The following is a 221,516-nucleotide window of genomic DNA, read 5'->3' on the forward strand; positions in this document are numbered from 1 at the left end:
CTCGTGGCACAGCACCGCGGCGGGATCGACCGAGGCCAGCAGCGAGGGGATCGGCGCGTGCCAGTCAGCGAGCCGTTCGCGGAGCTCCGCGAACGACGCCGGGACCCCGGCGGCGTCGGCGACGGACACGTAGGAGTACACGCGCCCGTCGGCGAGCGGCACGATCCCGACGACGATCCCGCGACCCCACGTCTCGCTCCCGACCGCACCGCCCGGCTCGCCGGGCGGGGCCTCGGCGACGAGCCGCCACGCCGTCGACCCGCCCGGTTCCGGCCCCGGCGCGCCTGGCCACCAGTGCCGCCGGGTCGGCGAGTCGATGCCGTCGGCCGCGACGACGAGCGCCGCCTCGATCTCCTCGGTGTCGCCCGGTGACCGGTCGTCGACGCCCAGCCGATCCGGCGACGGCTCCCCGTCCGAACGCCCGTCACCCTGTCGCGGCGCGTCGCCGCTCCGCCCGATGGCACCGTCCCGTCCGACGTCACGGCACTGCCCGACGGCGTCGCGCACCCGCACGCGCGCGGGCCGTCCCGCGTCGCCGGGGTCCACGACGGCGGCGTCGACGCCGAGCCGCAGCGCACCGTCGGGCAGGGCGTCGGCGAGCATGCCGACGAGCTGGGCGCGGTGCAGCACGAGCGTCTGGTCGCCGAACCGGGCGCTCGCGGCGGACGCGTTGGCGCGGACGAGCCAGCGCCCGTCGGGCCGGCGCAGCCCGACCTCGCCCTGGAGCGCGGCGAGGTCGCGCAGCCGGTCGCCGAGGCCGAGCGCGCCGAGCGCGCGGACGGCGTTGGGGGCGACGGCGATCCCGGCCCCGACGGGTTCGAGCGAGCACGCGCGTTCCAGGACGGTGACGTCCCACCCGGCGCGGGCGAGCGCGACGCCGGACGCGAGCCCGCCGATCCCGCCACCGACGACGACGGCCCGCGCGCTCACCACTCGTTCTCACCGCAGAAGATCACGGTCGTGACGCTACCGGCGCAGCGGGTGGTGCCACGTCCCCCGCGCGGGGGAGTGCCATCGGGTGCCGGGCCGCGCCGCGGTCGCGCCGCTGACTGCCCGCACCGTCGCCGCCAGGTCGGCGGGTTGCGCCGCTACCCCGTGGCCTGGGCGACGACGATCGCGAGCTGGGTGCGGTTCGCGACCCCGACCTTGGCGCACGCGCTGGAGAGGTGCGTCTTGACGGTCGCCTCGCCGAGGTAGAGGCGACCGGCGATCTCGCCGTTGGACAAGCCTTCGACGAGGAGGCGCGCGACGTCCAGCTCGCGCTCGGTGAGCGCGGCCAGGCGTTCCCCGGCCACGCGTCGGGTGGCCGCACCGGGGTCGGCACCGACCTGGGTGATCATCGTCTTCGCCGCGCGGGGCGACAGCGCGCCGCCGCCCCCGGCGACCGCGCGGACCGCGGCGACGATCTCCGCGGGTTCGGCGTCCTTTGCGAGGAACCCGTCGGCTCCAGCACGGACCGCGTCGAGGATGATCTGCTCGGTGTCGAACGAGGTCATGGCGATCACGCCGGGCGGGTCGGGGAGCGCCCGGACCGCGCGGGTCGCGACGACCCCGTCGACGCGCGGCATCCGCAGGTCCATGAGGACGACGTCCGGGTGGTGGGCCTGGACCGCGGTGACGACCTGGTCGCCGTCGGCGGCCTCGGCGACGACGTCGAGCCCGCTCGCCTGCAGGATGGTGCGCAGCAGTCGGCGGACCATCGCGTCGTCGTCGACGACCATCACCCGGATCACGACGCGAGACTAGCGGTGAGCGCCCACGCGGGGCAGCGACGGTCAGCGGCCTCGACGGGTGGCAGGCTGCACGGTCGGCGGGTCCCAGGGCAGGCGAGCATGCACGACGAACCGGCCGCCGTCCACGCCGGCGTCGAACGTGCCGCCCACGGCCTCGCACCGCTCGCGCATCCCCACGACCCCGGCACCGCCGCCCGGCACACCGGTGCCGCCGACCGTGGCGCCGGGCTCACCGAGCAGCGGGGTGGTGTACGGGTCGAGGTCGCGCGTCAGCGCGTTGCGCACGGTGATGGTGACGCCGTCGCCCGGCCGCGCCCGGACGTCCACCTCGGCCCTGGCCCCGGGCGCGTGCTTCATGACGTTGGTCAGAGACTCCTGCACCACCCGGTACACGGCCCGCGTGAGCGCGGGCGGCGCGGCGTCGGCGTCGCTGACGAACACGGTCGCCGCGAGGTCGACGCCCGCGGTCCGGGCGTCGTCGAGCAGGGTCGCGAGGTCTCCCAGGGCGGGCGCGGAACCGGTGTACTGCTCCGACCCGGCGCGCAGCGACGTGATGAGGGCGCGCATCTCGTCGAGCGCGCGGTGCGCCGAGGACCGCATGGTGCGGGCGGCGTCGACCACCCCGGGGTCGTTCGTGGTCACCTCGAGCGCGGACGCCTGGAGGGAGACGACGGAGAGGTTGTGCGCGACCGTGTCGTGCATCTCACGCGCGATGAGCTCGCGCTCGTCCTGACGCGACAGCTCGGTGCGCAGCTCGTCCGCCTGCGTGCTGAGCGCCTCCGCACGCCGGTTCTCGGCGACGGCGACCTGCTGCGCGGCGTCGGCACGCCCGAGCGCCCGGCGCAGGAACCCGGCCCCCACGGACAGGCCGAGGCACAGCAGGGTCAGCACGACGTACCCCACCGGGTCGAGATAGGACGTCGCCGTGCTCCCCACCGGTGTCGTGGAGAAGATCACCCCATCACCGTCGCGTGCCGCGTCGCGCCAGAACGAGACCCCGACGGCGAGCGTTGTCGCCGCGGCGCACAGCGCGACGACCTTCCACCGCCGCTCCCGCGCGATCACGAACGGCAGCGCGACGAGTGGGGCCATCGCGCCGACGGGAGTCAGGATTCCCGCGGCGGCGGTGGCCAGGCACACGACGACGGCGTGCCGGTCGCGCCACACGACGGCCGCCGCTAGCCCGGCCGCGAGCACCCACCAGAGCAGCGTGAGCCCGATCCGCCACCCGGCGGGGTCCGGGCCGAGCCCGATGTTGTCGTACGTCGCGCTGACGATCCCGACGCCGAACGTCGCGCTCGCCGCGGCGACGGTGCCCAGGACGGACCACGCCCGGCCGAGCGGCGACGGCCCGGTGGCGGACGCGACGGGGTAGGGCCCGTCGGCGTGGTGGTACGGCGGCGGGTACGGGTGCGAGGAGAGCGGTGGGCCCGACGGCGGCCGTGTGCCGCCCGGGGGCGGGCCCGCCCAGATCACGGGCGGGGTCGGCTGGCCCGCGTACGGGACAGGGTGTCGTGGCGGAGGGCCGCCGGCACCGCGGGGAGCACCGGCGCCGTACGGACCGGCCGGAGGCGGTCCGGGCTGCTGCGGTGGCGGGTGCATGGGCGCGAGCCTACGGGCACCCGCCGACGGCGGGGCTCCATCGTTCGGCCGGGGCCGGCGGTTTGGGATCCACCGGTCGGGGTGCCGGGTCGAGCCGGTCGGGGGATCCCCCGGATCGACCACGACGCGCACTCTCGTCGTCGAGACCAGCACGACGTCGCCGACCGAGCGCCGTCGACCACGACGCAGGAGGCGACGATGTCCGCACCCACCCCGCACCCGCAGCAGCACCCTCCGGTGCCGCCGACCGGCCCGCAGTCCTCGTTCGCCCCACCCCCCGGCGGCCATCCGCAGTCGGGACCGGCCGCGAGGCCCACGATGCCGCCCTACGGCGCGCACCCGCCGCAGGGCTACCCGGTCCACGGCTACCCGGCGCCGGGCGGGCAGCCGGGCGTCCCGCCCGCACCCCGGAAGTCCTGGTTCGCACGGCACAAGATCCTCACCGGGCTGGGCGTCGTCGTGCTGCTCGCGATCGTTGGCGCGAGCCTCGGGGGCGGGGGCGACGACGAGCCGGCCGAGCCCGCCGCCGTCGCGGACGCGGGTGCCGAGGCCACCAGCCCCGAGGGCGCCGACGTCGAGGCGGACACCGCGCCCGCCGAGGAGGAGCCTGCTGAGGAGCTCGCACCCGAGCCGCCCGCGGCGCCCGGCGTCGGGACCGCCGTGCGCGACGGCAAGTTCGAGTTCACCGTGACGTCGGTGGAGACCGGCGTCCCGAGCGTCGGTGACCAGTACCTGAGCCAGGAGGCGCAGGGCCAGTACGTGCTCGTGCACATGACGGTGACGAACATCGGCGACGAGGCGCAGATGTTCACGGGCGGCAACCAGCAGCTCACCGACACCGAGGGTCGCACGCACGAGAGTGACAGCACGGCCGCGATCTACCTTGGCGACACGAACAGCTTCCTCACGGACATCAACCCCGGCAACGCGGTCGAGGGCGTCGTCGTGTTCGACATCCCGGTCGACGCGGTCCCCGCGACGCTTTCCCTCCACGACTCGATGTTCTCGGGCGGCGTCGAGGTCTCGCTGGGCTGATCGCCACTCGCCGCCGTCCGGTGGAAGCGGGTCGGTCCTCACCGGGCGCCGCGGCCACGTCCTCGATCGTTTCGAGGGCGGGTTCGTGGCGCCGGGTCGCGGTGTCGCTGGAGCGAGGGCATGTTTGATTGTGCGAGAAGTTGTTGACTTGTGGGAGTCTGCCCGGGAGACTCGAAGCCCCGAGGTCGACGCCGTCCCGGGTGCTTGCCCCCTCACCGTCGAGAGGACACCCCATGAAGTACTTCTCGTCCCGCGCGCGCTCGCGTGCCACCGCTGTCACGAGTGCGTTGGTCGCGCTCGGGCTGGCGGTCTCGGGCGCGGCAGCCGCCACGGCGGCGCCGGCCCCGGCGGCCGCACCCGCGGTCGCCGCCGAGCCGACGATCTCGCCGGTCGTCGACGCGAACTTCCCCGACCCCGACATCCTGCTCGTCGACGGCGTCTACCACGCCTACGCGACGAACCATCAGGGTCAGAACGTGCAGCACCGCACGTCGACGGACCTCGTCACCTGGAGCGCTCCGACCGACGTCGCGCCCGACCTCGGCGCCTGGGTCAGCGAGTCGTGCACGTTCTCGCCGGGTGGGGCGACCGACCGCTGCGTGTGGGCGCCGGAGGTGTCCGCGGTCGAGGGCGGCTACGCCCTGTACTACACGGCGCGCGACGCGACGTCGCCGCGGCAGTGCCTCGGCGTCGCGCTGTCCGACACGCCGGACGGCCCGTTCGTCCCCGTCGGCGACGACCCGATCGTGTGCCCCAACGGCGAGGCCGGCACGGAGGACCTCGGCGGCGCGATCGATGCCGCGACGTTCGTCGACGGCGACCAGCTCTACCTGCTGTGGAAGGCCGACGGGAACTGCTGCACGGGCAAGACGGCCATCATCTTCGCCCAGCCGCTCTCGCCCGACGGCGCGACGCTCACCGGCCCGCCCGTGGAGCTCATCCGCGTGGACAAGGCCTACGAGGGCCGCGTGGTCGAGGGCCCGACGCTCCTCGAGCGCGACGGCACGTACTACCTCTTCTACTCGGCGAACGACTTCGGCGGGGGTGGCTACCGCACGTCGTACGCGACGGCGTCGAGCCTGGCCGGTCCGTGGACCAAGGCCACGACCGAGCTGCTCACGAGCGACCGCTTCCAGGGCGACGTGCGCGGCCCGGGCGGGCAGGACGTCGTCACCGCGCCGGACGGCTCCGACGCGATCGTCTTCCACGGCTGGAACGCGGCGTTCACCTACCGCGCGATGTACGTCGCGGACCTCGAGTGGACCGCGGACGGCGTCCCGTTCGTCCCGCAGGCGTCCGACCGCTACCAGGCGGAGGACGGCGTCGTCGCGAACGCGCGCGTCGTGGCCGACGGCGGGGCGTCGGGCGGGGCGAAGGTCGGCGGCCTGGACTTCGCGGACTCGTCCGTGACGGTCGAGGTGCACGCCGACGAGGCCGGCCCGGCCCTCCTGGGCATCCGGTTCGCGAACGGCTCGTTCGACGGCCCGACGCGCGTCCCGTCGACGAGCACGCTGTCCGTCAACGGCGCGGTCGCGGAGACCGTCGTCTTCCCGCACACCACGTGGGGCAACTGGCAGACGTCCGAGCACCTCGTGGACCTCGCCGCGGGCACCAACACGATCACGCTGACCCGCGCGACGTTCTACACCGAGCTCGACGCGTTCGACGTCTACCCGGCGACGCGCGACCCGCGCCCGTCAGCCCCGCCCGTCATCCCGTCCGACGCGACGCGGTACGAGTTCGAGGACGGCGTCATCACGCGCGGTTCCGTCGGGAGCGCGTCGGGTGCTTCCGGCGGCCAGAAGGTCGGCGGGCTCGACTTCCTCGACAGCTCCGTCGCGCTCCAGGTCCACGCCGACGAGGCGGGCCCGTACACGCTCGGCGTGCGGTTCGCGAACGGCTCGGAGCGCGGTGGCTACACGCTCGCCTCGACCAGCACGGTCACGGTGAACGGCGCGGACGCCGGCGTCGTCACCTTCCCGCACACCACGTGGGGCAATTGGCAGTCCGTGACGCACGAGGTCGAGCTGCAGCAGGGCTGGAACACCGTCGCCCTGACGAAGCTCACCTGGTACACCGAGCTCGACGCGCTCGACGTCTTCCCGGCCGAGGCCCCGCCCGTCGACCCGCAGGTCACCGTCACCGCGCAGCCCCGCTGCCTCGCCGGGACCCCGTACCTCGCCGTCCGCGCGACCAACGACGGTGACGATACCGTCGCGATCGCCCTGCGGACGGACCACGGCGAGCGGTCCTTCGCCCAGGTCGACCCGGGCAAGAACGCCTACCAGTCGTTCAAGGCTCGCGGCGCGCTCGACGCGGGCGAGGCGCTCGTCGTCGTCACCGACGTCTCCGGCACGACGTCGGAGGTGACGGCCGGGTACGACGCGCTCACCTGCGCGTAGCGCACCCACCGCCACGCCCGCGGCGCCGCTCGGCCGATGAGCGGCGCCGCGGGCGTACTCGTGCGCCCGAGAGCGCCCCGGTTGCTCGCGAGATCGACCCGCACGTCGCGAAGTCGACCTCCCGAGGGTCGATCTCGAACGCTGGGGTCGATCTCGTGAAAGGTGTGCCGCGCTCGGGCAGACGACGTCCCGCGTCGGTGGGGTGATGGGCGCCGGCCTGGGAAGGCGGCCGCGTCAGTCGGGCAGGTTGTCGGTGACGAGGCGTGATCGGGCTTCGTAGACGCGTAGCGGGTCGGCGGTGCTGGTGGTGGTGGCGGTGCCGGTGACGTCGGTCCAGGTGGTGGTGCCGGTGATGCGGAACTGTCCGGACCAGGTCGTGGTGAGCGTGATCTGGACCTGCTCGGCGGGCTGGTCGTAGGTGTGCGCGACGGTGTGGTGCGGGTAGGCCGCACCGGGGTCGGTCGTGGAGACCGGGGTGGTGCCGTCGCCGTAGTCCCACGCGTACGTGCGTGGGGTGGCGCGGATCTGCACGGGGATGCCGAGCAGGGTCGTGTCCAGGACCTGCTCCCCGGGCTGGGTGTAGGTGATGGTGGGGACGTTGACCAGGGTCCACCCGTCCGGGGGCTGCACGATCACCGGGGACGGGGAGATTGTCAACGTCGCGAGCGCGCGGGCGGCCTCTGCGGCGAGGTCGGCGGGGGTGACGCACGACTGGTCAGCGATGGGGTCGCCCGCGGCGGACCACTCACCGGGTGTGCCGTCGGAGCCGATCTCGCGGGTCTGGCGGTAGAGCGCGCCGAGGTAGTGCGAACTCTCGTCGCACTCGAGGTTCTCGGCGATCAGCCGCTCCCACTCGGCACACCGGCCCGACAGGTCCGACGTGGGGTCGTCCAGGCCATCGAAGACCGCGCACGTGGTCTGCTCCGCACGGAAGTACCGCTCCGTCGCCGGGCCTCCGGCGCCGTCATCTGCCTCAACGATCCCTGTGATCGTTCCTTGCCAGATCTCAACGGTCACCTGCTGCCCCTCCGCATGGCTGTCTTGCCCGAATCCTGGCGGCCGGGCACCTGCCGCCGGTGCTTTCGGATCCTCGGTCGCTTCCGAAGCGAGCGGCGTGCCGGGTACAGCAACGAGTGTCAGAAGGAGCGCGGCGGCTGCGCCCGGGAAGTGCGATGCAGCTCGTCGAATCATGTCATTCCCCCGTCGAGGGAATCGGCGCGACCTCGACGATCACCCATGAAACGTCGTTCCGCCCGACCTCAACACGGAACTCCGAGTCGCTTCTCGGGACTTCGTCGACGACAGCCCCGTCCTGCCCGGTGACGACGATGGTGCCCTGCGTAGAACGGACGTCGAGGGGGTAGATGCCAGTCTCCGAGTCGCGACCGTACGTCTGGAGAACCTCGACTGCGGTCTCACCGCCGGAGAACGTCGCCGTGTTCTCGGACAGCCATGCCGCGCTCGCCAGCGCGTCAGCGCAGTATCCACATTCCGCATGTGACATCGCTTGCCACTCGGCCGTGTCGCCCGTCGCCATGACGTACGGGTAGAGCTCGAGGAAGTACTCCGCCGCCGCGGCGGCGCCCTCGGCGTCGTCGCGGTCCATCGCCGCGGGACGTTCCGGCTTCACCGGTCCGGTCTCGGTCGGCGACGGCACGGGCGACTCCGACTCCGACGGCGACGGCACGACCGGCTCGTCGACCGACGGCGAGGGACCGGGGCCGCCACCACCGGTGCACCCGGCGACCACGCACCCCACCGCGACGACGACACCCACGACGAGCGACCGCCGTCGGGCACGGGACAGCACACGAGAACGACGCACGAGACCCCCTGCAGATCGATGCGAACCACCCCGCACGCCACCTCGACGAGGCGTGCGGGCTGCCCAGCAACCTAGCGAAACCGCCCGGCCGACGGAACCGCACGTCCCGCCCTGTGGACGACGCGTCGCAGGTGTCCGCGACGTTGCGGTTCCACAGGTGCAGGTGGCACCCCGGGCACGAGGTGGTGAACGTTGTCCGAAGCCTCGTCCCGCACCTGGACATTTCAGGATTAAACCGGCGCGACGGCTTCCTATGCTCGCCGTGGCCGCCCACCCGCGGGACGGGTGCTGCGTCGGCCGCGACCACGTCCCTCGTCCGAGCGGATCCTTGCTGTGACCACCGTCCTCACCCCGGACTCCCCGGGTTCCTCCGGCACGCCCCGCGCCTCGTCGTCGGCCACGGCGTCCGGCGCCACCGGTTCCATCACGCCCGGTGCGCCCGCGCCCGGCGACCCCGCCGCCCCACCGACCAGCACCGACGCGCCCGTCGGTCGCCCGTCGTCCGACCCGGCCGGTCTCCCGCCGTCCGACCCTGCCGACCGCGAGGCCCAGGCGCTGCACCGCAGCCGCCTGGGCGCGCGCCGCCGTCGGCGGAACCTGCTGTGGGCGCTGCTGCTCGCGGGCCCGAACCTCGTGCTGCTGCTGGTGTTCGTCTACCGGCCGCTGCTGCAGAGCTTCTACCTCTCGACGCTCCAGTGGAACCTCGGGTCGCCGGTCGCGCGGCCGGTCGGGCTGGGCAACTACGTCGAGTGGTTCACCGCCCCGACGACGGGCCGCATCGTCACGACGACGTTCGTTTTCACGCTCGCCACGGTCGGCGGCGCGATGGTCCTCGGCCTGGGCCTGGCGCTGCTCCTCAACCGCCGCCTCAAGGGCCGCGGCGTCGCCCGGACCGTCGCGTTCGCGCCGTACGTGCTGTCGGGCTTCGCGGTCGGGATCCTGTGGTTGTTCATGTTCGACCCGCGCTACGGGCTGGTCCAGGAGCTGCTCGGGTGGGTCGGCGTCGCGTCGCCGCGGTGGTACACGCAGCGCCCGTGGCCGCTCGTGATGATCGTCGTCGTCTACCTGTGGAAGAACCTCGGGTACGTCGCCCTCATCTACCTGGCGGGACTCCAGTCGGTGCCGCAGGACCTCCGGGACGCGGCCGCGCTCGACGGCGCGTCGTCGGCGCGGACGCTGCGCTCGATCGTCCTGCCGCTGCTCACCCCGACGACGTTCTTCCTCGTCGTGACGATGCTCCTCGCGTCGCTCCAGTCCTTCGACATCATCAAGGCGATGACGCAGGGCGGCCCGCTCGGCTCGACGACGACGCTCATGTACTCGATCTACGAGGAGAGCTTCGTCAACGGCCGGGCCGGGTACGCGTCGGCGGTCGCCACGGTCCTCTTCCTCGTGCTGCTCGCGGTGACCGCGGTGCAGATGCGGTTCGTCCAGCGGAAGGTCCACTACGCATGAGCGCCGTCGCGCCCACTCGCCCCGAGACGGCGCCCACCACGCCGGCCGCGCTCGCGCCGCGCGCTCCCCGCACCCCGGGGGCCCGACGCCGCAGCCTCCAGCCGGGCGGCTACCTCGCCCTGGTCCTCGCGACCGTCGTGCTCGGCGCGCCGCTGGTGTGGATGGTGCTCGCGAGCATGAAGACGCCCGCCGAGCTGTACACCGTCCCGCTGCAGTGGCTCCCGGGCAGCGTGAACCTCGACAACTACGCGCAGGCGGCGGACTCGATCCCGCTCGGGCGGCTGCTCGCCAACAGCGTCGGGATCACGGTCGTGGGCGCGGGCCTCAAGGTCGCGCTGGGCCTCACGTGCGCGTACGCGCTGGTGTTCCTCGACTTCCCGTTCAAGAAGGTCGTGTTCGGGCTCGTCATCGCGACGCTCATGATCCCGCCGCAGATCACGATCATCCCCAACTACACGCTCGTCGCGAGCCTCGGGTGGCTCAACACCTACCAGGGCATCCTCGTGCCCGGCCTGGCGAGCGCGTTCGGGACGTTCCTGTTCCGGCAGCACTTCCTCACGCTGCCGCGCTCGATCCTCGAGGCGGCCGAGCTCGACGGCGCGGGGCACTGGCGCAAGCTCTGGCGGTTCGTCGTGCCGATGAGCACGCCGACGCTCGCGGCGGTCGCGCTCGTGTCCGTCGTGACGGAGTGGAACGACTACCTGTGGCCGTTCCTCGTCATCGACCGCCCGGACAAGATGACCCTCCCCGTGGGCCTCACGCTGCTGCAGAACACCGACGGCATGACGAACTGGGGCGTGCTGCTCGCCGCGACCGTGGTCGTGACGCTGCCGATCCTCGTCGTCTTCCTCGTCCTCCAGCGCCGCCTCGTCGCGGGCCTCACGGCGGGCGCGGTCACGGGCTGACCCACCCTGCGCCGTCGTGCCCGACGACGTCCCCACCCCGGGTGGGCCGCGCACCCTCGTGCCCGCCCACCACCACCGACTCCCCGGTCCGCCCGCAGCGGCCCGGGTTCCCCGAAGCGCACCGAGACCCGGTGCACGACCTGAAGGAGCACCTGTGTCCCACCGCACCGCACCCGTCGGCCGGCCCGCGCGCCGCCGTCGGGCCCGCACCGCAGCCACCGCCCTCACGGCGGTCACCGCTCTCGCGCTCACCGCGTGCGCCGGCCCGAGCGTGGCCGGGGCCGACGGCGCCGGCACCGCGGGCGACGACGCGACGGCCGAGGCCGTCGACTGGTCGGCCGTCGAGCCCGCGTCCGAGATCACCTGGTGGAGCAACCACCCCGGCACGTCGCAGGAGATCGAGCAGGAGCTCATCGACCGGTTCGAGGAGGAGTCCGGCATCACGGTCAACCTCGTCACGGCCGGCGCCAACTACGACGAGGTGGCCCAGCGTTTCCAGGCCGCGTCGCAGACCGACGAGCTCCCCGACCTCGTCATCGCGTCCGACGTGTGGTGGTTCCGCTACCACCTCAACGACCAGATCCTGCCGCTCGACGACGTGCTCGAGTTCGTCGAGGCCGACGCGGACGACTTCCAGCCCGCGCTCTACGCGGACTACGCGTACGACGACCAGCACTGGGCCGTCCCGTACGCGCGCTCGACGCCGCTCTTCTACTACAACAAGGACCTGTGGACGGCGGCCGGCCTGCCCGACCGCGGCCCCGAGACGTGGGCCGAGCTCGAGGAGTGGGACGCGTCGCTCAAGCCGCTCGTCCCGGCCGGCGGCTCGACGTTCGGCCTGTCCACCGGCCCGTCGTGGGGCGCGTGGTGGTTCGAGAACATGATCTGGGGCCAGGGCGGCGCGTACTCCGACGGGTTCGACCTCACGCTCGACTCGGAGGAGTCGGTCGCGGGCGGCCAGTTCCTGCATGAGCTGTTCCACGAGAAGGGCGTCGCGACGCTCTCGGCGGACGACGCGATGGTCGACTTCTCGTCGGGTCTCATCGCCTCGACCATCGGCTCGACGGGCTCGCTCAAGGGCGCGCTCGACGCGGCGTCGTTCGAGGTCGGCACGGCCTACCTGCCCGACGGCCCCGACGGCGGCGGCACCCCGACGGGCGGCACCGGCCTCGCGATCCCGTCGTCGAGGTCGCCCGAGCAGCAGCTCGCCGCGGCGATGTTCCTCGCGTTCCTCACGAACACCGAGAACACGGCGTACTTCTCGCAGAACACGGGGTACATGCCGGTGCGCACGTCGGCCGTCGAGTCCGACGCGATGAAGGCCGTCTACGAGGCGACGCCGCAGTTCCGCACCGCCGTCGACCAGCTCGCCGACAAGGCGCGCCCGCAGGACGACGCGCGCGTCTTCATCCCGGGCGCCGACGCGCTCCTCAACGAGGCGATCGAGCAGATCGTCATCGAGGGCGCCGACCCGGCGGCCGCGTTCGAGTCGGTCGCCCCGCGCATCAAGACGGCGTACACCGAGAACGTGGAGCCGTACCTGTGACGGCGACCGCGCTCGCGCCGACCGGCGCAGGGCCCGGGCGGGCCGCGCGCCCGCGCGTGATCGCGCACCGCGGCAACAGCTCGGTCGCGCCGCAGAACACGCTCGCCGCGTTCGAGGCGGCGTGGCGGGCCGGGGCGCACAGCATCGAGATCGACGTGCAGCTCACGGCCGACGGCGAGCCCGTCGTCATCCACGACGACACCGTGGACGCGACGACGTCGGGCAGCGGCACGGTGGCGCGGCTCGACCGCGCGGCGATCCGCGCGCTCGACGCCGGGTCGTGGTTCTCCCCGGCGTTCGGCGGCCAGCGCGTGCCGACGTTCGCCGAGGTCGTCGACCTCCTCGTGCGCCGGCCAGGCACCGACCTGCTCCTCGAGCTCAAGGGGTCGTGGACGCCGGAGCAGGTGCGGCGCGTCACCGGGCCGATCCGGTTCGCGGGCATAGCCGACCGGGTCGTCGCGCAGAGCTTCTGGCCCGAGACCGTCGCGGCGCTGCGCGAGGCGGACCCGAGCCTGCGCCGCGGGCTGCTCGTCGCGTCGATCGACGACGACGTGCTCGCGCGGTGCGCCGAGCTCGACGTCGTCACGTGCAACCCGATGGGCCTGCTCCTCCTCGAGGACCCGGGGCTCGTGGAGCGCCTGCACGACGCCGGCCTCGAGGTCGCGGTGTGGACGCTCAACGAGCCGGAGCACTGGGCGGCCGCGGTCCAGCTCGGCGTGGATGCGATCATCACCGACCGTCCCGACCGCCTCGCGGGCTGGCTCGCGGCCCGGGTCGTCTAGGACCCGGCAGGAGGGGGGTGGGGCGGAGCCGGACGGCCCCGCCTCACCGCCCCGGGGTCGTGGGCCGGTAGCGCATCGCGACGGCCCCCGAGCGGAACTCGCGGCGGTCCACGAGCTCGAGCTGGATCCGCTCACGGAGACCGGCGAGCAGCGTCGGCCCGTGCCCGGCGAGGACCGGCTGCACGACGAACTCGTACTCGTCGATCAGCCCCAGGTCGGCCAGCGCCAGGGGGAGCGTCACGCCCCCCACCCACAGGCCCTCGCCCGGCTCCTGCTTGAGCCGCTCGACCGCAGGCCCCAGGTCGCCCCGCACCAGCTCCGCGTTCCAGTCGACCCCGCTCAGCGTGCTCGACACGACGTGCTTGCGCGCCCCGTCGATGGCCTCGGCGAACGGGACCTCCCACTCGTCCATCCAGTCGGGCCACGTGCCGGTGGCCGGCCGCCGCCAGGCCGACTCCATCATCTGGTAGGTCACCCGGCCGAACAGGAGGGCGTCGGCGCGCTCCATCTCGGCGGTCCAGTGGCGCATCGACTCCTCGTCGGGCGGCAGTCCCGCCTCGTGGTGGCAGCAGCCGTCGAGCGTGACGTTGATCGAGTAGCGCAGCGGTCTCATCTCGGTCCTCTCCCGGGAGCGCACCGAGGCGCCCCGTGTTCACCCGTGGTTGGTGAGACGGCGGCCCGCACCGTTTCTCATCGGCGACCGCACCGGCGTCACCGACCGTCAGCCGGGTCGGCGGCGGTGGGGGACGCGCACGCGGTCGAGGTCCTGCGCGACCGTGAGCTCGCCGTCGAACACCTCGCGCGCCTCGCGCCAGAACTCCGTCGGGTCGGGGTAGCGCTGCGAGAAGTGCGTGAGCACGAGCGAGCGCACGCCCGCCTCGGCCGCGACGGTCGCCGCCTGCCGCGCGGTGAGGTGGCCCCAGCGTTCGGCCTGGTCGCGGTCGCGGTCCAGGAACGTCGACTCGATGACGAGCAGGTCGACGCCGTCCGCGAGCCGGTGCACCGCGTCGCACAGGCGCGTGTCCATGACGAACGCGAACGACTGCCCCGGCCGCGGGGCGCTCACCTCGTCGAGGGTGACGGTCCGGCCGTCGGGCGCGGTGACGACCCCGGTCCGTTGCAGCTCGCCGACCGCCGGGCCGGTCAGGTCGCGGTCCGCGAGCAGCGCGGGGTCGAGCGACCGGCCGTCTGGCTCGTCGAGCCGGTAGCCCATCGCCTCGAGCGTGTGGTCGAGGCGTTCGGCGCGCAGCGTGAACCCCGGCTCGGGCCGACCGGAGACCGGCGGGACGACGCCGTCCGTCGTGAGCGGCTGGAGCTCCAGGTGGCCGCGGCGGAAGTGGGCGCTCGCGTCGAGCAGGTGGTCCACCCACCGCTGGCCCGACGCCGGGTAGGTCACCCCGATCGTGTGCCGCACGCCGTCGCCGCTGATGCGCTGGGAGACGCCCGCGAGGCCGAGGCTGTGGTCGCCGTGCAGGTGCGTGATCGCGATGCGCGTGAGGTCGGTCGCGGACACGCCCGCGAACGACATCTGCCGCTGCGTGCCCTCGCCGGGGTCGAAGAGGATCGCCTCGTCGTCCCAGAACAGGACGTAGCCGTTGTGGTTGCGCGTGCGGGTCGGGACCATGCTGGCCGTCCCGAGGACGACGAGCTCGCGGCGGGACATGGCCCCAGCGTGCCACGGCGCCGCTCCTCGTAGGGTGGCAGGAGAACCCCCACCGAGAGCACGGAGAACCCGGAGAACCATGCGCCTGCTCCTCGTCCGTCACGGACAGACCCCGTCCAACGTCGCCGGCCTGCTCGACACCGCCCTTCCCGGCCCCGGCCTCACCGCCCTCGGCGCGCGCCAGGCGGCGGCGATCCCGGACGCGCTCGCGGACCGCGTCGTCGACGGCGTCGCGGTCTCGACGCTCGTCCGGACGCACCTCACCGCCGCGCCGCTGGCCGAGCGGAACCGGTACGACCTGCTCGAGCTCGACGGGTTCCGCGAGGTCGACGCGGGCGACCTGGAGATGTCGGCCGCGCACGACGACCACGCGACGTACCTCGAGACCGTGTTCGCCTGGGGCCGCGGCGAGCCCGGCCGGCGCATGCCCGGCGGCCCCGACGGCGCGGAGTTCCTCGGCCGCTACGACGACGCCGTCGCGAGCGTCGCGCGCACGGGGTGGCGCACCGCCGTCGTCGTGTCGCACGGGGCGGCGATCCGCGCCTGGGCGTGCGCGCGCGTGGACGGCGTCGACCTCGACCTGCTCGCCTGGACCCCGCTCGCGAACACCGGGCTCGTCGAGGTGGAGGGGGACCCGGCGTCGGGCTGGCGCCTCGTCGGGCTGAGCGACGGCCCGCTGGGCGGCGCCGCGCTGGCCGACCTCGCGGCCGAGGATCCGACGGGGGAGTCCGTCGTCGAGGAGGAGCGTCGCGCCGCGGCGGACGACTGACGGACTACCGCCCGGCCCGGGTGCGGAGCTCGGCAGGCATCCAGGGGTAGGGGTCGGCGAGTGTCTCGCGCCCAGCGCGCACGTCGTCCCGCAGCGCGCGGAGAACCCCGCTCGCGACGTAATAGCGTCCTCTCGTGTTGCCGACGGCATCGAGCAGCCCGGCCGCCACGAGGCGCCGGAGGTCGCGTGTGGCGGTCTGGTCCTCGATCGCCGCATGCTTGGCGTGCGACGGGCGGGTGACGCGGTAGCCGAGCGCAGCATCGAACAGCGCGTCAGCGCTTCGTTCGGGGAGACCGTGCTCGGCAAGGATCGCGTCGAGTGCACGCCACGTCGTCTCCGCCTCGAGGAAGCGGCGCCGGAGGGTCTGCGCCTGCATGTGGTGCGCCCGAAGGGTGAACTTGATCCAGAGGGTCGCGTCGTTCTGAGGCCTCCAGGCGCCCTCGCCCGTGACGGCCAGGACGCGGTAGTAGTCCTCCGTGTTGCTTCCCAACCACTCCTCGATACTCGAGAAGGTGGGCTCGAGCACGCGGTCCTGTCCCAGCACCATGGTCTGAAGTGCCCGCGCCATGCGGCCGTTGCCGTCCCGGAAGGGGTGGATCATCACGAGGTTGAGGTGCGCCATCGCCGCGTCCACCATCGCGTCGGCGCCGTCGTGCCGGATCGTCGCGACGAGGGACTCGACGAGCCCCGGGACCTCTTCCGCGGGCGGTCCCTCATAGACGGTCTGGTCCGCCGTCTCGTCCCGGACGTAGACGGCACCCGGTCGGAAGCGGCCCGGGTCTGCTCCGAGGTCGTGCTCTAGCAGCATGAAGTGCAGCGAGCGCAACGTCTGGGTCGTGAGCACGAACTCCGGGTCGGGAGTCATGCGCAGGATGTAGGTCATCATCCGGCGGTACCCCATGATCTCGGCCCAGGTCTGCTGGTCCGCCGTCAACGGGGGTTCGTCGTCGACAGCGGCGACGGCGTCCTGGTCCGACACGGTGTAGCCCTCGATCGTGTTCGAGCCCTGGATCGCTCGCGCCTGAGTGGTCCGGCGCATGCCGTTCGACCATCGGCGCGGGACACGCAGCACGTCCGCGAGAGACTCTCGCAGCGTGTGGACGTCATCGATCACGGCAAGGTCCTCGAGATCGGTGTCGGGGGTGCGGTAGATCGGCGGGAGCATCGGCTCGTCTCCTGTGTCGCAATGATCAAATCATTGCGACACATGCTAGCGTGGTGACGCAATGATTTGATCATTGCGTCATTCTGTCGTATCGCATGGATCTAGCGGTCGTCACGCTCGTGACATACGCTCGACGGATGGCCGACGCACCGCTGCCCGCGCCGAACGAGCGCGCGCTCGAGTCCGACATCGTCACGGACCTGCGCGAGCAGATGACGTACGGGTCGTACCTGCACCTCGACACGCTGCTCGCCGCGCAGGAGCCGGTCAGCGACCCTGAGCACCACGACGAGATGCTGTTCATCGTCCAGCACCAGACGACGGAGCTCTGGCTCAAGCTCGTGCTGCACGAGCTGCTCTCCGCGCGCGACCTCCTCGCCGCCGACGAGCTCGGCGCCGCGCTCAAGCGCATCGCGCGCGTCAAGCACGTGCAGCGCACGCTCACCGAGCAGTGGTCCGTGCTCGCGACGCTCACCCCCAGCGAGTACGCGCAGTTCCGCGGGTTCCTCGGCCACGCGTCGGGCTTCCAGTCCTGGCAGTACCGCGCGGTCGAGTTCCTGCTCGGCAACAAGAACGCGCGCATGCTCGCGGTGTTCGACGCCGAGCCCGACGCCCGGGCGGAGCTCGCGCGCCTGCTCGCCGAGCCGAGCGTCTACGACGAGTTCCTGCGCCACCTCGCGCGGCACGGCCACGACGTCCCGCCGCGCGTGCTCGACCGCGACGTCACCGTCGCGCACACGCTCGACGACGACCTCGTCGAGGTCTTCCGTCGCATCTACGACGACCCGGAGGCGCACTGGTCGGCGTACGAGACGTGCGAGGAGCTCGTCGACCTCGAGGACAACTTCCAGCTCTGGCGTTTCCGCCACATGAAGACGGTGCTGCGGATCATCGGCACCAAGCGCGGGACGGGCGGGTCGAGCGGCGTCGGGTTCCTGCAGAAGGCGCTCGACCTCACGTTCTTCCCCGAGCTGTTCGCCGTGCGCACGGAGATCGGGCGGGCGTGAGCGGCAGGTCCCTCGGTCGGCCCGGCGACGGCGGCACCTGGCTCCCGCCGCTCGTCGACGCGCACGTGCACCTCGGCCTCGTCGACCCCGTCGCCGTGCGGCGCGGCGGGATCGCCGTCGTGCACGACCTGGGGTGGGTGCCCGACGTCGCGCGCACCTGGCCCGGCACGCCCGGCTTCCCCGAGGTCGCGTACGCGGGCGCGTTCCTCACCGCGCCCGGCGGCTACCCGTCGGACCGGTCGTGGGCGCCGCGCGGTGCGGTCGAGGAGGTCGCGAGCCCCGACGAGGCCGTCGCCGCCGTCGACCGTCAGGCCGCCGCGGGCGCGTCGTCCGTCAAGGTCGCCCTGCACTCCGAGGCCGGCCCGGTGCCCGACGACGTCACGCTCGCCGCGCTCGTCGGCCACGCCCACGCGCGGGGCCGGGACGTCGTCGCGCACGTGGAGGGGCGGGGCATGGCAGCCCGCGCGTTCGAGGCGGGCGTGGACAGGCTCGCGCACGCCCCGTTCAGCGAGCGCCTGCCCGACGACCTCCTCGCTGCGATGGCCCACCCGCGAGCTCGCTCCCAGACGCCGTCTCGCTCACGCCCCGCCGCCGAGCACGACCCTGCCCGCGGTCGAACACGACCTGAAGGTCGGAATAACCCGGATAACGACCCTCATGTCGTGTTCGGCGGAGGTGTGGGGAGTCTTGTGAGCTGGGTGAGCACGCTCGACGTGCACGGGTGGGGGAGCCCGACGGCCGCGCAGGACGTCGCGATCGACAACGTGCGGCGCTTCGTCGCGCTCGGGGGGACGGTCGTCTACGGCACCGACCTGGGCAACGGGCCGCTGCCGACCGGCGTGAACGCGCGCGAGCTGCGGGCGCTCGCGGCGGCGGGCCTCGACGCGCACGCGCTGGTCGCCGCGCTCACGCACGACGCCCCGGCCGAGCGACGCGCTCCCGCTCGGGAGATGCACCCCGAGGTGCAGCGCCCGGGCACAGGTGCAGCGCTCGCCACGTGGGTCCCCGGCGACCCGCCCGAACCCGGTCACACCGACGACGTCGTCGCGTGGCTCGCGCGCGCCGTCGTCGTCGAGCGCGACCCGGGCATGGCCCCGAACCCGGCCCCGAACCCAGCCCGCGAGACCTCCCCACCGGAAGGACGACCATGACCGAGGACCACGCCGCGCGCTCCGCCGCGCTCGACGCCGCCGACCCGCTCGCGTCGTTCCGCGACGCGTTCGTCGACTCCGACGAGGTCACCGCCTACCTCGACGGGAACTCGCTCGGGCGGCCGACGCGCGCGTCCGCCGAGCGGCTGGCTCGTTTCGCGACCGAGCGCTGGGGCGCGCGGCTCATCCGCGGCTGGGACGAGGAGTGGTACGACCTGCCGCTCACGCTCGGCGACCGGATCGGCGCGGTCACGCTCGGCGCGGCGCCCGGGCAGACGTTCGTGGGCGACTCGACGACGGTCATCCTCTACAAGCTCGTCCGGGCCGCGCTCTCGGCACCGCACGTCGCGGGGCGCGACGAGATCGTGCTCGACGCCGGGAACTTCCCGACCGACCGCTACGTGCTGGAGGGCGTCGCGCGCGAGCACGGCGCGACGCTGCGGTGGATCACGCCCGAGCACGACGGCGGGGTGACCCCTGGGCAGGTCGCCGAGGTTCTCTCGGGCCGCACCGCGCTCGTGCTGCTGAGCCACGTCGCGTACCGCTCGGGGTACGTGAGCGACGCCGCCGCGATCACCACGCTCGCGCACGACGCCGGGGCGCTCGTCCTGTGGGACCTGTGCCACTCGGTCGGGGCGCTGCCGGTCGAGCTCGACGCGTGGGGTGTCGACCTCGCGGCGGGCTGCACGTACAAGTACCTGAACGGCGGCCCGGGCGCGCCCGCGTTCGGCTACGTCCGCGCCGACCTCCAGGGCGCCCTGACCCAGCCGATCCAGGGGTGGATGGGCAGCGCCGCGCCGTTCGAGATGGGCCCGGCGTACGCCCCGCACGACGGCGTCCGGCGCTTCCTCTCGGGGACGCCCGCGATCGTCGGGATGCTCGCGATGCAGGACATGCTCGACCTCCTGGACGCGGCGGGGATCGCGGCGGTGCGGGCGAAGTCGGTCGCGCTCACGGAGCACGCGACGGCACTCGTGGACGACCTGCTGCTCCCGCTCGGCGCACGCTACGCGTCGCCGCGCGACCCGGCCCGCCGCGGGAGCCACGTCACGGTCGACCACGACGCGTTCGAGGCGACGCTCCCACTGCTGTGGGAGCGTGGCGTGATCCCCGACTTCCGTCGTCCGGACGGCCTGCGCCTCGGCCTGTCGCCGCTCTCCACGAGCTTCGACGAGGTGCGCGTCGGCGTCGAGGCCGTGCGCGACGCGCTGCTGCAGGTCCTCGACGGACCTGTGGACGGGGCCGCGTGATCCTCGACGACCTCGACTCCCGCCCGGGGAGCGCGACGTCGCTCCTGCGCACCGTCGTCGGGCTGTACCTGCGGGACCTCGGCGGGGCGGTCGCCGTCGCCGACCTGGTCGAGCTGCTGGGGGCGCTCGACGTCCCGCCTGTCGGCGCACGCGGCGCGGTCTCGCGGGCGAAGGCGAAGGGGCTGCTCGTCCCGGAAGCCGTCGGTGGCCGGGCCGGCTACTCGCTCGCGCCCGACGCCGCGCGGATGCTGGAGCGGGGCGACCGGCGGATCTTCGCCTACCGGCAGCAGGGCGACGACGACCCGTGGTGCCTCGTGTCGTTCTCGCTGCCGGAGGAGCGGCGCGCCGTGCGCCACCAGCTCCGGCGGCACCTCGCATGGATCGGCGCCGGCACCGTCGCGGACGGCCTGTGGATCGCGCCGGGTCACCTCGCGGACGAGGTCGAGGAGATCCTCGTCGGGCTGGGCGTGCGCGAGGCCGCGACGGTCTTCGTGGCCGGACCGCCGCGCGTCGCTGGGTCGTTCGCCGACGCCGCCGCGCGGTGGTGGGACCTCGACCGGGTCGCCGCGCTGCACCGCGACTTCCTCACGCGGCACGGCGGCTCGCGGCCCGAGGTCGGCCGGGCCGAGGGCGCCCGGCCCGACGACGCCCGGCCGGATGGCGAGGCGGTCTCGCCCCGTGCCGCGTTCGCCCGGTGGGTGCGTGCGGTCGACGACTGGCGGCCCGTACCGTACGTCGACCCGGGCCTTCCGCTCTCGGCGCTGCCCGCGGGCTGGCCCGGCGCGGCGAGCGTCGCGCTGTTCGACGGCCTCCGCGCGGACCTCGCCGACGCGGCGGCGGACCACGTCCGGGCCGTCGTCGGGCGGTGACCGGGGCGCAGCGGGAGGCACACCCCCGATGCCCGACGTCCGGCGTCCCGTCGCGCCCTGGGCGACGGCCTGATCGCGCGCCTCGGCGTCTCCTGAGGCCGCCCGTCGGGACGACAGACCGGACATCCGGGATAGATGCGGAGGCAACGTCAGGGCGCCTCGGTGGGGTTGCTCACAGTGGTGCGACTTCACCCGGCCCACGCACCTGGACGCCCGTCCAGGTCTGTTTACGGTGGTCGGGACGGGTCGTCCGACCCCGTCGTCCGCGACACCGAGACCCAGGTAGTGATGACCCGCCCGACCTTGACACCTCAACAGCAGTCCCACGAGACCTCCCGCCGGCAACGTCGACGGCCGGCTGCCGCGCTGCTCGCCGTCGGCCTCCTCGCCGGCGCCGGGCTCGTCGTCCCCGCGACGAGCGCCGCCGCCGCCGACGCGGTCAACCCGTTCGACCTGGCCGGCGGGTTCAGCGTCTACGCCCGCGAGGACGCCCGCCTCGACAACCACGAGACCGAAGGGTCGATCGCCGTGGGCGGCGAGCTGACCGTCCGGGCCGACGGCGGTACGTACGCGATCGTCCACCAGGTGGCGGGGACCGCGGACTACACCATCCCGACCGTCGACGGTGACCCGACCCGTCTGCTCGTCGGCTCGTACGCTCCGTCCTCCGGGCTGGCGCAGATCACGAACGCGGGCGTGCCGCAGGGCAGCGGCGCCGAGCTCCAGGGCTACCTCAAGGTCGTGGGCGACGACCCGGCGTTCGACACCTATCAGCGGGGTGACTGGGTGCGGTACCGCACGACGGTCGACGACGCGCCGGCGATCGACGCGACCAACCAGAAGTGGCCCGCCGGTGCCGCGACCGTGGCGACCGAGCGCGACGCCGTCGCGGCGTACGTCGAGAGCGGAGCCACGGAGCCCGCCGACGTGCGCCAGTGCCTCGCGAACCTCGTGCCGAGCGGTGCGGCGCACGTGCTCACCGTCGCCGAGGACGTCGGCGACCGGGTCGTCCTCTCGGCGCTCGAGCCCGGACGCCCGAACGTCGTCGACTACGCCGCGATCGCGGACGCGTACACGGTGCAGTTCGCCGACGGGGTGCTCCCGTCCGCGGACGCCCCGTTGATCGTCTCCGTCCCCGCCGGGACGACCGAGCTCCGCGGCTCCGTGTTCGGCGGAGCCGGCGCGGCGGCCTCCTTCGTGATGTGGGACCTGTCGCAGCTCGACGGCGCGGTCACCCTCGGTGTTGGCGGGACACGCCTCGACGGCTCGGTCTACGCCCCGACGGCGGACCTCACGGTCGAGGCCGCCCCGCTCGACGGCCAGGTCGTCGCGCGGAACCTCACGCTGCTCGGCGGCGAGGCGCACGCGTACCTCTTCGCCGGCGCCGTCCCGTGCTCGACCGATCCGGTCGTGGAGACCGGCGGCCTGACGCTCACCAAGGAGGTCGTGGGTGCCGCGGCCTCGGCCGTGCCGGCGGGCACGACGTTCACCGTCGTGTACGACGCCGACGGGACGACGGGCGAGCTCACCGTGCCCGTCGGCGGCTCCGCGACCCTGGACGACCTTCCGCTGGGCACCGAGGTCGTGCTGTCGGAGCCCAGCTTCCCCGACGTGGACGCGGTCGTGTGGGGGGAGCCGGCGTGGCACGTGGACGGCGCAGCCGTCGTGCCGGGCGACGACGGGACCGTGCGCGTCGAGATCGGCGCGACGGCGGACGTCGCCGTCGTGCTCACCAACATGGCGGACGAGCCCGCACCGCCGACCCCGACGGATCCCACGACCCCGACGGAGCCCACGACGCCGACGACCCCGGTTGCGCCCACCACCCCGGCGCACCCGGCCGACGGCGGCTCCGACGGTCTGGCGACGACCGGTGCGCAGGCCGGGGGCGTCGCTCTCGCGGCGCTCGTGCTGGTCGCGCTGGGCACCACGGTCCTCGTCCTGCGGCGACGTCAGGGCGCCTGACCCGGCGTCCCGCCCGTCCGTCCCGACGCCGCGTCCCCCGATCCCGGGGGGCGCGGCGTCGCGCGTTCCGGGGCGCGTCCGCGACGGCCACCTGCCCGCCCACGGGAGTTCACCGGGACGACGGGTGCCCGCCACCCCGGCTCCGTACGGTGACAGCGCTTCCCACCACGGGTCCGGCGCCGCCACGGTGGTCCGACGGTCGTCGCCGCGCGGACCCCTGACCTGCGAAGGAACCCATGAACCCGCACGCCTCCCGGCTGCCCGGCGCGCTGACGCGCGCGGCGGCGTCGACGCTCGCCGTCTCCCTGGTGGGGACGGTGCTCGTCGCCGCGACCGCCACCTCGACGGCCGCCGCCGACGAGTCCCTGCTCTCGACGTCCGGCACGACCTGGCGCTACCTCGACGACAACACGAACCCGGCGGGGACCTCGACCAGCACCGCCGTGGACCAGCGCGTGTGGACGACGACCGCGTTCGACGACTCCGCGTGGAAGACCGCGACGGGCGCGTTCGGCGCCAAGCGCGGCGCCGCGACGGGCATCGGGGACGCGTTCCCGATCACGACCCTGCTCACGCAGTACATCCCCGGCACGACGACGGACGTCCCCACGTTCTTCTTCCGCACCGACGTGGAGCTCACTGCGGCGGACCTCGACGGCGTCCCGGCGTTCGAGGGCGAGATCGTCTACGACGACGCGGCGATCGTCTACGTGAACGGCGAGGAGGTCGTGCGCCTGGGAGACGACGGCCGCGAGATCACGGAGAACCTGCAGTACCACGGCAACGGGCGCACGGACCCGGTGACGGGCACGTTCGTCGTCCCGGCCGACGCGTTCGAGCCCGGCGAGAACACGATCTCCGTCGCGCTCTACCAGGACGCGCCGACGAGCTCGGACATCTACCTCGACGTCCGTTCGCTCGTCCCGACGCACGGCGAGGTGCGCGACGTCGCCCTCAACGTCGGCGCGGACGAGACGCAGGCGAACGTCGCCTGGTTCTCGACCCTGCCCGGCGCGGGCGAGGTGCAGTGGGTCCGCGTCGACGAGGCGGGCGGCGAGGTCGACTGGCAGGCCGCGGCGACGTCGTCGTCCCGGGACGGTGCGGCCGCGGACGGCTCGACCTACCACCACGCCACGATCACCGGCCTCGAGGAGGACTCGGCGTACGCGTACCGGGTGGGCAGCGCGGCCACCGGCTGGTCCGCGCCGACGACCTTCACCACGGGCACGTTCGGCGACGAGTTCAGCGCGCTGTTCGTCGGCGACGCGCAGATCGGCGCGAGCGGCGACGCCGCGAACGATGCAGCGCGCTGGGGCGAGAGCCTCGACGTCATGACCGCCCGGCACCCCGACACGGCGTTCCTCATCTCCGCGGGCGACCAGGTGAACAGCGCCGGCAGCGCCGCGCAGTACGCCGGGTTCCTGGCGCCGCGCCAGATGCGCGAGCTGCGCTTCGCCGTCCAGGACGGCAACCACGACACCGCGTCCGCGCTGTACGACCAGCACTACGTGATGCCGAACCTCTCGACCGAGCAGCGCCGCGACTACTGGTACTCCTACAACAACGTGCTCGTCGTCGCGATCGACTCGAACGACTCCGACCCGGCGGAGATCGCCGGGCACGAGGCCTTCCTGCGCGACGTGGTCGGGACGCACGGCGACGCGTACGACTGGGTCGTCGTGACGTTCCACCACTCGCTGTACAGCCAGGCGTTCCACTCGCGCGACACCGACGTGGTGCGCATGCGCGAGGCCCTGTCGCCCGTCTTCAGCGACCTCGGCGTCGACCTCGTCCTCGCGGGCCACGACCACATCTACACGCGCTCGTACCTCATGGAGGGTGCGACGCCGGTCGTCCCGGCGGAGGCGCCCGCCGAGGGCGACGTCCTGACCCCGGACGAGGACCAGGTCCTCTACCTCACGGGCAACTCGTCGTCGGGCTCCAAGTTCTACGACTTCGACGGCGCCAAGCCGTGGACGGCCCGCTGGGAGCAGTCCCGCGAGGCGAGCTACTCCGACCTCGACGTCACCCCGACGTCCCTCACGGTCACCACGTACACGACCGGGTCGCAGCGCGTCGTCGACCGGGTGACGCTGCAGCGCGAGGACGCGGCGGGCCCGGCGCTCGACGTCGAGACGAGCGCGCGCTGCCTCGCCGGCACGGCGTACGTCGCGGTCCGCGCGACGAACACCGAGGACGTTCCCGCCGACGTCACGCTCGCGACGCCCTACGGCACGCGGACGTTCGCGGCGGTCGCCCCGGGCAAGGCGGCGTACCAGTCGTTCTCGACGCGGTCCGTCGCGGCCGAGGCGGGCTCCGTCACGGTGACGGGCACCCGACCCGACGGCGGCGCCTCCTCGCAGGACGCCACCTACCCGGCGGTCACCTGCGGCTGAGCCCGCCGCCGAACCCGGGGTCGTTCCCCAGCGCACGCCCGCGCTGGGGAGCGACCCCGGGTTCGGCGTGTCAGGTCGACGGTCCGTCCAGGGGCTCGACGACGATGCCGCCGAAGCGGGCGTCGCGCGCTCGGTGCTCGACGCCGCCGATCCAGACGCGCCCGCTCCGCACCGCGTCGGACGCGGGGGAGCGGTCGAGGTAGTGCGCCTGGTAGCCGCCGCCGAGGTCCACGTTGGTCAGCGAGACCGCACGACCCGCCTCGTCGGTGACGTCGGCCTCGCACCACGCGCACACGTGCCGCGGGTAGCGGGGGTTCCAGCGGACGAGCGTCCCGCACAGCGGGCAGAACTGCGTACGGACCGGCTCGGCGTCGGCGGGCGCGAGCGCGCCCGCGCGGACGAGGCCGCCCTGCGCGGTGCGGCGGGCGAGCGCGGTGAGCTGGCGCCGCGCGATCCCGGGCCAGCCGTGGACGGCGGTCGCCCACTCGGACGGCACGGCGCGCGCGCCGTAGGCGGCGCCGAGCAGGGCGCCGGCGATGGCCGCGACCGTGTCGGTGTCGCCGCCGATCGACACGGCGGCCTGGAGCGCGGCCGCGAGGTGGTCGCGGTGGGCGAACGTCGAGCCCTGCGGCGCGGAGGTGGTCGCGATGGCGTGCCACGCCGCCTGGAGCGCGGTGACGGTGAAGCCGTTCTGCCGCAGGTCGCCCGTGGGCCGCGCGAGCTCGGCGTCGGCGATCCACCCGGACCAGCGCGCCGCCGCGTCCGGGTCGAGGAGGTCGAGGCCTGCGCGGACGTCGAGCCGCTGCTCGGTCACCGCGACGCGCACGGCCTCCGACCACAGCACGCACGACTCGGCGGCGAGCGGGTCGGTGTGCGTGATCTCCGCGACGGCGCGCGCCGCGCGGGCGGTCGCGTCCCGGTCGTCCAGGGCCACCAGCCCGACGACGCCCGTGCGCATGAGCGCGCCGTTCCCGGCCGTGCGCCCGGTCGCCGCGTGCAGCGCCGCGGACGCCTCGCGCAGGCGCGTCGCGGCGGGTCCGCGCCGGGCGGCGGCGTCGCGCAGCACGGCGGCGGTCTGCGTCCCGACGTCGGTCGCGCCCCCGGTGCGCCACGCCTCGAAGGCGGCGGCGACCTCGTCGAGCGGGGTCGCGCCGAACGCGTCCGGGACGGGGGAGAGCGCGTCGTGGGCGGCCGTGACCCGGGCGACGCACACCGACATCTGGGTGTCGTCGCTCCACTCACCGGGCGCGTACGGGCCGAGGCCACCGCCGCGCATGACCGCGACCGATTCCTGCCGCCCCGGGCCGGGCGGCTGCGCGAACTCGTACGGCACCCCGAGCGCGTCGCCCGCCGCCTGGGCGAGCAGCACGCCCGACGCACGGTCGAGGAGGGAGAAGCCGAGCACGTCGAGCGGTTCGCGGGCAGGCGGGGGCGGCGTCGTCGTCACGGCGTGATCGTGCCACGATGAACGCCATGACCACGACGCCCGACGACCTCGCCGCCCTGATCGCCTCCGTCGAGGCGGACGAGCGCGACCTCGTGCTCCGCACCTTCACGCACGACGACGCCTGGCGCCTCGGCTGCCTGCTGGTCGAGCTCGCGGACGAGCGCGACCTGCCGGTGACGATCGACGTCCGCAAGGGCCCCCAGCAGGTGTTCCACGCCGCGCGCGAGGGCACGACGCCGGACAACGACACCTGGGTCCAGCGCAAGGTGCGGGTGGTCGAGCGGTTCGGGGCGTCGTCGTACCTCGTGGGCCTGCGCGCCCGCGCGAAGGGGACGACGTTCACCGACCAGCACCAGCTCCCGCTGCAGGAGTTCGCCGCCCACGGCGGAGCGTTCCCGGTGCGCGTCGAGGGCGTCGGGATCGTCGGCGTCGTGACCGTGTCCGGGCTCGCCCAGGGCGACGACCACGCGCTGGTCACCGAGGCTCTGCGGTCCTTCCTGGGTCGGGGCGCGTAGCGGTCAGTCCCCGACGAGCGGGACGTCCTCGAACGTGGGCCACGTCGGCGTGACGTTCACGTAGAGCGACGTCAGCGAGTCGTCGAGCGGCCGCGGCAGGTACACCTCGTACCGCGCGGTCTGCCCGACCGCGGTCCGCACGAAGATCGGGTCGCTCTCCAGCTCGCGCGCGCCGCTGCCGCGCACGGGCTCGTAGGAGACGAGCGCGTACGGGTCGACGGCGGACGGGTGCAGCTCGCCCCGGCCCGTGAGGTCGTACACGGAGATCCGGTCCGTGGCACCGTCGACCGGGTCGAGCGGCGTGAGCTGGACGCGGAGCCGCATGACCGGGCCGCGCACGACGATCGGCTCGATCGCGACGCGCACGCGCTCCTCGCGGCCCTCGTCGTTCGGCACGACGACGGTCTTCTCCACGACCGCCTCGCCGTCCTCGACGAGGTCGATCCGGGGTGCGTCGGCGGGGACGTGGTCGGCGTCGACGGGCGCGAGCTCGTGCTCCTCGACCTCGATCCCGCCCTCGCCGGGCGTGGTGCCGGAGTAGCGCAGCTCGACCCGTCGGTTCTGGGCGCGGTCGTCGGCGACGTCGTCGCCGCTCTCGTCGACCTTGAGCTGCGACTCCCCGTGGCCCTGCGCGTCGAACGTGACGTCGGGGCGCACCGCCGCCGCCGCCGCGGCGACCGCCTGGGCGCGACGCTGGGAGAGGTCGAGGTTGTCGGCCTCCTCGCCGACCGAGTCGGTGTGGCCCGCGACGCTCGCGGTCACGCCGTCGGGCAGGTCCGCAGCGACCTCCTGGACGCGCTGCACCGCCGCGTCGGACAGCTCGGCCGAGCCGACGTCGAACAGCACGTCCGTCTCGAGCGTGACGACGACCTCGTCCTCCTCGACCTCGACGTACTCGAAGGACGTGACGGCCCCCTCGGTCTCGAAGGTCGTCGCGACGCCGGGGTCGAAGTGCCGGACGGCCTTGTCGAGCGACTCGCGGTTGGGGGGACCGCCGAGGTCGTCGAGGGTGAGCGCGTCGATGCCGGGGACGTCGGGCGTCGGGTCGGCGCCGGGGTCGTCCTCCGCGGTCGCGGGAGCCGCCGCGGCCGCGAGCAGCGTCGTCGTGACGACGACGGCGGTGAGCGACGTGACCGCGGTGCGGCGCGCGCGGCTCACTCCTCGACCTCGTAGGTCACCGGGACGTCCTCGAACGGGGGCCACGACTCGTGGAGTCGCACGTCGACGGCGACCGGGTCGCCCGCGGGGCGCGGGAACCAGGCCTGGTACAGGAGCGGGCGGCCGTTCACGGTCTTCGCCGCCACCACGTCGGTCGCGAGGTCGGTCCCGCCGGAGGAGATGAGGTCGTACTCGGTGAGCGCGTCCACGTCGACGATCGTCGGGTTGTGGTCGTGCCCGAGCATGTCGTACGCCGAGTGCGCCTCGGGCTTCTCCGCGTCCGCGTCGGCGAAGCGCGGCGTCATGAGCACGCGCAGCTCGACCGTCGAGCCCTCGGCGACGAGCGACACCAGCCCGAGCGAGACCTCGTCCTCGGCGGAGCCGGGGACGGGCAGCCGCGCCTCGAGGACCGGCTGGTACTCCTCCGCGCCGACGGCGACCGGCGTCGGCCCGTCCGCCGACGCGTCGCCGGAGCACGCGGCGAGGGTGAGCGCGAGGGCCACCGCGGTGGCGACGCCGGCCAGGAGCGCGCGGGGGCGTGGGAGGGGCGAGGGCACGGGCAGGCCCGGAGGCGTGGTGCTCGGCATGGCCGGAAGGCTAGCGGACCGGAACGTCCTCGGACCGGCCCGTTCGTGGGGAGAGGTCCCCATCGGGGCAGACGGGCGGGGCCGGTGCCGTCGGGCACCGGCCCCGCCCGCGGTCCGGCCGCGCAGGGGGGCGGGCGCGGCCGGGGTCAGGGCGCCGGCGCGACGTCGCACGTCACGCCGGCGGTGCGCCTCACGCCGCGCGCGTGACCTCGATGCGCTGCGGGGCGCGACCGGCGAACACGCCGGCGACGGTCACGGTGAGCACGCCCGCGTCGTAGGACGCGCGGACGGCGTCGGCGTCCGCCGACTTCGGCAGGGTGACGTTGCGGCGGAACTCGCCGAACCGCACCTCGCGGACGCGCCGCCCGGCCGGGGCGACCTCGGCCGCCTCGCCGGCGTCCACCGCGGGCTGCTCGCCCTCGGCGGCCTCGTCCGCCGTCTCGGCCGCGGGGGCGTCGACGACGCGCTGGTCGCGACGCTCGCCGCGGACGACGAGACGACGACCCTCGAGCTCGACGGTCACGTCGCGCTCCGGGTCGACGCCCGGCAGGTCGAAGCGGGCGACGAGGTCGTCGCCCTCGCGGTAGACGTCCGCGGCGGGCGCGTAGCCCGTCCGCGCGACGGGGGCACCCGCGGGCCGCGTCCAGAGCTGGCGCACGACGCGCTCGGTGGGCAGCGGGCGGAACGGTGCCACGGTGTAGGTGCTGATCATGGTGGTCCTCCAGGTCTTCGTGCCACGGTCGGCCCGTGGCGTCCTGACCTGTCCAACCTTGAGCGTGCCCGGCTCAGTCCCGCGTTCGCGGACGACGAACGGCGCGGTGCCCGACCCGCACCACCCGCTCCGCAGGCTCAGCCCGACCCGCGGTCGTCAGCAGAGCGCGACGTGCTGCCACGGCCCCCACGCGGCGGACGACGGCGCCTCGCTCCGCGTCCACCAGCGCGCCTCCCACAGGCTCCCGCCGTGCAGCACGCGGTCGCCGCCGACGTAGACCGTCGTCGCGGACCACGCGGCGAGCGCCGCGTCGTCGCACCCCGCGGGGTGCTCGGGCTCCGGCGTCGGGGTGTCGGTCGGGTCGGGGTCCGGCTCCGGCTCGGGGTCCGGGTCGGGCGTCGGGGTGCCGCCCGCGGTCACCACGGGGACGCCGGGGTTCACGAGCCCGTCGCCGCCGACGACCGTGTTGTCGTCCGTCACCGTGACCGGGCAGGCCACGGGGTCGTGCACCGTCACCTCGATCGCGTACCGGCGCTGCCCGTCGCGCCCGTGAGGTCGGCGTGGTTGCCGCGGAACACCGTGCCGCAGCCCCACCCCGGGGACTGCTGGTGCGTCTGGAAGCCGAACTTCGTCGTGGCCGTCCCGACGTTGTCCTCGACGACGTAGTCGTTCCCCTTCACGTCGACCCACGAGTCGTCGTAGTTCGCGCCCGTGAGCCCGTCGCCGACGAACATGTTGCGCGCGATCCGCCCGCCCGTCGTCCCCTCCTTGACGTCGACGTTCTCCCCGCGCACGAGCGGACCGATGGTGTTGTCGAGGATCTGCACGTGGTCCGACCGGTCGGAGTAGTCGTTCGCCGAGCCGACGTAGACCCCCTCGGCCCGCGGTGCAGCGAAGAGCGGGGCCAGGAGCGAGCGGTGCGCGGCGTCGTCGCCGCGTGCGGTGCGGGGCATGGGCCGACGGTCCCGCCGCGGCCCCGGGAGGTCAACGGGCGCCGTCGGATCGTGTGGTTCTCCCGCAGCGCCCTACGGGGAATCCCTCACCCGGGCGCGGTCGTGCGCGCGGCACGGCGCGCCTTGCGGGCGGCTGCGGCACGCTGCTCGGCGGTGTCGAGCCGCGCGTCGGCGCTCTCGAGCGCCTCGCGGGCGCTCGCCTCCGCCTCCCGGGTCTCGGACAGGCGCGCGCGCAGCTCCTCGCGCGCGTCGGCGAGCCGCGCCAGCTCGTCCTCGACGTGCCCCAGCTCTTCCTCCACCTGCCCGACGGCGTCGCTCGCCGCCCGCACGCGCGTCTCCGCCTCGTCGCGCTCGGCCTCCAGGCGGTCGACCTCGGCCGCGGACTCCTCGACCTCGCGCTCGGCCGCCGCGACGGCGTCCTCGGGCGGCTCTCCGCCGTCGGGGGAGGAGCCGGAGCGCGCGGTGCGAGCACGGCCGGTGCCGCTCCCGGCGCCCGCCCCGCCTGCCGCGGTCCGGGAGCCGCGCGCGCCGGCCGCACCGGTGCGCTCCCGCAGCTCGACGACGTCGGCGGGCTCGCCGCCCTCGTCGACGATCCCGAACCCGACGTGCTGCAGGGCCTGCGCGAGCCGCCCCGCACGGACGAGCGCGCCCGCGTCCGGGTCCATGACCGCGGCGGTGAGCGTCTCCGCGAGCCGGTCGAGCGCCGTCGCGGAGACCGCCCGGCCCGCGACCTCGCCCGCGTCGCGCAGCTCGCCCACGACGCGCTCCACGCGCTCGCGCCGCAGCCGGTCGAGCGTGCGGATGCGCGTACGGTCGCGGTCCGTCGTCGCGTCGCGGAGCTCGTCCCCGAGGCTGACGAGGGCGGCGACGTCGTCGGGACGCTCGCGCGCGACCTGGTTGACGACCCACGCCGCCACGGTCGGCTTCGCGAGCCGCGCCACGCGCTCCGCACCCACGGCGTCCCCCGACGCCTTGATCTCCTTCGCCGCCGCGGTGCGGGCGACGACGAACTGCTCGAGCGGCAGCGCGAAGAGCCCGTCGACGAGCGCGTCGGCGTCGGGTGCCGTGCCGAGCATGCCGCGCTTGCCCATGCTGCCCAGCGTCGCACCTGTGCACTGCTCGTGCTCGGTCTCCGTGTGCGAGCGTGCTCGACTTTCACCCTGCGTTCGCCGTGCTCCGCAGCGAGTTCCGGCCCAGAGTGGAGGACGAGTCGAAAGGGGCAGGTCGATGAGGAAGACGATCGTCGCGGTGGTGGGCCTGGTGTCGTTCGCTCTCGCCGGGTGCAGTGGCAGCCCCGCCGACCCGGTCACCGTGACCGTGACCGAGGAGGCTGAGCCGCAGGAGGACGCACCGGCGCCCGACGACACCGAGCCCGAGCAGTCCGGCGAGCCGGAGACGGCATCGAGCGCGGACCAGGAGGTCGAGCAGACCTTCGAGATGCCTTCTGTCGTCGGGCAGAACCTCCAGGACGCGCAGGACCTGCTCCAGACCCTTGACTCCTACGTCATGGACCAGGTCGACGCGACAGGGCTCGAACGCTTCGCGGTCAACGACTCCAACTGGACCGTCTGTGCGCAGGACCCGGCACCTGGAGCGGTCGTACCGATCTCCACCGTGGTCACACTCTCCGCAGTCAAGCTGGACGAGGCCTGTCCCTGAGCAGCCCTGCGCGCCCGTGAGCGGACATCACGCAGCCTGTGCGGAACGGGCGGCGAGCAGCGCCGCGAGGGCCGCCTCGGTGACGACGGGGATGCCGTACCGGCGGGCCGTGCGGGCCTTCGTCGAGAGCGAGTCCGGGTCGGCGGCGACGACGAGCCGGCTCCGGCGCGTCACGTAGGGCCAGGGAGAGAGGCCCGCGGCCCGCACGTCGCGCTCCCAGGCCTCGCGCGTACGCGACATCGACCCGGTGAGCACGACCTCGTCGCCGTCGGCCAGCACGAACGCCGGGCGCGGGGCGACGGCGAGCTCCGCGGCGAGCCGCGCCCCGAGCGCCGCCTCGACGGCTCCCGCGACGTCGTCCGCGTCGAGGCCGAGCTGGCCCGCGACCTCGTGCAGCGCGGGGTCGTCGCGGACGGAGCCGCCGTCGTCGCGGTCGCCCGCGGCGGTCGCGCCGTCGAGGGCGTCGAGCTCCGCCCGGGCGAGGGCGGTCAGGTAGTCGCGGTGCACGCCCTCGACCGCGGCCCGGTCCAGCCCGGCCCGCCGCGCCTCGGCGAGGAGCGCCGCACGCTCCGAGTGCGACACGTAGCGGTCGAGGAGCGCGGCGTCGAGCAGGCGCAGGTAGGTCTCGGTGTCGACGTCCGGGCGCTCGGCCCGGGGGTGCGCGTCGCCCGCGCGGGTGCCCGGCGCCTCGTCGAGCCCGGCGAGCCAGTGCCCGCGAGCGCGGCTCGCGCCGCGCAGGACCGGCTCCACGCCGGGGAGCGCGGCGGGCAGCGACCACCGCACCCCGTCGGCCGCGGCGCGGGCCACGTCCCAGCACTCGTCGTCGGCCGCGACGTCGAGGTAGTACCCGAGCAGCCCGGCGGTCGCGCGCGCGTCGCCGAGGGCGGAGTGGACGCCGTCGTGCACGACCCCCACCGCCGCGCAGCACGCGGCCAGTGCGCGCGAGCCCGTGAGGTACCGGCCCGCGAGCTGCTGGGTGCACAGGCACGCGACGGGGTCGATCGCGGCCGCGATGCCCGCGCGCCCGATCTCCGCGCGCAGGAACCGCGTGTCGAACGCCGCGTTGTGCGCCACGAGGACGCGGCCGGAGAGCAGGCGCAGGAGGGCGGGGGCCACGCGGTCGAACGTCGGGGCGAGCGCGACGTCTGCCGCCGCGATGCCGTGCACGTGCTGGGGCCCCAGGTCGCGCTCGGGGTTGACCAGCGTGGACCACTCGTCCTCGACCCGGCCCGCGGCGTCGACCAGCACCACCGCGACCTCGGCGACCCGGTCGCCGAGGCGAGGGGAGAACCCCGTGGTCTCGAGGTCGACGACGGCGAATCCGGGCACGGGCACAGTCTGCCCGACGCCGCCCACGCCTCGTCACCACCGTCGTCACCGTGTCTGCGGCCGCGACCACCCGCGGGCGCGCAGGGGTTTCGCGCCGGGCCCCGTGGGCCTACGCTCGCGAGCACACGAGCCTTCGCAGCGTCGCGCGTCTCGTGTGCGACTCGGCCGGACCCCGACACGACCGGGGTCGGCCGGCGGGGGCCACTGTCGAGGAGGATGCGTGAGACCACGAACGATCGTCCCGTCTGCCGCCGCCGCGAGCCTCGTGCTCGCGGCACTGACCGCAGCGCCCGTCGGCGCTGCCCCCGCAGGCGGACTGCGTGCCGCCGACGGACCGCCCCCGCTCGAGGACCTCGTCACCGGCGACGCGGTCATGCAGCGGCTCCAGGACTTCCAGGACATCGCGGACGCCAACGGCGGCAACCGCGCGATGGAGACGCCCGGCTACGAGGCGAGCGCCGTCTACGTCGAGGACGCCCTGCGGGCCGCGGGCTACGAGCCCGAGCGCCAGTACTTCACGTTCGAGGACCTGGTCACCGACGACCTGTCCCTCACCGCGGCCGGCGTCGAGGTGACGTCGGACGTGTACCCCGCCGAGTTCGCCCCCGACACCCCGGACGACGGCGTCACGGGCCCGATCGTCCAGCCCGCCGACGCGCTGGTCCAGGGCTGCACCGCCGACACCTGGGACGGGGTCGCGGTGGAGGGCGCCGTCGCGCTGGTCAGCCGCGGGTCGTGCCCGTTCGCGGACAAGGCGCGGTTCGCCGCGGAGGCCGGCGCCGCCGCCGTGATCCTCTACAACAACACCGACGGCGCGCTGAACCCGACCCTCGGCGAGGCGAGCGACGTCTGGGTCCCGACCGTGGGCATCACGCAGGCGGCCGGGCAGCAGATCCTCGCGGCGATCACGGGTGGCGCCGAAGCGGTCGCGACCTACGACCTGCAGACGCACGTCGAGGAGTTCGAGACGTTCAACGTGCTCGCCCAGACGCCGGGCGGTCGCGACCACAACGTCGTCATGGTGGGCGCGCACCTCGACGGCGTCGAGGACGGGCCGGGCATCAACGACAACGGGTCCGGGTCGGCCGCGATCCTCGAGGTCGCGGTCCAGCTCGCCGCCGCGACCGACGGCGGCCAGGACGTCGAGAACGCCGTGCGGTTCGCGTGGTGGGGCGCGGAGGAGGTCGGGCTGCGCGGCTCGACGCACTACGTGAGCGACCTCGTCGAGAACGACCCCGCGGCGCTCGACGACATCGCGACCTACCTCAACTTCGACATGGTCGGCTCGCCGAACTACATCATCGGCGTGTACGACGCGAACGAGTCGACGTACCCCGCGCCCGTCGAGGTGCCGCCGGGCTCGGCCGAGACCGAGGCGGTGTTCACCGACTACTTCGACGGCATCGACCAGGCGTGGGTCGACACCGAGTTCTCGGGCCGCTCCGACTACCAGGCGTTCATCGAGAACGGGATCCCGGCGTCGGGCCTGTTCACCGGCGCGGACGGCTCGAAGACGGCCGAGGAGGTCGCGATGTTCGGCGGCACCGAGGGCATCTTCTACGACCCGAACTACCACTCGCCGGCAGACACGATCGACAACGTCGACGCGACCGCGCTCGACATCATGTCGCGCGCGATCGGTCACGCCGTCGCGTCGCTGTCCGAGGACACGTTCGCGATCAACGGCGTGGGCAACCCCCGCGTCGACGCGATCGAGGCGGAGGCGCGGTGCCTGAACGGCACCGCGTACGTCGCCGTCCGCGCGACCAACGGCGAGGACCAGCCCGTGTCGCTGCGCCTCGTGACGCCGTTCGGGCAGCGGGCGTTCGGCCAGGTCGCCCCCGACGCGAACGCGTACCAGTCGTTCTCCACCCGCTCGGCGTCGGTCGAGGCCGGCACCGTGAGCGTCGTCGCGCGCCTCGCGGGCGGCGGGGAGAACCACTCGCAGACGTACGACGTCGCGTACGACGCGATCGCCTGCGGCTGACGCAGCGCGGGTCGTACGACGGGCGGGGCCGTCCTCCACGAGGAGGGCGGCCCCGTCCGGTCTACGCTGGCCCGCGGTGCGCCGTCGGGCGGCGCGACGGACAGGGGGGTCACGTGGCGAAGGAACCGTTCCTCACGACGACGGAGGACGTGCCGGGGGAGGGCCCCGACCTGCCCGGCACGACGTCGGGGGACGAGCGCAGCACCCTCGCGCGGCTGCTCGGTGAGAAGCGCCTCCTGCGCGTCCCGGCGGTGCCGCGCCCCACGCTCCCGCGGCCCTCGTTCTCGCTGCCCGGCCCGCTCGGCCGACGCGCGCGGGGCGGCGCCGGGCAGGCGACCGAGCAGCCCGGCCCACGGACCGACGAGCACCCGGTCGACCCACCCGAGGACCGCCCGGCGACCGCCGCGCCCGGCGCCGTCGACCCGGGAACCGGCTGTGGCCCCGGACCGGGCCTCGACGCCGCGCTGGAGGACGCGCTCGTCGAGGCGCTCGCGGACGACGGTGCGGAGACGGACGACGGAGAGGCCGGCGGAGAGGCCGGCGGCGGGGCGGCCGACGGCGCCGCGGCCGACGGCGCGTTCGACGAGGTCGTCGCGGAGTGGGTGCGGCGCGCGATCGCCGCCTACCCCCGGCCGTCGTACCCGCTCGAGCGGGAGTGGGACGTGTCGGTCCAGGGGGTGGTGCGGCTCGTCCCGTACGTGCCGCGGTTCGCGACGGCGCCGCTCGCGCTGCTCGACCGGTTCGGCGCCGTGACGATCGGTCCGGAGCGGGTGGGCCTCGACGGCAAGGACGTGGACTGGGAGCGCGTGGTCGAGATCCGCACGGCGCCCGCGTGGACGTGCCTGTCGGCCGAGGCGCTGGAGGTGAACCTCGCGCAGTACGTCGTGGCGCTGCCCCCGCTGCCCGGCCGGGCGTGGGTCCTGCGGAAGATCAGCGAGCTCCTGCTCTCGCTCTACCTCGCCGTGCTCCCGCCGGACGCGGACGGCGACGACGTCGTCGCCGACGCCCAGGCCCTCCTCGGGACGGCCGGCGCCGAGGGCAGCGTCCCGGACCTGCCTGGCGACGATGCGGACGCGGCGCGCGGGGACGTCGCCGGCACGGTCGCGGACGCGCCGTCGGACCCGATGTTCGACCGGGTGGTCACGCAGGTGGTCTACCGGCGGCGGTTCGGGACCGGCGAGGCGCAGTCGAGCACGACGGGCGTCCTGCTCCAGCTCGCGCTGCGCGGCGCGACGGACACGATCGTCCGCACGGCCGCGGAGCACGGCGTCGAGGTCGTGCACGTGCGTGCCGAGGACACGAGCGTCGGTGCGGTCGTGGCGCGCGCAGCGACGTGGCGCCGCACTGCGCTCGACCTGCGCGAGCGGGTGGACCGCCGCCTCGGGCGCTGAGGGCTACCGGTCGAGCGCCTCGAGGATCGGCGTGTCGCCCGCGGTGAACCGGACGAAGCGGCCGACCGTCGCCGGGGTGCGCACGGCCTGCGCGACGACCATCGCGACGTCCGCGCGCGAGACCTGCGAAGCAGCGCCGTCGGGGACGTCGTCGGCGCCGTCGAGCCCGTCGGGGCCGTCGCCGACGACGCGGATCGCGCCGGTCGGGCCGTCGTCGGTCAGCGTGCCGGGCCCGAGGATGGTCCAGTCGAGGTCCGTGCCGCGCAGATGGTCGTCGGCGGCGAGCTTGGCGTCCGCGTAGGCGAAGAAGCTCGAGTCGGGGTCGACGCCGTGGTCGGGCACGGAGCCGATCCACGACACCATCAGGTAGCGGCTCACGTCGGCGGCGGAGGCGGCGTCCATCGAGCGGCCCGCGGCGTCGCGGTCGACGGCGTAGGTGCGCTCCGGGTTCCCGCCGCCCGCCCCCGCCGACCACACGACGGCGTCGAACCCGCCGAGCGCCCTGGCGAGCTCGTCGACGGACGCGCTCTCGACGTCGAGCAGGAGCGGCTCGCCACCCAGGCGGCGGACGAGCGGGAGCTGCTCCTCGGCGCGCACGATCCCGGTCACCGCGGCGCCGTGGTCGACGAGGATGGGGACGAGCAGCCGGCCCACCTTGCCGTGGGCACCGACGAGGGCGATCTTCATGCGGCGGACTCCTGTCTGCTGGCGTCGAGATCGACCCGAGCGGTCGAGATCGACCCTCTGAGGGCCGATCTCGAGACGGTCAGGTCGATCTCGCGGTGTGGTTCCACGGTGCTCCCGCACCGGTTACGCCGCCACCCGAGGGACAGGTCAGGGGCACTGGCGAGCGTTCGGGGCCGCGCCCAGGACGACCGTCTCCGACGCCCGGACGAGGTCGCCGCCCGTCGGGTCCTGCTCGCAGACCGTCCAGCCGTTCGACGCGCCCGGCAGGGAGCCCGCGCGCGGGTCGCGTGCGTCGACGACCACCACCGTCGCCGCGCCGCGCTGCTCCAGGTCGGCGCGCGCCTGCTTGAGCCTCGTCTCCACGAGGTTCGGCATCGGGAACGCGGGCTCGATCTCGACCGAGAGCTCGACGCCGTCGGACCCGCCCGGCGGGACCGGGGTGCCCGGCCCGGTCGTCGGACCGTCTGTCGGGCCGTCGGTGGGGTCGTCGGTGGGGTCGGGCGTCGGGCCGTCGGTCGGCTCCTCGGTCGGCACCGTGGTCGGCTCTGCGGTGGGTGACGGCGTCGGGGCCCCGGGACCACCCGGCACGCCCTCGACGCGGCAGCCCGCCAGCGCCGCCACCGCCACGGCCGCGAGCACGACGACGCGCGTCCGCCGCGGTACCGCCGTCGTGCGCGCACGCCCGACGCGGTGCGCCCCGTGCTCCTGGGAGATGTCCTTCAGCCGGCCCGTCGTCGTCGACGGTGCCGTCGTTCGTCCTGCCACCACACGTGCCCCCGTTGCCCCTGCGAACTTCTCTGCGTCTTCGAGGGTACGTGACGGTCGCGGCCCGTGCGGCCGGGGGAGGTGCCGCGGGCGGGTGATCCTCGCGCGGTCAGCCGCGGCGCGGGCCCGTCCGCTTGGGCGGCCGGACGGTCGGGACGTCGCCGACGATGGGGATCGGGCGGCGGTGGAACGGGAACCCGTAGCGCGTGACCAGGCCGGCGAGCGTCGTCAGCCGGTTGCGCGGCCCGATGAGCCCCATGATGTGGACGAACAGCCAGGCGAGCCACGCGACGCCCCGCGTGAGCCGCAGCCGTCCGACGACCTCCGCGATCGCCGCGCGCCGGCCGATGACCGCCATGGTGCCCTTGTCGAAGTAGCGCAGGGACGTCGTCGGGCGGCCGGCGAGCAGCGCCTCGATGTTGCGCGCGACCTGCGCGCCCGACTGGATCGCGGGCTGCGCGAGCTGCGGCAGCCCCGCCGGGGAGACCGCGATGTCACCGGCCGCGAAGACCCCGGGCAGGCCCTCCACCTGCAGGTCGTCGCCGACGACGACGCGCCCGCCCTCGCCGCGCGGCAGCCCCCAGTCGTCGACCTCCTCGTGCGGGTGGACGCCCGCCGACCAGACCGTGAGGTCGGACCGGATGCGCGTGCCGTCCGTCAGCACGACGGCGTCCGGCAGCACCTCGGCGACCCCGGCCCCCAGGTGCAGGCCGACGCCGCGACGCCGCAGCTCCTCGGCCGCGTACCGGCGCAGCCTCGGGTGGAACGACTTGAGCACCTCGCCGCCGCGCTGGACGATCTTCACCTCGAACGCGTCGCCGTGGATCTCGGGGTACGCGGGGCGCAGCCCGGCGGTCCGCAGCTCGGCGAGCGCCCCCGCGACCTCGACGCCCGTCGCGCCGCCGCCCACGACCACGACACGCAGCCCGTCGTCCGTCGCCGGGCTCGCCGCGGCCTTCTCGAGCCGGATGAAGAGCGTGTCGCGGATCTTCATCGCCTGCGACCGCGAGTACATGGGGAACGAGTTCTCCTTGGCGCCCGGGGTGCCGAAGAAGTTCGCCGTGACACCGTTCGCGACGACGAGGTAGTCGTAGTCGACCCACTCGTCGTTGAGGAGCCGGATGCGGCGCGCCTCGTGGTCGATCCCGACGAGGTGCTCGTGCACGACCCGGACGTTCTTCTGCTTGAGCCGCAGCCCGCGCAGGAAGTACGTGACGTCGCCCGGGTTCAGGCCGCCCGTCGCGACCTGGTAGAGCAGCGGCTGGAACGTGTTGTAGACGCGGCGGTCCACGAGCGTCACGCGCACGGGCGCCTTCGCGAGCCCCTTGACGACGGCGAGGCCGGCGAACCCGGCGCCGACCACCACGACGTGCGGCAGGGGGTCGGGGGCTGCCGCACCAGGCGCAGCGGTGACGGGCTCGGGCACGGGGCCTCCTCGGGGCGACGGGGTGGGAGAGCGCCGGTGCCCGCCCGCCTGCGTCGCGGACGTCGCCGACGACGTCTGCCAGGTTACGGCGAACCCCGCCCTCGCGCCGAACAGGCGGCCACGACGCGCGCCGGGGCGAGGCGTGCGTCGTGGCCGCCTGCCCGGCGGCCCCCGTCCGGAGGAGGAGTGCTCAGTTCACGCCGGCCGGCAGCCAGGAGTCGGGGCCGAACACCTCGTAGTGGATCCGCTCCGCCGCGACGTCCCGCGCGACGAGCTCGTCGCGCACGGCCAGCATGAACGGCAGCGGTCCGCACAGGTACGCCTCGGTCGCGGGGTCGATGTCCAGCTCGGACAGGTCGACGCGGCCGGTGCGGACGTGCTCCGGCGTCGCGCCCGTGCCGGGCGTCTCGTACCAGGTGTGCAGGACGGCGTCCGGCAGGCTGCCCACGAGGGCGCCCAGCTCCGTGCGGTGCGCGTGGCGCGACGGCGAGCGGTCCGCGTGCACGACGGCGACGTGCCGCGGGGTCGCGTCGTCCGCCGTCGCGAGGTGGTCGAGCATCCCGAGCATCGGCGTGACGCCGATCCCTGCGCTCACGAGCAGCAGCGGGTGGTCGGCGTCCTCGAGCGCGAGGTCGCCGAACGGGAGCGAGACGCGCAGCGTGTCGCCCTCGAACACGTTCTCGTAGAGGTGGTTCGACACCTCGCCCGCCGGGTAACCGGGCTCGGCGGGGCTCTCGGCGATCCGACGCACGCCGACGCGCCACGTGCTGCGCCCCGGCCCCGAGGAGAGGCTGTACTGCCGGATCTGGTGCGCGCCGTCGGGCAGCGTGACCTGGACCGAGACGTACTGGCCCGGGGAGAACGCCGGCAGGGGAGCGCCGCTCGGGTCGGCAAGCACGAACGACACCGTGTCCGTGGCCTCCAGGCGGCGCTCGGCGACGACGAGGTCGCGCCACACGTCGCCGTCGTCGACGCCCGCACCGGTGTACAGGGCCTTCTCCGCCGTGACGAGCGTGTGCGCCATGTGCCAGTAGACCTCGTCCCACGCCGCCGCGACCTCGGGCGTCACGGCGTCGCCGAGCACCTCGACGATCGCCGCGAAGAGGTGCTCGTGGACGATCGGGTACTGCTCGGCGACGATCCCCAGCGACGCGTGCTTGTGCGCGATGCGCGCGACCAGCGCCGCGGGCGGCGGGCCGGCGGGGTCGACCAGCATCGTCGCGTACGCGGCGATCGCCCCCGCGAGCGCCTTCTGCTGCTCCCCCTGCGCCTGGTTTCCGCGGTTGAACAGGTCGCGCAGCAGCTCCGGCCGCGCGGCGAACATACGGCGGTAGAACACCGGGGTGATGTCGCCGATCGCGGCCCCGATGACGGGGAGGGTGGCACGGACGACCTCGGTGGACTTCTCGGACAGCATCGGCTGCTCCCATCCTGACGGTGATGGTGGGTGGTGCCCGGCCGTGCGGTCGGGCCGACGGGCGCCCGTGGTCACCGGGTGCCCAGCGCGAGGAGCACGGGGCCGGTCGGCGTCCGTGCCAGGTCCTCGACCGTGAAGCGGTCGAGGACGGTGAAGAACGCCTCCTGGGCCTCGCGCAGCGCGCCGCGGAGCCGGCAGGCCTGGCGCAGCGGGCACGGCGTCGGGCCCTCGCACTGCGCGACCTCGCCGGGTCCCTCGAGCTCGCGCGCGATCCAGCCGACCGACGCGGACCGTCCCGTGGCGCTCAGCCGGACCCCGCCTCCGCGACCCCGTCGCGCCGCGACGACCCCGAGCTCCGCGAGGCGCGTGACGACCTTCGTCGTGTGGTTGTACGACACGGCGAGCTGTGCGGAGACGTCCTGCGTGCTCATCGTCTCCTCGGCGTCGAGGACGGCGAGGCGCATGACGGTCCGCAGCCCGAGGTCCGTGAACTGGGTCAGCTGCACGCTTCGAACCTAGGCGAAGTCGCATCTGGCGCGCGACTTTATCTGACGTGACGTCGGTCATGCTCACCTGCGGAGAGAGACCCCGCTCTACCTCGCGCTACCAGGGGTCTACCCTCGGCCGACCGAGGGTCTACCTCGGGGGCTGGGTGGGGCCCTCCGACCGTGGGCCCGACCCTGCGGGTCCGAGGTCCGGGCGCGCCGCGGACCGGGCCGCGCGGTCAGGCGTGGTGGTGCTCGACGTCGTCGCGGTGCAGGAGGTCCTCGCGGACGACGCGGCGCAGGACCTTGCCGATCTGGGAGCGCGGGAGCTCCGGCACGACGGCGAGCGTGCGGGGCAGGGCGTAGCGGGCCAGGCGCCGCTCGCCCCACTCGCGCACGGCGGCGAGGTCGACGCGCGGGGGCGAGCCGGCGTCGTCCGCGTCGTCGAGGACGACGACGGCCGCGACGTGCTCGTCGGACCCGCTGCCGGGGACGCCCACGACGGCGACGTCCCGCACGCCGGGCATCCCGCGCAGGTGGTCCTCGACCTGGGAGGGGTACACCTTGAACCCGCCGGTGACGATCATCTCCTTGATGCGGTCGACGAGCGTGACGAGCCCGGCGTCGGGGCCGTCGAGCGCGACCCGGACGACGTCGCCGGTGCGCAGCCAGCCGCCGTCGAGGAGCTGGTGCGCGGTCTCCTCGGGGCGGTTCCAGTAGCCGCGGAACACCTGCGGGCCGCGCACGAGCAGCTCGCCGCGCACGGTGCGCGGCGCGGCCGGGTCGTCGGTGGGCTCGGGGTCGGCGTCGCGCAGGTTCCCGGCGTCGAGAGCGTCGGCGTCGACGACGCGGATCTCCGTGCTGGGGAAGGGCAGGCCGAGGGTCCCGGGCCGACGGTCGTCGGAGCAGGGGTTGCCGAGCGAGATCGGGGACGTCTCGGTCATGCCGTAGCCCTCGATGAGCAGACCGCCCGTTGCGTCCTCCCAGCGGCGTGCGGTCTCGGCGGTGATGGGCATCGCGCCCGCGAACGCGAGGCGGATCGAGGTGAGGTCGGAGCCCGGCCCGGGCGCGTCCGCGGCGGCGGTGACGATGCGGTCGAACATGGGCGCGACGCCGGGCAGGAACGTCGCGGGCCGCCGCGCCTGCGCGGCGACGAACGCCTGGGGGTCGAACTTGGGGAACGCGACGAGCGTCGCGCCGATGCGCGCGGGCAGGGTGAGGCAGAACGTCAGCCCGAACGCGTGGAAGAAGGGCAGCACGCCGTAGACGGTCTCGGCACCTTCCTCGAACGTGGCCCACGCCTGGCCCTGCACGACGTTCGCGACGAGGTTGCGGTGCGTGAGCACCGCGCCCTTGGGCGTGCCCGTGGTGCCGCCCGTGTACTGGAGGAGCGCGACGTCGTCGGCGCCCGGGTGGGGGAGCGACGGCGGGAGCGCCCGCGCGCGGCGGACGAGGTCGTGCCAGTCGGGGACGCCCGCGGGGACGGGGCCGCGCAGCGCGTCGCGCTGGGCGCGCGCCCGCGCGACGGGCAGGCGCAGCGCGAGGCGGCTGCCGCGCGGGAGGTCGCGCGCGATGTCGAGCCCGACGACGGTGCGCAGGCCGGGCGCGTGCGAGCGGGCCTCGAGCACGGCCGGGACGGTCTTGGTCCACACGACGGCGACGCTCGCCCCGGAGTCGGCGAGCTGGTGGGCGAGCTCGTCGGCGGTGTACGTGGGGTTGTGCTCGACGACGACGGCGCCGAGGCGCTGGACGGCGTAGAACGCGACGACGTGCGACGTGCCGTTGGGGAGCACGAGCGCGACGCGGTCGCCACGGCGCACGCCGAGGTCGTGCAGGGCGCTCGCGGCGCGCTCGACCTGCGCGACGAGCCGGGCGTACGTGGTGGTCGCGCCGAAGAAGTCGACCGCGACGCGGTCCGGCCAGCGCTCGGCCGCGCGGTAGAGGGCGGCCGTGACCGGCTCGTCGGGCACCGCGACGTCCGTCGGGACGCCGGGAGCGTAGCGGGCGGTCCACGGCCTCGTCGCCAGAGTGTTCACTACGCCACCGTAACCTACGGTTGCGTAGGTTGTGTGCGGCGTCGGTGTGGTCATCGGTCCTTTGCGTAGGCGAACAGGTCCTTCTCGCGCGTCGTGGCCAGGGCGACGGCGACGCCTGCCACGCCACCCGCCAGCACGGACAGGGCCACGCGCGCACCGAGGACCGCGCCGACCAGCAGGTCGCCGTCCCGGCCGAACCAGGCGAGGGAGAGCGCCATCCCGACCGCTACCGCCGGAGCGGTCCACAGGACCGCCTCGAGCGACACGATCGTCCACAGGTCACGCCGTCGCATCCCGTCGTGGAGGGCCGTGGCGAGCTCCACCCGGCGAGCCCGTACGGCGACGAAGGCCACGACGGCAGCGATCAGCCCGACGAGGAGCCCTCCGAACCGGGTGACGCGATCGTGGAACAGCCCCGCGCCGTCGAGCCCGGAACCCAGCGTGGAGTTGAGCTGCTGCACCTGGGGGACGTCGTCGGCGTCGCCGCCCGGCCGGAGCACGGTGAAGAGGAGGGGGTTCAGCTCCGTGGTCATCGGCCACGCCTCGACCCAGCACTCGTCGAAGGGTGCGCGGTACCCGGTGACGCTCACCGCGAGATAGCCGTACCCGTCCCTCCGGCCGTCGCGAGGGTAGGCGTAGGTGCCCGCGAGGCGAGTCGTCCCGGTCGTCGCGGAGAGTCGGTCGCCGAGCTCGAGGCCGAGCGTCGCGACGGCGTCGTCGGTCAGGATCAGGCCCGGCCCACCGTCGGTCGTGGCGCCGACGACGGCCGGGAACCCTGGACTCGCGTCCGCGGCGGGCATGGGGGCACCGGGAAGGGCGACGGCGGCGACGGACTCGTCCGGTCGGACGGTGAGCGCACCCGCGGTGTGTACCCCGGGCAGATCGCGCAACGACTCGCACCGCGCGCCGTCGACCCGGCCCGGTGCTGAGATCGTGAGGACCGACCCACCCGCCGCCCGGAAGTCCGCAGCCTGCTGTTCGAGCGTCGCTGCGGTCGAGATCTCGGCGACCGTCGCGGTCACCACCAGGCCGATCAGCACCAGCGCCAGCGTGACGCAGCGTGCGGTGCCTGTGGAAGCGTTGCGCCACGCCTCGCGCAGGATCGAGCGCAGCCTCATGCGGCGGGGTCCAGCGTCAGGTCGACGTGGTCCGAGCAGGAGTCGCGGGTCGCGGCGTCGTGGGTCGCGACGACGATGATCGTCGCGGGCGAGCGCAGCGCACCGAGGGACGCGTTGACGGTGCGGGCGGTCGGCAGGTCGAGCTGCGCGGTCGGCTCGTCCACGAGCAGGAGCCCCGGTTCGGACGCGATGGCCCGCGCCAGCATCAGGCGCTGCGCCTCCCCGCCCGAGAGGCGGCGGAACTGCTGCTGCGCGATGCCGTCGAGCCCGAACCTGCTCAGGAGGTCGGTGGCTCGTCGCTCCGCCTCCCGGGGGTGCAGCCCTCGGACGAGCAGCGGGAGCGCGACGTGGTCGAGCGCCGAGCGTCGCGGCGTCCCGTGCGGGTTCTGGAACACCCACCCGGTCCGCCCGATGCCGTCCCGCGCGACGGTGCCCTCGCGGGGCTCCTCCCACCCGGCGAGCAGGCCGAGCAGGGTGCTCTTGCCCGACCCCGACGGACCCGTGAGCGCGTAGGTGCGACCTGGCCGCAGATCGAGGTCGAGCCCGCGGAAGAGCCAGGGGCGCCCGGGGAAGTGGTGCCCGAGGCCGCTCGCCGTCACGCGCACGCGGAGTCCGGTCGGGGCGACGTGTCGACGGCGGTCGGCGGGGTGCCGTCGAACAGGACGAACGTCTGCCCGAGCTCGGACCCGACGACCCGCAGCCTGTGGGGCACGGCGTCCGTGGTCACGCAGGTCGTCCCGTCAGGTGCCGTGATCACGGCGGACGGTGGGACGACCGACACGTCGACCGGTTCTGCCAACCGCAGCTGACCGACCGGCGCCTCGTCGCCTGTGCCTGCCTGCTGGAGCGAGGGCGCAGCGTCGAGCTGTGCGAGCAGTGCTGGGTCGGTGATCGGGTTCTGCGGCTCGACCGCGACGTCGATCCCGTCCACCCGGAGCGTGCGCGCCCCGGCGACGAGGTCGGACGGCGCGCCGTCGCGCAGCGCGACGCCTGCCAGCGTGCCGGGCGTCACGACGAGCTCCGCTCCGGCCTCGAGCTGGCTCCCTGTCGTGACCGAGCACTCCGCGACGGTGACCGAAGGTCCGGGGATCCAGAGGAGACGAGATCGCGGGACGGAGGTGAGGGCCGAGGGGTCGCCGAGGTCGTCGAAGAGTGCGTTGACTGCCCGCAGGGTCTTCGTGCCGAGCGTTCCAGTGGCCTCGACCGGGTGCCCCAGACGCGTCAGCTCCTCCTGCAGCGCCCGCACGTCGTTGCCCTCGGTGCCGACCGGAAGGTCCCGCCACAGCGGGAGCGTCGTCGCGAGCGCGACGACCGGTGCGTCGTCGAGCCAGAGCGGCGCGGTCCCGGACTCGATGGTCGAGCCGGGACGGCAGTCGAAGCGTGTGACCAGACCGCTACCGGGTGATGCCAGCCCCGACTCCTCGCCACGGGCGACGGCGAGCCGGACGGAGCGGACGTCGTCGAACGTCGCGGACCGGACCTCGAAGGTGGTGATGGGAGCGGGCGGTCGAAGGGCTGCGGGAACGGCCGGGGACGTCCACGCGGCACCGAGGACGACCCCCACGGCGACGAGCGTCAGTGCGCCGATCACCCACAGGCCCACCGTGGCCGGGCTGCGACCCTCACTCACCGGCCAGGCCGAGCGGGTCGCTCGAGCACGACGTCAGCGCCTCGCGGAGCTCGGTCGACAGGGCGGCGAGGTCGGAGAACCGCCCCTCCATGTCGGTGAGGTAGTCGTCTGCCGCGTAGCCCGCCGGTACGACCTCGCGACGGACCAGGCACTCCGCCATGATCGTCGGGACGTCGAGGTTGTCCGGGTTGGACGCCATGATGTCGTGCAGCGCCCCGACCGTGTCGGCGCCCGACTCACGCTCGCAGGTCTTCACGACCTCGTACGGGTCGCTCCCGTCCGGCAGGGGCGAGGCCTCGTACGACCCGTCGGGCTCGAAGCCGGAGAACGTCACGCCCTCCGCCTCGAGGCACGTGCGGAACTTCTCTTCCATCTCCGCGTACTCCGCGTCCGTGATCTCCTCGTCGGCGAGCGCCTGACGAGCGAAGTCGGACCCGGCGTCGGAGTAGAAGGCCGTGAACTCGGCGGCGTAGGGGCCGTCGAACGCGGGAACGTCGACGGCCGTCCCGTCGTCGACGCTCGACCCGACGGAACCCGGGGTGCCGCACGCGGCAAGGAGCGGGACGAGGGCGGCGAGAGCCGCCGCGGCGACGCGTCGCCGCGTCGACCTGCGAAGAGACATGATGCTCCGATCACTGCGGTCGTCGGGACGGGCGGGCCCGCGTGCTGCCGAGCGACGGCGTCCGGACGCTCGGCAGCACGTGAGTCGGACTACTTGACGTCGTAGTACGCCGCGACACCAGCGACGAGCGTGGCAGTGATGACCGCCTTCATGACCTTTCTCATCACATCCCCCAAGGTGCTGATCGGTCGAGGGAAGTCTCGCCTCAAATGTCGGGAGTATCACGTGTGTCCACTATTCAAGACGCGGAAGCGCCGAGCGAGTACTCCTCGCCGGGGAGCCGGACGGTCACGACGAGGCCGCCCTCGGGTCGCGCGGCGAGCGCGACGGAGCCGCCGTGGGCGTCCACCACGGCGCGGACGATCGACAGCCCGAGCCCGCTCCCGGCGCCGTCGCCGGTGCGCTCGCCGCCCAGCCGCCGGAAGGGCTCGAACAGGCCCGGGAGGTCGTCGGGCGCGACGGGCGGACCGGGGTTGGCGACCTCGAGCACGGCGTCGCCCGCGGCGTCCGACCGCGTGGTGACCCGCACCCAGCCGTCGTGGCGGAGGTTGTAGCGCTCGGCGTTCTCGACGAGGTTGCGCACGAGCTGCTCGAGGAGCAGCGGGTCGCCGGACGTCGGTGCCTCGTCGCACGACGCCTCGATCCGGACGCGGGGGTCCGGGGCCGGTGCGCCGGGCGGCGGGTCCAGCACGTGCTCGACGACGTCCGCGAGGTCGACGAACCGGCGGTCGGCGAGCCCGCGCTCGGACCGGGCGAGGAGCAGCAGTCCGTCCAGGAGCCGCTCCTGCCGCGCGGTGACCTCCAGCAGCGCCTGCCCGAGGCGGCGCAGGTCGTCCGACGCCCCGGGCCGCTCGGTCGCGACCTCGACGAGCGCGCGGTGCAGCGTGATCGGCGTGCGCAGCTCGTGGGAGGCGTTCGCGACGAAGCGCCGCTGGGCGTCGAACGCGTGGTCGAGCCGGGCGAGCATGCCGTCGAACGTGTCGGCGAGCTCGGTGACCTCGTCGCGCGGGCCGGCCAGACCGATGCGCTCGTGCATGCGGCGCGCCGCGTCGGGCGACTCGGCGATGCGGTGCGCCGTCGCGGTGATCGTCGACAGCGGACGCAGCATGCGACCGGCGAGCAGCCACGCCGCCCAGGCGGCGAGCGCGCCCACGGCGACGAGCGCGATCGCGCCCTGGGTCAGCACGGCGGCGAGCGCCTCGCCGCGTGCGGCACCGACGAGGCCCACGAGGACGTCGTACGTGATCTCCTGCCCCGGGGCGGTGGCGGACTGGCCGGGGGACGTGCAGCAGAACGACGCGCTGACGAGCGACGCCTCGCCGACGAGCCGCTGCCGCACGAGCGCCCAGGTGACCGCGAGCACGACCGCGCCCGCGACGACGAAGAGCGCGGCGTGGACGACGGTGAGCCGGGCGCGCAGCGTCAGGCGCGGACCTCTCGACCGGGGCGGCCTCACCGGATCCGGTACCCCACGCCGGCACCGGTCTCGATGATGCCGGGCTCGCCGAGCTTGCGGCGCAGCTTGAGGATCGTCACCCGCACGACGCCGGTGAGGGGGTCGATGTTCTCGTCCCATGCCTTCTCCAGCAGCCGTTCCGCCGAGACGAACGCGCCCTCCGCGAGCAGCAGCTCGACGAGGACGGCGAACTCCTTGCGCGACAGCGGCACGTAGCGGCCGTCGCGCACGACCTGGCGGTGGTGCAGGTCGACCCGGACGCCCGCGCGCGCGAGCACCGGGGGCGCGGCCGGCCGCGACCGGCGCCCGAGGGCCTGCACCCGCGCGCCGAGCTCGGCGAACGCGAACGGCTTGGCGAGGTAGTCGTCGGCACCCATCGCGAGGCCCGCGACCCGGTCGTCCACGCTCCCGGCCGCGGTGAGCATGAGGACCCGCGTCGTCATCGCCGACGTCGCGATGTGGCGGCACACGTCGTCGCCATGCACGACGGGCAGGTCGCGGTCGAGGACGACGAGGTCGTAGTCGTTGACGTCGACGTGCTCGAGCGCGCTCCCGCCGTCGCCCACGACGTCGACGGCGTGCGCCGCACCGCGGAGCCACTCCGCGACGGCGTCCGCGAGCAGGGGCTCGTCCTCGGCGACCAGGATGCGCATCCGCCCAGTGTGGCCCGTCGCGGGTTATCCCCGCGTTACCGGGGCCGGTCACGCCCGGGAAACGTGCCGTCGGGTGAGGTGGTGACCAGGAGGGCACGCCCGTCCTCCGACCCATCGCCGGAGGAGACCTTCATGACCAGGTCGAGGACGACCGCACGGACGACCACGCGGAGGACCGCACCGGTGCGCCGGGGGCGCGCGCCGGTCGTGCTGCTCCTCGCGCTGGCGCCGGCGCTGCTGGCCGGGGGCTGCGCGACGGGCACGTCGGGCGACGCGCCGTCCGTCGCGTCCCTCGATGACGGTGCGACCGGGACGCCGACGAGCACGCCCTCCGGGCCGCTGTTCGAGGGCGACCCGGCGGGCCTCAGCACGTGCATGGAGGAGCAGGGCGCGCCGATCCCGCCGCCCACGAGCTCGGCCGGCGAGTTCACGTACACCTACCCCGAGGGCGTCTCGACGGCGGAGGCCGACGCCGCGTTCGCGGCGTGCGCGCAGTTCCTCCCGGGCGGCGGCGCCCCGCCGGACGCGGACCCGGAGCACCTCGCCCGCCTGCGCGAGCTCGCGGCCTGCATGCGCGACCACGGCGTCGACGACTACCCCGACCCGAACCCGGAGGGCGTCATCGACATGCCGCCCGGGAGCAGCATCGACCCGTCGTCGCCCGAGTACACGGCCGCGTTCGAGGCGTGCGTGGAGGGCGCCGGGACGCCCGGGGAGGGCGAGGGATGAGCCGACGGCCGGATGGTCGCGCGAGCGCGTCGCGCCGCGCGGGGTGGGTGGTCCTCGGCGTCCTGACCGCGGCGGGCGTGGGGTTCGCGGCCGCGGCGGCGAACGGGTTCGGGTTCGAGCCGTCCGACGCGCCGTCGGTCGCGCCCGTGCCCGCGACGGCGGAGGTCGTGCGCCAGGACCTCGTGGCGACGACCGAGGAGCCGGGGGAGGTGGGCCTGGTCGGGCCCCGGACGCTCCGCGGCGACGGTGGCGTGGTCACGTGGCTCCCGGACGTGGGCGCGGTCGTCGAGCGCGGGCAGCAGCTCTACCGGGTCGACGAGGTGCCGACGGTCCTGCTGTACGGGGACCTGCCCGCGTACCGGACCCTCCAGGCGGGCGCGTCGGGTCCCGACGTGCGCCAGCTCGAGGAGAACCTCGCGGCCCTGGGCCGGACGGGGTTCGACGTCGACGACCGGTTCACGTCCGCGACGGCCGCGGCCGTGCGGGCGTGGCAGGCAGACCTGGGCGTGGCGCGGACGGGCGTCGTCGAACCGGGCGCCGTGCACTACGCGCCCCGCGCCGTGCAGGTCGCGGACCTGCTCGTGGAGGTCGGGGACGACGCTGCGGCGGACCTGGTCGTCGTCGCGGGACAGGACCGCGTGGTCACGGTCGACCTCGACCCGCGCGACGCCCGGTTCGCCGTCGCCGGCGCGGCGGTCACGGTGACGCTGCCCGACGGCGTGACGTTCCCCGCGACCGTCGAGGGCGTCGAGCCGGTCGTCGTCCCCGGGCCGCCGGGACCCGACGGCGCGGAGGGCACCTCCGTGCTGCGCGTCACGGTGACGCCCGACGACCCGGCGGTGCTCGCGGGGGACGCCGCCGCGCCCGTCGCGTCGACCGCGCGCGTCGCGTTCGCGGCGGACCGGCGCGACGACGTGCTCACGGTGCCGGTCGCCGCGCTCCTCGCGCTCGCCGAGGGCGGGTACGCGGTCGAGCGCGTCGACGACGGCGGGTCGTCGCTCGTCGCCGTCGAGACCGGGCTGTTCTCGGACGGCCGCGTCGAGGTGGCCGGGACCGGGCTCGCCGCGGGCGACCGGGTGGTGGTCCCGGGATGAGCGCCGTCGTCGAGCTCGATGCCGTGACCAAGGAGTACGACGGCGTCGTGGCGCTCCGGGAGGCGACCCTCGCCGTCGAGGAGGGTGACTTCGTCGCCGTCGTGGGCCCGTCGGGATCCGGCAAGTCGACCCTGCTGCAGATCGTCGGGACCCTCGACCGCCCGAGCGCGGGCACGGTCCGCGTCGACGGCCACGACGTCGCGCGGCTCTCCGACCGCGGGCTGTCCGCGCTGCGCGCGCGCCGCATCGGGTTCGTGTTCCAGCAGTTCCACCTCGCCGCCGGGGTGAGCGCGGTCGAGAACGTCGCCGACGGGATGCTCTACCAGGGCGTCGCCCCGGCGCGGCGGCGGCGCCTCGCCGTCGAGGCGCTGGAGCGGGTCGGGCTCGGCCACCGGCTCGCGCACCGGCCGCACGAGCTGTCGGGCGGCGAGCGCCAGCGCGTCGCGGTCGCGCGCGCCGTCGCGGGGTCGCCCGCGCTGCTGCTCGCCGACGAGCCCACCGGGAACCTCGACTCCGCGTCGGGCGGCGAGGTCATGTCCCTGCTCGCCGGGCTGCACCGCGACGGGACGACGGTCGTCGTCATCACGCACGACGCCGAGGTCGCGACGAGCGCGCGGCGGCGCGTCGCCCTGCGCGACGGGCAGGTGCACGCGTGAGCGGGCTCGCGCCGGCGCGGCTGCGCGCCGGCGACCTCCTGCGCGTGGGCGGGGCCGGGCTGCGGGCGCGGCCCGCGCGGGTCGTCCTCTCCGCGCTCGGCATCGCGATCGGGATCGCGGCGATGGTCGCGGTCGTGGGCATCTCCAGCTCGGGTCGGGCCGAGCTCGACCGGCAGCTCGACCGGCTCGGCACCGACCTGCTGCGCGTCGCGCCCGGCACCGACCTCTTCGGCGGCACCGCCGCCCTGCCCGACGAGGCCCCGGCCATGATCGCCCGCATCGGGCCGGTGACGGACGTGTCGTCCGTGGGCGCGGTCGACGCGGCGGTGTACCGCAGCGACCTCGTGCCCGAGGTCGAGACCGGCGGCATCGCGACCTACGCCGCGGACCTCGACCTGCCGCCCGCGCTCGGCGCGACGGTCGCGTCGGGGACCTGGCTGAACGCCGCGACCGCCCGGTACCCGGCGGTCGTCCTCGGCGCGACCACGGCCCGGCTCCTCGGGATCGGTCACGCCGACCCGGACGTGCAGGTGCTCGTCGGGGGTGAGCCGTTCACGGTCGTCGGGGTGCTCGACCCGGTGGTGCTCGCCCCGGAGATCGACTCGGCGGCGCTCGTGGGACGCCCCGTCGCGGCCGAGGTCCTCGGGTTCGACGGGCACCCGACCACCGTCTACACCCGCTCCGACGAGGCGTCGGTCGCGGACGTGCGCGCCGTGCTCGCGGCGACCGCGAACCCGGCGGCGCCGCACGAGGTCCGGGTGTCACGGCCGTCGGACGCGCTCGCCGCGCGGGCCGCCGCGGACGCGGCGTTCACCGGGCTCCTGCTGGGTCTCGGCGCCGTCGCGCTGCTCGTCGGCGGCGTCGGGGTCGCGAACACGATGGTGATCTCGGTCCTGGAGCGCCGCGGGGAGATCGGTCTGCGGCGGTCGCTCGGCGCGACGCGCGGGCACGTCCGCGCCCAGTTCCTCGCGGAGTCGCTGCTGCTCGCGCTCCTGGGCGGGACGGCGGGAGTCGTGCTGGGCGTCGTCGCGACCACCGCGTACGCGGCGCTGCGCGCGTGGCCGACCCACGTCCCGGCCTGGGCGTCGCTCGGCGGCCTCGCGGCGACCGTCGTCGTCGGCGTGGTCGCGGGCCTCTACCCGGCCGAGCGCGCGGCGCGGCTCTCGCCGACGGAGGCCCTGGCCGCCCGGTGAGCGTCAGCCGGCCAGGACGCGGTCGAGCGCCGCGCGGCCCGCGGGCCCCCAGTGGGGCTTGCCGCCGGGCAGGCCCTCGTCCCCGTTCTGCCCCATGAGCAGGAGGAAGAGGGCCTTGAGCGCCGCCAGCCCGCGGGCGCGCCGCGCGGTCGCGTCGTCGGCGCGCCCGTAGGCGTCGAAGAAGCGCGCGGCGGTGCCCGCGGGCAGCAGCACCCAGGCGGCGGCGAGGTCCCACGCGGGGTCGCCCGCGAACAGGTCGCCGAAGTCGACGACGCCCGCGAGCGTCCCGTCCGCGACGACGACGTTCGCGGGGTGCAGGTCCCCGTGCACCCACACGGGCGCTCCCTCCCACGCGGGGGCCGCGACGGCGTCGTCCCAGACGGACCGGACGGCGGCGGCGTCGTCGGGGGCGACGGCGCGCAGGAACCCCTCGAAGCCGTCCGTGGCGTCGCGGGGGTGGGCGCCCCGGTCCGTGGACGTCGGCGCGTCGGCGGGCGCCGCGACGTGCAGCGCGCGGAGGAACCCCGCCAGCGCGTCGGCGGCGTCCGCGCCCCGGGTGATCGTGCCGTAGTCCAGCGGCTCGCCGGGGACCCACGTCATCACGGTCCAGTGCCGGGGGAGACGCTCGGACGGCTCGCCGTGCCGCACCGGGGCGGGGACGGGGAGCGGGAGGCGCGGGGCGAGGACGGGCAGCCACCGCCGCTCCTTGAGCTGGGGCTCCGGCGTCGGGTCCATGCGCTGCACCCGGACGGCCAGGTCGTCGCCGAGCCGCCACATCTGGTTTCCCCACCCGCCCGCGACCTCGTGGAGCGGCAGCCCGGCGAGGTCGGGGTGCTGCTCCTCCAGTGCCGCGCGGACGAGGTCGGCGGTGATCGCGGTGTCTGAGGCGCTCATGCGCGCCCACGGTACCTCTGGGCGACACCGGTGCGATGGCACCTACGCGGTGACGTCGCCCTTCAGGGAGTCGCGGCCCGCGACGGAGTGCCGGTAGCCGTAGAAGGCGTAGATCACCAGGCCCACGACGACCCAGCCGAGGAAGCGGAGCCACGTGAGGGTCGTGAGGTTGGCCATGAGCCACAGGCACGCGACGCCGGACACGATCGGCAGCACGGGCGACCACGGCACCTTGAACGAGCGCTGCAGGTCGGGGCGCGAGCGGCGCAGGATCGGGATGCCGAAGCTCACGAGGACGAACGCCGAGAGCGTCCCGATGTTGATCATCTCCTCGAGCAGCTCCACCTGGGACAGCCCGGCGATGAGCGCGACGACGATCCCCACCCCCACCTGGAGGCGGATCGGCGTGTGGTACCGGTGCGAGGTCCGGGAGATGCCGCGGGGGAGCAGGCCGTCGCGGCTCATCGCGAAGACGACGCGCGTGAGCCCGAGGAGCAGCACCATGATCACCGTCGTCAGCCCGACGAGGATGCCCACGGAGATGACCCGCCCAGCCCAGTCGGCTCCCACGAGGATGAACGCCGTCGTCAGGGACGGCGCGTCGGACTCCGCGAGCTCGGTGTACGACACCATGCCGGTCACGACGAGCGTCACGAGGATGTACAGGACCGTGACGATCGCGAGGCCGCCGAGGATGCCGCGCGGGAGCGTGCGCTGCGGGTCCTTGGCCTCCTCGGCCGTGGTCGCGACGACGTCGAACCCGATGAACGCGAAGAACACGAGCGCCGCGCCCGCGAGCAGGCCCATGACGCCGTACGTGGTGGGCTCGAGCCCCGTGAGGAAGCCGACCAGCGGCTGCGCGAGCGCCGACTGCTCCGGCGCCGGCTGGGCGGGCGGCACGAACGGCGAGTAGTTCGACGCGTCGACGAAGAAGAACCCGACGACGATGACGAACAGCGTGATGCCCACCTTGATGACGGTGAACACGCTGTTGACGCGCGTGCTGAGCTTGGTGCCGATCGCGAGCAGCGTGGTGAACACGGCGACGATGAAGACCGGCCCCCACTCGAGGTCGACGGGACCGATCGGGATCGTCAGCGGCAGGTCGATGCCGAACAGCCCGAACGCGTCCCCCAGGTACACGCCCCAGAACTTCGCGATCACCGCCGACGCGAGCAGCATCTCGAGGATGAGGTCCCACCCGATGATCCACGCGACGAGCTCGCCCATGGTCGCGTAGGAGAACGTGTACGCCGACCCGGCGACGGGGATCGCGGACGCGAACTCGGCGTAGCACATGACGGCCAGGGCGCACACGATCGACGCGATGACGAACGAGACGATGACGCTGGGTCCCGCGTAGTTCGCGGCAGCCGTCGCGCCGACGGAGAAGATGCCCGCGCCGACCGCGACGGCGACCCCCAGGACCGCGAGGTCCCAGGACGTCAGGCTGCGCTTGAGCGAGCGTTCCGGGTCGTCGATCGCCGCGAGCGAGTCCTCGACGGACTTGCGACGGAACAGGCCGGTCCTCGTGGCCACGGGTGCGCCTCCCCGGCGTCGGTGACAGGTCCGTCCATTGAACCGGTCCCGCGCCCACGTCGCGCGGCGGGCGGTCCGGCGCCCTGTCCCGCGCCGACGGCGGTCAGGCCGGGTGCCAGCGTGCTCCCCAGCGCCGGGTCAGGCGGCCGCCCGACGTCGCGGCGTGGGCGCCCACACCGACCTCCACCGCGTCGGCGACCGTGTGCGCGGCGGCGTCCGTGTCCGCGAGGAAGCGGACGGTGACGCGGGCCTCGCCGCGCACGACGCCGACGTCGTACGCCTCGACCGTGGTCAGGTCGCGTGCCGCGGCCGCGGCGGCGGGCAGCACGGCCTCGGGGTCGGCGCCCGGGCGCAGCAGGCCCACGGCGAGGGTCACGCGGTACGACGGCACGGCTCAGCCGAGCTCCGGCAGCCCGGCCTCGTCGCACGGGTCGAGGTCGACCGGGCCGGACACGTCGAGTCGGACCACGTCGCCGTCGGCGGTGACGCGCACCGACCACCCCGCCGGGTCCGCGGCCTCGACGGAGGCGGACCCGCCGTGCTCCGCCTCGACGACGTCGGACGGCGCGCCGAAGCCGTGCGCGTCGAGCACCGGGGCGAGCGCGGCGGGGACGTCGGCGAGCAGGTCGTAGGCCTCGGCGTCCGCGCGCGTGGCGCTCGCGTCCGGGAGGAAGACGACGCAGCGGCCGTCGTCCTGCGCCGTCGCCGAGGCGCTGCCGTCGTCGGCCCAGCCGTCTGCGCCGTAGACGTCCTGGACGGCGGCGAGGACGTCCTGCCGGGTCTCCTCGTACCCCGTGACGGCGTCCGGCGCGGGCGGCGGCTCCGTCGGCTCGGCGTCGCCGCCGCACGCCGCGAGCGTGGCGAGGGCGCCCAGCGCGAGCACCGCCCCCACGGCCCGCGTCGTCGTGCCCCGGCGCCGTGTCCTGGCCTGCTCCGTCATGGTCCCCCTCGGTCGTCGCGTGCGTCGTCCGCGGGGGACGCTACCAGCGCGGACCGGCCCGAGGTCAGAAGTGCGGCCTGCGCGGGGATGGGGAGCGCGCCCCATGGACCGGCGTGGGCGGACGGCGGTACCGTCTCGGCGACCTGCGGGCGAGGGGGAGACATGAGCGGGATGTACGGGGCGGACGTCGCACAGCTGCGACAGCTCGGACAGCGGTTGTCCGAGGCCGCCGAGAGGTTGACGTCGCTGCGCGGCGAGCTCGACGCGCTGGTCACGTCCAGCCCCTGGGAGGGGCCGGACGGCGACGCGCTGCGCGGCGAGTGGTCCACGTCGCACGCACCGGCGGTCGCCGCGGTCGGTGCGGTCCTCGGCGAGGCGGCGACCGCCGTCGTGCGCCAGGCGGACCAGCAGGAGAGCGCGAGCACCGACGGCGCCGGCGGATCCGGTGGCGGTGGGTCCGGCGGGGGCGGCGGCGACCGCAGCACACCGGGCGAGGACGGCGACCGGCCGGGGGACCCGGGCCTCACCGACGCCCTCGGCGACTACGAGGACGTCCCGCCGATCGACCTCGACAACGAGGACTTCTCGCTCGACGACATCAACCAGGGCCAGGTCGGGGACTGCTGGTTCCTCGCCGGCCTGGGCGCCGTCGCGACGACGGACCCGGAGTTCCTGCGCGAGCACATCCGGCTCAACGACGACGGCACGTACACCGTGACGATGTACAAGGACGGCGAGCCGGTCGAGATCGTCGTGGAGGCGACCGTCCCGGAGAACGGCGTCGGCGGTCAGAACGGCGAGCCGAACTGGGTGTCGATCTACGAGAAGGCGGCGGCCGAGTACTTCGGCGGCGACTACCAGGACATCGACGGCGGGCACTCCGACGACGCGTTCGAGGCCATCACGGGCCGTCCGGCCGAGCGGTCGGGGGAGCTCAGCCTGTCCGACATCCAGGACCGGCTGAAGGACGGGCCCGTCGCGGTGGGCACCGAGGACGACGACGCGTTCTGGTGGTGGGAGGACGAGGTCGACGACAGCCGCATCGTGCCCAACCACGCGTACGTCGTCACCGAGGTCAAGGAGGTCGACGGCGAGATGAAGATCCACGTCGTCAACCCGTGGGGACCCGGCGGCGGCATGCTGGACGGCGAGCAGAAGGTCGGCGACCTCTGGCTCACCGAGCAGGAGTACAAGGAGAACTTCGACTCCGTCTACTCGGGAGGCTGACGCATGGCAGGCAACGACGAGGTGCGCCGGGCGCGCGTGCCCCAGGGAGCGCAGGCGGAGTTCGCCGACGTGCGGGTGGGCGTGATGCGCGTCGGCGTCGGCGCGGGACGCGCGCTCGCGCAGCTCGCGGTCCGCTCGCCGCGCGGCGAGGACGTCCTGCGGGCGGACCTCGGGGACACGATCGACCTGCACGGCGCGGGCATGCTCCACGTCGACGACGTGGAGGGCGAGCCGGGCAGCTCGGGCGGGGCCGTGACGTTCACGTTCACGCCCGCCTGAGCCGTGCCGTCGGCCCGGGCGCGTCGGCCCGGGCTCTCAGCCCGCGGCGTCGACGGCGAGCACGGCGACGAGGAAGTCGGCCTCCGGGGTCCACGGGCGCAGGTCCCACGTCGCGAGGGCGACGTCGAGGCGCAGCCCCGCCTCCGCGGCGTCGGCCAGGAAGCGCTCGGGCGGGTAGCCGCGCCCGGTGCCGAAGCCGACGACGGCGCGACCGTCCGGGGCGAGGTGCGCCCGGAAGCGGCGCAGGACCTCGACCTCGGTGCCCGGCGCGAGGAACGTCACCACGTTGCCCGCGCACACGATCGCGTCGAACGGCTCGGTGACGCCCTCGGCGGGCAGGTCGAGCTCGGCGAGGTCGCCCACGCGCCAGTCGGGCCCCGGGTGGTCGGCGCGCGCGGCCTCGACCAGCACCGGGTCGACGTCGACCCCGACGACCGTGTGGCCGCGCGCGAACAGCTCTGCGCCCACGCGCCCCGGCCCGCACCCGGCGTCGAGCACCCGCGAGCCGCGCGGCAGCATGGCGTCGACCAGCCGTGCCTCGCCCGCGAGGTCGGCACCGCGCGCCGCCATCGCCCGGAAGCGTTCGACGTACCAGGTGGAGTGCGACGGGTCGGCAGCGGTCTTCTGCTCCCAGCGCGAGGGACGGGTGGCGCTCATGGCGCCGACGCTACCCGTGCGGGGTGAGAACGGTCCCGTGACCTTGGTCCCCGGTGTCCTGCGCCACCACGCGCTGAGAGAATCGAGGGATGTCTCCCGCTGCACCCGCCTCGCCGACCGACCTCCCCACGTCTCCTGGTGCGGCGCCCGTGACCGCCCTCGCTTCCAGCGCGCCGACGGGCGAGGTCCTCGCCGTGTGCCGCGTGCACGCGCTCCTGCCCGACGCCGGACCCGTCGGCGTCACGGCGATCGACAAGCGGCCCGTCGCCGGGCCGGTGAAGGTCCGACGCCTCGGCCTCTACGCCGACCTCCAGGCCGACCGTGCGAACCACGGGGGCGAGGAGCAGGCCGTGTACGCGTACGGGCAGGACGACACCGACTGGTGGGTCGGGCAGCTCCGGCGCGAGATCCCGCCGGGCCTGTTCGGCGAGAACCTCCGGGTGCGGGGCATCCCCGTGAGCGCGGCGGTCGTGGGGGAGCGCTGGTCCGTGGGCACCGCGCTGCTCGAGGTCACCCAGCCCCGCACGCCGTGCTCCACGTTCGCGCGGCGGCTCGGCGAGGACAGGTGGGTCAAGCGGTTCACCGCCGCGAACCGGACCGGCGCGTACCTGCGGGTCGTGCGGAACGGCGAGCTGCAGGCGGGGGACGCCGTGACGGTCTGCTACCGGCCCGAGCACGGCGTGACCCTCGCCGACTGGTTCGGGGCGTGGAACGCGCGCGGCGCGGACCCGGAGCGTGCGGCCGGCGTCGCGCGCCGGCTGCTCGTGGCGCACCTCGAGGGTGACGTGGTGCTGACCGACGAGATGCTGGCCCGCGCCGAGATCGCGGCCGGGCGGCGCATCGAGGACTGATCGAGGACGGGGGCGTCAGCGCTCCGCGCGCGGGATACGGGGCGCGCGCGGGCCGCGCGGCGGCTCGTTCGGCGGCCACTCGCCGTCGTCGGAGCCGTCGTCGGCGGTGAAGAGCAGGTCGTGCAGGCGGACCTGCACGTTCTCGACGTCGGGCACGTCGTGCAGGTTCAGGCCCGGCTTGTCGGTCGCGTCGGAGATGACGAGCGTCCCGCAGCCGAAGATCCGGTCGATCGGGCCCTTCTCGTAGTTCACGTCGTTGATCCGGTACAGCGGGATGTCCCGCCCGGTGCGCGTGATGATGCCCGAGCGCATCGCGATGCGCTTGTTCGTCACCGTGTACTCCGTGGTCCGCCAGCGCAGCCACGGCACGAACACCCAGACGACCGCCGCGACGAGGGCGAGGCCCGCGACGACCCAGCGGACGACGTCGTTCGGGACGAGCACGACCGTCACGACGACCGCCGCAGCGAGGACGACCAGCAGCACGAACGGCCAGAACAGCGCCTTCGCGTGCTCCTTGAGCTCCATGACGACGTGCTCGCCCTCGGTGAGGTGCTTCTCGCTCAGACCCATGGGCAGCATCGTGCCACCTCGCGGTGCGCAGGGGGAGGGCCGTCCCGCCGGTCGGCCGGCCGGCCGGGTTCAGCCCTGTGCCGAGAGGTTCCAGCCCTCGACCGTGCGCAGCCCGTGCCCGTAGCCCAGCAGGCAGATCGCGGCCGTGCCGAGCTCGAACCGCGCGCCCAGCCCGGGGTCGATCCCGAGCCACACGGTCGCGAGGACGCGCAGCAGGTGCCCGTGGGCGAACAGGACGACGTCGTCGCCGCCCTGCAGCGTCGGCTCGACGCGCCCGAGCACGCGCCCGGCCCGGTCCGCCACCGCGGAGAGCTCCTCGCCACGGTGGCCGTTCGCGGCGGCGAGCACGTTCACGCCGTCGCGGAAGATCAGCCACTCGTGGCCGAGCTGTTCGCCGACGTCGACGGCGGTCCGGCCCTCGACGGGGCCGTAGTCCCACTCGGCGAGGTCGTCGTCGGTCTCCGCGTCGGGGAACCCGGCGAGGTCCGCGGTGCGTCGGGCGCGCTGCCGCGGGCTCGTGCGCACGACGGCGGGGCGTCGCCCGCGGCGGTCCGCCCACCCCTGCAGCCACACGCCCGCCGCGACGGCCTGCTGCTCGCCGGCGACCGTGAGCGGGATGTCGGACCGGCCGGTGTGGCGGCCGCTCGCGCTCCACTCCGTCTCGCCGTGGCGCACGAGGACGAGCTGCGGATCGGGGGTGGTGTCGGTCGCGGTCACGGGTCGGCCTTCCTGCTGGGGTCCTCCAGCAGGATCACCCGGGGACGCCCGGAGCGCGCGTCGGCCGGGTCAGCCGGGGACGCCGTCGACCCCGTTGATCGCGAGGAACACGACGAGGGCGCCGAGCAGGACGACGGCGATCCCGGTGGCGACGAGCAGGACGGTACGGGGGCGGACGCGCACGAGGACTCCGGGGGACGGGGACGGGCCGACCCCATTCTCGCGCGCAGGCGTCGGTGGGTCCGGCTAGCGTCGAGCGCACACCGACGGACGGGCGGCGACGGGGCCGCGGGGAGGGGAGCGAGATGGTGCACGAGACGTCGGACGGGGAGATCGCGTACGGGAGCCCCGAGTTCGACTGGACGATCCTCACGGTCCCGACGACGCTCGCGGTCGTGCGCGGCCAGCTCGGGTTCTCGTGGCTCGAGGTCTCGGAACGGCTCGCGACGCTGACCCAGGCGGAGCTCGAGTGGGAGCCGGGGCCGGACGCGCTGCGCGTCGTGCGTCGTGGCACCGAGCGTACGTCGCGCACGCTCGGGGTCGGCGACTGGGTGATGGAGTGGCCCGACGGGCCGGACTCGCCGCAGCCGCGGACGATCGCGTGGCTCGTCGCGCACCTCACCGAGGCGTTCTTCGAGCGGTGGGAGTGGACGTTCGGGCCGCACGAGCGCCGCCGCGACGCGGTGACGTTCTCGGGCGAGGTGGGACCGGCGGTCGCGGGCCTGCGGCACGAGGTGGACCGGTGGCGGGCCGGGGTCGACGCCCTGCCGGACGAGGGGGCGTTCACGGTCGGGCTCAGCCAGGCGACAGAGATCGACGCGCAGGCGCCGTTCGTCCACCTCGTCGCGCACATGAACCGCGAGCTGATCCACCATGGCGCGGAGATCATGGTGCTGCAGGACCTCTACCGTGCGGCGAACGTCACGCCGTGAGGTCGGCCGGGAGGGAATCGTGCGGTCCTCCAGATGGTTGAACGGTCACATGACGACGAACAGCCCCGCCGCGCCGGACGCGTCGGCCCCCACGGTGAAGATCGACATCTGGTCCGACGTCGCGTGCCCCTGGTGCTACGTCGGCAAGCGGCGCCTCGAGACGGCGCTCGGTCGGCTCGCCGAGGCCGGCGACGGCCCGCAGGTCGACATCGAGTACCACTCGTTCGAGCTGGCGCCGGACACGCCCGTCGACTTCGACGGCACCGAGGTGGACTTCCTCGCCGGGCACAAGGGCATGCCGCGCGCGCAGGTCGAGCAGATGCTCGGGCAGATGACCCAGCTCGCCGCCGCCGAGGGCCTGGCCTACGACTTCGACGCGCTCCAGCACACCAAGACGCTCACCGCCCACGAGCTGCTGCACCACGCGAAGGCGCACGGCAAGCAGGTCGAGATGAAGGAGCGCCTCCTCAAGGCGTACTTCGAGGAGGGCCGCCACGTGGGTCGCGTCCAGGAGCTCGCGGACCTCGCGGCGGAGGTCGGTCTCGACCGCGCCGAGGTCGTCGCGGCTCTGGAGGACGGCCGCTACGCCGACGACGTGCAGGCGGACATCGAGCAGGCGCGCGCCTACGGGATCAACGGGGTGCCGTTCTTCGTCGTCGACGGCCGGTACGGCGTCTCGGGTGCCCAGGACCCGGCGGTCTTCGTCCAGGTGCTGCAGCAGGCCGTCGCGGAGCGCGACGCCGCCTGAGTTATCCGCTCTGCGAGATCAGGTACGGAGAGCGACGTATCTCACACCCCAGTGCGGTGGACCTGCGACTCGGTATCACCGAGACTGGGACGCAGCCCGCACCGACGCCGGCTCCACACGTGCACCGGCGCCCGTGATCCCACGAGGAGGCCTCAGATGACCGACACCACGACGAACCTCTACCACTCCATCGCGAACCCGCGCCGCACCACGCTCATGAGCGTGAGCGCCGCGGACGCGGCCGCACCGCACCGCGAGACCGCACCCACGCTCACGCTCGTGGGTGCGGACGACGCCGCGGTCTGCGTCGACGGGGTGTGCGCGCTCCCCGAGTAACCCGTGAGGGCAGGAGAGAGTCGCCGGAACGCCACGTTCCGGCGACTCTTTCCTGTCTCAGGGAGGCCCGTGGCCGTCAGTTCGGGCGGTGGTCCTGGATCGAGAGACGCGGGCCGCGCCGCGGGGCCTGCGCCCTCCCGGAGAGCTCCAGGAGCCGGACGACGCGGTAGCGGTGCGGGGAGTACGGCGCGAGGAGCTCGAGCATGCGCTCGTCGTCGACGCGCTCGCCGACGAGGGCCCAGCCGACCGCCTTGGCGAGGTGGTAGTCGCCCACGGACACGGCGTCGGCGTCGCCGAGCGCGCGCTGCGCCACCTCGGCGGCGGTCCACACGCCCACGCCCGGGACGGCCTGGAGCCGGGCGTGCGCGGCGGCGGCGCCCTGCGCGTCGAGCAGCGCGCCGCACTCCTCGAGACGGCGGGCGACGCGCGCGGCCGCGACGACGGTCCGTGCGCGGCCCGGGTCGACGTTCGCCCGGTGCCAGTCCCACGACGGGACGCGAGCCCACGTGGCGGCGTCGGGCACGACGAGCATCCCGGCGTCACCCGCGGGACCGGGTGCGCGCTCGCCGTACCGGCGCAGGAGCCAGCCCCACGACCGCCACGCGGCGACCGTCTGGACGCGCTGCTCGAGGATCGCGGGGACGAGCGCCTCCAGCACGCGACCGGTGCGGGGGATGCGCAGCCCGGTGGCGCGGCGGTGCGCGTCGCGCAGGGGCGCGGGCGGGACGAAGCCGGTGTCGTCGTCGTGCTCGCCCAGCAGGTGGGGGAGGGCGTCGAGCGCCTCCTGGGCGCCCGGTCCCCAGGCGTGCCCGACGACGTCGCGCGGCCCGGTCTGGGCGAGGCGGCAGGTCGCAGGACCGCCGGGCATCCGGGTCGTGCGCCAGACGTCGCCGGCCGGCGTGCGGCGGAACGTCGGGTCGTACGGCCCCCGGGAGAGCCGGGCGAGCGTGAGGTGCAGGTCGAGGGGACGCTCCGACCGGAGGCGCCGGACGAGCAGCTCACCGTCCACGTGGTGCGCGACCGCGCCCGGAGGGTCGCCGACCGCGTGCTCGGCGGGCCCGGGGCCCGTGCGCGGCAGGACGGTCACCGGACCATCGTCGCACCCGCCGCCGACGGCCGAGCTCGACGTTGCGCGGCGTCGAGCACGACGTTGATGGCGTTATCCGCTCGATAACGACACCAAGGTCGTGTTCGGCGGGTGGGGGCGTCAGTCGAACAGGGTGTCCATGTCCCACGCAGGCTCCGAGGTCGGCTGTCTCGGTGCCGGGGCGTGCGAGGCGGCGGTCGGGACGGGCGCGGTGGCCGGCGCACGGCCGACCGGTCGCGTGGGGTCGCCGAGCTCGGGCACGAGCGTGCCGTCGAGATCACCCCGGCCGGCGGCCCAGTCCTGGGCGGCGAGGCCCGCGAGCTGGTCGGCGCGCTCGTTGAACGGGTCGCCGACGTGGCCGCGCACCCAGCGGAACCGGACCGGCCCCGCGCGCTCGGTGATGACCCGGTCGATCGCCTGGACGAGCTCGAGGTTCTTCACCGGCTGCCCGCCCGCGGTGCGCCACCCCTTGCGTTTCCAGGCGACGACCCACTCGGACGCGCACTTGATGGCGTACTGCGAGTCGGACTCGATGAGCAGCGGCTCCGCCCCGGGGTGCGCACGGACCGCCTGGAGCAGCGCGGTCAGCTCGGCGACCTGGTTGGTCCCGCTCACGGCGCCGCCGGAGTCGAACGTGCCGTCGTGGTTGATCCACGCCCACCCGATGGCGCCGCCCGGGTTGCTCAGGCACGAGCCGTCGGTGCTGACAGTGATCACAGCGCTCCTCGATCACGGACGTCCCCGCCCGCCGGCTGCGGCGCGGGGAGGCGAATGCGTCGAGCCACATTGTCCCCCGGACCGGAGGGTCGCCGGACCACGTGTCCGCGGTCTGCCCGGTCGGGGTCGCCTCAGGGGAGAACCGGGGGGATACCCCATGGTGCCGGACGGCCGCGCGGTCGAGGCTGGGACGCATGGTCGCGTGGGTCGTGGAGCTGTGGGGACAGGTCGAGGCGTGGCTGCTCGCGCTCGTCGACTCGGTGTGGGCGCTGCCGACGCTGTTCGCGACGACCGCGGGGGACGGGTTCTTCCCGCCGATCCCCGGCGAGACCGTGATCGTCATGCTCGCCGTCGGAGCGCAGTCCGGCGGTGGCGTCGCCTGGGGGCTCGTCCTGCTCGTCGCGGCGCTCGGCGCCTGGTGCGGCGACCAGCTCGCCTACGCGCTCGGCCGGGCGGTCGGCACGCGCGCGCTGCCGGTGCTGCGCGGCCCGCGCGGTCAGCGCGCCGTCGCGTGGGCGACCCGCTCCCTCGACCGGCGCGGCGCGTCCGTCGTCCTGGGCGCGCGGTTCGTCCCCGTCGGGCGGACGGCGGTCAACGTGACCGCGGGGGCCGTGGGCTTCTCGCGCCGCCGCTTCATGGCGCTCTCCGCCGTCGCGTCGGTCGTGTGGGCCACCTACTCGGTCCTCATCGGCACGCTCGCCGCCGCCTGGGTCGGCGACAGCCCGCTCCTCGCCGTCGTGGTGGGCGTCGTCGGCGGGATCCTCCTCGGTGTCCTCGTCGACACCGTGGTCCGCCTGCGGACGGCTCGCCGGGAGCGGGACACCGCTCCGGTGCCGGGACCCGTCGCGAGCACGGCGTCCGGCGCGCTCGCCCCGGAGACGGACGCGGCGCTGGTCACGTGCCCCGGCTCCGCGCGGTAGGACCTGGTCGCACGACGGCGACGCCCGGGAGGGCAGACAGCGAGAGGGCCCCGGTCGACGACCGGGGCCCTCTCGCGCGTCAGTGGTCGGTCAGGACACGCCGAGCAGGTCGATGACGAAGATCAGCGTCTTGCCGGACAGGCGGTGGCCGCCGCCCGCGGGGCCGTAGGCGAGCTCCGGCGGCACGACGAGCTTGCGCCGCCCGCCGACCTTCATCCCGGGGATGCCCTGCTGCCAGCCGGCGATGAGGCTGCGCAGCGGGAAGTTGATCGACTGCCCGCGGTTCCACGAGGCGTCGAACTCCTCGCCCGTCTCGTACTCGACGCCGAGGTAGTGCACGTTCACGGTCGCACCCGGCGTCGCCTCGGGGCCGTCACCGACGGTGATGTCCTCGACGACGAGCTCCGTCGGGGCGGGGCCCTCCGGCGCGTCGACCTCGGGGCGGGACAGCTCGTTCTCTCCAGTGGTCATGGCTCGATCCAACCACGACGACGGACGACGGGCGGGCCTGAGGTTGGGGACGCCCGGAACACCGGTCGGGGGGACCCCCGGCCCCGCGTTCGGCCGCGCGCAACACGGCGCGGCCGAAGATCGCCATCATGGAGGGCATGTCCTCTACGCCTGAGCCGCACACCGGACTGCCCGCCGACACCCCGCGCGGGGTGACGCCGGGCGGGGACCAGGCGGCCGTCGTCGGGCACCGACCGACGCCGCAGGAGGTCCGGCGGTGGCGCCGGTTCCTCGCCGACGAGCGCGCGGAGGCCGCGGTCTACCGGGACCTCGCGAGCCGTCGCAGCGGGGAGGAGCGCGACATCCTGCTGGCGCTCGCGGACGCGGAGGGGCGGCACGAGCAGCACTGGCTCGACCTGCTCGGCGACGACGTCGGCAAGCCCCTGCGCGGCGACTGGCGCACCCGGACGCTCGGCTGGCTCGCGCGCCGCTTCGGCGGCGTGTTCGTGCTCGCGCTCGCCCAGCGCGCCGAGGCGCGCTCGACGTACGAGACCGACGCCGACGCCACGCCGAGGATGGCCGCCGACGAGCGGATCCACGAGGAGGTCGTGCGCGGGCTCGCGACGCGCGGGCGCAACCGCATGTCGGGCACCTTCCGGGCTGCGGTGTTCGGCGCGAACGACGGGCTCGTCTCCAACCTCGCGCTGATCCTCGGCATCGGGGCGTCCGGGGCGTCGAACAGCACCGTCCTCCTCTCGGGGCTCGCGGGCCTGCTCGCGGGCGCGCTGTCGATGGGTGCGGGGGAGTACGTGTCGGTGCGGTCGCAGCGCGAGCTGCTCGACGCCTCGACGCCCAGCCCGCAGGCGTCCGCGGCGCTGCCCGACCTCGACGTCGACGCGAACGAGCTCGCGCTGGTCTACCGCGCGCGCGGCATGGCGCCGGTCGAGGCCGAGGCGCACGCCGCCGACGTCCTCGCGACGTACACGCAGCAGACCGTGATCGCCCCACCGCCCAGCGCGGACGAGCACGAGACGCACGGCACGGCCATGGGGGCGGCGGTGTCGTCGTTCCTGTTCTTCGCGTCCGGCGCGCTCATCCCGGTGCTGCCCTACCTCTTCGGTCTCACGGGGTTCGTCGCCGTGGGTGTCGCGGCGCTCCTCGTGGGGATCGCGCTCCTGGCGACCGGTGCGACGGTCGGCCTGCTCTCGGGGACCTCGCCGCTCACGCGGGCGCTGCGGCAGATCGGCATCGGCTTCGGGGCCGCGGCGGCGACCTACCTGCTCGGCCTGGTGTTCGGGGCGACCGTCGGGTGAAATCGGACGCTCCGGTGGTGAGCGTCACCGGCGCATGCCTACCGTGACCCCGGACGGGCCTGCCGGCCCGCCTCTTCGCCGCACCGACGACCTACGGGGCGCACGATGGACGCGACGCACGACGCGCAGGGCAGGCGCGCACCAGCCGCCCGCCGCTGGCTCGTGCGCGCGCTCGTGGCCGGCGGCAGTCTCGGTGCGGGCCTCGCGTTCGCCGTCGTGACCGCGGGCGGCGCGTCCGCCGCGGACGACCCGCTCGGCCTCGGCAAGGTCCTGTCGCCCGTGACCTCGACGGTCCAGAGCGTCGTCGACCCGGTCGTGCAGGACGTCGTCCAGCCCGTCGTGCGCGACGTCGTCGCCCCCGTCGTCCAGCCGGTCGCCCCGGTCGTCGAGAAGGTCGTGACCCCGGCGGCACCCGTGGTCGAGGAGGTCGTGCGACCCGTCGCCCCGGTGGTCGAGCAGGTCGTCGAGCCGGTCGCTCCCGTGGTCGAGCAGGTCGTCGCGCCCGTGGCGCCCGTCGTGCAGCCCGTGACCGACGTCGTCGCCCCGGTGACCACGCCGGCCCTCGACGCGGTCGTGCCGGCCGCGACGCCCGTCGTCGAGGCGGTCGCCCCCGTGGTGAACCCCGTCCTCGGGGCGGTGTCGCCCGCGCTCGACCCGGTGACGCCCGTCCTGGACGCGCTCACCCCGGTGCTCGACGTCCTGGCGCCGGTCACCGACCCGGTCCTCGGCCCGGTGAGCGGGCCGCTCACCCCGCTCGACCCGCTCGCGCCCGTGCTCCCCGAGGCACCTGCCCCCGGTCCGGAGGCTCCGGGCCCGGCCGGCCCGTCGATGCCCGGCACCGGCACGACCGCGGCCGAGCCCGCCGTACCGGGGGTGCCGCTGCCGGCGGGCGGCGAGCTGCCGCCCGTGCCCCCTCCTGGTGCGGATCGTGCGGGCCCGACGGCGCCCGATGCCCCGCCCCCGGGCGCGCGCGGCGGGGTTCCCCTCGCCCCGCTCGACGCTCCGCCCGGCACCGCCGTGCCCGCAGGCGGCGCGACACCCTTCGGTGGCACGCCGTCGGACGGCGGGCTCGGCACCGCGCCCGCGCCCTCCGGCAGCGCCCAGCGCGCCGGGTCCGGCGGCGACCTCGCCGCCCTCGACCACGGTGCCGCCGCCCCCGCGCTCTCGTCCTGGACCGCCGTCGTCGACGACGCGCGGTCGAAGCACCCCTCGACGTTCTTCGAGGTCCCCGTCTCTCCTGCCTGACGTGGCTCGCGTCGCGCCCCGAGCGCGGCAGACGCGACCCGGCGCCGTCGTGCGCCAGCCACTTCTGAGCAGGAGAGAGAACGATCATGCACACCTTCGTTCGGCGCGCGCTGCGCACAGCGCTCGTCACAGGCGGCCTCGTGGTCGTCGGGGCCGGAGCGGCCCACGCAGCCGAGGGCGACCTCCTCGGCGACCTCGGGCTGGACGTCTCGGTCGAGGCTCCGCTGAGCCAGGTGACCGAGGCCCTTCCCGACGTGTCGGTGGACGTGCCCGTGAACGTCCCCGTCACGGTGACCGGCGTCGCGGTGGGTGCCCTCGGGGACGCCACGGCATCCTCGGCGCCCGCACCGGCTCCCGCCCCGGTCCCCGATCCCGAGCCCGCCCCGGCCGGCCCGGCGGACGTCGAGCTCGACGTGCCCGTCACGATCCCGGTGGACGTCTCGGGCGTCGCCGTCGGCGTCCTCGGCGACGCCGCGGTGGCTCCGGCTCCGGCTCCGGAGGCCGCGCCCGCCCCGGCACCTGCCCCCGAGCCCGCTCCGGCGGACCCGGCGGACGTGGCCGTCGACGTGCCGGTGACGGTCCCCGTGGACGTGTCCGGCGTCGCGGTGGGCGTCCTGGGTGACGCGACCGTCACGCCGGCTCCGGCGGCTCCGGCTGACGGCACGGACGACGGCGCGGCCGGCTCCGGCTCCGGCGTCGACGTCGACGTGCCCGTGACCGTGCCGGTGGACGTGTCCGGTGTCGCGGTCGGCGTCGGCGGCGACGCGACGGTCGGCGGTGCCACTGCCGGGGAGGGCCCCGGTGACGGGACCGGTTCTGGCGACGCCGACGGCACGGGTCTCCTGGACGGGGTGCTGGGCGACGGCGGTCTGGTGGACGACCTGCTCGGCGACGGCCTCCTGGGCGGCGACGTGCTCGGCGGGGACGACGGGCTCCTCGACGAGGTGCTGGGTGAGGACGGCCTGGTGGACGACCTGCTCGGCGGTGCGTCGGGCGACGGGCTGCTGGACGGCGTGCTCGGGGACGACGGTCTGCTGGGCGACGGGCTCCTCGACGGCGGCCTGCTCGGGGAGGACGGCGTCCTCGGGGCGCTGCCCGACCTCGACGTCGGCCTGCCGGTGACGGTCCCCGTGACCGTCTGCGGCGTGGGCGTCGGCCTGCTGGGTGACGCCTCCGCCGCGTGCCCGACGGCCGCCGTCGTGCCGACGGACCCGACGGACCCGACGGACCCGACGGACCCGACGGACCCGACCGACCCGACGGACCCGACCGACCCGACGAACCCCGCTGACCCGGGATCGACGGACGGCACGGACGGCACGGTGGTCCGTGTGCTCCACCCGATCGGCACCGGTGCGGGCGCCGTGGCCGTGACGGCCACCGGGACGACCGTCGCGGCGTCGGGTCCGACGGCCCTGGCCACGACCGGTGCGGGTGGCGACCTCGGCCTGCTCGTGATGGCGGGGCTGCTCACGCTCCTCGGTCTGACGCTCCAGCGCTTCCGCCGGAAGTCCTGGCTCGCGGACCGCGACGCCTACACCCCGGTCTTCACCGACCGGAGCTGACGTCCACGACGTCGAGGACCGCCCGGGCGCCGTGCCCGGGCGGTCCTCGCGGTGCTCGCCGCGCGCTACGCGACGGCGAAGACGAGCGCCGCGATGGCGAAGCCCATGACACCGATGGCGGTCTCCATGACCGTCCAGGTGCGGAGCGTCGTCTTGACGTCCATGTCGAAGAACCGGCCGACCAGCCAGAACCCGGAGTCGTTCACATGACTGAGCACCACGGAGCCCGCCGCCACGGACACGACGACCGCGGCGAGCTCGACCGCGTTGAAGCCGCCCGCCTCCACGGCGGGGGCGATGAGCCCGGCGGCGGTCGTCAGCGCGACGGTCGCGGACCCCTGCGCGACGCGCAGGATCGCCGCGATGAGGAACCCGGCCACGATCACGGGCAGCCCCAGGTCGCCGAGCACGTCGGCGAGCGCGTCGCCGATGCCGGTCGCGCGCAGCACGCCCCCGAACATGCCGCCCGCCCCGGTGATGAGGATGACCGAGCAGACCGGGCCGAGCGCGGAGTCGAGGGTCTTCTCCAGCGCCGTCCCGGAAACGCCCCGTCGACGACCGAGCACCCAGGCCGCGACGAGCACCGTGATGAGCAGCGCGACCGGCGTCGCGCCGATGGCGCGCAGGGTCTGCACGGCCGGGTTCTCGGCGTCGACGGTCCCGGCGGCGCGCAGCGCGTCGAGCCCGGTGTTGGCGAAGATCAGCACGAGCGGGAGCAGGAGGATCGCGACGACGGTGCCGAACTTCGGCGGGTTCTCGAGCTGGTCCTCGTCGGCCTCGCCGAGGATCGCGGGGATGGGTAGCTCGACGCGACGCCCGACGTAGCGCCCGAACAGGTAGCTCGTGACGTACCAGGTGGGGATCGCGACGACGAGCCCGAGGAGGATGACGATGCCGACGTTCGCGCCGAGGAACTCGGTCGCGGCGACCGGGCCGGGGTGCGGCGGCACGTAGATGTGCATGACGGAGAAGGCGCCCGCCACGGGCAGCCCGTAGAGCAGGAGGGACCCGCCCAGCCGGCGGCCCACGGAGAACACGATGGGCAGCATGACGACGAGGCCGGCGTCGAAGAAGATCGGGAAGCCGAAGATGAGCGACGCGAGGCCGAGGGCGAACGGCGCGCGCTTCTCGCCGAACTTCCCGATGAGGAAGTCGGCCATGACCTTCGCGCCGCCGCTCGTCTCGACGAGCCTGCCCAGCATCGCGCCGAGCCCGACGAGCAGGGCGACGGTCGCGAGCGTCGTGCCGAAGCCCGCGGTGAGCACCTCGACGACCGAGCCCGTCGGGATGCCCGCCACGACGGCGGTGAGCAGGCTGACGAGGATGAGCGCCACGAAGGCGTGCAGCTTGAGCTTGATGATGAGGAACAGCAGGAGCGCGATCGCGCCCGCGGCGATCGCGAGCAGCGGTCCGGCGGTCAGGGTCTGTGTCCAGTCCTCAGGGGGCATGGGTGTGTCTCCGTCGACGGTCGTGGTCGGTGGGTCGGGTCGGGCGCGCGCTCAGCGGGCGCCGGGCGCGCTGCTCAGCCGCGTGCGCGCGAGAATCTCGTCCACGATCTGCTCGGGCGTGGAGGCGACGTCGAGCGTGAAGCCGGGCTCGTCGTCGTCCAGGGGCTCGAGCGTGGCGAGCTGGGAGGGCAGGAGCGACGTGGGCATGAAGTGGCCGCTGCGGTGCGCCATGCGCTCCGCGAGGAGCTCGGGGCTGCCGTCGAGGTGGACGAAGCAGACGCGGCCGCGCGCGGTGCGCAGCAGGTCGCGGTAGGAGCGCCTGAGCGCGGAGCAGGTCACGACGCCGGAGCGACCGGCGTCCGCCTCGGCGCTCAGCCAGTCACGGATCGCCTCGAGCCACGGCCACCGGTCCTCGTCGGTGAGCGGCGTCCCGGCGCTCATCTTCGCGATGTTGGCCTCGGGGTGGAACTGGTCGGCCTCGGCGTACTCGGTGCCGAGGTGGCGGGCGAGCAGCGTCGCGACGGTGGTCTTGCCCGAGCCGGCGACGCCCATCACGACGAGGTGCTGAGGCTGGGAGGTGCTCCCGGCGTCGTCGGGCCGGTCGGTGGTGCTGACGTCCGTGTCCATGTGTCGACTTCCGTGTCGGGCGGGGCGTCCGGGCGGGTCGGCGCCGTGCCGGCCGCTCCCGGGCGACGACCGTCGTGGTCGTCGCTGGCGTCCACTGTGGGCTATTGGTAGCACCTTTGGCAAGTGATTGATAGCACCATTCGGCGCCACTAGGCTGCGAGCATGGCGACGACGGTCCTGCACACCACCGTGCTCGACTCCCTGGGTCGTCGCATCACCAGCGGCGACGTCCCGGCAGGCACGCCGCTCACGCTCGAGTCGATCGGGTCGGAGTTCGGCGTCTCGCGCACCGTCGCGCGCGAGGTCATGCGGCTCCTCGAAGGACTCGGCCTCGTGCGGTCCAGGCGACGTGTCGGGCTCGTCGTCCTCGGCATCGACGAGTGGAACGTGCTCGACCCGCGCGTCATCCGCTGGCGCCTCGAGGGCCCGGGCCGCGACCCCCAGCTCCGCACGCTCACCGAGCTGCGCCACGCCGTCGAGCCGCTCGCGGCCGCGGGGGCGGCGGTCCACGCGACCGACGACGAGCGCGCCGAGCTCGTCGCGGCCGCCACACGCATGCGGATGCTCGGCGAGGCGGGCGACCTCGAGGAGTTCCTCGCGCTCGACGTGCGCTTCCACGAGCTCCTGCTGCGCGCGAGCGGCAACGAGATGTTCGGCGCGCTCGCGGGGGTCGTCGCCGCGGTGCTCAGCGGACGGACGCACCTGGGGCTCATGCCCGCGTCCCCTGTGCCCGAGGCGCTGGACCAGCACGAGGCCGTCGCGCGCGCCGTCGCGGACGGCGACCCGCGCGCCGCCGAGGCGGCGATGGCGGCGATCGTCGGCGAGGTCCGCGCCGCGCTCGGCGGGGTCGACCGGCAGGCCTGACCCGGCGCGCGCCCCTGCCACGCGTTCAACGTCGGCAACGCGCTCGGCGCCTGGATCGGCGGTCTGACCATCGCCGCCGGGCTCGGCTTCACGTCGCCCCTGTGGGCGGGCGCCGCGATGACGGCCGTCGGGCTCGTCGTCCTGCTCGTCGCGGTCCGTGCTCGCGGCGGCGAGTGGTCGCGAGCCGTGCGGCCCGCCCCGCACGACACGGCGCCCGCCCCCGCGCCGGAGGCACCAGCCGCCGTCTGACACCCGCGGCGCCGAACCCGGGGTCCTCCCTCACGACCGGCGCGTCGTGGGGAACGACCCCGGGTTCGGCGTGTCAGTGGGGGTGGATTCGCACCTCGGCCGCCTTGACCACGAACCAGACGCGCTCGCCCGGGGTCAGGCGCAGCTCGGCGACGGCGCGCGGCGTGAGGTCCGCGGCGAGGTGCGGGGCGTCGTGCCCGACGGCGGTCGTCGTCACCGCGGCCTGGTCGCCCCGGTCCTCGCCCGCCACGCGACCCCACACGCGCAGCAGCGGCCCGTGCGGCTCCACGCTCGTCACGACGACCCGGTACGCGTTGCGGGGACTGCCCTCGGGCGTCGCCCGGTGGACGGCGACCGTGCGCGGCTCGAACACCGCGACGGCCCCGGTCCCGACCGCGAGCGGTTCGTCCGCCGTCCCGCGCACGCGGACCTCCGCTCCGTCGACGGCGACCGTCACCTCGCGTGCTGCGGCCGGCCCTGCCTCGGCCGGGACCAGAGCTGCGTCCGTCCCGCCGGCGCCCGTCCCGCCGGTCTCCGTCCCGCCGGTGTCCGGCCCGCCCTGCTCCGTCCCGAGGCTCCCCACCGTGACGGGCTCCGGCACGGCGACGTGGACGACGCTCCCTGCGAGGAGGTTCACGCCCGCGAGGCGGGCCGCGAACCGGGACCGTGGCCGCGTGAGGACCTGGTCCACCGGCCCGTCCTCGACGACGCGGCCGTCCGCCAGCACGACGACGCGGTCGGCCAGCAGCAGCACGTCGAGCAGGTCGTGGGTCACGAGGAGCGTCGTGCGGGGCCGCTCCCGCTGCGCGTGGTGCAGCACCGACCGCACGTGCTGCGCGACGCCGACGTCGAGCGAGGCGAGCGGTTCGTCGAGCAGCAGCACGCGCGGGTCGGTGACGAGCGCCCGGGCGATGGCGACGCGCTGCGCCTGCCCGCCCGAGAGGTCGGTCGCGCGCCGGGGCGCGAGGTCGGCGGCGCCGACGCGCCCGAGCGCGGCCCGGGCCTCGCGCCGGGCGCGGGTGCGCGGCACGCCTCGCGCCCGGAGGCCGAACGCGACGTTGTCCTCGACCGACAGGTTCTCGAACAGCAGCGGTCGCTGGCTCAGCCACGCGAGCCGCCGACGGCGCGGCGCGGCGCGCGTGACGTCGTCGTCCCCGACGGCGACCCGGGCGCCGGGCGCCTCCCCGGGCGGGAGGAGCCCTGCCACGACCTGCACGAGCGTCGACTTGCCCGCCCCGTTCGCGCCGAGCACCGCGACGACCTCGCCCGGCGCGAGCGCGAGGTCCACGTCGAGCCCGCGGTCGGGGACGACGGCGCGCACGGCGAGCGCGGCGGCCGCCACGTGGGGGCGTGGGGTCGGGTCCGCGGCGGGCGCCGACGCCGGGTCGGTGCCGCTCCGGGGCGAGACGTCCTCCCGGACGACCCGGTCGCCGTCGGGCAGGGCGCCCGACCCGCGGGCCGCCCGGCCGTCGCGCCGCGGGCGGGCCGTCCGGGTGTCCGGGCCGCCGAGCACGCGCGGACCGTGGACGGCGGCCGTGATGAGCACCGCGACCACCACGAGCACGAACGACAGCGCGACGGCGGCGTCCGGGTCGGCGCTGCGCTGGAGGTAGATCTCCAGCGGCAGGGTCTGCGTGACGCCCTGGAGCGCGCCCGCGAACGTGATGGTCGCGCCGAACTCGCCGAGCGCCCGCGCGAACGCGAGCACCGCGCCCGACAGCAGCCCCGGCAGGACGCGGGGGAGGGTCACGCGGCGCAGCACCGTCGTGGGGCCGGCGCCGAGCGTCGCGGCGACGTCCTCGAGGCGCGTGTCCTGCGTGCGCAGCGCGCCCTCGAGGCTCAGGACGAGGAACGGGAGGGCGACGAACGTCTGCGCGATGACGACGGCCGTCGTGGTGAACGCGATCTCGATCCCCAGCACCTCGAGGTGCTGGCCGATCAGCCCGCGGCGACCGAACGTGTGGAGCAGCGCGATGCCGCCGACCACGGGCGGCAGGACGAGCGGGAGCAGCACGAGGGCGCGCGCGACGCGCTGCCCGGGGAACGTCGTGCGCGCGAGGACGAGCGCCATGGGCGTGCCGAGCAGCACGCAGCACAGCGTCGCGACGAGCGCGGTGCGCAGGGACAGCCCGAGCGCGTCGACCGCGGCCGGGGATGTGACGAGGGCCCAGAGGCCGCCGGTCCCGTCCGCCGCCGGCGTCAGCTCGACGCGCGCGACCATCGCCACCACGGGGACGACGACGAACAGCGCGCCGAGCAGCGCCGGGGCGAGGACCCAGCGGGGGAGCCCGCGCATCAGGGCCTGCGGGACGGTGCGGTCGTCACGGCGCCGCCGCGTCCGGGGCGCCGAAGCCCGCCGCGGCGAGCGCGGCCTGCCCGGCGTCGCCGGTCACCAGGTCGATCCAGGCGTGCGCGAGCGCGACCTGCTCGGGGCCGGCCCCCTCGGCCGCCGCGACGAGCGCGATCGGGTAGACGTTGAGCGCGGCGTCGGTCTCGGGCACGTCGACCACGTCGACGTCGTCGCCCGCGAGGGTCGCGTCCGTGACGTACACGAGCCCGGCGTCGGCCTCGCCCGACGTCACCTTGGCGAGGACGTCCGTGACGCTGGCCTCCTCGCTCACGCGGTGGATGGTGACGCCCGCGGCCTCGGCGACCGTGTCGGTCGCGCCGCCGCACGGGACCTCCGGCGCGCAGACGACGACCTTGACGTCCTCGCGCGCGAGGTCGGCGAACGTCTCGACGCCGGCGGGGCTCCCGGGCGGGGTGACGATCGTCAGCGTGTTCGTCGCGAACGCGACCGGGTCGGACGCGTCGCCCGCGTCGACGACCCGGGTCATGGTGCGCTCGTCCGCGGAGGCGAAGACGTCGGCCGGCGCCCCGGCGAGGATCTGGTCGCCCAGGTCGGACGACCCGGCGAACGACAGCGCCACGGTGACGCCCTCGTGCTTGGCCTCGAAGCCGTCGGCGAGGTCGGTGAACACGTCGCGCAGCGACGCCGCGGCGAGGACCGTGAGCGTGCGCTCCTCGGCCGGCGTGCTCGCGGCGTCCGTGGCGCCGCCCGACGGCGAGGCGTCGTCCCCGGCGTCCGCGCCGGTGCCGCACGCGGCGAGCGCGGCGACGAGGGCCGCCGTCCCGAGCGCGGCGAGGGCTCCTCGGGCGCGGCGGCGCGAGGTTGTCGTGCGGGTGGTCGTGCGGGGGCGTGCGGACGTGCTCACGCGGTTCCTCCAGGGGTCTCGACGATGACGGTCGTCGCCTTGACGACCGCGACGGCCAGGCTTCCGGGCTCGAGGCGCAGCTCGCGCACGGCCTCGGTGCTCATGAGCGAGACCACGCGCTGGCCCCCGCAGAGCATCTCGACCTGGGACATCACGGTGTCGCTCACGACGTCCGTCACGATCCCGACGAACCGGTTGCGCGCCGAGCGCGCGACGCCGGACGGGTCGGGCGTCGGGTGCGACTGCGCGACGGCGAAGCGCGCGAGCTCCGCGCCCTCGACGACCTTGCGCCCGGCGTCGTCGACGCTCGCGGCGAGGTCGCCGGCGTCGACCCAGCGGCGGACGGTGTCGTCGCTGACCCCGAGCAGGCTTGCGGCCTCGCGGATCCGAAAATGCGGCATGATGGCGACGATAGACCCGTACCTGCGGAGTGTCACGCCGCGGGACCGTGGGAAACCCCGCGCGACGACGTCACGCGCCGGAGTACGCGCCGACTGGTGCACGTGCGCTCGAAGGACGCACCTGGACGTGCGCCGCTCGTACGCCCGTGCATCGCTCGACCGGTGGTGTGGCAGGCTCGGCGGGTGAACGAGACGACGACCCGGGCGGACGTGCGCGTCGCCGTCGAGGGTCCGACGGCCGAGGACGTGCTGGCGCTGCTGCAGGAGCACCTGGACGAGATGCACGCGACGTCGCCGCCGGAGAGCGTGCACGCGCTGGACGTGGAGCGGCTGCGCGCGTCGGACATCACGTTCGTCACCGCGCGATCCGCGGACGGCGGCCTCCTCGGGTGCGGCGCGCTCAAGCAGCACGACGCGACGCTGGGCGAGCTCAAGTCCATGCGCACGACGGCGGCCGCGCGGGGTCGGGGCGTCGCGGCCACGGTCCTCGCGCACCTGCTCGACGTCGCGCGCGACCGTGGCCTCGACCGCGTGAGCCTGGAGACGGGTACGGAGGACTACTTTGCCCCTGCGCGTCGCCTCTACGCGCGCCACGGGTTCGTGCCGTGCGCGCCGTTCGCCGACTACACGGACGACCCGAACAGCGTGTACCTGACGCTCGCGCTCGCCTGACGGAGCCGCGACCGCCTTCCGCCGAGGTAGAACCTCCGGGCGTGAGATAGAGCTCGCCGCGTTCTACGTCGCGGCCGGAGGCTCTACCTCACGACGGCGTGGTCGGTGCCCCGACAGACAGGACCCCGTGACCGGTGCCGGTCACGGGGTCCTGTGCGTCGGGTCGGGGAAGGCGTGGGAGCGCCTGGGTGTCATGCGTCGAGCTTCAGCCGGGCACCGAGGGCGACGGCCGCCACGACGGCAGCGCCGGCGACCAGCACGAGGTCCTTGAGCACGTACTGGCCCAGGAGGGTCATGCCGTGGCCGAACAGCTCGCCGGCGAAGAGCACGATCGGCGACAGGATGCCGGCCATCGCGACGGCGAGGGCGACCAGCCCGGCCCGCAGGAGGCGGCCCGTGAGGAGGGTCAGGCCGATGAACGTCTCGAGGACCGCGGTGAAGAGCACCGCCGCGGTCCCGCCGACGAGGCCGAACGTGAGCGTCTCGACGGTCCGCGCCGCGATCGACTCCGCCGGGCTCGCGCCGGGGAAGAACTTCAGGACGCCGAACCCGAGGAACACGAGGCCGAGGGCGACGCGCAGCGCGGGGACGGACCAGCGCGTGAGGAAGCGCGCGGTGGCGGCGACGGCGGCGTCGACGCGGCCGGCCAGCCGCGCGGGCAGGACGGCGACGCGGCGACGGGCGACGGGCGTGGTCGAGGACGCTGACGGGCGGACGACGCGGGGACGACCGGCGGTCGTCGGGGCGGTGGTGGACATGCTCGAACCTCTTCCGGGTGACGGTCACGGTCGGGGTGACCGCCCCTGGAAGGAGGGCGTGCCGGCGCGTCCCGTGGTCACCGTCGTCGCGTTTTCACCCGGTGGCGCTCGGCGGGTCCTGCACGCGACGAGGTGGTTTCTCGCCGCTGACCTGGCGCTTCCTGGTCCGGCGACGGCGCCGGGGTTCACCGCCCGCGCGGGCGCTCCGAGGGGTCCCAGCCCGGCCGCGGGGCGCGCGCGGCGACCGACGCGTCGCGCGACCGGTACACGACGTACGGGCGGAACAGGTAGGGCGCGGGCGCGGAGAACGCGTGCACGAGCCGCGTGAACGGCCACAGGATGAAGAGCAGGTTGGCGGCGACGATGTGGAGCTGGAAGGCCGCGGGCACGCCTTCCATGAGCGCGGGCTGCGGCTGCAGGTACCAGAGCGACCGGAACCAGGGGGAGATCGTCTCCCGGTAGTCGTACCCGTGGCCGCCGGCGAGGAGCTGCGTCTGCACGGTCGCCCACGACCCGAGCAGGATCGACGCCGCGAGGAACACGTACATGGTCTTGTCCATGCGCGTCGTCGCGCGGAAGACGGGACCGGTGGTGCGGCGCCGGTAGATGAGGATGAGCAGCCCGGCGACGAGCGCGACGGCCGCGATCGACCCCATGTACGTGGCGACGAAGTGGTAGGCGACCTCCTTGATGCCCACCGCCTCCGTCCACGACTTGGGGATGACGAGGCCCATGAGGTGCCCGAGGATCACGAACAGCAGCCCGAAGTGGAAGAGCGGGGAGCCGAGCCGCAGGAGCCGCTTCTCGTAGAGCTCGCTGGACCGCGTGGTCCAGCCGAACTTGTCGTACCGGTACCGCCAGACCGACCCCACGACGAACACCGCGAACGTCACGTACGGGAAGACGACCCACAGCAGGATCTCGCCCGTGCTCACCCCGCTCATCGCACCGCACCTCCGGTCCGGCCGGCCCCGGCGCCGTACGGCTCCAGCGCGAACGGCTCCATCCCCACGAGCTCGGCGGGCGGTCCCGCCGTCACGAGCTCGACGTACCGCTGCTGCGTGCGCTCGTCGAGCGGCGGGAGCGTGAGGCACACCGCCTCGACCAGCCCGGTCCACGGGCTCGCCATGCTCTCGAGCGCGGTGCGCAGCACCTCGATCCCGTCGCGGTGCGAGGCGAGCAGCCCCGCCGCGATCGTCGCGTCGTCGCCCTCGGTGCGGGCGGAGAACTCGAGCACGGTCGGCAGGTAGTCGGGCAGCTCCGAGCCCGTGACCTCCCAGCCCGCGGCCCGGTACGCCTCGACGAACGCGACGAGCGCCGTCCCGCGCCGCCGGGTGTCGCCCGCGGCGTAGTACGACAGGTACATCGAGCACTTGCGCTTGAGGTCGAACGTCGCGACGTAGCGGGCCTGGAGCTCGCGCAGGCCCTGCGCGTCCGCGGACGCCGGCAGCACGTCGCAGAACGCGTCGAGGCGCTCGCGGACCGGTGCGGGCAGCCCGGGCGTCGACGCCCGGACGGCCACGGCCGCGTCGAGCACGTCCGCGTCGGGGTAGGCGAGCAGCACGGACGCGGCCATGTGGGCCGTGCGGCGCTGGGTGCCCGACGCCGAGACGGGGGCCAGGTGGTCGGGCTGCGGCCCGCGAGGTCGCGCCCCGGGGCGCAGCGCCGGGGTCGGGAGCAGGGAGCGCGTCCTCATCGGGTGCCTCCGTCGGGCCCGACGCCGGGCCCGTCCTCCTGTGCCGGGTTGCCCGCCGGTCCGCCGACCGGCCCACCGGGCGCCGACGGGCCGGGGATCGTGTCGTGCCGCGCGTCCTGCCGACCCCCGGGCAGCGAGCCGGGCCCCCCGGGGACGACGCCGCCGGTCCCCGTGCCCGCGCCGGTCCCGCCGGTCGTCGCGTCCTCGCCCGGCGGGAAGAGCCCGGGCGGGCGGCCGTTGCCGTCCCAGTTGAGGAGGTTCACACGGCCGGGCGTCGAGGGCCCGTACGGGGAGTCCGCCGTCTGGCGCGACTGGAGGACGTGGAAGTTCTCGACCGCGACGGGCACCGGGCTCCCGGACGTCTCGCCGAACGGCCCGCCGCCGGTCAGGCCCATGCCGCCCATCCCCGGGCCGCCGTCGTAGTCGAGGGAACATGACAGCTCGTCGAGCTCGCGGGCGATCTCGGTGTGGGCGGTGGGGATGACGTAGCGGTCTTCGTACTTCGCGATCGCGAGGAGGCGGTACATGTCCTGGACCTGTTGCCCGGTCATGCCGACGGCGGCCGCGGTCTCTTCGTTGGCGTCGTGGCCGAGGTTGATGTCGCGCATGTAGGAGCGCATGGCGGCCAGGCGGCGCAGGACCTTCTCGACGGGGGCGGTGTCGCCCGCGGTGAAGAGGCCGGCGAGGTATTCCAGGGGGATGCGTAGCTTCGAGATGGCGGCGAACAGGGTGCGTCCGTCCTCGCCGTCGTTGCCGGAGGCGGTCACGACGTCGACGACGGGGGACAGGGGTGGGATGTACCAGACCATGGGCAGGGTGCGGTACTCCGGGTGCAGGGGCAGGGCGACCTCGTACCGGGTGATGAGGTCCCAGATGGGCGAACGCTGGGCGGCGGTGATCCAGTCCTCGGGGATCCCCTCGGCGCGCGCGGCGGCGATGACGTCGGGGTCGTTCGGGTCGAGGAAGACGGCGCGCTGGGAGGCCAGGAGCTCGTGCTCGTCCTCCACCGACGCGGCCTGGGTGACCTTGTCGGCGTCGTACAGGACGAGGCCGAGGTAGCGCAGGCGTCCCACGCACGTCTCGGAGCACACGGTGGGCAGGCCGACCTCGATGCGGGGGTAGCACAGGGTGCATTTCTCGGCCTTGCCGGTCTTGTGGTTGAAGTAGACCTTCTTGTAGGGGCAGCCGGTGACGCACATGCGCCAACCCCGGCACTGGTCCTGGTCCACGAGCACGATGCCGTCCTCGGCGCGCTTGTACATGGCGCCCGACGGGCAGGACGCGACGCAGGCGGGGTTGAGGCAGTGCTCGCAGATGCGGGGCAGGTAGAACATGAACGTCTTGTCGAGCTCGGTCGCGACGTGCTCGGACATGTGCTGCAGGACCGGGTCGTCGGCCATGGTGGTGGTGGACCCGGCGAGGTCGTCGTCCCAGTTCGCCGACCAGGAGATGTTCATGTCCTTGCCCGTGAGCAGCGACTTCGGCCTGGCGACGGGGGTGTGGGCGCCCTGGGGGGCCGAGAGCAGCATGTCGTACTCATACGTCCACGGTTCGTAGTAGTCGTGGATCGAGGGCAGGACGGGGTTGGAGAAGATCGTGGCGAGCTTCTTCAACCGGCCCCCGGCGCGCAGCTTGAGCTTGCCCTTCTTGGTCCGCACCCACCCGCCCTGCCAGCGGTCCTGGTCCTGGTAGGTGCGGGGGTAGCCCAGGCCGGGGCGGGTCTCGACGTTGTTGAACCACACGTACTCGACCCCGGTGCGGTTGGTCCAGGCCTGCTTGCACGTGACCGAGCACGTGTGACACCCGATGCACTTGTCCAGGTTCATCACCATCGACATCTGCGCCATCACCCGCACGACGCCACCCCCTCCCACGCCGACGACTGCCTGCCCGCCGCCGGGCCCCGCGCTGTTCCGGTCCGGGTCACGAGTGTCACGAGCGTCACGAGTACCGCACCTCCTGGCTGCGTCGGCGGATGACGGTCATCTCGTCGCGCTGGTTCCCCGTGGGTCCCAGGTAGTTGAACGCGTAGGAGAGCTGGGCGTAGCCGCCCGCGAGGTGCGTCGGCTTGAGCAGGATGCGCGTGAGCGAGTTGTGGATGCCGCCACGGAGCCCGGACGTCTCCGCGAGCGGGACGTCGATCGTGCGGTCCGTCGCGTGGTGCATGTACACGGTGCCCTCGGGCATCCGGTGGCTGACCACCGCCCTCGCCACGACCACGCCGTTGCGGTTGTACGCCTCGATCCACTCGTTGTCCGCGACCCCGATCTTGGCGGCGTCGGCGGGCGACATCCAGACGTTCGGGCCGCCCCGGGACAGGGACAGCATGAAGAGGTTGTCCTGGTACTCCGAGTGGATCGACCACTTGTTGTGCGGCGTGAGGTACCGCACCGCGACCTCGGCATGACCGCCGGAGGCGGGGTAGCCCGACGGCGACGTGTCGCCCACGACCGGCGAGTCGCCGAACAGGCGGTGCATGTCGAGCGGCGGCCGGAAGATCGGCATGTGCTCGCCGAGCTCGATCATCCAGTCGTGGTCGAGGTAGAGGTGCTGGCGCCCCGTGAGCGTGTGCCACGGCTTGAGCCGCTCCACGTTGACGACGAACGCCGAGTACCGGCGGCCCCCGTGCTCGGACCCGGACCACTCGGGAGAGGTGATGACCGGCGTCGGGCGCGACTGCACGTCCGGGAACGTCACGCGCTTGCCCTGCTCGTCGAGCGCGAGGTCCGCGAGCCGGGTGCCCGTGCGCTGCTCGACGTGCTCGAACCCCTGCACCGCGAGCCGGCCGTTCGTCGTGCCCGACAGCGCGAGGATCATCTCGCACGCGTGCGTGTCCCGGTCCAGGCGCGGGCGCCCGGCCGTCGGTCCGTCCTGGACGAGACCGTTGCGGCGGCCGAGGTCGGCGACCTCGGGCGCGGGCGAGAAGTGCACGCCCTTGGTGACCATGCCCGCCTTCTCCGTGAGCGGACCGAGCGACGCCATCCGGGCCGCGAACGCCGGGTAGTCCCGCTCGACCACCACGAGCTTCGGCATCGTCACGCCCGGCACGAGCTCGCGCTCCGTCACGGGCAGGCCCGAGTCGGTGAGCGCGCCGTGCGGGACCGCCATCTCGTCCGGGGTGTCGTGCGCGAGCGGCGCGGCGACGAGGTCCTCCCGGACCCCGAGGTGCGTCACCGCGAGCTCGGACACCTTCCCCGCCAGCGCGTGGAAGATGTCGAAGTCGGTGCGCGTCTGCCACGGCGGGCTGATCGCCGGGTTGAACGAGTGCACGAACGGGTGCATGTCCGTGGAGGACAGGTCGTGCTTCTCGTACCACGTGGCCGCCGGCAGCACGACGTCCGAGAACAGCGTCGTCGACGTCATGCGGAAGTCGAGCGTGACGAGCAGGTCGAGCTTCCCCTGTGGCGCCTCGTCCCGCCAGGTCATCGACCGCGGGCGGCGCTCCGGGCTCGACTCCGCCGCGTTGACCGCGGCGTCGGTCCCGAGCAGGTGCTTGAGGAAGTACTCGTTGCCCTTGCCCGACGACCCGAGGATGTTCGCGCGCCACACCGTCACGACACGCGGGAAGTTCGCCGGGTCGTCCGGGTCCTCGCACGCGAACCGGAGCGTCCCGGCCTTGAGCTCGTCGACCACGTGCTGCGCGGGCTCCTTGCCCGCCGCGCGCGCCTCGTCCACGAGGTCGAGGGGGTTGCGGTCGAACGTCGGGAAGCTCGGCATCCAGCCGCGCTGCGCCGACTCGACGAGCGTGTCCGCCGTGGTGCGACCCGAGAACTGACCCTGCGCGAGCGGCGACGCCAGCGCGTCCGCGGGCAGGCCGTCGTACCGCCACTGGTCCGTCGCGAGGTACCAGAACGCCGTGCCGATCATCTGGCGCGGCGGGCGCGACCAGTCGAGGCCGCCCGCGTACTGCGCCCACCCGGTCACCGGGCGGCACTTCTCCTGCCCCACGTAGTGCGCCCACCCGCCGCCGTTCACGCCCTGGCAGCCGGTGAGCGTCGTCAGCGCGAGCATCGCGCGGTAGATCGTGTCGGAGTGGAACCAGTGGTTGGTGCCCGCACCCATGATGATCATCGAGCGACCGCCCGAGTCCAGCGCGTTCTGCGCGAACTCGCGCCCGATGCGCTCGGCCGCCGCCGCGGGCACCCCCGTGAACCGCTCCTGCCACGCGGGCGTCGCGGGCGACGCGTCGTCGTCGTAGCCCGCGGGCCACTCGCCCGGCAGGCCGAGCTCCGGGCGGTCCACGCCGTACTGCGCGAGCAGCAGGTCCAGCACCGTCGTGACGAGCCGCCCACCGACCCGGCGGGCCGGGACCCCGCGCACGACGACGCCCGCGCCGCCCAGGTGCGCGGCGGCCTCGTCGCCGGGCGCCGGGTCGAGGTCGAACCGCGGCAGCGCGACGGCGACCGTCTCGTACGTGAGATCTGCCGAGGGAGAGCCCTGGTTCCGCGAGGGAGAGCCCTGGTCCGCCGAGGGAGAGCCCTGGTCGGCCGACGGCGGGCGCTCGGCGACGGAGTCGCGGGTCGGGGCCGCCTGGGGCGCGCCCCAGAAGACGCCGTGCGGGTCGGCGACCGAGAGCAGCGGGTCGATGTCGCCGAGGTCGAGGTTCCAGCGACCCGCGTCGGCCTCGCCGTAGCGGTGGCCGAGGCTGCCGTTCGGGACGCGCGGAGTGCCGTCGGCGTCGAGCACGACGGTCTTGAAGCGGGCGTTCGAGGAGGCGGCGTCGTCGTCGCCCGGGCGCCCGACGCCGTCGGGCAGGTCCGCCGCGGTGAGGAACTTCCCCGGGACGTACGTGGCGACCGGCCGGTCGTCGGGGTTCCCGTACCCGTCGCCGTGCTCGTCGAGGACGACGAGGTTCGGGAGGTCGGTGAAGCGCGCCGCGTACTCGGCGAACTGCGGGGTGCGGCGCTGCGCGTAGTGCTCGGTGAGGATGACGTGGCCCATCGCCTGGGCGAGGGCGCCGTCCGTCCCCGGGTGCGGCGCGAGCCACTCGTCGGCGAACTTGGTGTTGTCGGCGTAGTCGGGGGAGACGACGACGACCTTCTGGCCGCGGTAGCGGGCCTCGGTCATGAAGTGGGCGTCCGGCGTGCGGGTGACCGGGACGTTGGAGCCCCACATGATGCAGTAGGTGGAGTTCCACCAGTCGGCGGACTCGGGGACGTCGGTCTGGTCGCCGAACACCTGCGGGGACGCGACCGGGAGGTCGGCGTACCAGTCGTAGAACGAGAGCATCGTGCCGCCGAGCATCTGCACGAACCGGGCCCCGACGCCGTGGGACACCATGGACATCGCGGGGATGGGGGAGAACCCGGCGACGCGGTCGGGTCCGTAGGCCTTGATGGTGTGGACGTGGGCGGCGGCGACGATCTCGGCGGCCTCGTCCCACGACGCGCGCACGAGCCCGCCCTTGCCGCGCGCGGACTTGTAGCGCCGCGCGGTCTCGGGGTCGGTGGTGAGGCGCTCCCAGGCCAGGACGGGGTCGCCGGTGGCGGCGCGGGCGGCGCGGTAGGCGTCCAGGAGGGTGCCGCGGACGTAGGGGTAGCGCACGCGGGTGGGGGAGTAGGTGTACCAGGAGAACGCGGCGCCGCGGGGGCAGCCGCGGGGTTCGTACTCGGGGGAGTCGGGGCCGACGGAGGGGTAGTCGGTCTGCTGGGTCTCCCAGGTGATGATGCCGTCCTTGACGTAGACCTTCCAGGAGCAGGACCCGGTGCAGTTCACGCCGTGGGTGGAGCGCACGACCTTGTCGTGGGACCAGCGGTCGCGGTAGAACACGTCGCCCTGGCGCCCGCCGGTCAGGAACACCTGCCGCAGGTCGTCCGACACCTTCCCGCGCCGCAGGTGCTTGCCGAGCCGCAGCAGCGCGTCCTCGACCGGGCCGTCCGCCGTCGTCGTCATGCCGCGCTCCCGCCGCCGACCGTCGCGGAGGGCCGGGAACTCAGCGGCCGCGAGGGTCCGCGCACCGGCGACGCTGACGGCACGAACACGTACGACATGCGGGCCTCCTGGGGCGAGCAGGGACGGCGGGGGTCGGTCCACAGCCACTATGCCCAGAACGGGCGGATCGCGCGCGCCGAGCGCGCCCCCGTCCGACGCGCCGTCCGACATCCCGCCCGACGCCGCGCCCGGTCCGGCCACGCGGGTCGCTACCGTGGCGCCATGAGCGCACCCACCGGACCGGCCGCGGACGCGACCGTCGTCGTCGTCACCGTGTCCGACCGCTGCTCGCGCGGCGAGGCGGAGGACCGCTCGGGCCCGCTCCTGGCGGGGCTCCTCGGGTCGGCGGGCTGGGCGGTCGTCACGGACCTCGTGCCCGACGGCGTCGCCTCCGTGCGCGACGCCGTCGCCCGGGCCGTGGCCGGGGGAGCGCGCGTCGTGCTCACGACCGGCGGGACCGGCGTCGGGCCGCGCGACCTCACGCCCGAGGGGACGCGCGAGGCCCTGGCGCAGGAGGTCCCCGGCATCGCGGAGGAGCTGCGCCGGCGGGGAGCGGCGCACGTGCCCGCGGCCGTGCTGTCGCGGGGTCTCGCGGGGATCGCGTCAGGACCGCAGGGCCGGGCGCTCGTCGTGAACCTGCCCGGCTCGACGGGCGGCGTGCGCGACGGCTGGGCCGTCCTCGAGCCGCTCCTGCCGCACGTGCTCGCGCAGCTCGACGGCGCCGACCACTGACGACCCGGCGATCCTCCCGGCCGAGCAGGTGGTCCTGGCGGGTCCGGGGAGCGTGACGGACCCCGATCGCCTGCTCGGCACGGGCCGGGTCAGCCGCCCGCGAAGGGTGGGAGCACGTCGACCGGCTGGTCCGGGACGAGCGGGGTGTCGTCGCTCGACGCGCGCACGCCGCCGACGAGGAGCGAGCAGCGGGGCAGCACGTCCGCGAGGGCGGCGTGCCGGGCGACGAGCGCGGCCTGCAGCTCGCCGACCGTCGTCGCGTCGACGCTCTCCGTCTCCGTGCCGGCGGCCTCGCGCGCCCCGGCGAAGTAGCGGACGGTCACCATCTCTCAGTCCTGCGTCTCGGCCGGCGCCGCGGTGCCGGGCAGCTCGGGCTCCGGCGTCCACGCGAGCGCGAGCGCGGCGGCGCGGTCGAGGACGTCCTGCACGCTGCGGCCCGACCCGTCGTGCGCGGCGAGGCCGGCGACGTAGCCCGCGACGAACGTCGTGAGGGGCGCGGCGGGACGCTCGATGCCGTGCGCGGCGTCGCGTGCGAGGTCGAGGATCGCGCCGATGTCCACCACCTGAGGGTCGAGGTCGAGGTCGCTCGCCAGCGCGTCGACCCAGCGCTCGAGGTTCGTCATCGTGGCCTCCTGCTGTCGTCCGGGGTGTCGTCGGGCTCCGGTACCGCACCCGCGCCCAGGCGGCGGTCCTGCTCGCGGGCATCCTCCCACGTGTCGACGTCGTCGGTGGCGCCGTCCTCGTCGGGGACGGCGAGCGCGGGCAGCCCGGCGAGCAGGCGGCGCACCGACGCACCGTGCACCGCGGGCAGGGCGGCGAGCGCGCCCTGGAGCGCCGCGCGCTCGTAGAGCCCCACGAGCCACTGGTCGCGCCCGCCGCGCACCGCGTGCACGGCCACCTCGTCCGCCCGGCGGCGCGCCGCAGCGAGCAGCGCGGGCACCGCCTCCGCGGCCCGGGGGACGTCGCACGCGAGGACGAGCACCCAGGGCGCGCCGCCGTCGTCGGGTCCGGGCAGGGCGCCCAGCCCGGCCGCGATGCCGGCGACGGGTCCTCCGAAGGGCGGGTCCTCGCGCGTCAGCGCGTAGCGGGCGGGGTCGGCGAGCTCGTCCGGCCCGACGACGACGGTCCGCGCCGCGCCGGCCGTCGCCGCGAGCGCGTGCTCCAGCAGCGGACGGCCCCCGACGACGACGCCCGGCTTGGGCGTCCCCAGCCGCTCGGCACGACCCCCGGCCAGCACGACGGCGTCGAAGACGAACGCCGGGCGGGGCCCGGTCACGGCTCGCGGTGCCAGTCGCCGGACTTGCCCCCGGTCTTGGCGACGAGGCGCACGTCCGTGAGCTCGACGGACTTGTCGAGCCCCTTGACCATGTCGACGACCGCGAGCCCCGCGACCGCCACGGCGGTGAGCGCCTCCATCTCGACGCCCGTGCGGTCGGCGGTGCGCACGGTCGCGGTGACGTCGACGCCGTGGTCGCCCACGACGAGGTCGACGACCGCGCCGTGCACCCCGATGACGTGCGCGAGCGGCAGCAGCTCGGCCGTGCGCTTGGCGCCCGCGATGCCCGCGATGCGCGCGACGGCGAGCACGTCGCCCTTGGGGACGGTGCCGTCGCGCAGCGCCGCGACGATCTGCGGCGAGCACCGCACGACGCCGGTCGCCGTCGCGGAGCGGACGGTGGGCTGCTTGGCGGTGACGTCGACCATGCGGGCGTGGCCGCGCTCGTCGAGGTGCGTGAAGTCGTGCGTGGGGCTCATGGCGCCACTCTCGCACGCGCGCCCCGGCGCGCGGACGGGTCGGAGGACCCTCGTGCGTCCCGGCAGGCCGGCGCGTGCGGATCGAGGCCACCGCCGTGCATGCGGAGGGGCCCGGCGGTCAGTCCAGGAGCAGGACCCGGACGGCGTCGCCGGGCTCGACCGACGTGACGTCCGCGCCGACCACGGCGAGCGCGTCGGCGTGCGCGAGCGCGCTCACGCGGTGCGAGCCGGAACCTCGCGCCTCCGCGGGGTCCGCCCCGCGGTCGCGGTGCCGGCCCGCGGGGACGACGCGGGCGCCGTCGGGCGAGGTGTGCCGCACGAGCACGAGCTGCTCGCGCCCGGACGGCGACGACCAGCCCTCCGCGGCGACGCGCTCCACGAGCGCGCGGCCCGTGCCGGGGACGCCCCGGAGGCGGTCGAGGACCGGCCGGGCGAACAGCTCGAACGACACGAACGCGCTCACCGGGTTGCCGGGCAGCGCGAGCCACGGGACGCCGCGCCACCGCGCGAGGCCCTGCGGCTTGCCGGGCTGCATCCCGACGGCGACGAGCCGTGCGTCGTCGACCGCGCCCTCCCACGCCGTCCCGGCGCGCGTCGCGGGGTCCAGGACCTCGCGCACGACGTCGAACGCGCCCGCGCTCACCCCGCCCGTGCTGACGAGGAGGTCGGGCGGGGCGCCGTCGAACGCACCCAGCAGGTCGTCGAGTGCCGCGACGAGCGCGGCGGCCGTGTCGCCGACCGCGCCCCGCCGCACGACGCGCGCCCCGGCCGTGCGCGCCGATGCGGCGAGCAGGACCGAGTTGGAGTCAGGGATCCGGCCCGGACCCGGCGCCGTCCCCGGCGCGACGAGCTCGCTGCCCGTGGACAGCACCGCGACGCGCGGCGCGCGGTGCACGCGCACGGTCGCGTGCCCCGCGGACGCCGCGACCGAGACGTGCCGCGCCGTCAGCACGGCCCCCGCCTCGAGGACCACGTCCCCGCGGCGCACGTCCTCGCCCTGCGCCCGCACGTTGCTGCGCGACGCGTCATGGACCTCGACCGTCACCGGGCCGCTTCCCGGCGCCCCCGGCGTGAACCGCCCGGTCGACGTGCGCTCGACCGGGACCACGAGGTCGGCGCCGCGCGGCACCGGCGCCCCGGTCATGATCCGGACCGCCTCGCCGGCCCCGAGGAGGGCGTCGAGCCCCGGTGCTCCCGCCGCGACGTCGCCGACCACGCGCAGCGCGACGGGCGAGCCGGTCGCGGCCCCGGCCACGTCGGCCGACCGCACCGCGTACCCGTCCATCGCGGACGCGTCGAACGCGGGCGCGTCCAGCGTCGAGACGACGTCGGCCGCGAGGACCGCCCCGACCGCGCCCTCGAGCGGGACGTCCGTCGACGGCGTCGGGCGGACGAGCGCGAGCGCGTCGTCGGCGTGCTGGGCGATCGTCCGGCGCGGCTCGCGGGTCATGCCCGCACCGTAGCGGAGCCCGGGTGCCGACTCCGGACGAGTGGGCTAGGTTGGAGGCGGAGTCATGAAGCGGCCCGCAGCCCCCCGAACCTTGGGAGGACACCATGGCCTCGATCTCCGCGACCACCATCCCCAGCCCCGAGCAGACCGCTCCCGTGCGCCCCGCAGCCCTCGCCGAGGTGCTCGCCGTGGGCACGCACCTGCTCGTGGGGCAGTACCGCGTCGAGCTCGGCACCGGGACCTGGTGGTGGTCGGACGAGGTGTACACGATGCACGGCTGGACGCCAGGGGACGTCGAGCCGAGCCTGGACGCGCTGCGCTCGCGCAAGCACCCCGACGACCGGGCCCGCGTCGTCCGCGCCGCGACGGACGCGATCCGCTCCGGCCGCCCCTTCTCGTGCGCGCACCGCATCGTCGACGGGCACGGCAAGGCCCGCTCGGTCGTCGTGACGGGCCAGGGCCGCCGGGACGCCCGCGGTCGCGTCGTCGAGATCGCGGGCTACGTCGTGGACGTCAGCCCGACCCACAAGGAGGCGCTGGAGCGCGAGTCGCAGCGCGCCGTGACGCGCGCGTTCGTCAGCCAGGCCGCCGTCGAGCAGGTCAAGGGCGTGCTCATGGCCGTGCACGGCGTCGACGACGTCGCGGCCGGCCAGCTCCTCGCCGAGGCCGCGGGCGAGGCCGGAGTCCCGGTCCAGGAGACGGCGGCGCAGGTCATGCGCGCGCTGAGCAAGGCCGGCGGGGTGGGCCCGACGGCCGAGGCGACGGTCGCGGGGGCGCTCGCCGCCGTGCGCCCGGTCGCCCGGCCCCGCGCGCACGACGCCCAGCTCGCCCGCCGCCGCGAGCCCGCGCGCTCGTGAGCCGGAGCAGAGGACCCCGACGGAACGGAGGGACGACATGACGGACGAGACCGCCTTCCCGGCCCAGCAGCAGGAGCCGCCCGGCCTCACGAGGCCCATGGACCCGGTGCCCGACCACGGCGAGGAGTCGTACCGGGGGAGCGGGCGGCTCGAGGGCCTGCGCGCGCTCGTGACGGGCGGCGACTCGGGCATCGGCCGCGCCGTCGCGATCGCCTACGCGCGCGAGGGTGCGGACGTCGCGATCGGCTACCTGCCCGAGGAGCAGGAGGACGCCGAGGAGACCGCGCGCTGGGTCCGTGAGGCGGGCCGCACGTGCGCGCTCCTGCCCGGCGACCTGACCGACGAGGCGACCGCCCGCGGCCTGCCCGGGCGCGCCGTCGAGGAGCTCGGCGGGCTCGACGTCCTCGTCAACAACGCCGGGTTCCAGATGGCGCGGCGCGAGTCGATCGAGGACGTCACGACCGAGGAGATCGACCGCGTCCTCAAGACGAACCTCTACGCGCTGCTCTGGATCACCCAGTCGGCGCTCGAGCACCTGGGGGAGGGGGCGGCGATCGTCAACAACTCGTCCATCCAGGCCTACCAGCCCTCGACGTCGCTGCTCGACTACGCGTCGACCAAGGCCGCGATCAACAACCTCACGGTCAACCTCGCCGCCGAGCTCGGGCCACGGGGCGTCCGGGTCAACGCGGTCGCTCCCGGACCCATCTGGACCCCGCTCCAACCGGCCACCCAGCCGGAGGAGAAGATCGAGAAGTTCGGTCAGGACACGCCGCTCGGGCGGGCCGGGCAGCCCGCCGAGGTCGCGCCGGCCTTCGTCTTCCTCGCCTCCCCGACGGACGCGAGCTACGTCTCCGGCACCGTCCTCGGGGTGACGGGAGGCAAGCCCGTGTTCTAGGGCGCCGAAGAGACCTCCCCGTGCGGGCCACGGACGGATCGGCCGAGGGCCGCGACCCGCCCGGGAGGGTCGGAGGGCGGGCGTCCGCGCCTGCCCGGGGGCGGGTCCGCCGCGAGAGCGACGGTGCCCCAGGGACACCAGCCGCCACGCCCTGTGCGGGCGAGACGGCCACCGCCCCCGACCCGTCCGGGCGCGCTGCCTGGGCGGGGCCTCCGGCACGTCCGGTGGGCGGGCCGCGCACGACGTCGCGGCCCACCTCCCCGGGTACCGGTCGCCGGGAGCGCGGCCTACGCTGGGGCCGGGGAACCCGTGAGGAGGCCGAGATGACGAGCATCGAGCAGAGCGTCCAGCAGGGCACGGTCGGGATGCCGGCGGGTCCGGCAGCCACCGTCCCCGCACCGCAGGCGGAGGCCGTGGCCGGGGCGCCGGAGATCGTGGGCGGCGTCGAGGAGCAGAGCGTCGCCGGGCTCGTCGCGGACGCCGCGCGGGCGCTGGCCGACGAGCCGACCCTCCAGCAGACGCTCGACCGCGTCGTCGAGCTCGCCGTCTCGATGGTGGACGGGTGCGAGTCCGCGGGCATCTCGCTCGTCACACGGGGACGCATCGAGAGCCCCGCCGTGTCCGACCCCCTCGTCGCGCGCGGCGACGCGCTCCAGTACGAGCTCCGGGAAGGGCCCTGCCTCGACGCGGTGCACGACCACGCGCTCGTCGAGTCCGGCGACATCGGGTCCGACGCGCGCTGGCCCCTGTGGGCGCCCACGGTCGTGCGCGAGCTCGGCGTCCGGTCGATGCTGTGCGTGCAGCTCTACACGTCGGAGAACGCGCACGGCGCGCTCAACATGTACTCGACGTCGCCCGACGCGTTCTCGGTCGACGACCACCACCTCGCGTCGACGTTCGCCGCCGTCGCGGCGGCCGCGATCTCGGCCGCACGGACCGAGGAGCAGCTCCAGTCCGCCGTCCAGACGCGCACCCTCATCGGGCAGGCGCAGGGCATCATCATGGAGCGCTACTCGCTCACGGCAGGGCGCGCGTTCGCGGTGATGAGCCGCGTCTCCCAGGACGCGAACATCAAGCTCGTCGACATCGCGCGCCAGGTCGTGGAGACGCGGCGCATCCCGGGGGTCGGGACCGACTGAGCCGTGGCCGCCCCCGGCGCACCTCGTGCCGCGGGGCGGGCCTGGACGCTCACGACGGGGCCTAGACGCTCACGACGGGCCGGACGGCCGGTGGAGCGCGTCGTCGTCCGCATCCTCGAGAAGCAGGTCGATGCGACGCCGGGCGGTCTCGTGGAGCGCACCCGCGCCCGCGACGGTCCCGTCGACGACGCCCGCGACCAGCCGGCGCGCGAGCTCGCGCACGGGCACGTTCGCGTCGTTCGAGCGACGTCGCAGCAGCTCGAACGCGTCGTCCGGTCCGATCGCGAACGCCGTCATGAGGACGCCCTTCGCCTGCTCGATCACCGAGCGCGACGCGTCCGCCGCGCGGATCGACGCCGTCGCCTCGCGCCGTGCCGCCTCCTCGTGCGCGGTCGTCAGGTCGACGAAGTACCCCACGACGGCCGCCCACGGGGCCCTGCCGTCGAGGCGGCGGCCCTGCGCCGCCACGGCGAGCGTGCGAGTCCGGCCCGTCGCGTCCACGATGCGGTGCATGGACCCGAACGGCTCGCCGGTGCGCGCCGCGTGCGCGAGCTCGCTCGCGACGCGCTCGCGGTCCTCGGGGTGCTTGTGGGACAGGACGAGCGCCGTCGTCGGGACGACCTCGCCCGGCGCGAAGCCGTGCATCTCGTACACCTCGTCCGACCACCACCACGTGTCCGTGGCGACGTCGACGCGGAAGCGTCCGACCGGCTGGGGGTCACCCGGGCCGAGGGCGGCGAGGAGGTCGGCGAGAGCCGGAGGGACGACGTCGTCGGGTTCCGCGACGTCGGAGGGCAGGGCAGCGTCCATCGATGGGGGTCCCCGGAGATCGAGCAGGACGGAGCCGATTCCTGACCCCAGCAGAAGGAAGATTATCCCAGGGGCGGCGAGAGGGAGGACTCATGACCACGCAGGTCAGCGACGGACGTGACGAGTCGGCCGACGAGCGCTCGGACCGCAACTGGGCGGAGCTGCTCCAGGAGCTGCGCGTCATGCAGATGGGCGTGCAGATCCTCACGGGCTTCCTGCTCACGCTGCCGTTCCAGCAGCGCTTCGGCGACCTCGACACGTTCCAGACCGGCGTCTACCTCACCCTCGTGGCGCTCGCCGTGCTGTCCACCGGCCTGTTCGTCACGCCCGTGAGCCTGCACCGCGCGCTGTTCCGCAAGCACCGCAAGACGGCGCTCGTCACCCTGAGCGACCGCATCGCCCGGGTCGGGGTGCTCGTCCTCGCGTTCGTCGTCACCGGGACGGTCCTGCTCGTGGTCGACGTCGTCGTGAACCGCACCGCGGCGCTGTGGTCGAGCGGCTGTGCGCTCGTCCTGCTCGTCGGTCTCTGGTTCGTCCTCCCGCGCCTCGTCGCCCGCGACGCCACGACCGCCCCCTGAGGCGCCGCGGGCACGAGCCGAGGACGCGCGTGGCCACGGGCCCTGCGCGGAGGAGGGCGGGCGTTCCGAGACGGAGCGAGCCCGATGGGTCCGTTTTGTGAGACGTCCGGGCGGTCTGCCAGGATGTGCCGCGTCCGCCCTCAGGAAGGGGGCGAGGGCAGGGGGGCGCGATGAGGCGAACGATCAGGGGCCCGGTCACCGCGGGTCTGCTGGCGCACTGCGGCACCAGGGGCCTGGCGGCTCAGCGACGGTGGCGACGTCCGACTGCCCGGCCGAACCGAGGAGTTGAGCGTCGGATGGTACGTCGAGAGTGGTCAGGACTCGTCGGTGGGGCGGTCGTCTGCCTGATCGTCGCGGGGTGTGCCCCGAGCGCACCGCAAGGGTCCGTGGAGCCTCAGGGAACGACTGCAGGGCAGGTCGAGGCGACCGGGCCGGTCGAGGGTGAGAAGAACCGGATGCGGTGGGCGTTGCCCCTGGACGTGTACTGGGTCGACGACACCCTCGGCAGCGCGGCCGAGAATGTGCTGGCCGAGGCGTGCATGCGGGACAACGGGTACGACTACCGCCGTCCGCAGGTCGACGTCTCGGTGCGTTCCGAGACCGAGCAGCCCTTCGGGCGGCACCTGTTCAACGTCGAGACGGCCGCGCGGTGGGGGTACGGCGGGGCTCCTGACCCGAACGCCGCCGTCCTCAGGGCCGCGAGCGAGGAGGCGATGTCCTGGCCCGCGGAGCAGGGCGAGCAGTTCTTCGCGTGCCTCGACGAGGCGCGGAAGGAGCTGCCGCCGGAGGCCATGCGGATCGACAACACCCTGAGCGGTATGGGGATCACGTCCGGGTTCGATGCCGTGCGCGACCCCGCGGTCGTGGCGGCGGCCGAGCAGTGGGTGACGTGCATGCAGCCGCTCGGTTTCACCGACCTCCCGTCGAGCCCGCACGGCGAGGACGGGGGGATGCCGACCATGTCGATGGCCGCGTCGTTCGGTGAGATCTACGACGGCAAGACGAACGAGCAGACCCCGGAGCAGGAGGCGGAGGAGATCCGGCTCGCGACGTTCGACGCCGAGTGCCGGGAGAGTTCTGGGTACGCACAGGCCCTGTACGACGCGGAGTGGGAGCGTCAGCTGACGGTCGTGGCGGAGAACGAGGACGCGCTGGCCACGCTGCTCGAGGACAAGACCGCCTTCGAGGAGCAGGCCCGGGAGATCCTGGACGGGGCGGGGGTCGGGTGAGCCCTCGCCGCCACGTCGTCGTCGGGGCGGTCGTGACCGTCCTCCTCGTCGGGGGGCTCGTGGGCGGGTGGTTCGCGGCGGCGAGCTTCCAGTCCCCGGCGCAGGTCGCCGCGAACGCGGCACCTCCGCCGCCCGGTGACATCGTGGCGGAGGTGACCTTCGGCGCGTTGTCCGAGCAGATCACGGCGCGGTCGGACGTCGTGCGCGAGTCGGCGGCGAGCGTCCAGGTCGCCGCCGGGAGCGGCGACCAGTCCGTGGTGACCGCCGTCGGAGTCCCGGCGGGTTCCGAGCTCCGCGCGGGTGCTGTCGTGCTGGAGGTCAGCGGCCGTCCCGTCATCGCCACCACCGGGGCGTTCCCGTACTACCGCGACCTGGTCGAGGGAGCGACGGGCCCGGACGTCGAGCAGCTCCAGCGCTTCCTCCGGGACCTCGGCTACCGCGTGGGCGGCCTGGGCGAGTTCGGTCCGCAGACCGCGCAAGCAGTACGTCGCCTGTACCGGGACATCGGGTACGAACCGATGACCCGTGAGGGGCCCGCCGAGGAGTCGCAGACGTCCGGTCAGAACGTGCCGCCGTCGCCCACCGACCCTGTACCGTCCAGTGGCTCACCGTCGGGGAGCGATGGCACGGCGGAGGGCGTCGCCGACGGCGCTGGTACGGACCCGGTCCCGCCGGCTGGCGAAACGACCGACGTCGCTGTGCCAGCTCCCGTCGAGCTCGTCGTCGTGCCGCGCGGCGAGCTCGTCGTCACGGGCTCGCTGCCCGCCGTCGTCGGCGCGACGCCGAACGTGGGGGACGTGCTCACGGCCGAGAACGCGACGATCACCCTGGGGCAGGGTGCCGTCGTCGCGCAGGCGAAGGTGGCGGTCTCGGTCCTTCCCGTCCTCGGCGAGGGGATGACGGCTACGCTCACCGGCCCCGACGGCACGGTGCTCGAGGCGACGCTCGGCGCGATCCCCGCTCCGCCGGCGGCCACGGGGGACGAGGCGGCCCCGGTCGAGCTCGGGGTGCCGTTGGTGACGGCGCAGCCGATCGACAGCACGTGGCTGGGGGCGAACGTGCTCACGACGATCACGGTGTCCGCGGTGGCCGACGAGGCCCTGCGAGTCCCGGCCCGTGCCGTCGCCGTGCACTCCGACGGCACCGCCGTCGTCCAGCGGCGGGAGTCCGACGGCTCGTTCCGCGAGGTCGAGGTCCGCGAGCTCGGGCGCCTCGGCGGGACCAGCGCCGTCGAACCCGTCGTCGCCGACGCCCTGTCGGCGGGCGACGAGGTGAAGGTCGAGTGACGACGTTCGACCTCGCGGGGGTCACCAAGACGTACCCAGGGGCGCAGCCGGTCGAGGCGCTGCGCGGGGTCGACCTGTGGATCGGACCGGGGGAGTTCCTCGCCGTCGAGGGCCCGTCCGGCAGCGGCAAGTCGACGCTCCTCAACATCCTCGCCCTCCTGGACGCACCGACCTCGGGCACGTACCGGCTCGACGGCCGGGACGTCGCGTCCCTGGGGGAGGGCGAGCGGGCGCGCCTGCGCGGGGAGACGTTCGGCTTCGTGTTCCAGGGGTTCCACCTCATGGACCATCGGACGGTCGTGGACAACGTCGAGCTCGGCATGCTCTACGCCGGTGTGCCCGCGGACGAGCGTCGCCTCAGGGCGCTGGAGGCGCTCGACCGCGTCGGGCTCTCGGAGACCGCGCACCGCCGCGCCAGCGACCTGTCGGGCGGGCAGCGGCAGCGCGTCGCGATCGCGCGTGCGCTCTCGGTCGGTTCCGGGACGATCGTGGCTGACGAGCCGACCGGCAACCTCGACACCGCGACGTCGGAGTCCGTGCTGGAGCTCCTCACCGACCTGCACCGCACCGGCACGACGGTCGTGCTCGTCACCCACTCGCCGGAGATCGCGGCTCGCGCGCAGCGGCGCCTCGTCGTGCGCGACGGCCTCATCGTCACGGACACGGGCGGCACCGGCGCCCTCGAACCCGGCAGCGTCGTCACGGGCGGCGTCGTCACCGGCAGCGGCGCGGGCGCGGGCGCGAGTACCGCCCCCGCGAGCACGTCCGCCGCGAGCATCGACCTCCCGCTCACCGGCCCGCCGCCGGAGGTCACGGGATCGGGCGATGGTGAGGGCCGACGTCGGGCACGACCCCGGGTCGGGTTCCGCACGGTGGTGCGTGACGCGGCGGCGTCCGTCGCCTCCCGACGCGGGCGCACCGCCACGCTCGCGGCCTCCGTCGCGGTCGGGGTGGCCCTGGCCCTGACGACGGTCGGGCTCTCGGCGTCGGCGCAGGCCCAGGTCTCCGAGCGGTTCGACGCACGGCTCAACCGGGCCGTGACCCTGACGATGCCCTTCACCGCTGCCGAGGCAGGGCAGCCCGTCGTCGTCGACGGGACCGAGCCGGGCGTGCCCGAGGAGGCCGTCGCCCGGCTCGCGGACCTGCCCGGTGTGGACGCCGCGGCGCTCGTGTCCCGGAACGGGATGATGACGGTCGCCCTGCCGGGCGAGGCCGCCAGCGTGCCGGACGCCTTCCTGCTCGGCGTCGGCGACGGCATCGACCAGGCCGCGGAGCTCGGCGTCGACTGGTCGGGCGGGACGGCGGGCCCGCTCGGAGACGGCGAGGCGCTGCTCGGGCGGGCGATCGCCGACCGGCTCGGTCTCGGGCCGCTCAGCGCCCGACCGCAGGTCGTGCTCGACGGGCGGTCGTTCGTGGTGCGCGGCATCGTCGACGAGGGCTATCGCGTCACGAACGTCATCCAGGCGGTCCTCGTGCCCGTCGACGTCGCGGCCGCGCTGCGACCCGCCGCGGAGCACGAGGTCTACGTCTTCACCGCGACCGGCGCCGCCCAGCAGGTCGCGGCGCAGGCCCCGCTCGTGCTGCGGCCCAGCACGCCCGAGGCGTTCGAGGTCGTCGCACCGCCCGACCCTCGCGGCCTGCGCGGCGAGATCGAGAACGACGTCCGCACGATCCTCCTCGTTCTGACGGGGGTCGCGATCCTCGCCTCGGTCGTCTCGCTGACGAGCGCGATGACGATGTCCGTGCTCGAACGCTCCCGGGAGATCGGGATGCGGCGCGCGATCGGCGCCCAGGCGCGCCACGTGAGCCGCCTCGTCATGACGGAGGCCGCGCTCGTCGGCGTCGTCGGTGGCGTCGCGGGCGCGGCCACCGGGGTCGCTGCCCTGCTGGCGATCACCATCGCCCGACGCTGGACACCTGTCCTCGACCTGGGACACGTCCCGGTCGCGGTCGCGGGTGGCGTCGTCGTGGGGGTGCTCGGCGGGGTAGCGGCCTCCCTGCGCGCGCGCCGCATCCAGCCGAGCGAGGCGCTCCGGGTGTGACCCCGTCGCCGAGATAGCGACCCCCGACCGAGATAGCGACCGCCGATCGCTATCTCGACCCGGGGGTCGCTACCTCGCGGCGGCGCGGGCCTGGACGCCGCGGCGGACGGGGCCGAGCGTGAACAGCAGGGTCAGGAGGGCGGTGAGGGCGAGGAGGGCGAAGCCGAGGCCGTAGGTGCCCTCGAGCTGGTAGACCGCGCCCATGAGCAGCGGCGGGATGAACCCGCCCAGGCCGCCCGCAGCACCCACGAGGCCGGTCACGGCCCCGACCTTCTCGACCGGCGCGACCTTCGAGACGAGCGCGAACGTCGCGCCCGACGACGCACCGAGCGCGGCGGCGAGGCCGAGGAAGGCGATCGTCCCGACCGGCACGAGCGACGGCTGGAACGCGACGACCGCCGCGAGCGCCGTGACGACGGCGAAGCACCCGACGGAGACGGGCACGCCGCCGAACCGGTCGGACAGCGCGCCCCCGACGGGCCGCATGAGGACGGCGAGCACGACGAACCCCGCGGTGCGGGCGGCGGCGTCGGAGGCGGTGAGGTCGTAGGCGTTGACGAGGAACGTGGGCAGGTAGACGGAGAACGCGACGAACCCGCCGAACCCGACGGCGTACAGCCAGGAGAGCTGGAGGGTGGCGGGCAGGCGGAACGTCGCCCAGGTGCGGGCCCAGAACCCGCCGGCGGGGGCCGCCGCGCGGCCGGGCGGGACGCGCAGCAGGAGCCACGACACGACGGCGAACACCGCGAGGACGGCGGCGACGAGGAGGAACGGCGCGGCGTCGCCCCACGCGTCGCGGATGCGCACGGTGGTGAAGGCGGAGATCGCGGTGCCGCCCATGCCCATGCCGAAGATCCCGACGGCGGTGCCGCGGCGCGCGGGCGGGTACCAGGCGTTGACGAACGGGACGCCGACGGCGAAGGCCGTCCCGCCGAGGCCGAGGAAGAACCCGCCGACCAGCAGCGCGACGAAGCTGTCCGCGACGAGCCCGACGAACAGGACGGGCAGGATCGTCAAGGCGCTGACCAGGGGGAACATGATGCGCGCGCCGTAGCGGTCGGTGAGCGCCCCCACGGGGATGCGCCCGAGCGAGCCGACGACGACCGGCACGGCGACGAGGACGGACACCTGGACGTCGGTGAGGTCGTAGAGCTGCCCGTACGCCGCGCCCAGCGGGCTGATGAGCGCCCACGCCCAGAAGTTCACGGCGAACCCGATCGTCGCCAGGACGAGCATGAGGGTCGGGGAGGTGGACGGGGACGTCGTCGTCGGGGCGGGGCCGGTGGCCCCGCTCGCGTCCTGCTGCGCCATGGCGACTCCTGGTGGGAGGTGCCCGCCGGCGGGCACGGGGAGGTCGTTGCGTCGAGCGACTCCACGCTAACGACGCTCGTCGCGCCCCGCGCGGCGAACGACCCGTACCGTGGGGGCGTGCTCGACTGGCTCTTCGGGGGCGTGGCCCTGCTCAACGTGTACGCGCTCGCCCTCGTGGTGCTGCGCGCCCCGCTCTACCGCACGCGCCTGTACCGGCCGATGCTGCTCAACATCGGGCTGTCGATCGCGCCCGTCATCGTCCTCGGGTTCGTCGTGGTCCTCGACGCCGTGCTCATCGCGGGCGGCGCCCCGCCCTGGGTGGTCCTCACGGTCGCGGCGGCCGGGTTCCTCGTCTGGCTGCTGTTCCTGCCCAACGCCGGGTACCTCGTCACGGAGCTCAACTACAGCCACCGGCAGGAGGGCGAGGACGTCCCGCTCTGGTACGACATCGTCGCCGTGCTCACGCTCGCGATGTCGGGCGTCATGAACACGGTCGTCAACGTCTTCCTCGCGCAGGCGCTGCTCGCCCTCGTGCTGTACCCGAACGACGACGACCCGTTCCGCCACCCGTCCTCGTGGATCGCGGTGCTCGTGGTGCTCGCGCTCGTGTCCGTGGGCATCTACCTGGGCCGGTACGTGCGCTTCAACAGCTGGGACCTGGCCCACCCGGTCGAGTTCGTGCGCAAGCTCGGCACGCACTTCCGGGCGCGGGGGGCCGTGCGCGACGCCCTCCTGTTCGTGCTGCTGCACACGCTGTTCTTCGCGTTCATGTACGCGATCGTCATGGGCCCCGTCACGACGCTCCTCGTCCGCGGGGCCTGACGGGGACGCCGCCCGCCCCGTAGGATGCGCGCCGTGACGTCGACCGCGCCGAGGGCCGCCCGCAGCATCCCGCTGCTCCGCGCGGTCGTCGGGACGTGGCCGCGCCGCATCGCCCTGGCGGTCGTGCTCGGGCTCGTGGCCGGGACGGCGGCGGCCGGCGGGTTCGCGCAGCACGTCGCCGCCGAGGCAGGCCCGGCCCACGCCGCCGCGGGCGAGCCGGTCCCGACGGGACCGTTCGACCTGACGGTGCGGTCGTGGTCCGTGACGGACACCGTGCAGGTCTCCGCGCTCGAGGACTCCGGCGCCGACGCCTGGCTGGTCGTGGTCGTGGGCGCGCTCGACACGGACCGCGAGCCCCGCCGTCTGGACCGCACCGCAGTGACGCTCCCGGACGCGCTGCCCGGTGGCCTGGCGCTCGCGGGCGACGCGGAGCCGGACCGCCCGGACCCGACGCTGCTCGTGCGCGACGCCTCGGTCTACCCCGCGCTGCAGCCCGGCCTGGCCGAGGACGTCGCCCTGCTGTGGCCCGTGACGGTCCCCGACGGCGGCGCGACGTCCGCCGCCCCCGACGAGCCGCTCACCGTCACCGTCCCGACGTTCCGCTACCGCGACATGACGGTCGGCGGCGGGCGCCGGTGGGCCGAGACGGGCACCGTGGTGCTCGTGGACGTCCCGCCCGGCGACGTCCCGCCGGAGATCGTGGACCCGCCCGAGGACGAGGGGGCGTGGTGACCGAGCCGACCGGGGGGACGACGTCCGAGGCGCCCGCCACGGCGTCCGCCGGCGGTCCCGCGACCGCCGGTGACCCCGCCGCGACCGCGCGCCCGCGGCGTGCGGACGTCGTCGTGACCGTCGTCCTGCTCCTCCTCGCCGTGGGCGTCGGGGCTGCCGTGGCACGCGTCGACACGTGGTGGCCCACGCTCACGGCGACGACGACGCGGGGCGACGTCGGTGAGGTCGTCACCGCCGGCCCGCTGCGCGTACGCGTCGACGACGTGCGCACGGGCACGGTGCTCGAGGACGGGTTGGACACCCTGACGACCGACGGCGTCTGGGTCGCCCTCGACCTCGCGGTGTCCGGCACGACGGCGGAGGCCGGCATCGAGGCGCTCGAGCTGCGCGACGCCGAGGGGCGCGACCACGAGGCGTCGCACCGCGCGAGCAACACGATGATGAGCACGTTCGTGGACCCGGACGTCCCCGAGGCCGGGACCGTGGTCGTCGAGGTGCCGGCGCGAGCGCTCGACGGGGACGTCGTGCTGCGGGTCCTGACCGAGCACGACGACGCGGACATCGACCGCCCGCAGGCGGTGGCCGAGGTCGACCTCGGTCGCCTGGAGCCGCCCGCGGCCGACGTCGTCGTCGACGTGGTGCGGCCCGCGCTCCTCCCCGGGGGGTGGGACGGGTGAGCGGGAGCGCGGGATGGTGGCGCGCGAACCGGTGGTGGCTGGTCGTGCTGGCGGGGGCGCTCGCGGCGCTCGGCACGCTCACCTGGCGCTCCGACGCGGTGCAGGGGTGGTGGGCGTCGGCGCCGCACCGTGCCCACACGGCCGACGCCGAGGGCTGGGCGCAGGTCGGCGACGTCCGGGCGCGCCTCGCCGGGCTCGAGGAGGTCGACTGGCTCGACGACGGGTACGGGGACCGCATCGAGGCCCCGGAGGGCCACACGCTCTGGGCCGCGGACGTGTCGCTGCGTTCGGACGCGCCCGACGCCCCGGCGAGCGAGGAGGAGACGTACTCGTCGTGCGAGGTCGTGCTGCTCGACGCCGCCGGGCGCGAGTTCACGGCCGGGGCGTCGGCGCTCCCGGGCATGCCGTTCCCCGAGGCCCCGGTCTGCACGGGCGCCGTCTCGAGCCGCAGCACGCAGTACTTCCTCACGCCCGACGACGCCCGGCCGGCCGAGGTGCGCCTGGTCGAGCCGGAGCTGCTCCCCGCCTACTGGTCGCTGCCCGCGTCGTGATCGGACGCCCGGCCCTGCCGGGCCCGCTGACCTCGCAGGACCTTGCAGGAACGGGCGATCGGGTCGAGCATCCGAGCCCGTAGCTCGCCGACCTCGGGCTCGCCACGCTCGGCCTCGGCGACGAACGCGTCTGTCATCGCGTCGGGGAGCCGGAGCGCGAACGGGTTGCGGGCAGACACGTCGAACTCGCGCGACATGGCCTCTCGGGCGGCCTGGCGCTCCGGCAGCAGCCCGTCGAGGAACGGCTCGACGACCCGCTGGGCGAACGGCCCGCCTGCGAGCGGCATCGTCAGGGAGATCGGCGTCGCCCCCGGGTCCGAGCGGTAGTCCAGCAGGTGTTGTCCGCCCCGGGTCTGCTCCAGGTCGGCGACGTGCCGCCCGTAGAGCAGCACTGCCAGGTGTCGGCTGCTCACAGGCCCTCCAGGAGGTCCGCGAGACGGCTCGTCGCGCGTGGCGTCGTGGTCACGGTGAGGTCGAGCCCGAGCGTGTCGAGCGTGTCGAGGACCTTCCCGAGCTCGGCCCGCTCCGCGTGACCGCTCTCGAGTGCGATCAGCCATCGGCGGCTGACTCCGGCGCGCTCGGCCAGCTGTTGCTGGGTCAGGCCGGCGCGCCTCCGGGCGCTGCGGATCGCTGCGCCGATCTGGGCGGGTGTGGTGAGCGCGATACCAGCCATCGTGTGACGGCACGTGCACATTGGGCTCAAAGTGCAAGAACGGTGACACCGCTCAGATGTGCACGATCAATGACATGACGCGCGCGGCGGGGGGTCGGGGGTCGAACATCCGCCGCTTGACGGCGTGGGGGATTTTGATCATAGTTCATGATCAATACTCTCTGACGGAGGTGGACATGAGCTGGGTGTCGTGGATGCTGGGGAACCCGTTGCCGTTCCCGGTCGCCCTCGCTGTCGACGTCGCGCTGCTCGCCGCGGCCGTCGTCGCTGCGCTCCTGTGGTGGGACGGTCGACGTGCCGTCGTCCCGAGCTCGGCGGGGCGGCGCGCGGTGCGGCACTCCGCGGTGACGAGCGCCGGCTCGGGTCTGCTCGTCACCGCGGGGATCCTGCTGCCGCCCCTGTACCTCTACCTCGGGCTCGTCCCGCTCGGCGCGCGGACGACGGCGGTGCTGCCGCTCGTCGCGCTCGTCGGCGCCCTCGCCGTCCACGCGGTGGGAGAGCTCACGTGGCCGCGCCCGACTCACCGCCAGCGCGAGGCGCGGCTCGTCGCGCGCTCGACGGCCGACGTCGTCCCGACGCTCACCCGTCGCCTCGCGTGGGCCTGGGCCGGGGGCGTCGTCGCCGCGAGCGTGGCGTTCGGCCTCCTGTCCGACGGCCCGCGCTCGATCTCCCGCCTCGTCGGCCGGTACGAGGCGTACACCGCCGCACCGTTCCCCGGGTGGCTGTGGACGGTGCCGCTCCTGGTCGGGACGGTCGTCGCCGTCGTGGCCTCGGAGGTGGTGCTGCGCCTCGTCGCGTCGCGACCGGCGGTCGAGGACGTGGACGAGCGGTGGGACATGTGGCTGCGCCGCCGGGTCGCCCGCCGCGTCGAGCGTGCGACCCAGCTCGTCGTGGGCCTGACGCTCGGCGGCCTGGTCGCGCTGGGCGGGCTCTCGCTGCGCTGGCTGGGGCTGGGGAACGGCGACGGGTTCCGGACGGGCCCCGGGCTCAGCCCGGGCCACGTCCAGGCCGGGAACGCCCTGCTGCTCCTGGCGCTGGCCGTCGTGGTCGTGGCGCTCGTGGTCCTGGTCTGGCCGGTGCGCGACCCGGCGCCGACGGCAGCGCCGGTGCGCGAGCCGGAGGGGGCGGTCGCGTGAGCCTCGCCGTCCGCATCGACCTGGACTCCCCGACGCCGCACTACGAGCAGCTCCGTGCCCAGCTCGCGGCCCTCGTCACGGCGGGCGACCTCGCCGACGGGCAGCGCCTGCCCACGGTGCGGGCTCTCGCGAACGACCTGGGCATCGCGCCGGGCACGGTCGCGCGGACGTATCGCGACCTGGAGGCTGCGGGGCTCGTCACGACGCGGCGACGTGTCGGGACCCTCGTGACGGCACCGGCCGCGACGTTGTCCCGCGCGGCGGTGACGGACGCGGCGGCGCGCTTCGTCCGCCTGGCCCGCGACCACGCGCTGACGGACACCGAGATCCGTGACGTCGTCGCGGCGGCCCTGCTCGTCGGGGGACGGCCGGACGACGAACGGTCCGGCGACGACCGGTCCGCGACGGTCTCAGCCGGCTGACGCGCCGTCCGCCGTCGCGCCGGCCCCGGTGCTGACCTCCGCGCCGGACTCGGCCCCGACCTCTGTGCCCGTCTCTGTGCCGACCGCTGAGCCGACCGCCGTCCGCGACCGGGCCACGCGCCGCGTGCGCAGCGCCGACGGCAGGCCGAGGCTCGCGAGCAGCGCGTCCGCGGCGGCCGCGAGCAGCACGGTGGTGAGCACCTGCACGACGACGGTCGCGACGATCTCGAGCGGGCCGACGAGCGCGCGCCAGGCGACGATCCCGGGCTGGCCGACGACGGCCTGGGCCGCCGTGTAGACGACCTGCTCGCCGAGCGTCAGGAGGGCGAACGCGACGCAGAAGAGCAGCACGGCGCTCCACCGGCTGCGCCACAGCATCCCGAGGGCGCCCACGAGGCCGCCGAACCGTCGGCCGGGGTCGAGCATGAGCTCCCACGCCCTGCGCGCGCCGCTCTCGCCGAGCGTCCGGTTGAACCGGTCGACGACGCGCGTCGCACGACCCGTCGGCTCGTCGTCGCCCTGCGTCGCGTGCGCCGGGTCGACGACGTCGATCGCCTCGACGCCGTAGACGATCGTGCCGAGGGTGAGCCAGGCGAGCGGCACCACGAGGCCGGTGACGACGCCCGCGAGGAGGAGGGACGTCGTCGGGCCCAGGGCGTCGACGAGCGGCTTGAGCACGTCGACGCGCGCGACGACGCCGTCCCACCACGTCGTCGTCTCGACGACGACCACGCGCGACGTCCACCACTCGCGCACGCGGCCGACGACGGCGGTGACGGTGAACGCGCCGACGACGATCCACACGACCTCGCAGTAGCCCGCAGCGATGCGCACCGCGGCGGAGCGCGCGCTGCGCTGCGTGTCGCCGCCCGCCGCGGAGATGCCGCGGTCGACGCGCCTGGCGAGGCGCTCGAGCAGCGTGCGGGCGAGCAGCGCGCCCGCGACGACGAGCACGACGGTGAGCCCGAACCCCTCGGGGATCGGGCTCGCCGTCTGGATGCCTGACCCGGCCGCGAACGCGTGGTCGAGCGCCGCGGAGTCGATGTACGACTGCCAGTCGGACGACAGGCCGCCGTAGAACTCGTAGATGACGAGGTACGGGACCAGGACCGACGCGATCGAGCCGAGGAGCGCCCGGACCTCGAGGCGGTCGCGCGCGGTCCGCGGCTCGCGGCGCAGGACGTGCAGCATGACGACGATCCCGACGACCGTCGCGAGCGGCGAGAAGCACAGCACGAGCAGGCCGAGCACGCCCGACGACGGCGCGACGGCGAGCGCGGCGCGCAGCGCGAGCTCGTGGACGACCTCGGCGAGGAGCGCGACCGCGACGAGCGCGGGCCAGTGCCGGGACAGCAGGCGGCCGGCGTCGGCGAGGACGCGCGCGCCGGACCGCAGGACCGGGTCCGGGGGGACCGTCGTCGTGCTCGCGGGGGTCGCCGGTGGGGCCGTCACGCGCGCCAGGGTACCGGGGCGGGCGGGCCGGGCGCCGCCGGTCCTCGAGCGCCGCGCCCTTGGGCGGCGGCGCTCACGGGGGCGGGGCGCAGGGGCGCGCTCCCAGGGCTCCCTGCACGATCGCGCGGGCGAGGCGGCGGGCCGTCTCCCGGTCGACGTCGCCCGGGGAGCTGACCAGGGAGAACAGCGCGCCCCCGTAGAGGGTGACGAGCGTGGGGACCGCGTCGGGCGGGACGTCGAGCCCGAGCTCGGCGTGCTCGTCGGCGGTGAACGCGGTCGCGACCGAGCCGAGCCGCGCCAGCGCGGCGCCGAGCGCCGGGCGGCGGCGCGCCTCGAGCTGGAGCTCGAAGATTGCGAGGTACCGCTCGCGCGACGTCGTGACGGCGTCCTCGAGGGACGCGGCGAGGAGCTCGGTCAGCGGCTCCGGGGACGCGGAGACGTCGAGCGTCCGGTCGATCTGCCGCATGGCCGCGAGGTGCAGCTCGACGACGCGCTCGGCCGCGGCGACGAGCAGCTCTTCCCGGGTACGGACGTAGTTGGCCGCGGTGCCCGTCGGGAGCCCCGCGGCGCGCTCGACCGTGCGGTGGGTGACGCCGTGCACGCCGTCCGTGGCGAGGAGGGCGACGGCGGCGTCCGCGAGCGCGGTCCGCCGCTCGGGGTTGGTCCGCGGCATGGCTGCCAGTATGGCAACATCGGTACTACAACGACCGTAGTGGTATGCCCGGACGGGCGGACCATCCTCTCGACCCTGGGAGCATCACCATGACCCGTGCCGCTATCGTCGTCGGGGCCGGGATCGCGGGCCTGGCGTCCGCGATCTCGCTCGCCCGGACCGGCTGGGGCGTCACCGTCGTCGAGCGCTCGCCCGCGCTCGGCGAGGTCGGTGCGGGCTTCGCCATGTCCCGCAACGCGGTCGCGGCGTTCCGCGGCCTCGGGTTCGACGACGACGCCGTCGCCCGGCTCGGGTACGCGACGTGGGCGGGCGGGACGTGGGACCTCCACGGCGACCCGATCCTCACGCTGCCGGGCACCCCCGAGGTGCGCGCGTCCGTGGGGCTGATCGGCGTCCACCGGCGCCGGCTCCACGAGGCGCTGCGCCGCCGGGCGGTCGACCTGGGCGTCGAGGTCGTCACGGGGACGCCGGTCACCACCCTGGATCCCGGGGACCCGGACGGGGCGCCCGCCGTCGTCGCGGGCCGCGAGGCGGACCTCGTCGTCGGCGCGGACGGGATGCGCAGCGCCGTCCGCGCGGCCCTGTTCCCGGCGAGCGTGCCGGTGTACAGCGGCTACTCGAGCTGGCGCGCGATCACGCCCGGCGCCTGGGGCGCGGAGGCCCTCACGCAGTACTGGGGGGCGCACGCGGAGTTCGGCCTGCTGCGCACGACTGCCGACGAGACCGCCGACGAGACCTACTGGTACGGGTACGTCGCGATGCCCGAGCGGACGCGGCTCGACGACGAGCTGGGCGCGGCTCGCGAGCGGTTCGCCGGGTGGGCGCCGCCGGTGCAGGAGGTCCTCGCCGCGACGGCGCCGGACGCCGTCCTGCGCCACGACGTGCACCACCTGCCCGGCGGCCTCCCGCGCTACGCGGCGGGCCGCGTCGTCATGGTCGGCGACGCCGCGCACGGCACGCTCCCGACGATGGGGCAGGGTGCGGCGACGGCGCTGGAGGACGGGCTGTGCGTCGGCCTCCTGGTCGGAGCGCCCGTCGCGGCGGGAGGTCGGCTCGTCCCGGCGCTCGCGGGGTACGACGCCGCGCGTCGGCCCCGGTGCCGGGCGCTCGCCCGGGCGTCGGTCGCGTCGGGGCGGTTCGGCTCGCACCTGGGCGGCGGCTGGCGGCAGACGGTCCGGAACAGGATCATGCGCCTGACCCCGGCCTCCGCGATCGCGCGCGGCTCGCAGGCCGCGATGGGCTGGACCCCGCCCGAGCCCGCACCCCCGGTGCGCTGACGCCGGTGCCGGCGCCCGCCGTCGGATACGCCGACCCCGGGGTCCCTCCCCACGTCGTGACGATCGTGAGGAACGACCCCGGGCTCGAGCGGTGGCTACGACGCGCGCGACGCGAGGCGGGCGACGACGCGCTTGGCCTCCTTGCCGGCGAACCGGCGCGCGAGGACGCCGACGCCGGCGGCGACGGCCGCGAAGGTGACGGCGGAGACGATGCCGACCTCCTCGTCGTCGAGGTCCTTCGGGGCGTCGTGACCGGTGACCTTGGCCCAGATGAACGTGACCAGCTTCTGCGCGGCCCAGCCCGCGGCGAAGGTGAGGGCGACGGTCCCGACCTTCACGGCCAGGGTCTGCTCGGTCTCGTTCGTGTCGGCCACGAGGGTCCTCCGTGAGTCGGGGCGCCGGTCGGCGCGGGCGTGCTCCCACCGTAGTGCGAACCGTCGGTCCCCGCGTCGCCCGGCGCGCGCACGCGACCCACGGCCCGACGTCGCGAGACGCGAGAAGTGGCCCCCCGGACGCCACCTGGCTGGGCCACTTCTCGCTTCTCGTCACCGCCCTCGCGTCACTCCTGGCTCACCGCGTCGAGCACGGGCAGCCGGGCCGCGCGGGTCGCGGGCCAGACCGCCGCGACGACCCCGACGACGGCGGCGAGCGCGAGCATCGCGCCGAGCTGCGCCCACGGCACGGCGAGGGTCGTGAAGCCCTCGTCCGCGAGCACCGAGGGCAGCGCGGCGGCGAGGCCCGTCCCCACGACCAGCCCGACGGCCGTCCCGAAGACCGCGACCAGCACGGACTCGACGACGATCGTCGTGGCGAGCTGGGCGCGCCCCAGCCCGACGGCGCGCAGGAGCCCGATCTCGCGCGTCCGCTCGACGACGGACAGGGCGAGCGTGTTGACGATCCCGAGCACCGCGACGAGCACGGACAGCCCGAGCAGGGCGTAGACGATCGCGAGGATCGACTCGACCTGGGACGCGACCTCCCCGGCGAACTCGTCGGCGTCGAGCACGCTCGCGACGACGTACGGCGCGACGGCGTCGGTCACTGCGCCCCGCACGGCCGCGGGGTCGGCGCCCGGCTCGACGTCGAGGAACAGCATCTCGGGGGTCGTCGCGCCTACCGCGGACGCGACGTCCGGCGGCAACAGCATGTCGACGGAGAACGCGTGGGAGTCGATCACGGCGCCGATGCGGACGTCGTGCGCCGGGAGGTCGGGCCGGGTGGGGTCGGCGATCGTCACGACGTCGCCGAGCGCCCAGCCGTGCTCGTCGAGCGCGTCCTCCATGACGGCGGCCTCCCCGCGCGCGTACGCGCCGAGGTCGCCCTCGACCGCCGTCGTGCGGACCGAGCGGCCGAAGCCCTCGGCGGGGAAGCCGACGACGACCTGCGGCTCGTCGTCGACGACGACCTGCCCGTACGTCGTGAGGTCGACGGACGCGACGCCGGGCACCGCGCGGACGTCGGCCGCGACGCCCTCGGGCAGGTACGGGGTCGCGGACCGGACGACGAGGTCGGCGGCCGTCTCCTCGTCGACGATGCCGGTCACGGACTCGCGTGCCGAGAGCGCCAGGACGGACGTCGTCGACACGAGCGCCATCCCCACGACGAGCGCCCCCGCGGTGGCGGCCGTGCGGCGCGGCTGGCGCGTCACGTTGCCGCGCGCGAGCCCGCCGAGCGGCCGGACGAGCGCGACGAACGGCGCGGCGAGGACCCCGAGCACGGGACCGACCGCGAGCGGGGAGAGCAGCAGCACGCCCGCGATCACCCCGACCGCGCCGAGCCCGAGGAGCGGCGCCCCGCCGCTCCCCACCGCCGCGGCACCCACCACGAGCCCGGTGCCGGCGAGCAGGGCCAGCGCCCCCGCGACCACCCGGGCGACGCCCGGGCCGGCGGGACGCACGACGTCGGCCCGCATCGCCTCCACGGGCCGGACGAGCGCCGCGTGCCGCGCGGGCAGGGCCGCTGCGACGACGGACACCACGACCCCGACGACGAGCGGGACCACGATCCCGGCGGTCGTCACGGGCAGCGACCCGGCCAGCTCCATGCCCACCGCGCCGAGCCCGCTCCGCGCGAGCTCGGCGAGCCCGAACCCGGCCGCGACGCCCAGCACCGCGCCGACGACCCCGACGACGGCGGCCTGTCCCAGCACCGAGGCGAACACCTGCGCGGGCGACACCCCGACGGCGCGCAGGAGCGCGAGCTCCCGCGTGCGGCGGCGCACGTGCATCGCGAACGTGTTGGTGATGATGAACGTACCGACGAACAGCGCGAGCCCGGCGAACACGAGCAGGAACGTCGAGACGAAGCCGAGCTGGTCGGCGATGGCGCTGCTCGTCTCGTCGCGCAGCTCCGCGCCCGTCACGGCCTCGGCGTCGCCGGGGAGCGCCGCCGCGACGGCGTCGCGCAGCGTCTCGGGCGAGACGCCGTCGGCGGCGTACAGGGCGATCGACGGCACCATGCCGTCCGGCGCGTACGTCATCGCGGCGGTCGTCGTGTCGAGCAGGACGATCGTCGCACCCGCCATGGGCGCGGACAGCGAGAGCTCGCCGACCACGCGCACGGGCCGCACCGCGTCGCCGAGCACGACGTCGGTCGTGTCGCCCACGGCGAGCCCCGACGCCTCGAGCGTCGCGGACTCGAGCGCGACCTCGGCGCCGTCCTCCGGCGCGCGGCCGTCGACCACGCGCGGCCCGGGGTCGCGCGGGTCGTACCCGATCGCCATGCTCGGCGCCTGGGTGCTCAGCACCGCGGTGCCGTCGGCGCCCACCAGGACGGCGGGGCCGCTCACCTCCGCGAGCGCGAGGTCGACGTCGTCCCGCGCGTCGAGCGTGCCGGCCAGGTCCGCCGGGACGAGGCTCCGTGCGCCGCCGAGCTGCGCGGACGACGACTCGAGCGCGGACCCGGCGGTGGTGGCGCCGCGCACGTACGCGTCCGCCTGGATCGACGACGCGACGATGCCGTCGAACGTCGAGGCGAGCATCGCACGGAGCGCGAACGTGCCGGTGACGAACGCGACGCCGATCGTCACCGCGAGCACGGACAGCACGAGCTGTGCGCCGTGCGCGCGCACGCCGCGCAGCGCGATCCGGCCCATCATCGGACGGCCGCCGGTTCGTGGGTGACCGGTGCGGCGTGCGCGCCCGCCGACGCCGCCGGCGTGAGGGCGCCGAGCGTGTCGAGGACGGCCTGCGGCGTCGGGTCGCGCAGCTCGGTCACGAGGCGCCCGTCCGCGAGGAACAGCACGCGGTGCGCGTACGACGCCGCCGTCGGGTCGTGCGTGACCATGGCGACGGACTGGCCGAGGTCGTCCACCGAGGCGCGCAGGAAGCCGAGCACCTCCGCGGCGGCGCGCGAGTCGAGGTTGCCGGTCGGCTCGTCCGCGAACACGACCGCCGGCCGGGACACGAGCGCCCGCGCGCACGCGACGCGCTGCTGCTGCCCGCCCGAGAGCTCCGCCGGGCGGTGCCCGAGCCGCGGGCGCAGGCCGACGGCGTCGACGACGCGGTCGAACCACGCCCGGTCCACGGGCCGGCGCGCGACGGCGAGCGGGAGCACGATGTTCTCCTCCGCCGTGAGCGTCGGCACGAGGTTGAACGACTGGAAGACGAACCCGATGCGCGTGCGTCGCAGCCGCGTCAGCCGTCGCTCGCTCATCGCCGAGACCGTCTCGCCGTCCACGACGACGGTCCCCGCCGTGGGGGAGTCCAGCCCGGCGAGGCAGTGCATGAGGGTCGACTTGCCCGACCCGGACGGGCCCATGATCGCCGTGAGGCGTCCGCGTTCGAGGTCGACGTCGACGCCGTCCAGGGCGCGGACCGCGGCCTCGCCGCGCCCGTAGGTCTTCACGAGCCCCCGTGCGGTGGCGATCACGGGCCGCTCCGGCGTGGTCCCGGCGGCTCCCGCGGCGTTCTCGGCGTTCTCGGCGTTCTCGGTGGACGTCGCGACGGTCGTCGTCGCACCCGTCATCCCAGGTCTGCTGCTCATCGGTCCTTCCCCTCCTGCGTCGTCGGCCGGGGGCCCCGGTCCGGTCGTCTCGACCCTCCCGCGGGGGTGCGCCCCCGGGCATCGGGGACCGGCCCGGACCCCTCCCTGGTCGGTGCGGCGCCGCTCTCAGGGTTCTCTCAGGGGGATTCCCCAGGGGCGGCCCGGTGTAGGCTCGACGTGAACGACAGGGGAGCTCCTGGAGGAGCTGAGAGTGCGGACCACCGCAGACCCTCGAACCTGATCCGGTTAGCACCGGTGGAGGAAGTCGGGAATCTCGATCACCTGCTCGTGCGGTCTCCCGCGCTCGCCGGAGCACGGGTCGCACGGGTCGGTGGACCCCTCCTGAACGTCCTGGGAGGACACATGCAGCGCACGACCGCCCGCACCCGCCGGAGCACCCTCGTCACGGGCGCGGGCACGACCCTCGCCCTCCTCGCGCTCGCCGCGTGCGGCAGCGGCGACGACGCGACGTCAGGCTCGGGAGGCGACGACGCGTCGTCGGGCGCCGGGGGCACGGTCACCCTGGTCACCCACGACTCCTTCGCCGTGAGCGACGAGGTGCTCGCCGCGTTCGAGGAGGAGAGCGGGCTCACCGTGGAGCAGGTCGCGCCGGGCGACGGCGGCGCGCTCGTCAACCAGCTGATCCTCACCAAGGACTCGCCGCTGGGCGACGTCGTGTTCGGGATCGACAACACGTTCGCCTCGCGCGCGATCGACGAGGGCGTGCTCGCGCCCTACACGCCGGACGGACTGTCCGACTCCGCGGCGCAGTACGCGGTGGGGGACGGGGGAGAGCTGACGCCCGTCGACCTCGGCGACGTCTGCGTCAACGTCGACCACACCTGGTTCGCCGACGCGGGCATCCCCGAGCCGGTGTCGCTCGAGGACCTCGCGAAGCCGGAGTACGAGGACCTCCTCGTCGTGACCAACCCGGCGACGTCGTCGCCCGGCCTCGCGTTCCTCCTCGCGACCGTCGGCGCGTTCGGCGAGGACGGCTGGGAGGACTACTGGGCCGACCTGCGCGCCAACGGCGTGAAGGTCGTCGACGGCTGGTCCGACGCGTACTACGTCGACTTCTCCGGCTCCGAGGGCGCCGGGCCGCGCCCGCTCGTGCTGTCGTACTCGACGTCGCCCGCGTTCACGCTCACCGAGGACGGCTCCGAGTCGACCACGGGTGCGCTGCTCGACACGTGCTTCCGCCAGGTCGAGTACGCGGGCGTGCTCGCGAACGCGAAGAACCCCGAGGGCGCGCAGCAGCTCGTGGACTTCCTCGTGAGCGAGGCGTTCCAGGCCGACGTGCCCGGCCAGATGTACATGTACCCCGCCGACGACTCCGTCGCGCTCCCCGACGGCTGGGCCGAGTTCGCCCCGCTCGCCGACGAGCCCTTCGAGGTCGCGCCCGCCGACATCTCGGCGCACCGTGACGAGTGGATCAAGGCATGGACGGCCACGGTCGTCGACTGACCCGCGTCTCCGGTCCGCCGGCGGGCATGACCAGGGCTTTACCTCGCGAGGTAGAGCCCTGGTCCGCCGAGGTAGAGCCGTGGTGAGGGGCCGCGCGGTCCGGCGGGGCAGCGTCGGGCGCGGGGTGCTGTGGGGGATCGCGGCGGCGGTGCCGCTGCTGTTCCTCGGGGTGTTCTTCGCGTGGCCGGTCGTCACGCTCGTGGCGCGCGGGTTCGTCGGGGACGACGGCGGGCTCGACCTGTCGGGGTTCGCGGAGGTCTTCTCCCAGCCGCGGACGTGGCGGATCCTCGGGCTGACGCTGTGGCAGGCCGTGCTCGGCACGGCGTTCTCCGTGCTGCTCGGCGTGCCCGGGGCGTACGTGCTGTACCGGTGCCGGTTCCCCGGGCGACGGGTCGTGCGCGCGCTCGTCACGGTGCCGTTCGTGCTGCCGACCGTCGTCGTGGGCGTCGCGTTCCGGTCGCTGCTCGTGCAGGGCGGCCCGCTCGGGTTCCTGCGGCTCGACGAGACGTTCGCGGCGATCGTCGTCGCGCTCGTGTTCTTCAACTACTCGGTCGTCGTGCGCACGGTCGGCGGGCTGTGGGAGCACCTCGACCCGCGCGCCGAGCAGGCCGCCCGGGCGCTCGGCGCGACGCCGTGGCGCGCGTTCCGCACCGTGACCCTCCCGGCGTTGACTCCCGCGATCGCGAGCGCCGCGTCGATCGTGTTCCTCTTCTGCGCGACGGCGTTCGGCGTCGTGCTCGTGCTCGGCGGCATCCGCTACGGGACCATCGAGACGGAGATCTGGATCCAGACCACCCAGTTCCTCGACCTGCGCACCGCGGCGGTGCTGTCCGTCGTGCAGCTCGTCGTCGTCGCGGCGGCGCTCACCGTCGCGAACCGCACGCGGGCGCGGCGCGAGCGAGCCCTGAACCTCTCGTCCTCCACGTCGTCCGCGCACCCGCTGCGGCTGTGGCGCGACGGCCGCCCGACGGGCGACCTCGCCCCGGCGGCGCTCACGGCGGCCGTGGTCGTCGTGCTCGTCGGCCTGCCGCTCGGCACGCTCGTCGTGCGCTCGTTCCGCGTCCCGGGCGGCGGCTGGGGCCTCGACAACTACGCGAACCTCGGCACGACGGGCGGGCGCAACGCGCTGTCCGTCACCGTGTGGGAGGCGGCCGGGAACTCGCTGCGCACCGCCGCGCTCGCGACCCTGCTCGCCGTCGTGATCGGCGGCCTCGTGGCGCTCGTCGTGTCCCGGCGCCCGCGCTCGCGCGGCGGTCGGCGCGCGATCTCGGTGCTCGACTCGGTGTTCATGCTCCCGCTCGGGGTCTCCGCGGTGACCGTCGGCTTCGGCTTCCTCCTCACGCTCGACCGGCCGCTCGGCCTCGACGTCGACCTGCGCACGTCGGGACTCCTCGTGCCGATCGCGCAGGCGGTCGTCGCGATCCCGCTCGTCGTGCGCACGGTCCTGCCGACGCTGCGCGCGATCGACCCGCGCCTGCGCGAGGCCGCCGCGACGCTCGGCGCCGCCCCCGGGCGCGTGTTCCGCACGGTCGACGGGCCGATCGCCGCCCGCTCGCTCGGCCTCGCCGTCGGGTTCGCGTTCGCGGTCTCGCTCGGGGAGTTCGGCGCGACGTCGTTCCTCGCCCGCCCCGACAGCGCCACCCTGCCGGTCGTGATCTTCCGGCTCATCGGGCGTCCGGGCGCCGAGAACTACGGCATGGCGCTCGCGGCGAGCGTCGTGCTCGCGCTGCTCACCGCGACCGTGATGCTGCTCGCCGAGCGGTTGCGCGGCGACCGACCCGGAGGAGAGTTCTGATGGTGCAGACCGACCCCGCCCCCGCGCGCGCGGGCACGCCGGAGCCGTCGCGCCCCGACGCCGTGCCCGATCCCGCGCCCGGGGAGGGCGCCGGGCTCGCGGTGCGCGACGTCGTCGTGCGCTACGGCGCGCGCGGCACCGGGGGAGCGCGCACGGACCCCGGCACGACGGCGGTCGCAGGCGTCACGCTCGACGTCGCGCCCGGCGAGGTGCTCGCCCTGCTCGGGCCGAGCGGGTGCGGCAAGTCGAGCCTGCTGCGCGCGGTCGCGGGGCTCGAGCCGGTCGCGTCGGGGTCCGTGGCGTGGGACGGCCGCGACCTCACGGGCGTCCCCGTGCACCGGCGCGGGTTCGGGCTCATGTTCCAGGAGGGCCAGCTCTTCCCGCACCGCGACGTCGCGGGCAACGTCGCCTACGGGATCGCGGGGCTGCCCCGCGCCGCGCGCGACGCGCGCGTGACCGACCTGCTCGACGTCGTCGGGCTGGCCGGGTACGGGCGGCGCGCGGTCGCGACCCTCAGCGGGGGAGAGCGCCAGCGCGTCGCGCTCGCGCGGTCGCTCGCGCCGCGACCACGACTGCTCCTGCTCGACGAGCCGCTGTCCGCGCTCGACCGGGGGCTGCGCGAGCGCCTCGCGCTCGACCTGCGCGAGGCGCTGCGCGCCACCGGCACGACCGCGGTCTTCGTCACCCACGACCACGACGAGGCGTTCACCGTCGCCGACCGCGTCGCCGTCATGGACGCCGGCAAGCTCCTCCAGGTCGCGCCGCCCGAGGACCTGTGGCGCGCCCCCGCCTCGCGCCGCGTCGCGGAGTTCCTCGGCTACCAGGCGTTCGTCCCCACCGAGCTGTCAGCAGCAGGCCGCTCCCTGGACCGACGAGGCGCTGACGACCCTGCGTACGACGGCTCGGGCGAGCTGCTCGCGATCGGGCCGCGCGGGCTGCGCGTGGTCGGTACGTCCGGTGCGTCCGACGCCCAGGGCGGCTCGGCGACGTCAGGCCCCGGCACCTGGGTCGCGACGGTCGTGGGCAGCGTGTTCCGGCGGGGCGCGGTGGAGATCACGGTCGACGTCGACCTGCCCGGGACCGACGGCGGCGCCCCGGCCCGGCTCGTGGCGCTCGCGGCCGGTCCGGCCGACGACGCGGGCCCGGGGCCGGGCGACCACGTGCGGGTCGTGGTCGACCCGACGGGCTGCGCCGTCGTCCCGGGCTGACGCCCGCACGGACGGCGCTCGCTGTCGTGCGACGGGCGAGAGAGCCGCAGCCGACCTAGCGTCGAAGCATGAGCGACGACGTGACGGCGGGGACGCATCCCCCGGAGAAGACCGGCGGCAAGGCCGCGAAGATCCTCTACCGCCCCGTGGGGCTCGCCAGCTCGATCGTGGGCGGGCTCGTCGCGGGGCAGGTGTTCAAGCAGGTCTACAAGCGCGTCACCCCGGGCCACCGGACCGACGCGCCCAAGCCGCTCGAGTCCGAGTACCGGCTCCGCGAGATCCTCGTCGCGGCGCTGATCCAGGGCGCGATCTTCGCGGCGGTGAAGGCGCTCATCGACCGCGGCGGCGCCCGGGCGTTCGAGCGCTGGACGGGGGAGTGGCCCGGCGACTGACCTCACCCCTCTGGCCGAACACGACATGAGGGTCGTTGTCGGAGCCAGAACGACCTCCATGTCGTGCTCGACGGCGGGCAAGGACGTGGTCGGCCACGGAGCGGCGAGGTCTGCCGTCAGGTCAGGTCGGCGGCGTGGACGAGGAGCGCGACCTGCGTCCGGTTCTCCAGGCCGAGCTTGAGCAGCACGTTCGACACGTGCGCCTTCACCGTCGGGACGCTGAGGAACAGGGTCGCCGCGATCTCGGCGTTCGCCGCGCCGCGGCCCAGCTCGACGGCGACGTCCCGCTCCCGGCCGGTGAGGGCGTCGAGCGCCGCCCGGGCGCGGTCGCGCTCGCCGCCCGCGTCCGCGACCGACGTCATGAGCCGCCGCGCGATCTCCGGTGACAGCACCGGCTCGCCCGCGGCCGCCGCGCGGACCGCCGCCACGATCCGCTCGGGCGGCATGTCCTTGAGCAGGTAGCCCGACGCCCCGGCGTGCAGGGCCCCGACGACCTCCTCGTCGCTGTCGAACGTCGTGAGCACGACGACGGCGGGTGCGCCCGCCCGCGCCCGCACCCGCCGCGTCGCCTCGATCCCGTCGACCCGGGGCATCCGCAGGTCCATGAGCACGACGTCGGTCGGGTGGGCGTCGAGCACCGCCGTGACGTCAGCCCCGTCCGCGGCCTCGCCGACGACCTCGATCCCGTGCGCGCCGTCGAGCATGAGACGCAGCCCGGCACGGACGAGCGCGTCGTCGTCGACGATCACGAGCCGGGTCCGTGCCGCGCCCCCCGGGCCGCTCCCGCCGTCGTGCCCGCGATCCGGCCCGTCGCCCCGGGGCTCGCCCGCGCGGGCGTCGGACCCGTGCCCACCCTGCTCGTTCACGCGTCCCACGGTAGCCGGACGTCGAGGACGAACCCGTCGTCCCGCGCCCCGGCGTCGAGGGTCCCGCCGAGCAGGTCCACGCGCTCGCGCAGCCCGACGAGCCCGGTGCCGGTCCCGTCGCCGGACGTACCGGCGGCCCCGCCCGCGGCGCCCTCGACGGGACCTCCGACCGCGACGAGGCGCGGGCCGCCGTCGGACACCGTCACGCGCACCTCGCCCGCCCGGGCCGCGACCCGCAGGGCGACGGGGCTGCCCGGCGCGTGCCGGCGGGCGTTCGTCAGCCCCTCCTGCGCGACGCGGTAGGCCGCGACCTCGACGGCCCGCGGCACGTCCGCCGACCCCGACCGCTCGTGCGTGACGTCGCCGCCCGCCTCGCGCGCCTCGGCGACGAGGCGGTCGACGTCGTCGAGCGTGGGCTGGGGTGCGGGGGCGCCCCCGTCGACGTCGTCGGGGTCGGCGCGCAGCACCCGCACGACGTCGCGCAGGTCGCCGAGCGCGGAGCTCACCCCGGCCCGGACGAGGCCCGCGGCGCGGGCGAGCTGCGCCGGGTCGGCGTCGGGGCGGTACTCGAGCGCCCCCGCGGTCGCGGCGAGGAGCGAGAGCCGGTGGGCGAGGGTGTCGTGCATCTCGCGGGCGATCCGCGTGCGCTCCATGACCCGGGCCTCGGCGACGCGGCGCTCCTGCTCGCGCTCGGCGCGCCGGGCGCGGTCGCGCAGCGACCACATGAGCTGGGCCCGCGCCTGCCAGTACATGCCCCAGCCGAGCAGGGCGGCGTGCACGGCGAGGTCGCACAGGAGCCACCAGCCGAGCGGCAGGGCCTGCGGCCGCCACAGCGCCTGCACGGCGTGGCCCAGGAACCCGGCGACGGCGACCGGGACCGCTGTGCGCGCCGGGTACCAGCGCGCGACCTGCAGGGTCGCGACCGTCGAGGCGGGGGTCGCCGCACCCGAGTACGCGGCGAGCGACGCGAGGATCAGGGCGCCGAGCACGGGGGCGTTGCGCGGAGCCCGCGACCACAGGAGCGGCAGCGCCGCGAGGGCGAGTACCGCGACGAGGACGTCGAGCCAGGTGCCCGCGCCGGGCGCGTCCTGACCGACGATCCCGGCGGTCGCGAGCACGGTGAGCGCGGCGACGGCGAGCCACGCGACGGCGAACGTCCACCAGGGGACGAGCGGGCGGTTCCCGTCGCGGCGGGCGGCGGCCGTCGCGAGGACGGGGCGTCGGGCGAGCGGGGGGCAGTCGGTCGGTGTGGTCATGCTCCGGACGCTAGGGGGCGGCGTCGCGGGCGACCACCGACCAAGGTCGGGGGTGGAGGTCCGGCGGGAGGGTCGGGACCCGTCGGGGGTCGGGGCGGTCGCCTCCGTCCGGCCGGTGCGGTGGGTGCCGCGCCCCCGCGAGGGTGGACGACGTCGGCATCCCGCCGGCCGCGGCCCAGGCCGCGTCAGCCCGTGGCACCTCGCCACGTGACGAAGGAGGTACGTCATGACCAGCACGCCGAGGACGCCGAACGGCCCGCGCCCCGCGACCACGGCGACGCGCGGCGCCGGTCCCGCCCCGACGAGCGACCCGCTGCCCGCGGCCGGGACGCGCGTGCCCGGTCGGGTCGGTGCCGGACGTCGTCTCCCGCGCTGGTCCGTCCCGCTCGTCGCCGCGGTCGTCGCCGCGGCGGTGCTGCTCGTCGGGACGGCGCTCGGCGTCGACCCGGAGGTGCGCACCGCGACGGGCACCCAGACCGTCGGCGTGGTGGCGGCGGCCGTCACGGCGCTCGTCGTCGGGTACGCCGCGTGGGGCGCGCGCGCCCTGCTCGGCAGGTTGTCCGCCCGTCGGCCCCGCCGGGGCGAGCTCGCCTGGCTCGTGACGTGCGCCGTCGTGCTGCTCGTGTCGCTCCTGGGCCCTCTCGGAGCGGTGACGCCTGATGCGACGGCGCTCCTCGCCGTCGAGCACCTGGCGGTCGGCCTGACGCTGGCGCTGGCCCTGCGCCGCTGACCCCACCCCCCGGCCCCCGGCGCCCGGGATCAGCCGAGCACGACGTTGCTGTCGTCATCCGCCGGATAACGCCAGCAACGTCGTGCTCGACCGCGCGCGAGGTCGTGCTCGGCGGGACGATGAGTTCGTGCGGGTGCCCCGGTCTGCCCCGTCGTCTCGTCCTCGACCGGAAGGCCACCCATGACCGCGACGCTCGTGTCCACGCTGTTCCTCTCGCTCGACGGCGTCGCCGAGATCGACCCGGCGTGGCACTTCCCGTACTTCGACGACAACATGGCGGCCGCCGTCGACGAGGACTACCAGGACGTCGACGCGCTGCTCCTCGGGCGGGTCACCTACGACAGCTTCGCGGGCGCGTGGCCCGAGCGGGAGACCGCCGGGGGCGAGGACGCGTCGTTCGCGGCGCGGCTCGGCGACATGCGCAAGGTCGTCGCGACGCGCGGGGACCAGGACCTCGGGTGGCGGCACGTCGAGCGGCTCGACGGCGACCTCGTCGAGGCCGTGCGCGCGCTCAAGGAGGAGCCGGGCCTGGGCAAGGTGCTCGTCGCCGGGTCGATCTCGGTGGTGCGCCAGCTCCTTGCCGCCGGTCTGCTCGACGAGCTGCGGCTCCTCGTCCATCCCGTCGCGGCCCGCACGGGCGAGCGGCTCTTCGACGAGGGCGAGCCGTACTACCCGCTCACGCTCCTGCGGTCCGAGACGTTCCCGACGGGCGTCGTGCGCCTGGTCTACGCGCCCGCCGAGCCCCCGGCGGAGGTCACCTACGACGACGTCGCGGACAAGGTGCCGTCCGGCGACGCCTGACGCGCGACCGCCACCACGGCGACGTCGTCCTCGCGGCCGGGGTCGTCGAACGCGGCGACGAGGCGGTCGCACAGGACGGCGGGGCCGACGCCCGCGTTCTCGGAGGCGACCCGCGCCAACCGGTCGAGGGCGTCGACGAGCGACCCGCCGCGCCGCTCGACGAGCCCGTCGGTCACGAGCACCAGGAGGTCGCCCGGCCGCAGGACGTCGTGGTGGGCCGGGCGGTCGTCCGGGCTGGCCACTCCCAGGAGCCGCGAGCCGGACTTCGCCCGGTCGACGGTGCCGTCGGCCCGGACGAAGAACGCGGGCAGATGCCCGGCGTCGGTGAGCTCCAGCGCACCGGAGGCCGGGTCGAGCACGCACACGCACACCGTGGCGAACTCGGGGTGGTCGTCGCGCAGCGCCGCGTTGAGCAGGTCGAGCGCCGTGGCGGCCTCGTGCCCCTCGCGCAGGTACGCGCGGAGCGTCATGCGCACCTCCGCCATCACGGTCGCGGCCCGCAGGGAGTGGCCCTGCACGTCGCCGATGACGACGGTGACGCGCCCGTCCGGGAGGTCGAACGCGTCGTAGAAGTCGCCGCCGACGTCGAGGCGCGCGTCCGACGCCTCGTACCGTGCCGCCACCTCCACCCCGCCCCGCACGCGGAGGCTCGCCGGCAGGAACGCGCTCTGGAGCGCGAGGGCGATGCGGTGCTCCTCGGTGAACGTCCGCAGGTTCGCGAGCGCGACCGTCGCCGCCTCGGCGAAGCGACCGGCGGCCTCGCGCTCCTCGTCGGACAGAGGCTCGTCGCCGACCTCGATGCCGAGCCCGCCGACGAGCGCGCCCGCGGCGTCGACGAGCCAGAAGGTGAACCACGCCGACGGGCCGACCCCGGCCTCGGCGAGGAGCGGGCGCCACGGCGCGGGCACGTCGTCGGGGCCGAACACCGCGGACGTCGCGCCCGTCGGCGGCAGGACCGCCGTCGGGCCGCGGCCGCGCACGAGCGCGGCATCCTCCGCGGAGCACACCGAGCGCAGCACCACGCCGGCCTCGGCGACGACCATCGAGACGACCGCACGGCCGAGGACGGTGCACGCACCGCGTGCCGCGTGGTCGGCGACGGCCTCCGGCGACCGGGCCTCGTGGAGCGGGACGAGCGCGTCCGTGAGGGCCTCGAGCCGCCGGGCCGTCCGGCCAGCGCCCCGCTGGGCGTCGACGCGCCGGCACAGGGCGCTGATGGTCGCCAGGAACTCGTCGCGGTCGAGCGGCTCCGGCAGGTAGGCGTCCGCCCCGCCCTCGAGACCGGCGGTGCGCGCCGCGGCGTCGACGTCGGTCGCGGACACGTGCAGGACGGGCACGTGGGCCGTCGCCGGGTCGGCCTTGAGCCGGCTGCACACCTCCCGGCCCGGGATGTCCGGGAGGTTGACGTCGAGGACGACCGCGTCGACGTGCGCCGACGCCCGGGCCAGCGCCTCGCCCCCGGTCCCGGCCTCGACGACGTCGAACCCGGCGCGGCGGAGCCAGCTCGTCATGACGTAGCGGTGCGCGGGCGTGTCGTCGACCACGAGCACGGTGCGTTCGGCGCTCATCGGGCGCTCACCTCCCGGCGCAGGGTCGTGACGAGGCGGTCGCGGTCGATGCCCGACTTCGCGAGGAACGGTGCGTCGCCGATCCCCGCGGGGGCGGGCGCGCTCGACATGAGCACCGTCGCCGTCGCGGGGTAGAGGCTCTGGATCGTCGACCGGAGTGTCACCCCGTCCGTCCCCGGGAGGCACACGTCGAGGAGCGCGACGTCGGCCGCGCCGTCGTGCAGGAGGGCCAGAGCGTGGGACGCGTCGTGCGCGACGCTGACCCGCGCCGCGTCGTCGCGGAGCATCGAGGAGACGACCGAGGCGTAGGCCCGGTCGTCGTCGACGACGAGCACGTGCCCGAGGTCGTGGTCCGCCTCGGCGGCCTCGGGTCGCGGGTCCGGCGCGACCGCCTCGTCGACGGACAGCGACGGGAGCCGCAGCGTGAACACGCTCCCCTCCCCGGGGCGCGACGTCGCCACGAGCGTCCCCCCGAGGGCCTCGGAGGTCCGGCGCGCGTAGGGCAGCCCGAGGCCCGTGCCCCGCACGGTCGGCTGGAGGCGGTTGGGGACCTGGACGAACTCCTCGAACACGGCGTCGAGCTGGTCCGCCGGGATGCCGAGGCCGGTGTCGTGGACGTCGAACCGCACGACCTCCCCGTCGGCCTCCGCACGGAGCACGACCTCGCCGTGGTCCGTGAACTTCACCGCGTTCGTGAGCAGGTTGCGCAGCACGCGGGACAGGAGCCGGCGGTCGGTGACGAGCGCGAGCCCGGGTTCCACGACCGTCCGCAGCGCGACGCCGGGGCGCACCACGGGGAGGGTCGTCCCGCGCAGATCGTCGAGCAGCTCCGCCACGTCCACCGCCCCGGGCGCGACGTCCTCGTGCCCGGCCTCGGCGCGCGCGAGGTCGAGCAGCTCGTCGACGAGGGTGAGGAGCGTCGCGGCGCTCTCCCGGAGGAACCCCACCTGCTGGGTCTGCTCGCCGTCGAGGTGGGAGTCGACGAGCAGCGAGGTCAGCCCGAGGATCGAGTTCACGGGCGAGCGGAGCTCGTGGCTCACGTTGCGCAGGAAGCGCGTCTTCGCCTCGTTCGCGGCGGCGAGCTCGCGACCGCGCTCGTCGAGCTCGGCGTAGAGCGCGACGACGCCGGTGTTCGTCTCCTCGAGCTCCGAGGAGAGCTGGTCGTACATCGCGAGGACGCCCCGGTTCGTCTCCTCCAGCTCCACGTTGAGGCGCCGCTGCTCCTCCTGCTGGCGGGTGAGCTCGTCGAGGGTGCGGACCAGCTCCGCATTCTGGACACGCAGCTCGTCGACCGCGTCGGCCACGTGCGCGGCCGCGGTGGACCGCCGCACGGCCGCGAGCGTCGCCTCGTCGGTCCGCGCGGTCGCGGGGAGCGACTTGGTGAGCAGGACGCGCGTCCCGGTCGGGTCGACCTCGAGGCCACGGACGAGCCGGCGCGCCGCGGGGATGCCGCCGTCGCTCGAGTCGCCCTCGACGAGGAACGGCGTGCCGGCCACGATCTCGGCGCGCAGCGTCGCCTGGGGAAGACCAGGCAGGACCCCGACGACCACGTCCGCGGTGCCGGAGGCGACGGCGGACCGGCCGATCTCCGACAGCGCGGTCGCGACGCGCACCTGGTCCTGGGTGTCCAGGCCGAGCTGCCGGCAGATCTCCCGACCCGCCCGGCGCAGCGCGATGACGTCGGAGTCGGAGCGGAGCTGGGTGACGAGCAGCGTCGTGCTCATGCCGCCTCCCGGCCGATCGGGAGCACCGCCACGCACGAGTCGTCCCGGCGCACCGCGTGGTCGCGCAGGACGACGCCCGCGACGACGAGCGGCGAGCGGGTCGCGAGCCCCGGGTAGTCGGCGAGCGACCACCGGGCGGTCAGCCCGTCGCTGTGCAGCACGACGACGTCCCCGGCCTCGACCGGGTAGGTGGTCTCGCGCAGCGGGCGTCCTCGGGTGCCGGCGATGCCGGGATAGCTCACGAGCCCGCGCGCCCGGTCGCCGTGGACGGCCCCGACGATGTTGCCCAGGCCCGCGTACCGCAGCACACCGCCCCCGGCTGCCTGGGCGACGGCGACGGCGGCGCCGCGCGTGCCGCCGAGCGCCGCGTGCACGCGCTCGAGGAGGGCGACGGCCGACCCGGCCGGCGCGTCGAGGAACGCCCGCACGGCGGCGCCCGACGCCGCGGCGGCGAGCGGGCCGTGCCCCAGGCCGTCGGCGACGAGGAGGCTGGGGACGCCGTCGTCGTGGCGCACCGCGAGCGCGTCCCCGCACACCGACTGGCCCGTCATCGGCCGCGTGACGCCCGTGGGCTCGGCGAGCCCCACCACCGCCCCGTGCGCGGCGAACGTCGCCGCGATGACCGTCCCGCGGCCCGGTGACGTCCACGCGTCCCACGACGACGCGAGCCGCGGCAGCGTGCCCAGGCCGATGCCGAGCGTGCCGCGGCTCGAGACGCCGTCGCGCATGGCGGCGCCGATGTCCCGCATGCCCGGGCCGGAGTCGACCGCGAGCACCTCGAGCGCGGTGTCGTCGCCGGTGCGTCGCACGCGGACCAGCATCGAGCCGGACCCGGCGTGGCGGCACTGGTTGGTCGCGAGCTCCGAGACCACGAGCCCGATCTCGGCCGCGCGGTCGTCGTCGAGGCCGAGGCTCCGGGCCACGGTGCTCGCGCCGCGGCGCACGCTCCCGACCGCCGACGGGTGGTCGACGGTGTACCAGGTGCCGTCCTCGACGACGCTGCGGCGCTCGTCGGGACGGTCGGGGGCCGGGATCATCGGGACCAGGTGGCGATCTCGACGCGGGTGCCCGCGCCCGGTGCCGTGTCGATCGCGAAGTGCTGGACGAGCCGGCGCGAGCCCGACAGACCCAGGCCGAGCCCGCTCCCGCTGGTCCAGCCGTCCGTGAGCGCGAGGTCGAGGTCCGGGATGCCCGGGCCTTCGTCCGAGAAGACGGCGCGCACGCCGGTCCGCGCACCCTCGGTGACGAGCTGGACCTCGGCCTCGCCGCCCCCGCCGTAGACGAGCGTGTTGCGCGCGAGCTCGCTGGCCGCGGTGACGAGCTTGGTCTGGTCGACGAGCGACAGGCGCGCCTGCTGCGCGAGCGTGCGGACGAGCTGGCGGACCCGGACGACGTCGGAGTCGGTGCGCACGGGCACGCGCTCGGCCGTCGCGGCCGGCGGGGTCGTCGTCGTCATCTCTCCTCGCGCTCGGCGGCGGCGAGGAGCACGTCCTCGGCGGACCGCTCCTCGGGCGCGAGGAGCGCGAGGCCGCGCTCGACGTCGAGAGCCGTGCGGACGTCGCCGAGCGACAGCCCGAGCTCGACCATGGTGATCGCGACGGCGGGGCGCATCCCGACGACGACGGTCGTCGCGTCGAGCACGTGGGAGATGCCCGCGACGGACGCGAGCATGCGCCCGATGAAGGAGTCGACGATCTCCAGCCCGGAGATGTCGATGATCACGCCCCGCGCTCCGGTGTCCGTGATCCGCTGGGCGAGGTCCTCCTGGAGTCGCAGGGCGGTGTCGTCCTGGAGATCGACCTGGATCGAGACGAGGAGCGTGGAGCCGATCTTGAGGATGGGGACGGCGTCGGTCATGCCGGGAGCCCGGTCCGCCGGGTGTCGCGGCCCGCGCGCAGCGCGTCCACGAGCGCGTCCGCGAGGCTCGCGCGCGTGCGGATGTCGCCGAACTCGATGCCGAGCGCGACGATCGTCTGAGCGATCTGCGGGCGGATGCCGCTGATCGTGCACTCGGCGCCCATGAGGCGCGCCGCGACCACCGTCTTGAGCAGGTGCTGCGCGACCTGGGTGTCGACCGCGGGGACACCGGTGATGTCGATGATCGCGTGCTCGCTGCCCGTGTCGACGAGCGTGTTGAGCAGCTTCTCCATGACGACCTGGGTGCGCGCCGAGTCGAGCGTGCCGACCAGCGGCACCGCGACGATGCCCTCCCAGAGCTTCACCACAGGGGTGGAGAGCTCGAGGAGCTGCTCGGCCTGCTCGGCGATGATCGCCTCGCGCGCCGCGGCGAACGTCTCGAACGTGAAGAGACCGAGCTGGTCGACCAGGCGCAGGAGCGGGGTGACGTCGGTGTCGGCGTCCGTCGCCGCGGCGAGCCGGTACAGGCCCTCCTTGAGGGCGAACACGCCGATCGCCGTCTCGCGCGGGGTGAACCCGAGGCGGGCGCGCGCGGAGGAGACGTCGGCGAGGATGCCGCGGAGCTGGTCGAACGCGGCGTCGGACAGGCCGAAGCCGCCCGAGCGCAGCCCGTCGAGGAGCGCGTCGAGGATCTCGCCCTGCTCCCGCTCGAGCTCGCCGCGCGACGTGCGGCCGTGCAGCTCGTGCGCGGCGGCCTCGAGCCAGGCGCTGCGCACGTCGTCGGCGTGCTCCGTCAGGAGGTGGGCAAGGGTCTCGGGTGTGGCGGCGTCGGCCATCGGTGTCCTTCCGGGGTTGAACGACGCCGAACGGGCTCGCGGCTGTCGCGCCGCAAGTGTACGTGCGGCTCGTGCGCACGCAGCCCGGCACCGGGGAAGGAGAACGAGGGCCGAGGTGCAAGGTGCCGAGAGGTCGCGACACGACCAGGGCATGAGGTGGAGGGCGCGACCTACGCCCGAGAACGACCCTGCGCGCCCGCGAGAACGACCTTGGTGTCGTTATCCGACGGATAACGACACCAAGGTCGTTCTCGGCGCGGAAGGGTGGGTCAGTTGCGCAGGTCGAGGTAGCGGTCGATGAGGGCCGCCGTCGACGGGTCCTGGGCGGCGAGGGCGTCCTCGTCGCCCGCGACGGCCGGCGCGATCTCGAGCGCGAGCTTCTTGCCGAGCTCGACGCCCCACTGGTCGAAGCTGTCGATGCCCCACACGACGCCCTGCACGAACGTGATGTGCTCGTAGAGCGCGATGAGCTGGCCGAGGACCGACGGCGTGAGGGCGGGCGCGAGGATCGACGTCGTCGGGCGGTTGCCCGGGAACGTCCGCGCGGACACGAGCGCCTCGGCCGTCCCCTCGGCACGGACCTCGTCGGCGGTCTTGCCGAACGCGAGCGCCTTGGTCTGGGCGAAGAAGTTCGCGAGGAACAGCCCGTGCACGTCGGCGCCGGGCTGGACGGCGCCGCCGTCGCCGACGTCGTCCGTCAGCGGGTGCGCCGGGTTCGCGACGGCGATGAAGTCCGCCGGGATGAGGCGCGTGCCCTGGTGGATGAGCTGGTAGAACGCGTGCTGGCCGTTGGTGCCGGGCTCGCCCCAGAAGATCTCGCCGGTCTCCGTCGTCACGGGGGAGCCGTCCCAGCGCACGCGCTTGCCGTTGGACTCCATCGTGAGCTGCTGGAGGTAGGCCGGGAAGCGGTGCAGGTACTGCGCGTACGGGAGCACGGCGTGCGTGTGCGCGTCGAGGAAGTTCACGTACCAGACGTTGAGCAGGCCCATGAGGACCGGCACGTTGCGCTCGAACGGTGTGCGGCGCACGTGCTCGTCGATCGCGTGGAAGCCCGCGAGCAGCTCGGCGAACCGGTCCGGCCCGATCGCGATCGCGAGCGACGTGCCGATCGCCGAGTCCACGGAGTAGCGCCCGCCGACCCAGTCCCAGAACCCGAACGCGTTCGCGGGGTCGATGCCGAACGCCGCGACCTTGTCGAGCGCGGTCGAGACCGCCACGAAGTGCTGCGCGACGGCGGCCTGCCGGGACTCGTCCGTGTCCTCGATCGCCCCCACCGCCGCGAGCTCCGTCCACAGCCAGTCGCGCGCGAGGCGCGCGTTCGTCAGCGTCTCGAGCGTGCCGAACGTCTTGGACGCGACGATGAACAGCGTCGTGCGCGGGTCGAGACCTGCCGTCTTCTCGGCGACGTCCGTCGGGTCGATGTTCGAGACGAACCGGACCTCGATGTCCTGGTGCTTGTACGGCAGCAGCGCCTCGTACGCCATGACCGGCCCGAGGTCGGAGCCGCCGATGCCGATGTTGACGACCGTGCGCACGCGCTCGCCCGTGACGCCCGTCCACTCGCCCGAGCGGACCTTGTCCGCGAACGCGTAGACCTTGGCGAGCTCGCCGTGCACGTCCGCGTCGACGTCCTGCCCGTCGACCACGAGGTGCTCGTCGTCGCCCAGCGGGGTCGGGCGGCGCAGGGCCGTGTGCAGCACGGCACGGTCCTCCGTGACGTTGATGTGCTCGCCCGTGAACATCGCCTCGAGGCGGTCGTCGAGGCGGACCTCCTCGGCGAGGCGCACCAGCAGCTCGAGCGTCTCGTCGGTGACGAGGTTCTTCGACAGGTCGACCGTGAGGTCGGCCGCCTGGTGCGTGAGGCGGCGGGCGCGGTCCGGGTCGGCCGCGAACCAGGTGCGCAGGTCCGGCTCCACGGTGTCGCGGTGCACGGTGAGCGCGGTCCAGGACGGCGTGGTGGTGGGGTCGATCGGCGGCGGCACGGGCTGCGAGGTCATGACCACCAAACTACTGACCGACGTCGGCCCTCGCCCACCCCGACCGTCCCGCGGTCCATGGTCCGGTGGCCTCACGAACGGCCGCCGTCGGTCCCTGGACGCTCACGCGAGACGCTTCTGCCAGACCGCCGCGACGCCGTCCGCGACGAAGCCGAGGGCGACGTTGATCGCGAGCATGTGGGCGTTCTCCTGCGCGTTCCACGTGTGGATCCGCTCCACGCCCGGCCGCCACGCGGCGAGCGCGTGGAGGTTCGCGACCTTGACGAGCGTGCCGAGGCGGTGCCCGCGGTGCTCGCGCAGCACGAGCGTGTCCTCCTGGAACCCGAACGGGACCTCGGGGAAGGGGACCTGGAGCACCGTGAACGCGACGAGCTCGCCCGACGCGACGTGCTCGGCCACCGTGAGCAGCACGTGCTGCTGTCGGCCCGCGAGGTCCGCGAGGTGGCTGCGCACGCGATCGGCGTCCCACGTCTCCTCGTCGTAGTCGAGCTCGCCGAGCGGCGTGTCCGTGCTCATCCGGGTCCACAGCCGCGCGAGGTCGTCGAGACGGTCCTCCGGGATCTCGTCGCGCCACGTGAGGGTCCGGTAGGCGTCGCCGGCCACGGCGGTGGCGTCGTCGCCGAGCCGGTCGAGCACCGCCGACGGGACCGGCAGGTGCAGCGTGGAGTGGCGCGAGACCTGCTCGAGCGCGTAGCCGCGCTCGCGCGAGACGACCGCCTCGGGCGAGTCGACGGGCACGCGGCCCTCGCCGGTGCGGGGCTCGAGCGCCGCAGGCCCCGCGGGCGGCTCCGGGGCGTGCGGCGCCGTGTAGACGACGGTCGTGCACCCGAGCGCCGCAGCCTCCTCCTCGACCGCCGTGAGCAGCACGTCGTGGACGCCGTCGTGCGCGTGCGCGGGGCGTACCGCCAGCGGCCCGGCCCACAGCAGGTGCGTGTTGGCCTCGCGGCCGACGACGACGAGCGCGACCCCGACGACGTCCGCGGGCTCCGGCGCGACGTCCTCGGGGTGCGAGGCGGGGACCACGAGGAGCATCTGCTTGCGGTCGTACTCCTGGTGTCGCACGACGCCGTGCCAGACCCACGGCGGCGCCCACTGGTCGGTCCAGCCCCACACGGCGGCCTCGCGCTCGCGCTCGACGTCGCTGAAGGCGTGCAGCGCCCATGCGTCGGGGCTGTCGAGGTCGGCGGGCGGCCCGGGGGCGCGGACGACGCGCCAGCTCTCGGTGTTCACGGGGGGAGTCTCTCGGCGCGCCCCGGTCCTGACCAGCACTTTTCCGTCGCGCGCGGCGAGCGTGGGTGGCGGGCGCCACGATGGGTGCGTGCGCCGCGGTGCGCACCGGACGGCGACGACGCCGCCGGGCAACGACGACGACCGGAGGAGGGGACCATGGCCGAGGTCGTGCTGTTCCACCACGTGCAGGGGCTGACCGAGGGCGTACGGACGATCGCCGAGACGCTGCGCGGGGCGGGGAACGTCGTGCACACGCCCGACCTGTTCGAGGGGCGCACGTACGCGACCCTCGACGAGGGCATGGCGCACGTGCAGGAGCTCGGGTTCGGCACGGTCCTGGAGCGCGGGCGGGCGGTGGCGGACGGGTACGACCCCGCGGTCGTGTACGCCGGGATCTCGCTCGGCGTGCTGCCCGCGCAGATGCTCGCGCAGACGCGCGCGGGCGCGAAGGGCGCGCTGCTGCTGGAGGCGTGCGTACCGGTGTCGGAGTTCGGCGAGGCGTGGCCCGACGCCGTGCCCGTGCAGGTGCACGGCATGGACGGCGACCCGTCGTTCGCGGGCGAGGGCGACATCGACGCCGCGCGCGAGCTCGTGGGCTCCACGCCCGACGCCGAGCTGTTCGTCTATCCCGGCGACCGGCACCTGTTCACCGACCCGAGCCTGCCCTCGTACGAGCCGGAGGCCGCCGCGCTCGTCACCGAGCGGATGATCCGCTTCCTCGACGGCATCCGCTGACCGGCCGACGGCGCGGCAGCCTCCGGGGTCAGGGGGGCGCACCCGTCCTTCCCGGGGCACGATCAGTTGCCGTCCTCCGACGTCGTCCTGCGCTGCCACGCGGCCCACACCCCCGCCGGTCGGAACCCGAGGGCGACGTTGATCGCGAGCATGTGGTCGTTCTCCTGCGCGTTCCACGTGTGGACGCGTCGGGTCGCGGGGCGCTCGCGCGCGAGCGCGTCGAGGTTGGCCACCTTGACGAGCATCCCGAGCCGGCGCCCGCGGTGCTCCCGGAGCACGAGGGTGTCCTCCTGGAATGCGAAGTCGTCCCGGTCGTGCGGGTAGAGGAAGACGGTGAACGCGGCGAGCGTGCCGGTCGGGACGTGCTCCGCGGCGCTCACGAGGAAGCCGTTCCGCTTCTCGGCCTGCTCGCCGACCCACGTGCGCACGCGCCGCGCGTCCCACGGGTCCTCGCCGTACTCGACGCCGCCCGTCGGTGGGTCGGTGCTCATGCGCGTGAACAGCACGGCCACCTGGTCGAGCCACGCGTCGGGGACCGCGTCCGTCCAGGTGTGCACCCGGTAGTCCGGACCGGCGTGCTCCCGTGCGGCGGCGCGGTGCGCGTCGAGGTCCGCCGAGGGCACCGGGAGGTCGAGCACCGAGTGGCGTTCGACCTGCTCCAGGACGTACCCGTGGGCGCGCAGGAAGCGCGGACCGGGAGCGTCGGCGGGGACGCGGCCGGCGCCGGTGGTGGCGGCCAGCGCGCCCGGGCCGGGCGGCGGCTCCTCGCCGTGCGAGGTGTTCGAGAGGAGCACGGTGCGCCCGGCGTCCGCGCCGAGGCGCTCGGCGAGCGCGAGCAGCGCCGTCCCGATGCCGCGCCCCCGCTCGGCCGGACGGACGGCGACGAAGGCCTCGCTCAGGTGCTCGTTGCTCGTGGTGGGACGAAGGACGAACAGGTACGCCACGACGTCGGGCACCGCGGGCGGGACGCCGTCGGCGATCAGGGCGCTCGCGGCCGCGGAGCGCACCACCACGACGCGGCGCTTGGCCGCGTACTCCTGGTGGTCCATCCCGGAGAGCACGTCGCGCGGCCGCAGCGCGAGGTCGTCGTAGCCGTGGACCTCCAGCTCGAGCTCGCGCCCGATGTCCGCCACGGCGTGGTAGGCCCACGCGTCGGCGTCGTCGAGCGAGGCGGGGTGCGGGGCCTCGACGAGCGCGTACCCCGGCGGGAGGGGCACCGTGAGGGCGGTGCGGGCGGCGCTGCTCATGCCGTCCAGCGTGTCCCGCGCCGACGGACGGTGTCCACGCCTTTTGGCGGCACCCGGGCGCGGCGTGTCCCGCAGCGGCCGTCCCGGGCGGCGGGTCGAGAGGTGTCTCGGGTGACGACGGCCGGCACGACGACGGCCCGGGCTCCCGCAGGAGCCCGGGCCGGGTGCGCCGCCGCTCGCGGCGGTCGTCGGACGTCGTCGCGCGGTCTACTTGCGCGCCGAGCGGCCCGCGATCGCGCCCCAGATGAGCAGCACGAGCAGCGACCCGACGAAGGCCCAGAACCACGTGGTGAGCGAGAAGAACTCGTCGTTCGCGTCCGCGCCGAACAGCGCGCCGCCGATCCACCCGCCGAGGAGGGCTCCCAGCACCCCGACGATCAGCGTGACGATCCAGCCCCCTGCTGCCTTGCCCGGCAGGACGGCACGTGCGATCGCGCCCATGATGAGGCCGATGAGGATCCACCCGATGAAGCTCATCCCTGTCTCCGTTCTCTGGGGGACGAAACAGCCATACGGCGTAACTGCCCCGTATGCCTGACTTCACGGTGGCACGGTGTGAGGCGGTTCGCACGCCGGGCGCCGTCGGCGCGGTCGTTAGGCTCGGGGGATGGCGACGACCGAGGCGACGAGCGCGCGCGTCGACAGCTGGCTCTGGGCCGTGCGGGTGTTCAAGAGCCGCTCGCAGGCGACCGCGGCGGTCAAGGCCGGCCACGTGCGGGTCAACGGCGAGCGCGCGAAGCCGGCGACGAGCGTCAAGGTCGGCGACCGGGTCGTCGTCCGCGGCGGCCCGGCCGAGCGGATCCTCGTCGTGGAGAAGGTGCTGGTCAAGCGCGTCTCCGCGCCCCTGGCCGCACAGGCCGTGATCGACCAGAGCCCGCCCCCGCCGCCCAAGGAGCTCACCGTCCGCGTCGCCGTCCGCGAGCGCGGCGCCGGCCGCCCCACGAAGCGCGAGCGCCGCGACCTCGACCGCCTCCGCGGGCGGGGCTGACGCAGGCGCACCGAGCGCTGCACCAGAGCGCGAGCGAGGCACTCCCGGGTGCATCGCTCGCGTGGACGTGCAGCGTTCGGCTGCTAGCCCGTGTCGGCCAGGATCGAGGCGACTGACGCACGAGCGGCCGGGAGATGCACGCGGAGGTGCGTCTCCCGGCCGCGGGTGCAGCGCTCGGTGAGGGGTGTCAGGTCAGCAGGCGCCGAGGTCCTTCCAGACGCCCCACTGGCCGCTCTGGGCGGGGTTCTCGCCCGTCGTCCACCACTTCGCCTGGTAGTTGCGGCCCTCGTGCGAGACGTTCGCACCGCCGACGTAGACCGACCCGGCGGCCCACGCCGGTGCGGTGCACTCGCCGGGCTCGGGGTCCGTGGGCTCGGGGTCCGGGTCGCCCGGGTCCGTGCCGCCGGCGCCGATCTTGAGGTCGACGCAGTTGTAGAACGCGTTCACCGTGTTCGACACGTTCCAGCGCGCGAGGATCGTGTGGTTGCCCTCGGGCAGGCCGGTCAGCGTGTGGGAGATGTTGCTCGGGGGCTGTGCGCCGCCCTGGTTGAACGTCTTGAAGAGCACGCCGTCGACGAAGTACTCCCACGTGCTCGTGTTGTGCGCCGCGGTGAGCTTCCACTGGAACGTCACCGACGTGCCGGTCTGCGTGCGCGGCCACGGCTTGCTCGCGTCGTCGAGGATGCTGAACCCGCTGCCGCCGGAACACTGCATCGAGCCCTTGGGCGCCTCGACGGACTGCGGCTCGTACTTGATGCCGCCGCAGTCGAAGGACGTCGTGCCCGTCGCGCAGTGGTCCTGCCGGCTCGGCGGGGACGTGATCCAGCCGTGCGCGCTCGCGCTGGGTGCGACGGCCACGGGGGCGATGATCGCGACCGCGCCGACGACGGCTGCCAGGAGTACCGCTCTCAGTCTTCGCATGAGTTGTCTCGCTCTCCATCCGGTGGTGCATGGGTCCTGCGGCGCGCTTCGTCGCGGGCCGCTCTCGGATCGGGCACTCTCGACGCTACGAAATGTGCGGAGTGCGGACAATTGGGCAAAGCTCGTACGTGCTTCCGCGTACCCGGGGCGTCGTCCATGCCGGGCACGCACGACGGCGGGTGCCCTCGCCCGCAGGGACGAGGACACCCGCCGTCGCGGGGTTCAGCGGGTCAGCAGGCGCCGATCAGCTTCCACGGGCCCCACTGCTCGGCGCCCGGGACGTTGTTCTGCGTCCACCACTTCGCCTCGAAGATGTTGCCGTTGTGCGAGACCTTCGCCCCGCCGACGTAGGTCGCGGTCGAGGACCACGCGGCGTCGGTGCAGGTGCCCGGCTCGCCGCCGCCCGGGTTCTCACCCTCGCCGCCGCCGGGGTTCTCGCCGCCCGGGTTCTCGCCACCGGGGTTGGTGCCGTCCGCCGTGACCGTGAGGTCGACGCAGTTGTAGAACGCGTTCACCGTGTCGGCGACGCTCCAGCGCGCGAGGATCGTGTGGTTGCCCAGGGGCAGACCCTTCAGGGTGTGCGAGATGTCCTTGGGGGGCTGCACGCCGCCGCCGTCGAACGACGCGAAGAGCTGGCCGTCGACGAAGTACTCCCACACGCTCGTGGCGTGGTTCGCGGTGAGCTTCCACTGGAAGGTCACGTCGGAGCCGGTGGTCGTGCGGGGCCAGGGCTTCGACTCGTCGTCGAGGATCGTGTAGCCGCTGCCGCCGGAGCACTTCATCGAGCCCTTGACGGCCTCGACGGACTGCGGCTCGTACTTGAGCCCGCCGCAGTCGAAGGACGTGGCGCCGGTGGCGCACTGGTCCTGCCGGCTCGGGGGGGACGTGATCCAGCCGTGCGCCGAGGCGCTGGGGGCGATCGCGATCGGGGCGATGATCGCGGTCGCGCCCACGACGGCGGCGAGGAGCGCCGCGCGAAGTCGCTTCATGGGGGACTCGCTTCCTGTGTCGGGGAGGGCCGACACCGTGCGGAGCCCGCACCGTCGGCCGTGACGGGGTGGACCGTAGGCAGCCCGGAGGCGTCCGCTCAAACGACTACGCACGGCCGGCGGCGGGTACGGGAAGTCCCTTACCAGGCGGTCCGGTTCGCCGGGATCGTGCGCCTGCGCGGCCGTGCGCGCGCGGCCGTCGAGCCCGTGCCGGGCCCCTCCGCGGGTGAAAAACATGTGGGGACCACGTAGCCCGGCCGTCTCGACGAGGGTCGGTCCGCGCGTCCCAGGTCGTGGGAGTTGGTGCGTCCTCCGCTCGGAGACGCACGTGCGGCCGGGAGAGGCACGCGGAGGTGCGTCTCCCGGCCGCGGATGCAGCGCTCGGTGAGGGGTGTCAGGTCAGCAGGCGCCGAGGTCCTTCCAGACGCCCTACTGGCCGCTCTGGGCGGGGTTCTCGCCCGTCGTCCACCACTTGGCCTGGTAGGTGCGGCCCTCGTGCGAGACGTTCGCGCCACCGAGGTACACCGACCCGGCCGCCCACGCCGGTGCGGTGCACTCGCCGGTCCCGTGCGCCGAGGCGCTCGGGGCGACCACGATCGGCGCGACGATCGCGGCCGCGCCCACGACGGCGGCGACGAGGGTCGCGCGGAGTCGTCTCCTGAGGGTCTCGCTTCCTTGGTCGGGATGCCGACGACGGCGCGAAGCCCGGTTCGTCGGCCTTGACCCGACGGACGCTAGGCACGCCCGCTTCCCCGGGCAACGGTTCCGCGGAGGATTACGGGGGTAGGGGTTCGCCCGTCAGCACACCGCCGGGTTCCGCGATGGCGCAGGTCAGGACGCGCCTGGTGGGTCGAGGAGAGCACGCGGGAGAGGGGCGGCGGGGGCCGAGGTGTGCGGGGACCCCGTACCGGGACCGGCCCGGTCCGGGGTCACCGGGAAGAGCTCAGGAAGCTTCCGGCGAGCGCTCGGCCTCAGGCGGCCACGTCCTCCTCGCGCAGGCGCGGCTCGGTGCGCAGCGCCGGGCGGAGGCCGGACTTGTCGGCGTAGAAGGCGCGCACGACGTCCATGTCGGCGCGCACGTCGCCCGTGAGCTCGATGGTCGGGCCGAGGCCGGTCGTCATGGTGGTGCGGTCGACGTACCCGAGGGTCACCGGCAGGTGCGCCTCGCGTGCGATCCGGTAGAAGCCCGACTTCCAGTACGACCCCGCCCCGCGCGTGCCCTCGGGCGTCACGACGAGCGAGAACACCTCGCCGGCCCGGAGGCGCGCGACGACGTCGACCACGACCCGGCTCGGGTCGCGCCGGTCGACGGGGATGCCGCCGAGCGCGCGCATGAGCGGGCCCGCCGGGCCGGCGAACAGCGTGTGCTTGCCGAGCCAGCGCACGTGGATGCCCGTGCTCCAGGCGATGGCGAGCATGAGGACGAAGTCCCAGTTCGACGTGTGCGGGGCGCCGACGAGGAGCGTCGGGCGGCGGGTGTCGTACGGCTCGGAGCGCAGCGACCACCGGCTGGTCGCCCAGTAGGCGCGGGCGAGGGCTCGGCGGATCACCACGCCACGGTACAGGCCGTCCACAGGGGGACCGGTTGCCGTCGACAACCTCCGGGACCTTGGTTAGTCTCCGGGCGGGTAGGGAACTTCCCGCTCTACCCGCACGGCCCGGACATGTCTGATCGACCCACCCACTGCTCGACGGAGACCAGATGGACACCACTCCCGCCGGTACACCCGCCCTCCTGCGCACCCTCAACGCGCGCGCCGTGCTCGACGTGCTCGGCACGGGCGCGCGGGTCGCGCGGCCCGACGTCGTCTCGGCGACCGGGCTGTCCAAGACGACCGTGGCGCAGACCCTCCGGGCGCTCGAGGCGACGGGCGTCGTCACGGAGGCCGGGCTCGACCGGGACCGGCGGGGGCCCGCCGCGACGCTGTACCGCGTCGACCCGGACTACGCGTTCGGGCTGGGCATCGACGTCGCACGCGACCGGGTGCGGGTCGCGCTCGTCGACGTCACGGGCGTGATCCGGGCCCGCGCGGAGCGCCGGGACGTCAAGCCGACGACGACGGCGCGCGCACGGGCGGCCGCGGAGCTCGCCCGCGCGTGCGTGAGCGACGCCCAGGCGCGGCTCGCGGAGGGGACGACGATCGAGGTGACGCGCGCGGTCGCGGCCGTCCCGCTCATCGTCGGGTCGGACCTGCGGACGATCCGGCGTGTCCCCGGCTACGAGAAGGGCGGGACCGAGCTCGTCGACGCGCTCGAGGACGCCCTCGGGTGCCCGGTGACGCTCGAGAACGACCTCAACCTCGCGGCCCTCGCCGAGCAGCGCGACGGCGCCGCGGCCGGGGCGCGCTCGTTCGTCGTGCTGGGCCTCGGCGACGGCTTCGGTGCCGGGCTCGTGCTCGACGGCCGCCTGCACCGCGGGGTCGCCGGCGGCGCCGGCGAGGTCTCGTTCCTGCCGCACCCCGCCCGGGCGCTGGGTTCCGAGGCGCTGGGGGCGTCGTCGCTCGCCGTGCTCGCGAAGGAGCACGGCCTGCCCGACGACGTGACGGTCAAGCAGCTCGTGGACCGCGCCGAGCACGGCGACGGCGCCTCGAACGATGCGCTCGACGAGGTCGCCGAGCGCATCGGGGTCGTCGCGGCGTCGGTCGCGCTCGTCGTCGAGCCGGAGCTGTTCGTCCTCACGAACCAGGCGGCGCGCGCGCCGATCGCGGACCGGGTGAAGCGCTTCCTGGCGGAGAAGATCGCCGTGCTCCCCATCCGGGTCGTCTCGTCGGACCTCACGTGCGACGCCGTCGTGGTGGGCGCCGCGCGCTCGGCCAGCGACGCGCTGCGCGACGAGGTGTTCCGCTCCGCCGCCGCCCACCCCGCGCCGGGCGAGGACGACCCCGCCGACGAGCGCGAGGAGGCGGCGTCGTGACCGCGGCAGCGCCGGGCGGCGGGGCGCCGCCGTCGGACCTGGTCTCCCGGCTGGGCCTCCCCGCCGACGCGCGCGCGATCATCCTCAACGCCGACGACTACGGCATGTGCCGCGCCGCCAACCGCGCGGTCTCCGAGCTCCTCCTCGCGGGGCACGTCGACTCCGCGACGGTCATGGTCCCGTGCGGGTGGGCGCCGGACGCGCTCGCCTTCGCGGCCGCGCACCCCGTCGACGTGGGCGTGCACCTCGTGCTGACCAGCGAGTGGACGCGGTACCGGTGGCGCCCGCTCACCGGCACGGGCACCTCCCTGGTCGACGACGCGGGGTACTTCCCGCGCGACGTCCTCACCGTCGAGCGGCAGGCGCGCGTCGAGGACGTCGTCGCGGAGCTCGCGGCCCAGCTCGACACGGCGCTCGCGGCCGGGGTCGACGTCTCGCACCTCGACAACCACATGGGCTCCGTCTACGGGCTCGAGACGGGGCGCTCGTTCCTCCCGCAGGTCTTCGAGCTCGCCGCCCGGCACCGCCTGCCGTTCCGCCTGCCCCGCACGACCGAGGGGATGGTGCTGCCCCCGGGCGACTTCCAGCCCCTGCTCGACGAGGCGACGGCCGCGGCGGACGCGCTCGGCGTCGTGCTGGTCGACCGGCTGTGGACCCACCCGTTCGAGCTCGACGGCGCCGGGACGGTCGAGGAGGAGGACTACGAGGACGTCCGGGCCGACTTCCTCGCGCTGCTGCGCCGCGTCCCGTCCGGCGTGACGGAGATCTTCCTCCACCCCATGCTCGACGACGACGAGCTCGGCGACGTCGCCGACTACGGCGTCGCGAAGCGCGGCTTCGAGCGCCGCCTGCTCGCCGATCCGGCCGTGGCGGCCGTCATCGCCGAGGAGGGGATCGTCCGCGTCGGCTGGCGGGACCTGCGCGCGGTGCAGCGGGGCGAGCGGTGAGCGCCCCGCACCCGGCGCCGTCGGGCGGCGAGCCGACGGCGGGCGGCGGGCTGCTCGCACGCGTCCGGGACCGCCGGCTCGTCGGCACGCCCTCGCGCGCGCAGACGGTCGCCTACGGTGCGTCCGCGTTCCCGTCGAACCTGCTCATGCAGACGTTCTCCGCGTTCGTGGTCTACTTCTACGTCGACCACCTCGGCGTGCGTGCTGGCTGGGTAGCGGGCGCGATGGTCGCGCACGGCGTCCTCAACGCCCTGCTCAACCCGCTCGTCGGCGCGGTCTCCGACCGTCGCCGCACGCGCTGGGGCCGGCGCGTCCCGTGGATCGTGCTGGGGATCGTCCCGCTCGTCGTCGCGTTCGCGCTCGTGTGGATGCCGCCCGCCCTCGGTCCGACCGGCCTGGTCGTGTGGTTCCTCCTCGTCGTCGCGCTGTTCGACGTCGCGTACGTCGTCGTCGCGCTCAACGTCTCGGCGCTCTTCCCCGAGATCTTCCGCACGACGGCGGAGCGCGCCCGCGGCAACACCCCGCGCCAGATCTTCGGCCTCGTCGGGATGATCCTGGGCACCGCCGGCGCGCCCCTGCTGTACGGCACGCTCGGGTGGACGTGGATGGCGCTGCTGCTCGCGGTCGTGAGCCTCGCGTTCTTCGTGTGGTCCCTCGGCGGGATGGTCGAGCGCCCCGTCGACGTCGCGACGGTGCGCGAGCGCGAGGCCGCCGTCGGGCTGGGGGACCAGCTCCGGTACACGTTCGCCAACCGGGCGTTCGTCACCTACGTGCTCGGGTCGCTCCTGCTCCAGAGCACGACCGCGATCGTGCTCGCCGCGATCCCGTTCTACGTGCGCTACACGCTGGGCGGCGCCGAGGCCGACGCGACGCTGCTGCTCGCCCCGATCTTCGTCGCCGCGATCCCGTCGATCGTCGGGTGGTCGTGGGTCGTGCGGCGCATCGGTCCGCGCTCGGCCATGCTGTGGGTCGTCGGGGTGTACGGCCTCGCGACCTGCCTCTACCTGATCCCGTCCACCGTCCTCGGCGCCGCGCTCGCGGGGCTCGCCGTGGGCGTCGGCGTCGCGGGGCTCATGCAGGTGCTCGAGGTCGCGCTCGCGCAGGTCATCGACGACGACGAGCGCCGCACCGGCCTGCGCCGCGAGGGCATGTACTTCGGCGCCAACGGGTTCGTCGTGCGCGGGTCCGTCATCGTCCAGGCCGTGCTCGTCGCGGGCGTGCTGTCGGCGAGCGGGTACGTCGAGGGTGCGGGTGACGTCGTGCAGCCGGACAGCGTCGCGACGGGCGTCCGCCTCCTCCTCGGCGGCGTGCCCGTGGTCCTCGCCGCGCTCGCCTTCGTGTGCTTCTGGTTCTACCCCCTCCGCGGTCGCGACCCCGAGGACACCGACGCCGCCCTCACCGAGGCCGACGCCTCCCCGACGGCGGCCGACCCCCTCCCGAGGTAGCCCGCGCGAGGCAGACCTACGGCCGCGCGAGGTAAAGGCCGGCCCGCCGAGGTAGAGGCCCGGTCTGCCGAGGTAGAGGTGTGGTTCGTCCAGGTAGAGGTGTGGTCGGCTTGTCCGACGGCGGTCTGGTCACCTGGGGTGGCGGGGTGGGTGGTGGTGCCGCGTCTACCATCCGCCGCTCGTTCCTCGCGGCTCCCGCGTTCTCGGTCGGGATCGTCCTGCGTTCGCAAGCTCACTCCGGACGATCCCTCGTCCAGGCCCGACCACGACGCGGCACCACCACCCACCCCGCCCTACGTCGTCTCACCCTGGTCGGTCCTCACCACGGGCGACCGCCCGCGGTGTCGGTTCAGCCAGGAGTAGCCGATCGGCGTCTCCTGGGCGACCGGACCGCCGTCCGTCGGAGACGATGCGGCGCAGGGCGAGCGGACGTCGTAGAGCCAGGCCTCTACCTGGACGGATCGGGCCTCTACCTGGGCGGGCCGGGGCTCTACCTGGACGGACCGGGGCTCTACCTCGGCGGGGTGGTGGCTCCGAGGGCGTGCTCGGCGACGGTGCAGGGGTCGGTTCCCGCGTCGACGTCGCGGAGGTCGCACGCGACGCGGCGCATGAGCGTGCGGAAGGCGCTGCGCTCGTCGGGCGAGAGCATGCCGAGGAGCTGCTCCTCGGCGTCGTGCACGGCGGTGGCCCACCCGGCGAGCCGACGGCGGCCCTCGGGCGTCGCGACGACGCGGCGCGCGCGGCGGTCGGCGGGGTTCTGCTGCCGCTCGACGAGGCCGGCGGCGACGAGGTCGTCGACGAGGTACGTCATGACGGTCCGGTCGATGCCGTGGTGCTCGGCGAGGGCGAGCTGGGTGGGGTGGTCGCCCTGGGCGACGGTGACGAGGACCTGGTAGCCGCGCGTGCCGTGCGGGACGTCGTCGAGCGCCTGCTCGACCGTCGCGCGGTAGGCGCGCAGCAGCACGCCGAGGTGCCAGCCGAGGTCCTCGAGGCGGCCGGGGAGCTCGGCCGGGCCCGTCGCGGCAGCGGTCGTCGTGGTGGTGCTCATCCGCCCACCCTACCGCCGGGAATGTGGTTGCACCACCTATCTGTTACAGATATGTTCTGTACAGCAACGTATCTTGGAGATCGCGAGGAGCCATGCCCGACTACGGCCACGACCTGCGCTTCGGGTCCTTCATCACGCCCGCCGCCGCGGCGCCGCACCAGGCGGTCGCGCTGGCGCAGCTCTCGGAGGAGGTGGGCCTCGACCTCGTGACGTTCCAGGACCACCCGTACCAGGCGGCGTTCCTCGACACGTGGACGCTGTTGTCCTGGGTCGCGGCGCGCACCGAGCGGGTCCGCCTCGCGGGCAACGTGCTCAACCTGCCGCTCCGCCCGCCGGCCGTGCTCGCGCGGGCCGTCGCGAGCCTCGACCGGCTCTCGGGCGGGCGCGTCGAGCTCGGGCTCGGCGCGGGCGGGTTCTGGGACCCGATCGTCGCGATGGGCGGCGAGCGCCTGACGCCGGGGGAGTCGGTCGACGCCCTCTCCGAGGGCATCGACGTCATCCGCGGGCTGTGGGACACGTCCACGCGCGACCGCCTCGTCGCGGGCGGTGCGCACCACCGCGTCGACGGCCCCAAGCGCGGGCCGGCGCCCGCGCACGACGTCGAGATCTGGGTCGGCGCGCTCAAGCCCCGCATGCTGCGCCTCGTCGGCGCGCAGGCCGACGGCTGGCTGCCGTCGCTCGCGTACCTGCAGAGCTTCGAGGCGTTGGCGAAGGGCAACGCCACGATCGACGCCGCCGCCGAGGACGCGGGTCGCGACCCGCGGGCAGTGCGTCGCCTGCTCAACGTCGGCGGCCGGTTCAGCGCCGACGGCGGCGCGGGGTTCCTCCAGGGCTCGCCGCGCCAGTGGGCCGAGCAGGTCGCCGAGGTGACGCTGGAGCACGGGGTGTCCACGTGGATCGTCGCGGGCGACGACCCGACGACGCTCGCCGTCGTCGGCCAGGAGGTCGCCCCCGCGGCGCGCGAGCACGTCGCGGCCGCACGCGCCACCGCGCCGGGCGCGACGACCGGCGGCGAGGCCCGCGCATGACCGACTACGGCCACCCGCTCCGGTTGGGCACGTTCGTCACGCCGTCGGCGCAGGATCCGGAGGCGACGGTCGGGCTCGCCCGCCTCGCCGAGGACCTCGGCTACGACCTCGTGACGTTCCAGGACCACCCGTACCAGCCGCGCTTCCTCGACACGTGGACGCTGCTGTCGTACGTCGCGTCCGCGACGGAGCGCATCCACGTCGCGCCCGACGTCGTCAATGTCCCGATGCGCCAGCCCGCCGTGCTCGCGCGCGCGGCGGCGAGCCTCGACCTGCTGTCCGACGGGCGCGTCGACCTCGCGCTGGGCGCGGGCGCCTTCTGGGACGCCATGGTCTCGATGGGCGTCGACCGTCTGACGCCGGGCGAGTCCGTCGACGCGCTCGCCGAGGCGATCGACGTGGTCCGGGCGATCTGGGGCGAGGACGGGGACGGCGAGCTGTTCGCCCCCGGGCGCCACCACCGGCTCGACGGCGCGACCGCCGGACCAGGGACCACGCGGCGCATCCCGCTGTGGCTGGGCGCGCTCGGCCCGCGCATGCTGCGCCTCGTCGGCGCGAAGGCCGACGGCTGGCTCCCGTCCCTGGGCCGCGTCGGCGTGGACGGGCTGCGCGCGGGCAACGCGCGCATCGACGAGGTGGCGACCGCCGTCGGGCGCGACCCGCGCGAGGTCACGCGCCTGCTCAACGTGTCGGGCACCTTCGAGGGCGCCGACGGCTCGGGCGGCCTGGGCGGCGCGCCCGACCTCGCCGGCCCGCCCGAGGCCTGGGTCGAGCGGCTGCTGCCGCTCGTCCTGGAGGACGGCGTCTCGACGCTGATCCTCGCGACCGACGACGAGCGCACGACCCGCCGGTTCGCCGAGGAGGTCGCGCCCGCGCTGCGGGACGCCGTCGCCGCGGGACGCGCAGAGACCGGGACGGACACGTCCCGCGTCGTGCCGCTCGCGGTCCGCGCCGCGCGCCGCGACGGCATCGCGTACGACGACGTGCCCGCCTCGCTCGCGGAGCGTGCGGTCGAGCCCGGCGACGCCGCGTTCGCGGGCGTGCGCTCCAACTACCTGCGCGGCGGGTCGCCAGGGCTCGTGCTGCGGCCCCGCGACACCGCGGAGGTGGTCGAGGCGCTCGCCTTCGCGCGCGCCCAGCCGGTGACGCGCGACGTGCCGCTGTCCGTCCGCTCGGGCGGCCACGGCATCAGCGGGCGCTCGACGAACGACGGCGGGATCGTCCTCGACCTCGGTGCGCTCGACCAGGTCGAGGTGCTCGACGACGCGGCCCGCCTCGTGCGCGTCGGTCCCGGCGCGCGCTGGGGCGAGGTCGCGGCCGCGCTCGCGCCGCGCGGGTGGGCGATCACGTCGGGCGACTACGGCGGCGTCGGCGTGGGCGGGCTCGCGACCGCGGGCGGCATCGGCTTCCTCGGTCGCGCTCACGGTCTGACGATCGACCATGTGCGCGCCGTCGAGGTGGTCCTCGCCGACGGGTCGGTGGTGCGGGCGAGCGCGGACGAGAACCCGGACCTGTTCTGGGCCGTCCGCGGCGCGGGGTCGCAGGTCGGGATCGTCACGTCGTTCGAGCTCGTCGCGGACGAGGTGTCCGCGGTGGGGTTCGCGCAGATGGTGCACGACGCCTCCGACCTCGCCGGGTTCCTCGAACGCTGGGGTGCGACGGTCGAGACGTCACCTCGCGACACGACGAGCTTCCTGATCGTCGGGCGCCCTCGACCGGGTCAGCCGGTCGTCGCGCAGTCCATGACCATGGTCGACTCCGACGACCCGGACACCGTCGTCGCCCGGCTGCAGCCGTTCGCCGCGATCTCCCCGCTGCTCGCCCAGGCGACGGCGCAGATCGTGCCGTACGACGCCGTCGTCTCCGCACCCGCGCCCGGCCCGCACGGCGGCCAGGGCGAGCCGGTGTCGCGGTCCGGCCTGCTGGAGCACCTGACGCCCGCGGCGTCCGCCCGGCTCGCGGGGCTCGTCGCGAGCGGCGACACGTACTTCTTCCAGATCCGCTCGACGGGCGGCGCGGCGTCCGACGTCCCGGCGGACGCGACGGCGTACGCGCACCGTTCGGCCAACTTCTCGGTGGTCGCGATGGGGGCGAGCCGGTCGCGGCTCGACGCGCGCTGGGACGCGCTGGCCGACGTGTTCGAGGGCATGTACCTGAGCTTCGACACCGACCGCCGCCGCGACAGCCACCCCGCACGCCTCGCCGACGCGTTCCCGCCCGCGACCCTGGAGCGGCTGCGGGAGGTCAAGCGTCGCGTCGACCCGACGAACGTCTTCCGCGACAACCTCCCGGTCCTCGGGCCGGACCCGCTCGAGCCGGCAACGGCCCCCGCGAGGTAGAGCGTCCCGCCGCGAGGTAGAAGACGAGGGGCTCTACTTCGCGACCGGTCGTTCTACCTCGCGCGGGCCGCGCACGGTGAGGACCGCGTGGACGGCCAGCCCCGCGAGGATCGCCCAGAACGCGGCGGCGATGCCGGCGACGACGACGCCGCTCGCCGCGACGAGGAACGTCACGACGGCCGCCTCGCGCCCGCGCGGTTCGGCGACCGTACCCGCGACGGCCGCGCCGAGCGTCCCGACGAGCGCGAGCCCGGCCGCCGCCTCGACGAGCCCCGCGGGCGCCGCGGCGACGAGCGCGGCGAGGCCCGCCGACCCGACGGCGAGCGCGAGGTACGCCCAGCCGGCGGTGTGGGCGGCGACCCAGCGTCGGCGGGCGTCGGGGTGGGCCTCGGGGCCGGCGGCGAGCGCGGCGGAGATCGCGGCGAGGTTGATCGCGTGGCCGCCTGCGGTCGCTCCGGCGAGGGTCGCGATCCCGGTGACGGTCATGGTCTCGCGCCACGGCACGCGGTAGCCGAACGACGCCATGACGGCGACGCCGGGCACGTTCTGCGAGGCCATCGTCACGACGTAGAGCGGGACGGCGAGCCCGACGACGGCCTGCCACGAGAGCGTGGGCGCCGTGAGGTCGAGGCGCGGGACGGCGTCGGACCACGCGAGCGTGCCGCCGTGCACGGCCTCGTACCCGACGATCGCGAGCGTCACCGCGAGCGCGGCGGGTGCCGCCCAGCGCGGCGAGACCCGCAGCAGGACGAGCCACGTGACGATCACCGGCGCGACGAGCAGCGGCGTCGCGACGACCGCCCGCACGGGGGCGAGGCACAGCGTGAGGAGCACGCCGGCGAGCATCGCCTGGGCGATCGGCGTGGGGATGGCGGCGACGAGGTCGCCGAGGCGCGGCCAGAGGGCGGTGAGCAGGACGAGCCCGCCGACGACGCAGAACGCCCCCACCGCGGCGGGCCACCCGCCCGCGACGGCGCCCGTGCTCACGAGCAGCGCGGCGCCGGGCGTGGACCACGCGAGCGTGAGCGGGGTGCGGTGCCGGGTGGTCAGCCAGAGGATGCCGACGGCCTGCGTGACGCACAGGGCGAGGAGCCCGGAGGCCGCCTGGTCGGGGGTCGCACCGACGGCGCGCAGCCCGGCGAGCACGACGGCGAAGGAGCTGGTGAAGCCGACGAGGGCGGTCACGAGCCCGGCGAGGACGGGGCGCAGGCGGTCCGAGGCGGGGTCCATGCTGCTCCTGGCAGGCGGCGGAGGGAATCGTTCTGTTCGTGGAACGCTAGCAGGGGCTGCGCGACACGCGCACCGGTAGGCTGCCGCCCGTGAGCGACGGGGCGGGCGCGAGACCTCAGACCGACGGCGAGCCCGGGGGAGCGCCCGGACGCTCGTCGGAACGAGCCGGGGACGGCACGCTCGCGGCAGTCGCCGCACAGCTCCGTGCGCTGCGTGCCGAGCGCGGGCTCTCGCTGTCGGCGCTCGCCGCCGCGGCGGGCATCGGCAAGGGCTCGCTCTCGGAGATCGAGCACGGCGCGCGCAACCCGACGCTCGCGACCCTCTACGCGCTGGCCGGGGCGCTCGGCGTCCCCCTCGCGACGCTGCTCGCCGAGCGGGCGGGCACCGAGGTGTCGTCCGAGGGCGTCACCGCACGCCTGCTCGACGCGCACCACCTGCCCGGCGGCATCGCCGTCGAGGTCTACCACCTGCACCTGGAACCCCACGCGGACCGGACCTCACCGCCCCACGGGCCGGGCGTCGTCGAGCACCTGCTCATCACGCGCGGCCGCCTGCGGGCCGGGCGTCACGGGGCGGAGGCCGTGGTCGAGGAGGGCGACGAGCTGCGCTGGGTCTCCGACGCCGACCACTCCTACCGGGCGCTCGACGGCGCCGCGGTCGACGCGGTGCTCGTCATCCGGACACCGCCGCGGGGCGGCGCCGGGTAGGCGTCGGCGGAGGCTGCCGGCTCAGTACGCGCCCTGGCCGGGAACCCACGCGTCGGAGGTGAAGCCGGACGGCGTTCCCGGCGACCACGGCGCGGGCGGCGGCTGCGGCGTCCGGACGAGGAACGCCTGACGCGCCGTGAGCATGAGCTGCAGCAGCGCCCGGCGCTGCCCCTCGACGCGCCACGCCTCGACCGCGCCGCGCGCGACGCGGTCGTGGAGCAGGGCGAGCTCCGTCGCCGCCTGCTGGTAGTCGCGCATCGCGTGCGCCGCTCCGGCGCCGCCCGTGCGGCGGGCCCAGTCGCGCGCCTGACGGCGTGCGGCGAGCGTGGAGAGCATCGTGAGGTCCGCGGGCGTGACGAGGCCCGTCGGGACGTACGGCACGAGCTGCCGCTGGATCGTCGCGACCGTGCGACGGCGGTCGCGCACGAGCAGGACGATCAGCGTGACCAGCACCCCGAGCCCCGCGAGGTACGCGACCCCGAGCGCGAGCGTGCCGAACCCGGTCGAGGCGTTCCACAGCATGTGGAGCGCGATCGCCGCCGCGAGGCCGCCGATCGGCGCGAGGACCCGGCGCGGCCCGGGCGGGCTCGTGGCCGCGCTCGCGACGCCGAGGCCCGTGAGCGCGGTGCACAGCGGGTGCAGCAGGGGGGTGACGAGCGCGCGGAGCACGAACGTCGGGCCGAGCGTCCCGTCCTGCGCCGCCATGATGAAGTAGGTGACGTTCTCGACCGCCGCGAACCCGAGCGCGACCATCGCCGCGTAGATGACGCCGTCGGTCCAGCCGTCGATCTCGTGCCGACGGAACCACAGCATCCCGAACAGCACCGCGCCCTTGAGGATCTCCTCGACGAACGGGGCCCCGAACGACGCGACGACGTACCAGCCGACCTCCTCGCCGAACAGCGGCGCGGTGAGCAGCTCGAGCCCGAGCGTGTTGAGGATCCCCGCCACGAGGGTCGCGATGCCCGCGCCCCACAGGAACGCCAGGACGAGCGCGCTCGGCGGCTCCGGCTCGAGGCGGTCGAGCGCGAGCACGACCGGCACCCAGATGCCGAGCGGCACGAGCGCCAGCAGCAGGCCGACGGTGAACGTCCCGACCCCGGACAGCGCCGCGAGCACCAGGCCGACCAGCAGGCACAGGCTCGCGACCGCGATCGTCACGATGACACCCACGCGCGCCCGGCCCGGCGGCCGGCCCTCCAGCACCGCGCGCGGGTCGAGCGGCACCGCGGTGCCCGCCGGACCCTGCGGGCGCGGGTGCACGGGCGTCGGCTGCGGGTGCGGCGGGGGGACGGCGGGGCCGTGCGGCGGGTAGGTCACGGGCGGTAAGGCTACGCACCCGGGTGCCGCGGGGGAAAGGTGTCCACGCGTCGCGGCGTCGAGCCGACACCGTGGTGCGCCCGTCGGTCGCCGAACCCGGGGATGCTGCCGGGTTCGGCGCCGGAAGCGCCGAGAACCCCGGGTTCGAGGGGTGGTGGCGTGGCGCTACGCGGCGACGTCGTATCCCGACCGGACGCCGCCCCGGCGGCGCACGGTGGCGTCGTCGGGCACGATCTCGTCCGGCGGGACGACGGCGCCCGGCTCCACGAGCACGCGGCGCCCGACGCGCGCGCCGCTGCCCACCCGGGCGCGGTCGCCGACGCGGGTCTCGGGGGAGAGGCGCACGTTGTCGCCGACGCGGACGTCCCGGCCGAGGGTGACGTCGCGGTCGATCCAGCTTCCCTCGCCGAGCTGCGAGCCGTACCCGACGACGGCCCCCTTCTCGACGTACGTGCCCGACCCGACCGGGACGGACTCGGGGACGCGTGCGTGCGGCGACACGAGGCCGCCGCCGGTGTGGCGCTCGTAGTGCATGATCTCGCCGTAGTCGTTCTCGACCTGGACACGGCGTGCGAGGCGGGCCATGTGACCTCCTCAGGGTCTGTCGGCGGTGTTCTGCTGACATAACGTCGGAGCGGTGCCCAGGATTCCAGCCCCCTCGCGCCGAGGCGGAGCCCTGGTCGCGCACCAGGTCTCTACCTCGGCTCTACCTCGCCGGACCCGGGTCCTCCCTCGGTGGGTGGAGGGTCAGAGGGGGCGGGTGGAGCCGCGGACGACGAGGGTCGTGGGGAGGCGGACGTGAGGCTCGCGGGGGTTGCCCTCGACGAGGTCGACGATGAGGCGCAGGGCCTCGGCGCCCATGCGGTGGATCGGCTGGTCGACGGTCGTCAGCGGCGGGGTGGTGAGCGCGGACTCGGGGACGTTGTCGAACCCGACGACGGAGACGTCGTCGGGCACGCGCAGGCCGAGCTCGGCGGCGACCTCCATGGTGCGGATGGCGGAGAGGTCGTTCGCGGCGAAGATCGCGGTGGGTCGCTCGGGGAGCGAGAGGAGCTCGTGCGCGGGGGAGTCGGCGAGGTCGGGCCGGTAGCCGCCGACGCGGACGAGGTCGGGGTCGAACGCGACGCCGGCCTCGGCGAGGGCCTCGCGGTACCCCTGCTCGCGCAGGCGCGCGGACTCGAGGTCGGGGCGGCCGGCGAGGAAGCCGATGCGGCGGTGTCCGAGGGAGAGCAGGTGGTCGGTCGCGGCGCGCGCGCCGGCGAGGTTGTCGGAGTCGACGGTGGGCGGGCCGGAGGGGCCGCGGTGCGGGTCGACGGCGACGACGGGGATGGAGTTGCCCGGCGCGACGACGGTCGGGGTGACGAGGATGGCGCCGTCGATCAGGGTGCCGCCGAGGCGCGAGAGGTAGCGCTGCTCCCAGCCGACGCGGTCGTCGCGGCGCAGCCCGCCGGAGTAGGCGAGCAGCTCGTAGCCGGTACCGTCGACGGCCTCGGAGATGCCCTTGAGGAGCTCGGTCGAGAACGGCTCGAACTCGGCGACGAGGATGCCGATGACGTTGGTGCGGCGGCTACGCAGGCTGCGCGCGACGATCGACGACTCGTACCCGAGCTGGTCGATGATCTCCTGGACGTGCCGGGAGGTCTCCAGGGCGACGCCGTAGCGGCCGTTGATGACCTTGGACACCGTCGCGACGGAGACGCCGGCGGTGCGCGCGACATCGCCGATCGTGACTCTTCCCGTGGAGCGCATGGGGAGACAGTAGCCCGTGGCGCGGCGCGTCGGCGGCACGAGCCGCGCGCTGCGGCGTCGTTTGTAAAACGTTATCGATAACGATTGACACGAGAGCCTCCGGCCTGCGAGAGTCGCCGTGGCGGCCCCGACGCGGGGGCGGCCCGGCGCGCTCGACGGAGCGCGCGCCCGTGCGGCTCGACGAAGAGGACGAATCATGAGGTCTCGGAAGTTCCTGGCGGCATCGGCCGCGCTGGTGGCGAGTGCGATGGCGCTCTCGGCCTGTGGCGGCGGAGGCGGGTCCGGTACGGAGGATGGCGACGTCACCCTGACGTTCTGGCACAACTCCACGACCGGCCCCGGCATGGAGTACTGGAAGACCACGGCCGCGGCGTTCGAGGACGAGAACCCCGGCGTGACGATCAGGATCCAGGCCATCCAGAACGAGGACATGGACGGCAAGCTCCAGACCGCCCTGAACTCGGGCGACGCACCCGACATCTTCATGGCGCGCGGCGGCGGCAAGCTCGCGGACGTCGTCGAGGCGGGCCAGGTCAAGGACCTGACCGACCTCATCGACCCGGCGGTCAAGGAGGCCGTCGGCGGGTCGCTGAGCGCGCTCTCGGTCGACGGCAAGGTCTACGGCATGCCGGTGTCGATCCTCCCCGGCGGCATGTTCTACAGCACCGAGCTCTTCGAGCAGGCCGGCATCACCGAGACCCCCGGGACGATCACCGACCTCGAGGCGGCGACCGAGCAGCTCAAGGCCGCGGGCATCGCGCCCATCGCGCTCGGTGCCAAGGACGCATGGCCGGCCGCGCACTGGTACTACTTCTTCGCGCTCCGCTTCTGCTCCCAGGACGCGATGAACGAGGCCGCCCAGACGCGGACCTTCGACGACCCGTGCTGGCTCGACGCCGGCAACGCGCTCGAGGAGTTCGCGGCGACGGAGCCGTTCAACGAGGGCTTCCTCACCACGTCCGCGCAGCAGGGCGCCGGCTCGTCGGCCGGCCTGCTGGCCAACCACCAGGCGTCGATGGAGCTCATGGGCGCCTGGGACCCGGGCGTCATCGCGTCCCTCACGCCGAACGAGCAGCCCCTGCCCGACCTCCAGTGGTTCCCGTTCCCCGAGGTCGAGGGCGGTGACGGCGAGCCCGGCGCGATGATGGGCGGCGTCGACGGCTACTCGTGCTACGTCGACGCCCCGGACGCGTGCGCGGACTTCCTCAACTACGCCATGTCGAAGGAGTCGCAGGAGGCCTACGCCACCGCGTTCCAGACGCTGCCCGCGAGCAAGGAGGCGCAGGGGGCGGTCGTCGACCCGGCCCTCGTCTCGATCCTGGAGGCGTACAACGAGGCGCCGTACGTCTCCGTCTGGCTCGACACGCTCTACGGCCAGAACATCGGCAACGCGCTCAACACGGCCGTCGTCAACCTGCTCGCCGGCCAGGGCACGCCCGAGGACATCGTCAGCGCCGTCAACGACGCGGCCGCCAAGGAGTAGCCCCTTCCATGAACGTGTCCCAGGGCGAGATCTCGCCGAGCACGACGACGCCCGAGGACCGGGCCGGGGGCGGCGTCACGCCGCCCCCGGCCGCCCCGGCCGCCGCGCGGCGCCCCCCGCGCGGCGGCCGTTGGGCCCAGCGAGCCGAGATCGCGGTGCTCGCCGGGCCCGCGCTCGTCGTCTTCCTGACCTTCGTCATCGTCCCCGTGGTGATGGCGGCGTACTACGGGTTCTTCAAGTGGAAGGGCTTCGGCCCGCCGACGGAGTTCGTCGGGTTCGACAACTACCTCATCATCTTCCGCGACCCCGAGTTCCTCGCGGCGCTGGGGCACAACGCGTTCATCGTCATCATGTCGCTCGTGCTCCAGGGCCCGGTCGCCGTGGTCGTGGCGCTCATGCTCAACCGGCGCATCCGCGGCCGCTCGGTGATCCGCGTTCTCGTGTTCGTGCCGTACGTGGTGTCCGAGGTGATCGTCGGGACGGGCTTCAGCCTCATGCTCGCGACCACGGGCGCCGTGAACGACCTGCTCGACAAGATCGGTCTCGGGTTCCTCTCGGTCGACTGGCTCGCCGACCCCGACGTCGCGATCTGGACCCTGCTGCTCATCATCACGTGGAAGTACATCGGCTTCGCCGTGATCCTCTTCCTCGCGGGCCTGCAGGGCATCCCCGACGAGCTGGGGGAGGCCGCGGCGATCGACGGCGCGTCGTACTGGACGACGCAGCGCTACGTCACGCTCCCGCTGCTCGGCCCGACCGTCCGCATCTGGGCGTTCCTGTCGATCATCGGCTCGCTCCAGCTCTTCGACCTCGTCTACATCATCTGGGGCCAGTACGTGGCCTCGACGGCGGGGACGTCGACCATGGCGACCTACATGGTGGCGAACGGCCGCAACGCGGGGAACTACGGGTTCGGCAGCGCCGTCGCCGTGGTGCTGTTCCTCATCTCGCTCGCGGTGGCCCTCGTCTACCAGCGGTACGTCCTGCGCCGTGACACCGAGGGCGCGATCACGGAAGGGAAGAAGTGATGGCCACCGTCACCGCGGCGCCCGCGCCCGAGCGCGCCCCCGGCGCCAAGACCCCGAGGGAGCCGCGCGGCTCCGGCATCGGGCGGGGCGGGCCGCTGACCTACGTGGTCGCGTGGCTCCTCGTGGGCGTGTGCCTGGCCCCGATCGCGTACATCGTGGTCGGCGGGTTCCGCACGAACGCGCAGATCACGGCGAACCCGTCGGGCCTGCCCGACCCGTGGCAGATCGAGAACTACGTCGAGGTCCTGACGAGCTCGCTGTTCTGGCAGCAGCTCGGGAACTCGCTCGTGGCCGGTCTCCTCACGACCCTCGGCGTCGTCGTCCTCGGCCTCATGGCGAGCTACGTCATCGCGCGCTACTCGTTCGTGGGCCGCGGGGCGCTGTACGCGCTGTTCGCGGCGGGCCTCATGTTCCCCATGACCGTCGCGATCACCCCGCTGTACATCATGATCCGCTCGCTGGGGCTCATGAACTCGGTGGGCGGGCTCGTGCTGCCGCAGATCGCGTTCGCCCTCCCCACGACCGTCATCATCCTCGTGCCGTTCCTGCGCGCGATCCCGCGCGAGATCGAGGAGGCGGCGTCGATCGACGGCGCGAGCCGGCTCGGCTTCTTCTTCCGCATGGTCGTGCCGCTGTCCCTGCCGGGCGTCATCACCGTGGGGATCCTCGCGTTCGTCGCGAGCTGGAACAGCTACATGCTCCCGCTCTTCATCCTCAACGACGAGACGTCGTACACGCTCCCGCTGGGCGTGCAGGCGTTCGCGTCGCAGTACTCCGTGGACACCGCCCGCGTGCTGGCCTTCACGTCCCTGTCGATGATCCCCGCGCTCGTCTTCTTCTCGCTGTTCGAGCGGCGCATCGTCGGCGGGCTCTCCGGAGCCGTGAAGGGCTGACCAGCCGCTCGTCCGCACCCCGTCCCTGCCCCGCGCCGCGCGCGGGGCAGGGCCACCATCGAAGGAGAACGGTCCCGTGACCGACGTCGTCCCTGCCGTCCCGACGGCCCCCACCGGCTCCCCGGAGCCGGTCACCTCGGAGCCCGCGGCCCCGGCGCCGCGCAGCCCGCGCCCGGCGCCGCCGCAGCCGCCCACGGTCTCCGAGCGCGTGCGTGCGCTCCACGCCCGCATGACCCTCGACGAGAAGCTCGCCCAGCTCGTCGGCTACTGGCTCGACCAGAACGGCACCGTCGCCCCGATGCAGTCGGAGATGACGGCGGGTCAGCAGGACGGCGGCCGGCTCGCCGAGATCACGCGGCACGGCATGGGGCACTACACGCGGGTCTACGGCACGCGGCCCGTCGAGCCCGCGGAGCGCGCGGCGTGGCTGTGGGCGGAGCAGCGTCGCCTGAAGTCGGAGACCCGCCTGGGCATCCCCGCGATCGTGCACGAGGAGTGCCTCACGGGTCTGGCCGCGTGGCAGGCCGCGACGTACCCGACGCCGCTCGCGTGGGGCGCGTCGTTCGACCCGGCGCTGGTCGAGGAGATGGCGCGCGAGGTCGGGGAGTCGATGCGCGCGATCGGGGTGCACCAGGGCCTCGCGCCCGTGCTCGACGTCGTGCGCGACCCGCGCTGGGGCCGTGTCGACGAGTGCGTGGGCGAGGACCCGTACCTCGTCGGCACGGTCGGTACGGCGTACGTGCGCGGCCTGCAGGACGCGGGCGTGCACGCGACCCTCAAGCACTTCGTCGGGTACTCGGGCTCGCGGGCCGGTCGCAACCACGCCCCGGTGAGCGCCGGCCCGCGCGAGCTCGCCGACGTCTACCTCCCGCCGTTCGAGATGGCGGTGCGCGACGGTGGCGCCCGCTCGGTCATGGCGTCCTACGTCGACGTCGACGGCGTCCCGCTGCACGGCAGCTCGGAGCACCTCACCGAGATCCTGCGCGAGCGGTGGGGGTTCGACGGCGTCGTCGTCGCCGACTACTTCGGCGTCGCGTTCCTCGAGGTCATGCACCGCGTCGCGGCCGACCGCGGGGAGGCCGCCGCGCAGGCGCTCCAGGCGGGCCTCGACGTCGAGCTCCCGTCGGGCGACGCCTACCTCGCGCCGCTCGCCGAGCGCGTGCGGTCCGGCGCGCTCGACGAGGCGTGGGTCGACCGCGCCGTCCTGCGCCTGCTCAACCAGAAGGAGGAGCTGGGCCTGCTCGACCCGGGCGCGTACGCCGACGAGCCGCCGACGACGGTCGACCTCGACACCCCGCAGCAGCGCGCGACCGCGCGCCGCCTCGCGCAGGAGTCGCTCGTGCTGCTCGCGAACGACGGCGTGCTGCCGCTCGTCCGCGGCCGTCGCGACAGCGCTGACGACGCACCGTCCGCTCCGCGCCGCGTCGCCGTGGTCGGGCCCAACGCGGACTCGTCCGAGGCGCTCATGGGCTGCTACTCGTTCGTCAACCACGTGCTCGCGCACCACCCCGGCACGCCGGCCGGCATCGCGCTGCCCACGGTCCTCGAGTCGCTGCGCGACGCGCTCGCGGGCACCGACGTGACGCACGCCGTCGGCTGCGCGGTCGACGGCCGCGACGCCTCGGGGATCCCCGAGGCGGTCGCCGTCGCGCGGGACGCGGACGTCGCGGTCGTCGTCGTGGGCGACGAGGCCGGGCTCTTCGGGCGCGGCACGGTCGGCGAGGGCAACGACGTCGAGTCGCTCGAGCTCCCGGGCGTGCAGCGACGGCTCGTCGAGGAGGTCGTCGCGACGGGCACGCCCGTCGTGCTCGTGCTGCTCACGGGCCGCCCGTACGCGATCGGCTGGGCGTTCGAGGAGCGCGCGGAGACCGACGGTGCCGCGCCCGGTCGCCCGGCCGCCGTCGTGCAGGGCTTCTTCCCGGGCGAGGAGGGCGGGCGCGCGGTGGCCGACGTGCTCGTGGGCGCCGTGAACCCCTCGGGCCGGCTGCCCGTGTCGCTGCCGCGCGCGGGCGGCGCGGAGCCGTTCACCTACCTGCACCCGGTGCTCGGCGGGCCGTCGGACGTGACGTCCGCCGACCCGACGCCCGTGCGGCCGTTCGGGTTCGGGCTGTCGTACACGCAGTTCGCGTACGCGGACCTGGCGGTCGACACGAGCGTCGCCGCGGGCGGGACGTTCGCGGCCTCCGTGACCGTGACGAACACGGGCGAGGTCGCGGGGACGGACGTCGTGCAGCTCTACGCCCGCGACGTCGTCGGGTCGGTGCCGCGCCCCGTCGCCCAGCTCCTCGGGTACGCGCGCGTCGACCTCGCCGCGGGCGAGTCCCGGCGCGTGGCCTTCCGCGTCCCGACGACGCGCCTCGCGTTCTCCGACCGTCGCCACGTGCGCGTGGTCGAGCCGGGCGACGTCGAGGTGTGGGTCGGCGCGCACGCCGGCGCGGTCGACGCCGCCCCCGGGACCGACGACCTCGGGTCGACGACCGGCGGTGCGATCGTCAACGAGTCCGCCCCGGCCGAGCGCCGGGTCGTGCCCGGCGCGGCGACCGCGCGCGCGACGCTCGTCGTCACGGGCCCGGTGCACGAGGTGACGGCCGCGGACGAGCGGCTCGTCGCCGTCGAGGTCTCCTGGCGCGTCGAGGCGGGGGAGCGCGCATGACGCTCGTCCCGAACCCGGTCCTGCCCGGCTGCTTCCCCGACCCCTCGGTGTGCCGCGTCGGCGACGACTTCTACCTCGTCACCTCGACGTTCGAGTACCTGCCCGGCCTGCCCGTGCTGCGCAGCCGCGACCTCGCGACGTGGGAGCACGTCGGGGACGTCGTCGACCGGTCGGGTCAGCTCGACTACGACGGCGTCCGCTCGTCGGGCGGCCTGTACGCGCCGACGCTGCGCCACCACGACGGCACGTTTTGGCTCGTGTGCACGCTCGTGGACCCGGAGGACGACTCCCGCGGCGGCAACTTCGTCATGACGGCGACCGACCCGGCCGGCCCCTGGTCCGACCCGGTGTGGCTGCGCGACGAGGACGGCGAGCGGGTCGCCGGGATCGACCCGTCGATCTTCTTCGACGACGACGGTCGCGCGTGGCTGCACGGGACCCGGCTCGCGGCCGACCCGGAGTGGTTCCACCAGACCGAGGTGTGGGTGCGCGAGCTGGACCTCGCGACCCGCACGCTCGTGGGCCCCGAGCACGTCGTGTGGACGGGGGCCGTGCGGGGCGCGGTGTGGGCCGAGGGCCCGCACCTGTACAAGGTCGACGGCACGTACTACCTGCTCGCGGCCGAGGGCGGCACGGACTTCCACCACGCGGTGTCGGTCGCGCGCGCGTCGTCCGTGACGGGCCCGTACGAGGGGAACAAGGCGAACCCGGTGCTCACGCACCGGCACCTCGGGCGCGGCGTGGACGTCGTCGGCGTGGGGCACGCCGACCTCGTCGAGGCGCCCGACGGGTCGTGGTGGGCCGTGCTGCTCGCGATGCGCGTCTACGGCGGCTACCACTACCCGCTCGGCCGCGAGACGTTCCTCGTCCCCGTCGTGTGGGAGGACGGCTGGCCCGTCCTCGCGCCCGGCGCGGGGCGCGTGCCCGACGCCGTGGAGGTCCCGTTCGCGACCGCAGCGCCGCGCCCGGCGATCCAGGGCGGGGCGAGTGGCGTCGTCGGCCCGGAGGACCCGCGGTGGACGGCGGTGCGGGCGGTGCCGCGCGACGTCGCGACGCCCGCGGGCGAGGGTTGGGACCTGCCCGTGCGGCCGGCGACGCTGGCCGAGCGGGGCGTGCCCGCGTTCCTCGGGCTGCGCCAGCAGCACCGCGACGTCGACGTCACCGTCACGCTCCGCGTACCGGAGGTCGCGGGGGAGCGGGCGGGCGTCGTGGTGCGGCAGTCCGAGGACGACCACGTGCGGCTCCTGGTCGACGGCGGGCCCGGGGACGTGCGCCGCGTCGTCGCCGTGCACCGCCGTGGCGGGACGGACGAGGTGGTCGGGGAGACGACGGTGGGCTCCGCGCCCGGCGAGCCGGTCGTCGTCGGGCTGCGCGTGCGCGGGCAGGACTACGGGCTCGTCGTCGGCCCGGCGGGCGCGCCCGAGCCGCTCGCGACCGTGGACGGCCGCACCCTCGACAGCGCCGCGACCGGAGGGTTCCTCGGGCTGTGGCTGGGCGTGCACGCGACGAGCGAGGGACGGCCCTCGACGTCCGTCGTGCGGGTCGAGCGGTTCGTCTACGCACCGGTCGGCTGACGGGTCCGCTCCGCGCGCAGCGCCACGGCGGGCGATACCGTCGGGGCATGTCGAGCGCACGGACACGGGTCGAGGAAGACCTGCTGGGACCCCTCGAGGTCCCGGCGGACGCGTACTACGGGGTCCACACCGTCCGGGCCGTGGAGAACTTCCGCATCTCGGGGACGACGGTCAGCGACGTCCCCGAGATGGTCCGCGGCATGGTGATGGTCAAGAAGGCGTCGGCGCTCGCGAACCGCGAGCTGCGCACCATCCAGCGCGACGTCGCGGACGCGATCGTCGCCGCGTGCGACGCGATCCTCGACGACGGCCGGTGCCTCGACCAGTTCCCGGTGGACGTGTTCCAGGGTGGCGCGGGCACGAGCGTCAACATGAACACCAACGAGGTCGTGGCCAACCTCGCGCTCGAGCTCTCCGGGTTCGAGAAGGGGCGCTACGACGTCATCAATCCGAACGACCACGTCAACCGCTCGCAGTCGACCAACGACGCCTACCCCACGGGGTTCCGCCTCGCGGTGCACCAGCTCGTCCAGGGGCTGCAGGAGGAGGTGCTGCGGCTCGAGCGCACGTTCGACGAGAAGGCGTCCGAGTTCGCCGACGTCCTCAAGATGGGTCGCACGCAGCTCCAGGACGCCGTGCCCATGAGCCTCGGCCAGGAGTTCGCCGGGTTCGCCGTGAACGTCGGCGAGGAGGTCCGGCGCCTCGAGGTCGCCGGCGAGCTGCTGCTCGAGGTCAACCTCGGCGCGACCGCGATCGGCACCGGGCTCAACACGCCGCCCGGGTACCCCAAGGTCGCGACGCGGTGGCTCGGCGAGGTGAGCGGGCTGCCCGCGGTCCCGGCCGCGAACCTCGTCGAGGCGACGTACGACAACGGCGCCTACCTCGCCGTCCACTCCGCGCTGAAGCGCCTCGCGGCCAAGCTGTCGAAGATCTGCAACGACCTGCGGCTGCTGTCGTCCGGGCCGCGCGCCGGGCTCGGGGAGATCAACCTGCCGGAGCTCCAGGCCGGGTCGTCGATCATGCCCGCCAAGGTGAACCCGGTGATCCCGGAGGTCGTCAACCAGGTCTGCTTCAAGGTCATGGGCAACGACGTGACGATCACGCACGCCGCCGAGGCGGGCCAGCTCCAGCTCAACGTCATGGAGCCGGTGCTCGCGCAGGCGATGTTCGAGTCGCTGCGCCTGCTCGGCAACGCGTGCGTCGCACTGCGCACCAAGTGCGTCGCGGGCATCACCGCGAACGTCGAGGTGTGCCGCCGCCACGTGCTGGACTCGATCGGGATCGTCACGTACCTCAACGAGATCATCGGGCACCGCAACGGCGACCTCGTGGGCGCCGAGGCGGCGCGGACCGGGGCGTCGGTGCGCGACGTCGTCGTGGCGCGCGGCTTGCTCACGCCCGAGGAGGTGGACGCGGTGCTGACGACCGAGAACTTCCTCCGCCCGCGCTACACCGGCCGCTACTACGCCCCCGACGAGCGCGGCCTGCCGGCCGTGGGCGAGGAGGGCGAGTCGTCGCGCGTCGTGGAATCGGACGACGCACTGGGCGCCCCGTCGGACCCGGAACCCGAGACCTGACGTCGAGATCGACCTGCCGGTCGCCAGATCGACCTTCTGAGGGTCGATCTCGGACGCTCGGGTCGATCTCGCGGTGGGCCCGTCTCATCCTCGGACGAGGCGGACGATCTCCGTGCCGTCGGCGCCCAGGAGCACGAGCCGGCCCCGGTCCAGCGCGACGCGGGCCGCACCGCTGACGGCACCGGGCACCCCCGCCCCGTCGCACGCGATCAGCGTCTGCAGACCGGCCGTGGCGAGCAGCCGACCGCCGTCGTCCAGGGCCCACGCGCCCCCGCCGCCGTTGCACCCGTCGGAGCCGGACCACGTCCCGTCCCCGTGGAAGACGACGTGGGGATCGCCGGCGAAGAACCCCGACGGCTCCCAGCGTCCGACGACGTCGCGCACGGCCGCGGGCTCGAGGCCGTCCGGCAGCGGTGCGGGCGGTTCGAACGCCGCGCGCACGTCGTCCGTCACCTCCGGCGCCTGCGCCAGGTGCTCCGCCGCGTCGGGGATCGGCGCCGGGGCGCCGTCGACCCGCAGACCGGCGACGACGTCGCCGTCCGCGTCGAGGAGCCGCCAGCCCTCGCCGTCGGGCTCGTACGCGACCACGGTGCGGAGCCACAGCACCTCGGGGATCCCGCCCGCGCCGCACGCCGCGGCGGCGGCGTACGGTTCCGAGGCGACGAAGGCCCGGCCGGCCGCGTCCCAGCCGCCCTCCACGTACGCACCGCAGTCGCCCCACAGCATGTACTGCCCAGCGCCGAGCCGCAGCCACGTGTCCGGGCCCTCACCCTCCGCGCCCGCGACCCGCCACATCCCGACGAGCCCGACCGGGTCCGACCCGACCTCGCCGTCACCCGGGCCGCCGACGTTCCCGACGTCGGGGGTGGTGCAGGCCGCGGCGAGGACGGACACCAGGAAGGTCACGGCGACGGCGCGCGGCACCCGCGGGCGCCCGGACTCGTGTCCGTCCATGCCCCGATCCTGTCTCCGGCGCCGGGTTTCTTGCAGCCGGTGCGGCATCCCCCGGGGCCGGCGCCGTCACGACGTCGCGAGCGCGCGCACCGTGCGCTCGATCGCGGGGCGCAGGTCGAGGCCGGGGTCGACGGTGAGGCGGTGCAGGAGCAGCCCGTCGCCGAGGGCCATGAGCGCGCGGGTCGCCGGGACGGGGTCGGCGATGCCGACGGCTGCCACGATCCGCTCGGTCCACCGCTCGAACGTGCGGCGCTGGCGACGGAGGGGCTCACCGAGCTCGGGGTCGTCGGCGAGCTCGAGGAAGAGGGCGTAGCGCGCCCGGGTGCGCGACGCGAACGGACCGGACTGTGCCTCGGTCATGGCGCAGAGACCGTCGACCAGGTCGTCGACGCTCGTGATCTGCGGCATCGCGGTCACGTCGAGGTCGGCGCGCTCCTGCTCGGCGATCCGGTCGACCACGCCGGCGAGGAGCGCGCGCCGGGTGCGGAACCAGTTCGACGTCGACCCGGTCGGGAGACCGGCGCGCTGGTCGACCCGCGCGTGGCTCAGCGCGCGCACGCCGTCCGCACCGAGCACCTCCACGGCCGCGTCGAGCGCTCGTTCCCGGGTGGCTGCGGCCATGGACTCCCTCTCTCGACCGATCTACTATGAACATAGTAGTCGCTCGCCCGAAGGAGCTCGCCATGACTACGCCTCAGCCCCGCACCACCCGCCCCACCGACGCCCGGGCATGGTCCCCGCCGCTCCCGGAGGCGCCGGGCTTCGACCACCTCGTCGTGGAGACGCCCGGCCTGCGCACCCACGTCGCGACCGTCGGCACCGGCGACCCGGTCGTGCTGCTGCACGGCTTCCCCGAGCACTGGTGGCAGTGGCGCGACGTCGCGCCCGTCCTCGCCGCCGCGGGCTACCGCGTCCTGTGTCCCGACCTGCGCGGCGCGGGCTGGACCACGGCCGACGACGCGCACGTCGAGCGCGAGACCCGGCTCCGCGACCTGCTCGCCCTCCTCGACGCGCTCGACGTCGAGCGAGCCCACCTCGTCTCGCACGACATGGGCGCGATCACCGCGATGCAGCTCTGCTACGAGCACCCCGACCGGGTCCGCGCGGCCGTCGAGCTCTCGGTGCCACCGGGCTTCATGCGTCCCAGCCCTCGACTGCTCCCCGGGTTCCGGCACCTGCCCGCCCTGGTCTGGCACCGTCGGGGCGCGTCGCTGCGGGGGATCTTCTCCAGCGCGTACGTCGCCCACCCGCTGTCGGAGGACGACGTCGACGCCCACCTCGCCCCGATGGGTCGGACGGAGGTCGACGCCGCCGTGCGTCCGCTCGTGCGGCACATGGTGCTGCCGGAGGCCACGCGCATGATGCGGGGCGTCTACCGTCGCCGTCGGCTCACGGTGCCGACCCTCTTCGTCTTCGGACGCCGAGACCGGCCGTGGACCGAGGAGCTCGTGGGACAGGTCTGCCGGGCGCCGGAGCGGCACGCGGACCGGGCCGAGCTCGCCTACGTCGACGACGCCGCGCACTTCATCACCGACGACGCGCCGGCCGCGGTCGCCGCCCTCTCGCGCGACTGGTTCGACCGCGCCGCGTGACGCCCTGTGCCCGTCGACGCGAGATCGACCCGTGCGTCCGAGATCGACCCTCGGGAGGTCGATCTCGCGACGGGCGGGTCGATCTCGCGGTCATGAGCGGACGCGTACCGCGCGGAGGGCGACGCCTACCGCCAGCACCAGCGCTCCCGCGGCGACGCTCGGGAGCGGGAGCGTGGCGACCAGCGCGACGCAGCCGAGCGCGCCGAGCACCTGGAGCGCGCGCGGGTACAGCCGGTGCGGGGTGCTCTGACGCAGCGCCGAGAGGTTCGCCACGAGGTAGTAGACGAGCACCCCGAACGACGAGAACCCGATCGCGCCCCGCAGGTCCGTCGTGAGCACGAGCACCACGACGACCGCACCCACGGCGAGCTCGGCCCGGTGCGGCACCCGGTGCACGGGGTGCACGGCCGCGAACCACCCGGGCAGGTCGCCCGTGCGCGCCATCGCGAGGCCCGTCCGGCTCACGCCCGCGAGCAGGGCGAGCAGGGCGCCGGCGCTCGCGGCGACGGCGCCGACGCTCACGACCGGGCCCGCCCACGTCCACGACCCGGCGGCGACCGCGTCGGCGAGCGGAGCCGCGGACGCCGCGAGCGCCTCCGGCCCGAGCACCGCGAGCAGGACCACCGCGACGACCGCGTAGAGCACGACGACGGCCCCGAGCGACACGAGGACCGCGCGCGGGATCGTGCGCCGCGGGTCGCGCATCTCCTCGCCCAGCGTCGCGACCCGCGCGTACCCCGCGAACGCGAAGAACAGCAGGCCCGCGGACTGGAGGACGCCGTACCAGCCGCCGTGCGCGCCGTCGGGGTCGAGCACGGCCGACCAGCGCGGCGCGGAGCCCGCGAGGCTCGCGACGACGGCCGTCGCGATCGCGAGGAGCGCCACCGCGACGATCGCCCGGGCGAGGCGCGCCGTCCGCGTCACACCCCGGTAGCCCACGGCCGTGAGCAGCACGACGGCCGCGGCGGCGACGGGGCGCTCCCACCCGGGCGGGGCCGCGTAGGCGGCGAGCACGAGCGCCATGGCCGCGCAGCTCGCCGTCTTGCCGACGACGAACCCCCACCCGGCGAGGTAGCCCCACCACGGACCGAGGTGCTCGCGCCCGTACACGTACGTGCCGCCCGAGGTGGGGTGCTGCGCCGCGAGCTGGGCGGACGACGTGGCGTTCGCGTACGCGACGACCGCCGCCAGCGCCAGCCCGACGAGCAGCCCCGTCCCTGCCGCGGCGGCCGCGGGGGCGAACGCGGAGAACACGCCCGCGCCGACCATGGACGCGAGCCCGACGACGACGGCGTCCGTCGTGCCGAGGCGGCGCGCGAGCGAGGGCTGGCCCGGTGCGGTGGTCACCCGGCCAGCGTGCCAGGGCAAGGTGTCCGGCAGGTGTCGGGGCCGGCCCCGGGGAGTGGTCGGGGCGGCGTCCGCGAGCGGGTACAGTTCCCGCCGGTGTCCCGTTCCCGGTCGTCGTCGACCGGCCCCGTCGCACGGGGTGACGGGCTGTCCGCTACGGCGAGGACGGCGGTGCAGGGGTGGTCGCAGGACAGGTGCGTCGCGCGCGGTGGACGGTGCGCGCGGGGTCGGGGGTCGCGCTCGCGTGCGCGGTCCTCCTCGGCGTCCCGACGGCCGCGACCGCGGACACGGACGACGGGCTCTCGGAGACCTCGCGCACGCGGTACGAGGTCGACGGGTCGGGGCCCGTCCGCGTGACCGTCACGACGACGATCCGCAACGAGCAGCCCGCCAGCGGGATGTACGTCTACTACTGGGACGCGTACGGGATCCCCGTGCCGGCGGGCGCGACCGACGTCACCGCCACGAGCGGCGGGGCCGCGCTCCCGGTCACCCTCGAGCCCACCGAGGACCCGTCGACCCGCATCGCCGGGGTGTCGTTCTCCCCGCTGAACAACGGGCGCGAGCGGACCGTCGAGTGGGCCTACACGATCCCGGGCGAGCCGATCCGCTCGGAGGGGTACACGCGCGTCGGGCCCGGCTACGCGACGTTCGCCGTGAACGCGGCCGGCGACCCGGGGCAGGTCACCGTCGAGATCGCCACGCCCACGTCGATGGACTTCGACAGCACGTGGGACGGGTTCACGCCGATCCTCGACGGGGAGACCCGCACCCACCGCGCGACCGAGAGCACGGACGACTACGGCACCTGGGCCTTCGTCTCGCTGCGCGACCCCGAGCAGGCCGACGAGACGAGCGTCGACGTCGGCGGGAACGAGCTCGTGCTGGAGAGCTTCCCGGGCGACACCGAGTGGAGCGGCTTCGTCGAGGAGCAGGTGGTGGCCGGCATGCCCGTGCTGGAGCGTGCGGTGGGCATGCCGTGGCCGGGCAGCCTGGAGCGCATCCGCGAGGACGTGTCGCCCGGGGTGCTCGGGTACGCGTGGTTCGACTCGGCCTCCTGGGAGATCGTCATCCCCGAGGACCTGGACGCCGGGCTCCTGTTCCACGAGCTCTCGCACGCGTGGCTCGCGGGCGACCGGTTCGCGGACCGGTGGGTGTACGAGGGCCTGGCCGAGGTCGTCGGGCAGCGCGTGGCGGCCGAGACCGGCGGCCCGGCGGAGCCGCGGCCCGCGCCCGCGCGCGACGCGGCGGACGCCCTGCCGCTCGCCGCCTGGGGAGAGGTCGACCTCGACGACGGCGGCGGCGCCGCCGAGGAGTACGCCTACGCCGCGGCGTGGACCGCCATGTCGGAGCTCGTCGGCGGCCTGGACGCGGACGCCCTCGGCGCGCTCGTCGCGGCGGCGTACGCAGGCGAGAGCGCCTACGACGAGCCCGGCGCCCTCGACCACCCGGGCGTGACCGACGGCCGTCGTCTCCTCGACCTCGTCGAGGTGCGCGGCGGCGTCGCGGGGGCCGAGGCGACGTACCGGACGTGGGTCGCCGACGACGCCGAGGCCGCCCTGCTCGACGCGCGTACCCCGGCCCGCGAGGCGTACGCCGTCCTCGACGAGGCGGACGGCGCGTGGTCGCCGCCCGCCGGCCTGTGCGCCGCGATGACGGACTGGGCCTTCGACGAGGCCGAGTCGGCCCGTGCGGCGATCGGTGCCGACGCGGCGGCGGCCGCCGGCCAGGTGCAGCAGGCCGCCCGCGCCGCGGGCCTGCCCGACCCGGCCGCCGTGCGCGCGCAGTACGAGGACGCCGGGTCCGCCGAGGAGTACGCGGCGCTCGCGACCGCGCTGCCGCGCGCGGTCGAGGTCGTGGGGTCCGTCGGCGACGCGGTCGCCGCCGCCTCGGGCGGTGGCCCGCTCGCGGACCTCGGGCGGCTGCTCCTGGACGTCGACGGTTCCGTTGCGGACGCCCGCGCCGCCCTCGACGACGGGAGGCTGGACGACGCCGCGACCGCGGCCGACGACGCGTCGTCCCGCGCGGCCGCCGCGCCCTGGCTCGGGACCGGCAGCGTGCTCCTCGTCGTCGTGGCGCTCGCCGGGGTGGTGCTGCTGCTCGTCCGCCGGCGCGCGCGACGTCGTGCGCAGCCCGACGGCGCGCCCGCCGGCGACGTCGACCGCCCCGACGACGCGACGCCCGGCGGCGACGACGTGCCAGCCGCCGACGAGGCGTCCGCCGACGGCGAGCCGACGCCGGACGACGAGCCGGCCGCGGAGGACGAGCCGACGCCGGGGGAGGCACCGTCCGTCGGCGAGGAACCGGAGCCGGTGAAGGCGTAAGGCGCGTCAGAGAGCGACGGGCCGGCGAGCTCCGCGTGCGGCGAGACGTGAGAAGTGGCCCCCCGGGACACGCTCCGAGGGGCCACGTCTCACGTCTCGTCCGAGGATGGTGCGGCTAGGGCATGCTCGCCAGGTGGGCGTCCACCGAGCGCGCGAACGCGTACCCGTTGCTCGCGTCCCAGTTGATCGACCAGGTCATCGCCCCGCGGATGTCGGGCCAGCGTGCGGGTGGTACGAAGCTGCCGCAGCGGGTGCCCGCGGCGAGGCAGCTCAGCGCGTCGTTCACGACCGACGGGTTCACGTACCCGCCGCCCGCCGCCTGGGTGGTCGCAGGCAGGCCGAGCGCGACCTGGTCCGGCCGCAGCGCGCTCTGGAGCTGGATGCACGACAGCGCGGTGAGGAAGTTCACCGTGCCCTGCCCGTACGCCTGCATCTGGTCGCAGCCGAGCATGGTGCCCGAGTTGTAGTACTGCGTGTGGACGATCGTGAGGATGTCCTTGATGTCGAGCGCGAGCCGGAAGTAGGAACTGCCCGTCGACTGCATGTCGATGGTCTGCGGCGCCATCGTGATGATGAGGTCCGGGCCGACCGCCGCCCGGACCTGGCGCAGCGCCTGTGCCATGTACGTCGGGTTGACCCCGTTCTCGAGGTCGATGTCGACGCCGTCGAACCCGTAGGTGTCGATGAGCCCGATCACGCTGGTCGCGAAGGCCGACGCCGCGGCGGAGCTGCCGACCGACACCGTGCCCTTCTCGCCGCCCACGGACAGGACCACGTGCTGGCCGCGCGCGTGCAGCGTCGCGACGTCCGCCTTGAGCTGGTCGTTCGTGTAGCCGCCCAGCGCGGCGGACAGGCCGGGGTCGACGCCGAACGTGACGGCGCCGGGCGTGCTCGGGACGGCGTCCGCGAACGCGACCGCGACGAGGTCGTAGGACGTCGGGACGTCCGACAGCCGCAGCGGCGTGGCCCCGTTGACGAAGTTCTGCCAGTACCCCGTGAGCAGGTGCTTCGGCAGCGCGCCGGTCTGGCAGCCGCTCGTCGAGCCCGTCACGGTGGCGGCCGGGGACTCGCCCGTCGCGTTGTAGGCACGCACCGTGTACGTGTGGCTCGAGCAGGCCGCGAGCCCGCTCAGCGTCGCGCTCGTCCCGGTGACGGTCGCTCGCAGGGCGGTCCCCTCGTAGACGCGGTATCCCGTGACGGTCCCGGTCGAGGCCGTCCAGGCGAGGCCGAGCGAGGTGTCGGCGGTCGTCGCGACGCGCAGCCCGGTCGGCGCGCCGGGGACGCCGGTCCCGCACCCGGCCGTCGTGACGGTGACGCCCCCGGAGCGGGGCGACTCGCCCGCCGTGTTGAAGGCCGCGACCGTGTACGTGTGCGGGGTGCACGCGGCGAGCCCGGAGACGGTGGCCGAGGTGCCCGTGGCCGTCGCGACGACCGTGCTGCCCTCGTAGACGCGGTAGCCCGTCACGGTGCCCGAGGACGCGCCCCACGAGAGGGCGGCCGACGTCGAGGTGACCGTCCCGGCGACGGGCGTGCCCGGCGTGCCCGGGACGACGGGCGGCGGGCCGCCCGCGCCCTGGAGCGAGACGTCGTCGACCTGGTAGGCGCCGGTGCCGTACCAGCCGTGCAGGTAGACCTGCGTCGTGCTGCTCGCGGCGGTGAACGTGACCGTGAGGCGGGTCCAGTCGGTCGCGCTCGGGGTCCAGGTCGAGGTGCCGCCGTCGACCCCCAGGTAGACGTAGCTGCCGCGCACCCAGGCGGAGAGGGTGTACTGGGTGCCGGCGACGGTCGGGACGGACTGCGAGCAGCGCGCGTTGTCGAGGCCCGCGGGGGTCGCCTGCAGCGCCTGGGTCCCCGTGCGCACGGGGGTGGAGACGACCGCTCCGGACGATCCCGAGCAGGTCCAGGGGCTGAGCGTGCCCGACTCGAAGCCCCCGTTGACCAGCACCTCCTCGGCGGAGGCGGGGGCGGCGGTCAGGGCGAGGCTGGAGACGAGGGCCACGGCCAGTGCCGCGGCGGCGGTGCGAAGTCTGTTCATGTCTGCTCCGTTGCAGGTCGAATCAAACTCTCAGGGAACTTAACGATGCACTCCTTATGAACCCGCACCCGGCGGAGTTCGTCAAGTGCTGCTCGCGGTGGGGCGCCGAGACCTGGGGGACAATGGGTGACAGCACTGCCTGCCAAGACGAGGAGTACTCCGTGCCCCAGGGAACTGTCCGATGGTTCGACGCCGACCGAGGGTTCGGCTTCATCGACCTCGGGAACGAGGCGGAGGACCTGTTCGTCCACGCGTCCGAGATCGTCGGCGACGACGGACCCAAGCAGCTCCGTGAGGGGCAGGTCGTCGAGTTCGAGGTGGGCGAGGGCGACCGCGGCCCGCAGGCGCGCCACGTCCGCGTCACGAGCGACCGGGCCGCCGACGCGCCCCTGGGCGTGCTCGGCACCGTCGCCTGGTACGAGCCGAGCAAGGGGTACGGCTTCGTCACGCCCGACGGCGACAGCGCCCAGATCTTCCTGCACAGCTCGGCCATCGTCGGAGGCGGCGTGGTCTCCGAGGGACAACGGGTCGCGTTCCTCGTCGTCGAGGGGGAGAAGGGTCCGCAGGCCGACCACCTGCTGCCGCTCGGGACGCAGGCCGCGCAGCCCGCGACCGACGGCGCGGACGGCACCGTCTCCTGGTACGACGACGTCAAGGGCTTCGGGTTCGTCGTCCCCGACGGTGGCGGCGACGACGTCTTCGTCCACGTCAGCGCGCTCGGCCGAGGTCTGACCGAGCTCGTCGAGGGCGCGCGCGTGACCTACGACGTCGTCGCGGGCGACAAGGGGCCGAATGCCCGCAACGTGCAGCTCGTGCGCGGCTCCCGCGGCGCGCGCCCGTCCGCGGACCGTGGCCGCCCCGACCGGTCGGGTCGCCCCGACCGCTCGGACCGCTCCGGTCGTCCGGGCGGGTCCGGCAGGCCGGTGCGCGGGGGCGAGGGCACCGTCGCACGCTACGACGCCGACCGGGGCTTCGGTTTCATCACGCCCGACGCCGGGGGTGAGGACCTGTTCGTGCACGTGTCGGTCGTGCGGGACGAGGAGGTCCTCGAGGAGGGCGACCGGGTCCGGTTCACGGTGCGCCAGAGCGACCGGGGCCCGCAGGCGGACCGCGTCGAGTTGCTGTGAGCCCAGGGTGGGGTCGGCGCCCGGCGCACCGACCCCACCCGTCCGGCGGCGAGCGTCGGGTTCTCTGAGCGACCCGGGCGACCTCGTCGCGCGAGGGCCGTCGCCCGTCGCCGGCGAATTGTCCTGGAAGACCGCGGGCGTCGTCCCTAGGGTCGTCGGATGAACGCCCAGGAGATCCGGTCGGCCTATCTCGAGTTCTTCGCCTCACGGGGGCACGCCGTGATCGAGCGAGCGCCCCTGGTGCTCCGCGACGACCCGACGACGCTGTTCACGGGTGCCGGGATGCAGCCGCTGATGCCCTACCTCTTGGGCGACAGGGAGCACGACGCCGGACCCCTCCTGGTCGACTCGCAGCCGTGCGTGCGGGCGCAGGACATCGACGAGGTCGGGGACCGGCGGCACACGACCTTCTTCGAGATGCTGGGCAACTGGAGCCTGGGGTCGGCCGACGTGGAGCAGCAGGTCCGCTGGTTCGCCGAGCTCCTCGCGCACGTCGGCGTCGACCTCGAGCGCCTGTACGTCACGTGCTTCCGCGGGTCGCCCGAGCACGGGATCCCTCGTGACGACGAGGCCGCACGAGCCTGGGTCACCGTGTTCGCGGAGCACGGGATCGCGGCACCGCTCGTGGACGTGGGGTCCCGTGCCGACGGCGACCGCGACGGGATGCGCGGCGGTCGTGTCTTCCTCTACGACGCCGAGGAGAACTGGTGGAGCCGGGGAGGCGGCCTCGACGGCACGCCCGTCGGCGACCCCTGCGGGCCGGACTCGGAGGTCTTCTACGACCTCGGCCCCGAGCACCACGACCCGTCGACCGGTGAGCCGCACCCCGCGAGCGAGGGCGGACGGTTCGTCGAGATCGGCAACCAGGTGTTCATGCGCTACCGCCGCACGAGCGAGGGGTTCGTCCCCCTCGACGAGCCGAGCATCGACTTCGGGGGCGGGCTCGAGCGCATCGCCGCGGCCGCCCTGGCGACCGCCGACGTGTTCGACGTGAGCCTCCTGCGCCCGCTGGTGGACCGGCTCGAGTCGCTCAGCGGTCGCGCGTACGAGGACGACCCGCGCCCGTTCCGCGTGATCGCCGACCACGTCCGGGCCGCGACGTTCCTCGCCGCCGACGGGGTGCGCCCGAGCAACAAGGCGCACGGGTACGTCCTGCGGCGGCTCGTCCGCCGGGCGGTGGTGCACGCCCTCCACCTCGGCCTGGACGAGCGGTTCGCCGACGACCTCGTCGCCGTCGTGGCCGAGGCGTACGGCGACACCTACCCGGGCCTGGTCGAGCAGCGCGAGGAGCTGAGCACGGTCCTGCGCGACGAGGAGTCGCGCTTCCGTCGCACGGTGCACCGCGGGCTCCGGGAGCTCGAGAAGCTCGGGGGCGCGACGGTCACCGGGGACGACCTGTTCGTGCTGGCGGACACCTGGGGCTTCCCCGTCGAGCTGTCGGTCGACGAGGTCCGTCGCCGCGACATGGCTCTCGCCCCGGACTGGCAGGAAGGCTATGCGCTGCAGCGGGAGCGCCAGCGGGCGCGCTCGCGGGCGGCCGCGACGAGCGGGGAATAGTTCGCCCTGAGTGAAGGTTGAGCCTGATGGACTCAAGTTCTGGCGGTCGGGCTTGCGCGCGAGCGCACCCGGTGCCTACCTTGAGTGAAGCAGACTCAACCCGGTGTGCCCGGGCGCGCGTGCGCCGTCGGGCACCCCATCCACAACGGAGGCAGCACACATGGCACGAGCAGTCGGGATCGACCTCGGCACCACCAACTCGGTGGTCGCCGTCCTCGAGGGCGGAGAGCCCACCGTCATCGCGAACGCCGAGGGGTCGCGCACGACGCCGTCGGTGGTCGCCTTCTCCAAGACCGGCGAGGTCCTCGTCGGCGAGGTCGCCAAGCGTCAGGCGGTCACGAACGTCGACCGCACCATCAGCTCGGTGAAGCGCCACATGGGCACCGACTGGTCGGTGGAGATCGACGACAAGAAGTACACCGCGCAGGAGATCTCCGCGCGCATCCTGGGCAAGCTCAAGCGCGACGCCGAGGAGTACCTGGGCGAGCCCGTCACCGACGCGGTCGTCACCGTCCCGGCGTACTTCAACGACGCCGAGCGCCAGGCGACCAAGGACGCCGGGCAGATCGCGGGCCTCAACGTGACGCGCATCGTCAACGAGCCCACCGCGGCCGCGCTCGCGTACGGCCTGGAGAAGGGCAAGGAGGACGAGCTCATCCTCGTCTTCGACCTGGGCGGCGGCACGTTCGACGTCTCGCTCCTCGAGGTCGGCAAGGACGAGGACGACTTCTCCACGATCCAGGTCCGCGCGACCTCGGGCGACAACCGCCTGGGTGGCGACGACTGGGACCAGCGGATCGTCGAGCACCTCATCAAGCAGGTGAAGAACAGCTCGGGCGTCGACCTCTCCAAGGACAAGATCGCGCTCCAGCGTCTGCGCGAGGCCGCCGAGCAGGCGAAGAAGGAGCTCTCGTCCGCGACGAGCACCACCATCTCGATGCAGTACCTCTCGATGAGCGAGAACGGCCCCATCCACCTGGACGAGAAGCTCACGCGCGCCCAGTTCCAGCAGATGACGCAGGACCTGCTCGACCGGACGAAGGCCCCGTTCCACAAGGTCATCTCCGACGCGGGCGTCTCCGTCTCCGACATCGACCACGTCGTGCTCGTGGGTGGCTCCACCCGCATGCCGGCCGTGACCGACGTCGTCAAGGAGCTCACGGGCGGCAAGGAGCCCAACAAGGGCGTCAACCCGGACGAGGTCGTCGCCGTGGGCGCGGCCCTGCAGGCCGGCGTCATCTCCGGCGACCGCAAGGACGTCCTGCTCATCGACGTGACCCCGCTGTCCCTCGGCATCGAGACCAAGGGCGGCGTGATGACCAAGCTCATCGAGCGCAACACGGCCATCCCGACCAAGCGCAGCGAGATCTTCTCGACGGCCGAGGACAACCAGCCGTCGGTGCTCATCCAGGTGTTCCAGGGCGAGCGCGAGTTCGCGCGCGACAACAAGCCGCTCGGCACCTTCGAGCTCACCGGCATCGCGCCGGCCCCGCGCGGCGTGCCGCAGATCGAGGTCACCTTCGACATCGACGCGAACGGCATCGTCCACGTCGGCGCCAAGGACCGCGGCACCGGCAAGGAGCAGAAGATGACCATCACGGGCGGCTCGGCGCTGCCCAAGGAGGACATCGACCGCATGGTCAAGGAGGCCGAGGAGCACGCGGCCGAGGACAAGAAGCGTCGCGAGGAGGCGGAGACCCGCAACCAGGCCGAGGCGTTCGTGTACTCGACCGAGAAGCTCGTCTCCGAGAACAAGGAGAAGCTCCCGGCCGACGTCGTCACCGAGGTCGAGGCCGACATCGCGTCGGTCAAGTCCGCGCTCGAGGGCGAGGACGCCGACGCCGTGAAGACCGCGCACGAGAAGCTCGTCGCGTCCTCGCAGAAGATCGGCCAGGCGCTCTACGCCTCGGCCGAGCAGGAGCAGGCCGCCGGCAACCCCGGCGCCGCGCAGGACGACGCCGCCGCCGCTGCGGGTGCGACGTCCGCTCCGGACGAGGACGTCGTCGACGCCGAGATCGTGGACGACGAGGACGACAAGAAGTGACGTCCCCCGAGGACCGGGGCCCCGAGGAGCAGGCCGGGCGCGAGCCCGGCCAGGGCCCCGAGGACAAGCCGTTCCAGTTCACCGACAAGCGCAAGGTCGACCCGGAGACCGGCCGTCCGCGCGAGAGCGCGGACGCCGGCTCGGCCGGGGACGACGCGGAGAAGGACCCGCTCGCGGGCCTCGACTTCGAGCCGTCCGAGGAGGCCGAGGTCGACGCGGCCGTCCTGGCCGCCAAGGCCGAGGCCGCGGAGCACCTCGACGCGCTCCAGCGTGAGCGGGCGAGCTTCACGAACTACCGCAACCGGTCGCTGCGCGACCAGGAGGCCGCGCGCACGAAGGGGATCGAGGACGTGCTCACCGCGCTCCTCCCGGTGCTCGACGACATCGACCGCGCGCGGCAGCACGGCGAGCTGACGGGGCCGTTCGCGGCGATCTCCGACAAGCTCGACGCGTCGCTCGAGAAGTTCGGGATCGAGCGCTACGGCGCGGTCGGGGACGAGTTCGACCCCACCGTCCACGAGGCGCTCATGCACCAGCCCGACCCCGAGGCCGCCGCCACCACGGTGAACCTCGTCATCGAGCCGGGCTACCGGATCGGGGGCAGGGTCGTGCGCGCCGCGCGCGTCTCGGTCGTCGGCCCCCAGTAGCCACCTCTCCCTCGTGCCCGACGGCGCGGGCCCACCTCCCGCGCGGAGGTGCGCTCCGCCGTCGGGCACGCGAGGATCACCAGCAGCAGATCGACAGCAGCCACGACACGAAGGACCAGGACCACGACCACCGACAGGAGGGAGGCGCCGTGACCGGACAGGACTGGATGGAGAAGGACTTCTACGCCGCGCTCGGCGTCCCCAAGGACGCCGACGACGCCACGATCAAGAAGGCCTACCGCAAGCTCGCGCGCAAGTACCACCCTGACCAGAACCAGGGTGACGCGGGCGCCGAGGCCAAGTTCAAGGAGATCGGCGAGGCGTACGCCGTGCTGTCGGACGCCAAGGAGCGCGAGCAGTACGACGCGATCCGGGCGATGGCCGGCGGCGGTGCCCGCTTCTCCGCGGGTCCCGGCGGCGCCGGGGGCGCGGGCTTCGAGGACGTGTTCGGCGGCATGTTCGGCGGCGGCGGCCCGGGCGGCACCCGGGTCCGCTACTCGACCGGCGGCCAGGGCGCGGGCGGCTTCGAGGACATCCTCGGCTCGATGTTCGGCGGCGGGGGAGCGCAGCAGTTCGGCGGCGGTCCCCGCCCGCGGGCCGGGTCGGACGTCGCCGCGGCCACGACCCTCCCGTTCCGTCAGGCGGTCGAGGGCTCCACCGTCACCTTCACGGTCGACGGCCGCAACGTCACCACCCGCATCCCGCCGGGCGTGCGCGACGGCCAGAAGATCCGGCTGCGCGGCAAGGGCCGCCCCGGCATGGCGGGCGGCCCCGACGGCGACCTCGTCGTCACCGTCCACGTCACCCCCCACCCGGTGTTCTCGCTCGACGGGAACAACCTGCGGATCACGGTCCCGGTGACGTTCCCCGAGGCCGCGCTCGGCGCCACCATCGCCGTGCCGACGCTCGACGGCTCGACTGTCAAGGTCAAGGTGCCGGCCGGCACGCCGTCGGGGCGCACGCTGCGCGTCCGGGGCCGCGGCGTGAAGACCGCGAAGTCGACCGGCGACCTGCTCGTCACGGTCCAGGTCGCCGTGCCGCAGAAGCTCTCGAAGGCCGCGCGCGAGGCCGTCGAGACGTTCGCCGCCGAGACCGCCGACCAGGACGTGCGGGCCGACCTGCTCCGCCAGGCCGCGGAGTGACCGGCGCCCGGAGCGCCGGCTCGGGAAGGAGGCCCGGATGACCGCGTACCGCACGGACGACGCCCAGACGGGTCCGGACGTGACGCCCGACGTCGACCAGGACGCGCCCGTCCTCGTCATCTCGCAGGCCGCCGCGCTCGCGGGCATGCACCCGCAGACGCTGCGCCAGTACGACCGCCTCGGCCTCGTGGTGCCGCGCCGCACCCAGGGCCGGGGTCGGCGCTACTCGCTGCACGACATCGCGAAGCTGCTCGAGGTGCAGCGCCTCAGCCACGACGAGGGCATCAACCTCGCGGGCATCCAGCGCATCCTCGCGCTCGAGTCGCGGGTCGAGCGCCTGGAGCGCCGCATCGAGGCGCTCTCCGCGCGCGTCGAGCCCGGTGGACGGGTGTTCGCGGCCGCCGCGAGCGGCGACGTCGTCGTGGTGCCGCGCGGGCGCAGCGTGCGCCGCGGGGTCGAGGAGGCGCTGCGCGAGACGCTCGTCGAGCACGGCGAGGCGCGCGCGCTCGTCATCTGGCGGCCCCGGCACGACGACGCGGGGTCCTGACCTGCGGCGATCCGCCGTGCGCTCAGCTCCGGCGGGCCTCGCGCGCGACGAGCGCCACGGCGGCCGGGACGAGCGCGACCTCCGAGGGGTCGAGTCCGGGGTCCGCGGCGCGGGTCCGCGCGGCGGCGTCGAGGTGCCCCACGAGCGCCGGGTCGGCCAGGTGGAGGAACGCGTCCAGCAGGACCCGTGCGCCGGGCGCGAGCTCGTCGTCCTCGTCGGCGGCGACCTCCGCGAGGACGACGGCGGTCACGGCGAGGTCGAGGCCGGCCGGTCCGAGCCGGGCGTTCGTCCAGTGGAGGACGGCCGGGCCGTCGGCGGTGAGCACGACGTTCGCCGGGTGCAGGTCGAGGTGCAGGACGCACGGATGCCCGCCGGCGGTCTCGTCGAGGGCTGCGGACGACGGCGCGGTGAGCGCCGCGTACGCGGGCTCGCCCCGCGCCGGGGGCGGGACCGCGTGCAGCGCGTCGTGCAGCGCGACGAGGGTCCGGGCCGACGCGGCGAGCGACGTCCGGCCGCCGAGGATCGACTGCAGGAGCGTCGGGCCCCGCAGGAGCTCCATGGTGAGGTCGCCGTCCGTCGCGGCGTCGACGCGCGGGGCGGGGAAGCCCGCGGCGCGCACGTGCCGCATGACCTCCGCGGTGCCGACCGAGTCGGCCCCGGAGCGCGAGCGCCGCAGGACGCGGTCGGCGCCGACCGCGTACAGGTCGGCGTCGGCGCCCGAGAACAGTGGCGCGCCGGGCGAGGTGGCCATGAGAACGACGCTACGCCTCTCCCGCCCTCCTGACGAGGACCCGGCATCGGCGCTGGTCAGGCAGTTCCGCAAGAATGTCGTGCGCTAATTCATTGCTATTTCTGCATTTCTTAGCAAGGCCTTCCTTGCTATACACCGCAGAATTCCGGGAATACCGTGGAGGTGGAAGCCCGGCCCGCCACGGGTCCTCGGAGAACAGGAGATCGCGATGAGCAGCCTCACGGAGATGCCCCAGGTCGTCGAGTGTTCCATCGACGGCTGCGGCTACAACCACGACCACGGGTGCCACGCCGGCGCGGTGACCATCGCCGGTCACGCGGGCGACGCCGAGTGCGCGACCTTCATCCCGTTGGGGACCAAGGGCGGCCTCGAGAAGGTGCTCGCGCACGTCGGGGCGTGCCAGCGCACCGAGTGCGTCCACAACTCCTCGCTGGAGTGCTCGGCCCCGTCGATCCGCGTGGGCGCCGGCGCGTCCGGCGAGGACAAGGCCGACTGCCTCACCTTCACCCCGCGCTGACGCGCGACCTCAGACCTCCTCGGAGGCGGCCGGTCACCTACCGGCCGCAGACGCCCCCGGACGCCCCGTCCGCGCGCTCGCCCGCGCGGCCGGGGCGTCGCTGCGTCGTCGGCGGTCGTCGGCGGTCGTCAGCGCTGCAGCGCGTCGAGCAGCTGGACGGCGGCGGTGTGGGTGCGGGGGAGCGGTTCGACCCAGACGCGCGGCGGTCGCCGCAGGATCGCCGTGACGCCCAGCGCGAGCCCCGTGCGCTCGATGTTGTGGCGGAGCACGGTGCGCAGCGTGTCGTCGTCGACACCGCGCTCCCCGAGGACGACGAAGAGCCCGTTGCCGAGGGAGGCCATGGGGTGGCCGTCGCCGAACGTGTGCGTGAGCGCACGACCCATCGCCGCCGACCGTGCGAAGCGCTGCCACCCGGTCAGGTGCTCGAGCGCGACGTCCACGACGAGCAGCCCGTGCGTCGCTGTGGCGTCGACCCCCGCGCGCTGCGCGACGCCGTACGTCTCCCGGAGCCGCTGGGCCAGGTACTGGGACGTCGCGAGGCCGGACTCGGGGTCCATCACCTCGGGCGTCACGGGGGTCGCCTCGTAGCCGTCGGACCACCCGACCGCGACCGCCCGGAGCAGGTCGGTCCCGGGCTCGCGGTCGTGCGCCCGGTACAGGCACACCACGTCGTCGATGGCCTCGCCGATCCCGACCCCCGCCTCGGCCCGCACCCGACCGAGCCGTTCGGCCGCCGGTGTGCCGTCCCGCTCCTCGCACAGCGCCTCGACGAGCGCGTCGACGGCAGGGTGGTACCAGTCGCCCGGTCGCAGCCAGACGCTCTCGGCGCTCGCGCGACGCCAGCGCTCGCGCACGGCGTCGGGAGCGGGCACGGTGTACCCGTGGAGGTGGTCCATGTAGATGAGACGGCCGAGCGGCCGATCCATGACGCGGGTCGGCGAAGAAGTTTCCAGGACGCCGGGTCCGGGGTGAAATCGGGCGAACGGGGACGACTCCGGCCGTTACCGTTCCGTCGTCGGAAGCCCTCTGCCCCGAAGTTGGACGGGCGTCTACTATGGCCACCGTACGCCTCGGATCGGGGCGGTCTCCGGGGCGGGTGACATGACGCAGGCGCAGGAACGGGTGTGGAGCGAGGCGTTCAGCGACGCCGAGCTCATCACAGCCGTGCGCGAGGGCGACACCAGCGCCTACGGCGCGCTCTACGAGCGCCACGCCGCCGCGGCCCGGACGGTCGCGCGCCAGTACGTCCGCTCGACCGCCGACGCCGACGACGTCGTCTCCGACGCGTTCGCCCGCACGCTCTCCGTGCTGCAGGGCGGGGGCGGGCCCGACGTCACCTTCCGCGCCTACCTCTTCACCGTCGTCCGACGCCTCTCCTACGACCTCGTCAACGGTGCGCGCCGCACCCAGCCGACCGACGACGAGCGCACGTTCGAGACGGCGTTCGGCCCCATGGCGTCCACCGAGGACCCGACCCTCGAGGGGTTCGAGCGCTCGACGGTCACGCGCGCCTACCAGGACCTCCCCGAGCGGTGGCGCGCCGTGCTCTGGTACACCGAGGTCGAGAACCTCTCCCCGGCCGAGATCGCGCCGATCCTCGGGCTCACCGCGAACGGCGTCTCTGCGCTCGCCTACCGGGCGCGGGAGGGGCTGCGGCAGGCGTACCTCCAGCAGCACCTGACGTCCGTGCCCGCCGAGGAGTGCCGCACGGTCAACGCGCTCCTCGGGTCGTACGTGCGCGGCGGGCTCGCCAAGCGCGAGACGGCGCGCGTGGAGTCGCACCTCGAAGGCTGCGGCGAGTGCCGCGCGCTCGTGCTCGAGCTGGGCGACGTGTCGCACGGCATGCGCGCCGTCATCGCCCCGCTGGTCCTCGGCGTCGGTGCGCTCGGCCTCGTCGGCACGGCGCTCCCGACGGTCGGCGGCGCGGCCGTCGCCGGCGGCGTCGGTGCCGCCCTGCAGGGCGCGTCGAGCGGTGGCGCGGGATCCACCGGCGGTTCCGGTGCGGCCGGCGGGTCCGGCGGCGCGGGGGCGGGCGGTGGCGCCGGCACGGCCGGGACGAGCGCGGCGGGGACCGGCGCCGTCGGTGGCGCGGGTGCCGCCGCGAGCGCCACCGGTGGCACCGGCGCCGCGGTCGGGGCCGGCGCGGCGTCCGTCGGTGGGGCAGCGGCCGCGGCCGGTGGCGCCGCCGCGGGCAGCGGGGCGCTCGCCGCCGCGGGCGCCGGCGGGCTCGTCGCGCTCGTCACGTCCGCGCCGCTCGCTGCGGCCGCCGTCACGGTCGGTGTGCTCACGGTCGCCGGGCTCGGCGTCGCGGGTGCGCTCGGCGCGTTCTCGTCGGACCCGGCGCCCACCCCGACCTCGCAGTCCTCCCCGTCCCCGTCCGCGTCGTCCGCACCGACCACGGGGACCACGACGACGCCGGACCCCACCACCGACCCGACGTCGCCCACGAACATCCCGCCCGCCCCGACCGACCAGACCACCGCCGGGACGGGAGACACGACGGGGATCGGCGACGGGTCCACCGACGGCACCACGCCCGTCGGGTCGACGCCAGGCACGACCACGCCGGGCGGGTCCACCGACCCCGGCACGCCTGCGCCCACCGATCCCGGGGCCGGCACGCCCGGGCCGACCGACCCGGGCACGGGAACGCCCGAGCCCGCGCCGGCGGCCCTCGAGCTGTCGCTCGCCCCGGTCACGCTCGCGGCACGCGTCCCCGCGGACCTCGTCATCACCGCCTCGAACACCGGCGGTCGAGCGGCGGAGGAGGTACTCGTCGACCTCACGCTCCCGGCGGGCGTGTCGACCCCCGGCTCGTCGCTCGTCGCGCGCGGGACGGTCGTCGGCAGCCCCCTGTCCGCGGCCTCGCTCCCGTGCGGCAGCGCGGTGCCCCAGCCGGACGGGACGAGCCTGGTCACGTGCTCGGTCGGCATCCTCGACCCCGGAGAGAGCCAGGAGCTCGTCGTCCGCGTCGAGGCCGAGTCCGGGGGCGACTACCCGCCCTTCGCCGCGTCCGTGCGCGCCACCGGCATCCCGGCGAAGCCGTGGACCTTCCCGTCGGCACCTGTCCAGTACTACGGGCCGGAGGTCCGCGTCGTGGCGCCGTCCGACGGACTGCGGCTGGACAACCCGGGAGAGGGAGTCCTGCGCGTCGTGGTGCGCAACAGCGGCGACCAGCCGCTCGTCGAGCCGCGCCTCACCGTCGACCTCCCGTCCGGCGTGAGCCTCGCCGGCGGGTCCGCCGGCGTGTGGACGTGCACCACGGACGAGGGTCGGAGCGTGACGTGTGCCGCCCCCTCCGGCACGAGCCTCGCGCCCGGCACCGCGTCCACGGTCCCGCTGACGCTCGTCGCGAACCGTGACCGGGCGGTCGAGAAGGCCGTGGTCCGCCTGCGCGGGACGGCCCCGGACGCGCGAGCCGGGAGCGCGGACGCCTCGGTCGACGTGGCCCGGCCGTGGGACGGCGCGGCGTCCGGGGTCGACGGGGAGGGCCCGCGCGTGCAGTGCAGCGCCCGCGGTGAGGCTGGTACCGCGTCCGTGACGGTCCCCTTCACGAACCGCACGACGTACGGCGATCTGCGGGCAGCGCTCGTGGTCGGCGGTGCCACCCACGACGCCGTTCCGGTCGCCTCGGGCCGGAGCGTCGACCTGCGCAGCGGGACCGGGGGCTGGCTGCCCGCCGGGGACGCACGCGTCGTCCTGTCGACCACGGTGGCGGGGCAGCAGTTCACCCACGAGATCGTCGCCGGCGAGCACCCGGCGATCGACTGCTTCGACTGGAAGCCGGTCACGGGCGCGGCGAGGGCGACGGCGACCTGGGCGGTGGCGCCCGGGGCCGGCATCGGCACGTCCGTCGTGACCGGCACGTTCCACAACCCGTACGCCGTGACCACGCTCCGCGTCGGGATGTCGACGCCGCACGGCGACGCCGCACCGGTCGACGTGGCCCCGGGAGCGGACGCGACGTTCACCGTGGACGCGAAGGCGCTGTCCGTCCCGGCCGGGACGGCGACGTTCACCGCCGAGCGGGTGTCCCCCGCCGGGCCTGGTACGCACACCGTCGAGGCGGCGTACGACGCGGTGACGTACTCCCCGCGGTGGGCGCAGACCGCACATGTCGACGCGCTGTGGCAGGACGGGTCGGTCAAGCTTGTCGGCACGCTGACCAACGACTCGCCCGAGGCGGTCGACGCGCGGATGCTGGGCGGCGCCTACGGCGACTCCGGCCCTGTGCAGAAGATCGCGCCCTGGCAGACCGCCACGTTCACGATCGACACGCGGTCGCTCGACGTGAAGCCGGGCACGGTCTCGTTCCGCCAGTACCGGTCGGTGCTCGGCACCGGCTTCGCCGACTCCACGCTCACCGCGTCGCACCGCGGCGCGACGTACGTCCCGGACTGGTCGGCGACCCTCACGGCGGTGACGCAGTGCGCGGCCGGCGCGGACGGCGTCGTGCTGACCGTGGGGCTGCGCAACGACTCGGGCGAGACGACGCACGTCGTTGCGCACACCCCGTTCGGCGCGCGCGACCTCGGCGACGTGGCACCAGGCGGCAGCGCGAGCGCCGACATCGCCGCGGGAGCGCTCGCGGTGAAGGGCGGGACCGCCACGTTCGAGCTGTCCCGCACCGTCCTCGGGACGCCGTTCAGGCAGAAGATGACGGCGGGCTTCGAGGCACGCGACTGCGCGGTCGTCCAGCCTGCCGCGAGCCTCGTGCTGGGCGAGGCCACCTATGACGACGCGCGGGACCACTCGTACCGGTCGGTGTCGGTGGCGCTCGACAACTCGGCGTCCAACGTGCCTGTCACGTTCACGGTCAGCGGCCAGGCCAAGGGGTCGTGGTCGCTCGCGGCCGGCGAGCAGCGCACCGTCCCGCTGGGCGAGGCGCCCTGGTCCGGCGCGACGTACGTCGTGCACGCAGGGTCGTGGTCGCAGACCCTGAAGGTCGCTCCCTTCACTGCTGCGCCGCAGTGCTACGCGCCGTGGGAGTCCTGGACGGGCTACGACCACTCGGCCGAGGTCTCCTACGGCGGCTGGAACTACACCGCGCGCAACGGCAGCCTTTTCGTGCGGCCGGACCGCGACCCGTTCGGGCTCTTCTGGGAGCGCGGGTCGCGCTGCGGCGAGGGCTGACGGGGGCCGGTCGACCCGAGCGGCGACGCGACGGGTGAGGTGGTCCGACTACGGCAGGACGCCCTCGAGGGCGTCGTCGACGGGTGTGTCGCCGCCGACGAGGTCGAGGACGAGACCGGCGGTCCGCGGCTCGTGGAGGACCGCGGCGAGGACGAGCGCGACGTCGTCGCGCGTCACGTCCGAGCGCTCCCGGGCGGCGGCCCCGGGCTTGCGGCGCTTGCCGCGCGGCTTGTCCGTGTCCCCGACGGGCGCGAGCGCGACGAGGCCGACACCCGGGTCGTCGGTGAGGTGGCCCGGGCGCACGATGGTCCACGCGAGGTCGGCGCGGGCGCGCAGGTCGTCCTCGGCCGCCGCCTTGGCGCGCAGGTAGGCCCAGAACACGTCGTCGACGTCGTCGGGACGCTCGTCGGCACGCGCCGCCTCGACGCCGCGGGAGGAGACGAGGACGTAGCGTCCGACGCCTGCGCGCTCGGCGGCGTCGGCGAGCAGCGCCGCGCCCGCCCGGTCGACCGCGTCCTTGCGCGGTGCTCCGCTCCCGGGACCGGCGCCGGCCGCGAACACGACCGCGTCGACGCCCTCCAGCTCGAACGACACCGCGACGGCGTCGTCCTTCTCGAGGTCGATGAGCGCGACGTGCGCGCCCAGCTCGGTGAGGTCCGTGATCTGCGCGGCGGACCGCACGAAGGCGACGACGTCGTCGCCCCGTTCCACCAGGGCTCGGGCCAGGCGACGGCCGACCTGGCCGTGACCTCCCGCGATGACTGTGCGCATGGGCCGAACGTATCGCCGCGCGGGCGTCCGCGCCCGGTGAAGCGACGCCGCCCCGGAGCATCGGTGCCGGGGCGGCGGGTGCCCCGAGGGCGGGGTTGCGCTGCCGGGCACGCGGTCCCCCACGTACCCCCACGTCGACCGCGGCCCGGCAGCGCTGGTCCTCAGGCGGCGTCCCCCGTGCCGCCGAGGACGACGGGGGTCCGCGGGTCGAACCGGTAGCCGAGCCCGCGGACCGTGGTGATGACGTGCTCCAGCCCGAGCTTCTCGCGCAGGCGTCGCACGTGGACGTCGATGGTGCGGCTGCCCGCGGCGACCTCGTGGTCGGCCCACACGGTCTCGAGCAGCTCGGCCCGTGTCACGACGCGGTGCGTCGTGCGGGCGAGGTACGACAGGAGCTCGAGCTCCCGGTAGGTCAGACGTGCGGACCGGCCCTCGACCGTGACCGTGCGGCCTGCCGGGTCGATGACGACGCGCGGCACGGGGGACAGGGTCGCGAGCCGCTCGCGGAACGCCGCGATGTCCTGCACGGGCGACGACGTCGTGGTCGCGGGCTCGGCGAGGGCGAGGGCCGTGTACGTCTCGGCGCTGGGCAGCCAGTCGCGGGCGAGCTCGCCCAGGGCCTCGGCGAGCTCGACGAGCTGAGCCTGCGGCTGCTCGCCCGGTACGGCGTCGACGCCCACGTAGAGCACGAAGCCGGGGTTGCGTCGGGAGGCGGCGTCCGCGGTGACCGGGCGGGTCGGCGCGACCGCGGCGCGCGGCGCGGCGGGACGCTGCGGGGCGAGGGCCCGGGGCGCGGCGGCGCGGGCCGAGGTGCGGTGGGCGGGACGGGTAGCGGTGAGCGTCATGGGTGGCTCCGGGTGCGTCGGGCCGACGGCGTCGCCGGGGAACCGGCGGGTCGGCAGGGGTCGAGGGCTGAACCGAGGTGCGGGAGAGGGTTCAGGCCTGACAACAGACGCACATGACCGCGCCCGGGAGCGCGCCGGACGGCGCGCTGGCGGGACGGGTCGAGGTGCTCACGGGAGCGAGCATGGCAGTGCACGGCGCGGTACGCCAAGGGGAGCCCGGGAACTTCTCATCATGCGGACGTGCAGAGTCTCGCGTTCCGGGCGAGGGCGCCGACGGCGACCTTCGCGACGGGGGTCGGTCGCGCGCGTCCTCCCAGGTGGGAGGGGTCAGACGACGCCGTAGAGGCGGTCTCCGGCGTCGCCGAGACCCGGGACGATGTACGCCTTCTCGTTGAGGCGCTCGTCGACCGCCGCGACCACGAGCTGGACGTCCACGCGGTCGCCGACGGCGTTCTCCAGCACCTGGATCCCCTCGGGAGCCGCGAGCAGGCAGACCGCCGTGACGTCCCGCGCCCCGCGGGCGAAGACGTAGTCGATCGCCGCCACGAGCGTGCCGCCCGTCGCGAGCATCGGGTCCAGGAGGAACACGTGCCGACCCGTCAGGTCGTCGGGCAGGCGGTTCGCGTACGTGACCGCCTCGAGCGTCTCCTCGTCGCGCTGCATGCCGAGGAACCCGACCTCCGCCGTCGGCAGGAGGCGCGTCATGCCCTCGAGCATCCCCAGGCCCGCGCGCAGGATGGGGACGACCAGGGGGCGGGGCTCCGCGAGGCGCACGCCGATCGTCGTCGTCACCGGCGTCTCGATCTCGTGCGGCTCGACCCGCACGTCGCGCGTGGCCTCGTAGGCGAGCAGCGTGACCAGCTCGTCGACGAGCAGCCGGAACGTCGGGGACGCCGTCTCCTTGTTCCGCAGGACGGTCAGCTTGTGGGCCACGAGCGGGTGGTCGGCGACGTGCAGGCGCATGGCGACAACGGTATCCGACCGCGAGCCCTCCCGTACCGCCCGGTAACCGGCCGCCGTGCGCGAGTTGTCAGCGCCACACCGGTCTATAGCCTGGTGAGACGCTGACAGCTCTCCCCACAACCGAGGTGTCAGCACCTCGTCGCGGCATGGCGCGACGTGCCGCTGCCACCTCGGAGGTCCCGTGCCCGACGACGTCGCTCACCCCGGCGACCCTGCCCACCCGGGCGAGGGGTCGGCGTCGGGCACCGCAGGACCGAGCGGCGCGACGGCGGTCGGCGGCTCCCCGGAGCCGCGCGGGCTCGACCTGCCGTGGGCGGACGGGACGTTCCCGCCGGGCACGGTCGCGGGGCGCCGTCAGGTCTGGGACGCGCTCATGGGGCTCGCGCTGCACGAGGCGACCCACGCGCTCGCGAGCGACGACGTGCCCGTGGGGGCGCTCGTCGTCGGGCCGGACGGGCGGCTGCTGGGCGTGGGACGCAACCGGCGCGAGGAGACCGGCGACCCGACCGCGCACGCCGAGGTGCTCGCACTGCGGCAGGCCGCCGCGACGCTCGGGGAGTGGCGGCTCGAGGGCTGCACGCTCGTCGTCACGCTCGAGCCGTGCGTCATGTGCGCCGGGGCGCTCGTCCTCGCGCGCGTCGAACGGCTCGTGCTCGGTGCCTGGGACCCCAAGGCCGGTGCGACCGGTTCGGTCTGGGACCTCGTGCGCGACCAGCGTGCCAACCACGCCGTCGAGGTGGTCGGCGGCGTCCGCGAGGACGAGTGCGCCCGCCTCCTGCGCGCCTTCTTCGCCGCCCAGCGCTGACGCTGACCCCCGTCGAACACGACATGAGGGTCGTTCTCGAGCGGATGACGACCCTCATGTCGTGCTCGACGCGGGCTCGTGTCGTGCTCGGCGTCAGCGAGGGAGAGACTCCGCGAGCGTCGTCAGGGTCTCGGTGGTGCCGGCGTCGACCTTGAGCGTCGCGAGCGGGTCGCCGCGCGTCCAACCGCGGTTGACGATCACGACCGGCTTGCCCGCCTTCGCCGCGTACCGCACGAACCGCAGCCCGCTCATCACCGTCAGCGACGACCCCGCCACGAGCAGCGCGTCGCCCGCGTCGACCATCGCGTACGCCCGCTCCACCCGCTCGCGCGGCACGTTCTCCCCGAAGTACACGATCTCCGGCTTGAGCACCCCGCCGCAGAACTCGCACGGTGCGGGCCGGAAGTGCGACGTCTGCTCGATCACCGCGTCCGCGTCCGGCGCGATCTCCACGTCCGCGACGTCACCGATGCTCTCGATGAACCCCGGGTTCAGCGCCGTCAGCCGGTCCGCAAGGTGCTCGCGCGAGATGACGCGCCCGCACTGCAGGCAGATCACGCGGTCGTAGCGGCCGTGCAGGTCGATGACGTTCCGGCTCCCCGCATCCTCGTGCAGCAGGTCCACGTTCTGCGTGATCAGCCCGACCAGCACCCCCGCGTCCTCCAGCCGCGCCAGCGCGCGGTGACCCGCGTTCGGCTGCGTGCGGTGCACGTGCTGCCAGCCCACGTGGTTGCGCGCCCAGTAGTGGCGCCGGAACGCCTCGTCCTGCACGAACTGCTGGTACGTCATCGGGTTGCGCGGCGGCGAGTCCGGACCGCGGTAGTCCGGGATGCCCGAGTCCGTCGACAGCCCCGCGCCCGTCAGCGCCGTGACCCGCAGCCCGCGTAGCAGCCGCACGGCGTCCTCGGCCGTCCCCAGTGGCGGCTCCGGCTCCGTGCCCGACGGCGGCGGCTGGCTCGGGCGCCACGCGAGCCGGGACGTCAGGGTCGGGACGGTCGACCGCGGCAGGTCCGCCGACGACGTCGCCACGTGCGCGGGGGAGGTGGTGGAGGGGTCGGTCGAGCGCGGGGGAGTCGGGTCGGTGGGCACGCCTCCCACCGTACGACGGCGCGCGAGGTAGAGCCGTGGTTCGTGTGTTCGACGGCGGTCTGGTCACCTTGGGTGGCGGGGTGGGTGGTGGTGCCGCGTCTACCATCCGCCGCTCGTTCCTCGCGGCTCCCGCCAGGCCCGACCACGACGCGGCACCACCACCCACGCCGCCCGGCGTCATCTCGCCCTGGTCTTCGTTCGCCTTGGGCGACCGCCTGCGGTGCAAGGCTTGTCCTCGCCTCGCCTCGCCTCGCCTCGCCTCGCCTCGCCTCGCCTGCTGTGCCGAAGGCTGCCGCAGTTCTGGCCGCGCCCGTCGGTCACGCCGTCGTGCGAGACGACGAGCTGACCGCGGGGGGCGATTGACCGTCGTCGTGCACGCGCCTGGCTGCGCTGGACCCAAGCACGGCACGACTGCTCGACCAGGGCTCTACCTCGCGCAACCAGGGTTCCACCGTGCATCCGAGGCTCCACCTTGCGCGACCAGGTGTCTACCTCGGCGGGCGGTGTGCTGCCCGGTGGCCGTGGTGGCCACCGGGCATGGCGGTCGGGTCCGGACGGCGTCGGGTCAGGACTCGGTGGTGCTGCCCTGGGTCGTGGCGCCGTCCCGGGTTCCCGGGCGGCCACCGGGGCGCCCGGCCATGCCGCTGCCCGTCCACTCGCCTGCGACGGCGGTCGTCGAGCCTGCGGGGGTCGTCACCGTGTAGGTCTCGCCGGTCGTCACGTCGGGTGAGGAGAAGACGACGTTCGCGGTGTCCTTGGTGACCGTGCGCTCGGTGAGGACGGTGCCGTCGGCGGTCGTGACGGTGACGGTGTCGCCGGCGCTCGCGGACACGTTCGCCGCGAGCCAGCCCTGCGTGGAGTCCGTGGACGGCACGACGACCATGCCCGCGCTGCCCGCCGCGACGAGCGAGCCGCCGCTGATCGTGAACGTGCCGTTGACGTCCAGAGCGCCGTTGCCGTCGTTCGTCGGTCCCTGGACGACGATCTCGCCGCCCGTGACGGTGAGCGAGCCGTTCGAGTCGATGCCGTCGCCGCCTGCGTCGACGGTGAGGGTGCCGCCGGAGATCGTCAGCGTCGAGCCGTCGTCGGTGTCCATGCCGCCACCCATGCCGCCGCCCGCGCCGCCGGGGCCGCCCTGGGGCATCTCGGCGCCGTCGGGGAGCTCGCCGCCCTGCGGGGGCTCGGGCATCTGGCCGTCGGCGGGCATCTCTGGCGGTGTGCCGCCGGCCGCGGCGCCGTCCGGGAGCTCCGGCATCGTGCCGTCCGCGGTCGTGCCGGGCGCGGTCCCGTCGGGCGCCGAGCCGGTCGAGCCGGTCGAGCCGTCGCCTCCGGTCGAGCCGTCGCTGCCGGTCGAGCCGTCGTCGCTGGTCGAGCCGCCGGTCGCGTCGTCGGTCGCGGTCGCTGTCTCGGCGGTCGTCGACCCCACGGTCGCGTTGAGGCCGTCGTCGCTCGCGGTGACGTCGAGGTCGCCGCCGGAGATCGTGATGGCCGCGCCCTCGATGCCCTCGACGGACGTCGTGACGGTGAGATCGCCGCCCGAGACGGTGACGTCGCCGTCGGCGTGGACGCCGTCGTCGCCGGACGACAGCTCGACGGTCCCGCCCGAGACGGAGACGGCGCCGTCGGAGTGCAGCGCGTCGTCGGCGGCATCCACGGTGACGGTCGCGTCGTCGCCGACCACGACGCCGACATCGCCCTGGAGGCCCTTCGCGGAGGCGTCCTCGGCGACGGTCGCGCCGGCGCCGCCCGCGGCGGTCACGGACAGCGTCCCGCCGGAGGCGACGACGTCGGTGACGGCCTGCACGCCGTCGTCGCCCGACGCGATGGTGATCGTCCCGCCACGCACGTCGACGAACCCGAGCGTCTCGTCGCCGTCCTCGGTCGACTTCAGCCCGTCCTTCGCGGCGGTGACGTCGAGCGTCCCGCCCGTGACGACGAGGTAGTCCTTGCCGCGGATCCCGTCGTCGCCCGCGTCGACGGTGAGGTCACCGCCCGCGACGACGAGCCCGTCCTTGGAGACGATGCCGTCGTTCGCGCGCGACGTCACGGTGAGCGCCCCGTCGCCGCCGATCACGAGGTCGGCCGTCGAGAACAGCGCGCCGTCGGGCTCGCCGTCGGCGTCCTGGCCGGAGTACGTCTCGGCGTCGGTGAGGCTGTTTGTCGACCCGACCGCCAGCACGACGGCGACCCTCTCCGCATCCTGCACGTTCACGGCGGCGTTCGTCGTCGCGGTGATGTCGGCGCCGTCGAGGACGAGGCGGACGAGCCCGTCCTCCGCGGTGTCCACGACGACCTGCCCCTCCAGCGTCCCGCTCAGCACGTACGTGCCGGGGGTGGTGATCGTGATGGTCGAGCCGTCGACGGTCACGCCGTCGCCGTCCGCCGAGGCGGTGTCGCCGTCCAGCGCGACGGTCACCGCGGAGGACTCGTCGTACGCGAGGTCGGCGTCGTCCACCGTCACCTCGGCGTTGTCCGCCCGGGCCTCGTCGGGGGTCAGCCCGGCGACGGCGTCGGACACGACGCTCGCGGTGGTCGTCGCGTTCGTGTCGGTCGAGGCGGTGTCCGTGGTCGCAGTGCTGCCCAGCACGGAGCAGCTCGCGAGGACGGCGGCCGCCGCGGCGGCGGTGAGGGTGGTCAGGGGTCGGCGGATGCGCATCAGAGGCTCCTGTCGTCGTGCCCGGGGGTGCGGGCAGGAAGGGTCGTGGTCCCCGGCGGCGCGGTCGCGGCGGGGGAGGGGGAGAAGTGGCGGCGGATCACGCGTCGCCACGGGCCGTCAGGGAGGTCGGGGCGCAGGAGCGCCAGACCGGTGCCGTACTTGGAGATCCGCTCGGGCCGGTGGCCGTGCCGCCACAGCAGGCGGTCGAGGTCCGACGGCGTGGAGCCGCCCTTGGTCTCGACGACCACCAGGTGCGGGACCCGCCACGTGAGCGGCGCGTGCGCGCCCGGTTGGTCGAGCTGCCACGTGAGGCCCGTGTCGACGGTGGCGCGCGCGGCGCCGTCGGCCCGGGGGAGCAGGAGGGTCGTGCGGCGGTACCGCGACACGAGGCCGGGCGCGAGCGCGTGCTCCGGCACGCCCTCGATGCCCTCGGCCGCGAGCGTCCGGCCCACGAACGTGCGGTCGGCGCCGAGCGCCGTCGGGCACCCTTCGTGTGCGACGCGCTGCTTGAGCGTCGTGCCGCGCGCGGCCCGGGTCTTGACCTCGAGGAAGCTCGCGCCCGAGTCCAGGTAGGTCCGGGTGCGGACCTTGAACCGCCGACGGCGGCGCGTCGCCGTGAGGCGGAACGACGCGAGGTCGGGGGTGTCGAAGTACACCGACTCGTACGCCGAGCTGCGCGCGCCGTCGATCTCCAGGACGCGGGCGGGTGCGGTCCGGGCGAGAGCGTCGAGCACCGTCACCGCGTCGTCGACCGGCAGGACGTACTTGCGGTCGACCCGGGTGAGCAGCGCGGCAGCGTCCACGAGCTCGTCGAGGCCGACGCCGTCGAGCGGGTAGAGGACGGCGCGCACGCGGTCGTCGGCCGTCACGGTCCGGGGGCTCATGCGCGCACCTCGGTCCGCGCTGACCGGTCCTCCGACGCGGGCGTCGTGGCTGCTGTCAGACCCGGAGGGGTCGGCACGATCGCCTGGGCGACCGGCGCGAAAGGCGCCGCCTCACGCGGTGCTCGGAGTGCGCCGTCGGGCACGGGGAGCGATGACGATGACGCCGGAGCGGGCGCTGTCCTCGTCGCCCGACGGCCGGTGCGCGGCTCGGTGTAGCGGACGTCCACCCAGGTGGTGTCGTTGACGAGGTCGAGGCGCTGGACGCTCACGCCGCGGACCTCGGCGCCGAGGAGCTCCTCCAGGTAGCGGGTGAGCTCGGCGCGGTCGGTGAGGGCGCGGTCGACGACGACGCTCTGGCTCTGCGCCCGGCGCAGGACCCGCGGGTGGTCGACGACGGCCATCACGCCGACGACGAGCGCCGTGCCCGCGAGGGACAGCCAGCCGGTCGTCGCGCCGAGCCCGCCGAGGAGGCCCAGCGCGAGGGCCGCGAAGTAGTAGGCGACCTCCGTCTGGGAGAGCTCGGTCGAGCGGAGCCGGATGATCGACAGGACGCCGAAGAGCCCGAGCCCCAGCCCGGCGCCGACGCTGCTCGTCGCGAGCGTCGCCGCGACCGCGAGCACCCCCACGTTGACGCCGAGGTACGCGACCACGAGGTCGCGTCGCCGGTGCCGGGGGAAGTAGAGGCCGAACGCGAGGACGGTGACCGCGACGAGGTCGACGAGGTACAGGACGGGCTGGGACACGAGGCCTCCGGGTGCCGGGGCGCTGGGCGCCGTGGTCGAGGACGTTCCCATTCCGCCGGGCGATCCTGTGCGGTCGCTGTGGAGGGCGCAGGCCGCGTGTATGAGTCCCGTTCCGCGGGGCATCGCGTCGAGGTCACGCGGGCCGCCACGGCGCTCGCGGCCTCGTGACCGGGGTCACGGCGTAGGCACAGGCCGTGATGTTAGCCTCACCTAAGTCACCGACGAGAGGTTGTCATGTCGACCACCACCGCGCCCGCGCCGCGGCGCGCCCGCCCCCAGACCGTCCTCGAGGTCCTCGAGACCACGTGGCTCTCCCCGCACCTCGTCCGGGTCGTGGCCGGAGGCGACGGGTTCGCCGCGTTCACCACCAACGAGCACAGCGACAAGTACGTCAAGATCATCTTCGCCAAGCCCGAGCTCGGGCTCGAGCCGCCCTACGACCTCGCGGCGCTGCGCGAGACGCTCGCGCCCGAGGACCTGCCCGTGACCCGCACGTACACCGTCCGGTGGGTCGACGAGGAGGCGCAGCGCCTCGCGATCGACTTCGTCGTGCACGGCGACGAGGGCCTCGCCGGGCCGTGGGCCGCGCGCGCGACGCCGGGCGACCGCATCGTCTTCTCCGGTCCCGGCGGCGGGTACGCGCCCGACCCCGACGCCGACTGGCACCTGCTCGCCGGCGACGACTCCGCGCTCCCCGCGGTCGCCGCCGCGCTCGAGGCCATGCCGCGCGACGCCGTCGGGCACGCCGTGCTGGAGGTCGGCACCGAGGCGGACCGGCTCCCGCTCGAGGCGCCCGACGGCGTCGAGGTCACCTGGGTGCTGCGCGGCGACGCGCCCGCCGGGACGACGACGCTCCTGCCCGACGCCGTCGCCGACCTCGCGTGGCGCGAGGGCCGCGTGCACGTCTTCGCGCACGGCGAGCGCGAGGCCATGAAGGCCCTCCGCCGCGTGTTCGCGGAGCGGGGCGTCCCGCGCGCCGACCTGTCGCTCTCCGGCTACTGGGCCTACGGCCGCGCGGAGGACCGCTTCCAGGCAGAGAAGCGCGAGCCCGTCGGCAAGATCTTCGAGGACTGAGGAGTCCCATGCACCGCACCACCCTGCGCCGCGCGCTCGCGGCGACGTCCGCGCTCGCCGTCCTCGCGCTCGCCGCGTGCTCGTCCGGGGATGACTCGGGTGACGACGCTGCGCCGTCGGGAAGCCCGAGCGCCGACGGCGCCGCGGACGCCTTCCCCGTGACGATCCCCACCGCGTTCGGGGACGTCGAGATCCCGGAGGAGCCGGAGCGCGTCGTCGCCCTCGGTTGGGGCGACGCCGAGACGGCGCTCGCGCTCGGCGTCCAGCCCGTCGGCGCGAGCGACTGGCTCGCGTTCGGCGGCGACGGCGTCGGCCCGTGGCTCGCCGACGCGTACGACGAGTCGCCCGAGATCATCGGCACCCTCGAGCCGTCGTACGAGCAGATCGCCGTGCTCGACCCCGACGTCATCCTCGACGTGAAGTCGTCCGGCGACCCCGAGCGGTACCAGCGGCTCTCCGAGATCGCCCCGACCGTCGCGATCCCCGAGGGCGGCGAGGCCTACCTCACGCCCATGGAGGACCAGGTCGGCATGATCGCCGCCGCCCTCGGGCGCAGCGAGGCCGGCGACGAGCTGCTCGCCGAGGTCGACGACGCGTTCGCCGCCGCACGCGACGAGCACCCCGAGTTCGCGGGCAAGACCGCCGTCATCGGGTCCTACTGGGCCGAGGGCTTCGGCGCCTACGTCTCGACCTCCAGCCGCGGCGAGTTCATGCAGGGCCTCGGGTTCGAGACCAAGCCCGAGATCGACGAGGCCGCCGGCGAGGAGTTCTCCGCCAACCTCGGCACCGAGAACGTCGACCTGCTCGACGCCGACCTCACCGTCATCCAGCCCATCGGCTTCACCGCCGCCGACGTCGAGGCGCTCCCGATCTTCCAGACCGTGCCGTCCGTCGCCGACGGTCGCTATGTCGTGTTCGACGACAAGGACCTCTCCAACGCCTTCTCGCTCGGCACGCCCACGGCCGTGATCTACGCGATCGACAACGTCACGCCGCTGTTCGCCGACGCGCTCGGCGGGTCGTGACGGTCGTGCCCGACGGCGGCGCGGTCCGAGGCGGACGCGGTCCGACGGCGCGGGGTGGGCCAGGTGGTCCGTCTCCGTGGGTGCGTCGATCGGGGCGTGCGACCCGGCGCAGGAGCGGCTGACCGGCCGATTCGGTGTCCGGGGGTGTGACCAGGTATCCTTCCTGGGCCGGGTATCCCGGCGAGGTAGCGTGTCCGAGCGGCCTAAGGAGCACGCCTCGAAAGCGTGTGTGGGTGAAAGTCCACCGTGGGTTCAAATCCCACCGCTACCGCCACCCGAAGGGCCCCACCCGCAGAATCCTGCGGCTGTGGGGCCCTTCGTCGTACCCGGCCCTCCGTTTTCACTCCGTTTTCTCCGGCGGGACGTCGGTCGCGGCCTGCTGGACGAGCTGGTCGATGACGACCCGCAGGTCCGGGGCGACGTGGGTGCGCTTCACGTAGTGTCGGACGGTCGTGCCCTCGTCGGCATGACCGAGCAGCGCCGTCGCGTTGCCGATCGTCGTCGAGTTCGCGACCTGCGTCGCCACGGTCCGGCGGAAGTCGTGCGGGGTGACCGTGGTGCCGATGGCGGCCTGCGCCTCGCGGAGCTGGTCGCGCACCCGGCTCGGAGAGCGCGGCGTGGCACGCGTGGACGGGAACACCAGGGCGTCCTGGCCGCCGTCCAGGCCGAGGTCCAGCGCCTCGCGGATCGCGGTGACGACGAACGCGGGGTCCTCCCACTCGCGCACGGCCTTGCGCAGCAGCGCGATGTCCTCGAGCCCGAGCGTGCGCACCTCGGCACGGCGCGGTTTGCGCACGGTCACCGCATCCCGGACCGGGTTGAACGGCGCGGCCCCGTAGCGGACGCACAGCATCATGATCTGGGACCCCGGAACACCGATATTGCGATTGGACTAGGCAGCCACGACATCGGTGTCGCCGAGCACGCCGCGAAGCTCTGGCACGAGGGTCGCTTCCCGCTCATCGTCTTCACAGGCGCGAACGCGCCAACGACAATCAATGTGTTCCCCCGCGGCGAAGCAGTGCACTACGCCGAGCGTGCGCAGGAACTTGGCGTGCCCTCCGAGGCGATCGTCACCGAGACACTGGCCACCAATACGGGCGAGAACCTTGCGCTGACGCGCGAGTTGCTTGATATCCTCGGGATCCACGCGCAATCGGCGACCCTCATCAGTCGGCCCTATCAACAACGCAGAGCTTTCGCTACTGCTCGAAAAATCTGCCCGGAAATCGACATCGTCTGCTCGGCACATGCACAGTCGCTAGGCGACTACATCGACTCCATCGGTGATGCCAAACGGGTGCTCAACATGCTCGTCGGGGACACGCAGCGGATCTGGGTATACGCGGACAAGGGCTTCGCGGAGGCCCAGCCGCTCACCTGCGAAGTTAAGGAATACTATCGACGGTTGGTGGCCCAGGGCTATTCGGCTCGTTTGATCGACGGCTCGGGCATGTAGCGCGGGTGGTGGTCGCTCTACTCAATTGCCATCCCAGTCTCCAATCAAGGTCTGCGGCGAACCGCGGTCGACAAGGTCGCGCAGATAGGCATCAATAGACTTTACTGCCGCGCAGCCTCCTTGCACCCAATTGCGCACATCGTCAGGTCCATCGGACGCAGTAATCTCGGTAACATTCTCCGTGAATGGCGAGAGGTGGCCGGCTGAACCTCTCTTTGCGCCCAACGTATCGAGATCGCCAAGCTGCACATTTAGGTGTTGCTCAAAATCGGGCCAGTGAAGTCCAACCGTTTGCGCGAGCGACTGCACGTTGTGAGACTTAAGGCCATGGTTCTGCCTCAGCTTAGATTGAAACGCGATCAGGCCACGATTTCTAATAAGCTGAGCAGTGTGACGCCTTGTATATGCCATCTTCTCTTCGGCGAGAAGGTCCGAGATCGCGTACGAGAAGCGCACGCATTCCATGGGGACAAGGTCCGCAATAAGCCATCCGCACATTCGTCTGAAGTGCCGCTCGAACGAAAGTTCGAGGTACTCCTCCAGTGTGGCATGGCCCAAGACGAGGTACGAGTTCACTAGCACCCTGTCAGTGTCTGACAATTTGCTCGGGAAGGAAGCTTGGACTTGCGTAAGCAGTGCAGCGTCGAGCTGGCCGATCTGAGCATCGAGTTCCATCGGAGGCGAGCCTAAGGGCGACGCAGCGGGGTGGGCAGCGGGTATTCGACTCCAGTCGTTTCAGAAATTATCTCCTGCCACACTCGATGGCGTGTCACAAAGGCCTCAACTGTCTTTGTTGTTGCCGAGATCGCGCGAACAAAGGCGTCGTTTGTCTCGCAGGATTCTCTGTAGCGCCGGATTACCTCGGGCGCGTGATTCGGGAGCGCCCTCCGGACTTCTTCAAAACTTAGAGAGTGCACCTGGACATCGAAGACCGCCCGATTCAGTGCGCGTTCATATCGTCCTTCGTCGGCATTTGGCGAGGGTGACCACTTTCTGGCAAAGCCTTCGCGCAATACCTCCATGCCTACGCTGAGGCCACGTGCGAAATTGTCCAATGCGTGCTCTGCGACGTTCCGATGAATCTGCCAGTTGGAGTTGAAGAACTTCGACGTATCGTCCAGGAATTGCTTCAGGTTGCCGCGATACTCAATAGGCGACGAGGAGAACGCGAGATGCCTAAGAAGCAGTTCTGCGTCAACCATTCTACGGTCGGGGTGCTCGTTATTGAGCACACGACGGAGTTCTGGAAGGTCGCCCGATTTCTCATCGAGCCAGCGCGTAAACTCACCATGTACGAGCGCCTGCCGCAGTTCCTGTGGTGATAGAGCAACACTCCCGGTATTCAAACGCAGGAACAGTGACAATAGAAGTCTCTCGGAGTTCCAATCCGTAAGTGCAACAGTTCGAATACTGTGATTCTCGATGGCGGCCACAAGGGATGCGTGAGTCTTCTCGAGCGTCGCTAGGTCTTTACGGTTTAGTTCTGGGAGAACCTCGAGCCCCGTGAGGCGGAGGGGAGTGAAGGCAGCGTCGCGCTCATCAGTCGGATCAACGAAGAACTGTCGCAGGGCGAGTAGGCGCTGCTTTCCATCTAGAACAAAAAAGTGCCCCGGGTTGCCGGGCGTCTCGGCGAGGACGATCTGTGGAATTGGGAATCCGAGCATGATCGACTCGAGAAGCTTGCTTTTCCTATTGCCGAGCCAGGCGTTTCTTCTCTGGAAGCTTGGGTCGAGATTGATGCGGCCCTTTCGCATCTGCGAGACAAGTGTTTCAACAGTCCAGTCGCGGCCTCCGATTGAAGCGCGAAACGTCGAGGGCGGGTCGGTAAAATCGCCTTCGTCTTCCCCTTGGTCGGGGACTAGAGGGATGCTGTCAAAATCGTCCACCTCGCCGACGTCGAACTCGTCGCCAACTGTCATGTGCCGTCCTCTCGCTGGGTGAGCGTCTACGGAGCCTTCGTTGGCGCTCAGACTACCCACGCGATGTCAGCTCGGCGTGTGAGGACTTTCTCTACTGACTCAAGGCGCGGCTCCGCCGCGCGGTCGGCCTCCTGGGCGGGGCCCCGCGCTCCGCTCGCAAGCTCGCTGCGCGCACCCCACCCGTCCGGCCGCCATGTGGCATGGCGAAGGCGGCCCCGAGGTTCCCAGGACCGCCGTTCGTACCTTCGACCGAGCCGTGCGTGCTTAAGGGCCCGGACGTGGGACCGCTCGCCCCGCGCCGGACCCGTTCGTGGCATCCTCACCTCCGTGAACGCCGATGACAGCCGAGCCGCCGCGACCTACTTGGGTATCCAGGACTACAGGCCTGCGTTCCAGCGGGGTGTCGAGGCGATCGCTGCCGCGCACGGTCCACAACTGTTGGACCTCCCAGGCCGTACTCTTGTCCGCACCTGGCTGTGCTGTGCCCGCGACGACGAAGAGTGGGTCGCCGACGCCCCAGTCGTGCTCCAGTTCGACGGCGTGCAGCTGGAGATTCTGCACAACAAGTTCGACGAGCTGTCTCTCACGCGGGGGCGCATCGACGTCGTGCGCCCCATCGACTTCCCGGACGGCGACTGGCGCTGGTCCGACGACTCGAACGAGCGGCTGTCCGCCCTTCGCGGGCGAGTAGTTGTCGACGTCGAACTGCTCGAGTGGTTGGGCCGAGACATGGCGTACGGCTCCCTGGCGATCGGCCTTCTCTTCGAGAGCGGAGACCGGTTGACGATCTACAACGCATTGGACGAGAACGGCCTGACCTTCGATGCCCCGCTTGCGGAGTACCGTGCGTACCGGCTCGCGGACTGAATCTGGGGTCCGGTTCGCAAGGAGGGGCGCCGTCCGGCCCCGAACCGACAGCCGAGCATCCGGCCGGCTCCGGTCCGCGTCAAGGGCGCCTGCGGCGTCGCTGCGCGATGGCCTGCGGCCACCCTTGACCCGGACCTCCGCCGGCCTCCTGTGCTCCGCTATCGGTTCGGCGCCTCCGAGTGTCCCCTGCCGGCGTACGGTCAGCGTGTGGACAACTTCGAAACCGGAATGCAGCGCCTTGCCGCAGCGCGTACGAAGGACCAGCTCGTCGACGCGGTCTGGGATCTTCGGGACTCGGCGTACGACCACCCGGACAGCTGGAAGGGGTTCAATGCCGAGACCTTCTTTCAGCGGCTCGGGGAAGCCTTGGACACCGCATCGGTGGACTCGGGGCCAACGGTGACGGCTGCACTGCTGGGGCGAGCGGTTCGAGAGGCGCGCCAGTCCCCGAGCGGTACGTAGGATCTCAGTCCCGTCGCCGGAATGCCTCCGCTTTCGTCGCCGGATCGATCGCCACGGGTGCAAGGCAGTCCAATGGTCGGCACCGTAAAGTGCCTGGTCACATGCCAGAACCACCCAATCGAGCAGAGTCCGCCAACCCGCCGTTCCCAAGCCCACCGCTACCACCCGGAGGGCCCACCCGCGGAACCTACGAATGTCGGGCCGCTCGTTGTAACTCGGTCGCGTTGAGGCGTACGCCGACGACGTGGCGCGATGAGTTCCCCTTAGTTCCGCGGTCTGCCGTGCAGACCGTCGGAGCTGAGGAGGCCGCGATGAAGCTGTTGCTCACGTCAGGGGGAGTCACGAACCCGACCATCGAGCGGACGCTCGTCGGGCTGCTGGGCGGCCGATCGGTGAGTGCTCGGCGCTGTGCATCCCGACGGCGTTGTACGGCCACCCGTGGGTGGGGCCGGGGAAGAACGTCCGGGACTTCATCACGGGGGAGTCGGACCACATGGCGGGTCTGGGGTGGGGGTCGGTCGGCGTGCTGGAGCTGACGGCGCTGCCGAGCATCCCCGCGGAGCGCTGGGTGCCGCTCGTCCGGGAGACGGACGTCCTGCTGGCCGCGGGCGGTGACGCGGGCGACCTGGCGTACTGGATGCGGCGGTCGGGGTTCGCGGACCTGGTGCCGTCGCTCACCGGCACGGTCTACGTCGGGATGAGCGGGGGCAGCATGGCGCTGACGCCGCGCATCGGCGAGGAGTTCGTGGGGTGGGAGCCGCCCGACGGCGAGGACACGACGCCGCTGGGGCTCGTCGACTTCTCGATGTTCCCCCACCTGGGCCACCCGGACCTGCCCGACAACACGGAGGCCGCGGCGCGGCGGTGGGCAGCCGCCCTGGGCGGGGCGGCGTACGCGGTCGACGACGAGACCGCCTTCGTGGTCGACGGCGCGGTCGAGGTCGTGTCCGAGGGCGTCTGGCACCGCCTGGCGTGACCCCGCGTCGGCTCGACCCGGCCCGTGCTGGGCGCGACTCGCGCCGGCTCGACCCTCGCTCCGGCGTCGGGCCCGACCCTCACACCGACCGGTGCGACGCTCGCACGACGGCCGTCGCGGACGCGAGGCCGAGCACGAGGAACGCTCCGGCGACGAGCAGGGACCCGCGCGTCGCGTCGGCGAACCCGGACGCGAGCGCGTCGACGACCTCCGGCTCCTGCGGCCCGAGCTCGCCGTGGGTGCCCTCGGCGCGCAGCTTCGCGATGACGTCGCCGGCGGAGCCGCTCGTCGCGTCGGCGAGGCGGGTGACCTCGGCGTCGGGCAGGCCCTCGCCGTCGAGGGCCGCGGGCACGGCGCTGGCGAGCAGGACGGCGAGCGCGGTCCCGACGAGCGCGGTCCCGAGCGCGGAGCCGACCTGTCGCGCCGTCGACTGCGTGGCGGAGCCCTGGCCGGACTCCTCCGCGGGAACCTGCACGAGGGTCGTGCTGGTGAGCTGTGCCGACGCCAGCCCCAGTCCGACGCCGTAGACGACGAGCAGAGCCGCGAGCAGCCACGGGGAGACCGTCGCGGTGACCGTGAGCGCGACGGCGGCGACCCCGACGATCTCGAGCGCGAGGCCGATGACCACGACGAGCGGGGCGCCGACGGCGGCGGCGAGGTGACGCGCCGACGCGCCGGAGAGGAACGCGCCGAGCGCCATCGCCGCGAGCACGAGCCCGGCGCCCATGGTGGACAGCGCGAGCACGTTCACGAGGAAGAGGGGCAGGACGAAGATGATGCCGAACTCGCCGACCGCGACGGTCGTCGCCGTGACGTTGCCCCACCGGAACGTCGGGATGCGGAACAGCGTGAGGTCGAGCAGCGCGGACCGCCGCACCCGCGCGCGGTGCCGCTCCCACACGACGAAGAGGACGAGCATGAGCAGCCCGGCGGCGAGGAACACGGGGGTCGGCGAGACGGGCGCGGACGCCGGCCAGGTCGCCCCGAGCAGCTCGACGTCGCCCTTCGGGCTCCACCAGCCGAACGTCTGGCCCTCGATGAGCCCGAACACGAGCGCGCCGAACCCGAGCGCGGACAGCAGGAGCCCGACGAGGTCGAGCCCGGGGGCGAACGCGTGCGCGCGGGTCTCGGGCACCCAGAGGTAGGCGCCGACCACGACGAGCGCGCCGACGGGGACGTTGACGAGGAAGATCCACGGCCAGGTGAACGACGTCGTGATCCACCCGCCCGCGAGCGGGCCGACCGCGGCGGCGCCGGAGATGACGGCGCCCCACACCCCGAACGCTGCGGCCCGGTCCTTGCCGCGGAACGTCGCGTTCACGGTCGACAGCGTCGAGGGCAGGATCGCGGCCGCGCCGAGGCCCTGGGCGAGCCGCCCGACGATGAGCGAGCCGCCGTCGTCGGCCGCGGCGGCGAGCAGCGACCCGGCGAGGAAGACGACGACGCCCGCCACGAGGAGCCGCCGTCGCCCGAGCCGGTCCCCGAGACGGCCCGACGAGAGCAGCAGCGCGGCCAGCACGACGGCGTACGAGGCGCTGATCCACTGCGCCTCGCTCAGCCCGAGGTTCAGGTCGGCGACGATGTCCGGGACGGCGACGGCGACGATCGTCCCGTCGATGACGACCATCGACAGCGCGACCGCCAGGACGACGAGCGCACGCCACCGGTTGGCGTGGGCCCGCGGGTCGACGGCGGGTTCGTCGTCCTCGGGCGGTTCGGTCTGCGGCGCGTTCCCCTGCACGGACTCCACGTGGCCTCCCCGGTGTCGTGGTGCGAGCCTGGGACCAGGATCGGCGCCCGCGCCCGGGACCGCATCACGGTGGAGCGGGCGGCCGCGCGGTCGGGCGGTCGCCGGGGTCCCCGGACGCGGGGTGCCTAGCCCTCGTCCTCCGGGGCCGCGGTGCGCACCGGCTCGCCGTCCGGTCCGAGCGGCTCCACGAGCGTGATGTCCTCGGCGTTCGGGTCGACCCACCGCTGGTAGCCCGGGCCGGTCTGCGCGGTCTCGAAGCGCACCGCGAGCCGGCCGTCGTCGCCGACCCGCACGACCCACCCGCGCCCCTCGGCCGCGGTCGTGACGTCCAGGCCGGGCGCGACGACGGCGGCCGTCGCCCGGACGGGTCCCGTCGCCGACGGCGGGGGTGCGGGCGCGCCGCCGTCGCGCTCCGCGGTCTGCTCCGGATCCTCGGCGCCGAGCGGCAGCATGAGCTGTGCGTGCTCGGACAGCGCGTGGAACGCGACCCCGAGCAGGCGGACCGGCTCGGTGACGTCGGCGAGGCGGAGCGCCCGGTGCGCGGCGTCGCGCAGCGCCCCCTCGTCGGTCGTGGGGCGGGACAGCGTCACCGAGCGGGTGAGGGTCGTGAACGACGCGAGGCGCACCTTGACGACGACCGTGCGTGCCGCGACGGCGTGCCGCTCGAGGCGGGCCAGCGCGGCGTCGACCACGGGGTCGAGCGCGGCGGCGACGGCGGTGCGGCCGTGGAGGTCGGCGTCGAACGTGTGCTCGGCGCCCGCGGACTTGCGCTCGCGCACCGTCGTCACCGGCCGGTCGTCCCAGCCGCGCGCGATCCGGTACAGGTTGGTCCCGCCCGCCTCACCGGCGACGAGGAGCAGCGTGTCGAGGGGCTGGCGGCGCAGGTCGGCCACGGTGCGCACCCCGAGCTCGTCGAGCCGGGCGGCCGAGACCGGGCCGACGCCCCACAGCGCCCGCACGGGAAGGCCGAGCAGGAACGCGTCCTCGTCGTCCGCCCCGACCACGCGCACCCCGCCCGGCTTCGCGGCCTCGGAGGCGAGCTTGGCGACGAGCTTGGACCGGCCGAGCCCGAGCGACACCGGGAGCCCGCTCAGCTCGCGCGCCCGCTCGCGGATCCTCGTCGCGAGCGACTCGAGGTCGGTCTCGGGTTCCACGGCTGCGGCGAGGTCCGCGAACGCCTCGTCGATGCTCACGGGCTCGACGAGGTCGGTGACCTCGCGCAGCGCCGTCATGATCCGGGCGGAGTAGGCCGCGTACGCGGCGAACCGCGGCACCACGACGACGGTCGACGGCGGGCAGAGCCGCCGTGCCTGCTCCATCGGCATCGCCGAGCGGGCGCCGTACTGCCGTGCCTCGTACGACGCCGTCGCGACGACGCTACGCGGGCCGACGCCGCCGACGAGCACCGGCCGTCCGCGCAGCGACGGTCGCTGATGCTGCTCGACCGCAGCGAAGAACGCGTCCGCGTCGAGGTGCGCGACCGTCGGGAGCGCGCGCAGCACCGGGGCGTGCGGCGCGCGGTCGATGCTCACCGCCCTACTCTGCCTCCCCCGTCCGACACCGGGAGCACCCCCGGAGCGACACCACCCCATTCCGCGCGGCTCACCGCGAACGGCGAGGCGCGGGCGAATTTCGTTCGGACCCTGGCGTAAACGCTGCTGACCCCGGTATCTTGCAGGAGACCGAACAAATCCCGGGGTCCCCAGCCCGGGCCGAAGAGCAACGAGGCCTTCATGAACGATCGATCGACACCCAGCGCGGCCTCCTCGGGCCGCTCGCTCGCCAAGACCTCGCCCGCACCGACCACCCGCTCGCGCGTGGTCGCCGCCACCGCCGTCGCCGGGGCGCTCGCCCTGACCGCGGCCACCTTCGCGTCGCCCGCCATCGCGGCGCCGCAGCCCACGGCCAAGCCGGCGGCCTCCGTCGCCGGACCGTCGGACATCAACGGCTTCCGCAGCGTCGGCTACGTCATGGCCGACTCGCGCGTGACGCGCGACTTCCACGTGGCCGACCTCGTGCGCACCGGCGCGATCGAGGACCTCACGCACATCAACTACGCCTTCGGCAACGTCACGACCGACCTCGTGTGCGACATCGCCGACGTCCCCGGCGAGGGCGACCCCCTCAACGACTTCGTCGCGGAGGTCGCGGCCAAGGACTCCGTCGACGGGAATGCCGACAAGCCCGGCCAGACGCTCGCGGGCAACTTCAACCAGCTCAAGAAGCTCAAGGCCGTCAGCCCCGACACCAAGATCCTCATCTCGCTCGGCGGCTGGACCTGGTCCGACAACTTCTCCGAGGCGGCGTCCACGGCCGAGGGCCGCACGGCGCTCGTCGACTCGTGCCTCGACCTGTACATCGACGGCAACCTGCCGGTCGTCGACGGCAAGGGTGGCCCGGGTGCCGCGGCCGGCATCTTCGACGGCATCGACATCGACTGGGAGTGGCCGGTCACGGGCGGCGAGACGGCGAACGCTCGCCCTGAGGACAAGGAGAACTTCCTGCTCCTCATGGAGGAGTTCCGCACCGAGCTCGACGCGCGCGGCGCGGCGAACGGCGAGGACTACCTGCTCACGGCGTTCGCGCCGGCGGGTGGCTGGAACGCCGGCCAGGGCGGCTGGCTCGACCCGCGCCTGTTCGCGGTCGTGGACTTCCTCAACGTGCAGGGCTACGACTTCCACGGCGGCTGGGTGCCGAACCAGACGGGCCACCAGGGCAACCTGCACCCGGACGGCACGCAGAACTGGGGCCTCGGCCTCGACGGCGCGCTCGGCATGTACGTCAACGCGGGGGCGGACCCGTCGCAGGTCAACGCCGGCCTCGCTGCCTACGGGCACGGCTGGTACGGCGTCGAGGACGGCTCGCAGGGCTGGCAGCCCGCCGCGGGCTACGTCGGCACCAAGACGTACGCCGAGCTGCGCTCGTTCGACGGCGAGCGGTACTTCGACCCGGAGATCGGCGCGAGCTGGCTCTACGACGGCGACCAGTGGTGGAGCTACGACGACCCGGCGTCCGTGACGGCCAAGGCCGAGTTCGTCGCGACGCAGGGCTACGGCGGCGCGATGTGGTGGGACCTCTCGGGCGACTACCGCAACGAGCTGGGTGACGCGCTGGGCTCGACGCTCCGCGCGGCGACCCCCGGCCCGGGGGTGCCCGCCGAGTGCGCCGTGCCCTGGTACGGCACGGGCGTCTACACCGGTGGCGAGGTCGTCTCGCACGAGGGGTCGGAGTACAAGGCCCAGTGGTGGACCCGCAACCAGGAGCCGGGCGCGTCCAACGCCTGGAAGAAGATCGGTCCGTGCGGCACGGCGCCCGACGTCGAGGTCGCGGACTGCGCCGCCGACTGGTCGCGCGAGACCGTCTACACCGGCGGGCAGACCGTGTCCCGCGCCGGGGTCAACTACACGGCCCAGTGGTGGACCAAGGGCGAGCTGCCCGGGTCCGTGACGTGGGGATCGTGGGACCCGGTGGGTCTCTGCGCGTGATCTGACGGTCGCCCGGGCGCGCGCATCGCCCGGACGACCACCGCACGACGACGGCGGGCCCGGTCTCAGGACCGGGCCCGCCGTCGTCGTCCGGGGACAGTGCGCACCGACCAGGCCTCTAGCTCGGGCGACCGGGCCGCTACTTCGCGCGACCAGGCCTCTACCTCGGCCGACCGGCCCTCTACCTCGCGCGGTGGGCGTCGCCCTCAGCGCTGTGCGCGGACGTCGCGGCGCAGGTAGTTCCAGGCGAGGACGCAGCAGACGACGCCGTTGACCAGGCCCACCACCACGTCGGCCGGGCCGTGGGCGCCGCGGTAGAGGCGGGACAGGCCCACCGCGAGCGGCACGAGGCAGCACAGGACCGTGACGACGACGCGCAGGACGGGGTGCGTGATGCGCTGCGCGAGCAGGGCGAGGGTGAGGTAGAACGCCGCGGACGCGCCGGTGTGGCCGGAGGGGAAGCTCGACGTGGGCGGTGCCTCGTCGAGCCGCGAGACGTCGGGCCGCTCGCGCCCGACGACGATCGACGACGTGAGGAAGATCAGCGCCTGGAGGGCGACGGCGAGCGCGGGCACGACGGCGAACCACCACTGCCGCGTGCGCCACCAGACGAGCAGGATCGTGAGCACCGTCCCGCCGATGATGAACTCGGTGGTCCCGATCAGCGAGAACAGGTCGGTCACGGTGTCCCAGAAGTGCGTGCGCCGCTGCTCGAGCCACCGGTTCACCGCGACCTCGCCGGGCAGGTCGCCCAGCGGACCCGTCACGAGGAACCCGGTCGCGACGATGAGGACCCACAGGACCGCGCCGGGGAGGAACGCCCGGAGGCCGACGTCGCGCAGCACCTCCTTCGCGGTGGGCCGGGACGTGTCGAGCTCGTAGCGGTGCACGAAGGGATGCATCAGACCTCGTTCCTGGGAGCGGAGCCGGAAGAGCGGGCAGACCGGGCGGACGCCCACCCGTGGTAGCCGACGGCGGACGCCCCCGCGACGGCGCCGCCGAAGAGGATGCCGCCGACGACGTCGGACGGGTAGTGAGCGCCGAGCAGCACGCGGTCGGCCGCGGTGACGAGCGCGAGCGCGGTCGCGCCGCCCACGACGGCGACGCGGCCACGACGGCCGAGCAGCGGCCACACGAGCACCGTGAGGCTCACCCCGACGGCGGCGGCGTTCATCGCGTGCCCGGACGGGAAGCTGGACCCGGGTACGACGGTCACCGCGTCCTCGACGACGGGACGCGCGCGGTCGACGAGCTCCTTCGCGCCGAGCCCGAGCGCCCACGCGCCCCAGATCGTCCCGGCCGCCCAGGCGGCCCGCGTCCCGAGGCCGTGGCGCCGCCACGCCCAGAGGCACACGCCCATCGCGGCGAGGTTCATCCACCGCGCGGCGAGCACCTCCTGCCCCACGAGCAGGGTGCGCTCGAACGCGGGCCGCTCGCCGGTGAACCCGGTCGCCGCGGCGACGGCGGCGCGGTCGGCCTCGACGACGAGCCCCGACTCCGCGCGCACGAGCCACGCGAGCACGAACACCGGGACGGAGGCCGCGATCCCGTACGCCGCAGCCCGTCCCAGGGCGCGCCTCCTGGCGCGCCCGAGCGAGCGGTGCGGGGCAGGGTCGGCGGGCACCCCCGGACGGTAGCCGGGGCTACGGCCGTACGCCCGTGGAGAGGGGTGTCGGCCCGAGCGGCTCAGGCAGGCAGGGCCGCGACCGCCTCGATCTCGACGAGAGCACCGGGCCGGCCGATCCCCACCCGGAGGACCGTCACCGCCGCGGGGTGCGGACCCCAGACCTCGCCGACGGCGGCGAAGCCCGCCATGAGGTCGGCCTCCGGGTCGAGGTAGACGGCGAGCCGCGCGACGTCCTGCGGCCCGGCGCCCGCCTCGGCGAGCACGGCGAGGACGTTGCGCAGCGCCTGCGCGGTCTGGGCCGCGATGCCGCCCTCGACGATCGCGCCCTCGGCGTCGGTCCCGTTCTGGCCGCCGACGTAGAGCGTGCGACCGGTCTCGACGATCGTGCCCTGGGAGAACGCCGGGTTGCGGTGCAGCCCGGGCGGGTTGAGGTGCGTGACGCTCGGCGTGGTCATGGTCGTCCCCTCCTGCGGTCTGGTCCTGAGGCGACCGACGCTACGCGCGGCCACCCACAGGCCCACGGCGGGCGAGGAGCCCAGCCCCGCCTCCACCCAGGACCACGGCGGGAAGGGAGCCCGGCCCCGCCGCCCGCCCAGGACCACGACCCGCCCACGATGAACCCCGGGGCACGGCCCCCGACGGGCCGTCCCGCCGTCGGCTGTGTAGGAAGGAGGGGTGAAGCAGTCAGCAGGGCTCGTGCTCTACCGGTTCCGGGACGACGTCGTCGAGGTGCTCCTCGGGCACATGGGCGGACCGCTGTGGGCGCGCAAGGACGCGGGCGGCTGGACGATCCCCAAGGGCGAGGTGGAGCCCGGGGAGGAGGGTCGTGCCGCGGCGCTGCGCGAGTTCGCGGAGGAGCTCGGCGTGCCTGCCCCGGCGGCGCAGGCGCCCGACCTCGACCTCGGCACCGTGCGCCAGCGGGCCGGGAAGCTCGTCGCGGCGTGGGCACGGGAGGCGGACCTCGACGTCACGGCGATCTCCAGCAACACGTTCGCCCTGGAGTGGCCGCCGCGCTCGGGGCGGATGCAGGAGTTCCCCGAGCTCGACCGGGCCGGCTGGTTCCCGCTCGCGAGGGCTCGCGGCCTCGTCGTCGCGGGCCAGGTCCCGCTGCTCGATCGCCTCGATGAGCAGCTGGCGCACGCCCGCGACCGTGCCGTCGAGCCGTAGGCTCCGGGCGTGGCGCTGTATCACTACGGACTCTCGAAGCCGCCGCGCAACCAGCGGCGGCGCCGCTGGTGGGCGGTCGCGGTGCTGGTGCTGTGCGCGCTGGTCGGCCCCTTCGTCGTGGCGGGCGCGGTCCAGGGCTGGGTCGCGGGCGACGTCGCCGAGGCGCTGATGCTCACGCTGGTCTCGATCCTCTGCCTCAGCGGGGTCGGGAGCGCGGTCTGGGGCTTCGTCGACTCGTTCCGCGGCGAGGGCCCACGGGACGGCCCGGACGGCGGCCCGGCTCAGCCGAGCAGGTAGGGCGCCGCGGCGAACCCGGCGGCGAGGCCGACGAGCACGACGGCGGCGGCGGACAGGTGCGAGTGGCGCGCGCGGCTCGCGGTGCGGCGGGCTGCCTCGGTCACGGTGGTCATGGCGGTCCTCTCGTCGGGGTGGTTCAGGGAGAGAGACCGCGCCCGGCGCGATCCATGACGCGGTTTCGACCGACCTCGGCGCGATCTGCGTCACACCGCGGCGGCCGAAACGCGCCGACCCTGGTGCAGCATCGTGCACCAGGGTCGGGTGGTTCGCTCGGGCAAGTGCGTGCGGCGGGGCCTTGCCGCGCCCGGCGAGGGCGTCAGGCCCGCAGGATCAGCGCGTCGCCCTGCCCGCCCCCGCCGCACAGCGCCGCCGCGCCGACGCCGCCCCCACGGCGGCGCAGCGCGAGCGCGAGGTGCAGCGCGAGCCGGGCGCCCGACGCGCCGACCGGGTGACCGAGCGCGATGGCGCCGCCGTCGGTGTTGACGACGTCGGCGTCGATGCCGAGGTCGGCGATCGACTGCAGCGCGACGGCGGCGAACGCCTCGTTGATCTCCACGAGGTCGAGGTCGGCCGCGGCGATCCCCTCGCGCCGCACGGCGGCCTCGATCGCCCGGGACGGCTGGGAGTGCAGCGAGCCGTCCGGCCCCGCGACCTGGCCCGCCGCACCGATCTCGGCGAGCCACGACAGGCCGTTGCGCTTCGCGAAGGCGCGGCTCGCGACGACGACCGCCGCCGCGCCGTCGGACAGGGGCGAGCTCGACCCGGCGGTGATGGTCCCGTCCCGCACGAAGGCCGGGCGCAGGCGCTCCAGGGCCTCGAGCGTCGTGTCGGCGCGCACGCCCTCGTCGTGCTCGACGACGACCGGCTCGCCCCGCCGCTGCGGCACCTCGACGGGGGCGATCTCCTCGGCGAGCCGCCCGGCGTCGCGCGCCGCGGCGGCCCGCTGGTGCGAGCGCAGCGCGAACGCGTCCTGCTCGGGGCGGCCGATGCCGCGCGTCGCGCAGCCGCGGTCCGTGAGCTCGCCCATGACCTCGCCGCTGAACGGGTCGTTCAGCCCGTCGTGCGTGAGCGAGTCGGCCATCGTCACGTCCCCGAACGCGAACCCGGAGCGCGACCCGACGACGAGGTGCGGTGCGTTCGTCATGGACTCCTGGCCGCCCGCGACGACGACGCTCGCCTCGCCCGTACGGACCAGGCGGGCCGCGTCGATGATCGCGGTGAGGCCCGAGAGGCACAGCTTGTTGATCGTCACGGTGGGCACGTCCCAGCCGAGGCCCGCGAGGATCGCGGCCTGGCGCGCGGGGCCCTGCTTGGCACCCGCCTGCACGACCTGCCCGACGATCACCGTGTCGACCTGCTCCGGCGCGACGCCCGCGGCCGCGAGCGCGCCCCGGATCGCGTGCGCGCCGAGCTCGGCCGCGGAGAGCGAGGCGAGCGCGCCGCGGAAGCGCGCGAACGGGGTGCGCGCGCCGTGCAGGAGGACCGGGGTGACCTCGTCCTCGGGGGTGACGGCGGCGGCGTCGGGCAGGGGGCTGGCGTCGGTGCTCATGGGACTCCGATCCGGGGAGGGCGAGGAGACGGGGCGAACAGGAGGGAGCCCCGGCGCCGCGAGGAGGGGCGAGCGGCGCCGGGGAGCGGGGGAGAGGGCGTGCGCCCTCGGGACCGTCAGACGAACGCGGAGACGCCCGTGATGTCACGACCGACGATCAACGCCTGGACCGACTCGGTGCCCTCGTACGTGTGCAGGGCCTCGATGTCCGCGAAGTGCCGCGCGACGCGGTTCTGGAGCAGGATCCCGTTGCCGCCGAGCAGGTCGCGCGCGCTCGCCGCGACCTCGCGGGCCCCGCGCGTGCACGTGTACTTGGCGAGCGACGCCTGCGGGCCGGTGAGCGTCCCCGCCTCGTCGAGCCGCGTCATCTGCGCGACGAGGAGCTGGAGCTGCGTGATCGTCGAGAGCATCCGGGTGAGGCGCTCCTGCACCATCTGGTTCGCGGCGAGCGGGCGCCCGAACTGGACGCGCTGCTTCGCGTACGCGACCGCGGCCTCGTAGCACGCCACCGCGTGCCCGACGGCGGCCCACGCGACCCCGAGGCGCGTCGCGAAGAGCACGCGCGAGGTGTCCTTGAACGACCGCGCGCCCGGCAGGGCGTTCTCGGCGGGGACGAACACGTCGTCGAGCACGACGTGCGCCTGCCAGATCGCGCGGAGCGACACCTTGCCGGTGATGGTCGTGCCCGTGTAGCCCAGGGTGTCCTGCGGCACGACGAACCCGTGGACCTGGCCGTCGCCGTCGTCGCCGACGAGGCGCGCCCACACGACCGTGACGTGCCCCGACGACCCGTTGCCGATCCACTTCTTCTCGCCGTTCAGCACGTAGCCCTCGACGCCGTCGCGCGTCTCCTTGCGCGCCGTCGTCTCGAGCGAGACGGAGTCCGAGCCGTGGGTGGGCTCGGTGAGCGCGAACGCGCCGAGGATCTCCCCGCGCGCCATAGGCTCGGCGTACTTCGCCCGCTGCTCGTCGGAGCCGAGCATCTGGATGCTGCGCAGCGCGAGGCCGCCCTGGACGCCGCAGATCGTCGCGACGGAGCCGTCGCCGCGCGACATCTCCATCGCGGCGAGGCCCGCGCCGAGCAGGCTCACGCGCGGGCGGCCATCGACGTCGACGCCGTCGCGCAGGAGGTCGAGCTCGCCCATGCGCTTGACGAGGTCGAACGGGACCTCGGCGCGCTCCCAGTAGTCGTCGATGACCGGGAGCACCTCGTCCTGGACGAACTGCCGGACGCGCTGCTGGTGGGCGCGGTCCTCCTCGGTCGCGTCGGCGAACGCGCCGGCGTAGTCGAGGTCGAGCGGGGTCGCGAGGTCGTAGGTGGGCTCGGTGACTCCGGGCATGATCGGGGTGGTGGGCATCGGTGCTCCCCTGGGAGGGCGGCTGCGGTCGGTCGTGCGCGACCGGCTCCGGTGCGGGTCCCCGGGTGCGGGCCCGGCGTCGGCGGCGGTCTCTCCCATAGTGCAGCGATACCGGGTATCAGTCAATCTGAGACGGCGTATCGCATCGGATCCGTGACGCCGTGCGGCCCCGCGGCCCTCGTCCTACCGTCGAGGGATGGCCCTCGACCTGTTCGTGACGATGCACGTGCGCGACCACGACCCGGCGCGCGACTGGTACGTGCGGCTCCTCGGGTCCGACCCGACGTTCGTCGCGACGCCCACCGAGTCCGTCTGGGAGCTCGCCGAGCACCGGTGGCTCGTCGTCGAGCAGGTGCCCGAGCACGCCGGCCACGGTGTCGTCACCGTGTTCCGCGACGACGTCGACGCGTTCCTCGCCGCGGCCTCGGAGCGGGGGATCGAGCCGGACCGCCGCGAGACGTACGACGGCGGGGTCGTGAAGACCGTGTTCCGCGACCCGGACGGCAACGAGGTCGGGCTCAGCGGCGCGCTCCCGTCGTAGGGTTCCCGCGTGACGACGACGGCCGGCCGGGTGACCTGGGACGACGACGCCTCCCTGGGCGCGTGGATCGCACCGCGCCTCGGGGAGTTCGGCCCGCGCGTCGACGGCACGGTCCCGCGCGGCTACGCGGCGTACGCGTGCGTCCCGCACCCGGGCTGGGACGACGACGACACGCTCGCGACGCGGACCGACGCCCTGGCCGCGGCGCTCGCGGCCTTCACCGGGGACCAGCCCGTGCACCTCGCGCTGTGGACGGGCCACGCGTTCCTCTACGACCACGGCACGGACCCGCGCGCGAGCTCGGGCGCAGCGCCGCTGGTCGGGTGGCCCGAGGACGAGCCGCGGCCGACCGCAGCGGAGATCGAGCGCGCGGTCGCCGAGGCGTGGGAGCAGCTCGCGCCGACGCTCGTCGAGCGCCCGGCCGCGCCGATGCTCCTGCTCCCGCACCGCGAGTACCACCTGTGGACGGGGACCCTCGCCGACGTCGGCGTCTTCCGCGACCACGAGCAGCCGCCCAACCTGTGGTGGCCCGAGGACAGGTCGTGGTTCGTCGGGACCGAGATCGACGCCGCCGCGACCTACGTGGGCGGGAGCGAGGAGCTCGTCGAGGCGCTGTGCACGGACCCGGCGCTGCGCGCGAGCCGCACCGCGCCGTCGGACCGGATGCTGTTCGAGGACTGACCCGCGGCTGCCCCGGCCGCAGGCACCCAGGTCAGGCGGGCGCGCCCGCCGCCGCCTCAGCCGTCGCGCGCCGGTTGACGCGCCACCACACGAAGAACCCGACGAGCGTGAACGCGCCGTAGAACACGTACATGAACGCGGACGCGTAGAACCCGGCCGAGATCAGCAGCGGCACGCCCACGACGTCCACCGCGACCCAGATCAGCCAGAACTCGACCCAGCCCTTGGCCATGCCGTACGTCGCGAGCAGCGAGCCCATGAAGATCCACGCGTCGGCCCAGACGGGCTCGTACGACTCGAGCGCCCGGAACAGGGGCGTGAGCAGCGCCGTCCCGCCGACGAGCGCGACGACGAGGAACGCGCGCTGACGCCACGACGCCCAGCGCGGCACGACGGCGACGCCGTGGCTGTCCGCGTCGGTCTCGCCGAGCCGGGCCTGGGTCCGGCGCCACTGCACCCACCCGTACACCGACACGACGACGAACATGACCTGCCGCCCGGCCTGGCCGAGCAGGTTCACGGGGTTGGGGGTCGCGAACACCGCGCCGAGGAACACCGTGAGCAGCAGCAGGTTGCCGACGATGCCCACCGGCCACGCCCACACCTTGCGCCGCATGCCGCCCAGCGCCGACGCCAGGCCGAACCCGTTGCCCACGATCTCGCGCCACAGCAGGTGCTGGTCGCCGATCGTCAGCTGCGCGTCGAACAGCGCGTGGATCAGGTCCATCGGATGTCCTCGTCCTCCCGGGCACGGTGGCTCCGGGGTGAGGGCGGGCGGCGGGCCGGGCGCCCAGGGCGGCCCGACGGCGTCGCTCACCACGGCGAGGCCGCGCCCCGTCGCGCGGGCTCGTGAGAGCCCGGCCGAGGACGGCCGCGCCGCACGTGCTTCCTCCCATCCGGACTGTCACCGTCGGTCCTGGAGTTCCACCAGGTCAACCGCGCGTGGGCGCGGGTCGCGGACTGTCACCGCCGGCTCGGAATTGCACCGACCCCGGAGCACGTTCGTGCGTACTGCGTTCTGCAACCGCCGATGCTACCGGCGCATTCCCCGCCACCGTGCGTGCGCACCTCTCGCGAGATAGCGACGCCCGGCGGCGATCCGCGGTCCCAGGAGGTCGTGCGTCGCTATCTCGGCGGGACGTCGCTATCTCGGGGCCAGCACCGGTCAGGTGAGGGCGTCGCGGACGGCGCGGGCGACGTCGTCCGCGACGCCCTGCGCGTCCGTCCCGGCGTCGACCACCGTGACGACGACGCGTCGCCCGGAGGGCGTGCCGTCCCCGGGGCCGCGCCCGTCGGTCGGTGCGGCGTCGTCGGGTGCCGCGTACCGGCCGACGGCGGCGCGGCGCAGGTCCGCGAACGCCTCCTCGAGCTGGGGGCGCAGGTCCTGGTCGGGGGAGCGCAGCCACCGGCGCAGGAGCGCGTTGTGCACGGCGACGACCGACGCGGCGAACGCGATGGACGCGGTGGAGCGGCGCTCGTCGGGCGGGAGCGCGTCGCGCAGGTACGCGGTGAACGCCCGCTCGTAGCGGTGCGTCGTGACGAGCTCGCGGTCGCGCAGCGCCGGCACCTGCTGGAGGAGCTGCCACCGCGCGAGCGAAGTCTCCCGCTGCCCGACGTGGTGGTCGAACACGAGCCGCGCCGCGCGGCAGACCTCGACGTACGGGTCGACGGCGGGGTCCGGCGTGAGCCGGCCGTCGGCGTCGGGCACGGGCCGGGTCGCGGCCAGCATGACGACGACCTCGTCGAGCAGGAGCTCGTGGTCCGCGAAGACCACGTCCTCCTTGGAGCCGTAGCGGCGGAAGAAGGTGGCGCGGCTGACCTGGGCGGCGTCGGCGATCTCCTCGACGGTCGTCTGCTCGTACCCCTTGCGGGTGAAGAGCTCGATCGCTGCGTCGACGGCCTGGGCGTGGGTGCGGCTGCGGACGTCGGTCATGCACCGGACGGTACACCGGTCCCGCTCACGCGCCCCTTCCGGCGGAGCGCCGTCGCTCCCGCTGGTCGTCCTCCGGGCCCGAGGGCCGCTCTCGGCCGTGGCGACCACGTGTGACCGCCGGCTGGACGTTGGCCGGGCGCGTGCCGTGGGCAGCGGCGCCCGTGGTTCGACGGTAGACCTCCGGGGCGCCCGCGTCGATGGGCGGAGGGGCTGAAACTTCGGACGTCCACAGGCTGCGCGGTCGTCCACAATCCCGGTGCCCCGCCCGCCGTCGGATGGCACCATGGCGGCCATGCTCGTGACCCTCGCCGCGACGGCGTCCCCGGGGACGCTCGACGACGCCACCGACCTCGGGTTCCTGCTGCACAAGCACCCGGACCGTGCGCAGGTGTTCGACCTGCCCGTGGGCCGCGCGCACGTGTTCTACCCCGAGGCGACGGCGGAGCGGTGCGAGGTCGCGCTGCTGCTCGAGGTCGACCCGGTGGGGATCGTCCGCAACAAGCGCTTCGGCGGCGGGGACGCCTTCGCGCTCGCGCAGTACGTCAACGACCGGCCCTACGCCGCGTCGTCGATGGTCGCGGTCGCGCTCGGCAAGGTGTTCGCGACGGCGATGGCGGGCCGGTGCGACGCTCGGCCCGGGCTGCCCGACGTCGAGCTCCCGCTGGACGTCCACGTCCCCGCGCTGCCGTGCCGGGGCGGGGCTGACCTCGCGCGGCGGCTGTTCGAGCCGCTGGGCTGGCACGTGACGGCGACCGCGGAGCCGCTCGACCCGACCGTCCCGGCATGGGGCACGTCGCGGTACGTCGACCTGCGCCTGCGCGGCACGCGCCGGCTCGCCGACGCGCTCGCGCAGCTCTACGTGCTGCTGCCCGTGCTCGACGACGCCAAGCACTACTGGGTCTCCACGGACGAGGTCGACAAGCTCGTGCGCGCGGGCGGCGGCTGGCTCGCCGACCACCCCGAGCGCGCGCAGATCCTGCGCCGCTACCTCGCGCACCAGCGCCGCTACGTCGAGGACGCGACGGCGCGCCTCGCCGCGCTCGACGGCGCCTCGACCCCGGACGCGGCCGAGCCCGACGGCGGGGTCTCGCCCGACGGCGCGACGGCACCCGGGGCGGACGTGCCGGAGCCGCCGCTCGCCCGGCAGCGCGCGGACGCGGTGCTCGGGGTGCTGCACGAGGTCGGCGCGCGGACCGTCGTCGACCTCGGCTGCGGCGAGGGTGCGATCCTGCGCCGCCTCGCCGCCGACCGGACGTTCACGCGCGTCCTCGGCACCGACGTCTCCGCGCGCGAGCTCGAGCGCGCGGCCGCCCGGCTGCGCCTGCACGACGCGAGCGACGCCGAGCGCGAGCGCGTGCGCCTGCTCCAGTCGTCGCTCACGTACACCGACGACAGGCTCACGGGGTTCGACGCCGCGGTTCTCATGGAGGTCGTCGAGCACGTGGACCCGTCGCGCCTGGACGCGCTGGCGCACGCGGTGCTGGGGCACGCGCGACCGCGCACCGTCGTCGTCACGACGCCCAACGCGGAGTACAACGTGCACTACCCGAACCTGCTCGACGGGCCTGGCGGACGCCCGGTGCGGCACCCCGACCACCGGTTCGAGTGGACGCGCGGGGAGCTGCGCGCGTGGGCGGCCTTCGTCGCGGGCCGGTACGGATACGCGGTCGAGCACCGCGACGTCGGGCCGCTCGCCCCCGAGGTCGGGGCGCCCACGCAGATGGTCGTCCTCACCCTCGTGCCGGAGGGGCCCGTCGAGCATGACGCGCCGACCGCGGCAGCACCTGGCACGCGCGACGGGGAGGAGGCCCGATGAGCGAGCCCATGACGGCGCGGACGAGCGAGCCCGCGGCCGAGAACGCGACGGAGCCCGCGACCGAGAACGCGACCGAGAACGCGACGGAGCCCGCGACCGAGAGCGTGGGGGCGACGCGCGACCTGCGGGTGCCTGCGTCGAGCCTCGTGGTGCTCGTCGGCGTCTCCGGCTCGGGGAAGTCGACGTTCGCGCGCGAGCACTTCGGGCCGTACGAGACGGTGTCGTCGGACGTGTGCCGCGGCCTCGTGTCGAACGACGAGAACGACCAGGCGGCCACCCGGGCGGCGTTCGAGGTCCTGGAGACCATCGTGTCCAAGCGGCTCGAGGCGAACCTGCTCACCGTCGTCGACGCGACGAACGTGCAGCGCGAGGCCCGCAAGACCCTCGTCGCACTCGCGCGCGCCCACGACGTCCTGCCCGTCGCGATCGTCCTCGACGTGCCGGAGAAGGTCGCGGTCGAGCGCAACGAGGCGCGCGCGGACCGCGGGTTCGGCGCGCACGTCGTGAAGCGGCAGCGCGCGGCGCTGCGGTCGTCGCTCAAGAGCCTGCAGCGCGAGGGGTTCCGCACCGTGCACGTGCTGCGCGGGGAGGACGAGGTCGCGGCCGCGCGGATCGTGCGCACGCCGCTGCTCACCGACCGTCGCGACGAGCACGGCCCGTTCGACGCGATCGGCGACGTGCACGGCTGCCTCGACGAGCTGGTGACCCTCCTCGGCGAGCTGGGCTACGCCGTCGTGCGCGACGACGCGGGCCGGCCCGTCGACGCCGCGCACCCCGCGGGCCGGCGCGCGATCTTCCTCGGCGACCTCGTCGACCGCGGGCCCGACTCCCCGGGCGTGCTGCGGCTCGCGATGGGCATGGTCCGCGCGGGGCACGCGCTCGCGGTGCCGGGCAACCACGAGCACAAGCTCGTGCGCGCGCTCGGCGGTCGCGACGTCAAGGTCTCCCACGGCCTGGAGACGACGCTCGCGCAGCTCGCCGCGGAGCCCGAGGAGTTCCGGCGCGAGGTCGCGGAGTTCTGCCGCGACCTCGTCTCCCACCTCGTGCTCGACGACGGCCGGCTCGTCGTCGCGCACGCGGGGCTCAAGGAGTCCTACCAGGGGCGCGCGTCGGGCCGGGTGCGGAGCTTCGCGCTCTACGGGGACACGACCGGCGAGACCGACGAGTTCGGCCTGCCCGTGCGCTACCCGTGGGCGGACGACTACCGCGGTCGCGCCATGGTCCTCTACGGGCACACGCCGACGCCCGAGGCCGAGTGGGTCAACAACACGATGTGCCTCGACACGGGGTGCGTGTTCGGCGGGAGGCTGTCCGCGCTGCGCTACCCGGAGAAGGAGGTGGTGCAGGTCCCCGCGGCGCGCGAGTACTACGCGCCCGCGCGCCCGTTCCTGCCGGAGGACTCGGGCACCGGTGGGGCGTCCACGCGCGAGCCCGACCTGCTCTCCGTCGCCGACGTGCTCGGGCGTCGCGCCGTCGAGACCGCGACGCACGGGCGCGTGACCGTCGGTGAGGAGCAGGCGGCGGGCGCGCTGGAGGTCATGAGCCGGTTCGCCGTCGACCCGCGCCTCCTCCTGTACCTGCCGCCGACCATGAGCCCGGTCGCGACCTCGACCCTGCCCGGCCTCCTGGAGCACCCCGACGCCGCGTTCGCCGCGTACGCGCGCGACGGCGTCGACCGGGTCGTGTGCGAGGAGAAGCACATGGGGTCGCGAGCGGTTCTGCTGGTCGCGCGTGACTCGGGGTCGGCGGACGGGTCGCGCGTCGTCGCGGAGCGGTTCGGGATCGACGCGCCCGGCGCGGTGCACACCCGCACCGGGCGGTCGTTCCTCGACGAGCCGACGACGGCGCTGCTGCTCGGGCGCGTCGCCGCGGCCCTCGCCGCGGCCGGGACGTGGGACGCGCTCGGCGCCGACTGGGTGCTGCTCGACGCCGAGGTCCTGCCGTGGTCGCTCAAGGCCGACCAGCTCCTGCGCGACCAGTACGCGAGCGTCGGGGCGGCCGCGCGGGCCGTCATGCCGTCGGCGCTCGCGGCCCTCGCCGCGGCCGAGGCGCGGGGCGTCGACGTGGGCGAGCTCCGGCGTCGGACCGCGCGGCGGTCGACCGACGCCGAGCTGTTCGTCGAGACGTACCGGCGCTACCGCTGGGACACGGGCGCGGCCGTGGACGGCGACGCCGCGTCCGACCCGCTGCGCGGCGTGCAGGTCGCGCCGTTCCAGGTGCTTGCGAGCGGGACGTCCGCGCGATCCGGGTCCGCGGAGTCGGTCGGGACGACGTACGCCGAGCGCGACCACCTGTGGCACCTCGACGTCGCGGACCGGCTCGTCGCGGCGGATCCGGCGCTGTTCCGCACGACGCGGCGCGTCGTCGTCGACCTCGCCGACGACGCGTCGCGCGCCGAGGGGACGGCCTGGTGGGAGGAGCTCACGGCGACCGGCGGCGAGGGCATGGTGGTCAAGCCGGTCGCCAACCTCGTGCGGCGCCGGGGCGCGCCCGGGAAGGGCGGCGGGCTCGTGCAGCCCGGGCTCAAGGTCCGCGGCCGGGAGTACCTGCGCATCATCTACGGCCCCGAGTACACCGAGGAGCGCAACCTCGAACGGCTGCGCGAGCGGTCGCTGGGGCGCAAGCGGTCCCTCGCGCTGCGGGAGTACGCCCTCGGTCTCGAGGCGCTCGACAGGGTGGCGCGCGGTGAGCCGACCTGGCGCGTCCACGAGCCGGTGTTCGCGGTGCTGGCGCTGGAGTCGGAGCCCGTCGACCCGCGCCTGTGACGGCGACGATGACGCGCGGTGCGCGGGGCGTCAGCTGCCCATGAAGGCGTTCATCGCGAGGACGGAGAAGAGGACCGCGGCACCGAGCACCGCGACCGCGACGAGCCAGCCGTTCGCCCGCTCGACCGGCGGGACGGCCGGGCGCGGCGCGGGGTCGACCTCGCGCCGTCGGGCACCGCGACGCGCCGTGACGCGCAGGCCGCGCGCGGCCGCACGCACGGAGGGCTGCGTCGGGGACGGCTCGGGGAGCTGCTCGGGGGACGCAGCGTCCCGGGCGGGGGTCGGGGTCGTCACGGAGCACCTCCGGAGGTCTGTGGCGCCGCTGCCCGACGCCGTACCGCCAGTCTTCCCGCCGACCCGCCCCCGGCGCGTCGCCCGTCCGGTGGATCCTGCGGTCCACCGGGGTGCGACCTCCGGATGACGAGGGTGCCTCCCCGTGGGCCGCGCGGGCCACGCCTCGCGCATCAGCGCGGCGCGTTCTCCTGGTAGCGGGGCCGGCCGCCGCGCGCGGCGCGCTGGAGGTAGCGGACCTCGCGGAGCGCGACGGCCACGGCGACGAGGAGCGGGAACCACGCCCAGGCGCGACCGCGCAGCACGAGCACGAGGCACACGAGCGCGACGGCGATCCCGCCGAAGACCGTCGCGACGCTCGCCCAGCGCACGCCCGTGCGCACCTCGTCGGCGCGCTGCCACCAGCGCCGCAGGCGTTCGCCGGGGCCGGGCCGCGGGCCCGGGCCGGTGCTCACGGGCGGGCCCCGCGGGCGAGCGCGACGCCCTCGATGCTGCGGACGGCCATGCGGAGCGCGTCGGCGCGCGTCGCCTCGCCCTCGTCGTGCATCGCCCAGGCGTTGAAGAGCATCCACCACAGGGTGCGGACCAGCCACGACACGGTGAGCTGGTCGTCGAACACGCCCTCCGCCTGGCCGTGGCGCAGGAGCTCGCGCACCGGCTCCTCGGCTGCCTCGGACTCCGCCCAGAACTCGGGTTCGCAGTCGGGCAGCTCGTTGGACAGCACCACGTACCAGGGGCCGAGGTCGAAGTACTCGAACGCGAGACGGCGCAGCGCGGCCACCGGGTCGCCGTCGTCGAGGCGGGCCGCGACGATCGCGGCACGCGTGCGCTCGACGGCCTCGGTCCCGATCGCCTCGACGAGGTCGGCCCGCTCGGGGAAGTAGCGGTGCAGCGTCGTGCGCCCGACCTGCGCGGACTGGGCGACGTCGCCGAGCGACGCGGACTTGTCCGCGCTGAGCACGGCGACCGCGGCGTCGAGGATCGCGCGCCGCGTGCGCGCGCGGGTTCCGCTCTCCGCGGGCACGGCGTCGTGCGCCGCTGCGGAGGCTGGCGCGGTGGTGGCGTCCCGAGCGCTGGTTCGTGCCGTCACGCGGCCCACGATAGCCCTCCGGGGCATGGAACACCTCTTGCCACTAGTGGAACAGCCATGTTCCACTAGTGGTCACGACCGTTCCGTTGTCACGATCCGCCCCGCGTCAACCACAGTTGACACGAGAGAGGATGTCAACCATGGTTGACGGCATGTCCACGACCGACGCCACCGGCTCGCCGACCTCGACGCCCGCCACGAGCGATGCCAAGGGCCCGTTCCTCCCACGGCTCAGAGTGCTCGGGGAGTTCGTCCGACCGCACCGCCGCACGCTCCTGCTCGGGCTCGTCCTGGGGCTGGGCACCACGGCCGCCACGCTCGCGACGCCGATGGTCACCAAGTGGGTCCTCGACACCCTCGGGACGGGGGAGTCGCTGACCCCGGCCGTCCTCACGCTCGTCGGGCTGCTCGTCGTGGGCCTCGTGCTCGGGCTGTGGCAGTGGATCCTGCTCGGCACGCTCGCCGAGCGGGTCGTGCTCGACGCGCGGTCGTCCATGGTGCGGCGCTACTTCCGCGCGCGGATCGGCGCGCTCACCGGCCGCCCGACGGGCGAGCTCGTCACGCGCGTCACCTCCGACACCGTGCTGCTGCGCGAGGCCGCGTCGTCGAGCATCGTCAACCTGGTCAACTTCGCCGTCTCCCTCGTCGGGACGGTCATCCTCATGGGCGTGCTCGACATCGTGCTGCTCGGCACGACGCTCGGCGCGATCGTCGTCATCGCCGTGCTCGTGGGCGCGCTCATGCCGCGCATCGCCAAGGCGCAGGAGAAGGCGCAGGAGTCGCTCGGCAGCCTGGGCGGGACGCTCGAGGGCGGCCTCCGCGCGATCCGCACGATCAAGGCGAGCCGCGCCGAGGGGCGCCAGATCGACCGCGTGCTCGACGACGCGCAGGCGTCCGCGCGGCACAGCGTCCGGGCCGTGCGCACCGAGGCCATCGCGTGGACCGTCGCGGGCGGCGGGATCCAGCTCGCGATCATCGTCATCCTCGCGCTCGGCGCGTGGCGCGTCGACGAGGGGCTGCTCGCCGTGTCGAGCCTCGTCGCGTTCCTGCTCTACGCGTTCCAGATCGTCGAGCCCGTCACCGGGCTCACCATGAACGTCACGCAGCTCCAGGCCGGCATCGCCGCCGCGGGCCGCATCAGCGAGGTCCAGGCGATCGAGCCGGAGGAGGACGACGACGTGGCCCGGCCGGTCCGGGCGGGCACGGCGACGCTCGACCCGGCCCGCGCGGAGGCGGGCCGACCGGCGGGGGCGGGGGCGGGTGCGGCGTCGGGCACCGACGGGAGCACGGCGGGGACGCCGCGGCTCTCCCTGCGGGGCGTCACGGCGCGCTACCTGCCCGGCGGCGAGCCCGTGGTCCGCGACCTCGACCTCGACGTGCCCCACCGCGGGCAGGTCGCGATCGTCGGGCCGTCGGGCGCGGGCAAGACCACGACGTTCTCCCTGCTGCTGCGGTTCCTCCAGCCCGAGTCCGGGCAGATCCTCCTCGACGGCGTGCCGTACGACGACCTCACGTTCGACGACGTCCGGCGCCGGTTCGCGTACGTCGAGCAGGAGACGCCCGTCGTGCCGGGCACGATCCGCGAGAACCTGCACCTCTCCGACCCCGGTGCGACCGACGAGGCCATGTGGGCGGCGCTCGCGAAGGTCCGGCTCGAGACCAAGGTGCGCTCGCTCGCCGACGGGCTCGACACGTCCCTAGTCGGGACGACCGTCTCGGGCGGCGAGCGGCAGCGCGTCGCCCTCGCGCGCGCCGTCCTGCACGCGCCCGACGTCCTGCTGCTCGACGAGGCGACGGCGCAGGTCGACGGGCTCACCGAGGCCGCCGTGCACGCCGTCATCGAGGACCTCGCGCGCGACCGCGCGGTCGTGACCATCGCCCACCGGCTGTCCACCGTGATCGACGCCGACCTCATCCTCGTCATGGAGGACGGCCGCGTCCGCGCCCGCGGCACGCACGCCGAGCTCCTCGCGACCGACGAGCTCTACCGCGAGCTCGTCGCCGCCCTGCGCATCGCGACCGAGGAGGCCGCGACCCCGAGCGGGGCCGTGCGATGAGTTCCGCGCGCACGACCGGTCGGAGGTGGCGTCAGGTGTGGACGACGGCGGCCGCGGCTCGCGCGGACCGCGGAGGGTGAGGTCGGCATGGGGAACGTGACGTGCGACGTGGCGGTGTCGGTGGACGGGTTCTCCTCGCGGCCCGACCAGACGCTGGAGCACCCCTTCGGCGCGGGCGTGGACCTGCACCGGTGGATGTTCGAGACAGCCGACGAGAACCGCGCGGAGCTCGACGCGATCCTCGCGGCCGGCGCGTTCGTCATGGGGCGGAACATGTTCACGCCGGGCCGCGGCGAGTGGGACCTCGACTGGCGCGGCTGGTGGGGGCCGGAGCCGCCGTACCACGGGCCGGTGTTCGTCCTCACGCACCACCCGCGCGAGCCGCTCGTCATGGAGGGCGGGACGACGTTCTTCTTCGTCACCGACGGCGTCGAGTCCGCCGTCGCGCAGGCGCGGGAGGCGGCGGGCGACCGGGACGTCTCCGTCGCCGGCGGCGCCGCGACCATCAACCAGACGCTCGCGGCGGGCCTGCTCGACGAGCTCCGGCTGCACGTCGTCCCGCAGGTCCTCGGCCATGGCGACCGGGTGCTCGACGGCGCCCCGCCCCTCGCGCTCGAGACCGTCGCCGTGCGTGCGGCGTCGCTCGTCACGCACGTCACCTACCGCGTGCGGGGGCCGCTCGGCTGACGAGCGTCGTCGTGGGTGCGGACCGGTCTCGTCGCGGCGACGCGTCAGCCCAGCACCGCGAGCAGGAGCGGCGCGGCGACGACGAGCACGACGACGGCCCCGACGACGAGGACCCGGCGCCACGGACCGGAGTCCTCCGACGCGCGGCGCGCGCGGGTGCGGTCGGTCCACGCCGCGCCGTCGTACCAGCGCTCGCTGCCCGACCCCGATGCGTCCGCGTACCATCCCGCCGCTGCCTTGCGCACGTCGCCTCCTCGCGCCACGAACCCGTGAGCCCCTCCGTACGGACCTGTGTCACAGGACCCCTACCTCTTTCACGCAGCAGCGCCCCGCGAGGTTCCGTCCGGTCCGCGGGTCGTGCGGGAGACGGTGGTCGCGCCGGTCCGGTCGAGGCACTCGGCTAGGGCCTGTTTCGGAAGTGGTGTCTGACCTGCGGGTTCGGCATGCTGCGGGGTCGTGGCTGAGGTTGCGGGGCGGCATGATCTGAGTGATGCGGCGTGGGCGGTGATCGAGTCTTTGCTGCCTGTCGCGTCGTTGGGGCGTCCAGCGCGGAATCTGCGTCGTCAGGTCGATGGGATCCGTCACCGGACCCGGGCGGGGTGCCCGTGGCGGGATGTCCCGGACCGGTATGGGCCGTGGTCCAGCCTGTATCGGGTGTTCCGTCGCTATCAGCGCGAGGGCGTGTGGGACCGGGTGCTGGACGCGTTGCGGACGTTGGCTGACGGTGGTGGACAGATCTGCTGGGAGGTTTCGGTCGACTCCACGATCGCCCGCGCGCACCAGCACGCTGCGGGCGCCCGCCGGGACCCGGCCGGGCAGAAGGAGCCGCCCGGGGTCGAGCCGCCAGATCATGGGCTGGGCAGGTCACGGGGCGGGTGGACCACGAAGATCCACGCAGCGTGCGAGCAGGGGCAACAGCTCATGGGCATGGTCGTGACCGCCGGCCACCGGGGCGACAGCCCACAGTTCGAGCCGGTCCTGGACCAGATCCGCGTGAAGCGGCCCGGCGGGCGCGGCGGTCGGCCCAGGACGCGGCCAGAGCGGGTGCGGGCGGACAAGGGCTACG

General features: G+C 74.5%; 207 protein-coding genes, 1 tRNA gene, 2 pseudogenes and 2 riboswitches (1 of these 212 cut by a window edge). Of the genes and pseudogenes, 97 read left to right on the plus strand and 113 right to left on the minus strand.

The genetic code is table 11. The annotated features are described in order from the left end of the window. The 3 genes from ACZ402_RS11925 to ACZ402_RS11935 form a co-directional block, all read right to left on the minus strand. On the minus strand, positions 1–930 hold the 5' portion of the coding sequence (locus ACZ402_RS11925) for an FAD-dependent monooxygenase (protein ID WP_375825036.1). It extends 381 nt beyond the left edge of the window; 930 of the gene's 1,311 nt are visible here — the first part of the coding sequence; it begins with the start codon at positions 928–930; the stop codon falls past the left edge of the window. Between the two features lie 158 nt (positions 931–1,088). Beyond that, complete coding sequence (locus tag ACZ402_RS11930) at positions 1,089–1,733, minus strand: response regulator (RefSeq protein WP_375825037.1); 645 nt, start codon at positions 1,731–1,733, stop codon at positions 1,089–1,091. 42 nt (positions 1,734–1,775) lie between these two features. Then, entirely contained in the window at positions 1,776–3,335 is a 1,560-nt protein-coding gene (locus ACZ402_RS11935; protein WP_375825038.1) for a sensor histidine kinase, read from the minus strand. A gap of 198 nt (positions 3,336–3,533) precedes the next feature. Between ACZ402_RS11935 and ACZ402_RS11940 the strand changes: the two genes are divergently transcribed. Further along, entirely contained in the window at positions 3,534–4,370 is an 837-nt protein-coding gene (locus ACZ402_RS11940; RefSeq protein ID WP_375825039.1) for a DUF4352 domain-containing protein, read from the plus strand. Between the two features lie 233 nt (positions 4,371–4,603). Then, a complete protein-coding gene (locus ACZ402_RS11945; protein ID WP_375825040.1) occupies positions 4,604–6,772 on the plus strand; it encodes a family 43 glycosylhydrolase in 2,169 nt (722 codons plus the stop codon). A 234-nt stretch (positions 6,773–7,006) separates the two neighbouring features. Here ACZ402_RS11945 and ACZ402_RS11950 read toward each other — a convergent pair whose 3' ends face one another. Both ACZ402_RS11950 and ACZ402_RS11955 read right to left on the minus strand, forming a co-directional pair. Then, the gene (locus ACZ402_RS11950; RefSeq protein WP_375825041.1) at positions 7,007–7,789 is read right to left on the minus strand and encodes a hypothetical protein; all 783 of its coding nucleotides are present in this window, start codon (positions 7,787–7,789) and stop codon (positions 7,007–7,009) included. Between the two features lie 175 nt (positions 7,790–7,964). Beyond that, positions 7,965–8,429 carry a DUF6318 family protein gene (locus ACZ402_RS11955; RefSeq protein WP_375825042.1) on the minus strand — a complete coding sequence of 155 codons (465 nt, stop codon included), beginning with the start codon at positions 8,427–8,429 and terminating at the stop codon, positions 7,965–7,967. Positions 8,430–9,152: 723 nt separating this feature from the next. On the opposite strand from ACZ402_RS11955, the gene ACZ402_RS11960 reads away from it, so the two are divergent. The 4 genes from ACZ402_RS11960 (at position 9,153) to ACZ402_RS11975 (ending at position 13,285) form a co-directional block, all read left to right on the plus strand. Continuing rightward, a complete protein-coding gene (locus ACZ402_RS11960; protein WP_375825062.1) occupies positions 9,153–10,052 on the plus strand; it encodes a carbohydrate ABC transporter permease in 900 nt (299 codons plus the stop codon). Then, positions 10,049–10,957 (plus strand): carbohydrate ABC transporter permease, encoded by a 909-nt coding sequence (locus ACZ402_RS11965; RefSeq protein ID WP_375825043.1) that lies wholly within the window; start codon positions 10,049–10,051, stop codon positions 10,955–10,957. The genes ACZ402_RS11960 and ACZ402_RS11965 overlap by 4 nt, the downstream gene beginning before the upstream one ends. A 154-nt stretch (positions 10,958–11,111) precedes the next feature. Further along, positions 11,112–12,503 (plus strand): ABC transporter substrate-binding protein, encoded by a 1,392-nt coding sequence (locus ACZ402_RS11970; protein WP_375825044.1) that lies wholly within the window; start codon positions 11,112–11,114, stop codon positions 12,501–12,503. Further along, on the plus strand, positions 12,500–13,285 hold the full coding sequence (locus tag ACZ402_RS11975) for a glycerophosphodiester phosphodiesterase (RefSeq protein ID WP_375825045.1): 786 nt from the start codon (positions 12,500–12,502) through the stop codon (positions 13,283–13,285). Before ACZ402_RS11970 ends, ACZ402_RS11975 begins: the two co-directional genes overlap by 4 nt. Positions 13,286–13,328: 43 nt before the next feature. On the opposite strand, the gene ACZ402_RS11980 is transcribed toward ACZ402_RS11975, so the two are convergent. Both ACZ402_RS11980 and ACZ402_RS11985 read right to left on the minus strand, forming a co-directional pair. Next, positions 13,329–13,898 (minus strand): dihydrofolate reductase family protein, encoded by a 570-nt coding sequence (locus ACZ402_RS11980; RefSeq protein WP_375825046.1) that lies wholly within the window; start codon positions 13,896–13,898, stop codon positions 13,329–13,331. A 108-nt stretch (positions 13,899–14,006) separates the two neighbouring features. Then, on the minus strand, positions 14,007–14,948 hold the full coding sequence (locus ACZ402_RS11985) for a ribonuclease Z (protein WP_375825047.1): 942 nt from the start codon (positions 14,946–14,948) through the stop codon (positions 14,007–14,009). A gap of 79 nt (positions 14,949–15,027) precedes the next feature. Here ACZ402_RS11985 and ACZ402_RS11990 point away from each other — a divergent pair, with 79 nt between their 5' ends. Next, positions 15,028–15,717 (plus strand): histidine phosphatase family protein, encoded by a 690-nt coding sequence (locus tag ACZ402_RS11990; protein ID WP_375825048.1) that lies wholly within the window; start codon positions 15,028–15,030, stop codon positions 15,715–15,717. A gap of 4 nt (positions 15,718–15,721) precedes the next feature. Here the strand turns inward: ACZ402_RS11990 and ACZ402_RS11995 are convergent, their stop codons facing one another. After that, complete coding sequence (locus ACZ402_RS11995) at positions 15,722–16,882, minus strand: Fic family protein (RefSeq protein WP_375825049.1); 1,161 nt, start codon at positions 16,880–16,882, stop codon at positions 15,722–15,724. A gap of 137 nt (positions 16,883–17,019) precedes the next feature. Between ACZ402_RS11995 and ACZ402_RS12000 the strand changes: the two genes are divergently transcribed. The 6 genes from ACZ402_RS12000 (at position 17,020) to ACZ402_RS12025 (ending at position 25,520) form a co-directional block, all read left to right on the plus strand. Then, positions 17,020–17,889 (plus strand): tryptophan 2,3-dioxygenase, encoded by an 870-nt coding sequence (locus tag ACZ402_RS12000; protein ID WP_375825050.1) that lies wholly within the window; start codon positions 17,020–17,022, stop codon positions 17,887–17,889. After that, positions 17,886–19,040 carry a hypothetical protein gene (locus tag ACZ402_RS12005; protein WP_375825051.1) on the plus strand — a complete coding sequence of 385 codons (1,155 nt, stop codon included), beginning with the start codon at positions 17,886–17,888 and terminating at the stop codon, positions 19,038–19,040. Before ACZ402_RS12000 ends, ACZ402_RS12005 begins: the two co-directional genes overlap by 4 nt. Beyond that, complete coding sequence (locus ACZ402_RS12010) at positions 19,037–20,290, plus strand: kynureninase (protein ID WP_375825052.1); 1,254 nt, start codon at positions 19,037–19,039, stop codon at positions 20,288–20,290. The genes ACZ402_RS12005 and ACZ402_RS12010 overlap by 4 nt, the downstream gene beginning before the upstream one ends. Continuing rightward, positions 20,287–21,159 (plus strand): PaaX family transcriptional regulator, encoded by an 873-nt coding sequence (locus ACZ402_RS12015; protein WP_375825053.1) that lies wholly within the window; start codon positions 20,287–20,289, stop codon positions 21,157–21,159. The genes ACZ402_RS12010 and ACZ402_RS12015 overlap by 4 nt, the downstream gene beginning before the upstream one ends. Positions 21,160–21,447: 288 nt before the next feature. Further along, positions 21,448–23,124, plus strand: coding sequence for a collagen-binding domain-containing protein (locus ACZ402_RS12020; RefSeq protein WP_375825054.1), 1,677 nt, complete (start codon positions 21,448–21,450; stop codon positions 23,122–23,124). A 236-nt stretch (positions 23,125–23,360) separates the two neighbouring features. After that, positions 23,361–25,520, plus strand: a complete 2,160-nt coding sequence (locus ACZ402_RS12025) for a fibronectin type III domain-containing protein (RefSeq protein ID WP_375825055.1) — start codon at positions 23,361–23,363, stop codon at positions 25,518–25,520. A 70-nt stretch (positions 25,521–25,590) separates the two neighbouring features. Here the strand turns inward: ACZ402_RS12025 and ACZ402_RS12030 are convergent, their stop codons facing one another. Then, positions 25,591–26,967 (minus strand): ADP-ribosylglycohydrolase family protein, encoded by a 1,377-nt coding sequence (locus ACZ402_RS12030; protein ID WP_375825056.1) that lies wholly within the window; start codon positions 26,965–26,967, stop codon positions 25,591–25,593. A 26-nt stretch (positions 26,968–26,993) separates the two neighbouring features. On the opposite strand from ACZ402_RS12030, the gene ACZ402_RS12035 reads away from it, so the two are divergent. After that, positions 26,994–27,482: a heme-degrading domain-containing protein gene (locus ACZ402_RS12035; protein WP_375825057.1), complete on the plus strand. Its 489-nt coding sequence runs from the start codon at positions 26,994–26,996 to the stop codon at positions 27,480–27,482. Positions 27,483–27,485: 3 nt separating this feature from the next. Here the strand turns inward: ACZ402_RS12035 and ACZ402_RS12040 are convergent, their stop codons facing one another. From ACZ402_RS12040 to ACZ402_RS12065, 6 genes are all read right to left on the minus strand, one after another. Then, a complete protein-coding gene (locus ACZ402_RS12040) occupies positions 27,486–28,640 on the minus strand; it encodes an OmpA family protein (protein ID WP_375825058.1) in 1,155 nt (384 codons plus the stop codon). Beyond that, a complete protein-coding gene (locus ACZ402_RS12045) occupies positions 28,637–29,227 on the minus strand; it encodes a hypothetical protein (RefSeq protein WP_336724757.1) in 591 nt (196 codons plus the stop codon). Before ACZ402_RS12045 ends, ACZ402_RS12040 begins: the two co-directional genes overlap by 4 nt. A gap of 190 nt (positions 29,228–29,417) precedes the next feature. After that, a complete protein-coding gene (locus tag ACZ402_RS12050) occupies positions 29,418–29,939 on the minus strand; it encodes an Hsp20/alpha crystallin family protein (RefSeq protein ID WP_375825286.1) in 522 nt (173 codons plus the stop codon). A gap of 156 nt (positions 29,940–30,095) precedes the next feature. Further along, a complete protein-coding gene (locus tag ACZ402_RS12055) occupies positions 30,096–30,455 on the minus strand; it encodes a carbohydrate-binding protein (protein WP_375825287.1) in 360 nt (119 codons plus the stop codon). Continuing rightward, on the minus strand, positions 30,452–30,892 hold the full coding sequence (locus tag ACZ402_RS12060; RefSeq protein WP_375825288.1) for a hypothetical protein: 441 nt from the start codon (positions 30,890–30,892) through the stop codon (positions 30,452–30,454). Before ACZ402_RS12060 ends, ACZ402_RS12055 begins: the two co-directional genes overlap by 4 nt. A gap of 86 nt (positions 30,893–30,978) precedes the next feature. After that, positions 30,979–31,983, minus strand: a complete 1,005-nt coding sequence (locus ACZ402_RS12065) for a hypothetical protein (protein ID WP_375825289.1) — start codon at positions 31,981–31,983, stop codon at positions 30,979–30,981. Between the two features lie 136 nt (positions 31,984–32,119). On the opposite strand from ACZ402_RS12065, the gene ACZ402_RS12070 reads away from it, so the two are divergent. Beyond that, positions 32,120–32,551, plus strand: coding sequence for a PASTA domain-containing protein (locus ACZ402_RS12070; protein ID WP_375825290.1), 432 nt, complete (start codon positions 32,120–32,122; stop codon positions 32,549–32,551). Between the two features lie 27 nt (positions 32,552–32,578). On the opposite strand, the gene ACZ402_RS12075 is transcribed toward ACZ402_RS12070, so the two are convergent. After that, positions 32,579–33,880: an exonuclease domain-containing protein gene (locus ACZ402_RS12075; RefSeq protein ID WP_375825291.1), complete on the minus strand. Its 1,302-nt coding sequence runs from the start codon at positions 33,878–33,880 to the stop codon at positions 32,579–32,581. A 220-nt stretch (positions 33,881–34,100) separates the two neighbouring features. Between ACZ402_RS12075 and ACZ402_RS12080 the strand changes: the two genes are divergently transcribed. Together ACZ402_RS12080 and ACZ402_RS12085 are read left to right on the plus strand one after the other, a co-directional pair. Then, positions 34,101–35,867 (plus strand): M28 family peptidase, encoded by a 1,767-nt coding sequence (locus ACZ402_RS12080; RefSeq protein WP_375825292.1) that lies wholly within the window; start codon positions 34,101–34,103, stop codon positions 35,865–35,867. Positions 35,868–35,980: 113 nt separating this feature from the next. Continuing rightward, entirely contained in the window at positions 35,981–37,258 is a 1,278-nt protein-coding gene (locus tag ACZ402_RS12085; protein WP_375825293.1) for a hypothetical protein, read from the plus strand. A gap of 3 nt (positions 37,259–37,261) precedes the next feature. On the opposite strand, the gene ACZ402_RS12090 is transcribed toward ACZ402_RS12085, so the two are convergent. The 12 genes from ACZ402_RS12090 to ACZ402_RS12145 form a co-directional block, all read right to left on the minus strand. Then, positions 37,262–37,945 carry an SDR family oxidoreductase gene (locus ACZ402_RS12090; RefSeq protein ID WP_375825294.1) on the minus strand — a complete coding sequence of 228 codons (684 nt, stop codon included), beginning with the start codon at positions 37,943–37,945 and terminating at the stop codon, positions 37,262–37,264. A gap of 147 nt (positions 37,946–38,092) precedes the next feature. Beyond that, positions 38,093–38,713 (minus strand): hypothetical protein, encoded by a 621-nt coding sequence (locus tag ACZ402_RS12095; protein WP_465285871.1) that lies wholly within the window; start codon positions 38,711–38,713, stop codon positions 38,093–38,095. Positions 38,714–38,819: 106 nt separating this feature from the next. Next, on the minus strand, positions 38,820–40,136 hold the full coding sequence (locus tag ACZ402_RS12100; RefSeq protein WP_375825296.1) for an NAD(P)/FAD-dependent oxidoreductase: 1,317 nt from the start codon (positions 40,134–40,136) through the stop codon (positions 38,820–38,822). 190 nt (positions 40,137–40,326) lie between these two features. Next, positions 40,327–41,553 (minus strand): globin domain-containing protein, encoded by a 1,227-nt coding sequence (locus tag ACZ402_RS12105; RefSeq protein WP_375825297.1) that lies wholly within the window; start codon positions 41,551–41,553, stop codon positions 40,327–40,329. A gap of 71 nt (positions 41,554–41,624) precedes the next feature. Then, complete coding sequence (locus tag ACZ402_RS12110) at positions 41,625–42,059, minus strand: Rrf2 family transcriptional regulator (protein WP_375825298.1); 435 nt, start codon at positions 42,057–42,059, stop codon at positions 41,625–41,627. A gap of 218 nt (positions 42,060–42,277) precedes the next feature. Next, a complete protein-coding gene (locus tag ACZ402_RS12115; protein ID WP_375825299.1) occupies positions 42,278–44,128 on the minus strand; it encodes an AMP-binding protein in 1,851 nt (616 codons plus the stop codon). Continuing rightward, a complete protein-coding gene (locus tag ACZ402_RS12120; protein ID WP_375825300.1) occupies positions 44,125–45,192 on the minus strand; it encodes a hypothetical protein in 1,068 nt (355 codons plus the stop codon). The genes ACZ402_RS12115 and ACZ402_RS12120 overlap by 4 nt, the downstream gene beginning before the upstream one ends. Then, positions 45,189–45,791: an ATP-binding cassette domain-containing protein gene (locus ACZ402_RS12125; RefSeq protein ID WP_255179749.1), complete on the minus strand. Its 603-nt coding sequence runs from the start codon at positions 45,789–45,791 to the stop codon at positions 45,189–45,191. Before ACZ402_RS12125 ends, ACZ402_RS12120 begins: the two co-directional genes overlap by 4 nt. Next, positions 45,788–46,783 carry a peptidoglycan-binding protein gene (locus tag ACZ402_RS12130; protein ID WP_375825301.1) on the minus strand — a complete coding sequence of 332 codons (996 nt, stop codon included), beginning with the start codon at positions 46,781–46,783 and terminating at the stop codon, positions 45,788–45,790. Before ACZ402_RS12130 ends, ACZ402_RS12125 begins: the two co-directional genes overlap by 4 nt. 31 nt (positions 46,784–46,814) lie before the next feature. After that, positions 46,815–47,444: a hypothetical protein gene (locus ACZ402_RS12135; protein ID WP_375825302.1), complete on the minus strand. Its 630-nt coding sequence runs from the start codon at positions 47,442–47,444 to the stop codon at positions 46,815–46,817. Between the two features lie 238 nt (positions 47,445–47,682). Further along, on the minus strand, positions 47,683–48,900 hold the full coding sequence (locus tag ACZ402_RS12140; RefSeq protein WP_375825303.1) for a sensor histidine kinase: 1,218 nt from the start codon (positions 48,898–48,900) through the stop codon (positions 47,683–47,685). After that, positions 48,897–49,553 (minus strand): response regulator transcription factor, encoded by a 657-nt coding sequence (locus tag ACZ402_RS12145; RefSeq protein WP_375825304.1) that lies wholly within the window; start codon positions 49,551–49,553, stop codon positions 48,897–48,899. Before ACZ402_RS12145 ends, ACZ402_RS12140 begins: the two co-directional genes overlap by 4 nt. A gap of 132 nt (positions 49,554–49,685) precedes the next feature. Here ACZ402_RS12145 and ACZ402_RS12150 point away from each other — a divergent pair, with 132 nt between their 5' ends. From ACZ402_RS12150 to ACZ402_RS12165, 4 genes are read left to right on the plus strand one after another with little or no spacing between them, the layout of a single operon-like run. Next, the gene (locus tag ACZ402_RS12150) at positions 49,686–50,282 is read left to right on the plus strand and encodes a hypothetical protein (RefSeq protein ID WP_375825305.1); all 597 of its coding nucleotides are present in this window, start codon (positions 49,686–49,688) and stop codon (positions 50,280–50,282) included. Beyond that, positions 50,279–51,376, plus strand: a complete 1,098-nt coding sequence (locus tag ACZ402_RS12155) for an efflux RND transporter periplasmic adaptor subunit (protein ID WP_375825306.1) — start codon at positions 50,279–50,281, stop codon at positions 51,374–51,376. Before ACZ402_RS12150 ends, ACZ402_RS12155 begins: the two co-directional genes overlap by 4 nt. Beyond that, positions 51,373–52,032, plus strand: coding sequence for an ABC transporter ATP-binding protein (locus ACZ402_RS12160; protein WP_375825307.1), 660 nt, complete (start codon positions 51,373–51,375; stop codon positions 52,030–52,032). The genes ACZ402_RS12155 and ACZ402_RS12160 overlap by 4 nt, the downstream gene beginning before the upstream one ends. Next, positions 52,029–53,225, plus strand: a complete 1,197-nt coding sequence (locus ACZ402_RS12165; protein ID WP_375825308.1) for an ABC transporter permease — start codon at positions 52,029–52,031, stop codon at positions 53,223–53,225. The genes ACZ402_RS12160 and ACZ402_RS12165 overlap by 4 nt, the downstream gene beginning before the upstream one ends. 3 nt (positions 53,226–53,228) lie before the next feature. Here the strand turns inward: ACZ402_RS12165 and ACZ402_RS12170 are convergent, their stop codons facing one another. The 4 genes from ACZ402_RS12170 to ACZ402_RS12185 form a co-directional block, all read right to left on the minus strand. Beyond that, positions 53,229–54,119 carry an aminoglycoside phosphotransferase family protein gene (locus tag ACZ402_RS12170; protein WP_375825309.1) on the minus strand — a complete coding sequence of 297 codons (891 nt, stop codon included), beginning with the start codon at positions 54,117–54,119 and terminating at the stop codon, positions 53,229–53,231. 42 nt (positions 54,120–54,161) lie between these two features. Continuing rightward, positions 54,162–55,658 carry an amino acid permease gene (locus tag ACZ402_RS12175; protein WP_375825310.1) on the minus strand — a complete coding sequence of 499 codons (1,497 nt, stop codon included), beginning with the start codon at positions 55,656–55,658 and terminating at the stop codon, positions 54,162–54,164. Between the two features lie 103 nt (positions 55,659–55,761). Further along, complete coding sequence (locus tag ACZ402_RS12180; protein ID WP_375825311.1) at positions 55,762–56,049, minus strand: hypothetical protein; 288 nt, start codon at positions 56,047–56,049, stop codon at positions 55,762–55,764. 3 nt (positions 56,050–56,052) lie between these two features. Further along, positions 56,053–56,598, minus strand: coding sequence for a hypothetical protein (locus ACZ402_RS12185; protein WP_375825312.1), 546 nt, complete (start codon positions 56,596–56,598; stop codon positions 56,053–56,055). Positions 56,599–56,760: 162 nt separating this feature from the next. Here ACZ402_RS12185 and ACZ402_RS12190 point away from each other — a divergent pair, with 162 nt between their 5' ends. Both ACZ402_RS12190 and ACZ402_RS12195 read left to right on the plus strand, forming a co-directional pair. After that, positions 56,761–57,825: a C2 family cysteine protease gene (locus ACZ402_RS12190; protein WP_375825313.1), complete on the plus strand. Its 1,065-nt coding sequence runs from the start codon at positions 56,761–56,763 to the stop codon at positions 57,823–57,825. Positions 57,826–57,828: 3 nt separating this feature from the next. Further along, positions 57,829–58,104: a hypothetical protein gene (locus tag ACZ402_RS12195; protein WP_375825315.1), complete on the plus strand. Its 276-nt coding sequence runs from the start codon at positions 57,829–57,831 to the stop codon at positions 58,102–58,104. Positions 58,105–58,140: 36 nt separating this feature from the next. On the opposite strand, the gene ACZ402_RS12200 is transcribed toward ACZ402_RS12195, so the two are convergent. Next, entirely contained in the window at positions 58,141–58,761 is a 621-nt protein-coding gene (locus ACZ402_RS12200) for a class I SAM-dependent methyltransferase (RefSeq protein ID WP_375825317.1), read from the minus strand. 89 nt (positions 58,762–58,850) lie between these two features. Here ACZ402_RS12200 and ACZ402_RS12205 point away from each other — a divergent pair, with 89 nt between their 5' ends. Further along, positions 58,851–59,612: an MOSC domain-containing protein gene (locus ACZ402_RS12205; RefSeq protein WP_375825318.1), complete on the plus strand. Its 762-nt coding sequence runs from the start codon at positions 58,851–58,853 to the stop codon at positions 59,610–59,612. Between the two features lie 15 nt (positions 59,613–59,627). Here ACZ402_RS12205 and ACZ402_RS12210 read toward each other — a convergent pair whose 3' ends face one another. Both ACZ402_RS12210 and ACZ402_RS12215 read right to left on the minus strand, forming a co-directional pair. After that, positions 59,628–60,185, minus strand: a complete 558-nt coding sequence (locus tag ACZ402_RS12210) for a PH domain-containing protein (protein ID WP_375825320.1) — start codon at positions 60,183–60,185, stop codon at positions 59,628–59,630. A 69-nt stretch (positions 60,186–60,254) separates the two neighbouring features. Further along, complete coding sequence (locus ACZ402_RS12215; RefSeq protein WP_375825321.1) at positions 60,255–60,902, minus strand: histidine phosphatase family protein; 648 nt, start codon at positions 60,900–60,902, stop codon at positions 60,255–60,257. Between the two features lie 305 nt (positions 60,903–61,207). Here ACZ402_RS12215 and ACZ402_RS12220 point away from each other — a divergent pair, with 305 nt between their 5' ends. The 3 genes from ACZ402_RS12220 (at position 61,208) to ACZ402_RS12230 (ending at position 62,918) form a co-directional block, all read left to right on the plus strand. After that, positions 61,208–61,834, plus strand: coding sequence for a DinB family protein (locus tag ACZ402_RS12220; RefSeq protein WP_375825323.1), 627 nt, complete (start codon positions 61,208–61,210; stop codon positions 61,832–61,834). A 49-nt stretch (positions 61,835–61,883) separates the two neighbouring features. Next, positions 61,884–62,582 carry a DsbA family oxidoreductase gene (locus ACZ402_RS12225; protein ID WP_375825325.1) on the plus strand — a complete coding sequence of 233 codons (699 nt, stop codon included), beginning with the start codon at positions 61,884–61,886 and terminating at the stop codon, positions 62,580–62,582. Between the two features lie 156 nt (positions 62,583–62,738). Beyond that, entirely contained in the window at positions 62,739–62,918 is a 180-nt protein-coding gene (locus tag ACZ402_RS12230) for a hypothetical protein (protein ID WP_375825327.1), read from the plus strand. Positions 62,919–62,994: 76 nt separating this feature from the next. On the opposite strand, the gene ACZ402_RS12235 is transcribed toward ACZ402_RS12230, so the two are convergent. Continuing rightward, a complete protein-coding gene (locus tag ACZ402_RS12235; protein WP_375825329.1) occupies positions 62,995–64,005 on the minus strand; it encodes a DNA-3-methyladenine glycosylase family protein in 1,011 nt (336 codons plus the stop codon). A gap of 120 nt (positions 64,006–64,125) precedes the next feature. Beyond that, on the minus strand, positions 64,126–64,722 hold the full coding sequence (locus tag ACZ402_RS12240; RefSeq protein ID WP_087470100.1) for a ribonuclease H family protein: 597 nt from the start codon (positions 64,720–64,722) through the stop codon (positions 64,126–64,128). A gap of 194 nt (positions 64,723–64,916) precedes the next feature. On the opposite strand from ACZ402_RS12240, the gene ACZ402_RS12245 reads away from it, so the two are divergent. Further along, positions 64,917–65,642 carry a DedA family protein gene (locus ACZ402_RS12245; RefSeq protein WP_375825330.1) on the plus strand — a complete coding sequence of 242 codons (726 nt, stop codon included), beginning with the start codon at positions 64,917–64,919 and terminating at the stop codon, positions 65,640–65,642. A 90-nt stretch (positions 65,643–65,732) separates the two neighbouring features. Here the strand turns inward: ACZ402_RS12245 and ACZ402_RS12250 are convergent, their stop codons facing one another. After that, the gene (locus ACZ402_RS12250; protein WP_087470098.1) at positions 65,733–66,113 is read right to left on the minus strand and encodes an FKBP-type peptidyl-prolyl cis-trans isomerase; all 381 of its coding nucleotides are present in this window, start codon (positions 66,111–66,113) and stop codon (positions 65,733–65,735) included. A 137-nt stretch (positions 66,114–66,250) separates the two neighbouring features. Here ACZ402_RS12250 and ACZ402_RS12255 point away from each other — a divergent pair, with 137 nt between their 5' ends. The 3 genes from ACZ402_RS12255 (at position 66,251) to ACZ402_RS12265 (ending at position 70,215) form a co-directional block, all read left to right on the plus strand. After that, positions 66,251–67,405: a VIT1/CCC1 transporter family protein gene (locus ACZ402_RS12255; protein WP_375825332.1), complete on the plus strand. Its 1,155-nt coding sequence runs from the start codon at positions 66,251–66,253 to the stop codon at positions 67,403–67,405. Positions 67,406–67,510: 105 nt separating this feature from the next. Beyond that, the gene (locus tag ACZ402_RS12260) at positions 67,511–68,650 is read left to right on the plus strand and encodes a hypothetical protein (protein WP_375825333.1); all 1,140 of its coding nucleotides are present in this window, start codon (positions 67,511–67,513) and stop codon (positions 68,648–68,650) included. 86 nt (positions 68,651–68,736) lie between these two features. Continuing rightward, positions 68,737–70,215, plus strand: a complete 1,479-nt coding sequence (locus ACZ402_RS12265; RefSeq protein ID WP_375825334.1) for a hypothetical protein — start codon at positions 68,737–68,739, stop codon at positions 70,213–70,215. 65 nt (positions 70,216–70,280) lie between these two features. Here the strand turns inward: ACZ402_RS12265 and ACZ402_RS12270 are convergent, their stop codons facing one another. Together ACZ402_RS12270 and ACZ402_RS12275 are read right to left on the minus strand one after the other, a co-directional pair. Next, positions 70,281–71,663, minus strand: coding sequence for a GntP family permease (locus tag ACZ402_RS12270; protein ID WP_375825335.1), 1,383 nt, complete (start codon positions 71,661–71,663; stop codon positions 70,281–70,283). Between the two features lie 51 nt (positions 71,664–71,714). Continuing rightward, positions 71,715–72,290 carry a gluconokinase gene (locus ACZ402_RS12275; protein ID WP_375825337.1) on the minus strand — a complete coding sequence of 192 codons (576 nt, stop codon included), beginning with the start codon at positions 72,288–72,290 and terminating at the stop codon, positions 71,715–71,717. A gap of 162 nt (positions 72,291–72,452) precedes the next feature. Here ACZ402_RS12275 and ACZ402_RS12280 point away from each other — a divergent pair, with 162 nt between their 5' ends. Both ACZ402_RS12280 and ACZ402_RS12285 read left to right on the plus strand, forming a co-directional pair. Continuing rightward, a complete protein-coding gene (locus ACZ402_RS12280; RefSeq protein ID WP_375825338.1) occupies positions 72,453–73,154 on the plus strand; it encodes a FadR/GntR family transcriptional regulator in 702 nt (233 codons plus the stop codon). 21 nt (positions 73,155–73,175) lie between these two features. Further along, positions 73,176–73,403, plus strand: a pseudogene (locus ACZ402_RS12285) (MFS transporter); the annotation flags it as partial. Between the two features lie 73 nt (positions 73,404–73,476). Here ACZ402_RS12285 and ACZ402_RS12290 read toward each other — a convergent pair. From ACZ402_RS12290 to ACZ402_RS12300, 3 genes are read right to left on the minus strand one after another with little or no spacing between them, the layout of a single operon-like run. Next, positions 73,477–75,699 (minus strand): ABC transporter permease, encoded by a 2,223-nt coding sequence (locus ACZ402_RS12290; protein WP_375825339.1) that lies wholly within the window; start codon positions 75,697–75,699, stop codon positions 73,477–73,479. Between the two features lie 25 nt (positions 75,700–75,724). Next, complete coding sequence (gene modA, locus ACZ402_RS12295; RefSeq protein ID WP_375825341.1) at positions 75,725–76,618, minus strand: molybdate ABC transporter substrate-binding protein; 894 nt, start codon at positions 76,616–76,618, stop codon at positions 75,725–75,727. Further along, the gene (locus ACZ402_RS12300; protein ID WP_375825343.1) at positions 76,615–77,019 is read right to left on the minus strand and encodes a TOBE domain-containing protein; all 405 of its coding nucleotides are present in this window, start codon (positions 77,017–77,019) and stop codon (positions 76,615–76,617) included. Before ACZ402_RS12300 ends, modA begins: the two co-directional genes overlap by 4 nt. Positions 77,020–77,202: 183 nt before the next feature. On the opposite strand from ACZ402_RS12300, the gene ACZ402_RS12305 reads away from it, so the two are divergent. Further along, complete coding sequence (locus tag ACZ402_RS12305; RefSeq protein WP_375825345.1) at positions 77,203–77,691, plus strand: GNAT family N-acetyltransferase; 489 nt, start codon at positions 77,203–77,205, stop codon at positions 77,689–77,691. Between the two features lie 191 nt (positions 77,692–77,882). On the opposite strand, the gene ACZ402_RS12310 is transcribed toward ACZ402_RS12305, so the two are convergent. From ACZ402_RS12310 to ACZ402_RS12330, 5 genes are all read right to left on the minus strand, one after another. Next, positions 77,883–78,449, minus strand: coding sequence for a DoxX family protein (locus ACZ402_RS12310; RefSeq protein WP_375825346.1), 567 nt, complete (start codon positions 78,447–78,449; stop codon positions 77,883–77,885). A gap of 185 nt (positions 78,450–78,634) precedes the next feature. After that, positions 78,635–79,393: a respiratory nitrate reductase subunit gamma gene (narI, locus tag ACZ402_RS12315; protein ID WP_375825348.1), complete on the minus strand. Its 759-nt coding sequence runs from the start codon at positions 79,391–79,393 to the stop codon at positions 78,635–78,637. Beyond that, entirely contained in the window at positions 79,390–80,145 is a 756-nt protein-coding gene (gene narJ / locus ACZ402_RS12320) for a nitrate reductase molybdenum cofactor assembly chaperone (protein WP_375825350.1), read from the minus strand. Before narJ ends, narI begins: the two co-directional genes overlap by 4 nt. After that, entirely contained in the window at positions 80,142–82,001 is a 1,860-nt protein-coding gene (narH, locus tag ACZ402_RS12325) for a nitrate reductase subunit beta (protein ID WP_375825352.1), read from the minus strand. The genes narJ and narH overlap by 4 nt, the downstream gene beginning before the upstream one ends. 85 nt (positions 82,002–82,086) lie before the next feature. Then, positions 82,087–86,037, minus strand: a complete 3,951-nt coding sequence (locus ACZ402_RS12330) for a nitrate reductase subunit alpha (protein ID WP_375825353.1) — start codon at positions 86,035–86,037, stop codon at positions 82,087–82,089. Positions 86,038–86,298: 261 nt separating this feature from the next. On the opposite strand from ACZ402_RS12330, the gene ACZ402_RS12335 reads away from it, so the two are divergent. Continuing rightward, positions 86,299–86,808 (plus strand): MogA/MoaB family molybdenum cofactor biosynthesis protein, encoded by a 510-nt coding sequence (locus tag ACZ402_RS12335; protein WP_375825354.1) that lies wholly within the window; start codon positions 86,299–86,301, stop codon positions 86,806–86,808. A gap of 89 nt (positions 86,809–86,897) precedes the next feature. On the opposite strand, the gene ACZ402_RS12340 is transcribed toward ACZ402_RS12335, so the two are convergent. From ACZ402_RS12340 to ACZ402_RS12360, 5 genes are all read right to left on the minus strand, one after another. After that, a complete protein-coding gene (locus ACZ402_RS12340) occupies positions 86,898–87,134 on the minus strand; it encodes a MoaD/ThiS family protein (protein ID WP_375825356.1) in 237 nt (78 codons plus the stop codon). Between the two features lie 3 nt (positions 87,135–87,137). Further along, positions 87,138–87,431 (minus strand): DUF6457 domain-containing protein, encoded by a 294-nt coding sequence (locus ACZ402_RS12345; protein WP_375825357.1) that lies wholly within the window; start codon positions 87,429–87,431, stop codon positions 87,138–87,140. Beyond that, on the minus strand, positions 87,428–88,084 hold the full coding sequence (gene mobA / locus ACZ402_RS12350; RefSeq protein WP_375825358.1) for a molybdenum cofactor guanylyltransferase: 657 nt from the start codon (positions 88,082–88,084) through the stop codon (positions 87,428–87,430). The genes ACZ402_RS12345 and mobA overlap by 4 nt, the downstream gene beginning before the upstream one ends. Next, a complete protein-coding gene (moaC, locus tag ACZ402_RS12355; RefSeq protein WP_375825359.1) occupies positions 88,081–88,563 on the minus strand; it encodes a cyclic pyranopterin monophosphate synthase MoaC in 483 nt (160 codons plus the stop codon). The genes mobA and moaC overlap by 4 nt, the downstream gene beginning before the upstream one ends. Before the next feature lie 118 nt (positions 88,564–88,681). Continuing rightward, the gene (locus ACZ402_RS12360; RefSeq protein WP_375825361.1) at positions 88,682–90,013 is read right to left on the minus strand and encodes a molybdopterin molybdotransferase MoeA; all 1,332 of its coding nucleotides are present in this window, start codon (positions 90,011–90,013) and stop codon (positions 88,682–88,684) included. 104 nt (positions 90,014–90,117) lie between these two features. On the opposite strand from ACZ402_RS12360, the gene ACZ402_RS12365 reads away from it, so the two are divergent. From ACZ402_RS12365 to ACZ402_RS12375, 3 genes are all read left to right on the plus strand, one after another. After that, positions 90,118–90,870 carry a PAS and ANTAR domain-containing protein gene (locus ACZ402_RS12365; RefSeq protein WP_375825362.1) on the plus strand — a complete coding sequence of 251 codons (753 nt, stop codon included), beginning with the start codon at positions 90,118–90,120 and terminating at the stop codon, positions 90,868–90,870. A gap of 37 nt (positions 90,871–90,907) precedes the next feature. Next, a complete protein-coding gene (locus ACZ402_RS12370) occupies positions 90,908–91,768 on the plus strand; it encodes an SDR family oxidoreductase (protein WP_375825363.1) in 861 nt (286 codons plus the stop codon). 323 nt (positions 91,769–92,091) lie between these two features. After that, a complete protein-coding gene (locus tag ACZ402_RS12375) occupies positions 92,092–92,907 on the plus strand; it encodes a GAF and ANTAR domain-containing protein (RefSeq protein WP_375825364.1) in 816 nt (271 codons plus the stop codon). Positions 92,908–92,976: 69 nt separating this feature from the next. On the opposite strand, the gene ACZ402_RS12380 is transcribed toward ACZ402_RS12375, so the two are convergent. After that, on the minus strand, positions 92,977–93,717 hold the full coding sequence (locus ACZ402_RS12380; RefSeq protein ID WP_375825365.1) for a PAS and ANTAR domain-containing protein: 741 nt from the start codon (positions 93,715–93,717) through the stop codon (positions 92,977–92,979). Between the two features lie 92 nt (positions 93,718–93,809). On the opposite strand from ACZ402_RS12380, the gene ACZ402_RS12385 reads away from it, so the two are divergent. The 4 genes from ACZ402_RS12385 to ACZ402_RS12400 all read left to right on the plus strand — a co-directional run bounded on the left by ACZ402_RS12385 (position 93,810) and on the right by ACZ402_RS12400 (position 98,852). Then, entirely contained in the window at positions 93,810–94,295 is a 486-nt protein-coding gene (locus ACZ402_RS12385; protein WP_375825366.1) for a DUF6328 family protein, read from the plus strand. A 386-nt stretch (positions 94,296–94,681) separates the two neighbouring features. Beyond that, positions 94,682–95,524: a hypothetical protein gene (locus ACZ402_RS12390; RefSeq protein WP_375825367.1), complete on the plus strand. Its 843-nt coding sequence runs from the start codon at positions 94,682–94,684 to the stop codon at positions 95,522–95,524. After that, entirely contained in the window at positions 95,521–96,810 is a 1,290-nt protein-coding gene (locus ACZ402_RS12395; protein WP_375825368.1) for a peptidoglycan-binding protein, read from the plus strand. The genes ACZ402_RS12390 and ACZ402_RS12395 overlap by 4 nt, the downstream gene beginning before the upstream one ends. After that, positions 96,807–98,852 carry an ABC transporter ATP-binding protein/permease gene (locus ACZ402_RS12400; RefSeq protein ID WP_375825370.1) on the plus strand — a complete coding sequence of 682 codons (2,046 nt, stop codon included), beginning with the start codon at positions 96,807–96,809 and terminating at the stop codon, positions 98,850–98,852. The genes ACZ402_RS12395 and ACZ402_RS12400 overlap by 4 nt, the downstream gene beginning before the upstream one ends. Positions 98,853–98,921: 69 nt before the next feature. Here ACZ402_RS12400 and ACZ402_RS12405 read toward each other — a convergent pair whose 3' ends face one another. Then, the gene (locus ACZ402_RS12405; protein ID WP_375825372.1) at positions 98,922–100,163 is read right to left on the minus strand and encodes an MFS transporter; all 1,242 of its coding nucleotides are present in this window, start codon (positions 100,161–100,163) and stop codon (positions 98,922–98,924) included. Between the two features lie 117 nt (positions 100,164–100,280). On the opposite strand from ACZ402_RS12405, the gene ACZ402_RS12410 reads away from it, so the two are divergent. From ACZ402_RS12410 to ACZ402_RS12425, 4 genes are read left to right on the plus strand one after another with little or no spacing between them, the layout of a single operon-like run. Then, positions 100,281–100,985 carry a DUF1361 domain-containing protein gene (locus tag ACZ402_RS12410; protein ID WP_375825373.1) on the plus strand — a complete coding sequence of 235 codons (705 nt, stop codon included), beginning with the start codon at positions 100,281–100,283 and terminating at the stop codon, positions 100,983–100,985. 33 nt (positions 100,986–101,018) lie between these two features. After that, positions 101,019–101,717, plus strand: a complete 699-nt coding sequence (locus ACZ402_RS12415) for a hypothetical protein (RefSeq protein WP_375825374.1) — start codon at positions 101,019–101,021, stop codon at positions 101,715–101,717. Then, the gene (locus ACZ402_RS12420; protein ID WP_375825375.1) at positions 101,714–102,394 is read left to right on the plus strand and encodes a hypothetical protein; all 681 of its coding nucleotides are present in this window, start codon (positions 101,714–101,716) and stop codon (positions 102,392–102,394) included. The genes ACZ402_RS12415 and ACZ402_RS12420 overlap by 4 nt, the downstream gene beginning before the upstream one ends. Continuing rightward, the gene (locus tag ACZ402_RS12425) at positions 102,391–102,945 is read left to right on the plus strand and encodes a hypothetical protein (RefSeq protein ID WP_375825377.1); all 555 of its coding nucleotides are present in this window, start codon (positions 102,391–102,393) and stop codon (positions 102,943–102,945) included. Before ACZ402_RS12420 ends, ACZ402_RS12425 begins: the two co-directional genes overlap by 4 nt. Here ACZ402_RS12425 and ACZ402_RS12430 read toward each other — a convergent pair. Both ACZ402_RS12430 and ACZ402_RS12435 read right to left on the minus strand, forming a co-directional pair. Next, positions 102,921–103,358, minus strand: coding sequence for a HipA N-terminal domain-containing protein (locus ACZ402_RS12430; RefSeq protein ID WP_375825378.1), 438 nt, complete (start codon positions 103,356–103,358; stop codon positions 102,921–102,923). The two genes, ACZ402_RS12425 and ACZ402_RS12430, sit on opposite strands and share 25 nt — an antisense overlap. After that, positions 103,355–103,618 (minus strand): helix-turn-helix domain-containing protein, encoded by a 264-nt coding sequence (locus tag ACZ402_RS12435; protein WP_375825379.1) that lies wholly within the window; start codon positions 103,616–103,618, stop codon positions 103,355–103,357. The genes ACZ402_RS12430 and ACZ402_RS12435 overlap by 4 nt, the downstream gene beginning before the upstream one ends. A 176-nt stretch (positions 103,619–103,794) precedes the next feature. On the opposite strand from ACZ402_RS12435, the gene ACZ402_RS12440 reads away from it, so the two are divergent. Next, positions 103,795–104,754 (plus strand): hypothetical protein, encoded by a 960-nt coding sequence (locus ACZ402_RS12440; protein WP_375825380.1) that lies wholly within the window; start codon positions 103,795–103,797, stop codon positions 104,752–104,754. Next, entirely contained in the window at positions 104,751–105,176 is a 426-nt protein-coding gene (locus ACZ402_RS12445; protein WP_375825381.1) for a GntR family transcriptional regulator, read from the plus strand. Before ACZ402_RS12440 ends, ACZ402_RS12445 begins: the two co-directional genes overlap by 4 nt. On the opposite strand, the gene ACZ402_RS12450 is transcribed toward ACZ402_RS12445, so the two are convergent. Both ACZ402_RS12450 and ACZ402_RS12455 read right to left on the minus strand, forming a co-directional pair. Then, positions 105,165–106,628: a hypothetical protein gene (locus tag ACZ402_RS12450; protein WP_375825382.1), complete on the minus strand. Its 1,464-nt coding sequence runs from the start codon at positions 106,626–106,628 to the stop codon at positions 105,165–105,167. The genes ACZ402_RS12445 and ACZ402_RS12450 overlap by 12 nt on opposite strands. Before the next feature lie 73 nt (positions 106,629–106,701). Next, positions 106,702–107,301 (minus strand): TetR/AcrR family transcriptional regulator, encoded by a 600-nt coding sequence (locus ACZ402_RS12455; RefSeq protein WP_375825383.1) that lies wholly within the window; start codon positions 107,299–107,301, stop codon positions 106,702–106,704. Between the two features lie 89 nt (positions 107,302–107,390). On the opposite strand from ACZ402_RS12455, the gene ACZ402_RS12460 reads away from it, so the two are divergent. Beyond that, positions 107,391–108,578 (plus strand): FAD-dependent oxidoreductase, encoded by a 1,188-nt coding sequence (locus tag ACZ402_RS12460; protein ID WP_375825384.1) that lies wholly within the window; start codon positions 107,391–107,393, stop codon positions 108,576–108,578. A gap of 95 nt (positions 108,579–108,673) precedes the next feature. Here the strand turns inward: ACZ402_RS12460 and ACZ402_RS12465 are convergent, their stop codons facing one another. From ACZ402_RS12465 to ACZ402_RS12475, 3 genes are all read right to left on the minus strand, one after another. Then, a complete protein-coding gene (locus ACZ402_RS12465) occupies positions 108,674–108,952 on the minus strand; it encodes a DUF4235 domain-containing protein (RefSeq protein ID WP_375825385.1) in 279 nt (92 codons plus the stop codon). A gap of 185 nt (positions 108,953–109,137) precedes the next feature. Further along, positions 109,138–111,675, minus strand: coding sequence for an ABC transporter permease (locus ACZ402_RS12470; RefSeq protein WP_375825386.1), 2,538 nt, complete (start codon positions 111,673–111,675; stop codon positions 109,138–109,140). Next, positions 111,672–112,562, minus strand: a complete 891-nt coding sequence (locus ACZ402_RS12475) for an ABC transporter ATP-binding protein (protein WP_375825387.1) — start codon at positions 112,560–112,562, stop codon at positions 111,672–111,674. The genes ACZ402_RS12470 and ACZ402_RS12475 overlap by 4 nt, the downstream gene beginning before the upstream one ends. A gap of 176 nt (positions 112,563–112,738) precedes the next feature. Then, positions 112,739–112,843, plus strand: a riboswitch (TPP riboswitch). Positions 112,844–112,925: 82 nt separating this feature from the next. On the opposite strand from ACZ402_RS12475, the gene ACZ402_RS12480 reads away from it, so the two are divergent. From ACZ402_RS12480 to ACZ402_RS12495, 4 genes are all read left to right on the plus strand, one after another. After that, positions 112,926–114,026 (plus strand): thiamine ABC transporter substrate-binding protein, encoded by a 1,101-nt coding sequence (locus ACZ402_RS12480; RefSeq protein WP_375825389.1) that lies wholly within the window; start codon positions 112,926–112,928, stop codon positions 114,024–114,026. A 79-nt stretch (positions 114,027–114,105) separates the two neighbouring features. Next, the gene (locus tag ACZ402_RS12485; RefSeq protein ID WP_375825390.1) at positions 114,106–115,821 is read left to right on the plus strand and encodes an ABC transporter permease; all 1,716 of its coding nucleotides are present in this window, start codon (positions 114,106–114,108) and stop codon (positions 115,819–115,821) included. Continuing rightward, positions 115,821–117,029: an ABC transporter ATP-binding protein gene (locus ACZ402_RS12490; RefSeq protein ID WP_375825391.1), complete on the plus strand. Its 1,209-nt coding sequence runs from the start codon at positions 115,821–115,823 to the stop codon at positions 117,027–117,029. Before ACZ402_RS12485 ends, ACZ402_RS12490 begins: the two co-directional genes overlap by 1 nt. Before the next feature lie 68 nt (positions 117,030–117,097). Continuing rightward, complete coding sequence (locus tag ACZ402_RS12495) at positions 117,098–117,421, plus strand: DUF4235 domain-containing protein (protein WP_155100015.1); 324 nt, start codon at positions 117,098–117,100, stop codon at positions 117,419–117,421. A 116-nt stretch (positions 117,422–117,537) separates the two neighbouring features. On the opposite strand, the gene ACZ402_RS12500 is transcribed toward ACZ402_RS12495, so the two are convergent. Then, positions 117,538–118,287: a response regulator gene (locus ACZ402_RS12500; RefSeq protein WP_375825393.1), complete on the minus strand. Its 750-nt coding sequence runs from the start codon at positions 118,285–118,287 to the stop codon at positions 117,538–117,540. After that, positions 118,284–119,543 (minus strand): sensor histidine kinase, encoded by a 1,260-nt coding sequence (locus tag ACZ402_RS12505; protein WP_375825394.1) that lies wholly within the window; start codon positions 119,541–119,543, stop codon positions 118,284–118,286. The genes ACZ402_RS12500 and ACZ402_RS12505 overlap by 4 nt, the downstream gene beginning before the upstream one ends. A gap of 226 nt (positions 119,544–119,769) precedes the next feature. Between ACZ402_RS12505 and ACZ402_RS12510 the strand changes: the two genes are divergently transcribed. After that, complete coding sequence (locus ACZ402_RS12510; protein WP_375825396.1) at positions 119,770–120,273, plus strand: DUF6069 family protein; 504 nt, start codon at positions 119,770–119,772, stop codon at positions 120,271–120,273. Between the two features lie 180 nt (positions 120,274–120,453). After that, positions 120,454–121,074, plus strand: coding sequence for a dihydrofolate reductase family protein (locus tag ACZ402_RS12515; protein WP_375825397.1), 621 nt, complete (start codon positions 120,454–120,456; stop codon positions 121,072–121,074). Here ACZ402_RS12515 and ACZ402_RS12520 read toward each other — a convergent pair. The 8 genes from ACZ402_RS12520 to ACZ402_RS12555 form a co-directional block, all read right to left on the minus strand. After that, positions 121,032–122,642, minus strand: coding sequence for a SpoIIE family protein phosphatase (locus ACZ402_RS12520; RefSeq protein WP_375825398.1), 1,611 nt, complete (start codon positions 122,640–122,642; stop codon positions 121,032–121,034). The genes ACZ402_RS12515 and ACZ402_RS12520 overlap by 43 nt on opposite strands. Continuing rightward, a complete protein-coding gene (locus ACZ402_RS12525) occupies positions 122,639–124,366 on the minus strand; it encodes an ATP-binding protein (protein WP_375825399.1) in 1,728 nt (575 codons plus the stop codon). Before ACZ402_RS12525 ends, ACZ402_RS12520 begins: the two co-directional genes overlap by 4 nt. Next, the gene (locus ACZ402_RS12530; protein WP_375825400.1) at positions 124,363–125,403 is read right to left on the minus strand and encodes an ATP-binding protein; all 1,041 of its coding nucleotides are present in this window, start codon (positions 125,401–125,403) and stop codon (positions 124,363–124,365) included. Before ACZ402_RS12530 ends, ACZ402_RS12525 begins: the two co-directional genes overlap by 4 nt. After that, entirely contained in the window at positions 125,400–125,822 is a 423-nt protein-coding gene (locus tag ACZ402_RS12535; protein ID WP_047233649.1) for an ATP-binding protein, read from the minus strand. The genes ACZ402_RS12530 and ACZ402_RS12535 overlap by 4 nt, the downstream gene beginning before the upstream one ends. Then, positions 125,819–126,223 (minus strand): STAS domain-containing protein, encoded by a 405-nt coding sequence (locus ACZ402_RS12540; protein WP_047233648.1) that lies wholly within the window; start codon positions 126,221–126,223, stop codon positions 125,819–125,821. The genes ACZ402_RS12535 and ACZ402_RS12540 overlap by 4 nt, the downstream gene beginning before the upstream one ends. Beyond that, positions 126,220–127,059 (minus strand): STAS domain-containing protein, encoded by an 840-nt coding sequence (locus tag ACZ402_RS12545; RefSeq protein WP_375825401.1) that lies wholly within the window; start codon positions 127,057–127,059, stop codon positions 126,220–126,222. Before ACZ402_RS12545 ends, ACZ402_RS12540 begins: the two co-directional genes overlap by 4 nt. A 269-nt stretch (positions 127,060–127,328) precedes the next feature. Beyond that, positions 127,329–129,056, minus strand: coding sequence for a glucose-6-phosphate isomerase (gene pgi / locus ACZ402_RS12550; protein WP_375825402.1), 1,728 nt, complete (start codon positions 129,054–129,056; stop codon positions 127,329–127,331). Positions 129,057–129,158: 102 nt separating this feature from the next. Then, positions 129,159–130,286, minus strand: a complete 1,128-nt coding sequence (locus ACZ402_RS12555) for a GNAT family N-acetyltransferase (RefSeq protein ID WP_375825404.1) — start codon at positions 130,284–130,286, stop codon at positions 129,159–129,161. Positions 130,287–130,442: 156 nt separating this feature from the next. Here ACZ402_RS12555 and ACZ402_RS12560 point away from each other — a divergent pair, with 156 nt between their 5' ends. Continuing rightward, positions 130,443–131,021 carry a dienelactone hydrolase family protein gene (locus ACZ402_RS12560; protein ID WP_375825405.1) on the plus strand — a complete coding sequence of 193 codons (579 nt, stop codon included), beginning with the start codon at positions 130,443–130,445 and terminating at the stop codon, positions 131,019–131,021. A 62-nt stretch (positions 131,022–131,083) separates the two neighbouring features. Here the strand turns inward: ACZ402_RS12560 and ACZ402_RS12565 are convergent, their stop codons facing one another. Beyond that, positions 131,084–132,268 (minus strand): GNAT family N-acetyltransferase, encoded by a 1,185-nt coding sequence (locus tag ACZ402_RS12565; RefSeq protein ID WP_375825406.1) that lies wholly within the window; start codon positions 132,266–132,268, stop codon positions 131,084–131,086. A 207-nt stretch (positions 132,269–132,475) separates the two neighbouring features. Then, positions 132,476–132,745 carry a GlsB/YeaQ/YmgE family stress response membrane protein gene (locus ACZ402_RS12570; RefSeq protein WP_375825407.1) on the minus strand — a complete coding sequence of 90 codons (270 nt, stop codon included), beginning with the start codon at positions 132,743–132,745 and terminating at the stop codon, positions 132,476–132,478. Positions 132,746–132,875: 130 nt separating this feature from the next. Here ACZ402_RS12570 and ACZ402_RS12575 point away from each other — a divergent pair, with 130 nt between their 5' ends. Further along, a complete protein-coding gene (locus ACZ402_RS12575) occupies positions 132,876–133,256 on the plus strand; it encodes an RNA-binding S4 domain-containing protein (RefSeq protein WP_375825409.1) in 381 nt (126 codons plus the stop codon). Between the two features lie 192 nt (positions 133,257–133,448). Here the strand turns inward: ACZ402_RS12575 and ACZ402_RS12580 are convergent, their stop codons facing one another. The 4 genes from ACZ402_RS12580 to ACZ402_RS12595 form a co-directional block, all read right to left on the minus strand. Continuing rightward, positions 133,449–134,177 (minus strand): lytic polysaccharide monooxygenase, encoded by a 729-nt coding sequence (locus ACZ402_RS12580; protein ID WP_375825410.1) that lies wholly within the window; start codon positions 134,175–134,177, stop codon positions 133,449–133,451. Between the two features lie 230 nt (positions 134,178–134,407). Further along, positions 134,408–135,166: a lytic polysaccharide monooxygenase gene (locus tag ACZ402_RS12585; RefSeq protein ID WP_375825411.1), complete on the minus strand. Its 759-nt coding sequence runs from the start codon at positions 135,164–135,166 to the stop codon at positions 134,408–134,410. Positions 135,167–135,595: 429 nt separating this feature from the next. Next, positions 135,596–135,790 carry a carbohydrate-binding protein gene (locus ACZ402_RS12590; protein ID WP_375825412.1) on the minus strand — a complete coding sequence of 65 codons (195 nt, stop codon included), beginning with the start codon at positions 135,788–135,790 and terminating at the stop codon, positions 135,596–135,598. A 347-nt stretch (positions 135,791–136,137) separates the two neighbouring features. Continuing rightward, positions 136,138–136,719, minus strand: a complete 582-nt coding sequence (locus tag ACZ402_RS12595; RefSeq protein ID WP_375825413.1) for a 1-acyl-sn-glycerol-3-phosphate acyltransferase — start codon at positions 136,717–136,719, stop codon at positions 136,138–136,140. Positions 136,720–136,868: 149 nt separating this feature from the next. On the opposite strand from ACZ402_RS12595, the gene ACZ402_RS12600 reads away from it, so the two are divergent. The 3 genes from ACZ402_RS12600 to ACZ402_RS12610 are packed head-to-tail and all read left to right on the plus strand — an operon-like array spanning position 136,869 to position 140,472. After that, on the plus strand, positions 136,869–138,080 hold the full coding sequence (locus ACZ402_RS12600; protein WP_375825414.1) for an ROK family transcriptional regulator: 1,212 nt from the start codon (positions 136,869–136,871) through the stop codon (positions 138,078–138,080). Then, complete coding sequence (locus tag ACZ402_RS12605; RefSeq protein WP_375825415.1) at positions 138,077–139,027, plus strand: polysaccharide deacetylase family protein; 951 nt, start codon at positions 138,077–138,079, stop codon at positions 139,025–139,027. The genes ACZ402_RS12600 and ACZ402_RS12605 overlap by 4 nt, the downstream gene beginning before the upstream one ends. Then, entirely contained in the window at positions 139,024–140,472 is a 1,449-nt protein-coding gene (locus ACZ402_RS12610) for an MFS transporter (RefSeq protein WP_375825416.1), read from the plus strand. The genes ACZ402_RS12605 and ACZ402_RS12610 overlap by 4 nt, the downstream gene beginning before the upstream one ends. 511 nt (positions 140,473–140,983) lie before the next feature. Here the strand turns inward: ACZ402_RS12610 and ACZ402_RS12615 are convergent. Further along, positions 140,984–141,520 carry a MarR family winged helix-turn-helix transcriptional regulator gene (locus ACZ402_RS12615; RefSeq protein ID WP_375825418.1) on the minus strand — a complete coding sequence of 179 codons (537 nt, stop codon included), beginning with the start codon at positions 141,518–141,520 and terminating at the stop codon, positions 140,984–140,986. A 92-nt stretch (positions 141,521–141,612) separates the two neighbouring features. Between ACZ402_RS12615 and ACZ402_RS12620 the strand changes: the two genes are divergently transcribed. Continuing rightward, on the plus strand, positions 141,613–142,548 hold the full coding sequence (locus ACZ402_RS12620) for an LLM class flavin-dependent oxidoreductase (RefSeq protein ID WP_375825419.1): 936 nt from the start codon (positions 141,613–141,615) through the stop codon (positions 142,546–142,548). Continuing rightward, complete coding sequence (locus ACZ402_RS12625) at positions 142,545–144,887, plus strand: LLM class flavin-dependent oxidoreductase (RefSeq protein ID WP_375825420.1); 2,343 nt, start codon at positions 142,545–142,547, stop codon at positions 144,885–144,887. Before ACZ402_RS12620 ends, ACZ402_RS12625 begins: the two co-directional genes overlap by 4 nt. 33 nt (positions 144,888–144,920) lie before the next feature. Here ACZ402_RS12625 and ACZ402_RS12630 read toward each other — a convergent pair whose 3' ends face one another. Beyond that, entirely contained in the window at positions 144,921–146,117 is a 1,197-nt protein-coding gene (locus ACZ402_RS12630) for a benzoate/H(+) symporter BenE family transporter (RefSeq protein WP_375825421.1), read from the minus strand. Between the two features lie 89 nt (positions 146,118–146,206). On the opposite strand from ACZ402_RS12630, the gene ACZ402_RS12635 reads away from it, so the two are divergent. Then, positions 146,207–146,824, plus strand: a complete 618-nt coding sequence (locus ACZ402_RS12635; RefSeq protein ID WP_375825422.1) for a helix-turn-helix domain-containing protein — start codon at positions 146,207–146,209, stop codon at positions 146,822–146,824. 21 nt (positions 146,825–146,845) lie between these two features. Here the strand turns inward: ACZ402_RS12635 and ACZ402_RS12640 are convergent, their stop codons facing one another. The 3 genes from ACZ402_RS12640 to ACZ402_RS12650 form a co-directional block, all read right to left on the minus strand. After that, positions 146,846–148,144, minus strand: a complete 1,299-nt coding sequence (locus ACZ402_RS12640) for a PrsW family intramembrane metalloprotease (RefSeq protein ID WP_375825424.1) — start codon at positions 148,142–148,144, stop codon at positions 146,846–146,848. Positions 148,145–148,309: 165 nt separating this feature from the next. Further along, a complete protein-coding gene (locus ACZ402_RS12645) occupies positions 148,310–148,729 on the minus strand; it encodes a transferase (RefSeq protein WP_375825425.1) in 420 nt (139 codons plus the stop codon). Positions 148,730–148,891: 162 nt separating this feature from the next. Further along, positions 148,892–149,893 (minus strand): LacI family DNA-binding transcriptional regulator, encoded by a 1,002-nt coding sequence (locus ACZ402_RS12650; protein ID WP_375825427.1) that lies wholly within the window; start codon positions 149,891–149,893, stop codon positions 148,892–148,894. A gap of 196 nt (positions 149,894–150,089) precedes the next feature. Between ACZ402_RS12650 and ACZ402_RS12655 the strand changes: the two genes are divergently transcribed. The 6 genes from ACZ402_RS12655 (at position 150,090) to aspA (ending at position 159,101) form a co-directional block, all read left to right on the plus strand. Next, entirely contained in the window at positions 150,090–151,376 is a 1,287-nt protein-coding gene (locus ACZ402_RS12655; RefSeq protein ID WP_375825428.1) for an extracellular solute-binding protein, read from the plus strand. An 8-nt stretch (positions 151,377–151,384) separates the two neighbouring features. Continuing rightward, the gene (locus tag ACZ402_RS12660; RefSeq protein ID WP_465285876.1) at positions 151,385–152,404 is read left to right on the plus strand and encodes a carbohydrate ABC transporter permease; all 1,020 of its coding nucleotides are present in this window, start codon (positions 151,385–151,387) and stop codon (positions 152,402–152,404) included. Further along, entirely contained in the window at positions 152,404–153,297 is an 894-nt protein-coding gene (locus ACZ402_RS12665; RefSeq protein ID WP_375825846.1) for a carbohydrate ABC transporter permease, read from the plus strand. The genes ACZ402_RS12660 and ACZ402_RS12665 overlap by 1 nt, the downstream gene beginning before the upstream one ends. A 208-nt stretch (positions 153,298–153,505) precedes the next feature. After that, a complete protein-coding gene (locus ACZ402_RS12670; protein WP_375825851.1) occupies positions 153,506–155,950 on the plus strand; it encodes a beta-xylosidase/alpha-l-arabinosidase in 2,445 nt (814 codons plus the stop codon). Continuing rightward, complete coding sequence (locus ACZ402_RS12675; RefSeq protein ID WP_375825845.1) at positions 155,947–157,524, plus strand: glycoside hydrolase family 43 protein; 1,578 nt, start codon at positions 155,947–155,949, stop codon at positions 157,522–157,524. The genes ACZ402_RS12670 and ACZ402_RS12675 overlap by 4 nt, the downstream gene beginning before the upstream one ends. A 47-nt stretch (positions 157,525–157,571) precedes the next feature. Further along, positions 157,572–159,101: an aspartate ammonia-lyase gene (aspA, locus tag ACZ402_RS12680; RefSeq protein WP_375825844.1), complete on the plus strand. Its 1,530-nt coding sequence runs from the start codon at positions 157,572–157,574 to the stop codon at positions 159,099–159,101. An 84-nt stretch (positions 159,102–159,185) separates the two neighbouring features. Here aspA and ACZ402_RS12685 read toward each other — a convergent pair whose 3' ends face one another. Together ACZ402_RS12685 and ACZ402_RS12690 are read right to left on the minus strand one after the other, a co-directional pair. After that, positions 159,186–160,055 carry an META domain-containing protein gene (locus ACZ402_RS12685; protein ID WP_375825843.1) on the minus strand — a complete coding sequence of 290 codons (870 nt, stop codon included), beginning with the start codon at positions 160,053–160,055 and terminating at the stop codon, positions 159,186–159,188. A 66-nt stretch (positions 160,056–160,121) separates the two neighbouring features. Further along, positions 160,122–160,676: a TetR/AcrR family transcriptional regulator gene (locus ACZ402_RS12690; protein ID WP_375825842.1), complete on the minus strand. Its 555-nt coding sequence runs from the start codon at positions 160,674–160,676 to the stop codon at positions 160,122–160,124. Between the two features lie 62 nt (positions 160,677–160,738). On the opposite strand from ACZ402_RS12690, the gene ACZ402_RS12695 reads away from it, so the two are divergent. Beyond that, positions 160,739–161,647: an alpha/beta fold hydrolase gene (locus ACZ402_RS12695; RefSeq protein ID WP_375825841.1), complete on the plus strand. Its 909-nt coding sequence runs from the start codon at positions 160,739–160,741 to the stop codon at positions 161,645–161,647. 90 nt (positions 161,648–161,737) lie between these two features. On the opposite strand, the gene ACZ402_RS12700 is transcribed toward ACZ402_RS12695, so the two are convergent. Further along, positions 161,738–162,916 (minus strand): APC family permease, encoded by a 1,179-nt coding sequence (locus ACZ402_RS12700; RefSeq protein ID WP_375825850.1) that lies wholly within the window; start codon positions 162,914–162,916, stop codon positions 161,738–161,740. 257 nt (positions 162,917–163,173) lie between these two features. Here ACZ402_RS12700 and ACZ402_RS12705 point away from each other — a divergent pair, with 257 nt between their 5' ends. Next, positions 163,174–165,318: a hypothetical protein gene (locus ACZ402_RS12705; protein WP_375825840.1), complete on the plus strand. Its 2,145-nt coding sequence runs from the start codon at positions 163,174–163,176 to the stop codon at positions 165,316–165,318. 115 nt (positions 165,319–165,433) lie between these two features. Here ACZ402_RS12705 and ACZ402_RS12710 read toward each other — a convergent pair whose 3' ends face one another. Further along, positions 165,434–167,353, minus strand: coding sequence for a fibronectin type III domain-containing protein (locus tag ACZ402_RS12710; RefSeq protein ID WP_375825839.1), 1,920 nt, complete (start codon positions 167,351–167,353; stop codon positions 165,434–165,436). Between the two features lie 161 nt (positions 167,354–167,514). On the opposite strand from ACZ402_RS12710, the gene ACZ402_RS12715 reads away from it, so the two are divergent. The 6 genes from ACZ402_RS12715 to ACZ402_RS12740 all read left to right on the plus strand — a co-directional run bounded on the left by ACZ402_RS12715 (position 167,515) and on the right by ACZ402_RS12740 (position 174,417). Beyond that, a complete protein-coding gene (locus ACZ402_RS12715) occupies positions 167,515–168,480 on the plus strand; it encodes a cold-shock protein (RefSeq protein WP_375825838.1) in 966 nt (321 codons plus the stop codon). 159 nt (positions 168,481–168,639) lie between these two features. Further along, complete coding sequence (locus tag ACZ402_RS12720) at positions 168,640–170,037, plus strand: alanine--tRNA ligase-related protein (protein ID WP_375825837.1); 1,398 nt, start codon at positions 168,640–168,642, stop codon at positions 170,035–170,037. Positions 170,038–170,197: 160 nt separating this feature from the next. Beyond that, positions 170,198–172,081 carry a molecular chaperone DnaK gene (gene dnaK / locus ACZ402_RS12725; protein ID WP_375825836.1) on the plus strand — a complete coding sequence of 628 codons (1,884 nt, stop codon included), beginning with the start codon at positions 170,198–170,200 and terminating at the stop codon, positions 172,079–172,081. Next, positions 172,078–172,728 carry a nucleotide exchange factor GrpE gene (gene grpE / locus ACZ402_RS12730; RefSeq protein WP_375825835.1) on the plus strand — a complete coding sequence of 217 codons (651 nt, stop codon included), beginning with the start codon at positions 172,078–172,080 and terminating at the stop codon, positions 172,726–172,728. The genes dnaK and grpE overlap by 4 nt, the downstream gene beginning before the upstream one ends. A gap of 149 nt (positions 172,729–172,877) precedes the next feature. Then, complete coding sequence (locus ACZ402_RS12735) at positions 172,878–173,870, plus strand: DnaJ C-terminal domain-containing protein (protein WP_375825833.1); 993 nt, start codon at positions 172,878–172,880, stop codon at positions 173,868–173,870. Positions 173,871–173,907: 37 nt separating this feature from the next. After that, a complete protein-coding gene (locus ACZ402_RS12740; RefSeq protein WP_375825832.1) occupies positions 173,908–174,417 on the plus strand; it encodes a heat shock protein transcriptional repressor HspR in 510 nt (169 codons plus the stop codon). 22 nt (positions 174,418–174,439) lie between these two features. Here the strand turns inward: ACZ402_RS12740 and ACZ402_RS12745 are convergent, their stop codons facing one another. Continuing rightward, positions 174,440–175,168, minus strand: coding sequence for a phosphotransferase family protein (locus ACZ402_RS12745; RefSeq protein WP_375825831.1), 729 nt, complete (start codon positions 175,166–175,168; stop codon positions 174,440–174,442). Between the two features lie 208 nt (positions 175,169–175,376). Here ACZ402_RS12745 and ACZ402_RS12750 point away from each other — a divergent pair, with 208 nt between their 5' ends. Continuing rightward, positions 175,377–175,685: a DUF1540 domain-containing protein gene (locus tag ACZ402_RS12750; protein ID WP_047234443.1), complete on the plus strand. Its 309-nt coding sequence runs from the start codon at positions 175,377–175,379 to the stop codon at positions 175,683–175,685. 128 nt (positions 175,686–175,813) lie between these two features. Here ACZ402_RS12750 and ACZ402_RS12755 read toward each other — a convergent pair whose 3' ends face one another. Continuing rightward, entirely contained in the window at positions 175,814–176,611 is a 798-nt protein-coding gene (locus ACZ402_RS12755) for a hypothetical protein (RefSeq protein WP_375825830.1), read from the minus strand. A gap of 175 nt (positions 176,612–176,786) precedes the next feature. On the opposite strand from ACZ402_RS12755, the gene ACZ402_RS12760 reads away from it, so the two are divergent. After that, positions 176,787–180,818, plus strand: a complete 4,032-nt coding sequence (locus ACZ402_RS12760) for a sigma-70 family RNA polymerase sigma factor (protein ID WP_375825828.1) — start codon at positions 176,787–176,789, stop codon at positions 180,816–180,818. A gap of 48 nt (positions 180,819–180,866) precedes the next feature. Here ACZ402_RS12760 and ACZ402_RS12765 read toward each other — a convergent pair whose 3' ends face one another. The 3 genes from ACZ402_RS12765 to upp all read right to left on the minus strand — a co-directional run bounded on the left by ACZ402_RS12765 (position 180,867) and on the right by upp (position 183,397). Next, the gene (locus ACZ402_RS12765) at positions 180,867–181,589 is read right to left on the minus strand and encodes an NAD(P)-binding oxidoreductase (RefSeq protein ID WP_375825827.1); all 723 of its coding nucleotides are present in this window, start codon (positions 181,587–181,589) and stop codon (positions 180,867–180,869) included. A gap of 161 nt (positions 181,590–181,750) precedes the next feature. Continuing rightward, positions 181,751–182,434 (minus strand): winged helix-turn-helix domain-containing protein, encoded by a 684-nt coding sequence (locus tag ACZ402_RS12770; RefSeq protein ID WP_375825825.1) that lies wholly within the window; start codon positions 182,432–182,434, stop codon positions 181,751–181,753. Between the two features lie 327 nt (positions 182,435–182,761). Then, on the minus strand, positions 182,762–183,397 hold the full coding sequence (gene upp / locus ACZ402_RS12775) for a uracil phosphoribosyltransferase (RefSeq protein ID WP_253054094.1): 636 nt from the start codon (positions 183,395–183,397) through the stop codon (positions 182,762–182,764). A 373-nt stretch (positions 183,398–183,770) separates the two neighbouring features. Between upp and ACZ402_RS12780 the strand changes: the two genes are divergently transcribed. Further along, entirely contained in the window at positions 183,771–184,202 is a 432-nt protein-coding gene (locus ACZ402_RS12780; RefSeq protein WP_087472561.1) for a nucleoside deaminase, read from the plus strand. A 93-nt stretch (positions 184,203–184,295) separates the two neighbouring features. Here ACZ402_RS12780 and ACZ402_RS12785 read toward each other — a convergent pair whose 3' ends face one another. From ACZ402_RS12785 to ACZ402_RS12800, 4 genes are all read right to left on the minus strand, one after another. After that, the gene (locus ACZ402_RS12785; RefSeq protein WP_375825849.1) at positions 184,296–185,120 is read right to left on the minus strand and encodes an NAD-dependent protein deacetylase; all 825 of its coding nucleotides are present in this window, start codon (positions 185,118–185,120) and stop codon (positions 184,296–184,298) included. A gap of 736 nt (positions 185,121–185,856) precedes the next feature. Continuing rightward, on the minus strand, positions 185,857–187,947 hold the full coding sequence (locus ACZ402_RS12790; RefSeq protein ID WP_375825823.1) for a carbohydrate-binding domain-containing protein: 2,091 nt from the start codon (positions 187,945–187,947) through the stop codon (positions 185,857–185,859). Next, complete coding sequence (locus tag ACZ402_RS12795; protein WP_375825822.1) at positions 187,947–188,831, minus strand: polyphosphate polymerase domain-containing protein; 885 nt, start codon at positions 188,829–188,831, stop codon at positions 187,947–187,949. The genes ACZ402_RS12790 and ACZ402_RS12795 overlap by 1 nt, the downstream gene beginning before the upstream one ends. Next, complete coding sequence (locus ACZ402_RS12800; RefSeq protein WP_375825821.1) at positions 188,828–189,625, minus strand: DUF4956 domain-containing protein; 798 nt, start codon at positions 189,623–189,625, stop codon at positions 188,828–188,830. The genes ACZ402_RS12795 and ACZ402_RS12800 overlap by 4 nt, the downstream gene beginning before the upstream one ends. A gap of 183 nt (positions 189,626–189,808) precedes the next feature. Here ACZ402_RS12800 and ACZ402_RS12805 point away from each other — a divergent pair, with 183 nt between their 5' ends. From ACZ402_RS12805 to ACZ402_RS12815, 3 genes are all read left to right on the plus strand, one after another. Then, entirely contained in the window at positions 189,809–190,648 is an 840-nt protein-coding gene (locus ACZ402_RS12805) for a siderophore-interacting protein (RefSeq protein WP_375825820.1), read from the plus strand. An 8-nt stretch (positions 190,649–190,656) separates the two neighbouring features. Next, the gene (locus ACZ402_RS12810; RefSeq protein WP_375825818.1) at positions 190,657–191,673 is read left to right on the plus strand and encodes an iron-siderophore ABC transporter substrate-binding protein; all 1,017 of its coding nucleotides are present in this window, start codon (positions 190,657–190,659) and stop codon (positions 191,671–191,673) included. A 184-nt stretch (positions 191,674–191,857) separates the two neighbouring features. After that, positions 191,858–191,947 (plus strand) — tRNA-Ser (locus ACZ402_RS12815). Positions 191,948–192,013: 66 nt separating this feature from the next. Here ACZ402_RS12815 and ACZ402_RS12820 read toward each other — a convergent pair. Beyond that, positions 192,014–192,529 (minus strand): tyrosine-type recombinase/integrase, encoded by a 516-nt coding sequence (locus tag ACZ402_RS12820; RefSeq protein WP_375825817.1) that lies wholly within the window; start codon positions 192,527–192,529, stop codon positions 192,014–192,016. 51 nt (positions 192,530–192,580) lie between these two features. On the opposite strand from ACZ402_RS12820, the gene ACZ402_RS12825 reads away from it, so the two are divergent. Then, positions 192,581–193,132 carry a YdcF family protein gene (locus ACZ402_RS12825; protein WP_465285879.1) on the plus strand — a complete coding sequence of 184 codons (552 nt, stop codon included), beginning with the start codon at positions 192,581–192,583 and terminating at the stop codon, positions 193,130–193,132. Positions 193,133–193,153: 21 nt separating this feature from the next. On the opposite strand, the gene ACZ402_RS12830 is transcribed toward ACZ402_RS12825, so the two are convergent. Continuing rightward, on the minus strand, positions 193,154–193,807 hold the full coding sequence (locus ACZ402_RS12830) for a hypothetical protein (protein WP_375825816.1): 654 nt from the start codon (positions 193,805–193,807) through the stop codon (positions 193,154–193,156). Between the two features lie 11 nt (positions 193,808–193,818). Continuing rightward, positions 193,819–195,051, minus strand: a complete 1,233-nt coding sequence (locus tag ACZ402_RS12835) for a DUF262 domain-containing protein (RefSeq protein WP_375825815.1) — start codon at positions 195,049–195,051, stop codon at positions 193,819–193,821. A 327-nt stretch (positions 195,052–195,378) separates the two neighbouring features. Here ACZ402_RS12835 and ACZ402_RS12840 point away from each other — a divergent pair, with 327 nt between their 5' ends. The 3 genes and pseudogenes from ACZ402_RS12840 to ACZ402_RS12850 all read left to right on the plus strand — a co-directional run bounded on the left by ACZ402_RS12840 (position 195,379) and on the right by ACZ402_RS12850 (position 197,356). Then, positions 195,379–195,918 (plus strand): hypothetical protein, encoded by a 540-nt coding sequence (locus ACZ402_RS12840; protein WP_375825814.1) that lies wholly within the window; start codon positions 195,379–195,381, stop codon positions 195,916–195,918. A 207-nt stretch (positions 195,919–196,125) separates the two neighbouring features. Continuing rightward, positions 196,126–196,380 carry a hypothetical protein gene (locus ACZ402_RS12845; protein ID WP_375825813.1) on the plus strand — a complete coding sequence of 85 codons (255 nt, stop codon included), beginning with the start codon at positions 196,126–196,128 and terminating at the stop codon, positions 196,378–196,380. A gap of 311 nt (positions 196,381–196,691) precedes the next feature. After that, a pseudogene (locus tag ACZ402_RS12850) lies at positions 196,692–197,356 on the plus strand (Type 1 glutamine amidotransferase-like domain-containing protein). Between the two features lie 79 nt (positions 197,357–197,435). Here ACZ402_RS12850 and ACZ402_RS12855 read toward each other — a convergent pair. Both ACZ402_RS12855 and ACZ402_RS12860 read right to left on the minus strand, forming a co-directional pair. Further along, the gene (locus ACZ402_RS12855) at positions 197,436–199,106 is read right to left on the minus strand and encodes a DHA2 family efflux MFS transporter permease subunit (protein ID WP_375825812.1); all 1,671 of its coding nucleotides are present in this window, start codon (positions 199,104–199,106) and stop codon (positions 197,436–197,438) included. Positions 199,107–199,231: 125 nt separating this feature from the next. Continuing rightward, on the minus strand, positions 199,232–200,638 hold the full coding sequence (locus tag ACZ402_RS12860) for a DNA polymerase IV (protein ID WP_375825811.1): 1,407 nt from the start codon (positions 200,636–200,638) through the stop codon (positions 199,232–199,234). Positions 200,639–200,839: 201 nt separating this feature from the next. On the opposite strand from ACZ402_RS12860, the gene ACZ402_RS12865 reads away from it, so the two are divergent. Beyond that, positions 200,840–202,591, plus strand: a complete 1,752-nt coding sequence (locus ACZ402_RS12865) for a glycosyl hydrolase family 18 protein (RefSeq protein ID WP_375825810.1) — start codon at positions 200,840–200,842, stop codon at positions 202,589–202,591. A gap of 206 nt (positions 202,592–202,797) precedes the next feature. Here the strand turns inward: ACZ402_RS12865 and ACZ402_RS12870 are convergent, their stop codons facing one another. From ACZ402_RS12870 to ACZ402_RS12880, 3 genes are all read right to left on the minus strand, one after another. Then, positions 202,798–203,493: a phosphatase PAP2 family protein gene (locus tag ACZ402_RS12870; protein WP_375825808.1), complete on the minus strand. Its 696-nt coding sequence runs from the start codon at positions 203,491–203,493 to the stop codon at positions 202,798–202,800. Continuing rightward, entirely contained in the window at positions 203,493–204,215 is a 723-nt protein-coding gene (locus tag ACZ402_RS12875) for a phosphatase PAP2 family protein (protein ID WP_375825806.1), read from the minus strand. The genes ACZ402_RS12870 and ACZ402_RS12875 overlap by 1 nt, the downstream gene beginning before the upstream one ends. Before the next feature lie 62 nt (positions 204,216–204,277). Further along, positions 204,278–204,673: a RidA family protein gene (locus tag ACZ402_RS12880; RefSeq protein WP_375825805.1), complete on the minus strand. Its 396-nt coding sequence runs from the start codon at positions 204,671–204,673 to the stop codon at positions 204,278–204,280. Between the two features lie 220 nt (positions 204,674–204,893). Here ACZ402_RS12880 and ACZ402_RS12885 point away from each other — a divergent pair, with 220 nt between their 5' ends. Then, positions 204,894–205,385, plus strand: coding sequence for an NUDIX hydrolase (locus tag ACZ402_RS12885; RefSeq protein ID WP_375825804.1), 492 nt, complete (start codon positions 204,894–204,896; stop codon positions 205,383–205,385). A gap of 9 nt (positions 205,386–205,394) precedes the next feature. After that, positions 205,395–205,682: a hypothetical protein gene (locus ACZ402_RS12890; RefSeq protein ID WP_375825803.1), complete on the plus strand. Its 288-nt coding sequence runs from the start codon at positions 205,395–205,397 to the stop codon at positions 205,680–205,682. On the opposite strand, the gene ACZ402_RS12895 is transcribed toward ACZ402_RS12890, so the two are convergent. The 3 genes from ACZ402_RS12895 to ACZ402_RS12905 all read right to left on the minus strand — a co-directional run bounded on the left by ACZ402_RS12895 (position 205,667) and on the right by ACZ402_RS12905 (position 208,589). After that, on the minus strand, positions 205,667–205,795 hold the full coding sequence (locus ACZ402_RS12895) for a hypothetical protein (RefSeq protein ID WP_264031249.1): 129 nt from the start codon (positions 205,793–205,795) through the stop codon (positions 205,667–205,669). The two genes, ACZ402_RS12890 and ACZ402_RS12895, sit on opposite strands and share 16 nt — an antisense overlap. A gap of 203 nt (positions 205,796–205,998) precedes the next feature. Then, positions 205,999–207,231 (minus strand): acetyl-CoA C-acyltransferase, encoded by a 1,233-nt coding sequence (locus tag ACZ402_RS12900; protein ID WP_375825801.1) that lies wholly within the window; start codon positions 207,229–207,231, stop codon positions 205,999–206,001. Positions 207,232–207,347: 116 nt separating this feature from the next. Then, a complete protein-coding gene (locus tag ACZ402_RS12905; protein ID WP_375825799.1) occupies positions 207,348–208,589 on the minus strand; it encodes an acyl-CoA dehydrogenase family protein in 1,242 nt (413 codons plus the stop codon). 196 nt (positions 208,590–208,785) lie between these two features. Between ACZ402_RS12905 and ACZ402_RS12910 the strand changes: the two genes are divergently transcribed. Both ACZ402_RS12910 and ACZ402_RS12915 read left to right on the plus strand, forming a co-directional pair. Continuing rightward, complete coding sequence (locus tag ACZ402_RS12910) at positions 208,786–209,130, plus strand: VOC family protein (RefSeq protein ID WP_375825798.1); 345 nt, start codon at positions 208,786–208,788, stop codon at positions 209,128–209,130. A gap of 9 nt (positions 209,131–209,139) precedes the next feature. Next, positions 209,140–209,811 (plus strand): hypothetical protein, encoded by a 672-nt coding sequence (locus ACZ402_RS12915; protein WP_375825797.1) that lies wholly within the window; start codon positions 209,140–209,142, stop codon positions 209,809–209,811. Positions 209,812–209,842: 31 nt separating this feature from the next. On the opposite strand, the gene pnuC is transcribed toward ACZ402_RS12915, so the two are convergent. Beyond that, positions 209,843–210,538 carry a nicotinamide riboside transporter PnuC gene (gene pnuC / locus ACZ402_RS12920; RefSeq protein ID WP_375825796.1) on the minus strand — a complete coding sequence of 232 codons (696 nt, stop codon included), beginning with the start codon at positions 210,536–210,538 and terminating at the stop codon, positions 209,843–209,845. 152 nt (positions 210,539–210,690) lie between these two features. After that, positions 210,691–210,814: riboswitch (FMN riboswitch) on the minus strand. A 162-nt stretch (positions 210,815–210,976) separates the two neighbouring features. Further along, entirely contained in the window at positions 210,977–211,744 is a 768-nt protein-coding gene (locus ACZ402_RS12925; protein ID WP_375825795.1) for a TetR/AcrR family transcriptional regulator, read from the minus strand. Between the two features lie 292 nt (positions 211,745–212,036). Here ACZ402_RS12925 and ACZ402_RS12930 point away from each other — a divergent pair, with 292 nt between their 5' ends. Together ACZ402_RS12930 and ACZ402_RS12935 are read left to right on the plus strand one after the other, a co-directional pair. Continuing rightward, on the plus strand, positions 212,037–213,560 hold the full coding sequence (locus ACZ402_RS12930; RefSeq protein ID WP_375825794.1) for a 3' terminal RNA ribose 2'-O-methyltransferase Hen1: 1,524 nt from the start codon (positions 212,037–212,039) through the stop codon (positions 213,558–213,560). After that, the gene (locus ACZ402_RS12935) at positions 213,557–216,325 is read left to right on the plus strand and encodes a polynucleotide kinase-phosphatase (protein ID WP_375825793.1); all 2,769 of its coding nucleotides are present in this window, start codon (positions 213,557–213,559) and stop codon (positions 216,323–216,325) included. The genes ACZ402_RS12930 and ACZ402_RS12935 overlap by 4 nt, the downstream gene beginning before the upstream one ends. A gap of 30 nt (positions 216,326–216,355) precedes the next feature. Here the strand turns inward: ACZ402_RS12935 and ACZ402_RS12940 are convergent, their stop codons facing one another. From ACZ402_RS12940 to ACZ402_RS12950, 3 genes are all read right to left on the minus strand, one after another. Next, a complete protein-coding gene (locus ACZ402_RS12940; RefSeq protein ID WP_375825792.1) occupies positions 216,356–216,619 on the minus strand; it encodes a hypothetical protein in 264 nt (87 codons plus the stop codon). A gap of 170 nt (positions 216,620–216,789) precedes the next feature. Next, on the minus strand, positions 216,790–217,071 hold the full coding sequence (locus ACZ402_RS12945) for a hypothetical protein (RefSeq protein WP_375825791.1): 282 nt from the start codon (positions 217,069–217,071) through the stop codon (positions 216,790–216,792). Next, a complete protein-coding gene (locus ACZ402_RS12950; RefSeq protein ID WP_375825790.1) occupies positions 217,068–217,706 on the minus strand; it encodes a TetR/AcrR family transcriptional regulator in 639 nt (212 codons plus the stop codon). Before ACZ402_RS12950 ends, ACZ402_RS12945 begins: the two co-directional genes overlap by 4 nt. A gap of 152 nt (positions 217,707–217,858) precedes the next feature. Between ACZ402_RS12950 and ACZ402_RS12955 the strand changes: the two genes are divergently transcribed. After that, positions 217,859–219,763, plus strand: coding sequence for an ABC transporter ATP-binding protein (locus ACZ402_RS12955; protein ID WP_375825789.1), 1,905 nt, complete (start codon positions 217,859–217,861; stop codon positions 219,761–219,763). Positions 219,764–219,850: 87 nt separating this feature from the next. Then, positions 219,851–220,450: a dihydrofolate reductase family protein gene (locus ACZ402_RS12960; protein WP_375825788.1), complete on the plus strand. Its 600-nt coding sequence runs from the start codon at positions 219,851–219,853 to the stop codon at positions 220,448–220,450. A 44-nt stretch (positions 220,451–220,494) separates the two neighbouring features. Here ACZ402_RS12960 and ACZ402_RS12965 read toward each other — a convergent pair whose 3' ends face one another. Continuing rightward, positions 220,495–220,695 carry a DUF2510 domain-containing protein gene (locus tag ACZ402_RS12965; protein WP_375825787.1) on the minus strand — a complete coding sequence of 67 codons (201 nt, stop codon included), beginning with the start codon at positions 220,693–220,695 and terminating at the stop codon, positions 220,495–220,497. A 259-nt stretch (positions 220,696–220,954) separates the two neighbouring features. On the opposite strand from ACZ402_RS12965, the gene ACZ402_RS12970 reads away from it, so the two are divergent. After that, the coding region (locus tag ACZ402_RS12970) for an IS5 family transposase (protein WP_465285881.1) at positions 220,955–221,516 on the plus strand (562 nt) is incomplete at its 3' end.

The sequence above is a fragment of the Cellulosimicrobium sp. NPDC030954 genome, assembly GCF_055571305.1.

Excerpts from the sequence above, each read along its gene's own strand:
- ACZ402_RS11935 (WP_375825038.1), bottom strand. The coding sequence starts at position 3,335 with ATGCACCCGCCACCGCAGCAGCCCGGACCGCCTCCGGCCGGTCCGTAC.
- ACZ402_RS11940 (WP_375825039.1), top strand. The coding sequence starts at position 3,534 with ATGTCCGCACCCACCCCGCACCCGCAGCAGCACCCTCCGGTGCCGCCG.
- ACZ402_RS11945 (WP_375825040.1), top strand. The coding sequence starts at position 4,604 with ATGAAGTACTTCTCGTCCCGCGCGCGCTCGCGTGCCACCGCTGTCACG.
- ACZ402_RS11965 (WP_375825043.1), top strand. The coding sequence starts at position 10,049 with ATGAGCGCCGTCGCGCCCACTCGCCCCGAGACGGCGCCCACCACGCCG.
- ACZ402_RS11980 (WP_375825046.1), bottom strand. The coding sequence starts at position 13,898 with ATGAGACCGCTGCGCTACTCGATCAACGTCACGCTCGACGGCTGCTGC.
- ACZ402_RS11985 (WP_375825047.1), bottom strand. The coding sequence starts at position 14,948 with ATGTCCCGCCGCGAGCTCGTCGTCCTCGGGACGGCCAGCATGGTCCCG.
- ACZ402_RS11990 (WP_375825048.1), top strand. The coding sequence starts at position 15,028 with ATGCGCCTGCTCCTCGTCCGTCACGGACAGACCCCGTCCAACGTCGCC.
- ACZ402_RS11995 (WP_375825049.1), bottom strand. The coding sequence starts at position 16,882 with ATGCTCCCGCCGATCTACCGCACCCCCGACACCGATCTCGAGGACCTT.
- ACZ402_RS12000 (WP_375825050.1), top strand. The coding sequence starts at position 17,020 with ATGGCCGACGCACCGCTGCCCGCGCCGAACGAGCGCGCGCTCGAGTCC.
- ACZ402_RS12010 (WP_375825052.1), top strand. The coding sequence starts at position 19,037 with ATGACCGAGGACCACGCCGCGCGCTCCGCCGCGCTCGACGCCGCCGAC.
- ACZ402_RS12020 (WP_375825054.1), top strand. The coding sequence starts at position 21,448 with ATGACCCGCCCGACCTTGACACCTCAACAGCAGTCCCACGAGACCTCC.
- ACZ402_RS12025 (WP_375825055.1), top strand. The coding sequence starts at position 23,361 with ATGAACCCGCACGCCTCCCGGCTGCCCGGCGCGCTGACGCGCGCGGCG.
- ACZ402_RS12035 (WP_375825057.1), top strand. The coding sequence starts at position 26,994 with ATGACCACGACGCCCGACGACCTCGCCGCCCTGATCGCCTCCGTCGAG.
- ACZ402_RS12045 (WP_336724757.1), bottom strand. The coding sequence starts at position 29,227 with ATGCCGAGCACCACGCCTCCGGGCCTGCCCGTGCCCTCGCCCCTCCCA.
- ACZ402_RS12050 (WP_375825286.1), bottom strand. The coding sequence starts at position 29,939 with ATGATCAGCACCTACACCGTGGCACCGTTCCGCCCGCTGCCCACCGAG.
- ACZ402_RS12060 (WP_375825288.1), bottom strand. The coding sequence starts at position 30,892 with ATGCCCCGCACCGCACGCGGCGACGACGCCGCGCACCGCTCGCTCCTG.
- ACZ402_RS12065 (WP_375825289.1), bottom strand. The coding sequence starts at position 31,983 with ATGGGCAAGCGCGGCATGCTCGGCACGGCACCCGACGCCGACGCGCTC.
- ACZ402_RS12070 (WP_375825290.1), top strand. The coding sequence starts at position 32,120 with ATGAGGAAGACGATCGTCGCGGTGGTGGGCCTGGTGTCGTTCGCTCTC.
- ACZ402_RS12090 (WP_375825294.1), bottom strand. The coding sequence starts at position 37,945 with ATGAAGATCGCCCTCGTCGGTGCCCACGGCAAGGTGGGCCGGCTGCTC.
- ACZ402_RS12105 (WP_375825297.1), bottom strand. The coding sequence starts at position 41,553 with ATGCTGTCCGAGAAGTCCACCGAGGTCGTCCGTGCCACCCTCCCCGTC.
- ACZ402_RS12115 (WP_375825299.1), bottom strand. The coding sequence starts at position 44,128 with ATGACCACACCGACGCCGCACACAACCTACGCAACCGTAGGTTACGGT.
- ACZ402_RS12120 (WP_375825300.1), bottom strand. The coding sequence starts at position 45,192 with ATGAGGCTGCGCTCGATCCTGCGCGAGGCGTGGCGCAACGCTTCCACA.
- ACZ402_RS12135 (WP_375825302.1), bottom strand. The coding sequence starts at position 47,444 with ATGTCTCTTCGCAGGTCGACGCGGCGACGCGTCGCCGCGGCGGCTCTC.
- ACZ402_RS12145 (WP_375825304.1), bottom strand. The coding sequence starts at position 49,553 with ATGCGCATCCTGGTCGCCGAGGACGAGCCCCTGCTCGCGGACGCCGTC.
- ACZ402_RS12150 (WP_375825305.1), top strand. The coding sequence starts at position 49,686 with ATGACCAGGTCGAGGACGACCGCACGGACGACCACGCGGAGGACCGCA.
- ACZ402_RS12155 (WP_375825306.1), top strand. The coding sequence starts at position 50,279 with ATGAGCCGACGGCCGGATGGTCGCGCGAGCGCGTCGCGCCGCGCGGGG.
- ACZ402_RS12160 (WP_375825307.1), top strand. The coding sequence starts at position 51,373 with ATGAGCGCCGTCGTCGAGCTCGATGCCGTGACCAAGGAGTACGACGGC.
- ACZ402_RS12170 (WP_375825309.1), bottom strand. The coding sequence starts at position 54,119 with ATGAGCGCCTCAGACACCGCGATCACCGCCGACCTCGTCCGCGCGGCA.
- ACZ402_RS12185 (WP_375825312.1), bottom strand. The coding sequence starts at position 56,598 with ATGACGGAGCAGGCCAGGACACGGCGCCGGGGCACGACGACGCGGGCC.
- ACZ402_RS12190 (WP_375825313.1), top strand. The coding sequence starts at position 56,761 with ATGAGCGGGATGTACGGGGCGGACGTCGCACAGCTGCGACAGCTCGGA.
- ACZ402_RS12195 (WP_375825315.1), top strand. The coding sequence starts at position 57,829 with ATGGCAGGCAACGACGAGGTGCGCCGGGCGCGCGTGCCCCAGGGAGCG.
- ACZ402_RS12200 (WP_375825317.1), bottom strand. The coding sequence starts at position 58,761 with ATGAGCGCCACCCGTCCCTCGCGCTGGGAGCAGAAGACCGCTGCCGAC.
- ACZ402_RS12205 (WP_375825318.1), top strand. The coding sequence starts at position 58,851 with ATGTCTCCCGCTGCACCCGCCTCGCCGACCGACCTCCCCACGTCTCCT.
- ACZ402_RS12210 (WP_375825320.1), bottom strand. The coding sequence starts at position 60,185 with ATGGGTCTGAGCGAGAAGCACCTCACCGAGGGCGAGCACGTCGTCATG.
- ACZ402_RS12220 (WP_375825323.1), top strand. The coding sequence starts at position 61,208 with ATGGTGCACGAGACGTCGGACGGGGAGATCGCGTACGGGAGCCCCGAG.
- ACZ402_RS12225 (WP_375825325.1), top strand. The coding sequence starts at position 61,884 with ATGACGACGAACAGCCCCGCCGCGCCGGACGCGTCGGCCCCCACGGTG.
- ACZ402_RS12230 (WP_375825327.1), top strand. The coding sequence starts at position 62,739 with ATGACCGACACCACGACGAACCTCTACCACTCCATCGCGAACCCGCGC.
- ACZ402_RS12245 (WP_375825330.1), top strand. The coding sequence starts at position 64,917 with ATGGTCGCGTGGGTCGTGGAGCTGTGGGGACAGGTCGAGGCGTGGCTG.
- ACZ402_RS12250 (WP_087470098.1), bottom strand. The coding sequence starts at position 66,113 with ATGACCACTGGAGAGAACGAGCTGTCCCGCCCCGAGGTCGACGCGCCG.
- ACZ402_RS12255 (WP_375825332.1), top strand. The coding sequence starts at position 66,251 with ATGTCCTCTACGCCTGAGCCGCACACCGGACTGCCCGCCGACACCCCG.
- ACZ402_RS12260 (WP_375825333.1), top strand. The coding sequence starts at position 67,511 with ATGGACGCGACGCACGACGCGCAGGGCAGGCGCGCACCAGCCGCCCGC.
- ACZ402_RS12265 (WP_375825334.1), top strand. The coding sequence starts at position 68,737 with ATGCACACCTTCGTTCGGCGCGCGCTGCGCACAGCGCTCGTCACAGGC.
- ACZ402_RS12270 (WP_375825335.1), bottom strand. The coding sequence starts at position 71,663 with ATGCCCCCTGAGGACTGGACACAGACCCTGACCGCCGGACCGCTGCTC.
- ACZ402_RS12275 (WP_375825337.1), bottom strand. The coding sequence starts at position 72,290 with ATGGACACGGACGTCAGCACCACCGACCGGCCCGACGACGCCGGGAGC.
- ACZ402_RS12280 (WP_375825338.1), top strand. The coding sequence starts at position 72,453 with ATGGCGACGACGGTCCTGCACACCACCGTGCTCGACTCCCTGGGTCGT.
- ACZ402_RS12290 (WP_375825339.1), bottom strand. The coding sequence starts at position 75,699 with ATGCGCGGGCTCCCCCGCTGGGTCCTCGCCCCGGCGCTGCTCGGCGCG.
- ACZ402_RS12300 (WP_375825343.1), bottom strand. The coding sequence starts at position 77,019 with ATGCCGCATTTTCGGATCCGCGAGGCCGCAAGCCTGCTCGGGGTCAGC.
- ACZ402_RS12310 (WP_375825346.1), bottom strand. The coding sequence starts at position 78,449 with ATGTCCACCACCGCCCCGACGACCGCCGGTCGTCCCCGCGTCGTCCGC.
- narI (WP_375825348.1), bottom strand. The coding sequence starts at position 79,393 with ATGAGCGGGGTGAGCACGGGCGAGATCCTGCTGTGGGTCGTCTTCCCG.
- narJ (WP_375825350.1), bottom strand. The coding sequence starts at position 80,145 with ATGAGGACGCGCTCCCTGCTCCCGACCCCGGCGCTGCGCCCCGGGGCG.
- ACZ402_RS12330 (WP_375825353.1), bottom strand. The coding sequence starts at position 86,037 with ATGACGACGACGGCGGACGGCCCGGTCGAGGACGCGCTGCTGCGGCTC.
- ACZ402_RS12335 (WP_375825354.1), top strand. The coding sequence starts at position 86,299 with ATGAGCGCACCCACCGGACCGGCCGCGGACGCGACCGTCGTCGTCGTC.
- ACZ402_RS12340 (WP_375825356.1), bottom strand. The coding sequence starts at position 87,134 with ATGGTGACCGTCCGCTACTTCGCCGGGGCGCGCGAGGCCGCCGGCACG.
- ACZ402_RS12345 (WP_375825357.1), bottom strand. The coding sequence starts at position 87,431 with ATGACGAACCTCGAGCGCTGGGTCGACGCGCTGGCGAGCGACCTCGAC.
- moaC (WP_375825359.1), bottom strand. The coding sequence starts at position 88,563 with ATGAGCCCCACGCACGACTTCACGCACCTCGACGAGCGCGGCCACGCC.
- ACZ402_RS12360 (WP_375825361.1), bottom strand. The coding sequence starts at position 90,013 with ATGACCCGCGAGCCGCGCCGGACGATCGCCCAGCACGCCGACGACGCG.
- ACZ402_RS12365 (WP_375825362.1), top strand. The coding sequence starts at position 90,118 with ATGGCCTCGATCTCCGCGACCACCATCCCCAGCCCCGAGCAGACCGCT.
- ACZ402_RS12370 (WP_375825363.1), top strand. The coding sequence starts at position 90,908 with ATGACGGACGAGACCGCCTTCCCGGCCCAGCAGCAGGAGCCGCCCGGC.
- ACZ402_RS12375 (WP_375825364.1), top strand. The coding sequence starts at position 92,092 with ATGACGAGCATCGAGCAGAGCGTCCAGCAGGGCACGGTCGGGATGCCG.
- ACZ402_RS12380 (WP_375825365.1), bottom strand. The coding sequence starts at position 93,717 with ATGGACGCTGCCCTGCCCTCCGACGTCGCGGAACCCGACGACGTCGTC.
- ACZ402_RS12385 (WP_375825366.1), top strand. The coding sequence starts at position 93,810 with ATGACCACGCAGGTCAGCGACGGACGTGACGAGTCGGCCGACGAGCGC.
- ACZ402_RS12405 (WP_375825372.1), bottom strand. The coding sequence starts at position 100,163 with ATGGCGCAGCAGGACGCGAGCGGGGCCACCGGCCCCGCCCCGACGACG.
- ACZ402_RS12435 (WP_375825379.1), bottom strand. The coding sequence starts at position 103,618 with ATGGCTGGTATCGCGCTCACCACACCCGCCCAGATCGGCGCAGCGATC.
- ACZ402_RS12440 (WP_375825380.1), top strand. The coding sequence starts at position 103,795 with ATGAGCTGGGTGTCGTGGATGCTGGGGAACCCGTTGCCGTTCCCGGTC.
- ACZ402_RS12455 (WP_375825383.1), bottom strand. The coding sequence starts at position 107,301 with ATGCCGCGGACCAACCCCGAGCGGCGGACCGCGCTCGCGGACGCCGCC.
- ACZ402_RS12460 (WP_375825384.1), top strand. The coding sequence starts at position 107,391 with ATGACCCGTGCCGCTATCGTCGTCGGGGCCGGGATCGCGGGCCTGGCG.
- ACZ402_RS12470 (WP_375825386.1), bottom strand. The coding sequence starts at position 111,675 with ATGATGGGCCGGATCGCGCTGCGCGGCGTGCGCGCGCACGGCGCACAG.
- ACZ402_RS12475 (WP_375825387.1), bottom strand. The coding sequence starts at position 112,562 with ATGAGCAGCAGACCTGGGATGACGGGTGCGACGACGACCGTCGCGACG.
- ACZ402_RS12480 (WP_375825389.1), top strand. The coding sequence starts at position 112,926 with ATGCAGCGCACGACCGCCCGCACCCGCCGGAGCACCCTCGTCACGGGC.
- ACZ402_RS12490 (WP_375825391.1), top strand. The coding sequence starts at position 115,821 with ATGGTGCAGACCGACCCCGCCCCCGCGCGCGCGGGCACGCCGGAGCCG.
- ACZ402_RS12495 (WP_155100015.1), top strand. The coding sequence starts at position 117,098 with ATGAGCGACGACGTGACGGCGGGGACGCATCCCCCGGAGAAGACCGGC.
- ACZ402_RS12505 (WP_375825394.1), bottom strand. The coding sequence starts at position 119,543 with ATGACCACACCGACCGACTGCCCCCCGCTCGCCCGACGCCCCGTCCTC.
- ACZ402_RS12510 (WP_375825396.1), top strand. The coding sequence starts at position 119,770 with ATGACCAGCACGCCGAGGACGCCGAACGGCCCGCGCCCCGCGACCACG.
- ACZ402_RS12515 (WP_375825397.1), top strand. The coding sequence starts at position 120,454 with ATGACCGCGACGCTCGTGTCCACGCTGTTCCTCTCGCTCGACGGCGTC.
- ACZ402_RS12520 (WP_375825398.1), bottom strand. The coding sequence starts at position 122,642 with ATGAGCGCCGAACGCACCGTGCTCGTGGTCGACGACACGCCCGCGCAC.
- ACZ402_RS12525 (WP_375825399.1), bottom strand. The coding sequence starts at position 124,366 with ATGAGCACGACGCTGCTCGTCACCCAGCTCCGCTCCGACTCCGACGTC.
- ACZ402_RS12530 (WP_375825400.1), bottom strand. The coding sequence starts at position 125,403 with ATGATCCCGGCCCCCGACCGTCCCGACGAGCGCCGCAGCGTCGTCGAG.
- ACZ402_RS12535 (WP_047233649.1), bottom strand. The coding sequence starts at position 125,822 with ATGACGACGACGACCCCGCCGGCCGCGACGGCCGAGCGCGTGCCCGTG.
- ACZ402_RS12540 (WP_047233648.1), bottom strand. The coding sequence starts at position 126,223 with ATGACCGACGCCGTCCCCATCCTCAAGATCGGCTCCACGCTCCTCGTC.
- ACZ402_RS12545 (WP_375825401.1), bottom strand. The coding sequence starts at position 127,059 with ATGGCCGACGCCGCCACACCCGAGACCCTTGCCCACCTCCTGACGGAG.
- pgi (WP_375825402.1), bottom strand. The coding sequence starts at position 129,056 with ATGACCTCGCAGCCCGTGCCGCCGCCGATCGACCCCACCACCACGCCG.
- ACZ402_RS12560 (WP_375825405.1), top strand. The coding sequence starts at position 130,443 with ATGGCCGAGGTCGTGCTGTTCCACCACGTGCAGGGGCTGACCGAGGGC.
- ACZ402_RS12565 (WP_375825406.1), bottom strand. The coding sequence starts at position 132,268 with ATGAGCAGCGCCGCCCGCACCGCCCTCACGGTGCCCCTCCCGCCGGGG.
- ACZ402_RS12570 (WP_375825407.1), bottom strand. The coding sequence starts at position 132,745 with ATGAGCTTCATCGGGTGGATCCTCATCGGCCTCATCATGGGCGCGATC.
- ACZ402_RS12575 (WP_375825409.1), top strand. The coding sequence starts at position 132,876 with ATGGCGACGACCGAGGCGACGAGCGCGCGCGTCGACAGCTGGCTCTGG.
- ACZ402_RS12580 (WP_375825410.1), bottom strand. The coding sequence starts at position 134,177 with ATGCGAAGACTGAGAGCGGTACTCCTGGCAGCCGTCGTCGGCGCGGTC.
- ACZ402_RS12585 (WP_375825411.1), bottom strand. The coding sequence starts at position 135,166 with ATGAAGCGACTTCGCGCGGCGCTCCTCGCCGCCGTCGTGGGCGCGACC.
- ACZ402_RS12600 (WP_375825414.1), top strand. The coding sequence starts at position 136,869 with ATGGACACCACTCCCGCCGGTACACCCGCCCTCCTGCGCACCCTCAAC.
- ACZ402_RS12615 (WP_375825418.1), bottom strand. The coding sequence starts at position 141,520 with ATGAGCACCACCACGACGACCGCTGCCGCGACGGGCCCGGCCGAGCTC.
- ACZ402_RS12620 (WP_375825419.1), top strand. The coding sequence starts at position 141,613 with ATGCCCGACTACGGCCACGACCTGCGCTTCGGGTCCTTCATCACGCCC.
- ACZ402_RS12625 (WP_375825420.1), top strand. The coding sequence starts at position 142,545 with ATGACCGACTACGGCCACCCGCTCCGGTTGGGCACGTTCGTCACGCCG.
- ACZ402_RS12630 (WP_375825421.1), bottom strand. The coding sequence starts at position 146,117 with ATGGACCCCGCCTCGGACCGCCTGCGCCCCGTCCTCGCCGGGCTCGTG.
- ACZ402_RS12645 (WP_375825425.1), bottom strand. The coding sequence starts at position 148,729 with ATGGCCCGCCTCGCACGCCGTGTCCAGGTCGAGAACGACTACGGCGAG.
- ACZ402_RS12650 (WP_375825427.1), bottom strand. The coding sequence starts at position 149,893 with ATGCGCTCCACGGGAAGAGTCACGATCGGCGATGTCGCGCGCACCGCC.
- ACZ402_RS12655 (WP_375825428.1), top strand. The coding sequence starts at position 150,090 with ATGAGGTCTCGGAAGTTCCTGGCGGCATCGGCCGCGCTGGTGGCGAGT.
- ACZ402_RS12660 (WP_465285876.1), top strand. The coding sequence starts at position 151,385 with ATGAACGTGTCCCAGGGCGAGATCTCGCCGAGCACGACGACGCCCGAG.
- ACZ402_RS12665 (WP_375825846.1), top strand. The coding sequence starts at position 152,404 with ATGGCCACCGTCACCGCGGCGCCCGCGCCCGAGCGCGCCCCCGGCGCC.
- ACZ402_RS12675 (WP_375825845.1), top strand. The coding sequence starts at position 155,947 with ATGACGCTCGTCCCGAACCCGGTCCTGCCCGGCTGCTTCCCCGACCCC.
- aspA (WP_375825844.1), top strand. The coding sequence starts at position 157,572 with ATGTCGAGCGCACGGACACGGGTCGAGGAAGACCTGCTGGGACCCCTC.
- ACZ402_RS12685 (WP_375825843.1), bottom strand. The coding sequence starts at position 160,055 with ATGGACGGACACGAGTCCGGGCGCCCGCGGGTGCCGCGCGCCGTCGCC.
- ACZ402_RS12690 (WP_375825842.1), bottom strand. The coding sequence starts at position 160,676 with ATGGCCGCAGCCACCCGGGAACGAGCGCTCGACGCGGCCGTGGAGGTG.
- ACZ402_RS12695 (WP_375825841.1), top strand. The coding sequence starts at position 160,739 with ATGACTACGCCTCAGCCCCGCACCACCCGCCCCACCGACGCCCGGGCA.
- ACZ402_RS12700 (WP_375825850.1), bottom strand. The coding sequence starts at position 162,916 with ATGGTCGGCGCGGGCGTGTTCTCCGCGTTCGCCCCCGCGGCCGCCGCG.
- ACZ402_RS12710 (WP_375825839.1), bottom strand. The coding sequence starts at position 167,353 with ATGAACAGACTTCGCACCGCCGCCGCGGCACTGGCCGTGGCCCTCGTC.
- ACZ402_RS12720 (WP_375825837.1), top strand. The coding sequence starts at position 168,640 with ATGAACGCCCAGGAGATCCGGTCGGCCTATCTCGAGTTCTTCGCCTCA.
- dnaK (WP_375825836.1), top strand. The coding sequence starts at position 170,198 with ATGGCACGAGCAGTCGGGATCGACCTCGGCACCACCAACTCGGTGGTC.
- ACZ402_RS12740 (WP_375825832.1), top strand. The coding sequence starts at position 173,908 with ATGACCGCGTACCGCACGGACGACGCCCAGACGGGTCCGGACGTGACG.
- ACZ402_RS12745 (WP_375825831.1), bottom strand. The coding sequence starts at position 175,168 with ATGGCCACCTCGCCCGGCGCGCCACTGTTCTCGGGCGCCGACGCCGAC.
- ACZ402_RS12750 (WP_047234443.1), top strand. The coding sequence starts at position 175,377 with ATGAGCAGCCTCACGGAGATGCCCCAGGTCGTCGAGTGTTCCATCGAC.
- ACZ402_RS12755 (WP_375825830.1), bottom strand. The coding sequence starts at position 176,611 with ATGGATCGGCCGCTCGGCCGTCTCATCTACATGGACCACCTCCACGGG.
- ACZ402_RS12760 (WP_375825828.1), top strand. The coding sequence starts at position 176,787 with ATGACGCAGGCGCAGGAACGGGTGTGGAGCGAGGCGTTCAGCGACGCC.
- ACZ402_RS12765 (WP_375825827.1), bottom strand. The coding sequence starts at position 181,589 with ATGCGCACAGTCATCGCGGGAGGTCACGGCCAGGTCGGCCGTCGCCTG.
- ACZ402_RS12770 (WP_375825825.1), bottom strand. The coding sequence starts at position 182,434 with ATGACGCTCACCGCTACCCGTCCCGCCCACCGCACCTCGGCCCGCGCC.
- upp (WP_253054094.1), bottom strand. The coding sequence starts at position 183,397 with ATGCGCCTGCACGTCGCCGACCACCCGCTCGTGGCCCACAAGCTGACC.
- ACZ402_RS12780 (WP_087472561.1), top strand. The coding sequence starts at position 183,771 with ATGGGGCTCGCGCTGCACGAGGCGACCCACGCGCTCGCGAGCGACGAC.
- ACZ402_RS12790 (WP_375825823.1), bottom strand. The coding sequence starts at position 187,947 with ATGCGCATCCGCCGACCCCTGACCACCCTCACCGCCGCCGCGGCGGCC.
- ACZ402_RS12795 (WP_375825822.1), bottom strand. The coding sequence starts at position 188,831 with ATGAGCCCCCGGACCGTGACGGCCGACGACCGCGTGCGCGCCGTCCTC.
- ACZ402_RS12800 (WP_375825821.1), bottom strand. The coding sequence starts at position 189,625 with ATGGGAACGTCCTCGACCACGGCGCCCAGCGCCCCGGCACCCGGAGGC.
- ACZ402_RS12805 (WP_375825820.1), top strand. The coding sequence starts at position 189,809 with ATGTCGACCACCACCGCGCCCGCGCCGCGGCGCGCCCGCCCCCAGACC.
- ACZ402_RS12810 (WP_375825818.1), top strand. The coding sequence starts at position 190,657 with ATGCACCGCACCACCCTGCGCCGCGCGCTCGCGGCGACGTCCGCGCTC.
- ACZ402_RS12820 (WP_375825817.1), bottom strand. The coding sequence starts at position 192,529 with ATGATGCTGTGCGTCCGCTACGGGGCCGCGCCGTTCAACCCGGTCCGG.
- ACZ402_RS12830 (WP_375825816.1), bottom strand. The coding sequence starts at position 193,807 with ATGGAACTCGATGCTCAGATCGGCCAGCTCGACGCTGCACTGCTTACG.
- ACZ402_RS12835 (WP_375825815.1), bottom strand. The coding sequence starts at position 195,051 with ATGACAGTTGGCGACGAGTTCGACGTCGGCGAGGTGGACGATTTTGAC.
- ACZ402_RS12865 (WP_375825810.1), top strand. The coding sequence starts at position 200,840 with ATGAACGATCGATCGACACCCAGCGCGGCCTCCTCGGGCCGCTCGCTC.
- ACZ402_RS12870 (WP_375825808.1), bottom strand. The coding sequence starts at position 203,493 with ATGCATCCCTTCGTGCACCGCTACGAGCTCGACACGTCCCGGCCCACC.
- ACZ402_RS12880 (WP_375825805.1), bottom strand. The coding sequence starts at position 204,673 with ATGACCACGCCGAGCGTCACGCACCTCAACCCGCCCGGGCTGCACCGC.
- ACZ402_RS12895 (WP_264031249.1), bottom strand. The coding sequence starts at position 205,795 with ATGACCACCGTGACCGAGGCAGCCCGCCGCACCGCGAGCCGCGCGCGC.
- ACZ402_RS12900 (WP_375825801.1), bottom strand. The coding sequence starts at position 207,231 with ATGAGCACCGACGCCAGCCCCCTGCCCGACGCCGCCGCCGTCACCCCC.
- ACZ402_RS12905 (WP_375825799.1), bottom strand. The coding sequence starts at position 208,589 with ATGCCCACCACCCCGATCATGCCCGGAGTCACCGAGCCCACCTACGAC.
- ACZ402_RS12910 (WP_375825798.1), top strand. The coding sequence starts at position 208,786 with ATGGCCCTCGACCTGTTCGTGACGATGCACGTGCGCGACCACGACCCG.
- pnuC (WP_375825796.1), bottom strand. The coding sequence starts at position 210,538 with ATGGACCTGATCCACGCGCTGTTCGACGCGCAGCTGACGATCGGCGAC.
- ACZ402_RS12925 (WP_375825795.1), bottom strand. The coding sequence starts at position 211,744 with ATGACCGACGTCCGCAGCCGCACCCACGCCCAGGCCGTCGACGCAGCG.
- ACZ402_RS12930 (WP_375825794.1), top strand. The coding sequence starts at position 212,037 with ATGCTCGTGACCCTCGCCGCGACGGCGTCCCCGGGGACGCTCGACGAC.
- ACZ402_RS12935 (WP_375825793.1), top strand. The coding sequence starts at position 213,557 with ATGAGCGAGCCCATGACGGCGCGGACGAGCGAGCCCGCGGCCGAGAAC.
- ACZ402_RS12955 (WP_375825789.1), top strand. The coding sequence starts at position 217,859 with ATGTCCACGACCGACGCCACCGGCTCGCCGACCTCGACGCCCGCCACG.
- ACZ402_RS12960 (WP_375825788.1), top strand. The coding sequence starts at position 219,851 with ATGGGGAACGTGACGTGCGACGTGGCGGTGTCGGTGGACGGGTTCTCC.